At 67.8% G+C, this 230686-nt stretch carries 190 protein-coding genes (2 of these 190 cut by a window edge); 76 read left to right on the forward strand and 114 right to left on the reverse strand.

Going from position 1 to position 230686, the window contains the following annotated elements; all coding sequences use genetic code 11:
• The 3 genes from ACJMKZ_RS03685 to ACJMKZ_RS03695 all read right to left on the reverse strand — a co-directional run.
• Positions 1-41, reverse strand: partial view of an FAD-binding oxidoreductase gene (locus ACJMKZ_RS03685; RefSeq protein ID WP_405231849.1) — the start only. The gene continues 1459 nt to the left of window position 1, outside the view; 41 of the gene's 1500 nt are visible here — the first part of the coding sequence; the start codon lies at positions 39-41; its stop codon lies beyond the left edge, outside the window.
• A 1285-nt stretch (positions 42-1326) separates the two neighbouring features.
• Positions 1327-3021: a glutamine--tRNA ligase/YqeY domain fusion protein gene (locus ACJMKZ_RS03690; RefSeq protein WP_405231850.1), complete on the reverse strand. Its 1695-nt coding sequence runs from the start codon at positions 3019-3021 to the stop codon at positions 1327-1329.
• A 30-nt stretch (positions 3022-3051) separates the two neighbouring features.
• Positions 3052-4083: a metal-dependent hydrolase gene (locus ACJMKZ_RS03695; protein ID WP_405231851.1), complete on the reverse strand. Its 1032-nt coding sequence runs from the start codon at positions 4081-4083 to the stop codon at positions 3052-3054.
• 261 nt (positions 4084-4344) lie between these two features.
• Here ACJMKZ_RS03695 and ACJMKZ_RS03700 point away from each other — a divergent pair, with 261 nt between their 5' ends.
• Positions 4345-6876 carry a TonB-dependent receptor gene (locus ACJMKZ_RS03700; RefSeq protein WP_405231852.1) on the forward strand — a complete coding sequence of 844 codons (2532 nt, stop codon included), beginning with the start codon at positions 4345-4347 and terminating at the stop codon, positions 6874-6876.
• A 79-nt stretch (positions 6877-6955) separates the two neighbouring features.
• Here the strand turns inward: ACJMKZ_RS03700 and ACJMKZ_RS03705 are convergent, their stop codons facing one another.
• Positions 6956-7453, reverse strand: coding sequence for a Fur family transcriptional regulator (locus tag ACJMKZ_RS03705; RefSeq protein WP_405231853.1), 498 nt, complete (start codon positions 7451-7453; stop codon positions 6956-6958).
• Between the two features lie 162 nt (positions 7454-7615).
• Between ACJMKZ_RS03705 and thrS the strand changes: the two genes are divergently transcribed.
• The 3 genes from thrS to ACJMKZ_RS03720 all read left to right on the forward strand — a co-directional run bounded on the left by thrS (position 7616) and on the right by ACJMKZ_RS03720 (position 13166).
• Positions 7616-9544, forward strand: coding sequence for a threonine--tRNA ligase (gene thrS / locus ACJMKZ_RS03710; RefSeq protein WP_405231854.1), 1929 nt, complete (start codon positions 7616-7618; stop codon positions 9542-9544).
• Between the two features lie 180 nt (positions 9545-9724).
• Positions 9725-12421: a TonB family protein gene (locus ACJMKZ_RS03715; RefSeq protein ID WP_405231855.1), complete on the forward strand. Its 2697-nt coding sequence runs from the start codon at positions 9725-9727 to the stop codon at positions 12419-12421.
• Between the two features lie 100 nt (positions 12422-12521).
• Positions 12522-13166: a TetR/AcrR family transcriptional regulator gene (locus ACJMKZ_RS03720; RefSeq protein WP_405231856.1), complete on the forward strand. Its 645-nt coding sequence runs from the start codon at positions 12522-12524 to the stop codon at positions 13164-13166.
• Between the two features lie 15 nt (positions 13167-13181).
• On the opposite strand, the gene ACJMKZ_RS03725 is transcribed toward ACJMKZ_RS03720, so the two are convergent.
• The 6 genes from ACJMKZ_RS03725 to ACJMKZ_RS03750 are packed head-to-tail and all read right to left on the reverse strand — an operon-like array spanning position 13182 to position 18211.
• Positions 13182-14264 carry an XdhC family protein gene (locus ACJMKZ_RS03725; protein ID WP_405231857.1) on the reverse strand — a complete coding sequence of 361 codons (1083 nt, stop codon included), beginning with the start codon at positions 14262-14264 and terminating at the stop codon, positions 13182-13184.
• Complete coding sequence (locus ACJMKZ_RS03730) at positions 14261-15457, reverse strand: vWA domain-containing protein (RefSeq protein WP_405231858.1); 1197 nt, start codon at positions 15455-15457, stop codon at positions 14261-14263. The genes ACJMKZ_RS03725 and ACJMKZ_RS03730 overlap by 4 nt, the downstream gene beginning before the upstream one ends.
• Positions 15454-16377: an AAA family ATPase gene (locus ACJMKZ_RS03735; RefSeq protein WP_405231859.1), complete on the reverse strand. Its 924-nt coding sequence runs from the start codon at positions 16375-16377 to the stop codon at positions 15454-15456. The genes ACJMKZ_RS03730 and ACJMKZ_RS03735 overlap by 4 nt, the downstream gene beginning before the upstream one ends.
• A complete protein-coding gene (locus ACJMKZ_RS03740; RefSeq protein ID WP_405233128.1) occupies positions 16370-17164 on the reverse strand; it encodes an FAD binding domain-containing protein in 795 nt (264 codons plus the stop codon). Before ACJMKZ_RS03740 ends, ACJMKZ_RS03735 begins: the two co-directional genes overlap by 8 nt.
• Position 17165: 1 nt before the next feature.
• Positions 17166-17639, reverse strand: coding sequence for a (2Fe-2S)-binding protein (locus ACJMKZ_RS03745; protein ID WP_405231860.1), 474 nt, complete (start codon positions 17637-17639; stop codon positions 17166-17168).
• A gap of 5 nt (positions 17640-17644) precedes the next feature.
• Positions 17645-18211, reverse strand: a complete 567-nt coding sequence (locus ACJMKZ_RS03750; protein WP_405231861.1) for an SRPBCC family protein — start codon at positions 18209-18211, stop codon at positions 17645-17647.
• Between the two features lie 97 nt (positions 18212-18308).
• On the opposite strand from ACJMKZ_RS03750, the gene ACJMKZ_RS03755 reads away from it, so the two are divergent.
• The 4 genes from ACJMKZ_RS03755 (at position 18309) to trxA (ending at position 21185) form a co-directional block, all read left to right on the forward strand.
• Positions 18309-19025: an ABC transporter ATP-binding protein gene (locus ACJMKZ_RS03755; RefSeq protein ID WP_405231862.1), complete on the forward strand. Its 717-nt coding sequence runs from the start codon at positions 18309-18311 to the stop codon at positions 19023-19025.
• A complete protein-coding gene (locus ACJMKZ_RS03760) occupies positions 19022-20299 on the forward strand; it encodes an ABC transporter permease (protein WP_405231863.1) in 1278 nt (425 codons plus the stop codon). Before ACJMKZ_RS03755 ends, ACJMKZ_RS03760 begins: the two co-directional genes overlap by 4 nt.
• Positions 20296-20754 carry a DUF3299 domain-containing protein gene (locus ACJMKZ_RS03765; RefSeq protein WP_405231864.1) on the forward strand — a complete coding sequence of 153 codons (459 nt, stop codon included), beginning with the start codon at positions 20296-20298 and terminating at the stop codon, positions 20752-20754. Before ACJMKZ_RS03760 ends, ACJMKZ_RS03765 begins: the two co-directional genes overlap by 4 nt.
• Before the next feature lie 98 nt (positions 20755-20852).
• Positions 20853-21185 carry a thioredoxin gene (gene trxA / locus ACJMKZ_RS03770; RefSeq protein WP_405231865.1) on the forward strand — a complete coding sequence of 111 codons (333 nt, stop codon included), beginning with the start codon at positions 20853-20855 and terminating at the stop codon, positions 21183-21185.
• Here the strand turns inward: trxA and ACJMKZ_RS03775 are convergent.
• The 5 genes from ACJMKZ_RS03775 to zwf all read right to left on the reverse strand — a co-directional run bounded on the left by ACJMKZ_RS03775 (position 21152) and on the right by zwf (position 26918).
• Positions 21152-22078: a methylenetetrahydrofolate reductase gene (locus ACJMKZ_RS03775; RefSeq protein ID WP_405231866.1), complete on the reverse strand. Its 927-nt coding sequence runs from the start codon at positions 22076-22078 to the stop codon at positions 21152-21154. The genes trxA and ACJMKZ_RS03775 overlap by 34 nt on opposite strands.
• A gap of 139 nt (positions 22079-22217) precedes the next feature.
• Entirely contained in the window at positions 22218-22847 is a 630-nt protein-coding gene (gene eda / locus ACJMKZ_RS03780; RefSeq protein ID WP_405231867.1) for a bifunctional 4-hydroxy-2-oxoglutarate aldolase/2-dehydro-3-deoxy-phosphogluconate aldolase, read from the reverse strand.
• Complete coding sequence (gene edd / locus ACJMKZ_RS03785; RefSeq protein ID WP_405231868.1) at positions 22847-24664, reverse strand: phosphogluconate dehydratase; 1818 nt, start codon at positions 24662-24664, stop codon at positions 22847-22849. The genes eda and edd overlap by 1 nt, the downstream gene beginning before the upstream one ends.
• A 35-nt stretch (positions 24665-24699) precedes the next feature.
• Positions 24700-25425 (reverse strand): 6-phosphogluconolactonase, encoded by a 726-nt coding sequence (pgl, locus tag ACJMKZ_RS03790; protein WP_405231869.1) that lies wholly within the window; start codon positions 25423-25425, stop codon positions 24700-24702.
• A 20-nt stretch (positions 25426-25445) separates the two neighbouring features.
• Positions 25446-26918 (reverse strand): glucose-6-phosphate dehydrogenase, encoded by a 1473-nt coding sequence (gene zwf, locus ACJMKZ_RS03795; protein ID WP_405231870.1) that lies wholly within the window; start codon positions 26916-26918, stop codon positions 25446-25448.
• A gap of 92 nt (positions 26919-27010) precedes the next feature.
• On the opposite strand from zwf, the gene ACJMKZ_RS03800 reads away from it, so the two are divergent.
• Entirely contained in the window at positions 27011-27862 is an 852-nt protein-coding gene (locus ACJMKZ_RS03800) for a MurR/RpiR family transcriptional regulator (protein ID WP_405231871.1), read from the forward strand.
• Positions 27863-27882: 20 nt separating this feature from the next.
• Here the strand turns inward: ACJMKZ_RS03800 and ACJMKZ_RS03805 are convergent, their stop codons facing one another.
• The 3 genes from ACJMKZ_RS03805 to ACJMKZ_RS03815 are packed head-to-tail and all read right to left on the reverse strand — an operon-like array spanning position 27883 to position 32070.
• Positions 27883-29403, reverse strand: coding sequence for a CoA-acylating methylmalonate-semialdehyde dehydrogenase (locus ACJMKZ_RS03805; RefSeq protein WP_405231872.1), 1521 nt, complete (start codon positions 29401-29403; stop codon positions 27883-27885).
• Between the two features lie 11 nt (positions 29404-29414).
• A complete protein-coding gene (locus ACJMKZ_RS03810) occupies positions 29415-30758 on the reverse strand; it encodes an aspartate aminotransferase family protein (protein WP_405231873.1) in 1344 nt (447 codons plus the stop codon).
• Positions 30759-30789: 31 nt separating this feature from the next.
• Positions 30790-32070 (reverse strand): NAD(P)/FAD-dependent oxidoreductase, encoded by a 1281-nt coding sequence (locus tag ACJMKZ_RS03815; protein WP_405231874.1) that lies wholly within the window; start codon positions 32068-32070, stop codon positions 30790-30792.
• Between the two features lie 126 nt (positions 32071-32196).
• Between ACJMKZ_RS03815 and ACJMKZ_RS03820 the strand changes: the two genes are divergently transcribed.
• Both ACJMKZ_RS03820 and ACJMKZ_RS03825 read left to right on the forward strand, forming a co-directional pair.
• A complete protein-coding gene (locus tag ACJMKZ_RS03820; RefSeq protein WP_405231875.1) occupies positions 32197-32742 on the forward strand; it encodes a cupin domain-containing protein in 546 nt (181 codons plus the stop codon).
• A gap of 204 nt (positions 32743-32946) precedes the next feature.
• Positions 32947-33963 (forward strand): LacI family DNA-binding transcriptional regulator, encoded by a 1017-nt coding sequence (locus ACJMKZ_RS03825; RefSeq protein ID WP_405231876.1) that lies wholly within the window; start codon positions 32947-32949, stop codon positions 33961-33963.
• Positions 33964-33995: 32 nt separating this feature from the next.
• Here the strand turns inward: ACJMKZ_RS03825 and ACJMKZ_RS03830 are convergent, their stop codons facing one another.
• The 8 genes from ACJMKZ_RS03830 to ACJMKZ_RS03865 form a co-directional block, all read right to left on the reverse strand.
• A complete protein-coding gene (locus tag ACJMKZ_RS03830) occupies positions 33996-34586 on the reverse strand; it encodes a putative glycoside hydrolase (protein WP_405231877.1) in 591 nt (196 codons plus the stop codon).
• A gap of 85 nt (positions 34587-34671) precedes the next feature.
• Positions 34672-37248 (reverse strand): TonB-dependent receptor, encoded by a 2577-nt coding sequence (locus ACJMKZ_RS03835; protein ID WP_405231878.1) that lies wholly within the window; start codon positions 37246-37248, stop codon positions 34672-34674.
• A 108-nt stretch (positions 37249-37356) separates the two neighbouring features.
• Positions 37357-41043 carry a family 16 glycosylhydrolase gene (locus ACJMKZ_RS03840; protein WP_405231879.1) on the reverse strand — a complete coding sequence of 1229 codons (3687 nt, stop codon included), beginning with the start codon at positions 41041-41043 and terminating at the stop codon, positions 37357-37359.
• A 319-nt stretch (positions 41044-41362) separates the two neighbouring features.
• Positions 41363-42967 (reverse strand): sugar porter family MFS transporter, encoded by a 1605-nt coding sequence (locus ACJMKZ_RS03845; RefSeq protein WP_405231880.1) that lies wholly within the window; start codon positions 42965-42967, stop codon positions 41363-41365.
• Between the two features lie 31 nt (positions 42968-42998).
• On the reverse strand, positions 42999-43979 hold the full coding sequence (speB, locus tag ACJMKZ_RS03850; RefSeq protein WP_405231881.1) for an agmatinase: 981 nt from the start codon (positions 43977-43979) through the stop codon (positions 42999-43001).
• Positions 43980-44158: 179 nt separating this feature from the next.
• On the reverse strand, positions 44159-45526 hold the full coding sequence (locus ACJMKZ_RS03855) for an aspartate aminotransferase family protein (RefSeq protein WP_405231882.1): 1368 nt from the start codon (positions 45524-45526) through the stop codon (positions 44159-44161).
• A 28-nt stretch (positions 45527-45554) separates the two neighbouring features.
• Entirely contained in the window at positions 45555-46889 is a 1335-nt protein-coding gene (locus ACJMKZ_RS03860; RefSeq protein ID WP_405231883.1) for a glutamine synthetase family protein, read from the reverse strand.
• Positions 46886-47653: a gamma-glutamyl-gamma-aminobutyrate hydrolase family protein gene (locus ACJMKZ_RS03865; protein ID WP_405231884.1), complete on the reverse strand. Its 768-nt coding sequence runs from the start codon at positions 47651-47653 to the stop codon at positions 46886-46888. Before ACJMKZ_RS03865 ends, ACJMKZ_RS03860 begins: the two co-directional genes overlap by 4 nt.
• Positions 47654-47781: 128 nt before the next feature.
• On the opposite strand from ACJMKZ_RS03865, the gene maiA reads away from it, so the two are divergent.
• Both maiA and ACJMKZ_RS03875 read left to right on the forward strand, forming a co-directional pair.
• The gene (gene maiA, locus ACJMKZ_RS03870) at positions 47782-48429 is read left to right on the forward strand and encodes a maleylacetoacetate isomerase (protein WP_405231885.1); all 648 of its coding nucleotides are present in this window, start codon (positions 47782-47784) and stop codon (positions 48427-48429) included.
• Complete coding sequence (locus ACJMKZ_RS03875; protein ID WP_405231886.1) at positions 48426-48881, forward strand: PaaI family thioesterase; 456 nt, start codon at positions 48426-48428, stop codon at positions 48879-48881. Before maiA ends, ACJMKZ_RS03875 begins: the two co-directional genes overlap by 4 nt.
• Here the strand turns inward: ACJMKZ_RS03875 and ACJMKZ_RS03880 are convergent.
• On the reverse strand, positions 48878-49174 hold the full coding sequence (locus ACJMKZ_RS03880) for an SCP2 sterol-binding domain-containing protein (protein WP_405224493.1): 297 nt from the start codon (positions 49172-49174) through the stop codon (positions 48878-48880). The genes ACJMKZ_RS03875 and ACJMKZ_RS03880 overlap by 4 nt on opposite strands.
• A 142-nt stretch (positions 49175-49316) precedes the next feature.
• Here ACJMKZ_RS03880 and ACJMKZ_RS03885 point away from each other — a divergent pair, with 142 nt between their 5' ends.
• A complete protein-coding gene (locus ACJMKZ_RS03885) occupies positions 49317-50615 on the forward strand; it encodes an NADH:flavin oxidoreductase/NADH oxidase family protein (RefSeq protein WP_405231887.1) in 1299 nt (432 codons plus the stop codon).
• A gap of 274 nt (positions 50616-50889) precedes the next feature.
• Here the strand turns inward: ACJMKZ_RS03885 and ACJMKZ_RS03890 are convergent, their stop codons facing one another.
• The 5 genes from ACJMKZ_RS03890 to ggt form a co-directional block, all read right to left on the reverse strand.
• Complete coding sequence (locus tag ACJMKZ_RS03890; RefSeq protein WP_405231888.1) at positions 50890-52185, reverse strand: spinster family MFS transporter; 1296 nt, start codon at positions 52183-52185, stop codon at positions 50890-50892.
• A 102-nt stretch (positions 52186-52287) separates the two neighbouring features.
• On the reverse strand, positions 52288-53292 hold the full coding sequence (cydB, locus tag ACJMKZ_RS03895; RefSeq protein ID WP_405233129.1) for a cytochrome d ubiquinol oxidase subunit II: 1005 nt from the start codon (positions 53290-53292) through the stop codon (positions 52288-52290).
• Entirely contained in the window at positions 53292-54674 is a 1383-nt protein-coding gene (locus ACJMKZ_RS03900) for a cytochrome ubiquinol oxidase subunit I (RefSeq protein WP_405231889.1), read from the reverse strand. Before ACJMKZ_RS03900 ends, cydB begins: the two co-directional genes overlap by 1 nt.
• 139 nt (positions 54675-54813) lie before the next feature.
• Positions 54814-56643 carry a translational GTPase TypA gene (gene typA, locus ACJMKZ_RS03905; RefSeq protein WP_405231890.1) on the reverse strand — a complete coding sequence of 610 codons (1830 nt, stop codon included), beginning with the start codon at positions 56641-56643 and terminating at the stop codon, positions 54814-54816.
• A gap of 1 nt (position 56644) precedes the next feature.
• A complete protein-coding gene (gene ggt, locus ACJMKZ_RS03910) occupies positions 56645-58432 on the reverse strand; it encodes a gamma-glutamyltransferase (protein WP_405231891.1) in 1788 nt (595 codons plus the stop codon).
• A 120-nt stretch (positions 58433-58552) separates the two neighbouring features.
• On the opposite strand from ggt, the gene ACJMKZ_RS03915 reads away from it, so the two are divergent.
• Together ACJMKZ_RS03915 and ACJMKZ_RS03920 are read left to right on the forward strand one after the other, a co-directional pair.
• Positions 58553-59449, forward strand: coding sequence for an alpha/beta fold hydrolase (locus ACJMKZ_RS03915; protein ID WP_405231892.1), 897 nt, complete (start codon positions 58553-58555; stop codon positions 59447-59449).
• Positions 59450-59486: 37 nt separating this feature from the next.
• Complete coding sequence (locus ACJMKZ_RS03920) at positions 59487-61394, forward strand: N-acyl-D-amino-acid deacylase family protein (RefSeq protein ID WP_405231893.1); 1908 nt, start codon at positions 59487-59489, stop codon at positions 61392-61394.
• 79 nt (positions 61395-61473) lie between these two features.
• On the opposite strand, the gene ACJMKZ_RS03925 is transcribed toward ACJMKZ_RS03920, so the two are convergent.
• From ACJMKZ_RS03925 to ACJMKZ_RS03960, 8 genes are all read right to left on the reverse strand, one after another.
• Positions 61474-62262, reverse strand: a complete 789-nt coding sequence (locus tag ACJMKZ_RS03925) for a hypothetical protein (RefSeq protein WP_405231894.1) — start codon at positions 62260-62262, stop codon at positions 61474-61476.
• Positions 62263-62324: 62 nt separating this feature from the next.
• The gene (locus ACJMKZ_RS03930; RefSeq protein WP_405231895.1) at positions 62325-62945 is read right to left on the reverse strand and encodes a Tll0287-like domain-containing protein; all 621 of its coding nucleotides are present in this window, start codon (positions 62943-62945) and stop codon (positions 62325-62327) included.
• Complete coding sequence (locus ACJMKZ_RS03935) at positions 62942-63151, reverse strand: YgaP family membrane protein (RefSeq protein WP_405224527.1); 210 nt, start codon at positions 63149-63151, stop codon at positions 62942-62944. The genes ACJMKZ_RS03930 and ACJMKZ_RS03935 overlap by 4 nt, the downstream gene beginning before the upstream one ends.
• Positions 63152-63183: 32 nt before the next feature.
• Positions 63184-64506 (reverse strand): hypothetical protein, encoded by a 1323-nt coding sequence (locus tag ACJMKZ_RS03940; protein WP_405231896.1) that lies wholly within the window; start codon positions 64504-64506, stop codon positions 63184-63186.
• Positions 64506-65321: an outer membrane lipoprotein-sorting protein gene (locus tag ACJMKZ_RS03945; protein ID WP_405231897.1), complete on the reverse strand. Its 816-nt coding sequence runs from the start codon at positions 65319-65321 to the stop codon at positions 64506-64508. Before ACJMKZ_RS03945 ends, ACJMKZ_RS03940 begins: the two co-directional genes overlap by 1 nt.
• Positions 65322-65338: 17 nt before the next feature.
• Positions 65339-67918, reverse strand: coding sequence for an efflux RND transporter permease subunit (locus ACJMKZ_RS03950; protein WP_405231898.1), 2580 nt, complete (start codon positions 67916-67918; stop codon positions 65339-65341).
• Entirely contained in the window at positions 67915-69195 is a 1281-nt protein-coding gene (locus ACJMKZ_RS03955; protein ID WP_405231899.1) for an NAD(P)/FAD-dependent oxidoreductase, read from the reverse strand. The genes ACJMKZ_RS03950 and ACJMKZ_RS03955 overlap by 4 nt, the downstream gene beginning before the upstream one ends.
• Positions 69192-70094, reverse strand: a complete 903-nt coding sequence (locus ACJMKZ_RS03960; protein ID WP_405231900.1) for an MBL fold metallo-hydrolase — start codon at positions 70092-70094, stop codon at positions 69192-69194. Before ACJMKZ_RS03960 ends, ACJMKZ_RS03955 begins: the two co-directional genes overlap by 4 nt.
• A gap of 76 nt (positions 70095-70170) precedes the next feature.
• Between ACJMKZ_RS03960 and ACJMKZ_RS03965 the strand changes: the two genes are divergently transcribed.
• A complete protein-coding gene (locus ACJMKZ_RS03965; RefSeq protein ID WP_405231901.1) occupies positions 70171-70518 on the forward strand; it encodes an ArsR/SmtB family transcription factor in 348 nt (115 codons plus the stop codon).
• 263 nt (positions 70519-70781) lie between these two features.
• Here the strand turns inward: ACJMKZ_RS03965 and ACJMKZ_RS03970 are convergent, their stop codons facing one another.
• On the reverse strand, positions 70782-71672 hold the full coding sequence (locus ACJMKZ_RS03970; RefSeq protein ID WP_405231902.1) for an alpha/beta fold hydrolase: 891 nt from the start codon (positions 71670-71672) through the stop codon (positions 70782-70784).
• Positions 71673-71766: 94 nt separating this feature from the next.
• On the opposite strand from ACJMKZ_RS03970, the gene ACJMKZ_RS03975 reads away from it, so the two are divergent.
• The 3 genes from ACJMKZ_RS03975 (at position 71767) to speA (ending at position 75850) form a co-directional block, all read left to right on the forward strand.
• Positions 71767-72774 carry a serine/threonine protein kinase gene (locus ACJMKZ_RS03975; RefSeq protein WP_405233130.1) on the forward strand — a complete coding sequence of 336 codons (1008 nt, stop codon included), beginning with the start codon at positions 71767-71769 and terminating at the stop codon, positions 72772-72774.
• A gap of 124 nt (positions 72775-72898) precedes the next feature.
• Positions 72899-73870 carry a deoxyhypusine synthase family protein gene (locus tag ACJMKZ_RS03980; RefSeq protein ID WP_405231903.1) on the forward strand — a complete coding sequence of 324 codons (972 nt, stop codon included), beginning with the start codon at positions 72899-72901 and terminating at the stop codon, positions 73868-73870.
• Positions 73871-73879: 9 nt separating this feature from the next.
• Entirely contained in the window at positions 73880-75850 is a 1971-nt protein-coding gene (gene speA, locus ACJMKZ_RS03985) for a biosynthetic arginine decarboxylase (protein ID WP_405231904.1), read from the forward strand.
• A gap of 135 nt (positions 75851-75985) precedes the next feature.
• Here the strand turns inward: speA and ACJMKZ_RS03990 are convergent, their stop codons facing one another.
• From ACJMKZ_RS03990 to ACJMKZ_RS04005, 4 genes are all read right to left on the reverse strand, one after another.
• Positions 75986-76261, reverse strand: coding sequence for an RNA recognition motif domain-containing protein (locus ACJMKZ_RS03990; protein WP_405231905.1), 276 nt, complete (start codon positions 76259-76261; stop codon positions 75986-75988).
• A 219-nt stretch (positions 76262-76480) separates the two neighbouring features.
• The gene (locus ACJMKZ_RS03995) at positions 76481-77590 is read right to left on the reverse strand and encodes an NAD-dependent epimerase/dehydratase family protein (RefSeq protein ID WP_405231906.1); all 1110 of its coding nucleotides are present in this window, start codon (positions 77588-77590) and stop codon (positions 76481-76483) included.
• A gap of 42 nt (positions 77591-77632) precedes the next feature.
• A complete protein-coding gene (locus tag ACJMKZ_RS04000; protein ID WP_405231907.1) occupies positions 77633-77953 on the reverse strand; it encodes a DUF6489 family protein in 321 nt (106 codons plus the stop codon).
• Between the two features lie 27 nt (positions 77954-77980).
• Positions 77981-79426, reverse strand: a complete 1446-nt coding sequence (locus tag ACJMKZ_RS04005) for a flavin-containing monooxygenase (RefSeq protein ID WP_405231908.1) — start codon at positions 79424-79426, stop codon at positions 77981-77983.
• Positions 79427-79566: 140 nt separating this feature from the next.
• Here ACJMKZ_RS04005 and ACJMKZ_RS04010 point away from each other — a divergent pair, with 140 nt between their 5' ends.
• The gene (locus ACJMKZ_RS04010) at positions 79567-80799 is read left to right on the forward strand and encodes a cation:proton antiporter (RefSeq protein WP_405231909.1); all 1233 of its coding nucleotides are present in this window, start codon (positions 79567-79569) and stop codon (positions 80797-80799) included.
• Positions 80800-80815: 16 nt separating this feature from the next.
• Here the strand turns inward: ACJMKZ_RS04010 and ACJMKZ_RS04015 are convergent, their stop codons facing one another.
• A complete protein-coding gene (locus ACJMKZ_RS04015) occupies positions 80816-81730 on the reverse strand; it encodes a CHAD domain-containing protein (RefSeq protein ID WP_405231910.1) in 915 nt (304 codons plus the stop codon).
• A 207-nt stretch (positions 81731-81937) separates the two neighbouring features.
• Between ACJMKZ_RS04015 and ACJMKZ_RS04020 the strand changes: the two genes are divergently transcribed.
• The 3 genes from ACJMKZ_RS04020 to ACJMKZ_RS04030 are packed head-to-tail and all read left to right on the forward strand — an operon-like array spanning position 81938 to position 84349.
• Positions 81938-83095 (forward strand): MFS transporter, encoded by a 1158-nt coding sequence (locus tag ACJMKZ_RS04020; protein ID WP_405233131.1) that lies wholly within the window; start codon positions 81938-81940, stop codon positions 83093-83095.
• Positions 83096-83155: 60 nt separating this feature from the next.
• Positions 83156-83548 (forward strand): phosphate-starvation-inducible protein PsiE, encoded by a 393-nt coding sequence (locus ACJMKZ_RS04025; RefSeq protein ID WP_405231911.1) that lies wholly within the window; start codon positions 83156-83158, stop codon positions 83546-83548.
• Positions 83549-83593: 45 nt separating this feature from the next.
• Positions 83594-84349: an SAM-dependent methyltransferase gene (locus ACJMKZ_RS04030; protein ID WP_405231912.1), complete on the forward strand. Its 756-nt coding sequence runs from the start codon at positions 83594-83596 to the stop codon at positions 84347-84349.
• A gap of 36 nt (positions 84350-84385) precedes the next feature.
• Here ACJMKZ_RS04030 and ACJMKZ_RS04035 read toward each other — a convergent pair whose 3' ends face one another.
• From ACJMKZ_RS04035 to ACJMKZ_RS04050, 4 genes are all read right to left on the reverse strand, one after another.
• On the reverse strand, positions 84386-88057 hold the full coding sequence (locus ACJMKZ_RS04035) for a bifunctional proline dehydrogenase/L-glutamate gamma-semialdehyde dehydrogenase (protein WP_405231913.1): 3672 nt from the start codon (positions 88055-88057) through the stop codon (positions 84386-84388).
• Positions 88058-88077: 20 nt separating this feature from the next.
• Positions 88078-90183: an MtrB/PioB family decaheme-associated outer membrane protein gene (locus ACJMKZ_RS04040; RefSeq protein WP_405231914.1), complete on the reverse strand. Its 2106-nt coding sequence runs from the start codon at positions 90181-90183 to the stop codon at positions 88078-88080.
• 4 nt (positions 90184-90187) lie between these two features.
• Entirely contained in the window at positions 90188-91129 is a 942-nt protein-coding gene (locus tag ACJMKZ_RS04045; protein WP_405231915.1) for a DmsE family decaheme c-type cytochrome, read from the reverse strand.
• An 84-nt stretch (positions 91130-91213) separates the two neighbouring features.
• Positions 91214-93469 (reverse strand): OmcA/MtrC family decaheme c-type cytochrome, encoded by a 2256-nt coding sequence (locus ACJMKZ_RS04050; protein ID WP_405231916.1) that lies wholly within the window; start codon positions 93467-93469, stop codon positions 91214-91216.
• Between the two features lie 253 nt (positions 93470-93722).
• Between ACJMKZ_RS04050 and ACJMKZ_RS04055 the strand changes: the two genes are divergently transcribed.
• From ACJMKZ_RS04055 to ACJMKZ_RS04080, 6 genes are all read left to right on the forward strand, one after another.
• Positions 93723-94097 (forward strand): nuclear transport factor 2 family protein, encoded by a 375-nt coding sequence (locus ACJMKZ_RS04055; RefSeq protein WP_405231917.1) that lies wholly within the window; start codon positions 93723-93725, stop codon positions 94095-94097.
• A gap of 62 nt (positions 94098-94159) precedes the next feature.
• Positions 94160-95734, forward strand: a complete 1575-nt coding sequence (locus tag ACJMKZ_RS04060; protein ID WP_405231918.1) for a bifunctional aminoglycoside phosphotransferase/ATP-binding protein — start codon at positions 94160-94162, stop codon at positions 95732-95734.
• Positions 95735-95744: 10 nt separating this feature from the next.
• On the forward strand, positions 95745-97229 hold the full coding sequence (locus ACJMKZ_RS04065) for a DUF2867 domain-containing protein (protein WP_405231919.1): 1485 nt from the start codon (positions 95745-95747) through the stop codon (positions 97227-97229).
• Between the two features lie 71 nt (positions 97230-97300).
• Positions 97301-98053, forward strand: coding sequence for a hypothetical protein (locus ACJMKZ_RS04070; RefSeq protein WP_405231920.1), 753 nt, complete (start codon positions 97301-97303; stop codon positions 98051-98053).
• Positions 98050-100005 (forward strand): fumarate reductase flavoprotein subunit, encoded by a 1956-nt coding sequence (locus tag ACJMKZ_RS04075; protein WP_405231921.1) that lies wholly within the window; start codon positions 98050-98052, stop codon positions 100003-100005. The genes ACJMKZ_RS04070 and ACJMKZ_RS04075 overlap by 4 nt, the downstream gene beginning before the upstream one ends.
• A complete protein-coding gene (locus tag ACJMKZ_RS04080) occupies positions 100002-100775 on the forward strand; it encodes a fumarate reductase iron-sulfur subunit (protein ID WP_405231922.1) in 774 nt (257 codons plus the stop codon). Before ACJMKZ_RS04075 ends, ACJMKZ_RS04080 begins: the two co-directional genes overlap by 4 nt.
• Positions 100776-100782: 7 nt before the next feature.
• Here the strand turns inward: ACJMKZ_RS04080 and ACJMKZ_RS04085 are convergent, their stop codons facing one another.
• Genes ACJMKZ_RS04085 through menA form a run of 10 tightly spaced genes read right to left on the reverse strand, consistent with a single transcriptional unit; the run spans position 100783 to position 109364 of the window.
• Positions 100783-101199, reverse strand: coding sequence for a CBS domain-containing protein (locus tag ACJMKZ_RS04085; protein ID WP_405231923.1), 417 nt, complete (start codon positions 101197-101199; stop codon positions 100783-100785).
• A 25-nt stretch (positions 101200-101224) separates the two neighbouring features.
• A complete protein-coding gene (gene nqrM, locus ACJMKZ_RS04090) occupies positions 101225-101416 on the reverse strand; it encodes a (Na+)-NQR maturation NqrM (RefSeq protein ID WP_405231924.1) in 192 nt (63 codons plus the stop codon).
• Positions 101416-102450, reverse strand: coding sequence for an FAD:protein FMN transferase (locus ACJMKZ_RS04095; protein WP_405231925.1), 1035 nt, complete (start codon positions 102448-102450; stop codon positions 101416-101418). The genes nqrM and ACJMKZ_RS04095 overlap by 1 nt, the downstream gene beginning before the upstream one ends.
• Positions 102451-102454: 4 nt before the next feature.
• Positions 102455-103675 carry an NADH:ubiquinone reductase (Na(+)-transporting) subunit F gene (gene nqrF / locus ACJMKZ_RS04100; protein ID WP_405233132.1) on the reverse strand — a complete coding sequence of 407 codons (1221 nt, stop codon included), beginning with the start codon at positions 103673-103675 and terminating at the stop codon, positions 102455-102457.
• A gap of 20 nt (positions 103676-103695) precedes the next feature.
• A complete protein-coding gene (nqrE, locus tag ACJMKZ_RS04105) occupies positions 103696-104304 on the reverse strand; it encodes an NADH:ubiquinone reductase (Na(+)-transporting) subunit E (RefSeq protein ID WP_405231926.1) in 609 nt (202 codons plus the stop codon).
• Positions 104304-104966 (reverse strand): NADH:ubiquinone reductase (Na(+)-transporting) subunit D, encoded by a 663-nt coding sequence (locus ACJMKZ_RS04110; protein ID WP_405227968.1) that lies wholly within the window; start codon positions 104964-104966, stop codon positions 104304-104306. Before ACJMKZ_RS04110 ends, nqrE begins: the two co-directional genes overlap by 1 nt.
• Positions 104963-105823: a Na(+)-translocating NADH-quinone reductase subunit C gene (locus ACJMKZ_RS04115; protein ID WP_405231927.1), complete on the reverse strand. Its 861-nt coding sequence runs from the start codon at positions 105821-105823 to the stop codon at positions 104963-104965. The genes ACJMKZ_RS04110 and ACJMKZ_RS04115 overlap by 4 nt, the downstream gene beginning before the upstream one ends.
• Positions 105816-107027 (reverse strand): NADH:ubiquinone reductase (Na(+)-transporting) subunit B, encoded by a 1212-nt coding sequence (locus ACJMKZ_RS04120; protein WP_405231928.1) that lies wholly within the window; start codon positions 107025-107027, stop codon positions 105816-105818. Before ACJMKZ_RS04120 ends, ACJMKZ_RS04115 begins: the two co-directional genes overlap by 8 nt.
• On the reverse strand, positions 107027-108388 hold the full coding sequence (locus ACJMKZ_RS04125) for a Na(+)-translocating NADH-quinone reductase subunit A (RefSeq protein WP_405231929.1): 1362 nt from the start codon (positions 108386-108388) through the stop codon (positions 107027-107029). The genes ACJMKZ_RS04120 and ACJMKZ_RS04125 overlap by 1 nt, the downstream gene beginning before the upstream one ends.
• Before the next feature lie 4 nt (positions 108389-108392).
• Entirely contained in the window at positions 108393-109364 is a 972-nt protein-coding gene (gene menA / locus ACJMKZ_RS04130) for a 1,4-dihydroxy-2-naphthoate octaprenyltransferase (RefSeq protein ID WP_405231930.1), read from the reverse strand.
• Between the two features lie 313 nt (positions 109365-109677).
• Here menA and ACJMKZ_RS04135 point away from each other — a divergent pair, with 313 nt between their 5' ends.
• From ACJMKZ_RS04135 to ACJMKZ_RS04170, 8 genes are all read left to right on the forward strand, one after another.
• The gene (locus tag ACJMKZ_RS04135) at positions 109678-109908 is read left to right on the forward strand and encodes a HypC/HybG/HupF family hydrogenase formation chaperone (protein WP_405231931.1); all 231 of its coding nucleotides are present in this window, start codon (positions 109678-109680) and stop codon (positions 109906-109908) included.
• The gene (locus ACJMKZ_RS04140) at positions 109901-110302 is read left to right on the forward strand and encodes a hydrogenase maturation nickel metallochaperone HypA/HybF (RefSeq protein WP_405231932.1); all 402 of its coding nucleotides are present in this window, start codon (positions 109901-109903) and stop codon (positions 110300-110302) included. The genes ACJMKZ_RS04135 and ACJMKZ_RS04140 overlap by 8 nt, the downstream gene beginning before the upstream one ends.
• Complete coding sequence (gene hypB / locus ACJMKZ_RS04145; RefSeq protein WP_405231933.1) at positions 110295-111128, forward strand: hydrogenase nickel incorporation protein HypB; 834 nt, start codon at positions 110295-110297, stop codon at positions 111126-111128. The genes ACJMKZ_RS04140 and hypB overlap by 8 nt, the downstream gene beginning before the upstream one ends.
• A gap of 77 nt (positions 111129-111205) precedes the next feature.
• The gene (gene hypD / locus ACJMKZ_RS04150; protein ID WP_405231934.1) at positions 111206-112336 is read left to right on the forward strand and encodes a hydrogenase formation protein HypD; all 1131 of its coding nucleotides are present in this window, start codon (positions 111206-111208) and stop codon (positions 112334-112336) included.
• Positions 112337-112340: 4 nt separating this feature from the next.
• Complete coding sequence (gene hypF, locus ACJMKZ_RS04155) at positions 112341-114629, forward strand: carbamoyltransferase HypF (RefSeq protein ID WP_405231935.1); 2289 nt, start codon at positions 112341-112343, stop codon at positions 114627-114629.
• A gap of 67 nt (positions 114630-114696) precedes the next feature.
• Positions 114697-115701 carry a hydrogenase expression/formation protein HypE gene (gene hypE / locus ACJMKZ_RS04160; protein ID WP_405231936.1) on the forward strand — a complete coding sequence of 335 codons (1005 nt, stop codon included), beginning with the start codon at positions 114697-114699 and terminating at the stop codon, positions 115699-115701.
• A 47-nt stretch (positions 115702-115748) separates the two neighbouring features.
• The gene (locus tag ACJMKZ_RS04165; RefSeq protein ID WP_405231937.1) at positions 115749-117443 is read left to right on the forward strand and encodes a formate--tetrahydrofolate ligase; all 1695 of its coding nucleotides are present in this window, start codon (positions 115749-115751) and stop codon (positions 117441-117443) included.
• Between the two features lie 343 nt (positions 117444-117786).
• Positions 117787-118647 carry a universal stress protein gene (locus ACJMKZ_RS04170; RefSeq protein WP_405231938.1) on the forward strand — a complete coding sequence of 287 codons (861 nt, stop codon included), beginning with the start codon at positions 117787-117789 and terminating at the stop codon, positions 118645-118647.
• 24 nt (positions 118648-118671) lie between these two features.
• On the opposite strand, the gene ACJMKZ_RS04175 is transcribed toward ACJMKZ_RS04170, so the two are convergent.
• Complete coding sequence (locus ACJMKZ_RS04175; protein WP_405231939.1) at positions 118672-120174, reverse strand: DUF2867 domain-containing protein; 1503 nt, start codon at positions 120172-120174, stop codon at positions 118672-118674.
• Positions 120175-120231: 57 nt separating this feature from the next.
• Positions 120232-121008 (reverse strand): SDR family NAD(P)-dependent oxidoreductase, encoded by a 777-nt coding sequence (locus tag ACJMKZ_RS04180; protein WP_405231940.1) that lies wholly within the window; start codon positions 121006-121008, stop codon positions 120232-120234.
• Between the two features lie 234 nt (positions 121009-121242).
• On the opposite strand from ACJMKZ_RS04180, the gene ACJMKZ_RS04185 reads away from it, so the two are divergent.
• From ACJMKZ_RS04185 to ACJMKZ_RS04195, 3 genes are read left to right on the forward strand one after another with little or no spacing between them, the layout of a single operon-like run.
• Entirely contained in the window at positions 121243-122322 is a 1080-nt protein-coding gene (locus ACJMKZ_RS04185) for an SMP-30/gluconolactonase/LRE family protein (RefSeq protein WP_405231941.1), read from the forward strand.
• On the forward strand, positions 122319-122942 hold the full coding sequence (locus ACJMKZ_RS04190) for a sulfotransferase family protein (RefSeq protein WP_405231942.1): 624 nt from the start codon (positions 122319-122321) through the stop codon (positions 122940-122942). Before ACJMKZ_RS04185 ends, ACJMKZ_RS04190 begins: the two co-directional genes overlap by 4 nt.
• 32 nt (positions 122943-122974) lie before the next feature.
• Complete coding sequence (locus tag ACJMKZ_RS04195; protein WP_405231943.1) at positions 122975-123388, forward strand: GFA family protein; 414 nt, start codon at positions 122975-122977, stop codon at positions 123386-123388.
• 72 nt (positions 123389-123460) lie between these two features.
• On the opposite strand, the gene ACJMKZ_RS04200 is transcribed toward ACJMKZ_RS04195, so the two are convergent.
• The gene (locus ACJMKZ_RS04200) at positions 123461-124942 is read right to left on the reverse strand and encodes an alpha/beta hydrolase (RefSeq protein ID WP_405231944.1); all 1482 of its coding nucleotides are present in this window, start codon (positions 124940-124942) and stop codon (positions 123461-123463) included.
• A 239-nt stretch (positions 124943-125181) separates the two neighbouring features.
• Between ACJMKZ_RS04200 and ACJMKZ_RS04205 the strand changes: the two genes are divergently transcribed.
• Together ACJMKZ_RS04205 and ACJMKZ_RS04210 are read left to right on the forward strand one after the other, a co-directional pair.
• A complete protein-coding gene (locus ACJMKZ_RS04205; protein ID WP_405231945.1) occupies positions 125182-125508 on the forward strand; it encodes a DUF3144 domain-containing protein in 327 nt (108 codons plus the stop codon).
• A 92-nt stretch (positions 125509-125600) separates the two neighbouring features.
• Positions 125601-126728: an alpha/beta hydrolase gene (locus ACJMKZ_RS04210; RefSeq protein WP_405231946.1), complete on the forward strand. Its 1128-nt coding sequence runs from the start codon at positions 125601-125603 to the stop codon at positions 126726-126728.
• 28 nt (positions 126729-126756) lie between these two features.
• On the opposite strand, the gene ACJMKZ_RS04215 is transcribed toward ACJMKZ_RS04210, so the two are convergent.
• The 4 genes from ACJMKZ_RS04215 to ACJMKZ_RS04230 all read right to left on the reverse strand — a co-directional run bounded on the left by ACJMKZ_RS04215 (position 126757) and on the right by ACJMKZ_RS04230 (position 133040).
• Entirely contained in the window at positions 126757-129867 is a 3111-nt protein-coding gene (locus tag ACJMKZ_RS04215) for an efflux RND transporter permease subunit (protein WP_405231947.1), read from the reverse strand.
• Positions 129864-131234, reverse strand: a complete 1371-nt coding sequence (locus tag ACJMKZ_RS04220) for an efflux RND transporter periplasmic adaptor subunit (protein WP_405231948.1) — start codon at positions 131232-131234, stop codon at positions 129864-129866. Before ACJMKZ_RS04220 ends, ACJMKZ_RS04215 begins: the two co-directional genes overlap by 4 nt.
• Positions 131231-132502 carry a TolC family protein gene (locus ACJMKZ_RS04225; RefSeq protein ID WP_405231949.1) on the reverse strand — a complete coding sequence of 424 codons (1272 nt, stop codon included), beginning with the start codon at positions 132500-132502 and terminating at the stop codon, positions 131231-131233. The genes ACJMKZ_RS04220 and ACJMKZ_RS04225 overlap by 4 nt, the downstream gene beginning before the upstream one ends.
• 76 nt (positions 132503-132578) lie before the next feature.
• Positions 132579-133040, reverse strand: a complete 462-nt coding sequence (locus ACJMKZ_RS04230; protein WP_405231950.1) for a hypothetical protein — start codon at positions 133038-133040, stop codon at positions 132579-132581.
• 87 nt (positions 133041-133127) lie between these two features.
• On the opposite strand from ACJMKZ_RS04230, the gene ACJMKZ_RS04235 reads away from it, so the two are divergent.
• Positions 133128-133889, forward strand: a complete 762-nt coding sequence (locus ACJMKZ_RS04235) for a glycosyltransferase family 2 protein (RefSeq protein ID WP_405231951.1) — start codon at positions 133128-133130, stop codon at positions 133887-133889.
• A 13-nt stretch (positions 133890-133902) separates the two neighbouring features.
• Positions 133903-134952, forward strand: coding sequence for a glycosyltransferase family 4 protein (locus ACJMKZ_RS04240; RefSeq protein WP_405231952.1), 1050 nt, complete (start codon positions 133903-133905; stop codon positions 134950-134952).
• 116 nt (positions 134953-135068) lie between these two features.
• On the opposite strand, the gene ACJMKZ_RS04245 is transcribed toward ACJMKZ_RS04240, so the two are convergent.
• Entirely contained in the window at positions 135069-136259 is a 1191-nt protein-coding gene (locus ACJMKZ_RS04245) for a hypothetical protein (protein ID WP_405231953.1), read from the reverse strand.
• Positions 136256-137383, reverse strand: a complete 1128-nt coding sequence (locus ACJMKZ_RS04250; RefSeq protein WP_405231954.1) for a glycosyltransferase — start codon at positions 137381-137383, stop codon at positions 136256-136258. Before ACJMKZ_RS04250 ends, ACJMKZ_RS04245 begins: the two co-directional genes overlap by 4 nt.
• Positions 137384-137508: 125 nt before the next feature.
• On the opposite strand from ACJMKZ_RS04250, the gene ACJMKZ_RS04255 reads away from it, so the two are divergent.
• The 4 genes from ACJMKZ_RS04255 to ACJMKZ_RS04270 all read left to right on the forward strand — a co-directional run bounded on the left by ACJMKZ_RS04255 (position 137509) and on the right by ACJMKZ_RS04270 (position 142727).
• Positions 137509-138144: an RNA polymerase sigma factor gene (locus ACJMKZ_RS04255; RefSeq protein WP_405231955.1), complete on the forward strand. Its 636-nt coding sequence runs from the start codon at positions 137509-137511 to the stop codon at positions 138142-138144.
• Between the two features lies 1 nt (position 138145).
• The gene (locus ACJMKZ_RS04260; RefSeq protein WP_405231956.1) at positions 138146-139153 is read left to right on the forward strand and encodes a FecR domain-containing protein; all 1008 of its coding nucleotides are present in this window, start codon (positions 138146-138148) and stop codon (positions 139151-139153) included.
• A gap of 74 nt (positions 139154-139227) precedes the next feature.
• Entirely contained in the window at positions 139228-141546 is a 2319-nt protein-coding gene (locus ACJMKZ_RS04265) for a TonB-dependent receptor plug domain-containing protein (protein WP_405231957.1), read from the forward strand.
• A gap of 128 nt (positions 141547-141674) precedes the next feature.
• On the forward strand, positions 141675-142727 hold the full coding sequence (locus tag ACJMKZ_RS04270; RefSeq protein ID WP_405231958.1) for a glycosyltransferase family 4 protein: 1053 nt from the start codon (positions 141675-141677) through the stop codon (positions 142725-142727).
• On the opposite strand, the gene lpxL is transcribed toward ACJMKZ_RS04270, so the two are convergent.
• From lpxL to ACJMKZ_RS04285, 3 genes are all read right to left on the reverse strand, one after another.
• Entirely contained in the window at positions 142700-143641 is a 942-nt protein-coding gene (gene lpxL, locus ACJMKZ_RS04275; RefSeq protein WP_405231959.1) for an LpxL/LpxP family Kdo(2)-lipid IV(A) lauroyl/palmitoleoyl acyltransferase, read from the reverse strand. The genes ACJMKZ_RS04270 and lpxL overlap by 28 nt on opposite strands.
• A 112-nt stretch (positions 143642-143753) precedes the next feature.
• The gene (locus ACJMKZ_RS04280) at positions 143754-145991 is read right to left on the reverse strand and encodes a TonB-dependent receptor (RefSeq protein ID WP_405231960.1); all 2238 of its coding nucleotides are present in this window, start codon (positions 145989-145991) and stop codon (positions 143754-143756) included.
• 190 nt (positions 145992-146181) lie between these two features.
• Entirely contained in the window at positions 146182-146832 is a 651-nt protein-coding gene (locus ACJMKZ_RS04285; protein ID WP_405231961.1) for a TetR/AcrR family transcriptional regulator, read from the reverse strand.
• Positions 146833-146946: 114 nt separating this feature from the next.
• On the opposite strand from ACJMKZ_RS04285, the gene ACJMKZ_RS04290 reads away from it, so the two are divergent.
• Positions 146947-148506 (forward strand): class I adenylate-forming enzyme family protein, encoded by a 1560-nt coding sequence (locus tag ACJMKZ_RS04290; protein WP_405231962.1) that lies wholly within the window; start codon positions 146947-146949, stop codon positions 148504-148506.
• Positions 148507-148516: 10 nt separating this feature from the next.
• Complete coding sequence (locus ACJMKZ_RS04295; protein WP_405231963.1) at positions 148517-149392, forward strand: alpha/beta fold hydrolase; 876 nt, start codon at positions 148517-148519, stop codon at positions 149390-149392.
• A 7-nt stretch (positions 149393-149399) separates the two neighbouring features.
• Here ACJMKZ_RS04295 and ACJMKZ_RS04300 read toward each other — a convergent pair whose 3' ends face one another.
• The 8 genes from ACJMKZ_RS04300 to ACJMKZ_RS04335 form a co-directional block, all read right to left on the reverse strand.
• Positions 149400-152852, reverse strand: a complete 3453-nt coding sequence (locus ACJMKZ_RS04300; protein WP_405231964.1) for a pyruvate carboxylase — start codon at positions 152850-152852, stop codon at positions 149400-149402.
• 6 nt (positions 152853-152858) lie between these two features.
• Positions 152859-154250 (reverse strand): Re/Si-specific NAD(P)(+) transhydrogenase subunit beta, encoded by a 1392-nt coding sequence (pntB, locus tag ACJMKZ_RS04305; protein ID WP_405231965.1) that lies wholly within the window; start codon positions 154248-154250, stop codon positions 152859-152861.
• Positions 154251-154259: 9 nt separating this feature from the next.
• Entirely contained in the window at positions 154260-155795 is a 1536-nt protein-coding gene (locus ACJMKZ_RS04310) for a Re/Si-specific NAD(P)(+) transhydrogenase subunit alpha (protein WP_405231966.1), read from the reverse strand.
• 85 nt (positions 155796-155880) lie between these two features.
• Complete coding sequence (locus ACJMKZ_RS04315; protein ID WP_405231967.1) at positions 155881-156192, reverse strand: hypothetical protein; 312 nt, start codon at positions 156190-156192, stop codon at positions 155881-155883.
• 14 nt (positions 156193-156206) lie between these two features.
• Positions 156207-157550 carry an MFS transporter gene (locus ACJMKZ_RS04320; protein WP_405231968.1) on the reverse strand — a complete coding sequence of 448 codons (1344 nt, stop codon included), beginning with the start codon at positions 157548-157550 and terminating at the stop codon, positions 156207-156209.
• A gap of 127 nt (positions 157551-157677) precedes the next feature.
• Entirely contained in the window at positions 157678-158115 is a 438-nt protein-coding gene (locus ACJMKZ_RS04325) for a YqaA family protein (RefSeq protein ID WP_405231969.1), read from the reverse strand.
• The gene (locus ACJMKZ_RS04330; protein WP_405231970.1) at positions 158112-158813 is read right to left on the reverse strand and encodes a gamma-glutamyl-gamma-aminobutyrate hydrolase family protein; all 702 of its coding nucleotides are present in this window, start codon (positions 158811-158813) and stop codon (positions 158112-158114) included. The genes ACJMKZ_RS04325 and ACJMKZ_RS04330 overlap by 4 nt, the downstream gene beginning before the upstream one ends.
• Complete coding sequence (locus tag ACJMKZ_RS04335; RefSeq protein WP_405231971.1) at positions 158786-159814, reverse strand: amidoligase family protein; 1029 nt, start codon at positions 159812-159814, stop codon at positions 158786-158788. Before ACJMKZ_RS04335 ends, ACJMKZ_RS04330 begins: the two co-directional genes overlap by 28 nt.
• Positions 159815-159922: 108 nt before the next feature.
• On the opposite strand from ACJMKZ_RS04335, the gene ACJMKZ_RS04340 reads away from it, so the two are divergent.
• Positions 159923-160528 (forward strand): rhomboid family intramembrane serine protease, encoded by a 606-nt coding sequence (locus ACJMKZ_RS04340; protein ID WP_405231972.1) that lies wholly within the window; start codon positions 159923-159925, stop codon positions 160526-160528.
• A gap of 21 nt (positions 160529-160549) precedes the next feature.
• Here ACJMKZ_RS04340 and ACJMKZ_RS04345 read toward each other — a convergent pair whose 3' ends face one another.
• The 3 genes from ACJMKZ_RS04345 to ACJMKZ_RS04355 all read right to left on the reverse strand — a co-directional run bounded on the left by ACJMKZ_RS04345 (position 160550) and on the right by ACJMKZ_RS04355 (position 163757).
• Positions 160550-161362 carry a tyrosine-protein phosphatase gene (locus ACJMKZ_RS04345; RefSeq protein ID WP_405231973.1) on the reverse strand — a complete coding sequence of 271 codons (813 nt, stop codon included), beginning with the start codon at positions 161360-161362 and terminating at the stop codon, positions 160550-160552.
• Positions 161363-161514: 152 nt separating this feature from the next.
• Entirely contained in the window at positions 161515-161847 is a 333-nt protein-coding gene (locus ACJMKZ_RS04350; RefSeq protein WP_405228044.1) for a YegP family protein, read from the reverse strand.
• A gap of 83 nt (positions 161848-161930) precedes the next feature.
• The gene (locus ACJMKZ_RS04355; RefSeq protein ID WP_405231974.1) at positions 161931-163757 is read right to left on the reverse strand and encodes a protein kinase domain-containing protein; all 1827 of its coding nucleotides are present in this window, start codon (positions 163755-163757) and stop codon (positions 161931-161933) included.
• 218 nt (positions 163758-163975) lie between these two features.
• Here ACJMKZ_RS04355 and ACJMKZ_RS04360 point away from each other — a divergent pair, with 218 nt between their 5' ends.
• Entirely contained in the window at positions 163976-164911 is a 936-nt protein-coding gene (locus tag ACJMKZ_RS04360; RefSeq protein WP_405233133.1) for a sensor domain-containing diguanylate cyclase, read from the forward strand.
• Here the strand turns inward: ACJMKZ_RS04360 and ACJMKZ_RS04365 are convergent.
• The 12 genes from ACJMKZ_RS04365 to ACJMKZ_RS04420 all read right to left on the reverse strand — a co-directional run bounded on the left by ACJMKZ_RS04365 (position 164874) and on the right by ACJMKZ_RS04420 (position 179768).
• Positions 164874-165608, reverse strand: a complete 735-nt coding sequence (locus ACJMKZ_RS04365; protein WP_405231975.1) for an N-formylglutamate amidohydrolase — start codon at positions 165606-165608, stop codon at positions 164874-164876. The two genes, ACJMKZ_RS04360 and ACJMKZ_RS04365, sit on opposite strands and share 38 nt — an antisense overlap.
• Positions 165592-166833: a carboxylate-amine ligase gene (locus tag ACJMKZ_RS04370; protein WP_405231976.1), complete on the reverse strand. Its 1242-nt coding sequence runs from the start codon at positions 166831-166833 to the stop codon at positions 165592-165594. The genes ACJMKZ_RS04365 and ACJMKZ_RS04370 overlap by 17 nt, the downstream gene beginning before the upstream one ends.
• Positions 166826-168298: a RimK family protein gene (locus tag ACJMKZ_RS04375; protein ID WP_405231977.1), complete on the reverse strand. Its 1473-nt coding sequence runs from the start codon at positions 168296-168298 to the stop codon at positions 166826-166828. Before ACJMKZ_RS04375 ends, ACJMKZ_RS04370 begins: the two co-directional genes overlap by 8 nt.
• Positions 168295-169008: a C39 family peptidase gene (locus ACJMKZ_RS04380; RefSeq protein WP_405231978.1), complete on the reverse strand. Its 714-nt coding sequence runs from the start codon at positions 169006-169008 to the stop codon at positions 168295-168297. The genes ACJMKZ_RS04375 and ACJMKZ_RS04380 overlap by 4 nt, the downstream gene beginning before the upstream one ends.
• Positions 169009-169087: 79 nt before the next feature.
• Positions 169088-169783 (reverse strand): glutathione S-transferase N-terminal domain-containing protein, encoded by a 696-nt coding sequence (locus ACJMKZ_RS04385; protein WP_405231979.1) that lies wholly within the window; start codon positions 169781-169783, stop codon positions 169088-169090.
• On the reverse strand, positions 169780-170505 hold the full coding sequence (locus ACJMKZ_RS04390; RefSeq protein WP_405231980.1) for a glutathione S-transferase family protein: 726 nt from the start codon (positions 170503-170505) through the stop codon (positions 169780-169782). Before ACJMKZ_RS04390 ends, ACJMKZ_RS04385 begins: the two co-directional genes overlap by 4 nt.
• Entirely contained in the window at positions 170502-171317 is an 816-nt protein-coding gene (locus ACJMKZ_RS04395) for a VOC family protein (RefSeq protein ID WP_405231981.1), read from the reverse strand. Before ACJMKZ_RS04395 ends, ACJMKZ_RS04390 begins: the two co-directional genes overlap by 4 nt.
• Positions 171314-172681, reverse strand: a complete 1368-nt coding sequence (locus tag ACJMKZ_RS04400; protein WP_405231982.1) for a spinster family MFS transporter — start codon at positions 172679-172681, stop codon at positions 171314-171316. The genes ACJMKZ_RS04395 and ACJMKZ_RS04400 overlap by 4 nt, the downstream gene beginning before the upstream one ends.
• 68 nt (positions 172682-172749) lie before the next feature.
• Positions 172750-174960, reverse strand: a complete 2211-nt coding sequence (locus tag ACJMKZ_RS04405) for a TonB-dependent receptor (protein ID WP_405231983.1) — start codon at positions 174958-174960, stop codon at positions 172750-172752.
• An 88-nt stretch (positions 174961-175048) separates the two neighbouring features.
• Positions 175049-176923, reverse strand: a complete 1875-nt coding sequence (locus tag ACJMKZ_RS04410; RefSeq protein WP_405231984.1) for a hydantoinase B/oxoprolinase family protein — start codon at positions 176921-176923, stop codon at positions 175049-175051.
• Positions 176916-179009 (reverse strand): hydantoinase/oxoprolinase family protein, encoded by a 2094-nt coding sequence (locus tag ACJMKZ_RS04415; RefSeq protein ID WP_405231985.1) that lies wholly within the window; start codon positions 179007-179009, stop codon positions 176916-176918. Before ACJMKZ_RS04415 ends, ACJMKZ_RS04410 begins: the two co-directional genes overlap by 8 nt.
• A 111-nt stretch (positions 179010-179120) precedes the next feature.
• A complete protein-coding gene (locus ACJMKZ_RS04420; RefSeq protein WP_405231986.1) occupies positions 179121-179768 on the reverse strand; it encodes a GntR family transcriptional regulator in 648 nt (215 codons plus the stop codon).
• 179 nt (positions 179769-179947) lie between these two features.
• Between ACJMKZ_RS04420 and ACJMKZ_RS04425 the strand changes: the two genes are divergently transcribed.
• The gene (locus ACJMKZ_RS04425) at positions 179948-181321 is read left to right on the forward strand and encodes an MmgE/PrpD family protein (protein WP_405231987.1); all 1374 of its coding nucleotides are present in this window, start codon (positions 179948-179950) and stop codon (positions 181319-181321) included.
• A gap of 67 nt (positions 181322-181388) precedes the next feature.
• Here ACJMKZ_RS04425 and ACJMKZ_RS04430 read toward each other — a convergent pair whose 3' ends face one another.
• Positions 181389-182687 (reverse strand): amidase, encoded by a 1299-nt coding sequence (locus ACJMKZ_RS04430; RefSeq protein WP_405231988.1) that lies wholly within the window; start codon positions 182685-182687, stop codon positions 181389-181391.
• Positions 182688-182938: 251 nt separating this feature from the next.
• Between ACJMKZ_RS04430 and ACJMKZ_RS04435 the strand changes: the two genes are divergently transcribed.
• On the forward strand, positions 182939-184933 hold the full coding sequence (locus ACJMKZ_RS04435; RefSeq protein WP_405231989.1) for an alkyl/aryl-sulfatase: 1995 nt from the start codon (positions 182939-182941) through the stop codon (positions 184931-184933).
• 22 nt (positions 184934-184955) lie between these two features.
• On the opposite strand, the gene ACJMKZ_RS04440 is transcribed toward ACJMKZ_RS04435, so the two are convergent.
• Together ACJMKZ_RS04440 and ACJMKZ_RS04445 are read right to left on the reverse strand one after the other, a co-directional pair.
• Positions 184956-186062 (reverse strand): polysaccharide deacetylase family protein, encoded by a 1107-nt coding sequence (locus ACJMKZ_RS04440; protein ID WP_405231990.1) that lies wholly within the window; start codon positions 186060-186062, stop codon positions 184956-184958.
• Positions 186055-186834, reverse strand: a complete 780-nt coding sequence (locus tag ACJMKZ_RS04445; protein WP_405231991.1) for a glucosaminidase domain-containing protein — start codon at positions 186832-186834, stop codon at positions 186055-186057. The genes ACJMKZ_RS04440 and ACJMKZ_RS04445 overlap by 8 nt, the downstream gene beginning before the upstream one ends.
• Positions 186835-186924: 90 nt before the next feature.
• Between ACJMKZ_RS04445 and ACJMKZ_RS04450 the strand changes: the two genes are divergently transcribed.
• Entirely contained in the window at positions 186925-187659 is a 735-nt protein-coding gene (locus ACJMKZ_RS04450) for a flavodoxin family protein (protein ID WP_405231992.1), read from the forward strand.
• On the opposite strand, the gene ACJMKZ_RS04455 is transcribed toward ACJMKZ_RS04450, so the two are convergent.
• Together ACJMKZ_RS04455 and ACJMKZ_RS04460 are read right to left on the reverse strand one after the other, a co-directional pair.
• The gene (locus ACJMKZ_RS04455) at positions 187656-189134 is read right to left on the reverse strand and encodes a pyridoxal phosphate-dependent decarboxylase family protein (protein WP_405231993.1); all 1479 of its coding nucleotides are present in this window, start codon (positions 189132-189134) and stop codon (positions 187656-187658) included. The two genes, ACJMKZ_RS04450 and ACJMKZ_RS04455, sit on opposite strands and share 4 nt — an antisense overlap.
• Before the next feature lie 9 nt (positions 189135-189143).
• Positions 189144-189317: a hypothetical protein gene (locus tag ACJMKZ_RS04460; RefSeq protein ID WP_405231994.1), complete on the reverse strand. Its 174-nt coding sequence runs from the start codon at positions 189315-189317 to the stop codon at positions 189144-189146.
• A gap of 87 nt (positions 189318-189404) precedes the next feature.
• Here ACJMKZ_RS04460 and ACJMKZ_RS04465 point away from each other — a divergent pair, with 87 nt between their 5' ends.
• Positions 189405-190337 (forward strand): class I SAM-dependent methyltransferase, encoded by a 933-nt coding sequence (locus ACJMKZ_RS04465; protein WP_405231995.1) that lies wholly within the window; start codon positions 189405-189407, stop codon positions 190335-190337.
• 90 nt (positions 190338-190427) lie between these two features.
• On the opposite strand, the gene ACJMKZ_RS04470 is transcribed toward ACJMKZ_RS04465, so the two are convergent.
• The 3 genes from ACJMKZ_RS04470 to ACJMKZ_RS04480 form a co-directional block, all read right to left on the reverse strand.
• On the reverse strand, positions 190428-194471 hold the full coding sequence (locus tag ACJMKZ_RS04470; protein WP_405231996.1) for a hypothetical protein: 4044 nt from the start codon (positions 194469-194471) through the stop codon (positions 190428-190430).
• 348 nt (positions 194472-194819) lie between these two features.
• Positions 194820-195983 (reverse strand): baeRF3 domain-containing protein, encoded by a 1164-nt coding sequence (locus ACJMKZ_RS04475; protein WP_405231997.1) that lies wholly within the window; start codon positions 195981-195983, stop codon positions 194820-194822.
• A 13-nt stretch (positions 195984-195996) separates the two neighbouring features.
• Positions 195997-196203 (reverse strand): dodecin family protein, encoded by a 207-nt coding sequence (locus tag ACJMKZ_RS04480; protein ID WP_405231998.1) that lies wholly within the window; start codon positions 196201-196203, stop codon positions 195997-195999.
• A 309-nt stretch (positions 196204-196512) separates the two neighbouring features.
• On the opposite strand from ACJMKZ_RS04480, the gene ACJMKZ_RS04485 reads away from it, so the two are divergent.
• From ACJMKZ_RS04485 to ACJMKZ_RS04495, 3 genes are all read left to right on the forward strand, one after another.
• On the forward strand, positions 196513-198993 hold the full coding sequence (locus ACJMKZ_RS04485; protein ID WP_405231999.1) for an efflux RND transporter permease subunit: 2481 nt from the start codon (positions 196513-196515) through the stop codon (positions 198991-198993).
• Between the two features lie 166 nt (positions 198994-199159).
• On the forward strand, positions 199160-199609 hold the full coding sequence (locus ACJMKZ_RS04490) for a universal stress protein (RefSeq protein ID WP_405232000.1): 450 nt from the start codon (positions 199160-199162) through the stop codon (positions 199607-199609).
• 6 nt (positions 199610-199615) lie between these two features.
• Positions 199616-201169, forward strand: coding sequence for an acyl-CoA carboxylase subunit beta (locus ACJMKZ_RS04495; protein WP_405232001.1), 1554 nt, complete (start codon positions 199616-199618; stop codon positions 201167-201169).
• A 44-nt stretch (positions 201170-201213) separates the two neighbouring features.
• On the opposite strand, the gene ACJMKZ_RS04500 is transcribed toward ACJMKZ_RS04495, so the two are convergent.
• From ACJMKZ_RS04500 to ACJMKZ_RS04510, 3 genes are all read right to left on the reverse strand, one after another.
• Positions 201214-202416, reverse strand: coding sequence for a hypothetical protein (locus tag ACJMKZ_RS04500; protein WP_405232002.1), 1203 nt, complete (start codon positions 202414-202416; stop codon positions 201214-201216).
• 42 nt (positions 202417-202458) lie between these two features.
• Complete coding sequence (locus ACJMKZ_RS04505) at positions 202459-203529, reverse strand: saccharopine dehydrogenase family protein (protein WP_405232003.1); 1071 nt, start codon at positions 203527-203529, stop codon at positions 202459-202461.
• A 455-nt stretch (positions 203530-203984) separates the two neighbouring features.
• A complete protein-coding gene (locus ACJMKZ_RS04510) occupies positions 203985-204524 on the reverse strand; it encodes a type 1 glutamine amidotransferase domain-containing protein (protein WP_405232004.1) in 540 nt (179 codons plus the stop codon).
• A gap of 265 nt (positions 204525-204789) precedes the next feature.
• On the opposite strand from ACJMKZ_RS04510, the gene ACJMKZ_RS04515 reads away from it, so the two are divergent.
• Positions 204790-205536, forward strand: coding sequence for a ZIP family metal transporter (locus ACJMKZ_RS04515; protein ID WP_405232005.1), 747 nt, complete (start codon positions 204790-204792; stop codon positions 205534-205536).
• Positions 205537-205557: 21 nt separating this feature from the next.
• Here the strand turns inward: ACJMKZ_RS04515 and ACJMKZ_RS04520 are convergent, their stop codons facing one another.
• A complete protein-coding gene (locus ACJMKZ_RS04520) occupies positions 205558-206559 on the reverse strand; it encodes an aldo/keto reductase (RefSeq protein WP_405232006.1) in 1002 nt (333 codons plus the stop codon).
• A 258-nt stretch (positions 206560-206817) separates the two neighbouring features.
• On the opposite strand from ACJMKZ_RS04520, the gene ACJMKZ_RS04525 reads away from it, so the two are divergent.
• Entirely contained in the window at positions 206818-207714 is an 897-nt protein-coding gene (locus tag ACJMKZ_RS04525) for an aldo/keto reductase (RefSeq protein WP_405232007.1), read from the forward strand.
• A 60-nt stretch (positions 207715-207774) separates the two neighbouring features.
• Here ACJMKZ_RS04525 and ACJMKZ_RS04530 read toward each other — a convergent pair whose 3' ends face one another.
• From ACJMKZ_RS04530 to ACJMKZ_RS04545, 4 genes are all read right to left on the reverse strand, one after another.
• On the reverse strand, positions 207775-209253 hold the full coding sequence (locus ACJMKZ_RS04530) for an FAD-binding oxidoreductase (RefSeq protein WP_405232008.1): 1479 nt from the start codon (positions 209251-209253) through the stop codon (positions 207775-207777).
• A gap of 243 nt (positions 209254-209496) precedes the next feature.
• On the reverse strand, positions 209497-210150 hold the full coding sequence (locus tag ACJMKZ_RS04535) for a DJ-1/PfpI family protein (protein WP_405232009.1): 654 nt from the start codon (positions 210148-210150) through the stop codon (positions 209497-209499).
• Positions 210151-210162: 12 nt separating this feature from the next.
• A complete protein-coding gene (locus tag ACJMKZ_RS04540) occupies positions 210163-210432 on the reverse strand; it encodes a hypothetical protein (RefSeq protein ID WP_405232010.1) in 270 nt (89 codons plus the stop codon).
• Positions 210429-212471, reverse strand: coding sequence for a prolyl oligopeptidase family serine peptidase (locus tag ACJMKZ_RS04545; protein WP_405232011.1), 2043 nt, complete (start codon positions 212469-212471; stop codon positions 210429-210431). The genes ACJMKZ_RS04540 and ACJMKZ_RS04545 overlap by 4 nt, the downstream gene beginning before the upstream one ends.
• Positions 212472-212593: 122 nt before the next feature.
• Here ACJMKZ_RS04545 and ACJMKZ_RS04550 point away from each other — a divergent pair, with 122 nt between their 5' ends.
• Positions 212594-213463, forward strand: coding sequence for a pirin family protein (locus tag ACJMKZ_RS04550; RefSeq protein ID WP_405232012.1), 870 nt, complete (start codon positions 212594-212596; stop codon positions 213461-213463).
• A 56-nt stretch (positions 213464-213519) separates the two neighbouring features.
• On the opposite strand, the gene ACJMKZ_RS04555 is transcribed toward ACJMKZ_RS04550, so the two are convergent.
• Complete coding sequence (locus ACJMKZ_RS04555) at positions 213520-215220, reverse strand: M14 family metallopeptidase (RefSeq protein ID WP_405232013.1); 1701 nt, start codon at positions 215218-215220, stop codon at positions 213520-213522.
• A 162-nt stretch (positions 215221-215382) separates the two neighbouring features.
• Positions 215383-215982: a hypothetical protein gene (locus ACJMKZ_RS04560; protein ID WP_405232014.1), complete on the reverse strand. Its 600-nt coding sequence runs from the start codon at positions 215980-215982 to the stop codon at positions 215383-215385.
• 214 nt (positions 215983-216196) lie between these two features.
• Between ACJMKZ_RS04560 and ACJMKZ_RS04565 the strand changes: the two genes are divergently transcribed.
• The 12 genes from ACJMKZ_RS04565 to ACJMKZ_RS04620 all read left to right on the forward strand — a co-directional run bounded on the left by ACJMKZ_RS04565 (position 216197) and on the right by ACJMKZ_RS04620 (position 229040).
• Positions 216197-216400, forward strand: a complete 204-nt coding sequence (locus ACJMKZ_RS04565; RefSeq protein ID WP_405232015.1) for a hypothetical protein — start codon at positions 216197-216199, stop codon at positions 216398-216400.
• A gap of 83 nt (positions 216401-216483) precedes the next feature.
• Complete coding sequence (locus ACJMKZ_RS04570) at positions 216484-217947, forward strand: SDR family NAD(P)-dependent oxidoreductase (protein WP_405232016.1); 1464 nt, start codon at positions 216484-216486, stop codon at positions 217945-217947.
• A 74-nt stretch (positions 217948-218021) separates the two neighbouring features.
• Positions 218022-218468 (forward strand): hypothetical protein, encoded by a 447-nt coding sequence (locus ACJMKZ_RS04575; protein ID WP_405232017.1) that lies wholly within the window; start codon positions 218022-218024, stop codon positions 218466-218468.
• Positions 218465-219763, forward strand: coding sequence for an APC family permease (locus ACJMKZ_RS04580; RefSeq protein ID WP_405232018.1), 1299 nt, complete (start codon positions 218465-218467; stop codon positions 219761-219763). Before ACJMKZ_RS04575 ends, ACJMKZ_RS04580 begins: the two co-directional genes overlap by 4 nt.
• A 49-nt stretch (positions 219764-219812) precedes the next feature.
• The gene (locus ACJMKZ_RS04585; RefSeq protein WP_405232019.1) at positions 219813-220574 is read left to right on the forward strand and encodes a protein-L-isoaspartate(D-aspartate) O-methyltransferase; all 762 of its coding nucleotides are present in this window, start codon (positions 219813-219815) and stop codon (positions 220572-220574) included.
• Positions 220575-220721: 147 nt separating this feature from the next.
• Positions 220722-221858, forward strand: a complete 1137-nt coding sequence (locus tag ACJMKZ_RS04590) for a PQQ-dependent sugar dehydrogenase (RefSeq protein WP_405233134.1) — start codon at positions 220722-220724, stop codon at positions 221856-221858.
• A gap of 145 nt (positions 221859-222003) precedes the next feature.
• The gene (locus tag ACJMKZ_RS04595; protein WP_405232020.1) at positions 222004-223548 is read left to right on the forward strand and encodes a phytoene desaturase family protein; all 1545 of its coding nucleotides are present in this window, start codon (positions 222004-222006) and stop codon (positions 223546-223548) included.
• 13 nt (positions 223549-223561) lie between these two features.
• Positions 223562-225181 (forward strand): phytoene desaturase family protein, encoded by a 1620-nt coding sequence (locus tag ACJMKZ_RS04600; protein WP_405232021.1) that lies wholly within the window; start codon positions 223562-223564, stop codon positions 225179-225181.
• A gap of 2 nt (positions 225182-225183) precedes the next feature.
• The gene (locus ACJMKZ_RS04605; RefSeq protein ID WP_405232022.1) at positions 225184-226395 is read left to right on the forward strand and encodes an aminomethyltransferase family protein; all 1212 of its coding nucleotides are present in this window, start codon (positions 225184-225186) and stop codon (positions 226393-226395) included.
• 41 nt (positions 226396-226436) lie between these two features.
• Positions 226437-227234: a helix-turn-helix domain-containing protein gene (locus tag ACJMKZ_RS04610; RefSeq protein ID WP_405232023.1), complete on the forward strand. Its 798-nt coding sequence runs from the start codon at positions 226437-226439 to the stop codon at positions 227232-227234.
• Positions 227235-227298: 64 nt separating this feature from the next.
• On the forward strand, positions 227299-228576 hold the full coding sequence (locus ACJMKZ_RS04615; RefSeq protein ID WP_405232024.1) for an NAD(P)/FAD-dependent oxidoreductase: 1278 nt from the start codon (positions 227299-227301) through the stop codon (positions 228574-228576).
• Complete coding sequence (locus ACJMKZ_RS04620) at positions 228573-229040, forward strand: hypothetical protein (RefSeq protein WP_405232025.1); 468 nt, start codon at positions 228573-228575, stop codon at positions 229038-229040. Before ACJMKZ_RS04615 ends, ACJMKZ_RS04620 begins: the two co-directional genes overlap by 4 nt.
• A 45-nt stretch (positions 229041-229085) precedes the next feature.
• On the opposite strand, the gene ACJMKZ_RS04625 is transcribed toward ACJMKZ_RS04620, so the two are convergent.
• The gene (locus tag ACJMKZ_RS04625) at positions 229086-229850 is read right to left on the reverse strand and encodes a DUF2306 domain-containing protein (protein WP_405232026.1); all 765 of its coding nucleotides are present in this window, start codon (positions 229848-229850) and stop codon (positions 229086-229088) included.
• 130 nt (positions 229851-229980) lie between these two features.
• Between ACJMKZ_RS04625 and ACJMKZ_RS04630 the strand changes: the two genes are divergently transcribed.
• A protein-coding gene (locus ACJMKZ_RS04630; RefSeq protein WP_405232027.1) for a sensor histidine kinase crosses the window boundary here: on the forward strand, positions 229981-230686 show its 5' portion. It continues 422 nt past the right edge of the window; the window shows 706 of its 1128 coding nt (coding positions 1-706); its start codon is at positions 229981-229983; its stop codon lies off the right edge, out of view.

Below are 230686 nucleotides of genomic sequence, written 5' to 3' on the forward strand. Positions count from 1 at the left end.
GCAACGGAAAGCGACGAACGGATAAAGCGTCTACGATTCATCTCTGACTCCCCCCGAGAGGTCGCACTGATTCTTGGAATAGTTCTCTTCTCAGGACCTCATTCGATTGCCCGCATAGTTACAGAAAATCGATGGAACCGCCAGATTATCGGCCGGGCGCAGGTCTACGGGACGCGAGACCGTGTCGTCGCGATCTACCGTCAGACCGGCTGAGCCGCCGACTGCACCCTATGGCTTCGGTAGTTGTGCCGCCTGAACCTCAGCCAGGACCGCCGTAGCGGGTCGACTCCGGAAACCTCGCCGCCGACGACCGGCATGGACGCTTTCCGGCCAAAAGGGGAAGTGGTCGACGCGAGGAAAAATACCGCAGCTGCCTTGCCTATCGGCTTTGGCCAGATAAGCTGTCTTGGAAACACATATAACTCGAACGGCTACATTTGGGGATTGGTTCAAGCGACAAACGGCGTGATTGATTTCTCGATTGATGTGACGAAAAGCGTAGTCTTGTGAGAGACAACAATAAATCCACGGCTCTCATGGTGCTGGTCTCGTTCGTGGGCCTGACCGGCTGTGTGCGCACATCAGCGTACGAACACTTCGACTTCTCTCCCAGCATGACCGTCACTGAAGTGGGCAAGCCAGAAGGAATCTACACCATTGGCGTCGACGAGTATCCGATTCGCTATCAACTACAGAGGGAAGCGTACACGTTGCATGCAGTAATTGATCCTTACTCAAACAGGCCGGCGGTCGTGTTTTGGGCCGTCGACTCTACCGGGTCGGTCTTGCCAGTCGAGGCTCGGCCAATTAGGTGTAGAGGCGGCTTCCGATACTTGGGTAAGGGCGCCCAGCTAAGGAAAGAATTCCCGGTCGAAAAAGAATTCGTTTGGATACCCACTAGCGTTGGCCCGTGTCGGGTTGAGAATGCGAATGAGTCCGGCCTATTTACGCTGGAATTGAGTATTGGTGATTCACGCTGGACAACTTACGACGAGTCGGTGATCTTCCGCGTCGTGCGAAACGGATTGCAGTGGGAGTTGGATTGGATCTAGATTCAAAGAATCCGTTGCGCCGGGCAATTCAGTCCCGGTTCTTTATGGGAGCCAGCAACAAGAAAAATATCCAGGCAAACCAGGATACGAAAACGACCGCCAGCACCCATGCCAACTTCTCTCCTCCGGATGTCCTGCTCGAACTGACGATTACCAGTATCGGCAATAGCCAGACGAAGAAGATTCCACCCAGGACGGCCAGGAGAGTGAGTTCAGGCGCTTGCATTTATCTCGACGTGTATCCGGCAGAAACAGACTCGACCCGCGCAGCGCGTCACACTCCGCCCGCCTGCTGCATGGCCTGCTTCTCGACCTTGGCCCAGGAATCCCGCAGGGTGACGATCCGATTGAACACCGGCGACTCCGCCTTCGAATCCGGATCGGCGGTGAAAAAACCCAGCCGCTCGAACTGCACCGCATCTCCCGGAGCGAGCGCAGCGACACTCGGCTCCACCTGCGCTGCGGCGGTCTTCAGCGAATCCGGATTGATGGCCTCGTGCCAGTCCCCCTTCGCACCCGGCGCAGGCTCGGTGAACAGCCGGTCGTAGAGCCGCACCTCGGCCGGCACGGCATGCTGCGCCGACAGCCAGTGGATCGTGCCTTTCACCTTGCGCTGGGCGCCGGCCGCGCCGCTCCGGGTCTCGGGGTCGTATCTGCAGAGCAGCTCGACGACGTTACCGTCTTCGTCCTTCACCACCTCGTCGCAACGGATGATGTAGGCGTAGCGCAGCCGCACCTCGCCGCCCGGGCGCAGCCGAAAGAATTTCTTCGGCGGGTCTTCCATGAAATCGTCGCGCTCGATCCAGAGCGTGCGCGAGAACGGCAACTCCCGCTCGCCCATGGACGGGTCGTTGGGATGGTTCTGCGCCGTCATCTGCTCCACCCGGTCTTCCGGGTAGTTGGTGAGGGTCACCTTCAGGGGGTCGATCACGCCCATGACCCGCGGTGCGGAGGGGTCCAGCACCTCGCGCACGGTCGCCTCGAGAAAGCCCATCTCGATCAGCTTGTTCTTCTTCGTGATGCCCACTCGGCGGGCGAACTCCCGCAGAGCCGCCGGCGGATAGCCCCGGCGGCGCATCCCGGCGAGGGTCGGCATGCGCGGATCGTCCCAGCCTGCCACGGTGCCGCGCTGCACGAGCTCGGCCAGCCGGCGCTTGCTCGTGACCGTGTAGGCCAGGTTGGTGCGCGAGAACTCGTACTGACGCGGGCGGTGCGGCAGGTCTAGCTGATCGAGCAGCCAGTCGTACAGCGGCCGGTGATCCTCGAACTCGAGCGTGCACAGCGAATGGGTGATGCCCTCGAAAGCATCCGAGAGGCCGTGCGCGAAATCGTACATCGGGTAGATGCACCACTTGTCGCCGGTGCGCTGATGGGGGATGTGGCGGATGCGGTAGAGCGTCGGGTCGCGCATGTGCATGTTCGGCGCCGCCATGTCTATCTTCGCGCGCAGCACCTTCTCACCGTCGGCGAACTCGCCGGCACGCATGCGCTCGAACAGATCCAGGTTCTCCTCCACACTGCGGCCGCGCCAGGGGCTCTCCCGGCCCGGCTCCTTCAGCGTGCCGCGGTACTCGCGAATCTCGTCCGCGCCGAGGTCATCCACGTAGGCCTTGCCCTGGCGGATCAGGTCGACGGCGCAGTCGTAGAGCTGGTCGAAGTAGTCCGACGCATGGGTGAGGCGCTCGCCCCAGTCGAAGCCGAGCCAGCGGATGTCCGCCTCGATGGCGCGCACGAACTCGATACTCTCCTTACCCGGGTTGGTGTCGTCGAAACGCAGGAAAGTGACGCCGCCGTTCTCCTGCGCCACGCCGAAGTTCAGGCAGATGGAGGTGGCGTGGCCGATGTGCAGGAAGCCGTTCGGCTCCGGCGGGAAGCGGGTGACGACCTTGCCGCCGTGCTTACCCGCGGCGATGTCGTCGGCGATGATCTGGCGGATGAAATCCTTGCCGGCGATGGTTGTGTCGGACATGACGGTCGGGGGCCTGGTGATGAGCGCGAATCAGGAGCCCGGTATTGTACGGGAATCCTCCGCGGAGGCGACCGGCCCGGCGACGCGGCGGAGCAGCCGCGCCACCTGTCCCGGCCCGGGGCGCAGCGGCGTCAGCTGTTGGGGTTCGACGGCCCGCGCACCGCCCCCTTCCAGCCGGCCGACGGCGAAGCTGAACACGTAGACCGGTTCCACGCCCATACGCAGGTCCGTCATCACGATCCGGTCGTCCTGGCGCGAGACCCGGTAAAAGCCGTGCGTAAACCAGGCGAGCCGCCGCACGGCCCACGCATCCCGAATGCCGTCCAGCAACTCGGGGCGCGACTCGTGACGCTCGAAAGACAGAGTGCCGGGCGGATCCAGCAGCGAGTAGAAGCCCTCCCGATAACCACCCTCCTCCATGGCGACGATGCGCCACAGCACGATATTGAACGGTGCCGGCGTCGTGAGCACGCCCCCGTGCGCGATCCCCGCGTCCGCCAGCGCGTCACGGGCCACCCGCTCCACATGCAGCTTGGCCGCGACCGAAAGGCCCAGATAGGCCACGGCAAGTGTCAGGCCGCCGACCACGGCCGCCCGGGCACGGTGCTCCTCGCGGACGATCAGCGCGACCCCGAGGCCGACCGCCAGAGGGACGGTGAACGCCGGATCGATGATGAACACCGTAGAGCCGCTCACCGGATGGTCGCTGAAAGGCAGGAACAGCTGGGTGCCGTAGACGGTGAAGGCGTCGAGCAGCGGATGCGTGAACAGCGCGAGCCAGACAAGGGCCAGCCAGCGGCGCGGCCGCTGCCTGGCACGAAAGTCCAGCCGCGAAATCAGCCACCAGATTGCGGGCGCCGCGACGCTCAGCACGAACAGGGAATGACTGTAGCCCCGATGCCAGGTGAAATCGGACACCGGATCGCCCAGTGGCACGAGCACGTCGAGGTCCGGCAGCGTGCCGCAGGCGGCGCCCCACACGGCCCCGCGCCGGCGCTCGCCGTGGCCGGCCACCGCGGCGCCGATGGAAGCGCCGAGTACGGCCTGCGTCAGGGTATCCACGTCATGCCTCGCCGGCGTGATGCAGCTGCCGCGTGTTGCGCAGCCGCGACATCGGGGCGACTGGCCTGTCCAGCCGTCCGCACAGCGCAGATTGTATACAAAGAATCACAAGTCATTGGCTTTTCCACGCTTTTTCTGGACGCACCGCCCCGCTTTTGTATACGATACCTTGGGGGCCAGCAAGAGCCGACTACAACGATGTATGCCATACCCGACATCGTTGCGGAACACGAAGACCGATCCAGATCAGGAGAGAGACCTATGCGTGCGAAGACCCTGCTTTGCGGCGTCGCGAGTGTACTCGTTTTGACCGCCGGTTATACCGTACCCGCCGTGGCGCAGGAGGCCCAGGGCATCGAGGAAATCATCGTGACCGCGCGGCAACGCGAGGAAACGCTGCAGGACGTGCCGGCCACCGTCACGGTGCTGACCGAGGATCGCCTCGAGCGTGCCGGCGTGGAGCGCGCCGAGGATTTCATCAAGCTCACTCCCGGCGTGAGTCTGGTCGACGCGGCCGAGGTCGGCGACACGCAGATCAACATCCGCGGCCTGAACGGCGCACGTGATGCCGAGAACAGTGTCGCCTTCATCATCGACGGCATCCTGATGACAAACCCGGCGGCATTCAACCGGGAGTTCTCGAACCTGCAGCAGATCGAGGTGCTGAAGGGGCCCCAGGGCGCGCTGTACGGCCGTAATGCTGCGGCGGGCGCCATCATCGTCAGCACGAAGATGCCCGGCGAGGAGCTGGGCGGCAACGTCAAGGTAAGCGCCGCCGGAGACAGTACCTACTACGCCACGGGCTACGTGAGCGGACCACTCACCGACACCGTGTCGTTCAGCCTCGGCGGCGACTGGCGCGACACCGACGGCTACTACACGAACACCTTCCTCGACGCCGACGTGGTCGACGACTTCGAGAACTACAATATCAACGGCCGGCTGGTCTTCGAGCCGACCGATCTGCTCACCGTGGACGTCAAGGCCCGCTATGGCCAGGTGGACGCCGCCTCCATCAGCTTCAACGCGGCCTTCCATCTGCCCACGTTCGCCGATGTATTCGCCCCGGCCCTGGACCCGCTGTTCGGCGAGGGCTTCGCATCTCACTTCTATGAGGACGTCGACGACCACGAGTTCGTGTTCCAGCCGAACATCGACCCGACCAACGACCAGGAAGCCACCGAGTTCTCAATCAAGGCGGACTACGAGCTCGGCTGGGCCAGCCTCACGAGCTGGCTGCTGTACAGCAACATCGAGAATTCCCTCTCCTCGGACGGCACCAGCGCGGCCTTCGGCTTCTTCAACGCGGACGACGCCACGCCGAACTCCTGTCTGCCCAACTCCATCGCCCTGACGCTCGCCGGCGTCACGCTGCCGCCGCCGCAGATCCTGCTGCCCGTCGACGGCAGCTTCGGCGCGGATCCCATCCTGGGTCCCTACACGCCGACCACCTGCGACGGCACCCAGTACCAGGAGCGCAATCAGGAGGACATCAGCTTCGAGCTGCGCCTGGCCTCGCCGGGCGACCAGGCCCTGCGCTGGATCGCCGGCCTGTACTACCTCACCCTGGAGCGCGAAGTGGGTGTGAACCTGGCCATCGACCGGGGCTTCGGCGTCATCCCGACGCTGTACACGGACAACCCGAACAACCCCACCGAGCAGCTGCTGTGGGACGAGTTCGACACCGACGTCTGGGCGGTGTTCGGCCAGCTCGCCTATGACCTCAGCGAGCGCACGGAGCTCGCCCTCGCGCTGCGCTACGACCGCGAGGAGCGCGAGGCCCGCAGCCTGGTGCCCACCGAGCCGCGCACCGAGTTCGTGGACTTCACCAACGACGGCGTCTACAGCGGCGGCGCGCCGCTGAACCCGGCGCTCGACCCGAACCTGAATCCGGGCGGCGTGCAGCCCCAGAGCCGCACCTTCACCCAGCTGCAGCCCAAGCTCTCCCTCAGCCACGACGTGAACGACGCTGTGACGCTGTTCGCCTCCTGGGGCATCGGCTTCAAGAGCGGCGGCTTCAACAACCAGGGCTCGGCCGCCACCATCGACGTGTTCATCAACCAGCCGCTCGGCAAGGACCTGGACATCCGGGACGAATTCGACAAGGAGACCTCCAGTGCCGTTGAGCTCGGCTTCAAGTCGCAGCTCGCCGAAGGCAGGCTCTCCCTGGAAGGTGCGGTCTACCGGATGGACGTCGACGACATGCAGTTCTTCGAGTTCCAGGTGGGCCCCTTCGGTCTCCTGCGGGTGGTCTCCAATATCGACGAGGTGAAACTGACGGGCGCGGAGATCGGCGCGACCTACCTGCTCAGCGACTACATCACCGTGGGCGGCGGTTGGGCCTACACCGCCAGCCGCATCGAGGCCAACTCGGTGCGCCCGAACACGGTCGGCAACAAGTCGCCTTCCACGCCCCAGTACACCGGGAATGTATCGGTCGAGCTGAACTATCCGCTGGGCAATGGCTGGGATCTCTACGGCGGGCTGTACGGCTCCTTCGTGGGCGAGACCTGGTTCCACACGGCCCAGGACGAGGAGCGCCTGACGCTGTTCGATCTCAGCTTCCCGGGACTCGGCACCGCCGACTACACGGTCACCGAGCGCGACCCCTACCAGACCTGGGATCTGCGGGTCGGCTTCGGCCGGGACAACTGGCGCGTGACCGCCTTCGGCACCAACATCCTGGACGAGGACATCGTCGAGGAAGTCATCCTGGCGGCCGAGTTCGGCGGCTCCTTCGTCCACCCCGGCGCGGAGCGCCGCTGGGGCCTCGAGTTCGCCTACGAGTTCTGATCGCAACGGCGGGCGCCGTTCCGTCAACCCCGAAAAGCCGGCCTCGCGCCGGCTTTTCTTTTCCTGCCGCGAACGGGTATCAGGACCGGCAGCGGCTGCAGACGCCCTGGATCTCCAGCATCTGGGTCTCTGCGCGGAAGCCGGCCTCCGCGACCTTGGCGTTGACCACCCGCTGCAGCTCGGCATCGTCCAGCTCCGCCACCGACCGGCAGCGGCGGCAGATCAGGAACTGCCCGGCGTGGGGATGCTCCGGGTCGCGGCAGCCGACGAACGCGTTCAGGGAATCCAGACGATGCACCAGGCCGGCGTCCATCAGGAAGTCCAGGGCGCGGTAGACCGTGGGCGGCGCCGGGCGGCGGCCCTCGTCACTCATAGCTTCCAGGATGTCGTAGGCGCCCACCGGCTGGTGGCTGGTCCAGACGAGTTCCAGCACTCGCCGGCGCCTGGCGGTCAGCCGCAGCCCCCGCTCCCGGCACAGACGCTCGGCATTGGCCAGGGCGTCCGCGACGCAATGGCGGTGGTCGTGGTTCTCCGGCGGGAATACCGGGCTGTCCTGGTCGGCGTCTGCGCTGCTCATGAGCCTCTCCGGGCCGGGCTCTCCGGGCTGGCGCCGCATGATAACGCAGCGCCGCCGGCGCTGCCCGCCAGGCTACGAATGCGCCGCGCCGTCGCGTAGAATAACGGGCTTTTCGCGGCCTTCCGCATTCCATTGCTGACCAGTAGCAGCCCAGAGAGCAACATGCCATCCATCACCCTGCCCGACGGTTCGAGACGGGAATTCGACAAGCCGGTCACCGGCCTCGACGTGGCCGAGAGCATCGGCCGCAAACTGGCGAAGGACGCCGTGGCCATCCGGGTCGACGGCGAACTGCGCGACCTCATGCGGGAGATACCGGGAGATGCCGCCGTCGAGATCGTCACCCGCGACAGCGAGGACGGACTGGAACTGCTGCGCCACGACGCCGCCCACATCATGGCCGAGGCGGTGAAGGAGCTCTATCCCGAGACCCAGGTGACGATCGGACCGGCCATCGAGAACGGCTTCTATTACGACTTCGCCCGCGAGACCCCATTCACGCCCGAGGACCTGGAGAAGATCGAGTCACGCATGCGCGACATCGTCGCGCGGGACGAGAACATCGTCCGCGAGGTCTGGGACCGGAACGATGCGGTGCGCTATTTCCGCGATGACGGCGAGGAGTACAAGGCCCGTCTCATCGAGGACCTGCCGGAGGAGGAGGTCATCACCGTCTATCGCCAGGGGGACTTTCTCGATCTGTGCCGCGGCCCACACCTGCCTTCCACCAGCCGGCTGGGCAACGCGTTCAAGCTGACGCGGGTGTCCGGCGCCTACTGGCGCGGCGACTCCCGCAACGAGATGCTGCAGCGGATCTACGGCACGGCCTGGGCCAGCGACAAGCAGCTGCGCACCTACCTGCACCAGCTGGAGGAGGCGGAGAAGCGCGACCACCGCCGCCTCGGCCGTCAGATGGCCCTGTTCCACTTCCAGGAAGAGGCGCCGGGCGCCGTGTTCTGGCATCCGCGCGGCTGGACCCTGTACCAGCGTCTGGTCGACTACATGCGCGAGCGGCAGGATGCCGCCGGCTACCGCGAGATCGCCACACCCATCGTCATGGATCGTTCGCTGTGGGAGTCGTCCGGCCACTGGGAGACCTTCGGCGAGAACATGTTCACCACGGAACCCGAAGAGGGCCGTGTCTATGCGCTGAAGCCCATGAACTGCCCGGGCCACGTCCAGGTCTTCAATCAGGGCATCACCAGCTATCGCGAGCTGCCGCTCAGGCTGTCGGAATTCGGCACCGTGCATCGCTACGAGCCCTCCGGCGCCCTGCACGGCATGCTCCGCGTGCGCGCCTTCACCCAGGACGACGCGCATATCTTCTGCACCCGCGACCAGATCACCGCCGAATCCATCGCGGTGTGCGACCTGATCCTTGGCATCTACCGTGACTTCGGTTTCGAGGACGTGCGCATCAAGTTCGCCGACCGGCCGGAGGTGCGCGTGGGAGCCGACGAGGTGTGGGACCAGGCCGAGGCTGCGCTGAAGACGGCCATCGAGACGACCGGGCTGGAGTACACCTACAACCCCGGCGAGGGCGCCTTCTACGGCCCCAAGCTCGAGTTCGTCCTGCGCGACGCCATCGGCCGGGACTGGCAGTGCGGCACGCTGCAGGTGGACCTGAACCTGCCCGAGCGTCTCGGCGCGAGCTTCGTCGGCGAGGACGGCAACCGGCACACGCCGGTCATGCTCCACCGCGCCATGTTCGGATCGCTGGAACGCTTCATCGGCATCCTGATCGAGCATTACGCCGGCGCGCTGCCGCTGTGGCTCGCACCGGTGCAGGCCGTGGTGACGACCATCACCTCCGACGGCGACGAGTACGCGTGCGAGGTGGCCGATGCGCTCCGGGCGGCGGGACTCGCGGCAGAAACCGACCTGCGCAACGAGAAGATCAGCTACAAGGTGCGCGAGCACAGCGTGGCCAAGATCCCGGTGATCATCGCCGTCGGCAAGCGCGAGGTGGAGGAGCGCACCGTGGCGGTCCGCCGGCTGGGCAGCAAGCGTCAGCAGGTGCTGGCCCTGGACGAAGCGGTAGCGGCACTGGTCACCGAGAACCGGGAGCGACGGGCGCCGCCGACCGACTGACTTCCCGCCGCCCCGGCGGGTCCGCCGGACCCGCAATGCGCACCAGTACCGCCGGGAGTGTGTCCCAGGTCACACTTTGACATATTCGGGCTGGCCAGCCGGCCGCCGGTGGTACGGGCGCGCATATACTCGGTGTTCGATAACCGCCCGGGAATCAGACCGCTAGAGGCATCGGACGCCGTGCAGAGGTTCAAGACTCAGGTACTGCTGCTGCATTCCGAGCAGAGCACGCTGGACCGCTTCAGCGCCTCGCTCGGCGACGCCTATTCCGTGCACGTGGCGACCAGCGGTACCGAGGCGCTGAATACCCTCGGGCTGACTCCCATCCACGTCATGGTCTCGGCCCAGCGCCTGCCCGGCATGAGCGGCATCGAGGCGCTGCGCGAGGCGCGGAAGCGCTCGCCGGAGACCCTCGGCATCCTCATCGCGCCGAAAGACATGAGCGGCGCGGAGGCCGAAGCACTGGTCGGCAGCGAGGAGTTGTTCCAGGTCATCCGTGGTCTCGGCACGCCGGAGGAGATGCGCCGCGTCATCGACGATGCCGTCGACCAGCTGCGCCTGAACACGCTGCAGGAATCCGCCAACGACCGTTCGGCGGGACCTCGCCCGCGCGTGTCGCCCACGGCGCCGCGCCGCGAGGCCGGGCCGCTCCGCCCGTCTGCCGCGGGCGCCGAAGCGAGCGGGACGTATCCCGCGGCCGCAGGCACCGCCGCCGCGACGGAACTGGTGGTGCTCAGCAAGGACGAGGTGTTCCTGGATACCATCCGCCAGGCGCTCTCGCCACGCCAGTCGGTCCACGCCGTTGACGATCTGCGGGCGGCCGCGAAACTCGTCAGCGACGCCACGAGCGCGGTTCTGGTCACCGACGCCGCCGTCGCTCCCCGTGACGTCGAGGCCATCACCGCGCGACTTCGCAATCACCAGCCCGGCCTGGTGACCATCGTCGCCGGCCGCCGGGACGACGGCGATCAGCTCATGGACCTCATCAACGCCGGCATGGTCTATCGCTTCCTGCTGAAGCCGATATCGCCGGGACGGGCGCGGCTCGCCATCGAGGCGGCCATCCGGCGGGCGCAGGAGAAGGCAAAGCCGGCGGTGTCGGCCGCACCCGCACCGGCCGCAGTCGCGCCGCCGACACCGGCCGCGCGGGTCGAGCCGACCATCGCGGACTTCGAGGGCGCCGAGGAAGTGGTGCTGAGCGAGGAGGAACCGGCCCCGCGCAGCCCGGCCCGTGCGGAGACGGCCCGGCCGGCTGCCGTGAAGCCGAAGGGCCGGCGCAAGGAATCGAAAGCCAAGAAGAAGGACGGGCGGCCGCAGGAGAAGGCACCGCCGGAGAAGGCCGGCGGCGGCGGACGTCTCTCGCGTGCGGCGCGGCTCGCCGGTGCGGGTGCGCTGATCGCGCTCGTTGCGGCCGGCGGCAGCTGGTGGGTGACCGGCGGCCCGGATGGCGGCGCCGCGCGATCGCCGGCCGGGACATCGGCTGGCGCGTCGCCGCCGGAGGCCGCCGCAGACCCGGCCGGAGAGGTGCGCTCCGAACCGCCCACGCCGCCCGTCAACCGCGATCTGCAGCGCGCCCGCGAGGCCGTAGCCGAGGGCCGTCTGCTCGCGCCCGGCGAGAACGGCGCGCTCGCACTCTACGCCGCCGCGCTGGCGCAGGCACCGGACGACCAGGCCCTCGCCGCGGAAGTCGAGCAGGTGGTCGCCGAGGCGATCGCTACCGTCGTGGCGGCGCTGGATGCCGGACGCCCCGGCGAAGCCCGCGCGGCGCGGAGCGTGATCCGGGCCAGCTTCCCGGCTGCGACGGGGCTCGAGGATCTAGACACCCGCATCACCGCGGCGGAGCGGGACCGACTGCTGGCGCGGGCCGACGAGCTGGCCGCCGCCGGCGACACCGAAGGGGCCATGGGTGTGCTGGACGAAGCCGCCGCTCTGGTGCCTGGGCGCAGCCCGGCGGTAGAGGCCAGGCGCGAGTCGATCCTGGCGGCTTCGGACGGCCGCGGCCGCACGCTGCTGCTGGAACTGGGCAATCAGCGCCTGCTGCAGGGGCAGCTCGTCCAGCCCGCCGCCGACAACGCCCGCTACTACTACCGCGCCGTCCTCGCCCAGGACAGCGAGAGCATCGCCGGGCGCCAGGGCATGGCTTTCCTGCGCACCGCCCTCATCACGCGCATACGCGAGTCGGTGGAGGCCGGCGACCGCGCCGCGGCGGAGCATTGGCTGGAGGAGGCCCGCCTGAGCGGCGTCGAGGAAGCGCGCCTGGCACCGTTCCGGGAAGCCGCAGGGCGCCTGCCCGCTCCACCGGCCGCGCGGACCCCGGCGCCGGCCGCGGAGGAATCGGCCGAGCCTGCCGAAATAACGGCCGCGCCGGAACAAGCCGGCACGGCGCCGGGAGAGCACACCGCAGAGCAGAATGGCCCTGCAGAGGAACTCGGCGACCCGCCCGATGAGGTGACCGATGCGGTAGTCGATACGCCGGCCGAGAATCAGAGCGACCCCGCGACAGACCGCCGCTCCGACGACAGTGACACGAATCCGGCCGACGCGCCCGCCGCGGAACCTGCCGATGATCCGGCCGCCGAGCGCACGGCCGCAGGCAGCCCGGACCCGGCGCGCCCCGAGCGCATTACCTACGTGCCACCGGAGTATCCGCGGGCGGCCGAGATGCGCGGTCTGGAGGGCTGGGTGGACGTCGAATTCTCGCTCACGCCCGCGGGCCGGCCCGCCGACATCCTCGTGACCGACGCCCGTCCGGCCGGCACCTTCGACCAGGCCGCCGTCGAGGCTGTCGGCCAGTGGCGCTACGAGCCGCTCGCCGCCGCCGACCGGCCCGCAGGAGAGCGGGTCCGCGTCCGCATCAATTTCGGCATCGACCGCTGAGACACCCGCCTCGCGACTCCCTCGCGCGGTATCGACGGCGAGGGAACCAATTGGCATTCTCCCCATCGAAAACCACACACTTTTCGCATGGGATTTCCGAATGACGACACAAAGTGCTGCGAGCAGCGGCCGGCGCATGCAGCGCCGCAGCCTGGACACCCGACGGCGGCTCGTGGACGCGGCGATCGCCGCATTCGCCGAGGCCGGCTACGCCGGCGCCGCGACCCGGGATATCGCCGAGCGCGCCGGAGTCCATCATCCGCTGATCACGTACCATTTCCGTAATAAGGCGCGCCTGTGGCAGGCTGCCGCCGACCATCTGCTGGGCGAGCTCAACGAGCGCCTGGAGCGTGCCGTATCGGGCGCGGAGGCGGGCGACGACCGCCAGCGGCTGACCGGCGCGATCCGCACCCTGACCCTCTACTCCGCCGAGCACCCGGAGTGGCATCACTTCGTCCGCGATGCATCCGCGGAGGGCGGTGACCGGGCCCGCTGGCTCACGGAAAACCACATGGGCCGGCTGTTCGGGATGCTGATCCCGTTGCTCGAGTCGCTCCAGTCGCGGGGCCTGATCACCGGCGGTGAACCGGCGCAGATCTGCGTGGCGCTGCTGGGCGCGACCGGCTGCGCCGTCTCGTTCGGCGCGCAGTACGAGCAGCTGACCGGACGCAACGTCCTCGACGGCGACGCCGGCGGTTACGCCGATTACGTGATCAGCCTGTTCCTGGGTACGGGTACCGACTGAGCCGGAAACCGCCGCTCAGGGTGAGCCGAGCGGGCGGCCCGGCGCGTTGGCGCCGGCCAGCACGGCGTGGATCTCCGCGACGATGGACAGGGCGATACTCTCGGCGCCGCGTGCCCCGATATCGAGACCGGCCGGGCCGCACAGCCGCGAGGCGAGGCGCTCTCCCGCCTCGCCCAGATCGGCCAGCAGCTGTTCGCGCCGGCGCCGTGGCCCCAGCAGTCCCACGTAGGGCACGGCGCTCTCCGCCAGCGCCCGCAGATAGGTGCGGTCGGTGGCGAGGTGGTGGCTCATGACCATGACCGCGGCGTAACGGCGCAGATCCGCTCCGTCCAGTTCCTCCGGCGGACCCGTCACACACTGTTCGGCGCGGCCGAAGTCGCCGATATCGAAATAGGCCGGCCTGTGATCGCGCACGGTGACGCGCCAGCCCAGTCGGGCGGCGAGATCCACGACCGGGACCGCATCCAGGCCCGCACCCAGCACCAGCACGCGGGGCGGCGGCACGATGGCCACGAACAGCACGGTCACGTCGCCGTCCGGCAGAGAGACGCTGCCCGTCGCCGAGCTGCCGCTCTCCAGGTGCGGCATGGCCGCTTCCTCCACCGCGCCGGATACCGATCCGTTCATCGTGGTATGCCGGACGCCGCGACGGTCCAGCAACGCGAATTGTCCCGGCTCGGCCGCGGTGGCGCCGCTCTCGATCACCGTCGCGAGCACCGCGGCCTCGTCACCCTGCAGGCACTCGGCCACGGCTGCGAACGGCTGATAGTCCGGCCGCGGCAGCGGTTGCAGGAAGATGCGCATGGTGCCGTCGCAGCCGACGCCCAGGCCGAACAGCTCGTCGTCCGCGCCGCCGAGATCGTAGGTGATCGTGTCCGGTTCCCCCGAGGCGCTCACCCGGGCGGCGCGCTCGGCGAGGTCGCCCTCCAGGCAGCCGCCGCTCAGCAGGCCCTGGAAGTCGCCGTCGTCGGTGATGAGCATCTGCGTGCCGGCCTTGCTGTAGGTCGAACCGGCCGTCTCGTACACGCTGGCGAGCACGAGGCGCCGGCCTGCCTCGCGCCACTCGGAGAATCGGCGCAACATCTCTTTGGTATTCATCGCGGTCTTGTCTGCCTCCTTGCCTGCAGAGAGTCGCCGAGCCGGGCGGCCAGGACTTCCAGGCTGTCGACGTTATGGGCCGGAACCAGGTCGTCGGCATGGGGCAGCATGAGCCGCATGCCGCGCGCCCGCGGCCGGAATCCATCATAACGCAGCAGCGGATTCAGCCAGACGAGCCGGCGGCAGGACTTGCCGAGACGCTCCATTTCCCGGCCGAGCCGCGCGTCCGGGTCGCGCTCGAGCCCGTCGGTGAGCAACAGCACGACTGCGCCCTGCCCCAGCACCCGCCGGCCCCAGTCACGGTTGAATTCGTGCAGCGAGTCCGCGATGCGCGTGCCGCCGTCCCAGTCGCGGATGTCGTCGGCGACGAGGGCCAGGGCCCGGTCCGGGTCCCGGTCGCGCAGCCGGCGCGTGACCGCACTGAGCCGGGTGCCGAACAGGAACGTGTGCACCCGCTCCCCCCTCGCGGTCAGGGCGTGGGCGAAGTGGAGGAACATGCGCGTATATCGGCTCATGGACCCGGAAATATCGGCCAGCAGCACCAGGGGCGGCGGGCGCCGGCGCGGTCGGCGCCACTCGAGTTCCATGAACTCGCCGCCCTGCCGCACGCCGCGGCGCAGCGTCGCGCGCAGGTCGGGCCGCGGGCCGCGGTCGTGAGTGGTATAGCGCCGGGTGCGCAGCGTCGCGAGCGGGAGCACCGCCTCGCGGAGCAGGGCCCGGGCCGTGCTCCGCTCCTCCGCGCTCATCTGCTCGAAGTCCTTGCGCCGCAGCACCTCCAGGGCGGAAGCGCCGCCGCGCCGGTCCCGCTGCGCTCGGCGGGTCTCGCGGGGCCGTTCCCGCCCGTGTCCCGCAGCGGCCAGCGCCTGGGCGAGGCGACCGAGTCCGTCCTCCGCTGCGCCGCTCGCTTCAGGTTCCGCGGCCGCATCGGCCAGTCGACGCAGTGCCTGGGGTCGCTCGAAGAACAGGCCGAAGGCCTGGCGGAACAGGCGCATGTCCCGGGGACTGCGGACCAGGGACGCGGCCAGCGCCCGACGCAGATCGTCGCGGTCGCGGAGACCGGTCGCAGCCGCCGCCTCGAGGGCGCCCCGGGTGTCGCCCGGTCCCAGGCCGAGACCGGCATGGCGCAGCGTGCGCACGAACAGGATGAGGTGTTCGCGGAACGCCTCTCCGGCCGCCGCCGCGTCGGCGCTCACCCGGACGCCTGCTGCGCTTCGCTGCCCAGCAGCCTCCCGAGCTCCTCGCCGCGGACCCGGGCGATGTCGTCCTGGTACTTCAGCAACGCACCCAGCGTCGAGTCGACGACGCCGGCATCCAGCCGGTCGGCGCCCAGCTGCGTCAGCGCCGCCGCCCAGTCCAGCGTCTCGGCCACCCCGGGCCGCTTGTACAGGTCGGCCTGGCGCAGCCCCTGCACGAAATCGATGATCTGCGCGCCGAGCTCCGCGGTCACCGCCGGACACTTGCGCGCCAGAATCTCCCGCTCGGCCTCGGCGGACGGGTAGTCCACCCAGTGATACAGGCAGCGGCGGCGCAGGGCATCATGGATCTCCCGGGTGCGGTTCGAGGTGATGACGACGACGGGCGGCTCGGGTGCCGCCACCCGTCCGAACTCGGGGATGGTGATCTGATTGTCGGAGAGGATCTCGAGCAGGAAGGCCTCGAAGGGTTCGTCGGCCCGGTCGAGCTCGTCGATCAGCAGCACCGGCGCACCGCCGGGCGCCGGCTCCAGCGCCTCGAGCAGGGGCCGCTTGACCAGGTATTCGGAGGAGTAGATGTCGTCGGCGACCACCCCGCCCTCGCCGCGGGCCTCGGCCAGCCGGATGGCGAGCATCTGCCGCGGGTAGTCCCACTCGTACGCCGCCGAGGCCAGATCCAGGCCGTCGTAGCACTGCAGCCGCAACAGCCGGCGACCGAGCCTGTCCGCGAGCACCTTCGCGACCTCCGTCTTGCCGGTGCCGGCCTCGCCCTCCAGCAGCAGCGGCCGCGGCAGGCTCAGCGCGAGATACACGGCGGTGGCGAGATCGCGGCCGGCCACGTAGCTGCCCTCCGCAAGCAGCGCGACGGTTTCGTCGACCGATGCCGGAATCCGCCCCGGCTGACCGGAGCCCTCAGCCACGGGCCGCGGCGACCGCTCTCCGCGCCATTACGCCGATCAGGTAAGCGCGATACTCGGCGCTGGCGTGCAGGTCCTCGTTCAGATCGTCGCCGGGCACCTCGATGCCGGCCAGGGCCTCCGGCGAGAAATCCCGGCTGAGCGCCGCCTCCATCTCGGCGACGCGGAACACGCAGGGCCCGGCGCCGGTGACGGCCACCCGCAGGCCCTCGGCGGTATCCGCCACGAATACGCCGACGACGGCGTAGCGCGAGGCCGGGTTGGCGAATTTCGCATAGCCGGCGCGGGCCGGCTTCGGGAAGCTCACCGAAACGATGATCTCCTCCGGTTCCAGCGCCGTCTCGAACATGCCACGGAAGTATTGCTCGGCGGGGATGCGGCGCCGGTTCGTGCGGATGGTCGCGCCCAGGGCCAGCACCGCCGCCGGGTAGTCCGCCGCCGGATCGCTGTTGGCCAGCGAGCCGCCGATGGTGCCCCGGTTGCGCACCTGGGCGTCGCCGATGCCGGCCGCCAGCGCCGCGAGCGCGGGGATGTGGCCGGCCACCTCGGCCGACGCCGCCACCTCGCCATGGGTGGTCATGGCGCCGATCACCACCGGGTCGCTGCCGCTGACCCCGCGCAGTTCCTCCACGCCGCCGAGATCCACCAGCACGTCGGGCTGCGCGAGTCGCAGCTTCATCGTGGGCAGCAGCGTCATGCCGCCGGCCAGCACTTTCGCCTCGCTGTTCGCGCCGAGGCGCTCCGCCGCCTCATCGACGCTGCCCGCACGGTGATACTCGAAGTCGTACATCTCAGCCCTGCCCACGCATCTCGTCGGCGGCGGCACGCACGGCGCGCACGATGCCGTGATAACCGGTGCAGCGGCAGAGGTTGCCCTCGAGCCATTCGCGGATCTCCGCGTCGTCCGGGTCCGGATTGGTCTGCAGGAGATCCAGCGCGCTCATGATCATGCCGGGCGTGCAGTAACCGCATTGCAGCCCGTGGTGCTCACGGAAGGCGGCCTGCAGCGGATGCAGTTCGCCGTCCGCGCCGACGCCCTCGATGGTGGTGACCCGGCGCCCGGCGGCCTGCACCGCCAGCAGAGAGCAGCTCTTCACGGAACGGCCGTCCAGGTGCACCACGCAGGCGCCGCACTGGCTGGTGTCGCAGCCGACGTGGGTGCCCGTCTTGCCAAGGCCGCCGCGCAGGGCGTCGACCAGCAGCGTGCGAGCCTCCACTTCGAGGCTCACCGGCTCTCCGTTCAGTTCGAATTCGACTTTATGCATGGATCCTACCGGCCGAACAGCAGCCACAGCAGCACCAGGACCGCGGCAGCACCCGCCACCGCCCAGGCGGTCCTGCGCCCGAAGCCCGGGCCGCCCGAGGGCTCGGCCTCCTCCACCTCGATCTTCGTCGCGCCCGGGTCGAGCTCGCGGGAGAAGTTGGCGAAGAAATCGTCGGCCGTCTTCTTCGTGGCGCCCAGCACCAGGCGCGAGCCCACCTGCGCGAGCTTGCCGCCCACCTTGAACCGGGCGTCGTAGCGCAGCACGGTGATCTCGCCGTCCTCCACCAGTTCGACGTCGGCCGCGCCCTTGCCGAAACCGGCCGAGCCGCCCTTGCTGACACCCACGAGGCGGTAACTCGCCGGCGGGTTCAGATCCTCGAGCGTCAGCGTCGTGTTGAAGCGCGACTTCACCGGTCCGATCGCGGCCATCACCTTCGCCTGCATCTCCTCGTCGGAGACCCTTTCCAGGGACTCGCAGCCCGGGATGCAGCGCCTGAGGACCTCAGGGTCGTTCAGCGCCAGCCACACCCGCTCACGAGTATTGGCGATCCTGTATTCTCCCTTTATATCCACGCCTTGCTCACGTTGCTGCCGCAGAGCTTAGTATACTATCGGCGCAGACGACACCTCGCGCCGGCGCCCTGCGCCCGGCGAGTACCCGTTCCCCTTCATGATGCACGATGCGACGCAAAACGGTCCGCCGCCGGTGCTTGCGGCCACCGGCCTCCGCTTCGGCTGGCAGCCGTCGGCGCCGCTGCTGGACATCCCCGCGATGGCGATCGCGCCCGGCGAGAAGGTGCTCATCCGCGGCGCCAGCGGCTCCGGCAAGTCCACCCTGCTGAATCTCTTCGCCGGCATTCTCACGCCGACGACGGGCACGGTATCTCTGCTGGGTACCGACCTCTCCGCACTGCGCGGCGCCGAGCGGGACCGCTTCCGCGCCGAACACCTGGGCATCATTTTTCAGCTGTTCAACCTGCTGCCCTATCTCCCGGTGCTCGACAACGTGTTGCTGCCCTGCCGCTTCTCCGCCCGGCGCCTCGCTCGCGCCCGGGCGAGCGACGGCAGCGAGGAGGCCGCGGCGCAGCGCCTGCTCGCCGAGCTCGGACTGCCGGAAGCGGCTACCGCCTCCGCCGCGCGGCTCAGCATCGGGCAGCAGCAGCGGGTGGCGGCGGCGCGGGCGCTCATCGGTAACCCCGAGATCGTGATCGCCGACGAGCCCACCTCCGCGCTGGACGAGGACAGCCGCGCGGCCTTCCTCGCGCTGCTGCAGGAGGAATGCGAGCGCGTGGATGCCACTCTGATCATGGTCAGCCACGAGCGCTCGCTGGAGCCGCTGTTCGACCGGGTCATCCCCATGCGCGAGTTGACCGGAGGCACGCCGTGAGCGCCCGCTTTCCCATCGCGCGGCTCGCGCTCCGCAGCATCGCGTCACGGCGCACCAGCGCCGCTCTGACCTGCTGCGCCGTGGCGCTGAGCGTACTGCTCGTCCTGGGCGTCCAGGAGATGCGGGAGAGCGCGCGACAGAGTTTCGCCAGCACCATCTCGGGCACGGACCTGCTGGTGGGGCCGCGCACCAGCGGCGTCAACCTGCTGCTGTACGCCGTGTTCCGCATCGGTCAGCCCACCAACAACGTCTCGTGGCAGAGCTACGAGCGCTTCGCCGCGGCGCCGGGCGTGGACTGGAGCATCCCGCTCAGCCTGGGTGATTCCTACCGGGGCCATGCCGTGGTCGGCACCACGGACGCCTACTTCCGGCATTTCCGCTACGGCCGCGACAGCCGCCTGCAGATGACGGCCGGCCGCGCATTCGGCGCAGGGCCCGAGGCGGTGCTCGGCGCGACGGCGGCACGGGAACTCGGCCACGAGGTCGGCGGCGAGATCGTCATCGCCCACGGGCTGGGCGCCACCAGCTTCCTGAAGCACGACCGCCACCCGGTCACGGTCACCGGGATACTGGCGCCGACCGGGACCGTCGCCGACCGGGCGGTCTACGTGAGCCTCGCGACCCTGGGCAGCATCCACGAGGCCGCGACGCCGTCCTTCGCGCCCGCGCCGGCGGACGACGACGGGCACGGCCACGTCGCACACGCGGAGCCCGGCGAGCCGGCCGACATTACGGCATTCCTGCTCGGCCTCGAATCCCGGGTCCTGGTGCTGCGGCTGCAGCGGACCATCAACGAGTACGAGGGCGAGCCGCTCACCGCGGTCATCCCGGCGGTCGCCCTCTTCGAGCTGTGGTCGGTGATCGGCGTGGCGGAGAATGCCCTGCTCGCAGTCGGTGCGCTGGCGGTGCTCACGGGCCTCGTCGGCATGCTGGTGGCCATCCTCGGCACGCTGAACGAACGCCGGCGGGAGATGGCCATCCTGCGCTCGGTGGGCGCCCGCCCGCGCCAGATTTTCCTGCTCCTGGTCTCCGAGGCCGGCCTGCTGGCCGTCGCCGGCGCGCTGCTGGGCGTCGTCCTTAAGACGGCCGTGCTGGGCGCGCTCGCCTCGCCCATCCAGGCCCGCACCGGTATCCTGCTGGAGAGCGTCCGGCCCGGCGGCGCGGAGGCCGTGGTCGTCGCCGTCGTGACGGCGGCGGGACTCCTCCTCGGCGCCCTGCCCGCCTGGCGCGCCTACCGCAACTCGCTGGCCGACGGGATGACCATTCGCCTATGACCGCGCCTATGACCGCCGTACGACTCGCCGCCGCCCTGGCACTGCTGCTCGCCGCACCGGCCGCGCCGGCCCGGGACGCTCCCAAACTCACCTGGGAGGAGATGGTGCCGGCGAAGACGTCGAACGACGCGCTGGCCGTGACCTCCAGCGCGCCGGTGCCGGGCCTGGACGGGCGCACCGTGCAGCTGCCGGGCTTCATCGTGCCGCTGGAGTCCGACGAGGGCGGCCTCATCAGCGAATTCCTGCTGGTGCCTTACTTCGGCGCCTGCATCCACGTGCCGCCGCCGCCGCCCAACCAGCTGGTCTATGTCACCCTGGAGGAGCCGTTCAACCTGGTTTCACTGCAGCAGCCGTACTGGATCGAGGGTACCCTGCAGGTGGAGGAATACTCGAGCGAGGTGGCCGACAGCCACTACACCATGCGGGCGCATCGCATCAGCAAGTACAATTACTGAAACCTTGAATCCGCCGGCGCCCGCCCCATCTCGATGCACAGGAGGCGCAACCGGCGACCGGGACCGTCACACAGGACAGCCAACGACAGGAGTTCTCCATGGCCAGCGACAAACTGATCGAAGTCGGCGACAGCGATTTCCAGCAGAAGGTGCTGGATTCCGACAAGCCCGTGCTCGTGGATTTCTGGGCGGAGTGGTGCGGCCCCTGCCGCATGCTCGGGCCCATCATCGAGCAGCTCGCCGACGAGTATGAAGACAAGGTGACCGTGGCCAAGCTGGACGTGGACTCCGCCCAGCAGGTGGCGATGCGCTACGGCATCCGCTCCATCCCCACGGTGATGCTGTTCAAGGACGGCCAGGTGCAGGAGACGCTGATCGGCGTGCGCCCCAAGGGCGACTACGCCCGCGTGCTCGACTCCGCCGCCGCCTGAGCCACGCCCGAGCGCCGCACGGCCTCGACGATGCCCGCCTGGTGGCCCGGCGCCATCAGGTGGGCGCCGTCGATGCCGGGCGTAGCGGCCGCGGCCGCCAGGAGTTCGGCGCAGATATCGATCCCCGTCTCCTCCGGATCGGCGGCCTGCTCCATCCGCTGCAGGAGTTCCGCCGGCATGACGGTGCCCCACAGCGTATCGGCCATCCAGCGGGCGACGCGCGCGGAGCGCAGCGGCCCCAGACCCACGAGATAAGGCACTTCCGCGGGCAGGCCGGCATCGCGCAGCCTGCCGACATGACGGCGCATGCGTTCGGCGTCGAAGCAGTACTGTGACTGGATGAAACCGGCGCCCGCCCGGACCTTCGCCAGCAGCGGCTCCGCCGACCAGTCGGGGGAATCCGGGTCCAGGCAGACATCGGCCGCGCCCAGCAGGAACGCCGGGCGGGGCGACACCGGTTTGCCGGACAGCGTCACGCCGTCGTCGCGCAGCGCGGCGAGCGCACGCAGCAGCCCCCCGGAATCCAGGTCGAATACCGGCGTCGCGTCCGGGTGGTCGCCGGCTTCCACGGAATCGCCGGTCAGCACCAGCACGTTGTCGATGCCGAGGGCGGCGGCGCCGATCAGGTCGCTCTGCAGCGCGATCCGGTTGCGGTCCCGGCAGGTGGCCTGGACGATGGGTTCGTAGCCGGCGCGTTTCAGTATCGCTGCCGCGGCGACACTCGACATCCGCACGTTGGCACCGGCGCCATCCGTGACGTTGATGGCATCCACGGCCTGCGCGAGCACGTCCGCGTCGCGCAGCAGGCGGTCCGTGTCCGGCCCGCGGGGCGGCGTAATCTCCGCGGTGACGACGAAATCGCCGCTCGCGATTCGTGCGCGCAGTGCTGGCATGTCGCTACTCGTAACCATAGGGTTCTCGGGGTTCCGTGCGGCCGGGAGGATGCGGCCGCCGGGAAGAGTACCCTCGCGGAGCGCCGATATCCACGGCGGCTCCGGCAGGAAAGGCCCTCGCAGTCCGGACGATCTCTCGTCAGAGAGCGGCAGCCGCCGATGCGAGGCGGCCGATCGCGTCGAAATCGCCGGCCGCCAGCAGCGCCGGCGGCGCAATCCAGGACCCGCCCACGCAGGCGACGTTCGGCAGCGCGAGGTAATCCCGTGCCAGGGCCTCCGTGATGCCGCCGGTCGGGAAGAAGCGGGCCTCCGGGATCGGCGCGCCCCACGCCTTCAGCATGGCGGTGCCGCCCGCGCCTTCGGCGGGGAAGAACTTCTGCAGGACGTAGCCTCTCTCCAGCAGCCGCATGACTTCGCTGGCCGTCGCGGCGCCCGGCACGAGAGGCACTTCGGCGTCGTCCGCGGCGTCGAGCAAGCCGGGGCTGGCGCCCGGGCTCACCGCGAAGCGCGCGCCCGCCTCGACGCACTGGCGCAGATGCACGGCACTGCGCACGCTGCCGGCGCCGACCACGGCCTCGGGCACCTCAGCGGCGATGCGCTGTATTGCCTCGGCCGCGGCATCGGTGCGCAGGGTGATCTCCAGCACCGGCAGCCCCGCGGCGCAGAGCGTGCGCGCCAGCTCGACCGCCTGGCCGGCATCCTCCAGCACGATCACCGGGACCACCCGGGTGCGGCCGAGGAGCCTCCCGATATCCGTCGGAGCCGCCATCAGCCCAGGTCCGTGAAGATGGTGGCGCCGTTCTCCGCGCCGCTCACGCCACGACGGAAAACGCCGAACAGCTCGCGGCCGAGGCCGACGTGATGAGAGGACAGATCGGTTGCTACCGCCGGCCGGTCGGTCAGCTCGCCTTCGGGCACCTCGACGGACAGCACACCGGCGTCGGCGTCGATGAGCACGGTATCGCCGTCCCGCACCAGGCCGATGGGACCGCCGCCGAGCGCCTCCGGGGTCAGCTGGATGGCGGCCAGCACCTTGCCGGAGGCCCCGGACATCCGGCCGTCGGTGAGGAGTGCGACCCGGTATCCCCGGTTCTGCAGCACGCCCAGATAAGGCGTCAGCTTGTGCAGCTCCGGCATGCCGTTGGCGCTGGCACCCTGCCAGGGGACGACGGCGACGAAATCTCCGTCCAGCAGGCCGGCCTTGAAGGCCTCGATGAAAGCCTCCTGGGAATAGAACACCCGTGCCGGCGCCTCGATGCGGTAGTGCTCCGGGTCCACGGCGGATACCTTGACGATGGCGCGGCCCAGGTTGCCCTGCACCAGACGCAGGCCGCCCTCCTTGTCGAAGGCGTCGCTGCACGGCCGCACGATCCCGGTGTCGTGGGACTGCCGCGTGGCCTCGCGCCAGTCGAGGGCGCCTTCCTCCAGGAAGGGTTCACGGCAGAACCCGGACAGGCCCTGCCCCATGATGGTGGTGACGTCCTCGTGCAGCAGTCCGGCCTCCAGCAGCTCGCCCATGACGAAGCCGAGTCCGCCGGCGGCGTGGAAGTGATTCACGTCGGCGATGCCGTTCGGATAGACCCTCGCCAGCAGCGGTACGGCCCGGGAGAGTTCGGCGAAATCGTCCCAGTCGATCCGGATACCGGCCGCCGCGGCGATCGCCACGAGATGCAGGGTGTGGTTGGTCGAGCCGCCGGTGGCCAGCAGGCCCACGATGCCGTTCACAAGGCTCTTCTCGTCCAATACGTGACCGAGTGGCGTGTGGCCGCCGGCCGGTCGGGTCAGGGCGATCACCCGGCGGACGGCCTCGCGGGTGAGCGCGTCCCGCAGCGGCGTGCCCGGGTTGACGAAGGACCCGCCAGGCAGCTGCATGCCCATGAACTCCATCAGCATCTGGTTGCTGTTGGCCGTGCCGTAGAAAGTGCAGGTGCCGGGTCCGTGATAGGCGGCGGACTCGGCGGCCAGCAACTCCTCGCGCCCGACCTCGCCGGCCGCATACTGCTCGCGTACGCGGGCCTTCTCCTTGTTCGACAGCCCGGAAACCATCGGCCCCGCCGGCACGAACAGGACCGGCAGGTGGCCGAAGGACAGTGCGCCGATCACGAGTCCGGGGATGATCTTGTCGCAGACCCCGAGGCAAAGTGCGCCGTCGAACAGATCGTGGGAGAGCGCCACCGCCGTAGACAGGGCGATGACGTCGCGGCTGAACAGCGACAGATCCATGCCGTCCTGGCCCTGGGTGACGCCGTCGCACATCGCCGGCACGCCGCCGGCGAACTGGGCGACGGCACCGGCCTCCGTGGCCGCCTCCTTGATCAGCCGGGGGAAGGTCTCCAGCGGCTGGTGGGCGCTCAGCATGTCGTTGTAGGCGGAGACTATGGCGATGTTCGGCGTCTCGTCGCTGGTCAGCCGGCTCTTGTCCTCGGCACTGCACGCGGCGATGCCGTGGGCGAGGTTGCTGCACGACACCGCGCTGCGCGTCGGGCCCCGGTCGGCGGCCGCGCCGATCTTCGCCAGGTAGCGGGCGCGCGAGTCCGCACTGCGTTTCCGGATGCGTTCGGTGACGGTCTCTATGGTCGGATGCATGTGTACTGTCCCTGCGTGGATATCCGTGTGGTGAGTCAGGGCGCCCAGATGACCCGCACGGGGGTCGAGGCGGACGCCAGCAGCGCGGCGACCGGGAGTCCGGTATCTCCGTCCCGCGCTCGCTCGTAGACGGCCCATTTCTTCTCGCCGAAGATCAGCAGGACGATCTCTTCGCTCTCGGCCAGGGGCGCGAGCGTGAGGGTGACGCGCGGCAGTTCGCTGGCCGCCGTGACGACCGGCAGGCAGAGCGAGTCGCCGACGGGGTCCAGGCCCGCCGCGAGCGCCGCGCTGTCCGGGAACAGGGACGCGAAGTGGCCGTCCTCGCCCATGCCGAGCAGCGAACAGGCGAACGGCCGCGGCAGGCGGCCGGCATCGGCATCCGCCGTCAGGGACTCGCAGCCCTGCTCCGGCGACAGGCCCTCCCGGTAGAGAGGCATGAAGTGCGCCTCGCGCGCCTCTCCCCGCAGAAGCCGGTCGCGGACCAGACGCTCGTTACTCGCCTCCTCGTCGGCGGACACCCAGCGCTCGTCGCTCAGCGTGACCCGGACCCGTGACCAGTCGAGGCGCGCGGCCGACAACGCATCGTAGCAGCGTCCCGGCGTGGTACCGCCGCTGCAGACCAGCACGGCTTCGCCGCCGGCCGCCAGCCGCCGCCGCAGCGCGCTGGCGATGCGTTCCGCCGCGATGGCGGAGGCCATCTCGCGCTGGGAGTAGATCTCTTCGATGGGACGCCGGGCGGTCATGACTTTCTCTGCCTTCATCTGTGCCTTCATCTGTGCATTCATGTGTTCGGGTACCAGCAGCGGCCGTCGCGGTCGAGGAGATTGGCCGAGCCGATCGGCCCCCAGGTGCCGGCCACGTACGTCTCCACCGGCTGCCTGACTTCTTCCCAGCCGGCGATGATCCCGTCGATCCAGCGCCAGGCGGCCTCCACCTCGTCGCGGCGCATGAACAGCGCGGGGTTGCCGCGCAGCACCTCCATCAGCAGCCGCTCGTAGGCGTCCGGATAACGGATGCCGAAGGTCTCCTCGAAGCTCAGATCCAGGGAGACGGAGCGCAGGTCGAAGCCGCCCGGGCCGGGCTCCTTCGCCATGACAGAGAGCTTCACGCCCTCGTCGGGCTGCAGCCGGATGGTCAGCCGGTTCGGCAGGATGTCGAACCGGTTCTCCGGGAAGATGGAATGCGGCACGTGGGAGAACTGCATGGTGATCTCCGAGTGCTTGGCCTTCAGGCGTTTGCCGGTGCGGATGTAGAACGGCACGGTGGACCAGCGCCAGTTCTCTATCTCGACCTTCAACGCGGTGAAGGTCTCGGTGAGGCTCTCCGCCGAATCCAGGCCGTCCCGGTAGCCGGGCACGGCGACGCCGTCGATGGCCCCGGCGGAATACTGCCCCCGCACGGTGTAGCGCTTCACGTCGGCGCCCGTGATCGGCTTCAGGGCCCGCAGCACCTTCAGCTTCTCGTCGCGCACCGCATCGTGGTGCAGGCTGGCAGGCGCCTCCATGGCCACCAGACACAGGAGTTGCATGATGTGGTTCTGCACCATATCCCGCAGCGCGCCGATCTGGTCGTAGAACTCGATGCGGCCCTCCACGCCCAGCTGCTCGGCCACGGTGATCTGGACGTGGTCCACTTCGCCGCGGCGCCACAGTGGCTCGAACAGCGAATTGGCGAAACGCAGGGCGAGCAGGTTCTGGACCGTCTCCTTGCCGAGGTAATGGTCGATGCGGAAGATCCGGTCCTCGGGGAAGCACTCGCCGACGCTGTCGTTGATGCCGCGGGCAGACTCGTAGTCGTGGCCCACGGGCTTCTCCAGCACGATGCGGCTCGCATCGGTGATCAGGCCGTTCGCGCGAATGCCCTGGGCGATGCCGCCGAACAGCGACGGCGTGGTCGCCAGGTAGAACACGCGCGTCCTGTCGTCGCGCCCCTGGAGCAGATCGCACAGCGAACCCCAGCTCTCGTATTCCAGGGCGTCGGCCACCGTGTACGTCAGCCGCGAGCAGAAAGACCGCCACTGCGCGTCGTCGAACTCGCCCTCGTCGAGATTCTCGCGCAGCGCCTCCTCCACCCGACCGAGGTAATCCTCGTCGCTCATGGGACTCCGGCCAAGGGCGATCACCCGGCTGTCGGCGGGGATCTGCCCGTCCCGGTCGCGGTGATAGAGGGCCGGCAGCAGCTTGCGCAGGGACAGATCGCCCGCACCGCCGAATATGATCAGGTCGAAGGGTTCGACCGGTATGAACCTGGCCATTCTGCTCCCGCACGATGTAGTTATGCTACGTAGGGCCTGTCCAGGCCCGCCAATACGTAGATATTGTCTCAGAATTATTGTAATTTTACTACATGCTGGCGCGAATCGAACATCTGCTGCCCACACTGAGCCCCGCCGAGGCACGCGTGGGCCGCTGGCTGCTCGACCATCCGCGCCAGGGCCTCGAGGCGACCCTGTCCGAGGTCGCCGCCGGCGCCGGCACCAGCGAACCGACCGTGGTGCGGTTCTGCCGGCGCCTCGGGTTGGGCGGTTTCCGCGAGCTCAGAATCCGGCTTGCCGAGGCCCTCGGCCGGCCAGCCGACTACGTACACCGTGGCGTACTGCCGGACGACTCGGCTGCCGACGCGGTCGGCAAGGTGATCGACAGCGCCGTGGGAACACTCATGGGGCTGCGCGACAGCGTCGGCCTGATGCCGATCGCGGAAATCGTGGCGGCGATGGCGGAGGCGCGCCAGATCGTCTTCGCCGGGCTCGGCGCGTCGGGCTACGTGGCGCGGGATGCGCGCCAGAAGTTCTTCCGCCTCGGCATACCCTGCGCCGTGGCCACGGACGGCCCCACGATCCTGCAGAGCGCCGCCATCGCGGACCCGCAGGACGTCTTCGTCTTCGTCTCGCACACCGGCGCGCAGGGCGAGCTGATCCGCGCGGCGGTCCTGTGCCGGAAGCGGGGTGCCACGGTCATCGCGGTCACGCGCGGGGCATCGGACCTGGGCCGGGAAGCGGGCTACATCCTGGAGAGCCATTCGACCGAGGACACGAGTCTCTATACCCCCATGGAATCGAGGCTCGCGCAGCTGGCGATACTGGACGCCGTCCAGGTCAGCCTCGCCCTCGGTCTCGGCGAAGCGGGCGCCGAGAACCTGCGCGCCGCGAAGATGGCGCTTGCGGACGAAGGGACGGCTGCCGGACGCGGCCGGGTCTAGGCCGTACGCGGCGCTCCGCTCTACTCCATCGTCGGCATCGAGAACTGCGCGCCGGCGCGAATGCCCCCGGGCCAGCGCGAGGTCACCGTTTTCAGCCGGGTGTAGAAACGCACGCCCTCCTCCCCGTGCACGGCCATGTCGCCGAACAGGGAGCGCTTCCAGCCGCCGAAGCTGTGGAAGGCGAGCGGCACCGGGATGGGCACGTTCACGCCCACCATGCCCACCTGGATGCGGGCCGCGTATTCCCGGGCGGCATCGCCGTCGCGGGTGAAGATGGCCGTGCCATTGCCGTACTCGTGGCCGTTCACGATAGCCAGCGCCTCGTCGAAGTCCTCCGCGCGGATCATGACCAGCACCGGCCCGAAGATCTCCTCCTGGTGGATGCGCATGCCCGGACGCACGTGATCGAACAGGCAGGGCCCGAGGAAGTAACCCGATTCCCCGGCCAGCGGATGGCGGCGGCCGTCGACCAGCAGGGTGGCCCCCTCCTCGACGCCAAGGTCCACGTAGGAGCGCACGCGGTCCCGGTGCTCCGCCGTGATCAGCGGTCCCATGTCGGCGTCCGCCTCGGTGCCGGGCGCCACCCGGAGTTCTTCGATCTTCGGCAGCAGCTTCTCGAGCAGCGGTTCGGCCGCATCGCCGACGGTGATCGCCACCGAGATCGCCATGCAGCGCTCGCCGGCCGAGCCGTAGGCGGAGCCGATCAGCGCGTCTGCGGTCTGCTCCATGTCCGCATCCGGCATCACCACCAGATGGTTCTTGGCGCCGCCGAGCGCCTGTACCCGCTTGCCCGCCTCGGCGGCAGTGCGGTAGACGTGCTCGGCCACCGGGGTGGAGCCGACGAAGCTCACCGCGGCGACGTCCGGATGGGTCAGCAGCGCATCCACCGCCTCGCGGTCGCCGTTGACCACGCTGAAGACGCCCGGCGGCAGGCCCGCTTCATCCAGCAGCTCGGCGAGCCGCAGGGAGCACGAGGGATTGCGCTCGGAGGGCTTGAGCACGAAGGCGTTGCCGCACGCAATGGCCAATGGGAACATCCACATCGGCACCATGGCCGGGAAGTTGAAGGGCGTGATGCCGGCGCAGACGCCGAGCGGCTGGCGCATGGAGTAGCTGTCGACGCCGGTACCCACCTGGGAGCTGTAGTCGCCCTTCAGCAGCTGGGGGATGCCGCAGGCGAACTCAACCACCTCCAGGCCGCGCTGCACTTCGCCGGCGGCGTCGGACAGCACCTTGCCGTGTTCGGCGGTGATCAGCCCGGCCAGTTCGTCGCGATGGGCCTCGATCAGCTCCTTGAAGCGGAACATCACCCGCGCCCGCCTGAGCACCGGCGTCGCCGCCCAGGCCGGCAGGGCGTCCTTCGCCGCGGCCACGGCCGCGTCCACGTCGGCGGCGCTCGCGTAAGACACGCGTTTCGTCGTCTCGCCCGTCGCGGGGTCGTGGACCACGCCGCTGCGCTCGCCCGTGCCGCCGTTGCGCTCGCCGCCGATCCAGTGGCCGAGCTGTGGCAGCCGCTCGATATCCCTTGCTTCTGTCGCCATGTCGCTACTCCTCAGTCGGCGTGCCGCAGCGCGTCGCGCAGCGTGTCCACGATGGTGGCGATGTGGTCCTCGTTCACCGTCAGGGGCGGCGTGAGCGCCACGATGTCGCCGGTAGTGCGCACGATGACGCCGGCATCGAAGCAGCGCCGGAAGACGTCCATCGCCCGCGCCGTCGGCTTGCCCTCGATGGGCTCGAGTTCCACGGCGCCGAGCAGGCCGTAATTGCGGATGTCGATGACGTGGGGCTCGCCGCGCAGATCGTGCAGCGCGTCCTCCAGCACCGGCTCCATGGCGTGGGCATGCTCGAACAGACCCTCGTCCCGGTATACGTCCAGCGCCGCGCAACCGGCCGCCGCGGCCAGCGGATGGCCGGAATACGTGTAGCCGTGGGGGAACTCGATGGCCCCCTCCGGCGCGCCCATGAACGCCTGGTAGATGGCCTTGCTGGCGAGCACGGCGCCCATCGGCACGTGCCCGCTGGTGAGGCCCTTCGCCAGCGTCATGAGGTCCGGCGTCACGCCCATGCGCTCCGCCGCGAAGGCCGCGCCGACACGGCCGAAACCGCAGATCACCTCGTCGAAGATCAGCAGGATGCCGTGGCGGTCGCAGATCTCGCGCAGGCGCTTCAGATAGCCCTGCGGCGGCAGGAGCACGCCTGCCGAGCCGGCGATGGGCTCGACGATGACCGCGGCGACGGTCGACGGGTCGTGCAGCGCGACGATGTTCTCCAGCTCGTCCGCGAGATGGGCGCCCCACTCGGGCAGCCCGCGCGAATACGCGTTGTGCTCGATGTGATGGGTATGCGGCAGGTGGTCGGTGCCCGGCAGCAGGGCGCCGAACAGCTTGCGATTCGGCGAGATGCCGCCCACGGAGATGCCGCCGAAGCCGACGCCGTGATAGCCCTTCTCCCGGCCGATGAACCGCGTCCGCGCGCCCTCGCCCCGCAGCCGATGGTAGGCGAGCGCCATCTTCAGCGCGGTGTCCACCGCCTCGGAGCCGGAGTTGACGAAGAAGGCGTAGTCGAGCCCGTCGGGCGCCAGGTCGGTGAGCTTCTCGGCCAGCTCGAACACCTTCGGATGACCGACCTGGAAAGCGAGCGCGTAGTCCAGCGTGTCGATCTGGTCCTTCACCGCCTGCACAATGCGCGGATGGCAGTGGCCCGCGTTGCAGCACCACAGCCCGGCGACGCCGTCCAGCAGCCGCTTGCCGTCGTGGGTCCAGCAATAGACGCCCTCGGCGCGGGAGATCAGCCGCGGGTGGCGCTTGAAGTACTGGTTGGCCGTGAACGGCATCCAGAAAGGTTCCAGGTTCGGCAGCCCGGCTTCGGCCGCCTGCATCGGATTGGCTTCGCTCATGACGTGTCTCCCCTTTTCCCGGCCCGGCCGCTCAGAGGATCTCCCGCAGCCGGTAGTACAGCATGCCCAGCGCCAGCGCAGGATTGGCGAACCAGCGCCCGCCCGGCAGGCGCCAGTGACGGACGCGGGCGAAGACGTCGAAGCGCTCCGCCTGACCGGCGATGGCCTCGGCCAGCACGCGGCCCGCCAGGTGGGTGGGCGCGACGCCGTGCCCGGAATAGCCCTGGGCATAGTAGATGTTCGTCCCCAGCCGGTTCAGCTGGGGGATGCGGTTGATGCTGATGCCGATGTCGCCGCCCCACTCGTAGTCGATGGCCGTGCCGGCGAGCTGGGGGAACACCGTCAGCATGTTCGGCTCAAGGCTCGCGCGGATGCTCTTAGGCCGGCGGCCGGAGTAATTGCACATGCCACCGAACAGGAGCCGGCGGTCCGCCGACAGACGGAAGTAGTCCAGGGCCACCCGCTGGTCGCACACGGCCGTGTCCTGCGGCAGGATCTCGCGGGCCCGTTCCACGGACAGCGGCTCGGTGGCGATGATGTAGCTGCCGGCCGGTATCACGGTGCCCGAGAGCTTCGGGATGAGGCCGTCCAGATACGCGTTGCAGGCGACCACCACGAAGTCCGCGGAGACGCGGCCGCGCTCCGTGTGCACGATCGGCCGGTCGCCCGGCTCGATGCGCAGGACGGGCGAGCGCTCGAACACGCGCACACCGGCCTCGGCGGCGGCGCGAGCCTCCCCGAGACAGAGATTCAGCGGATGGAGGTGGCCGTTGCCCCGGTTGAGCACGGCGCCGATATAGCGCTTCGAGCCGATGACCTCCGGGAGGCGTTCCTCCGGGATGACCTCGACCTCGTGCGGATAACCCGAGGCGTGTTTCTCGGCGGCGTCGTCGCAGAGGTCGCGCAGCTCGCTCCGCTTCATCGCGACGTCGACATAGCCGAACTTCAGATCGCAGTCGATGCCGTAGCGCTCCACGCGTTCGACCACGATGTCACGGCACTCGAGCCCCATCTGCGCGGCAATGCGGGCCGCCCCGTCTCCGAAACGCTTGCGGATCTTGGCCGGCTCGGCGAAACCGTCTATCAGGTGCCCGCCATTGCGTCCGCTCGCGCCCCAGCCGATGCGGCTCGCCTCCAGCAGCGCCACCCGGTAGCCGCGCTCGGCGAGTTCCAGCGCGGCGGACAGACCGGTGAAGCCGCCGCCGACCACGGCCACGTCGGCGCTCTCGGCACCCTCGAGGGCGGGATAATCGATGCCTCCCTTCGCCGTAGCGGCGTAGTAGGAGGGCGGGTGTTCGGCCGGCTGATACATGCTGATCAGGTTACGCCGGGCACCGAGGTTTAACAATATTTAAACGCCGAATATTTTATGGCTTGTATTTCAGTAACCTGTATGATTACTGTTTGACTTGTTCAACACTTTAACGGACCTGGACCGATGCAGGATACGGGCAGGCGCCTGCGGCGCGTACGCGAGGCGAAAGGGCTCTCCCAGCGGGCGCTGGCGCGGGCGGCGGGTGTGAGCAACGCGACCGTCTCGCTGATCGAGAACGGGCGGACCGACCCCTCGCTCGGCATGCTGAAGCGCATCCTCGATGCGCTGGAGACCTCGGTAGCGGATTTCTTCGCCCTCGACATGCCTCGAGAGGAGCAGGTGTTCTTCCGCGCCGGGGAACTGTCAGAGATCGGCCGCGGCGCCATCTCCTACCGCCAGGTCGGCGGCGATCTCAGCCGCCACCGCCTGCAGATCCTGTACGAGCGCTACCGTCCCGGCGCCGACACCGGCGGCTCGCCGCTGGCCCACGACGCCGAGGAAGGCGGCATCATCATCGCCGGCCGCCTGGAGGTCACGGTGGACGGCCGCACCGAGATTCTCGAGCCGGGCGACGCCTACCTCTTCGACAGCCGCCTGCCCCACCGCTTCCGCAACCCGGGCCCGGACGACTGCGTGGTCGTCTCCGCCTGCACCCCCCCCAGCTTCTGAGGTGCCGGACCGAACTTTTGCAACTTATTGAACTTATCTACAGACAGGCGACATCAAGGGCCCACCCGACCGGCGCTGCAGCATCCCGCCCGCTCCGTCCCCGGAGATAAATGACAGCGCTATCAAGCTCGCTGCTACGCGCTATAATCGGTCGGGCTAGGCACCCGCCGAGAAACGGGTCGGCCCGCGGAGGGGGAGAACGATATGGGAAGAGCCACGATCGAAGACGTCGCGAGTCTGGCCGGCGTTTCAATCAAGACGGTGTCGCGCGTGGTCAATCGCGAGCCCAACGTGCGGCCCGATACGCGCCAGCGAGTGGAGAAGGCGATACGCGAACTCCATTACACGCCGAACACATCCGCCCGCAGCCTGGCCGGCAACCGCAGCTTCCTGATCGGCCTCCTCTACGTGAACCCGGCTGCCAGCTACATCATCAACATCCTCACCGGCGCGGTGGATGCCTGCCGGGCAGGAGGCTTCGAGCTACTGCTGCACCCCTGCAGCTATACCGACACCGACCTGCCCCGGCAGATCAGCGAACTCGCCAGGAATACGCGGCTGGACGGTCTGATCCTGACTCCGCCCTTGTCCGACATGGACGAGCTCATAGAGGAACTAGACGCGTCGGGCATACCGCTCGTTCGTATCGCGCCGGGCGGGCACGACGACGCCGTTCGTTCGGTCTGCACCAACGATGAGGAGGTGTGCGCCGAACTCACGCGCTACATGATCTCGCTGGGTCATCGGGACATCGGCTTCCTCGTGGGACATCCCGATCAGCTCGCCGTACAGCAACGCTATGCCGGCTTTCGCCGCGCCCTCCGCGAGGCCGGCCTGAAAGTGCAGGCCTCGCTGGTCTGTCACGGCGACAATTCTTTCGAATCCGGCGTCGACTGCGCCCGCCGTCTGCTGAAAAGGAAACGCCGCCCCACGGCCATCATCGCCAGCACCGACGACATGGCCGCCGGCCTGATCAGTGTAGCCCACGAGGCCGGCATCCGTATCCCCGACGATCTGTCCGTGACGGGCTTCGACGACGTACCGCTGGCCCACAAGATCTGGCCGCCGCTCACGACCATACGTCAGCCCATGCAGGCGATGGGTGAACGGGCGACGAAACTGCTGCTGGCGCGGCTGCGCGAGGACGGCGGCAGCCAGGAGGCGGTGGACATCCCGGCAGAGATCGTCATACGCGCATCCACAGGCCCCGCGCCGCATTGAGCGAAGCCGACGCGCCGCCCGGAGCCGCTGCGCTACCTACATTGCACCGTCGCTTCGCTACCGAGTCCCTCGAGGATCGCGATCTGACGGAGCGAGATCGAGAAGGCGCCCGCCGTCGCCAGGACGAACGGTGCGTCCACCCGCTCTGGCCTCAGCCCGTCGCCGACAAAGCAGGACAGCGCGAAGGACACGGTACCCCAGGTATCCACGGGCACGGCCTGGAACAGCCGGGTCACGTCCGCCTCCGCCTGGCAGGGATAACCGCAGCCCATACGGAGCTCCACGTCGTCGCCGGGCGTCCGATTAACCTTCAGCAGCAGCACCAGGGCGGCGTCGGCGGCGGCGAGTTCGCTGACATCCATCGGCCCGCCCGCCTGCAGGTAGATCTGCGCCGGGCTCTCGCCGCCAACATTGTTCCACGTGGCCCGCAGGCCGCCGCTCTCTTCGGCCTCGATGCGCAGAGCGCCGGAGCTGGACGATACGGCCTCGGGAATCCCCGCCACGGCTTGCGCCCAGTTGCCCTCGTCACCGAGCATCAGCGTGAAGGGCGCGACAGCCCGCCCCTCCTCGAGCACCATTAGTTCGCCCGCCGCCGCCACGGCGGGGCCAAGCGCGGCAAGCATCAGCGCAGCCAGTGCCCCGCCGCATGCGCGTGTTCGGGGTCTACGGAGTCCCCCGGCCATATCGTCGCGCCCGGACATGACCGGACTACGGACGGATGTTGTACGCCGCCCGCACCCCCCACGTCCGCGGCTCGTTCCAGGTGAACAGCGGGACGTCGGGCTGGTTCGAGTCGACGAAGTAGGTGGGGAAGCGCTCGTCCGTGACGTTGTAGACGAATGCCTCCACGAACCAGACGTCATCCGGCGAGGAGTACTTGACGCTCATGTCCAGCGTCGCGAACGCGTCGCGCTTGTCGGACAGCGACTCGATCGCGTCGAAATTACCCTCGGTAAAATGCGTATCGTCCTTGTAGTGCACCTTCGCGTAAGGGGTCACGATCGCGCCGCTCGGGAGTATGAAGTCGTGTGCATAGGTCAGCGTGGCCGTCAACGGCGTTGAGTAAGGCAGTTCGTTGCCCGCGATGTTGTCCGCGCCGGTGCCGTCGTCCTGCGGGATGCACCGCAGGCTGTCGTTGCCGGTGGCGTCCGCCGCCTCGTCCCGCTGTTCGCAGAAGTAGGCCTCGCCGGCGTAGCCCGGCCACGCATCGAAGGTCGCGTCCAGAATGCCGATGCCGCCGGTGAACCGGCCGTTGTCCCACGGGATCACGTCCCACTCGATCTCGAGACCCTTGATGGAGGCCTCACCGGCGTTGGACGTCACCAGGGTGCCGATCGGCTGCGGCGGCTGCAGGATGGTTCCCGGCGGATCCTCGACGAAACCGACTTCGCGGAACTGCGTGACCTGCTTGTCCGTGAAATCGGTGACGAAGGCCGTCACGACCAGGTTCATGCGCCCATCCAGCAGGGAGGTCTTGTAGCCCACCTCGTAGTTCAGCACCTCTTCCGGCTCGAAGGAGAAGAACTCGATGCGCCCGCAGCGGCACACGTCGACACCGTCGCCGAAGGAACCCGCCTTGGAACCCGTCGCCGCGTAGACGTACAGCAGCGAATCCTCGCTCAGATCGTAATCGATGCCGATGCGCCAGTTCGAGTTGTAGAAGCTCTCGCGGTTGTCGTTGATGTCGAATACGGCGTAGTTGTCGAAGCGGTTCTGAGAGCCCATGCCCTGACGCAGGTCCTGGCTGGTGAATTCGGGCAGGAACAGCTCGTCCTGGATGCCCTCCGGCCAGCCGTCGTTCGGGATGAGACCAGCGCTCCAGCTGCAATTGTCGCCGCCGAAGCAGCCGATGTTGCGCCCGCCGTTGTCGGTACGCGTGTCCTCGGTGTAGCGGTAACCCAGTGTCAGGTGCCAGCGGTCGGTGATGTGCCAGGTCGCCTGGCCGAAGATGGCCTGGGAGACGAGCTTGCGTTCCGGCTGCACGAAAGAGATGCCGCCGAGCGCACCGAGCGAGCAGCAGAATGGCTGTTCCACGTCGAAGATGATGTCGTTGTTCTCGCGGAAATCGAAGAAGCCCAGGATCCAGTTGACGCGGCCGGTCCTGCCCTGGAACTGGAGCTCGTTCGACCACGACTCGTAGTGCGAGGAATCGGTGGCCAGGTAGAGGCTGGGCCAGGGCTGGTTACGGTTGAGCCAGCCGGTGCTCTCGCCGGGCAACGCGCGCCAGCCCATGTCGCCGTCCCACTGCTGGCGGCGCTGCTGCAGCGCCCAGCCGAAGTTGTACACGAGGTCGATGCTGTCCGTGAGCGCGTAGTCGATGTGGGCGCGGACGGCGTCGTTGCTCATGTCCAGGAAGCCGGGGACGTTGGGGTCGACATAGTCGATCCCGCCGCCGTTGTACTGGCAGATTTCCGGATTACGCTCGCAGTTCGGCCCGATCGGCCAGCCGGCGCTGTCGTCCTGTGCCGTCTCCCAGGTCAGCCGCGCGGTCAGGCGATCGGTCGGCTCCCACTGGGTACTCACCCGGAAAGCCCAGCGGTCCTTGTTGCCGTAGTAGTCTTCCTCCTCCACGGGCCGGTTCCAGCGCTGATCCATGTCCGGGATGCCGTCCGGTCCGGAGAAGCCCTGACCCTCCAGGTCCTTGGTGCCCGCGTCCTGATGCGCGAAGCCGTCGCGCTGCTCGGCGAAGAAGTTCGCACGCACCGCAATCGTATCGGTGACCGGCACGTTCAGCGTGCCGAGTATGTTGCGCTGCCCGCGGTTGCCGAGTTCGCTGCCGAAGGTGGCATAGACGCCGTCCGTCGACGGCTTGGCCGTGATCAGGTTGACGCTGCCCGCCGCCGAGTTACGGCCGAACAGCGTACCCTGGGGACCGCGCATGACCTCCAGACGCTCGAGGTCGAACATCAGGGCTGTCGCCCCCTGCGGACGCGGCGAATACACGCCGTCCACGTGGAAAGCGACGCTGGGATCCGCGATCTCGGTGAAGTTGTTGCTGTTGATGCCGCGGATCGTGAGCTGTACACCGCTGTCGGAGGGCGAGAAAGCCACGTCGAAGTTCGGCACCAGCGAGGAGGCGTCCCGGATGTCCGTCACGCCGTCCCGGGTCAGCTGCTCCTGCGAGAACGCCGAGACGGCGAGCGAGGTATCCATGAGGCTCGTCTCGACCCGGGTCGCGGTGACGACGATTTCCTCGATCACCTTCTCTTCCTTGTCGGTCTGAGCCACGCCGGTGAACGGCGCCAGAAGCATGGAAGTAAGTGCCAGTGTCGGAATTGCCTTCATAATCGCCAGCCTCTTGTTGTCCGTCTTGCCGCCGGGCAGCCAGTGCCTCCGCGGACTTTGTATTTCGTTCATCATCATGCTCACCCGTTACTGTCCGCGTAACGCGATTCAGGGCGCCGGCGGCGAGACCATCGCCACGTCGTCCCAGAGATAGGTCGCCCCGGTTCCGGTCTGTCCGAAGTCAAAGAAGATGATCGCCTGTATGTAGGTCTGCGACACATCGAGTCCGCCGGCCGCGAGGTCGAAGGTCAGCGTCTCCCAGGTGTTCGCCACGGTCGTATTGACGGTCACCTCGGCGGCGACATTCGGATCCGCCGTCTCCACCTTGAACAGCACCGGTATGCCGGCCGCCGGCGAGTACACGCTCACACTCATCGCCGTCTGATCGGCCTGGAACGGTATCGGGCTCGCGAAACCGGCGACGACGGTACCCGCAAAGGTCTCGGCGCCACTGGCCTTCTCCGTGCTGGCCACCGTGTTGTTCGCATCGGTGGGATCCGCGACCAGCGAAGTGAAGGCATTGCCGAAGTCGAACAGCGTGTAGGCGACGTTCGGATCATCGAACGTCACCGGCAGTTTCGCCGCCAGCGGACCCAGGGTCACGTCGTCCCACAGATACGTCGAGCCGTCACCGGCCGTGCCGAAGTCGAAGAAGATGATCGCCTGGACATAGGTCTGCGACAGATCGAGACCGCCCGTCGAGAGATCGAAACTCAGCGTCTCCCACGCGTCGGCCACCGTCGTCGTGGCCGTCACCTCCGCGAAGACGTTGGGATCCTCCGTCTCCACCTTGAACAGCACCGGGATACCGGCGGCAGGCGAGTAGACACGCAGATTGATCGTCGTGTCGCCTTCCGCGAACGGTATGGGACTCGCGAACCCGTTACCGTCGGGTATGACGGTGCCCGCCCACACCTCGGAGCCGTCGTTCTTCGTCGTGCTGGCCACGGTGTTGAACGGATTGACCGGGTCCACGGCCAGGGCCGAACCTGCGCCGCCGAAGTCGCCGAACACGTACTCCGCATCCGGGTCGTCGAACGTCACCGGCAGGACTTTCTCCGGCACCGAGGCATCCGCGCCGAAGGCGACGTCGTCCCAGTAATAGGTGGCACCGTCACCGACCTGCCCGAAATCGAAGAAGATGATCGCGCGCAAGTAGGTCGCGGAGAGATCGATGCCGACGGTCGAGAAGTCGAACGTCAGCGTCTCCCACTCGTTGCCGACCGTGGTGTTGGCCAGAACTTCGGCGAAGACACCGGCATCCTCGTTCTCCACCTTCAGCAGCACCGGAATACCGGGGTTCTCCGAGTAGACACGCACGCTCATCGTCGTCTCGCCTTCCTGGAACGGGATGGGATTGGCGAATCCTTCGCCCGTGCCGATGACCGTACCGGCGAAGGTCTCCGCACCCTCTCCCTTGGTCGTGGCGGCCACCGTGTTCTCGGCGTCCGTTGGATCCGGGCTGAGCGTGGTGGAGGCGCCGCCGAAGTTCTCCAGTGCGTAGTCGACACCCTCCTCGTCGAACGTGACCGGCAGATCAATCTGGGCCAGCTGCACCTCGGCCTCGGCGATCCAGCGGACGTCGTCCAGCAGGAAGGTGATGCCGCCGGTCTGCGGTGAGCTCGGGAACAGCACGATGCCAACATTCACGTTCTCGAGATCCAGTCCGCTGGAAACCAGCTGCGAGACCGGATAGGTGACCGTCTCCCACTCGCCCTCACCCACCTTGCCCAGCGACTTATCGCCGCTGGTGCAGGGGAAGAAGCAGTCGATCTTGAAGGTCATTCCCGGCGCATTGCCGTAATCCAGCACTTTGATGTCGAACTGGACCGCGCCTGCCGCGTACTCGGTCAGGTCGACGGCACCCGAGCTGCCGATGAACCACACACCGAAATTGGAGGTATCGTTGAAGGTCACCTCGATCACCTGGCCCCGCTCGGGATCCTCTGCAGCGATTTCCCGCCAGTTCGACTTGTTGGCCGGGTTGGTGCCGTCGGTGTAGTCCGTGAAGCCGGAACCGTCGTCCGAGCCGACGATGCCGCGGTCCCACGGATCGAAGTTCACCGCATCGTCGTAGACGACGAGATCGGGGAAGCCCTTGTTCTTCAGCTCCGCGCCGCAGCCGCCGACCACCTTGCACGCGTTCGTCGCCCGCACGTTGTCGATGAGCACCTCGGCGTCGCCGTTCCGCACTTCCAGCACGAACGGGAAAACCACGTTGCCCAGATCGGCGCCGGTACCGCCGAGATCGACGAACGCCGGATTCGCCAGGAAGTCGTCGAACTTTACCGAATACGTCTTGCGCTCGCCGACGGGAGCCAGAACGGCCTCCGGCAGGATGACATCGCCGGCGTTCGGGAAGCCGCTGTCGAGCCGGACGACCAACTCGGTGCCGGGCGTGATCGAGACGATCTCCATCTCGAAAGCGATCTCGCCCACCGGCTCCGTGCCCGGTCCACCGCCGCGGCGGAAACCGGAGAAATCGAATCCGGTCTCCAGCAGCAGATTATCCGTGAACTCCTCACCCGTCAGCGCCACATTGGCCACGTCGCCGGACACGCCGATGCGCCAGACCGTGTTCTCCGTGTCTTCCGGGTCTTCGAACAGCGGATCGTTGATGACGGTGGCGCCATCACCCTGGAACGGGATGATGGCGGACAGGTTGTTGGTGTAGACCTCGCCCAGCGCCTCGATACTGATGGATGCCGGACCGTCTTCGTAGAGCGTCAGTTCTTCCACGAACGGCTGCGCGGTATCGCGGTCTGCCAGTTCGTTGCCGTCGTTGTCCTCCAGCGGTATGACTTCCGGACTGCCGGTACCGCAGCCGCGGCCGGTATCGGGATTCGCGTTGACGCACTCGTACACGCGCACGGAGTCGATCTCGAGCACCTGCGGGAACGCGGCGGGATCCGGGTCACCCACGGGATTACCGCCGATGGCGAAATTGATGATCAGGTGGAAGAGCTGATCGAAGGGCGCATCGAGCGGGCCCTGCTTGAAGGCGCCGAAAGGATCGTAGAAACCCTCGACCTCGTCCGCCGGGAAATAGGCATACCAGTTGTCCGAGTTCTGGGTCTGGAAATGTTCGCCGTCCACGAAGAAACGCACGCGGTCGCGCTCCCACTCGACCGCGTAACTACGGAAGCCCATCGCGGGGGAGACGTCGTTGTCGAAGACCGAAGAAGTGCCCGAGAACGGCGGAGTGGGCAGGCCGTAGTGCAGCGTACTCTGGGTGGCCGTGTTGCCGTCCACGCCGAGATTGAATGCCTCCATGATGTCGATCTCGCCCGACAGCGGCCACGGACCGTAGACGTCCGGGTCGCTGTGCAGCAGCCAGACCGCCGGCCACGTTCCCTGCCCCTCGGGCAGCCGCGCACGTACCTCGACGCGGCCGTATTTGAAATCGAATTTCCCTTTGGTGTTGATGCGGCCGGAGGTATAGGTGCCGTCGGCCTCCTGACGACCCTCGATGGTCAGGATGCCGTCGCCGACGCTGATGTTGTCCGCGCTGTAGACCTGGGCCTCGTTATTGCCCCAGCCGCAAAGATCCGGGCAGCCGTCTCCCTCGTCGATATTCCATTTGCTCAGGTCGAGCTCGGTGCCGTCGAACTCGTCCTCGAAGACGACCTGGAACTCGACCACCGGCGGCGTGAAATCCCCGTCGGGAACGGAACCGTCGGTACCCCCGCATGCAGCGAGACCAAACGCTCCGATCAGCGCCAGGCCGGCGAGAACGGTGCGGCGGATCCGCCGGGTGCTGGAATTCGTCGCATAGGAGTCATTGCAGGAAAACATCAGTCCTACCTCGGTGCTTAGCAGTTGCATACATTCGGAGAGCCCGCACGCGAACGCGTGCAGACCGCAAGAGACGGGAAATGATCACGGGAGCGGCTGCGCCCGAGGTCGCCGTGAACAGCGAATTTGTCTGGAATGCCAGTAAGTATCACGGATTCCCCCCCGTAGCGGCGGGTCTGGCACCCGCCTGCGACGACTTCCCCCGAAGCCGTCGCCCAAATTTATATCGCGAGCTGACAGCGTTGTCAAAGCCAGTGGGCTAAGTCGTCATATTTGTGGGGAAATACCAACAGAGCGCCCGGCAGATGCCGGGCGGCGTTCAGGGTCGCGGCTGGGCGACGGGGTTCGCGGGCGGCGCGTCGACGAGCTGCGCTTCCAGTTCCTCCAGCGAGCGCCCTTTCGTTTCCGGCATCAGGCGCAGGATGATCAGGAAACCCGCGATGGCGAACAGGCCGTAGATCAGGAACGTACCGGCACTTCCGACGTTCGCGATTTCCCACGGGAACAGGAGCTGCACGAGAAAGCTCACGGAGGAATTGACGAGTCCGACGAAAGAAATCGCGAGGCCGCGTATACGGTTCGGAAACAGCTCCGAGAACAGCACCCACATGACCGGACCCAGCGAGATGGCGAAGCTCGCCACGAATCCGAGGATGCCCGCGAGAATCAGGCCGCTGTCCGCGCGGATCGCGGCCGCGACGAGTACCGACTCGTACTCGGCGACGGTTTCCGGCCCTAGCGCGGCGGCCAGGGCCGCCTTGAACGCCACGTCGCTCTCGAACGTGGTCCCTGCCAGTGCCGCAAGCGCGCCGCCATCGATGGCGGTCGGCAGCGCCGCCAGCGCGTGGTCGGTGAGCGTATACGTGGCCGAGCCGAAGGCCCACGCCAGCACGACCATGCAGACGGCGACGCCCGCGGTGCCCGCGAGCAGCAATGGCCGGCGGCCCAGACGATCGATCAGCAGCAGCGCGGCAACGGTGAACGCCAGATTCACCAGGCCGACCAGCACGGCCTGCATGAAGGCGGCGTCCGTGCCGATGCCCGACTGCTCGAAGATCATCGGCGCATAGAAGAACACGGCGTTGATCCCGGTGATCTGCTGCAGCACCGCGACGACCAGCGCGATGAGCAGGACGCGGCGCATCGATATGGCGAACAACTCGCTCAATGGGATCGCCGCTGCGGGGCGGCCCGGCGCCGCCGTCGCGGCAAGCGCGGTCAGCACCCGGTCGGCACCGGCGGCACCGTGCACCCGCTGCATGATCGCCCGGGCTTCACCCATCCGTCCCTGCATACCCAGCCAGCGCGGACTCTCCGGCACCAGCAACAAGGCCGCGAAATACACCAGTGCGGGCAGCGCCTCGACGCCCAGCATCCAGCGCCAGTTCCACACGCCGAGCCCGAGGGTTCCGGCCCACGCTACATCCGACTGCCCCAGCTGCAGGATCAGGTAATTGCTGAAGAAGGCGGCCGAGATGCCGACGACGATGTTGAGCTGGTTGAGCGCGACCAGGCGCCCACGGATATCCGCCGGCGCGATTTCCGCGATGTACATGGGTGCCACGATCAGCGCCGCGCCGACGCCGAGCCCGCCGAGCATCCGGGCGATCACGAGCAGCAGGAAATTCGGTGCGAGCGCGGAAGCCACCGCAGAGATGCCGAACAGCAACGCCGCGATCCTCAGCACCCGGCGGCGCCCGTAACGGTCCGCCAGCGGGCCGCAGACCATCATCGACGCAGTGGCGCTCAGGGTCAGGGACGCCACCCCCCAGCCCAGCTGCAGATCGGTCAGCGCGAATTCGGTCTCGATGAATCCCACGACTCCGGATATGACGGAGGCGTCGAAACCCATGAGGAAGCCGCCGAGTGCGACCGCCAGGGAGACCAACCAGCTGTAGTGCCTGCCGGCCGCTTTACGATTCATCCGATCGGCCCGGGCGCGGATCGGGCCCGGCTCAGAGCCTGCCCCTCTCCCGCGCCGCCGCCTCGCCCCGTGGGCTGGTGGCGTAGAGGCTGATCAGTTCGCCGGCGATGCGCGCGCCGGCGAGCGCGGTGATCTCGCCGGAGTCGTAAGGCGGCGCCACCTCCATCAGGTCCATGCCGACGATGTTCAGGCCGCGCAGCCGGCGGATGATGGAAAGCGCCTGATGGGTGGTCAGGCCACCGCAGACCGGCGTGCCGGTGCCTGGGGCATAGGCCGGGTCCAGGCAGTCGATGTCGAAGGTGAGATAGACCGGGTCGTCGCCGATGATGCGGCGGATCTCGGCCACAGTCTCGTCCGCCGTGTGGTCGTGTACCCAGGGGGCGTCGAGGATGTTGAAGCCCAGGGTGTCGTCGTTGGTGGTGCGGATGCCCACCTGGACCGACTTTGCGGGGTCGATCAGGCCTTCCTTCGTGGCGTGGAAGAACATGGTGCCGTGGTCGACCCGGGGCGACTCGTCGTCCCAGGTATCCGTGTGGGCGTCGAAGTGCAGGAGCGACAGTCGCCCGAACTTCTCCACGTGGGCCTGCAGCAGCGGCCAGGTGGCGAAGTGATCGCCGCCGAGCGAGAGCAGCGCGGGGCCCTGGTCGATGATCTGCATGGCATGGGCGCGGATTTCGGCCGGCACCTGCTCCGGCACGCCGGGGTCGAACATGCAGTCGCCGTAGTCGATGACGGCCAGTCGATCGAAGGCATCGAATTCCCACGGGTAGAGGCGCTCCCAGGCCATGAAGCTCGAGGCGGCGCGGATGCCGCGGGGACCGAAACGGGCGCCCGGGCGGTTGGATGTGGCCGTGTCGAACGGGATGCCGGTGACCGCCACATCGACGCCGGTGAGGTCGCGCGTATAGCGCCGCCGCAGGAAGGACAGCGCGCCGCCGTAGGTCGGCTCGATGTGGCGGCCGTAGTTGTCCTCGGCGGTGAAAGCGAAATCGGTCTCGTGCTTCTGGCTCATGAAAGTCATCGCGAATAAGTTACAAAAGTTGAATTTGTGGTGCCGGACACCGGAAGTGAAGTAAAGCCAGGCATCGGGGCCATCGTCACCGCACCTCGACACTGCGACCCTTTCCGGTGCCGCCTCAGGCAGCCGTCCAACGGAATAGTTCAGAAAGTTGGAAAAGTTCGGTCCGGCACCTAAAGGGCGTTCATCGTAGCATCCAGGGTGGTGCGGGCCTTTTCCACCAGCTCGTCCGCCTCCGAGTGGGAGAGAATCAGCGGCGGGGCGGTCACCATCGTATCGCCCACGGCGCGGATCACCAGCCCGTTCTCCACCGCCAGGTCGCGGCATAGAGTGCCCGCCTTGCCTTTTTCCTCGAAGCGCTCGTCCTTGCGTCCCGGCGGCACAAGCTCGATGGCGCCCATCAGGCCGCGCATACGGGCCTCGCCCACCATGTCGTGATCGGCGAGCTCCAGCCAGCGCTTCTGCAGATACGGGCCGATGTCGTCCCTCACCCGCTCGAGCAGGTTCTCCTCCTCCAGGATCCGGATGTTCTCCAGCGCCACGGCGCAGGCGGCCGGATGCCCCGAGTACGTATAGCCGTGGTGGAACTCGCCGCCGCCCTCCACCAGCACGTCGGCCACCCGGCTGCCCACCATCACGCCGCCCAGCGGCAGGTAGCCGGAGGTGACGCCCTTGGCGAAGGTCATCAGATCCGCATCGATGCCGTAGTCCTCGGAGCCGAACCAGCGCCCGAGCCGCCCGAAGCCGGTGATGACCTCGTCGGCGATCAGCAGGATGCCGTGCCGCTCGCAGATGGCCTGGATCTCGGGCCAGTAGCTCTCCGGCGGGATGATCACCCCGCCCGCGCCCTGGATGGGCTCGCCGATGAAGGCGGCCACCTTGTCGGCGCCCACCTCGGCGATCTTCTCCTCCAGCGCCCTGGCGCAGGTCCGGCCGAATTCCTCCGGGTCCTCGCCCTGCCCCTCCCCGAACCAGTAGGGCTGGCGGATGTGGACGATGCCCGGGATGGGCAGGCCGCCCTGGGCGTGCATCGGTTTCATGCCGCCGAGGCTCGCGCCCGCCATCGTGCTGCCGTGGTAGGCGTTCACGCGGCTGACGATCACCTGGCGCTCGGGCTCGCCGCGGATGTCCCAGTAACGGCGCACCATGCGCACGATGGTGTCATTGGCCTCCGAACCCGACCCGGCGAAGAACACCCGCGGGAAGCGCTCGCCGGCCAGCTCCGACAGCCGCTCCGCCAGCGCGATCGCTGGCGGATGGGCGCACTGGAAGAAGCTGTTGTAGTAGGGCAGCTCGCGCATCTGCTCGGCGGCCGCGTCCACCAGCGACTGCCGCCCGTAGCCCACGTTCACGCACCACAGCCCCGACATGCCGTCCAGGATGCGGTTGCCGTCGGCATCCCAGACGTAGACGCCGTCGGCCCTGGTGATGATCCTTGCCCGCTGCTTGCCGAGCGCCTTGTGATCCGTGAACGGATGCAGGTAATGCTCGGCGTCCGCCGCCTGCCAGTCCTCCCGGCTGCGCTGCTCGATGGCTGCCATGCGCTCTCCTTTCCGGGCCTGCGCCCGCTCAGACGTTCAGGAGCAGGAGTTCCCGCTCCCAGGGGGTGATGATGTGCTCGAATTCCGCGTATTCGGCCTTCTTCAGGCCGCAGTACAGATCCACGAAGCGGTCGCCCAGCGTACCCCGCATCGCGGCGCTGGTCTGCAGGCTCTCGATGGCGAACCAGATATTCCACGGCAGCGTCCGCTCGCCGTCGTAGGCGCTGCCGGTCACGGGCTCGGAGGCCTGCAGGCCCTCCACCATGCCGAGATAGCCGCAGGCCAGCGTCACCGCCGTCGCCAGGTACGGATTCACGTCCGAGCCGGCGAGCCGATTCTCGATGCGGCGGTTCTCCGGGCCGGACTGGGGCACGCGCAGGCCGACGGTGCGGTTGTCGATGGCCCAGGCCAGATTCACCGGCGCCGCCGAGTAGGTCTGGAAGCGCCGGTAGGAATTCACGTAGGGCGCCAGCACCAGCATGGATTCCGGCATGTATTTCTGCAGGCCGCCCAGGAACGCATAGAAGAGATCGCTGGCCCCGCCCTCCGCCGTGGAGAAGACGTTGCTGCCGTCCTCCGTGCTGACCACGCTCTGGTGGATGTGCAGCGCGCTGCCGGGCTCCTCCGCCATGGGCTTCGACAGGAAGGTGGCGTGCATCTCGTGGCGGATGGCCGCCTCGCGCACCGTACGCTTGAACAGGAACACCTGGTCGGCCAGGTCCACCGGGTCGCCGTGCAGGAAATTGATCTCGAACTGGGCCGGGCCCATCTCCTGGGACAGCGTATCGATGCGGATGCCCTGTTCTTCGCAGAACTTGTAGACATCCATGATGAACGGCTCGAAGTCGTTCATGGTGTCGATGCTGTACGGCTGGCGCGAGAGATCCGTGCGGCCCAGCCGGCCCTCGGGCGGCTCCACGTCCTCGTCCGGGTCGGTGTGCGACTTGATCAGGTAGAACTCGACTTCCGGCGCCACCACCGGTCGCCAGCCCCGCCGCTCGTAGAGTTCCAGCACCTGGCGCAGGATCTGGCGGGGGGAGGTGGCCACCGGCTGGTCGTCCAGACGGAGACAGTCCAGGAATACCGAGGCGGCAGGATCCACGGCCCAGGGCACCGGACGCAGGGTGTCGTAGTCCGGCTTCAGGATCATGTCCCGGTCTTCCCGGTTGGACGGGTCGTCGATGTACTCGCCGGAGATGGTCTGGGAGAAGACCGCTTCCGGCATTTTCATATTCTGCTCGGTGAATTTGTCGGCCGGAATCACCTTCCCCCGCGCGGCGCCGGCCATATCGGGCACGAAGGCCTCGACATCTTCGATGCGGTTCTCAGTCAGCCACTTTTTTGCGTTTTCCTTTTCACTCACACATCACCTCTGCGGTGCGAGGCCCGCTGCAGACAGGCCTCGCCGAACGCGCGAAAAATCGCGAGATAGAAGGGATTATCCACCACCTGCCACTCGGGATGCCATTGCACGCCCAGGGCGAATGACTGAGCACCGTCCACCGTGAACGCCTCGATCAGCCCGTCGTCGGCCCGCGCCTCCACCGTTACTCCCGGTGCGAGCCGGTCGACGCCCTGGCCGTGGAGCGAATTCACCCTCTGCTCGTCCCCGCCGCCCGCCAGACCGGCCAGATAGCCGCCCGGGACGAGGTGGACGGGGTGCGCCGGCGCGTACTGCTCTGCCAGCGGCGCCTCGTGGTCCTCCCGGTGGTCATGATAACCGGGCACACGCTCCACGTGCTGGTGCAGGGTGCCCCCCAGCGCCACGTTCATCTCCTGGAAGCCGCGGCAGACCGCCAGCACCGGCATGCCCATCTCCAGCGCCTGCAGGATCAGCGGCAGCGTCATCTCGTCCCGCTCGGGGTCGTGCAGCGTGCCCTCCTCGCTCGGCGGGCCGCCGTAATGGTGGGGCTCCACGTTGGACGGGCTGCCCGTGAACAGCAGGCCGTCCATCGTCTCCAGCATGTGGGTCCGGTCGATGTGACGGCCGAGAGCCGGGATCATCAGCGGCAGGCCGCCCGCGCCGTCCACGACGGCGCGCAGATATTTCTCTCCCACAATGTGGAAGGGATGGGGACCCACGATGCGACGATCCGCGGGCACTCCGACGGTGGGTATCAGGCTCATAGGTTCCTCTCGCTGCCGTGCGGCACTATTCTAATCGCTCCCGTGCGCGCCGGCGTGGCCGGCGGCGGCCGGGCCGCGTTGTGGTAGATTACGCGCCGGTCCGAAATGGTCCCGGCCACGAATCTCTCATGAAACTTTACGGCTATTATCGCAGCAGCACGAGCTATCGAACCCGTATCGTACTGAATCTGAAGGGGATCGATTACGAATACGTCCCGGTCGCGCTGGACCGGGGCGAGCAGCACGACGAGGCCTTCCGGGAACTGAATCCGATGGGCGCCGTGCCTGCCCTGGCCGCCGAAGACGGCCTGTTCGTGCAATCGCCGGCGATCATCGAGTACCTGGAGGAGCGCCATCCGGAGCCCGCCCTGCTGCCGGCGGACCCGGTGGGCCGCGCCCGCGTGCGCGAGATCGCGGCACTGATCGCCTGCGACATTCACCCGGTCAACAACCTGCGCATCATGCGCTATATCGGCGAGCACTACGGTCAGGACCGGGCCGGCATCAGCGAATGGTACGCCCACTGGATCCATACCGGCTTCGGGCCGCTGGAGCGGCTGCTGGCCGCCCGCTCGACGGCGGGACGCTACTGCAACGGCGACGCGGTGACCCTGGCCGACGCCTATCTCGTGCCCCAGGTCTACAACGCACGCCGCTTCGGCGTGCCGCTGGACGACTACCCGACGATCGGGAGCGTGGACGCACACTGCGCCGCACTGCCCGCCTTCGCGGCCGCCCACCCGGATCGCCAGCCCGACGCACCGGAGGCCACATGAGCGATACGGCGACAGACGGGGACATCGGGGAGCGCATCCGCCAACTGAATAGCGGCGCGCCGCCCTGTGTGCAGAGCCTCGGCGGCCGGGTCGAGGACTACGACCCCGAGCGCCGGCTCATCGTCATGAGCTTCTCCATGCCGCTCGATTTCTGCCATTCCGGGAACATCGTGCAGGGCGGCTTCGTGACCGGCATGCTGGATGCCGCGATGGCCCACGCCGTGTTCATGGAACTCGGCATGCGCATCGCGCTGCCCTCGCTGGACATCAACGTGAGCTTCCTGCGCCCGACCCTGGCCGGGTCCCAGCGGGCCCACGGCCACATCCTGCGGCTCGGCCGCTCGGTGGCCTTCCTGGAGGGGGAGTTGTTCGACGAAGAGGGCCGGCTCACCGCCCGCGCCACCTCGACGGCGCGTGTGATACGACGGGACGACCCTGGCGGAGCGGCCTAGCTGAAGAGGCCGCTCACCTGCATGGCCTTGGTCATGTCGCCGTCCACCTTGAGCTTGCCGCTCATGAACGCGCTCATCGGCGGCAGGTCGCCGTCCACCATGGCCGCCAGGTCCTCGGGCGTGACGCCGAAGGTCGTCTCGGCCGGCTTGTCGTCGTTGCTGACTTCCATCGGCGTGGTCGTGCCGTCCACGTGGATGACCCCCTCGTCGCCGAGGTCGAATTTGATGGGGAACCCCAGCGGGGTCTTGTCCGCAAACTCGTTGCGCAGTTTCTCGGTCAGTTGTTCAAGCACGGCGAGTGCCTCTTCTTCTGTCAGTGGAAAACGGACACTATGCGGACTCCGTCCGCTTCAGGCAAGAGGGCCGCGGGACGCGCTACACTCCGCAGCCGGCCCGTCATTATGATCGCCGGGATAACCGCAGAGGAGTCATGAGATGAGCGACAGGCTGGGCGAGCCGCTGACACTCCCGTGCGGAGTGACGCTGCCGAACCGAATCCTCAAGTCCGCCATGACCGAGGGACTCGCCGACGAGCACGACCGGGCCACCGAGCGTCACGTGCGGCTCTACCGCCGCTGGGCCGAGGGGGGCGCGGGCACGCTGATCACCGGAAACGTGATGATCGACCGGCGTTTCCTCGAACGGCCGGGCAATGTGGTCATCGACGACCCGGACGACCGGGAAGCGCTGGCGGCGCTGCGCGCCTGGGCGGAAGCCGGCACCTCGGCGGGCAATCAGCTGTGGATGCAGCTGAGCCACCCGGGCCGGCAGTGCGGCCGGATCGTCTCCTCGCGGCCCATGGCGCCCTCCGAGGTACAGCTCAATCTCATGGGCAACTTCGGCCGGCCCGTCGCCATGACGGAACACGATATCGAGATGGCGCTGGGCGGCTTCACCCGGGCGGCGGCCGTCGCCCGGGACACCGGTTTCACCGGCGTGCAGATCCACGGTGCCCACGGCTACCTGATCAGCGAATTCCTCTCGCCGAAGCTCAACCGCAGGGATGACCAGTGGGGCGGCTCCCTGGAGAACCGCGCCCGATTCCTGCTCGAGGCCGTCCGCGGCGCGCGCTCCGTGGTGGGCCCGGCCTTCCCCGTCTCCGTGAAGCTCAACTCCGCCGACTTCCAGAAGGGCGGCTTCAGCTTCGAGGACAGCCTGCAGGTCGCCGCATGGCTCGACGAAGCGGGCGTCGACCTCATCGAGATCTCCGGCGGCAATTACGAGCAGCCGACGATGTTCGGCATCGAAGGCCGTCCCGAGGACGCGGCCGACACCCGGCGCGAAAGCACCAAGCGGCGCGAGGCCTTCTTCCTGGAGTATGCGGCCCGCATGCGCGAGCGCATCCAGGCTCCGCTCGCCGTCACCGGCGGCTTCCGCACGCGCCAGGCCATGCTGGAGGCACTGGCGAACGACGAGGTGGACGTCATCGGACTCGCGCGTCCCCTCTGCACCGAACCTGACCTGCCCCGCCGGCTGATCGACGGCAGCGCGGAGGGAGCGGTTCGCTGGGAGGAGAAGATCGGCATCGGCAAGGGCCGCTTCGGCCCGGACAGCAGCATTTTCCTGTTCAAGGCGCTGAATGCCTTCTCCGCCATCGCGTGGTACTACCGCCAGATCGTGGCCATGGCCGCCGGCAGGCCCCTGCGCCTGGACCTGCATCCGCTGCGCGCCCTGTTCGAGCACCAGCGCGCGGAGATCGGCATCGCCCGCGCCCGCCGCAAGACAACGGTGTAGGAGGGCCTTCAGGCCCGATTCCCTTCTTTCCTGGCCGTCATCGGCTGAGGTGCAGTGCGCGGGTCGTCCGGGCCGACTGGAGCCATGACGGCGGGAAGGAGGCCCGGCCGAAGCGAGGGAGGACAGGACGTCCGAGTGAGCGTCCGCCGCAGTGCGCCCCGGCCGATGATGGGTCAGCGCCGATAGTCGGATGCGTTCGGACGAGCAGGAGAAATCGGGCCTGAAGGCCCTTCTACTGCGGATCGGGCCTGAAGGCCCTCCTACTGCGTGCTCGTCAGACCGGGTCGCCGGCGCGCTTCAGGTCGCCCGGCAGGGAGCGGCCCGCCAGGTAGTAGTGCACAGCCACCCACAAGTTCAGCAGCGCGAAGATCGCCAGCGCCCAGCGCAGCGAGTCATCGCCGTACAGCGGCACGAGCAGGTCGCTGACGGCCCCGAGGGCCCAGGGGCCGGCACCGAGGCCGATGATGTTGATGATGAACAGCAGGATTGCCGCGGCGACGCCGCGCATGCGCAGACCGACCAGGCTCTGGGTCTGGGCGAAGGTGGTCGCCTGGTAGAAGTTGCCGAGGACGACGGGCACGCAGAAGACCAGGAGCGCCCAGCCCGGCGTGTCGAAGAAGTACACCGCCACCGCGAACGGCAGGGCCACGATCGCGGCGAGACCCGCCGTCCACAGGCTCCAGCTCGGGTTGGTCGAGCCCAGTCGGTCCGCGAGGTAACCGCCCAGGAAGATACCGATGCCGCCCGGGATGCCGAGGATCAGGCCGAGCCAGGTGCCTATCTCGCCCGTGGTCATGCCGTGGGTGCGGACCAGGAAGGCCGGGAACCAGGTCGCCACGCCGTAGCCGCTGAAGGCCGCAAGCGCCGCGCCGAACGCGAGATGGATGAACGAGCGCCGCCGGGACAGGAAGAAGAACGTGCGGACGATGCTGGGGCGGCTCTCGTCGGCGATGCGGTTCTCCGACATGCCCCGCTCCGGCTCCACCAGCGTGAAACGCACCACCAGCGCGAGGATCAGGCCGGGGACGCCGACGACGAAAAACGCCATGCGCCAGCCGAAGAATTCGTTGACCCAGCCGCCGGCCAGCAGGCCGAACATGATGCCGAAGGGGATACCCAGCGAATAGATGCCGAGCGCCGTCGCCCGCTGTTGTGGCGGGTAGTAGTCGGAGATGAGCGAATGGGCCGGCGGGCTGCAGCCGGCCTCGCCGATGCCCACGCCGACGCGCGCCAGCGCCAGATGCCAGTAATTCTGGGCGAGGCCGGACAGCGCGGTCAGCGCGCTCCAGATGGTCAGCGCCCAGGCGATCAGATTACGCCGGTTTCCGCGGTCGGCCCACAGCGCGATCGGTATGCCCATGGTGGCGTAGAAGGCAGCGAAGGCGAATCCCGCCAGAAACCCCATGGCCTGGTCCGAGACGCCCAGCTCCGTCTTGATGGGCTCGATCAGGATCGAGAGGATCTGCCGATCGATGAAGTTGAAGGTATAGACGAATACCAGTACGAACAGGGCGTAGTGCCTCGCCCCCGGGCTCATGGACTGGCGCTCGGCCGTCGCGGATTGCTCCACTGATTCTCTCCCCCTGATGACAGGCCCGCCGGGGCGGGCCGCGCCATTCTAGCGTATCGGGGGAAGAATCGGGGCGAGGCCGGGCAGCGGCCGGCGGCCGCCTCAGTAGCTGTGGGTCTCCGTGACCTTGCCGCGGAATACGTAATAGGAATATCCCGTGTAGACGAAGACGGCCGGCAGTGCGATCAGCGACCCGATCAGCAGGAATTTCTGGCTGCCCGGCGCGGCGGCCGCCTCCCAGAAAGAGATCTGGTGGGGCACGATGTTCGGCCACAGGCTGATCGCGAGTCCCGCATAGCCGAGGGTGAACAGCCCGATGGCCAGAATAAACGGCGACAGATGGCCGTCACCGGTGGCCTTGCGGAACAGGGCGTAACCGGCCAGGGCCGTCAGCAGCGGCACGGGCGAGAGATAGAGCAGGTTCGGCATCGTGAACCAGCGCTCCGCGATATCGTTCTCCAGGAACGGTACCCACAGGCTGATGACCCCCAGGAACACCAGCACCGAGGCGAGCAGCGGCACCGTCACACGTCGCGCCCAGTTTTCCAGTTCACCGGGCGCCTTCATGATGAGCCAGGTGCTGCCGAGCAACGCATAGCCGGTCACCATGGCGAGGCCCACGATCAGGCCGAACGGCGTCAGCCAGTCGAACGTGCCGCCGGTGTAGCGGGTGCCTTCGAGCTGGAAGCCGCTGACGAATGCGCCGAGGATCATGCCCTGGGAGAGCGTCGCCACCACGGAGCCCCAGTTGAACGCCTTGTCCCACAGATGCTGGTACTTGCTCGACTTGAAGCGGAACTCGAATGCGACGCCGCGGAAGACCAGCGCCAGCAGCATGATCATGAAGGGCAGATAGAGCGCCGGCAGGACGATGGAGTAGGCCAGCGGGAACACGGCGAACAGCCCGCCGCCGCCCAGCACCAGCCAGGTCTCGTTGCCGTCCCAGATGGGCGCCACCGAGGTCATCATGGTGTCGCGCGCCTCGTCGTCCGGGGCGAACGGGAACAGGATGCCCGTGCCGAGGACGAAGCCGTCCAGCAGCACGTACATGAAGATGGCCACGGCGATCAGGACGATCCAGATCAGTGGCAGCCAGCCGCCTTCCATCATGACCCCTCCTCCGCAGGCCTGCCGGCGGCCGACAGGGGCCGGCGGGCCGTGCCTTGTTCTTCCTGTTCGCTCTCGATCTCGGCCGGTCCGCTGCGGATCAGACGCATCAGATAATAGATGCCGGCGCCGAAGACGACGCCGTAGACCACGAAGAAGAGCGCGAGCGAGGTTGCGACGCTCGATCCCGGCACCGGCGATACCGCATCCGCGGTGCGCTGCAACTCCCACACCACCCAGGGCTGGCGGCCGATCTCCGTCGTGAACCAGCCGGCCAGGATGGCGACGAAGCCCGCCGGCCACATGAACGTGTACAGCCTCAGCAGCCAGCGCGTCTCGTACAGCCTGCCCCGGATCAACTGCACCACCCCGGCACCCGCCGCGAACAACATCAGGACGCCGATGCCCACCATGACGCGGAAGGCCCAGAACACCGGCGCCACGGGCGGGCGTTCGTCACGCGGAAATTCCTTCAGCCCGGTCACCGGCGCATCGATATCGTGCTCCAGGATCAGACTGGCCAGACCCGGGATGCCCACCTGGTAGTGATTGGTCTCCGCCTCCTCGTCCGGGATGGCGAACAGGATCAGCGGCGCCCGCGGCTCGGACTCCCAGTGCGCCTCCATGGCGGCCACCTTCTGGGGCTGGTATTCCTTGGTGTTCAGGCCGTGCAGATCCCCCATCAGGATCTGCGCGGGCACGACGATGGCGCCGAACAGAACGGACATCAGCAACATCAGTTGCGCACGCCGCACGAAGCGGCCGCCCAGCAGGTAGCGGGCGGAGACCGCGCCGATCACGAAGCAGGTGGTCAGATAGGCTGCCAGCACCATGTGGATGAAGCGATACGGGAAGGACGGATTGAAGACGATCTCGAACCAGTCTTCTGCGTAGAAGATTCCGTCTTCCAGCCGGAATCCGGCCGGCGTGTGCATCCAGCTGTTGGCCGAGAGGATCCAGAAGGCGGAGATCAGCGTGCCGATGGCCACCATGCAGGTGGAGAAGAAGTGCAGGCCCTTGCCGACCCGGTTGGCGCCGAACAGCATGATGCCGAGGAACGTGGCCTCGAGGAAGAACGCGGTCAGCACCTCGTAGCCGATCACGGGCCCGAGCACGTTGCCGGTGGCCTCGGAGAAACGGCTCCAGTTCGAGCCGAACTGGAAACTCATCACGATGCCCGAGACCACCCCCATGCCGAAGGACACGGCGAATATCTTCAGCCAGAACTTGTAGAGGCTCATGTAACGGGGCTTGCCCGTCTTCAGCCACAGCGCTTCCAGCATGACCAGCCAGCTGGCCAGGCCGATGGTGAAAGCCGGGAACAGGATATGGAAAGAGATGGTGAAGGCGAACTGGATCCGCGCGAGCATCAATGCATCCATGGGCTCCTCGCTCCTTCCGGCACGAAAACTGGCGCCGCGCACAGGACGGCGTCTCCACCGAGTCTAGGTGCTGGGGCCAGCGCCGTCATCCGGGGATACCACTACCCGGCCCGCCGAGCGCCGGCAGCGGCGGTTCGGCTCAGTCGGCGGTCTTCTGGCGGGAGTCCCGCTTGCGGTCGCTCTCGGTCAGCAACTTCTTCCTGAGGCGGATGCTCGCCGGCGTCACCTCCACGAGTTCGTCGTCGTCGATGAACTCCAGTGCCTGCTCGAGCGAGAAGCGGATGGGGGTGGTCAGCAGGATATTCTCGTCGGAGCCGGCCGCGCGGATGTTGGTGAGCTGCTTCGCCTTGGTGGGATTCACCACCAGGTCGTTGCCGCGGCTGTGGATGCCGATGATCATGCCCTCGTATACCTCGGCGCCGTGGCCGATGAACAGCCTGCCGCGTTCCTGCAGGTTGAACAGCGCATACGCGAGCGCCTTGCCCTGCACGTTCGAGATCAGCACGCCGTTGATGCGCTGGCCGATGCCGCCCGCCACCGCCGGGCCGTACTCGTCGAAGACATGGTGGATGAGGCCGGTGCCGGCCGTGGCGGTCAGGTATTCGGTGCGGAAACCGATCAGACCCCGGGACGGGATACGGTAGTCGAGGCGCATGCGGCCCTTGCCGTCCGGCTGCATGCCCAGCAGTTCGCCCTTGCGCTCCGCCAGCCGGCTCATCACCGCTCCCTGGTAGTCCTCGGCGAAGTCGACGGTGAGCAGTTCCCAGGGCTCCAGCCACTTGCCGTCCTTCTCGATGCGGATGACCTCCGGCCGGGAAACGGCCAGCTCGTAGCCTTCGCGGCGCATGTTCTCGATCAGCACGGAGAGGTGCAGTTCGCCGCGGCCGGAGACGCGGAACTTGTCCGGATCCTCCGTGCGCTCCACCCGCAGGGCCACGTTGTGCTTGAGCTCCTGGTCCAGCCGCTCGCCGATCTGACGGCTGGTGAGGAACTTGCCCTCCTTCCCGGCGAACGGCGATTTGTTCACCTGGAAGGTCATGCTGATGGTCGGCTCGTCGACCGACAACGCGGGTAGTCCTTCGGGATGCTCCCGGTCGCACAGTGTGTCGGAGATATGCAGGGTCTCGATGCCCGAGAACGCGACGATGTCTCCGGCCGAGGCGGACTCGATCTTCTGCCGCTCGAGGCCGTGGAAGCCATAGAGCTCCAGCACCCGGCCGGGCCGGTGCGAGCCGTGGGCGCCCACGATGGTGACCGAACTCGCGGCGCGCACCGTGCCGCGGGTGATGCGACCGATGCCGATCACGCCGACATAGGGGTCGTAGTCCAGGCTCGAGACCTGCAGCTGCAGCGGACCGTCGGGGTCGACGTCCGGTGCGGGCACGCGCTCGACGATGGTCTGCAGCAGCGGCGTCATGTCGCCTTCCGTGACGTCGGGCTCCAGGCCGGCATAGCCGCCCAGCGCGGAGGCGTAGACCACCGGGAAGTCCAGCTGCGCGTCGGTGGCGCCGAGACGGTCGAACAGGTCGAAGGTCTGGTCCAGCACCCAGCCCGGGCGCGCGCCGTCCCGGTCGACCTTGTTGATCACGACGATGGGTGTGAAGCCCCGCGCGAAGGCCTTCTGGGTGACGAAGCGGGTCTGGGGCATGGGCCCGTCCACGGCGTCGACCAGCAGGAGCACACTGTCCACCATGCTGAGCACCCGCTCCACCTCGCCGCCGAAATCGGCGTGTCCCGGCGTGTCGACGATATTGACCCGCCACTCGCCCCAGCGGATGGCGGTGTTCTTCGACAGGATGGTGATGCCCCGTTCCCGCTCGAGGTCGTTCGAGTCCATGATGCGCTCGCCGAGATCGGCGCGCGCGTCCAGCGTGCCGGACTGTTGCAGGAGCCGGTCCACCAGGGTGGTCTTGCCATGATCGACGTGGGCGATGATGGCGATGTTGCGCAGACGATTGACTGTGCTCATTTCAGTGCACGCAGGCCTGGCCGGCCGCGAGGCAGCGGACCAGGGCCGGGCCCATGCTGGCCGCGTCGGGCCGGCGCGGATCCGAGACGCCGTAGAAATAACCGTCCCGGTACATCACCGACTGCAGGCTGCCCATGGACCAGCGGGCATCGGCCAGCTCGTGACCACGGGCGCGCAGCAGAGCCAGCGTGTCCGGGCTGAAGCCGGGTTCGATGCCCAGTACGTCCGGCATCCACTGGTGATGCACTCGCGGCGCGTGGGTGGCATCGGCAACCCCCATGCCGTGGTCGATCACGTTTACCAGCTGCTGCAGCACGGTGGTGATGATGCGGCTGCCGCCGGGCGTGCCGGTGGCGAGCAGCGGCTCACCGTCCCTGAACACCAGCGTCGGCGTCATGGACGACAGCGGCCGCTTGCCCGGCTCGATGGCGTTCGCCTCGCCGCCGAGCAGGCCGAAGGCGTTGGGCACGCCGGGTTTCGCCGAGAAGTCGTCCATCTCGTTGTTCATCAGGATGCCTGTGCCGGGAATGGTGATGCCGGAGCCGTAGGAGAAGTTCAGGGTGTAGGTGTTGGCCACCGCGTTGCCGTCGGCGTCCATCACCGAGTAGTGGGTGGTGTCCCGGCTCTCCGCGGGGGGCGCCGTGCCCGGGCGGATCTCCGTGGAGGGTGTCGCCTCGTCCATGTCGATGGCGGCGGCCAGTTCCTTCGCATAGGCCTCGCCGGTGAGCCAGTCGACCGGAACGTCGTAGTAGTCAGGGTCGCCGAGGTGCTTCGCGCGGTCGGCATACGCCCGGCGCATGACCTCGGCCAGCAGGTGCAGGCCGTCGGCGCTGCCGTAACCGAGGTCGGCGACCGGGAACCGCTCGAGCACGTTCAGCATTTGCACGATGTGCACGCCGCCGGAACTCGGCGGCGGCATCAGGGCGACCCGGTGGCCCCGGTATTCGCCGACCACCGGTTCGCGCTCCACCACCTCGTAGCGGGCGAGGTCCTCGAGGGTGATCAGCCCGCCGTTCGCCCGCATCTCGTCGGCGATCTTCTCCGCGATGGCGCCCTCGTAGAACGCGGCCGGGCCCTCGCGGGCGATCAGCGCGAGCGTGGCGGCCAGGTCCGGCTGGCGGAAGCGCTCGCCGCGCTGCCAGGCGCTGCCGTCCGGTTTGAAGTAAGTGGCGGCCGTCGCGGGATGTTGCAGCAGCCGCTCGCCCCAGCGCTGCAGGCTCCAGGCCATGTCGTGGCTGACCAGGAAGCCATCCCGCGCCAGTTCGATGGCGGGCGCGATCACCTCCGGCCAGGACATCGTGCCGTAGCGGGTCAGGGCGTGGTGCATCCCCGCCACCGTGCCCGGCACGCCGGAGGCGCGATGGCTGAAGCGGGACGCCTCCTTGTCCACGTTGCCCTCGGTATCGAGGTACATGTCACGGCCTGCCGCGGCCGGCGCCATTTCCCGGTAGTCGATGGCGACGGTGCGGTCCTCCTCGGCGAGATGGACCAGCATGAAACCGCCGCCGCCGAGATTGCCGGCGCGGGGCAGCGTCACCGCCAGGGTGAAGCCCACCGCCACGGCCGCATCCACGGCATTGCCGCCCTCGGCGAGTATGCGCGCGCCCACCTCGGTGGCGATGGCGTTCTGGCTGGCCACCATGCCCTCGGCATCGATCACGGGGTGATGGATGGCGTCGTAGCGGATGATGGGCTCGCCGACGGGCTCTCGCGCCTCGAGGGCGGGGGCCAGCGCGAGCAAGGCGGCGGTGAGCGTCAGAAGGGGGCGTGCGAGCAGGCGTGGCAACATGTGCGGGAGTTCTCCTGGCGCCGCGGGGGCGCCCGTCCGGGTCGGTGCAGCCGGTCAGTATAACGCGGCCGGATGATGTAGCATCTCCGCCCGATAACAAAGATGCGTCGGGGAGAGAGCATGGATCTGGACCAATGGCGGCATCGCGGCCGCCGGGTGAAGGCGGGCGGCCACGAGCTGTTCCTGATGGATACGGACCCGGCCGGAGAGCGCCCGGGCACGATCTTCTTCGTCCACGGTTTTCCGACGGCGGGCTGGGACTTCCACCGTCTCTTCCCCGGCCTCGAGCCCGGCTACCGGCTCGTCGTTCCGGACATGCTCGGCTTCGGTTTCTCCGACAAGCCGAAACGCCACGACTACACCATCCACGAACAGGCGGACCTGCTGGAAGAGTTGATCGACGGGCTCGGGCTGGACCGCTTCCACGTGATGGCTCACGACTACGGTGATTCCGTGGCCCAGGAGATGCTGGCGCGGGAGAACGCGAGGCCGCGCGAGCAACGCCGGTGGCTGTCGCTGTGCCTGCTGAACGGCGGCCTGTTCCCGGAGACTCACCACGCGCGCTTCTCGCAGAAGCTGCTGCACGGCCCGCTGGGCCCGGTGATCGGCCGGCTGATGAGCCGGGGCACGCTGGAGCGCAACCTGCGCGCCGTGTTCGGGCCGCAGACGCCGCCGTCGGCGGAGGATCTCGACGCCTTCTGGACGCTGATCACCGAGAACCGCGGTGACTACATCGCCCATCGGCTCATCCGCTATATGCGCGACCGCCGCCGCCACCGGGAGCGCTGGGTGCAGGCACTTCGTACGGCTGCGATCCCGATCCAGCTCATCAACGGCTCCATGGACCCGGTGTCCGGCGCCCATATGGTCGCCCGCTACCGGGAACTCGTGAGCCAGCGGGACATCGTCGAGCTGCCGCGGATCGGCCACTACCCCCAGGTGGAGGCGCCCGAGGAGGTGTTGGCCCACTACCGGGCGTTTCTTGATGCGCACTTCCCCGCCGGGGAGAATGCCTGATCCGTAACCATTGCCCGCACAGGGGGAGGAATCGCCGGTGACCGACAAGTTCTGGGATCTGCTGATCCGGGGAGCCAGGGTATTCGACGGCTCGGGAGAGCCGCCGAGAGTGGAGGACGTCGCCGTGCGCGACGGCCGGATCGCGGCCCGGGGTGTCGGCCTGCCGGAGTCCGGCGCGGCCGAGGTGATCGACGCCGACGGCAAGTGGCTGATGCCCGGCCTGATGGACATCCACACCCACTTCGACCTGGAGGTGGAGATCGCCCCCGGCCTGCCCGAGGCGGTGCGCCACGGCACCACCACCGTGGTGGTGGCGAACTGCAGCCTGGGGCTCGCCTTCGGCAATCAGCGTCGCGACGGCGCGGATCCGGTGGTGGATTGCTTCGCCCGGGTGGAGAATGTGCCGAAGCACGTACTCTCCAAGGTCGCGGATCAGGCGGACTGGCACGACAGCGGTGCCTACCTGGAGCACCTGGACTCGCTGCCGCTCGGCGCGAACATCGTCACGATGATCCCGCACTCCATGCTGCGCATCGAGGTCATGGGGCTGGAGGACAGCATCAGCCGCGAGCCCACCGAGGCCGAGCTCGACGATATGGCGGCGCTGCTGGACAAGGGCATGCGCCAGGGCTACGCGGGCTTCTCCACGGATGCCCTGCCCTTCCACTATCTCGCCAACGATCCGCACCGCGACCGCAAGATCCCCACCCAGTACGGCAGCTACAGCGAGCTGAAGCGGCTGACCGGGGTGGTGCGCCGTCACGGCCGGGTATGGCAGGCCACGCCGCCGAAGGACAACGTCGGCCAGACGCTCAGGAACCTGCTGCTCACCAGCGGCCGGCTGCACGGCAAGCCGCTGAAGACGACCGTGGTGGCCGCTCTGGACGTGGCCACGAACCGGGGTATCGCGAAGCTGGGCATGATGCTCGCGCGGCTGCTGAACTCACGCGCCGTCGACGGGCGCTTCGCGCTGCAGGCGCTGGCCGGCCGCTTCAAGGTGTGGTCAGAGGGCCCGATCAACCCAATCTTCGAGGAGATCCCCGTCCTGCGGCAGCTGAACATGACGGATCTCGAAGACCGGGCGGCCCGCCGGGCGCTGCTGGAAGACCCGCTGTTCGTCCGCGACTTCCGCGAGATGTGGCACAAGGGAAAGACCGGTTTCGGCCTGGACGCGATCAAGCGGCGGCTGAAGCGAGAGGACCTCGCCTTCGGCCGCTCCCTGGAGGACATGGTGGTGGACAGCTGCCCGGTGCCGGACTGGTCCGGCGAGGCGATGGCGGACATCCACGAGCGGCTCAGAAGCTGGCAGGCGGGCGATCGTTCAGGCGATCGTTCAGGCGATCGGTCAGGCGATCGGTCAGCGGCCCGATCGGAGGCCGAGAGCGAGGCCTTCGCCGCGTTCCCGGACCCGATACGGGACGACGCCGATTTCTTCCTGCACCTGCTGAAGGTCTACGACACGGACCTGTACTGGTACATGATCACCGCCAACCGGGATGCGGAGGTGACCCGCAAGCTGATCATGCACCCGAAGCTGCTGCCCGGCTTCAACGACTCGGGCGCGCACCTCACCAACATGGCGTTCTACGACTGCAACCTGCGGGCGCTGCAGCTGGCCTCGGCGGACGGCGACGAGGGCGTAGCCTACATGGTGCGGCGGCTGACCCGGGACCCGGCGGCGTTCTTCGGCATCCCGGCGGGACGCATCGACCCGGGCTCGGCGGCGGACATCACCATCGTGGATCCGGAGGCGCTGGCCGGCTACGACGCGGAAGCCAATATTCGCAGCGTCTACCGGGAGGACTTCGAGCATAGTCAGCTCGTGAACCGCTCCGACGGCGTGGTGCCCTGGGTGATCATCGGCGGGCGGGTGGTCTGGCAGGAAGACGCCTACACGCCGGTGTTCGGGCGGGAGAAGTGCGGCCGCGTCCTGCGTGCCGCCTGAGTGAGCGAGGACGGTCGGCGCGATTCGCGCACGCTGACCGTCCCCGCGACGATGCTGACGAAGATTCTCTCGTCGATCCTCAGTCGCCGATCGCGAGCGGGATGCGCGCGCGGCCGAAGTTGGCCTTCGAGGGCTGGGCGCCGATGACTTCCAGGACGTAGGCACCGGGCTCGGGGGGCGTGACCGCGCCGTCGAAGCGGCTGCGCTCGCCCGCATAGTCGAGGATGCCCGTGGCGACGAGCTTGCCGTCGCGAAGCAGCCGCGCCGTGAGTTCGACGCTATCGGCGTCCCAGAGGCCGCCGGGGGTGAGCGGACAGCCGCACATCATGCCGACGTTGGCGAGCACCCGTACCGGGTCGCCGGCGGTGCCGGCGGCTGCCTCCAGGATCTCGATGTTCAGGCCGTGCAGCGTCAGCACGACGCCGTCGCCGGTCATCTCGGCCCCGGGCGTGACCAGCATCTCGGTCAAGGCCCGCATGCTCGCGTCCGGATTGCCGAGCGGCCCGGTCGCGCTGATGCGCACGACTGTCGGCTCGTCGATATTGAATTCCGCCACGAAGACCGCCGCGCCTTCGGTGTCGAACAGCACGGTGTCCCGTTCCTGGGGGTCCAGCCGCATGATCTTCTGCGTATCGCCGGTGGCGCCGAGGTGGGCGCCCTGGGCGAGCACCTCGCCGGTAGCGGCATCCGTCACCGTCACCCAGACGCCGCCGACGCCGCTGCCGATGAGCTTGGCGTCCTGGGACAGGACGTGCACGGGGATGCGGGTGGTCTCCGCGCCGGCCGCGGGCATTGCCACAGCCATCGTCAGTACTGTCGCTGTGGCCAGCCACGTCATCGTGGCAGTCACCAGTTTCCGTGCAGGCATCTGATCCTCCTGTTGTCGTTGCAGCCCGGTGTGCCGGGTCGGTCGGGATGACCCCGTCGGCGTCACCGCACGACGAAGGCACCGCGAAGGTCACCGGCACTGTAACCGGTCGCGCGGTCTTGCGGGTAGCGCTTCGCAATCGCGTCGGCCACGGCCTCCGGGACGTCGCTGCCGTGGCACATGAGGCACGGCGGCTCGACGAGGATGGGCTTCATCCAAAGGAAGGCGCCGCCGTCGCTGGCGAAGGGCTCGAGCGCGGCTGCCGGCGTGCCGGCGTCGACCTTGTTGCGCCACAGCTCCAGCACCGCGCGTTCGCGGGCGTCCGGCGCGTTGTCCGGATTGCGCGTCTTCAGGCTCGTGCGCGACACCGTCAGGCCGGCATCCGCCGAAACCTCGCGCGCGATCTCCGGCGCCTCCTCCGAACATACGCGGATGGCCGCGACGGGGCCCTCGCTACCCATGCTCTCCATCAGGCGGGACTTCAGGCGCTTGCCGAGTTCGGCGGCTGCCGCCTGGGCTTTCTCCACCTTCTGCGGCGATACCTCCGGCGCGCCAAGCTCCGGCGGCGGTTCGGCGCCGCAGGCGGAGACCAGCGCGGCAAGCGCCAGCGCGCCGGTCAGACGGCCGGCGCGCCGGGCAAACAAGTTGGAGAAGTTGCAAAAGTTCGGTCCGGCACCTGTCATGTCGTTGCCAGTTCCTTTTCGGTGCGCATGCCGAGTTTGTGCATGACCATCGCGGCCGGGCAGAAGCCGGTGAAGGCGCTCTGCAGCAGGTTGGCGCCCACGAAAACCGTGAGCCACACGAACCAGGGGTGCACGAAGTAGGTCAGGAAGACCGAGAGCAGGACCATGAAGCCTGCGAATGCGAAGATGCCTCTTTCGACTGACATGATGATTCCTCCTGTCGTCACCAAATTATCGCTCAATAGTTGTAGCGGATACGCACGTAGAGATTGCTGTTGTCTTCGAGCTGGCCGAAGAACGTGTAATCGTCGCGGCCGCCGAACCCGTTGCCGCCGGCGGTGAACTGCCATTCGTCGCTCTGGCGGAATGTCACCGACGGCCGCACGTAGAAGTCCTCGTCCGAGGGCGAGAGGAACGTGAACAGCGACAGCGTCCAGCGATCCTGGTCGATGCGGTAGGTGAGCCGGTTCGTGAGCACCTGCCGGTACTCCTCGGGCTCGAACTGCGGTGCCGGCGAGTTCGCGATCAGCGCGTCGTGGTCCCGGGTGTATTCCACGTAGTACTGAAAGCCGGCGGTGAAATTGGCCACCAGCTCGCGCTCGAACCCGGCCAGGAAGCGCACCTGGCTGTTCGGGATAGCGGGATCGTCACCATTGGCATCGTCGGTGGACTCGTACCAGGCGAACTCGGCGTTGACCAGCCCCGACCACAGCGGCAGCCGCACGCTGGCGCCGGCTGACGTCAGCGGCGCGAACGTGAGTCGTCCGTCGGCGTCCACCGCCGTCGGCTGCTTGAAGTAGCCGTGGTAACCGTAGGCGGCGTATTCGACGCCGCGTATCGTCTTGTACAGCCGCAGCGCCAGCTCGTAACGGCTCGGCTCCACCGCGCCGACCGGCGGGTCCGGCGCCACCACCTGCCCGGCCCGGGGCGAAAAGAACGAGAAGCGCCGACCGGTGAGGTACTCGTCGGGCTGGTAGCGGGGCGTCCAGGCGACGTCCAGGTTGGCGAGATCGTTGTAGAAGCCCACCCGTACCGTATCCGACGGCGCCTTCAGGTATTCGTCGTCCCGGCCGGCGAAGAAGGAGACGAAGTCCTTCGGGAACAGGTCGTTCAGGAACAGGAGGTCGCCGGTACCCCAGGTGAGCACCTGCCGGCCCGCCGTGACGTCGACGTCCTCCGTGGGCGAGAAGGCAACGGTCAGGTCGCGTACCTCAACCTCGAAGTCGCTCGTGACCGCGTCGTACCAGATATCGCCGACGGCGTTGGCCTCGAGCGCGTCGCCGATCCACTCGGCCTCGCCACGCAGGCGGGCATCGCCCAGCGTCATGCGCCGGCCCACCGGACCGTCGCTGTCGGCCCGCATGCCTGCCGCCAGTTCCGCGAATCCGGTGACGACGATGCCGCCGCCTTCGTCTTCCCAGCTGTCACCCCAGTCCTCGGCCCACTCGTCGCCGCCCTCGCCCGCCCCCTGGTCCACCCACGGGTCTTCCTCCCGGGCGGCGGCGGGGCCGGCGGCGAGCATCAGCGCCGCCAGCAGGGTGATGGCGAGGACTCGCGGCATCAGCTGCCTCCCTCCGTGCGCTCCAGCCACTCACGGGGCGGGCGGCGCAGCGAGCGCTCGGTGAAGATATCGGCGGGCAGGCCGATGTCGTAGTCGATGAACCGGAACTGCATGAGCGTGTAGCCGCCCAGCGACTTGTCCTCGACCCGGCTCTTGGTCACCGTCGGGAAACCCTCGATGGTCTCCACGGCGCCCGCCTCGATCGTGCGGTACGTCTCGCCGGCGGCATTCCGGTACTCGATGCGCATCGGCAGCCAGGTCTCCTTGTCGATCCAGGTGGTGTAGTCCGTGAACTCCACCACGTCCGGGTCCTTCGGGATGTGGCGCAGCACGTAGTAGTCCTCCGTCTCCTCGACGAACTCGTGCTCGTCCTCCTCGGGACTGCGGCCGGAGACGTCCTCGTAGAAGTAGTGCGCGCCCACGAAACTCGTGCGCTTGTCGCCGGCGGAGATGCGCTTCACGAGATCCAGGCCCGGCAGGTACAGCCAGCGGTCGTCGTCGCTGCCGACGTGCTTCTTCACCAGGAAGGTCGTGCCGCGCACGTCGGAGGGCCGGCTGAACACCACCAGGAACTCCTGGTCGCCGCCGTCCTCGATGTCCCGGCGCAGGATGGTGAACTGACGCCGCTGCTCGCGGCCCTGCTCGTCATAGATGACCATGCGCACTTCGGAGCGGCCGTCGTCGCCGGCGTAATAGGCGGCGAGGTTGGCTTTCTCGACGATGGTGTCGACGTCGGGCGTGGACTGGCCGGCCGCCGTGAGCGGCAGCGCCAGCACGGCCGCGAGCCCGATCAGTCTGGTCCTGGGGTGAATCATCTCTCTACCTCCTTGCCTCAGCCCGATCCCTCGGCCTCGGCGTTACGGGTTTCTGCCGGGAAGAACAGGCGACGCGCGACGCCCAGCACGCCCGGCAGCAGTATCAGCGTGGCGACGCCCGAGATGGCCATGATCGAGGCCATGAAGGCGCCCACGGTGATGTAGGGCACCAGCGGCGCGAGGAACAGCGGGGTGAAGCCGAGCGCGATGACGATCGCGTTACGGGAGATCGCCCTCGCCGGCTCCTCGAACACCGCCTGCGCCGCCCGGGCGAAGGAGCCTAGCTCCCCGTAGAGCGAACGCATGCGCTGGATGAAGTGGATGGCGAAGTCGATGGACAGGCCCAGCGTCAGCGACGAGAGCACCGCGATGGGCATGTCGTAGTCCTTGCCCACCCAGCCGATGAGCCCGTACACGCCCAGGATGGTCGCGGACAGCGGCAGCATCGCCAGTATGCCGAAGCGGATCGAGCGGAACAGGAACGTCATCATCAGGAAGACGACGACGAAGGCGGACAGCAGCGCATAGAGCATGCCCTCCACCATCTCCTGCTGCCAGACCCGGTTGATGTAGGTCTTGCCCGCCCAGCGCGCGCTCACGGCCTCCGGCAGCGGATTGTCGTCCAGGTAGTCACGGGTGGCCTCGATCACCCGCTCCATGTCCTGGTTGTCGCCGCTGGTGAGCTGCAGCCAGAGCGTCGTCTGCTGATAGTCCGGGGTCACCATGTGCCAGAGGTCCTGGGGCCGGTGCGAGGACTGGAACTGCAGGAGCGTCTGGGCGACGCCGCGCTGGGAGTCGGGGATGCGGTAGTCTTCGGGCTCGCCGCTCCGGAGTTCGCGGTTCACGGTCTTCACGACGTCCGGCAGCGCGTTCACCTTACCCACCTTGCCGGTATCCACCAGCGCCTGCTGGAGGTCGTCGATCATGGCCAGCGCGTCCGGGCGCTGGAAGTAGTTGGAGCGGGACGAGGCCTGCTCGGCCGTGGAGAGGATCTCCTCCAGCGTCTCGAGGTCGTCGTCGGCGCTTACCTCGAACAACGCATCGTCTGCGGCTCCGATCACCCGGTCGAGCCACGCGCCGCTCTCGTCCTCTTCGGCATCGACGGCCTCGCGCACGGCATCCAGCGCCGGACCGGAACCGAGTCTTCCCGCCAGCTCCTCGAGTTGGCGGCGGGTCTCGGCCCGGTTGTCCTCGTTGTCGTAGTCAAGCACCAGATAGGCATCGTAGGTGCCCGCGAAGTGATCGTTCAGCACCCGGTCGGCGATGCGGATCTCGTGGCTCGACTTGAACCAGCGCACCGGGTTGTCGTTGATCTGGATACGCATCACGCCGGCGACGCTCAGTGCCACCACAATAGCCGTGACCGCGAGGATCAGCTTGCCGCTGGCGAACGACGCAGAGCCCGTCCTGCGCAGCACCCGGGCGAGCAGCGTGTTGCTCTCCTGCTCTTCGGTGCCGAGCCGCGCCAGTACCTTCAGGCTGTCCGGCTTCATCCTCACCACGTAGGCCGGGATGAACACGATGGTGACCAGGAAGGCCAGCAGGATGCCGAAGCCGACGAACGCACCGAATACCCGCACCGGCGGGATGGGCGTCAGCAGCAGCGAGAAAAAGCCCACGGACGAGGTCAGCGAAGTGAACAGCATCGGCCGGAACAGGTGGCCGACCACCTCGCGGATGGCCTTCTCGGCGGATTCGCGCCCGCCGTAGCGGTCGGCGAACTCGGACATGATGTGCACCGAGTCCACCACCGCGATCGGCATCAGGAAGATCGGGATCATCGAACTCATGATGTGCACGGTGAAGCCGAGGCCGATCAGCAGTCCCATGGTGGCGATCACCGTCACCACGGCCACGATCATGGGCGCGATGATGAGCCGCACGCTGCGGAAGAAATACCACATCAGCAGGAAGATCATCAGACCGGCCAGCGGCGCCGAGATGGCCATCTGCACGAACATCTCGTGACCGAACGTGTCCTCCGCCACCGGCAGGCCGGTGATGTGGATCTCCTGGTCCGGCGCGTGCTCGGCGGCCAGCTGGCGGATCCGCTGCGACAGCGCGTAACTCAGATCCTTGCTCTCGATGGGCACGTAGATGGCCGCGGCCTTGCCGTCGCCGGAGACCAGCGTATCGCGCAGCATCGGCAGGTCTTCCACGTGAGCACGCAGCGCCTCGGCCTCCTCCGGCGTCTCCGGCGGCTGCTTCATCATCCACTCGAAACGCAGCTGCCCCTGCTCGCCCTGGGTGATGTTGTCGGCGACGGCCAGCGACATCAGGTCCGGCTCGATGACGCCGTCGAGCTGCAGGATCTCGTCGGTGAGCTTGTGCAGCGCCGTCATGCTCTGCACGTTGTAGACGCCCTCGGGGTGGCTCGTGTTGACGAGGCCGACCACCAGCGCGTCGTGCAGCCGGAAGGTTTCCTCCACCTGATTGTGGAAGACCCGGTCCGTCTGGTCGTCCGGCAGCATGTTCTCCGGATCCGTGTCGATCTGGATACGCGGGATCTGGGATCCCAGCAGCACCGTCAGGAGCACGGTGAGAACATAGACGAGACGGGGCTTGCCCGTGGCCAGCTGCATCAGGGGTTGTCTCATGAGGGCTGCCTCAGCTTGTCGACGCCGAGCAGACGCATCACGAGCCGCTCATACACGGGCTCGGTCTGGCCGCGGCGTACCTTGCGCAGGAAATATTTTTCGAAACCCACCTTGGCGAGATGCACCCATTTGCCCTCGCCGGACCAGTTGGTGTTGCGCGGCGGGATCTGGGGCAGCGCCACGAAGGCCACGCCCCGATCGCCGAAGTCCGCCAGGCAGACCGCGTTCCAGCTGGCCCGATGGCTCGGCTCCCGGCCGGCCATCGCATCGGCGATATTGCGGGTGGCGGCCGTCGCCATCGACTCGATCATGTAACCGGTCTTCGGCGTGCCCAGCGGCACGGTAGTGGGTCCCACCGGCGGGATGGCGACGCAGACGCCGATGGAGTAGACGTTGGGATACGTCGGGTTGCGCTGATACTCGTCGATGACCACGAAACCGCGCGGGTTGACCAGTCCCTCCACGTCGCGCACGGCATCGATACCCCGGAACGCGGGCAGGATCATCGCGTGGCTGAACTCGAGGTCGTGCTCCTGGCCGACCTTGTCGGCGGAGACCATCTCCGACACCCGGACGCGGCCGTCCGTTACCTCGTCGATGCGCGCGTTTGTCACCCATCGGATATGGCGTTCGCGCAGCTCGGATTCAAGCATGCTCTTGGTGTCGCCGACGCCGTCCAGACCGAGGTGGCCGATGTACGGCTCCGGCGTGACGAAGGTCATCGGCACCCGGTCGCGGATCTTGCGGCGCCTGAGCTCCGTCTCGAGGATGAACGCGTACTCGTAGGCCGGGCCGAAGCAGGAAGCGCCCTGGGCGGCACCCACCACGACGGGGCCGGGGTCTGCCACCAGCTTGTCGAAGTCGTCCATGGCCTGGCGGGCGTGATCGGTCTTGCACACCGACTGGGTGTAGCCGCCGTGTGGTCCGAGACCCGGTATCTCGTCGAACGCCAGCGCCGGCCCGGTCGCGATCACCAGGTAGTCGTAGTCGACGCTCTCGCCGTCGGCCAGCTCGATCCGGTTCTCGTCCGGGCGCACCTTCGCCGCCGCCTTGCCGATGAAATTGACGCCGTGCCGGCCCAGTGCCTCGGCCAGGTCCACGCGGATGTCCGACGGTTTCCGCCAGCCCACGGCCACCCAGGGGTTCGATGGCGTGAATTCGAAGTACGGCAGGTCGCTGACGACCGTGACGCGCGCGCTGCCGGACAGCGACTGTTCGAGCTCGTAGGCCTGGGTGATGCCGCCGAGTCCGGCACCGAGCACGACGATGTGATTCATTTTCCACCCCCTGGGAACGCGTCGACGGGAATCTTCAGATAGGAGACGCCGTTGCCTTCCGCAGGCGGCAGGCGGCCGGCCCGGATGTTGATCTGGATGGCCGGGATGATCAGGCGCGGCAGCCCCAGCCCGGCGTCGCGTTCCTCGCGCATACGGACGAATTCCTCCCGGGAGATGCCGTCGCGCAGATGGCGGTTGTGTTCCCGCTGCTCGGCCACGGTGGTCACCGAGCGGCGCTCGGCCGTCTCGGCCGGATAGTCGTGGCACAGATACAGGCGGGTCTCGGGCGGCAGTTCGAACAACCGCCGGACGGAGTCGTACAGACGGCCGGCATCCCCGCCAGGGAAGTCGCAGCGGGCGCTGCCGTAGTCGGGCCGGAACAGCGTGTCGCCGACGAAGACGGCGTCCTCGCCGACCCGGTAGGCGATGCTGTCGTCGGTGTGGCCCGGCACGGTCATCACGCGCACCGGCAGCTCGCCGATGGAGAAACCGTCGCCGTCCGCGAACAGGCGGTCGAACTGGGAACCGTCGGCGGGGAAATCGGGTCCCATGTTGAAGGTGCGGCGGAAGTTCTCCTGCACGTAGCGGATGCCGGCGCCGATCCCGATGGGGGCGCCGGTCCGCTCCTGCAGATACTCGGCCGCCGTCACGTGGTCCGCGTGGGCGTGTGTCTCCAGGATCCAGGCGACCCGGAGGCGCTCCTGCTCCACCCGGGCCAGCAGGGCGTCCACCGATTCCGTTGAGGTTCGCCCGGAACTCGAGCAGTAATCCAGCACCGGGTCGATGACCGCGGCCTGGCGCGTAGCCGGATCCGACACCACATAGGAGAACGTGCCGGTGTCTTCGTGGTAAAAAGTATCGACCTTCGGGGTGCTCACGGGACAAGCTCCGCACTTCATCTCGGATATTATATTTGTATATTATAATTTTGCAATATACAATCGTGGTTATTACGGAATCGGAGGGGGACAGGCGATGCCGTCGAAATCCGTAGAGGTGCCCGTTCGGGCCGCGGCCGAGCGCGATTTCTCGGAAATCCACGAGCACGCGGGAGAAGCCGCGCAGCTCATGAAGGCGCTGTCGAACGAGAACCGGCTGATGATCCTCTGCAGCCTCGCGGGAAGCGAGATGACCGTCGGTCAGCTGAACGACCGCATCCCGATGAGCCAGTCCGGGCTGTCGCAGCAGCTCGGCATCCTGCGCCGCGAGGGCCTCGTGAACACGCGCCGGGATGCCCAGAGTATCTACTACTCGCTGGTCCCCGGCCCGGCCACGGAGATGATCAACCTCCTGCACGACATCTACTGCGGCACGGACGCCTGACTCATGTAGGAGGGCCTTCAGGCCCGACCCGGCCCTGCCAGACCCCCGTTCTTTTGTGGCCGCCCTGCGGGGGGGGGGGGGGGGCGTCCGGGCCGACTGGAGCCAGGACGGCGGGAAGGAGGCCCGGCCGAAGCGAAGGAGGACAGGACGTCCGACTGAGCGTCCCCGCGACCCGTGTCCGCCCGATGGCGTGCCAACGTCCGTAGAAGGTGATATCGGCCAGGAAGCGCCAAATCGGGCCTGAAGGCCCTCCTACGGTTTGGTCAGCGGTTTCGGTGGGTGTGGGTGGTGATCAGGTCGGTGAGCTGGTCGTAGAGGCCTTCCGGGAGGTTGTGGCCCATGCCGGGGATCAGCTCCAGGCGCGCGTCGGGGATGTGCTCCGCCGTGTCCATGCCCCCTTCCACCGGCACCAGCGGGTCGTCCGTGCCGTGGATCACGAGGCTCGGCCGGCGGATGGCCCGCAGCCGGTCGCGGCGGTTGCCGTCGGCGATGATCGCGCCCACGTGGCGCATGATGCCTTCGGGATAGTACGCCCGGTCGTAGGCCTCCTCCGCGTGGGCCCGGATGGTGTCCCGGTCCACCGGATAGCGGGGGCTGCCGATCAGCTCGATGGTGCGGACCGCGTGGGCCACCACCTCCTCGCGGCTGGCATCCGCCGGCCGGGCCTGGAAGATGTGCTGTCGCACCTCCCGGCGGGGCCGCGGCAGCGAGCGGTGGCCGCTGGTGGACATGATGGAGGTCAGCGACTGTACGTGCTCGGCGTGCTTCGCCGCGAGGATCTGGCCGATCATTCCGCCCATGGATACGCCCACGACGTGCGCGCGCTCGATACTCAGCGCATCGAGCAGGCCGACGGCGTCCAGCGCCATGTCGGAGAGTGTGTAGGCCACTTTCTGGCGCATCCCCAGCAGTCCGCGGAACACCACCGTGGGTATGGCCGGGGTGCGCAGGTGGCCGAAGCGGGTCGAGAGCCCGGTGTCGCGGTTGTCGTAGCGGATCACCCGGTAACCTGCGTCGGCGAGCAGCCGGCAGAACGGTTCGCGCCAGGCGAGCAGTTGCATGCCGAGCCCCATGATGAGCAAGATGACCGGGGCATCGGGCGACCCGAACTCGTCGTACTCGATCTCGACTCCGTTGGCATCGGCTCTGGGCATGGGCGGCTCTCTCCGTCTTCGGGCGGCGATGAAGAGTACCCAAAGGCCGGTGGAGCTGCCAGCCCGCGGCGTGGTGCTACACTGCAGCATGGCCATGCCGGCAGACGACGCAGACGACACGCTGGCTTTCCGCCAGCTCGGACCCGCAGACATCCTCGACTCCATCGAGGCGCTGGGTTTCCTCACCGACGGCCGTCTGCTGGCGCTGAACAGCTACGAGAATCGGGTCTATCAGGTGGGCGTCGAGGACGGTCCGCCGCTGGTCGCCAAGTATTACCGCCCGGGCCGCTGGAGCGACGAGGCGATTCTCGAGGAACACGGCTTCGCCGGGGAACTGGCGGACGCCGAGATCCCGGTGGTGGCGCCGATGTCGATCGACGGGCGGACCCTGCACCACGTCGGCGGTTTCCGACTGGCGGTGTACCAGCGCCACGGCGGTCACGCTGCCGAACTCGATGACGCGCGGCTCCTGCGCCAGATCGGCCGCTTCACGGCCCGGCTGCATAACTGCGGTGCGCAGGAGCCCTTCCGACACCGACCGACGCTCGATATCGAGAGCTTCGGCGACGCATCGCGTGAGTTCCTGCTCGACGAAGGCTTCATCCCGGACGAGCTCGCCACCTCCTACGATACGCTGAGCGCCGATCTGCTCGCCCGCGCCGAGCACTGCTTCGAGGCAGCTGGCGAGGTGCGCCACCTGCGGCTGCACGGCGACCTGCATCCCAGTAATCTACTGGTGCGCGACGAGCAGGTGCATATCGTCGACCTGGACGACGCGCGCATGGGTCCCGCCGTGCAGGATCTCTGGATGTTCCTCTCCGGAGACCGGGAGGAGCAGACGCCCCAGCTGGCCGAACTGCTGGCCGGCTACACGGAGTTCCGGCCGTTCGAGGCGCGGGAGCTGCGCCTGATCGAGGCGCTCAGGACGCTGCGCATCATGCACTACGCCGCCTGGCTCGCCCGCCGCTGGGAGGACCCCGCCTTCCGCATCGCCTTCCCCTGGTTCAACACCCAGCGCTACTGGGGCGAGCACATCCTGGCGCTCCGCGAGCAGGCCGCCCTCATGGACGAGGAGCCGCTGCCGTGGACGGAGCCCTGGTAGCCCGGCGCCCGGCTTCCTGCGACGAAATCTTCCGCTTGTTAGCATGGGGCTTTGGCCCTATTCTTCGCGCCCCGGCGGACCCCCAGGGTGAGCCGGGCGCCCATGCCATCCGGAGGTCCCCGCAATGACTGCCATCACGGACTTCGTCCACCACCATTACCGTCACTTCAACAGCGCCGCGCTCGTGGACGCCGCCGACGGCTATCGCCGCCATCTCGATACCGGCGGCAAGATGTTCATGACGCTCGCCGGCGCGATGAGCACCGGCGAGCTCGGCCTGTCGCTGGCCGAAATGATCAGGAAGGACAAGGTGCATTCCATCTGCTGCACCGGCGCCAACCTGGAGGAGGACCTCTTCAACCTGGTGGCCCACGACCACTACGTGCGCATCCCCGGCTACCGGGACCTGACCCCGGAGGACGAGGAGCAGCTGCTCGCACGCCACCTGAACCGGGTGACCGATACCTGCATCCCCGAGGACGAGGCCATCCGGCGCATCGAGCACGCGGTGCTGAAGGAATGGCAGACGGCCGACAAGGCCGGCGAGTCGTACTTCCCCCACGAGTTCCTGTACCGCCTCATTCTGTCAGGCGAGCTGGAAGAGCACTACCAGATCGACCCGGCGGACAGCTGGCTGGTCGAGGCGGCCAAGCGGGACCTGCCCCTGTTCGTGCCCGGCTGGGAGGATTCGACGCTGGGCAACATCTTCGCCTCTCACTGCATCAACGGCGACATCGGCAACGTGCACACGGTGCGCAACGGCATCGAGTACATGATCGCGCTGGCTGGCTGGTACCAGAAGACCTGCGCGGACGCCTCCATCGGCTTCTTCCAGATCGGCGGCGGCATCGCCGGCGATTTCCCCATCTGTGTCGTGCCCATGATCGAGCAGGATCTCGGCAAGGAAGACATCCCCCGCTGGGGCTACTTCTGCCAGATCAGCGACTCCACGACGAGCTACGGCTCCTACTCCGGCGCTGTGCCGAACGAGAAGATTACCTGGGGCAAGCTCTCGGCCGACACGCCGAAGTACATCATCGAGTCGGACGCGACCATCGTCGCGCCGCTCGTCTTCGCCTGCGTCCTGGGTATCTGAGGGCCGCCGATGAGCGAGCAGACCGACGTGCGGGCGCTCCCGGAGAGCGCCGACGCCTGGACCATCGACGACACCGCCGAGTTCTACCGGGTGGAGGTCTGGGGCGACGGGTTCTTCCTGATCGACGACTCGGGCCACGCCGCCGTACGGCCCGACGAGGAGAGCGATATCGCCATCCGCATCGCCGACGTGGTGGCGGACCTCGCCGAGCGCGGCATCCAGCCGCCGGTGCTGCTGCGCTTTCAGGACGTGCTGCGCTCGCGCGTGCGTCGTATCAACGAAGCGTTCCGGCGGGCCATCGAGCGTCACGAATACGAGGGCGAATATCGCAGCGTCTACCCCATCAAGGTCAACCAGCTGCACGAGGTGGTCGAGGAGGTTCTGGACGCCGGCGAGACTTTCGGCCTGGGTCTCGAATGCGGCTCCAAGCCGGAGCTGGTGGCCACGCTGCCCCACCTGACCCGTGACGAGACGCTCCTGATCTGCAACGGCGTGAAGGACGAGAGCATGCTGTCGCTGATCCACGCGGGTCAGCGCCTCGGCAAGAACGTCATCCCGGTCATCGAGAAGTTCGGCGAGTTCGAACAGTGGATGGCACTTACCGCGGCCAGCGGGACCGTGCCCGCGTTCGGCGTCCGCGTGCGGCTGACCACCGCCGGTGCGGGCCGCTGGGCGGAATCCGGCGGCGACCGTTCGAAGTTCGGCGTCTCCATCCCGGAGCTCGTTACGCTGCTCGAACGGCTGCGCGACAGCGGCGGCGAGGAGGCGTTCGTGCTGCTGCACTTCCACGTGGGCAGCCAGGTCTCCGACGTGCAGGTGCTGCGCAGCGCCGTCAAGGAGATCACCCAGGTCTACGCCAAGCTCATCCGCCGCGGCATCGGAATCCGCTACATCGACGTGGGCGGCGGGCTCGGCGTGCGCTACGACGAGGGCGAGGAGAGCGGCATTACCTACAGCCTGCAGGAATACGCCAACGCCGTGGTCTCGGCAGTGCACGACGTATGCGAGGAACAGTCACTGCCCCACCCTACGCTGATATCGGAGAGCGGCCGTGCCATCACGGCACACCACTCGGTGCTGGTCGTCGAATCCCTGGGCAGCTACGGCAAGGACATGATCGCCGACGACTTCAGGCCCGGCGACGAGGACCACGCGCTGGTGCAGAAACTCTACCGGGTGCTGGACCGGCTGCGCCGGCGCACGGCGCAGCGCAAGGCCGGGCCGGCGCTGCTGACCGAGGCCTACCACGAGTGCCGGGACGTGCGCCGGGATGCCGAGGCCAGCTTCCGCCTCGGCTACATGCCGCTGGAGCAGCAGGCACTGATCGAGCGGCTGTTCTGGAGCGCCTGCGCCCTCATCGCCGAGGGGCTGCGCGCCGCCGATTTGGAGCCGCCGCCGGCGGAACTCGGCATGATCGAGGAGGCGCTGGTGGACCAGCACCTGTGCGACTTCTCGGTGTTCCAGTCCATCCTGGACCACTGGGCCATCGGCCAGACCTTCCCGCTGATGCCGCTGGCGCGCCTCGACGAGCGGCCGGAGCGCCGCGCCGTGCTGGTGGACCTCACCTGCGATTCCGACGGCAAGATCCACCACTACGTGACCGCCAACGCGGACAAGACCTACGTGGCGCTGCACGATCCCCGCCCGGGCGAGCGCTACTACATCGGCCTGTTCCTGATGGGCGCGTATCAGGACATCATGGGCGATGCCCACAACCTGTTCGGCCGAGTCGCCGAGGCCCACGTCTACGCGGACGACGAGGAGCCGGGCAACTACTGGGTGGAGAAGATCATCCCGGGCACCCGGGTGCAGGAGATCCTGGGCCAGGTGCAGTACTTCGCCAACGACCTGGAACGGCGCATGAGCGCGCTCGTGCGCGAGAAGATCAACGCCGGCGTGCTGCGCCCGAAGCAGGGCATGGACATCCTCGACGAGTACATCCGCACGTTCTCGCGCTCCACCTACGTGGAACACGAATAATCATGTAGGAGGGGCTTTAGCCCCGATTCATTGCACAATCGGGCCTGAAGGGCCTCCTGCATGGATGTCGACAAAAAAGGCCGCCCGGGGGCGGCCTTTTCGCGTCACGGGGATCGCGCGGAGCGCGAGCCTCGATCAGTAGCGGTCGCGACGCTGGGGTCGGTCCTCGCGCGGGCGCGCCTCGTTCACTCGCATGTTCCGGCCCTGCAGGTCCTGCTCGTTGAGCGCCTCGATGGCTGCCGAGGCAGCACTCGAATCCGGCATCTCGACGAAACCGAACCCTTTGGAACGGCCCGAGAACTTGTCCATGATCACGTTTGCACTGGAGACTTCGCCGTACTCGGAGAAGACTTCGCGGAGGTCGTCGGAGGTCACGCTGTAGGCCAGGTTACCGACATAGATATTCGTCATCTTTCAATCACTCTGCGGTCCGTAGAACAACGCCGTCAGGGCAGCCAGACCGCCGAGCTTCTGACGGAAACCGGGCCGGAGTTCGGCCCGCCAACACTACGCAGGGCGGACCGTGAAAAAGCACGGGATCCCGTCATACGTCGTCGCAGTGTACTCCCGGTGCTGTCGCCACACCAGACTTATTTATCGCCCTCCGGCCCACAATTGCGGCCCGCCCGATCAGCCGTCGGCCGTGAGTCGGCGGATGGCCTCCGCCTCCCGCGCCTCCGGTATCCAGCGACGGGGACTGGCCCGGCGCTCCGCCGGCAGGCCCTGCCACCATCCGTGGCTGGCCAGCGCGGTCTCGGCGAGAGGACGGAAGCTCAGGCCGGCCGCCATCGCGCCATCGTTGGCGAAGTGGAATGATCGGCCCTCGCTGCCCAGCATCGGCGGGAAGATCTCCAGTTCGGCGAGCAGTGCGGGCTCGGGCCAGTGCAGGCGCACGGGCGCCGCCGTCGTCGCCGCGATGCCCCAGAGCATGCCGCGGCGGTCCACCGGTGCCGCGGGACCCGCCGCGTTGAACACGCCGGGGGTGTCGTTCTCCGCCAGCCGCACGATCCACGGGCACAGGTCCCGCGCATCCACCCACTGGATCTCCGCATCCGGCATCGCCGGCGCCAGGATGTCGCCGCCGCGGTGGAGGCGCTCCACCCAGTAGGTGAAGCGATCCGTGGTGTCGCCCGGCCCCACGATATAGGTGGGCCGGACGATGGTCGCCCTGTCGCCGAGCGCCTGCTGCACGATGCGGTCGCATTCGGCCTTCAGCGGACCGTAGGTTTCCGCGGTCACCCGCTCGACCGCCGGATCCTCGAGCTCGGCCAGCGGCCCGTCCACGTCGAATTCCGAAGCCGCCTCGAAATCGTAGACGGCCACGGTGGAGACATACAGGTAACGCCCGACGCGGTCCCGCAGCAGCTCCACGCTGTCACGGACGTGCCGCGGCACATAGCCCGAGTTGTCGATGACCACGTCCCAGGTGCGATCGCCGGCCAGCGCGGCCAGCCCTTCGTCGATGCGCGAGTCCCGGTTGCCGATCAGCTCCTCCACCCGGTCGCCGTAGGCGCCCGGATTGCTGCCGCGGTTGAACATGGTCACCCGATGGCCCCGGGCGAGCGCGTATTCGATCTCGTGCGGGCCGATGAATCCGGTGCCGCCGAGCACGAGGATGTCCAGCGGTCTGGCCGCCGGGCCCGGCTGCGCCATCGCCGCGGCCAGGCCGGACGGTCCGATCGTCAGTCCGAGCCCGACGCCGCCGGCCGCGGCGCCGAGGAATTCCCTTCTCGTCGTCATGCGCTCCCCCTTTTGTGAGACGCGATAGCCGCCGGTCGGCGGCTATTTCTTCTTCTTGGTGGTCCGCCGCGCCGGAGACGTTTCTTCTTCCTCCTCCGTCTCCATCGTCGCTTCGGGCGCCTGGCGCCCGCGCAGCGCCGTGCCAACGGCCTTGCCGAGGAAGCGCTGCACCTGCGCCGAGGTCTCCAGACCCTGGCTGACCCAGGCGTTGAAGAGCTTCGATGCATCGAAATTCTTGATGTCGTTCTCCACCCGCTTCTGCAGCGCGTCCACTGCTTTCTTCTGCAGCCCGCTCACGTCCGGCAGGCCGAGGCTGTCGCGGAACTCCTTCGGCGTCAGGTCGAATTCGAGTTTGATCTTCATGCTGTCTTCCTCCGCGTTGCCGCCCGCTCAGTCCGCCAGGCGATAATTGCGTTCGTCGAAGTGGCGGGTCCGCCACCAGTACTCCGGCGTGTTGCCGGCCCAGTTGTTCGTGATGCGGCCGTGGTCCATGTACCAGCTGCGCCCCACCAGCGCCCAGGCCTTGTGTTCCAGGCGCCGCTGCAGCTTCTCGTTGTACTGTCGCTGGACCTCCTCCAGCACCTCCACCCGCTCGGCGCCCCGCGCGCGCATCAGCTCCAGGCATTCGATGATGTAGCGCACCTGGCACTCGATCATGATGACGATGGAGGAGTGACCGAGGTTGGTATTCGGGCCGTAGGTCATGAACAGGTTGGGGAATCCGGCCACCGTGATGCCGAGGTACGCCTGGGCGCCCCCGCTCCAGGCATCTCGCAATGCCCGGCCGTTCGTGCCGGTGATCTCCATCGGCGCCAGGAATGGATTCGTGCGGAAGCCGGTGGCGAGAATCAGCACGTCCGCCGGAATCTCCCGCCCGTCCCGGGTTCGAACGCCGTTCGGCGTGACCCGCTCGATCCGCTCCGTCACCAGTTCAACGTCGTCCCGGTCCAGTGTCTCGTAGTAATCGTCCGAGAACAGGATGCGCTTGGCGCCGAACGGGTAGTCCGGCACGAGCTTCTCGCGCAGCTCCGGGTCACGGATGGCCTCCTCGAGATACTTCTTCGTCTGACGCCTGCCCCACCACTTGTACAGCCGGTTCAGGCCCATCATCGGATACAGCACCAGCTCGCTCATCAGCCAGATGCGCAGGCGATAGAGACGCTGCAGGAACGGCATGCGCTGGCCCAGCCATTTCTCGAACTCGGTGTACTCCCGGTCGTTCTTCGGCAGCATCCAGTTCGCCGTGCGCTGGAAGACGGTGAGCGAGCGCACCTTCGGCGCGATCGCGGGCACGAACTGCACCGCGCTGGCCGCATTGCCGATGACCGCCACGTCGCGTCCGGTCAGGTCGACGTCGTGGTCCCAGCGGGCGGAGTGGAACGAGGGGCCGGTGAATTCGTCGAGGCCCGGTATCTCCGGCATGAACGGCCGGCTGAGCTGACCGACGCCGGTGACGAAGACGTCGAAGACCTCCTCCGAGCCGTCGCCGAGCGTCAGATGCCAGTGGGCGTGGTCGTCGTCCCAGCGCGCCTTCGCCACCTCGGTGTCGAAGCGGATATGCGGATAAAGCCCGTACTTCGCCGCGCAATGCTCCAGGTAGCGCAGGATCTCGGGCTGGTGGGACCACTTGTGGCTCCAGCGCGGGTTCGGTTCGAAGGAATAGGAATACAGGGCCGAGGGGATGTCGCACTCGGCACCCGGATAGGTGTTGTCGCGCCAGGTGCCGCCGATGGCGTCGGCCTTCTCGAACAGGGTGAAGTCCTCGAAGCCGGCCTCCCGCAGCTTGATGCCCATGCACAGACCGGAGAATCCCGTACCGACTACGGCGATGCGCATGGCACCCCTTCGCTTGCAGGCTGTTCGGTCTCCATAGACCGCCAGTCTACCGAATTCGGCGCCCCGCGATAATGCGTCGCCGCAGGGCAGCTCCAACCTGCGCATGCCATAATGACTGCGTTCAAGCCGCACGAGAGCCTATGGAACTCTTCTACATTCTGCTCGTACTGCTTCTCGTCACCCGCGTCTTCGGCGAGTGCGCCACCCGCTTCGGTCAGCCGGTCCTCGTCGGCGAACTGCTGGGCGGCGTCATCCTCGGCATCGTGGCCACCTCGTTCAGCGACACCTTTCCCGTGCTCGCCGACGTGAATCATAACGAGGTCTTCAAGGCCATCACGGAGCTGGGCATCTTCTTCCTCATGCTGGTGGCCGGCATGGAGATGCGGCCGAAGGACCTCACCGAGGCCTCGAGCTCCGCAGCGGCGGTCGCGATAGGCGGCATGGTCCTGCCGCTTGCGCTCGGCATGGGAATCGCCTGGGTCTGGCTGCCGGAATCCGATTGGCGCTTCGCCCAGACGCTGTTCGTCGGCGTCGCGCTATCGGTGACGGCAGTACCCATCACCATCGCAGCGCTCATGGATCTCGGCAAGCAGGGCACGGCCGTCGGCAAGATCATCGTTTCCGCGGCGGTCTTCGACGACATCATCAGCCTGTTCCTCCTCGCCGTACTCACGGCCCTCCTGCAGACCGGCGGCGGCGTCACCGCGTCGACGTTGCTGTCCCTGGGCGGCAAGGTGCTGCTTTTCTTCGTGCTGGTGACCTTGGCCGGACGCTATCTCATGCCCTTGACGGGACGCCTGACCGAACGCCTGCAGATCGGCCATATCGAATTCAGCCTGCTCATGGCCTGGGGCTTCGGGCTGGCACTTCTCGCCGAGCAGCTCGGCATGCATTTCATCCTCGGTGCCTACGCGGCAGGGCTGTTCTTCAAGCGGGAAACCATCGACCCGGAGATACACGAGGAACTCTTCGAGCGTACCCGCACCTTCACGGCCGGGTTTCTCGCACCGATATTCTTCGCCTCCATCGGCATGGCTATCGACCTGGCGGCCATCACGGCCGTGCCCGGATTCCTGCTGGCACTGATCGCCGTCGCGTTCGTCGGCAAACTGGCGGGCGCAGGGCTCGCTGCCAGGATGACCGGCCTCTCCAACCGGGAGTCTCTCGCCGCCGGAGTCGGCATGAACGCGAGAGGTGCCGTCGAGCTGATCGTGGCGGGGATCGCGCTCGAGGCCGGGTTGTTCTCCCATCCGGAGCCGGTGCCGGAAATCGTAGGCAGCCTGTTCTCGGCCATCGTGATCATGGCCATCGTGACCACGGTACTCTCGCCGATCTGGCTGCGCTTCCTGCTGGGCAATCGCGACAACGGGTGAGGCGGCGTCCGGCGACTCAGCGCGGGCACTCCTCATTGCGAATCTCGATCAGCGCCCGCATGCGCGCGGCATAGCGTTCCTGCTCCTCGACGAAGAGACGGCGCCCGAGGCTCCACGCTTGCGCCCGCAGCTCGGCGCTGCGGCGCCGGCTGAGGGCGATCAGCGCAGCGCGCTCGTCGGCGGCCCCGCCGGCCTCTTCTTCCAGCGTCGCGCGCAACACGGCGAGATCGTGGTCGTCGCCGAGGAGATCGCTCAGGCGTTTCGTCTCCTTGTAGCGCGCCTTGGTCACCTTCGGCCAGATCGGCGTCAGCAGCCGCAGATGGTAGCGGTGGTACTTCACCCGCTTGCGCCACTCGTGGAAGTCGCGTGACGTGCCGTCGTCTGCCGCCGACGCCATCGCCCTGCGAGCCCGCTTGTAGGTCTTCGCAAGACCCGCCTCGAGCGCGTCCGCCCCGCCCGAATCGAGCCGCCAGCCTTCGATGCGTGCCAGCGCCTCCGGCAGCTCGGCGCGAATCAAGTCGATCTTCTCCCTCGCATCGCGCTCCTCCGTCATGGTCTCGCGCCGCTTGCCGAGCCATGCATCGATGCCGGCGTAGGCGTCCTCGTCCAGATCGTCCGCGTAATGCTCCATCAGGGCGGCGACGGATTCCTGCATCGAGGTGGCATCGCGCAGAGCGGAGAGTTCGCCGGCCAGATCCCGGAACCAGGCGTTTTCGGCGGCGTAGTCGGGGAAGTCCGGCCGCACCAGCCGGATGAGACCGCGGATCTTCTTGCAGCGTTTGCGGAACTCGTGCACCGCCTCGTGCAGGTCGTCGTCCGCGCCCTCCAGATCCTCTATCGCCTTCGCGACCTGTTCGCTGGCCACACGTTTCAGGAATTCCCCGGTGGTTTCGTTTCCGAGCAGCCGGTAGGCCATAGGCGGGTTCTCCATCGCTCACGTTCACCCGACTGTGGCATACCGCCGCAGCAGCGATAAATACGGGGAAGCCGGCCCGCCCGCGGCACGATCCGTCTGTCCCCGCTATCATTGGGCGGCCACCGACGCGGATCCCCGACCCTGACTTCACCGGAACCCGGAAACCAGAGCGTAACTTCACCCGATGCCGTCTCCCCCGAGCGCAGCGGCTTCCGCTGGGTGATGCTGGCCGGCGTGTCGCTGCTGTACGGCTGCTTCGGCCTGCTGATGGCGGCCACAGCGGCGCTGGTCACGCCCATCCGCGTCGACCTCGGTCTGTCCGGCGCGGCGATGGGCACTATCCTCGGTGCCTGGCAGTTCGTGTATCTCTTCACGGCCATCCCGGCGGGTTCGCTGCTCGACCGCTTCGGACTCAGGCCCTGCCTGCTGGCCGCCGCCCTGATCCTGGCCGCCTCGGCAGCGCTGCGGGCGCTCGCCGATGACTACTGGACCCTGCTGATTGCGATGATGGTCTACGGCGTCGGCGGCCCGCTGATCTCCATCGGGGCCCCGAAACTCGTGCGCCGCTGGTTCGACGACGCTTCCCGCGGCTTCGCGATGGGCATCTATACCTCCAGCACCGCCATCGGCAGCATCCTCGGCCTCATCCTCAGCAACGCCGTGCTGATGCCCCTGGTGGACTATCGCTGGCGCACCGTCTTCCTGATCTATGCCGCGGTCCTGCTGGCGGCTGCGCTCATCTGGTTCGCCATCATGACGCGGCCCACCAGCCGTCTCGGCCAGCGCCGCAGCCCGGGTGAGGCGATGATCGACGTGAGCCTGGTGGCCGAACTCGTTCGTTATCCCTCGGTGCGCAACGTGCTGCTGCTGGCAGCCGGCGTCTTCCTGTTCGCCCACTCCATGGGGGCCTGGCTGCCGGAGACCGTCCATTCGCTGGGCTACAGCCTGGCCGCCGCCGGCGCCTGGTCGGCCGTGCCGGTGGCCGTCGGCATCGTCGCCACGCTCGTCATCCCCCGCCTGGCGATAGGCCCGCGCCGGGCCACGCTGTTCGCGCTGCTCTGCGTTGTCGGCGCCATATCCCTGCTCGGCCTCTACAGCGAGTCCCGGGCGCTGATGACCACCAGCCTGGTGCTGCAGGGCATCTCCCGCAGCTGCATCTTCCCCATCGCCATGCTGCTGCTCATGGAGAGCCGGCGCATCAACAGCGACAACATGGGCGCGGCCGGCGGCCTGTTCTTCACGGCCGCCCAGGTCGGCGGCGTGCTGGGCCCGGTGCTCTTCGGCGTGCTGGTGGACGCCACCGGCGACTATCGCTATCCGCTGTGGTCCCTCGCGGCCGTGTGCATCGCGATGGCGGTGTGGGTGCGGCGGCTGCGGTGATGCGGCGGTGCCATCTGATATATTCCGGACCTCACCTCAGACGGAGCGCCAGGAGGCCACGTGAGCGTTTCGAAGATAATTGAAGCGATTGAGCAGGCGATCCTCATCCTGATCGTGATCATGACCGTCGGTGCGGTAATGATCGAACTGGCAACCGTATGGAACAATCGCACCATAGCGATTGCAGACATCCTACTTCTGTTTCTCTATACCGAGGTCATCTCGATGGTCGGCGTCTTTTACCGGAGCCGACAGATACCGGTGCTATACCCGCTGTTCATCGCTATCACGGCCCTGTCCCGGCTCATTGTCCTGCAGAGCAAGGATATGGCGCCCGAAACCATCCTGTTCGAGGCCGGGGCGATCTTCATCCTGGGTCTCGCAGCTCTTGCACTGCAATCGACAGTCGTGAAGGCGCAATCGATCGGCGACGAACCTCGCGCTCCCGACTGATTGCGGATTCAGAGCCGATAGATAGCCGATAGAAAGCCGATAACGTTGGACGCCCTCCAGCTCCTGATCGATCTGCACAGGGACAGCCGGCGCCAGGGCCCGGGCGGCGACGCCGAAACCCGTCTTGCCGTCGTCCTTTCCGGCCTGAAGGGAACCGCGGACCTGAGGATCGCGGACATCGGATGCGGTACCGGCGCCGCCACGCTCGTGCTGGCCGAAGAACTCGACGCAGACATCACGGCCGTCGATTTGCTGCCGGAGTTCCTGGCCGGACTCGAGGATGCGGCTGAGCGCGCCGGAGTCGCCGATCGCATCACGACACTTTCCGCCTCCATGGAGTCGCTGCCCTTCGATGAAGCCGCGTACGACGCCATCTGGGCCGAGGGCGCCATCTACAACATGGGCTTCACCGCCGGAGTCCAGGCGTGGCGCGCATATCTGAAGCCGAACGGCATCCTCGCGGTATCGGAACTGACCTGGCTGACCGGCCGCCGCCCCGAAGAGCTGGAGAGGCACTGGGAGCACGAATACCCCGAGGTGGACACGGCCTCGGGAAAGATGGCCGTCCTCGAGCGCCTCGGCTTCTCGCCGATCGGGTATTTCCCGCTAGCCGAGCACTGCTGGCTCGACAACTACTATAGGCCGATGCAGACGCGCTTCCCGGCCTTTCTGGATCGGCACGATAATTCGGAGGCGGCAAGGGCGGTGGTGGCCGCCGAGGAAACCGAGATCTCGCTGTACGAACGCCACAAGGCCTTCGTCAGCTATGGTTACTACGTCGCGCGGAAGGTGGATGGGTGATTTGCCAGCGCCACCGGCGGGCTGTCGCTCGGCGCCTCAGAGCGGTTCCGCCCGTCCCTCTGCGCCGTGTTCGCCCAGGTTGCCGTAGCGGTGGTAGTTGTCGCTGATGCTCTGCTCGCGCAGGTACCAGATCAGCTCGATGCGGCCTTCGGCCAGCACCGGCGTGCGCACGATGTAGACGCCGGTCCTGGCGGACGCCCGCAACAGCGCCTCCGGCACCCGATCCGGGCGCGCGTAGCGTAGCCGGCCCACGGTGCCGGCGCGCATCATCCGCACCAGGTCCTCGTCGGACTCGCGCACGAACTCGATGCCGCCTGCCCAGGACTCCGTCAGCGTCTCCAGCCGCTCCACCACGGTGCTGTCCGTACCCGGCGGCACGCTTACGACGGCTCTCGCCCCGACCACGTGCGCCGCGACCGCACGGGCGTAGATCTCGAATACGCTGTCGTCGGGATGCACGCGGATGCGCACCACCGGCACCGGCAGGTAACGGCGGATATTGTCCTGCCCGAGCAGCCGGAAGTGGTCGTGCTCGCGGCCGAATTCCTCGCGGTAATTGCGTTGGTAGCTCGAACAGGCGCGGATGAGCCGGTCGACCTCGTGGTCGGGGAACGACGAGCTGCCGCGTACGTCCGCAAGCGCCTGCTGGAACTGCGCCACCGGACCCTCCGTCACGGCCGTCTCTTCGAGGTCCCTGTCCTTGAAATCCATCAGCTGGGCCACGTAGTTCGGTCCGCCCGCCTTTATGCCGGGGCCGAAGGCCGACTTGCCGAAGCCGCCGAAGGGCTGGCGCAGCACCACCGCGCCGGTGGTCACCCGGTTCACGTACAGATTGCCTGCGGCTATGGCGTCCTTCCACTCGGCCTGCTCGCGATCGTCCAGGCTCTCGATGCCGGAGGTCAGCCCGTAACCGGTCTGGTTCACGAACTCGATGGCCTGGTCGAGGTCACGGGCCATCATCACCGCCAGCACCGGCCCGAAGAACTCGGTCATGTGGGTGTAGCTGCCCGGCGTCACGCCGTATTTCACTCCCGGTGACCAGAGCTGCGGGTTGTCGGGATCCAGGCCGGGTTCCACCGCCCATTCCTCGCCGGGTTCCAGCGTGGTCAGTGCACGGTGCAGGTCCTCGCCCGGCGGTGTCACCAGGGGACCCACCCTCGTGCGCCGGTCCCACGCGGGCCCCACCGGCAGACTCTCCACCGCATCGCTCAGCATGCGCCGGAATTCCTCGTCGGCGTAGACCTCCTCCTCCAGCACCAGCAGGCTCGTCGCCGAGCACTTCTGGCCGCTGTGGCTGAACGCCGAGTGCAGGATGTTCGCGACCGCCTGGTCCCGGTCGGCCATGGCGGTAACAATCGTCGCGTCCTTGCCGCCGGTCTCGGCCATGAGGTTCATGTCGGGGCGCGCGTCCAGCATGGTGAGCGCCGTGTCCGTGCCGCCGGTCAGGATGACGGCATCCACCCGCGCATCGGCGACGAGCTGCGCGCCCACGTCCGAGCCCCGGCAGGGCATGAACTGCAGCGCCTCTTTCGGAACGCCGGCGGCCCAGAAGGCCTGCGCCAGTTCCCAGGCCACCAGCACGGTGGCCGAGGCCGGCTTCAGGATGACGCAGTTGCCGGCGGCGAGCGCGGAAGCCACGCCGCCGCAGGGGATGGCGATGGGGAAATTCCAGGGGGGCACCACGGCCACCACGCCCTTCGGCTGCGCTTCCACCCCCGGCAGGCGATGGAAGTACAGCGCGCTGCGCCGGTAGAACTCCACGAAGTCGATGGCCTCGCTGACCTCCGGGTCCGACTCGGGGATGGTCTTGCCGCCGTCCGCCATGGCGGCACCGATCAGGCGTGAGCGGGCCAGCCGCAGATTCTCGGCCACCTCGCCGAGTATCGCGCAGCGCTCCTCCGGCGAGCGTGACCGCCAGCCGGCCGGATCCGCCTCGGCGCAGGCGAGCGCGTCCTCGAGGTCGGTCGCCGTGGCGTCCGGGTAGCACGCCGCCACCTCGCCGGGGCGGGACGGGTCGCGGCATTCCTTGCGGGCGCGATCGCCGCGCCGCTCCTCGCCGGCGATCACCAGCGGCAGTTCCATGGACGCATCGCCGCGCACCGCCGACCACTCCTCGATCAGCGTCTTCGCCCACTCTACGTTCTGGGGCAGCGAGAAGTCGGTGTCGGGCTCGTTGGTGAACGTGGCGAGCTCCGGCGCCGCGGTCACCGGCCCCCGCTCCTCGATGCGGCGGTCCTGGGTGCGGCGCGGCCCGTCGGACAGGGTGTCGATCAGCAGGAACGAGGCCAGGAACTGCTGCTCCAGCTCCTGCCATTCCTCGCTGCCCACTTCGATGCGGAAGGAATGGGCCAGGAAGTTGTCCGGGCCGGTGTTCTCGTCGAGCCGGCGCACCAGGTAGCCGATGGCGTGGATGAAGTCCTCGCCCTTCGTGGCCGGCGCGTACAGGAGCAGATTCTCGGTGAGCTCGTTCAGGGCCCGGCGCTGGTGATTGGCCATGCCCTCCAGCATCTCGAACTGCACCCGGCTGAGCGCGCCCTCGCGGGCGGCGAGGATCAGCGCGTAGGCCACGTCGAACAGGTTGTGGGAGGCGACGCCGAGATGCACGGCCACCAGGCTCTCCGGGACCATGCCCTCGTGCAGCATGCGCTTGAAGTTGGCATCCACCTCGGCCTTGGTCTTGTACGGCGCCTGGGGCCAGCCGCGGATGGAGGCCTCCACCCGCTCCATCTCGAGGTTCGCGCCCTTCACCAGCCGGATGGTCACCGGCGCGCCGCCGGCCGCCACCCGTCGCCGCGCCCAGCTGTTGATACGCTTCTGCACGAGGTATGAATCCGGGATGTAGGCCTGCAGCGCGATGCCGGCACCCGTCTGCTCGAGGCCCGGGCGCTCCAGTGCGCGCATGAACGCCTCCGAGGTGACGCTCATGTCCCGGTACTCTTCCATGTCCAGGTAGACGAACTTGGGCACCTCGGTGCCGTCGCTGCGGGTGAAGCGCCGCGCCGCGGCCTCCCGATAGAGTGTCTCCAGCCGATCGCTCAGCACCTCCACGGTGTTCTCGAAGGCGAGCGAGGAGACCTGGGAATAGATGGTGGAGGCCTTCACCGAGATGCATTCGATCTCGGGCCTGGCCAGCGCCGCCAGATAGCCGGCGACCCGTGCCTTCGCCGCCTCCTCGCCGAGCAGCGCCTCGCCGAGGAAATTCACGTTCATGCGCAGGCCGGTCTTCTGCCGGGCCTGGAGATGCTTCGGCAGCACGTCCTCCTCGGCGGGCAGGATCACATTGGCCGTCTCCTGGCGCATCTTGTCCTGCACCAGCGGCACGGCGACGCCGGGCAGCCAGCCGCCGAAGGACTGGAAGCCACGCAGCATCGCGCGGTCGAAGGGCGTGAAGAACCGGGGCACGCCCTGCACGTCAAGTATATGGGTCAATTGATCGACCGCGCGGCGCGCGCGGTGCGAGCGCATGGACTGGTCGGTCATCTGCATCAGCGTCGCCTTGTCGTGAGGCGAGGCCATCATGCGGGCGAGTTCGTGCTGCTGCTTGCGCTCGGCCGGGGTCTGCAGCTCCGTCGCGCGGCGCTGGAGCAGACGTGCGAGCGCCACCGCCTGCTGGGCAAGCGCTGGCGCTTCCGCGTTCTCGTCGAACGGCAGATCCGCCAGCAGGGTCGAGAGGTCGCTCGTCAGTGGCTGCGCGGATTTGCCGGCCATGTCACACCCTCGTCGCGCTCCTAGTCGCCGCCGATCTCCAGCTCGCCGATGTGGTAGCGGAAGCCGAGGCCGAACAGGAGGACGTTGTAGTCATACGGGTCGGCGCCGAAGGTCAGCACCGTCGGCAGAGTCGTCGGCTCCAGGCCGGCGATGGCCCAGTCCTCGGTGGAGAAGTTCTCGTAGCGCACCTCCGCGCTCCACTCCATCCGCTCGGACGAGCGCCAGGCCAGCTCCAGGCGCACGGAATCCAGCGTGGACTCGAGGTCCGGGAAGAAGCTGTTGTCGACACTGATGATCGTGGTGCCGAGGGCGCGGCTGTAGTCGAACGTCAGTTCGATGTTCTCGGTCAGCTCCGCGGCCCTGAGGCCGAAACCGAAGGTGGTGAACTCGTCCTGGTGCAGCGCCTGCCAGTCGGGGATACCGAAGGCCTCGCTGCCTACCTGATCGGACTCGATCTCCTGATAGCCCGCATGCAGATACAGCGACGCTTTCTCCGTGGCCGACCAGCTCATGTCGCCCGCGATGCGCATGTCGGTGCTCTCGCGCAGCCCGAGCAGCGACTTCGTGTAGCTGTCCTCGGCATAGAACGCCGTGCCCGCGAACGAGATCGGCTTCTCCGGCACCGTCGCGATGGCGGTCACCTCGCCGAACTCGCGATAACGATACGCCAGGTGATACTTCCGGAGCAGCGGATTCTGTCCGAAGCCGGCCGCAAGACCGGTATCGTAGCCGTCGGCCTCGCGCTCGGCGACGCCGCCCTTGGCGCTCAGTTCGAACCAGCCGCTGGGCCGCCAGGCGAGCTTGCCCCAGCCGGTATCCTCGTCCTGGGACTCCACCTCCTGGAAGGTGCGGTCGATGGTGTAGCGCTCCACGCCCGCGGCCACCGTCAGGCTGTCCAGCAGGTCGTAGTCGCCGCTCAGGGAGAAGCGGGACCGCTCGAAACTGTAGGGCGTGTTCGTCTCGGCGTCGTTCGTCGGAAACAGATCCGTGATCACCCGGGTCCAGGTGAACTGCGGCGTCTGGTTGTCACGCTCGTCGTAGTGCCAGGCGAAGCGAACGCTCGCCTTCGGCAGCGGGCGGGAGGTGACCGTGAGGCCCAGCTTGGTCGTGTCCACCTCCGCATCGAGCGAGCGCGTCGGCAGCGCCGGCGACTGCAGATTGCCATTGATGGTGTAGGGCAACAGGTAGTCGTCCTGCTCGCCCCGTCCCAGCGCGGCGACAAAGCTCGCCGTGGTCGCGTAGTCCACCCAGGCGTAACTGGCGGACAGGCTCACCTGCTGGAACTTGCTGTCGGCGGGCTCGCCGTTCCTGCCCTGATCCACACCGGTGAAGGGATTATCCCAGGTGAGGCCGACGCCCTGATTCTGGAAGAACGAGCCGTAGTAGGCCAGCGTCACCTGGCCGGCGCCCAGGCTGTAGCGTGCGCCCAGGTCCACCTCGTCGGTGGAGTAGTCGAACGGGCGCGGCAGGTACACCGCATTGGTGAACAGCGAACCCGTCGAGATGGCGGTGCCATCCTGCTCCTGCCGCCGGTAGTCGGCGAACAGCCGCAGGCGCGGCGACGGCAGGTACTCGCCGCCCACCGTCAGGATTTGGCGGTCGCTCTCGATGTTCTGTCCGCGCAACGCGCCGGGCAGTGCCGTCATGCCGTCGGTACTGAACGCGTCCACCCAGCCGGAGGGCAGCGTGAGCAGACTGTCGCCGCTCTGGACGTAGGGCGTCACCGTCGTGTCGAATACCCGCTCCGGGATCTCCCGGTAGCCGAGGTCGAAACCGAAGGTGCCCTGGCGGCCGCCTTCCAGGCCGAACACCCGCGAGTCGAGGCCCAGATCCTCCGCCATCCACTTGAGCTGATAGCCGTCGCCGGCGTAGCGGCCCCGGCCGTCGAGGTTCGGATAGACGCCGGACTCGTCGTAGCCGGTGTAGTTACCGTGGCGGAACGCATCGTCGCTCACGTTCGTGGCGCCCACCTCCGTGTCGGCGGTATAGCCTTGCTCGAACGGGCAGCGTTCGCATTTCCACGAACTGGTGTCCGGTGCGGCAAGCGCCGGTCCGCCGGGGACCGAGAGCGCCAGCAGGGTCGCGAGGGCCGGCGCGAGGGTTTGTATTCTGGAGAGCTTGCTCATCACGTCACCGCATCAACTTGGATCCCGAAGGATGATTGGAACCGTGCACCTGGGTGTGGCAGTTCAGACAGTTCTGGCCCAGCAGCAGGCGTGAAGGTGTGCCGCCCGGCAGACCGTCCGGCGTGCTCGTGACGCTCGGGTGGCCGGCCTGGGAGTGACAGCTCTGGCAGAGCATCGGCCCGCGCAGGCTGACCATGCCCGGGTGGCTCGAGCCGTGGGGCTCGTGGCAGTTGGTGCAGTCCTCGGACACCGGGGCATGCTCCCAGATGAACGGGCCGCGGGTCTCCGCATGGCACTGCCAGCAGGTGTCGTTCACCGTCTGGCGCGCCATCTGCAGCTCCGCGGTGGTGCCGTGCGGGCTGTGGCAGGACGTGCAGTCCATCTTGCCTTCGTCCAGCGGATGGGCGTAGGGCTTCTTCGCCGCGATCTCCTGGGTGCGGTGGCAGTCGTAGCACACCTGCGCCTGGGAGGAAGTGGCGAGCACCGGGTCGTCCGGCTTGTGCGAGCTGTGACAGTCCGCGCAGGCGACCTCGTTGGCGTCGTGGGGCGTGCCGTGCCAGGTGACGGGCACCGTGGACTCGTGGCAGCCGAGGCACATGGCGTTCTGCTTCTCCACCGGCGCGGCCTTCTCGTCGGAGCCGAAGTAGACCACCGGCGGGCGCGGGTCGCCCCGACGCACGCGCCCGGTGTGCTCGCCGCCCGGCCCGTGACAGGCCTCGCACTGAAGCTGGTTGTGCCCGAACGGGCTGCGCTCGTCGGTGGGCACGCCGTGGGGCGTGCGGAACACCCCCAGGGTCTCCTGGTCGCGGTGACACCTGAGACAGGTATCGGCGCCGTCGCGGCTGTATTCGGGTTCGGCGCCGGCTTCGTCCTGCGCGGACGATAACGACGGAAACGCCAGTACCGTGCCCAGGACGGCCAGGCGGATGAGGATGGATGCTTTCATTGCGTTACGTCTCTGCGGCTGCGGGTTGCGAGGGCAGCGGGCATCGGGAACCGGGGGCGCCCGTCACCGGACGCCCCCGCTCCGTCAGTTGAACTGGAACTCGCCGACGCCGTGGACCTCGCCCACGTCAGCCGAGCGGCCGGGGCCGTGGCAGACGTTGCAGGTCTCGACGCCGGAGGAGATCAGCGTGGAATCCGCCGCCTTCGTCGCGTTGAAGTCGCCGCCGTTCTGCACCATGTGCTCGCGAGCCAGATCGCTCGTGTGGCAGCTGGAGCAGACCGAGCTGTTCGGCGAGACGACCACGTCGTCGATCGGCGTCGCCGGGTCGTTGGCGTCGACCGTCGTGCCCAGGATCTCGCCCGGATCCACCGGATAGTAGGCATCCGGCTCGTGGCAACCCTCGCAGTTGTTCAGCCTGCCCGGGTAGACCACGTCGAAGTACGGATGATCGCTGTTACCAAAACCGCACACACCAATGTTGCCGGCATGGATACCATGGATCATGTTCTTCAGATCGATCGACTGATCATCCGTGCCGAGCACCGTCACGCAGTCCGAATCGGCGACACGACGATTGATATCGGTGGCGTTCGGATTGTGGCAGGTTGCGCAGACTTCCGGCACGTCCGTGCGGTTGTTGCCGTGCAGCGAGAGCTGCTTGTGGCACTCGTCGCACTTCTCGATAGCCACTGCGTTGCGCCGCGGCACGGCGTCGACCCCGTCGATACCGAAGTAGTCGATGGCGTTGGTCACCGGCACGCGATCCGTGTAGTTGCCGTCGCCGTCGAAGTCGCCCGCAGGATGGCCCTCGATGGCCACCGCCAGTGTCTGCGAGCCGCCGAGACCCGCAGGGATCGGTGTGGAGGCAGCGACCGTGTAGATGCCGTCGCCGTCCGCGTCGGTGCCCGTGCCGCACCCGACGTCCGCACCGAGAGCGTTCAGGCTTATCGGCGAGGCGTTCTGGTTACCGTTGTCGCTGTTGGTGAAGTCGTCCGTAGTCCAGGCGATCAACACCTCGAGACGGCTGGCCCGGTTGCCGCAGTTGGTGAAGGCGGGATCCGTGTCCAGATCGTAGGGCGTGCCACTCGGGTCGGTGATCGAGTAATCGACCTCCACCAGCCCGCCGGTCACGACGTTACGCACGGCCTCGATGTTGTAGACGAAATCGTCGCTCGCCTCGAGCGCCGGAATCTTGTGGATCTCGGCCGTGCGCACCAGCTCGCCTTCCGGATTCGTCGTATTCGAATTCGGCCCATGGCAATCCAGGCACTGCGAATCGTCCACGAAGTTGATACCCGGCGGATGCTCGCCTTCCTCGATGGCCCAGTCGTCGTCGGCATCGCCGGCGCCGTCCACGTCGTAGTGACAGGTGCCGCAGGCGGCGCGGTTGGCGACCAGTCGCCAGTTGCTGGCCTCCGGCGTATCCGCATCGCTCTCCTCATGACACGTCTGGCAGTTACGCACGTCCTGAGTGAACTCGATGTCGGAGTAGTCATGAACCGTATCGCGGAAACCGATCACCACGTAGCCGTCCCGGCCGACATGGATGTTGTGGATCATCCTCTTCATGTCCACGGAATTGCCGGTGTTGCCGTCGATGGACGACGGGTTGTGGCAGGTCACGCAGTAGGTAACGTCCGTTCGGGGACCGCCGTGAAATTCGAGGATGTCATGACAGGCGTTACACGTATCGTTGTCCACCACGTCGTAGGTGAACGTCGGCGCGCCGCCCGCCGGCACGAAGTTGAAGATGCCGTTCGACGAGATCGGCGCCTGTCCGCGGATCTCGATGCCGAGACGGTGGGTCTTGGTGGCATCGAAGGCCGGGCCCGCCGGATAGGCGGTCAGCGCCTGCGCGAACGTATAGGTATAGGTGCCGTCGCTGTTGTCGGTGAACGTGCCGGCGGTCGCCGTCTCGGTCGTCGCCTGGACGTTCGGCACACCGCCGTCGTCGCGGGTCACGTAGCTCTGCCACTCGGCGGAGCGGCCGCTGCCGGCCGGCGGCGGTGACAGCTGCGCCAGCACGAAGCGGATATCGCCCGCCGGCAGTCCCGTGAGGCCGCGGGTCAGATCATCGGTGAGGCGCAGCTCCACGGTGGGCGCGCCGCCACCCGCGGGGACGGTGACCTCGGTGACCTCGATGTTGATCCGCTCGGCGCTGTCGACAGGCACTGTATTGGAAGACGGCGGAGCTGACGGCCCCGGTGGTCCCGAGGTACCCGGTTCACCCTGCGGGCCCTGCGGACCGGGTGCGCCGTCGTCGCCCTCGCATCCCCACATCAGGAATGCCGAGAACAGGATGACTGCAAGGCGGCTTGCAGTGCTGTTGATGCCTTTCATCGCTACCGTCCCCTATGCTGCATTGAGTGGCACACGAATGCGTGCCAACTACTGGTTTGGCGCGTCCTTTCTAACAGATGGATACCGGCGCTTTCATACCGGGATATACCTATAGGTGTTGCAGCCATGACACGGTGCGCAGGCTGCGGAATCGCACACCCCGGAATATTCCTGTGGCAGAATCGCCACATTTGGTCACATTCGGCCGGTCGCCGGTCCGGCCACGGCGCGACTTACGAGGAAACCGCCCACAATGAGATACGCAGACGACCTCGCCGACTGGCTGGAGCAACTGTTCCGCACGATTGACGACACCGACGCGGACGCCTTCGTGCAGTTCATGACGTCGGACTGCACCTACCGCTTCGGCTCGACCGCGCCGCTCAGGGGCCACGCGGCCATCCGAGAAGCGACCGTCGGGTTCTTCGCCACGATCGCCGGGCTCAGCCACCGCCTGCACCGCAGCTGGCAGGACGAGGACAGCGTCGTCTGCGAGGGCTCGGTCACCTATCGACGGCTCGACGGCAGCGAGATCACCCTGCCCTTCTGCAACGTCTTCGTGCTGAGCGACGGCCTGATCCAGCGCTACAGCATCTACGCCGACCTCAATCCGCTGTACGCTGACTGAAGCCCCGGCGGATGCACCGCCGGGAACCCTGCCGGCAGATTCGAACGACGGACGATATCGACATGGATGGCGCCCAGGTCAGAGAACTCCTGCGCCCCGGAGCTTTCCCGCACCCGGTCGGCGACCTGCGGCTGATCGAGACCCACATCTCCTGGGTCGTCCTGACCGGGGATTACGCCTACAAGATAAAGAAACCGGTGGAGATGGGCTTCCTCGACTTCTCCAGCCCGGAATCCCGCCGCCATTTCTGCCGCGAGGAGCTGCGCCTGAACCGCCGCCTTGCGCCGGAGCTCTACCTGGATGTGGCGGAGATCACCCGGGACGATGGCGGGGCGGCGATAGACGGCGACGGCGAGGTAATCGATTACGCCGTGCGCATGCGCCAGTTCGACCAGTGGCGCCTGGCCAGCCGCACGGCCGCCGAGGGCCGGCTCACACCGGCCCGCTGCCGCGACATAGGGCGCACCATCGCCGGGTTCCACAACGGCCTGGAGCCCGTCCGCCCGGACGCGCCGGACGGTCCCGGCACGCCGGACGCCATCTTCGCGGCCGCCCGGCAGAACTTCCGCCAGATCGACGACGCCCTGCCGCCGGAGACGGCCCGGCAGGTGCTGCGGCAGCTCGAGGAAGCGGCCCTGGCGGACTTCGGCCGCGTCGAGCCGCTCATGCAGCGACGGCTGGCCGACGGTTTCGTGCGCGAATGCCACGGCGACCTGCACCTCGACAACATCGTGCTGATGGACGACCGGGTGCTCGCCTTCGACTGCATCGAGTTCAACCCGGACTTCCGCCTCATCGACATCCAGTGCGAGATCGGCTTCGTGGTCATGGACCTCGACAGCCGGGAGCTGCCCGGTCTGGCCAACCGGGTGCTGAACACCTGGCTCGAGTACACCGGCGACTATACCGGCCTCGCCCTGCACGCGTTCTATGACGTCTACCTGGCCATGGTGCGGGCCAAGATCAGTCTCATCTCGGCGCTGGCCGGCGGCGAACGGGAGCCCGACCTGGCGGCCTACCGGCGTTACCTCGCCCTGGCGGCCGCGGGCCGGCGCCGCGTGCCCGGCTTCCTGTGCCTGATGATGGGCGTCTCCGGCAGCGGCAAATCGACGGTCGCCGAGACGCTGGCGGCAAGGTTCTCGGCCATCCGGCTGCGCTCCGACGTGGAACGCAAGCGGCTGTTCGGCCTGGCCCCGGACGCCGACAGCGCCGCGGAAGGGCTGGAGGAGGAACTCTACTGCGCCCGGACCAGCGACCGGGTATTTGCGCGGCTGGCCGAACTCGCCGACGATCTGCTGTCCGCCGGCCTGCCGGTCGTGGTCGACGCCACCTTCATCGAGCAGCAGCGCCGGGAGCCTTTCCGGCAGCTCGCCGCGCGGCACGGCTTGCCGCTGCTGATCGTCCACTGCACGGCGGACGAGGCCGAGCTGGAGCGCCGCCTGACTGCCCGCAGCCGCGAGAGCCGGGAAGCTTCCGAGGCCGGGGTGGCCGTCATGCGCGGCCAGCTCGGCGTGCTGGAGCCGCCGACGGCGGAGGAGATCGACCACGTGCTGGTCGTCGACACGCAGTCGCCGGATCACGAACAGCGTCTGGCCAGCGCGGTCGAACGGCGCATCACCAGACGTACGGAAGGCTAGACTACACACCATGCAACGCGAATCGGATCAGCAGCGCCCGGCCGGCCGGCGCAAGGCCGTGGTCATCGGGGCCAGCGGCTATATCGGCACGAACCTCGTACCACGCCTGCTCGAGGAGGGCTGGAGCGTGCGAGCCACTTCCCGCAACACCGACGTGCTGGCCGCGCGCGGCTGGCGGGACGTGGAACTGGTGGCGGCGGACGTACTCAACCCGGAATCGCTGCGCCGTGCCGTCGAAGGCGCGGAAGTGGTGTTCTATCTGGTGCACCTGATGGCGGCCGGTGGCGATTTCGCCGAGCTGGAGAGGCGTGGCGCCCACAACATGGTCGCCGCGGCGGACGAGGCCGGCGTCGAGCGCATAGTCTACCTGGGCGGACTCGCGCCGGAGGAGCCGAAATCCCGGCACCTGCAGGCGCGGCTGGATACGGGCGAAATCCTGCGCACCGCCGCCTGCCGGGTGGTGGAGATCCGCGCGCCCATGATCGTGGGCCCGGGCTCGGCCGCCTGGGAGGTGATGCGCGACCTGGTCAATCATCTGCCGGTGATGGTGACGCCGCGCTGGGTGGCCTCCCGCTCGACCCCTATCGCGCTCGAGAACCTGCTGACCTATCTCATCGGCGTGGCGGAGGCGGAAGTGGACCACCACCCGATCTTCGAAGTCGGGGGTCCCGAGATCTGCACCTACGAGGAGATGATGCGCACGTACGCGGACATCCGCGGCAAGCGCATACGCATCGTCACGCTGCCGGTGCTGACCACCCGGCTCTCCAGCTACTGGCTGCGCCTCATCACCGCGGTCCCCACGAAGATTGCCGCGGCGCTGATCGAAGGTCTGTCCCATGACTACATCGCCGAGGACGCCGCCATCCGCAAGCTGATCCCCCAGCGCCTGCTGACGTTCCGCGAAGCGGCGGAGGCCGCGCTGGAGGCCGAACAGACCCACACGGTGGAGGGCCGCTGGGTGGAGGGCTCGCTCGCCTGCCGGGAGTGGAATCCGGATTACGCCTATTACGCCAAGCGCGCCACCGGCGTGGCCGACTCCACGGCCCCGGTGGAAGCCATGTGGCAGCAGGTGCTCCTGATCGGGCGGCGCGGCGACTTCTTCTACGCCAACTGGCTCTGGTGGCTGCGGCGTCTGCTGGACTGGATGGTGGGCGGCACCTCGATGCGCCGCCGACGGCGGCATCCCACCCAGCTCAGGGTGGGTGACGTATTCGACGGCTGGCGCGTGATCGGACTGATCCCGCGGGAGCGCCTGACCCTGCTGATGGAGATGCGCGCCCCCGGCGGCGGCGTGCTGGAATTCGAGATCGGGGCCACGGAGAGCGGCAGCCGGGTGCGGATGACCGCCTACTGGCACCCGGCCGGCGTCTGGGGTCTGATGTACTGGTACGCCCTGTTGCCCGCCCACCTGTTCCTGTTCCGCGGCACCACACGGGCGCTGGCGCGGCGCGCGGAGGCCGCGGAGCAGCGGGCCCGCCTGCGTACCGGCTGAGGGGTGCCGGAACCTACGTATTGACCCTCGCGGTTCGTACCGGGATAAACGGCCCGAGGGAGGCACTCCATTTGAGATCGACCACACTGACAGGCGGGGTCCGAGATCCCGGGCGCGAAGCCCGGTCCCAGCTGCGCTACGAGATCGCCAGCGGCGCGACCGGTCTCGCCCTGGCGCTGTTCATGTTCGGCCACATGACCTTCGAGGCCTCCATCCTGTTCGGCACCGTGGCCTATGACGAGATCGCCACGCTGCTGGAGGAATTCTGGATCGCACAACCGACCGTCATCGGTGTCATCGTGCTGTTCCTCGTCCACGCCGTCATGGCCAGCCGCAAGATCCCGGCCCAGCTCGCCGAGCGCAAGCGCATGATGACGCTTGCGAAAGGGCTGCGCGAGTCCGGCGCCGTGGGCGGCGAGGCATTCCGCCCGCACGTCGAATCCATGCTGTGGATCTGGCAGGTGCGCACCGGCATGATCATCCTGGTGCTCGGCAGCTTCCACCTGGTGCTGGTGGTGATGGACGTCTTCACGCCGCTCTACGGCGAGATCCGCGGCATCGAGGCCGATGTGTCCATGGAGCGGGTCCGCGCCGGTCTGTGGGTGCTATACGCTGCGCTGGTGCTGGCGGTCACCTTCCATCTCGCCGTCGGACTGTACCGGCTCTTCGTCAAGTGGGGCGCCGACCGCTGGCTGAGCCGGCGCACGCTCTACCGGCTCGAACAGCTGATCTTCTGGGGCGTGCTGGTCGTCGGCGTCGTCACCATCGCCGTGCTCGCGGGCGTCATCGACCCGCCGTTCGCATTCCTGCTGGAAGGCTCATGAGCGCCGGGCGCATCGTCACCACCGATGTACTGGTGATCGGCGGCGGTCTGGCCGGCGAGCGGGCCGCCATCGAGGCCGCCGCGGCCGGCCAGGAGGTCACGGTGCTCTCCCTCGTGCCGCCGCGCCGCAGCCACAGCTGCGCGGCCCAGGGCGGCATGCAGGCGGCGCTCGGCAACTGCGTCAAGGCCGAGGGCGACAACCCGGACTGGCACTTTCTGGACACCGTGCGGGGCTCCGACTGGGGCGCCGACCAGGAGGTGGCGCGCATCTTCGCCGAGGAGGCGCCCGTGGCCGTGCGCGAACTCGCCCACTTCGGCGTGCCATGGACCCGCGTGCGGCCGGGCCGCAACACCTATTTCATCAAGGGCGAGCGGGTGGAGATCGACGAGCCCGCCGAGAAGGCCGGGCTGATCATGCACAGGGATTTCGGCGGCACCGCCAAGTGGCGCGCCTGCTATGCCGCCGCCGGCACCGGCCACGCCGTGCTCTACGCGGTGGACAGCGAGGTGGTGCGTCTCGGCATCACCGTGCGCGACCGCATGGAGGCCGTCTCCCTGCTCCACAACGGCGACCGCTGCTGGGGCGCCGTGGCCCGGTGCCTGCGCACCGGCCGCCACCTCTCCTTCCTGGCCAAGGCCACGGTCATCGCCACCGGCGGCTTCGGCCGGGTCTACGGCCAGCACACCACCAACGCCACCATCAACGAGGGCACCGGCGCGGCGATCGCGCTGGCCACGGGCCGGGTGCCCCTGGGCAACATGGAGGCGATCCAGTTCCATCCCACCGGCCTCGCGCCGAGCGGCATCCTGATCACCGAGGGCTGCCGCGGCGACGGCGGCTACCTGCTGGACAAGGACGGCGAGCGCTTCATGGTGGAGGCGGAGCCGGAGAAGCAGGAGCTGGCCAGCCGGGACGTCGTCTCCCGCCACATGATGCAGCGCATGCGCGACGGCAAGGGTGTGGACACGCCCTACGGGCAGCACCTGTGGCTGGATCTGCGCCACCTCGGGGAGAAGCACCTGCGCACGAAGCTGCGCGAGGTGTGGGACATCTGCCGGGACTTCGTCGGCGTGAACCCGGCCGAGGAGCTGATTCCCGTGAAGCCGACCCAGCATTACTCCATGGGCGGCATCCGCACCAACAAGGACGGCGAGGCCTACGGCATGCGGGGGCTGTTCGCCGCCGGCGAGGCCGCCTGCTGGGATATGCACGGTTTCAACCGCCTGGGCGGCAACAGCCTCGCCGAGACCATCGTCGCCGGGCGCATCGTCGGTCGCCGGGTCGCCGAGTTCGCGGCGGCGGAATCCCTGGATGCGACCACGCGGCTCGCCCTCGACGGCGTGGCGGCGGCGGAGGCGACGGCCCGCGACTGGCTGGAGCGCAGCGGCGACGGGCCCGGCGTGTTCGAACTCCGCGACGCCATGGGCGAGACGATGATGCACAAGGTCGGCATATTCCGTAATGGCGGCGAGCTCGAAGAGGCCGTGGTCACGTTCCGCCGGCTGCTGGACGACTGCCGCCGCGCGGTCCTGCGCACGAAGACGCCGGGCATGAACCCGGAACTCACCTTCGCGCTGAAGCTGGAGGGCATGCTGCGCCTGTCCCTGATCGCAGCCGAAGGCGCGCTGGCCCGCACCGAGAGCCGCGGCGCCCACTACCGCACCGACTATCCCCACCGCAACGACGCCGACTGGCTGAACCGCACGCTGGCGCGCTGGCCCGAAGGCGCGAGCGAACCCTCGCTGTCCTACGAGCCGGTGGGACTCATCGACCTGCCGCCGGGCCACCGCGGTTACGGCAGCGACGACCGCGTGGCGATGAGCGAGTCCGTCGAGGCCTACAACGACACCGTGGCGGCCAGCCAGAGCGCAGAGGGCCGTCTCCCCACCCGCGAGGAGCCGGGCAGCCGCATGAACTGGGGCCACTGGAAGCAGACCGGAGTGAGCGCATGAGCGAGCAGGCCGAACAAGCCGTCTCCGGACGAAATGTCACGGGGGGCCGGCGGCTCACTTTCGAGATCTTTCGCTACAACCCGGAAGACCCGGCCTCCGAGCCGCACATCGACACCTTCCAGCTCGAGGAGGCGCCGTACATGTCGCTGTTCCTCGCGCTGAACGAGATCCGCGAGAAACAGGATCCGAGCCTGCAGTTCGACTTCGTCTGCCGCTCGGCCGTGTGCGGCTCCTGCGCCATGATGGTCAACGGCCGCCCGGCGCTGGGCTGCCGCACCCTCACCCGGGACCTGCCGGACACCATCCGCCTCTATCCCCTGCCCGTTTTCAAGCTGGTCGGCGATCTCTCGGTGGATACCGGCACGTGGTTTCGCCAGATGGCCGAGCGGGTGGAGAGCTGGGTGCACGAGCGCCTGCCCTTCGACGAGAACGCCGTCGAGGAACGCATGGACGACGACATCGCCCACGCCATCTACGAGGCCGACCGCTGCATCGAGTGCGGCTGCTGCATCGCCGCCTGCGGCGTCGCCAACGTCAACAGCGACTTCGCGGGACCTGCCGGCCTGAACCGGGTGGCCCGCTTCATGCTGGATCCCCGGGATACCCGCGAGGATGCGGACTGGTTCGAGGTCATCGCCAACGAAGACGGTGTGTTCGGCTGCCTGGGCCTGATGGCCTGCCAGGACATCTGCCCGAAGGAGCTTTCGCTGCTCGAAGTCTACAGCTTCTTGCGGAGGAAGATGCTGGGGGCGGGGCTGGCGAAAAGCTAGCGTAGGGTCACGCCCGGCGCGGCCCGTCGGCGATGGACATCAGCGCCCGCAGTACGTCCCTGCGGCTGATCTGGCCCACCAGCCGGGTGTCGTCCATCACCGGGAAGCGGCGCAGGCGGGATTCCTGGAAGCGCCGTGCCAGGTCGATGATGCTCATGTCCGCCGGCACCGTGATGACGTTCTTCGTCATGAATTCGCTGACGCGGCCGCCCCACTCGCCGTGGTAGCTGGAGTCCAGCGCCACCTTCATGCAGTCGAACTCCGATAGCATGCCCACCAGGTTACCGTGGTGATCGACTACCGGTGCGCCGGCGATGCGCGCCTCCACCAGCCTGGCCAGGGCGTCCATCACGTCCATATCCGGCTTCAGGGTGACCAGATTGGCGGCCATCCAGTCCTTTACCAGTACCGATCTCAAAGGCATGTTCATCTCCCCCTCTCGCCGCCCGTCAGGCGCCGGCTTCGTTCTTCTTGCGCCGGCACTCGCCCCGGTTGGAGCAGAGCTCGCAGCCGCCGCCGCTGTTCAGCCCGCCGCAGCTGCCGCTGATCGGCTTGCGGCCGGCCATCACGCCGACCGCCATCGCGAGCATCGCGACGAGGATCACCAGGAAGCTCACGACTGTCACCAGTATCGTCGACATCACATTACCTCTCTCTCGGCGAAGGCCGACGTCCACCGGGCCATCACGCCATCGCCGCTGTGCACAACGAAATACGCCGCGATCCCGCTCCGTTCGGCCATCTCGCCGCCGGCCTCCGGCCCCAGCACCAGCAGGGCCGTGGCCAGCGCGTCCGCCAGGGCCGCACTCTCGTCCAGCACCGTCACCGATACCAGATCATGTGATACAGGCCAGCCGGTGCGCGGGTCAATAGTATGGGAATAGCGCTCTCCTTCATATTCGAAGAAGTTGCGGTAGTCCCCCGAAGTTGCAATAGCCGTGTCGGTGACATTGAGCACCCGGTGCACTTCCCGGCCCGCCGCCAGCGGGTCTTCCACGGCCACGGTCCAGCGCTCGCCGCGGCGGTTGTGGCCGGCCACGCGCAGCTCGCCGCCCACCTCGATCAGGTAATTGTCGATCGCCGCCTGCTCCAGCACCGCAGCCACCCGGTCCACGGCATGCCCCTTGGCGATGCCGGAGAGGTCGACGGCTACATCGGCGCTGGTCTTGCGCAGCGCCGGCGGCTCCTCCCGGCTCTCCAGCGCCCCGTCGCCCACCCGCGCCAGCGCCGCCGCGATCTCGGCTTCCTCGGGCGGGGTCACCCGCACCGGGTCGGGACCGAAGCCCCAGAGATCCACCACCGGGCCGACGGTGATATCGAAGGCGCCACTGCTCATGCGGCTCACCGCCCGGGCCATCGCGACCAGGGCCGCCGTGTCTTCCGACACCGGGAACCACTCTCCGGGCGGCGCGGCGTTGAACAGCGACACCTCGGAGTCGTCCCGCCAGGTGGACATGCGCCGGTTGACGTCCTCGAGCGCGAGCTGGATGCGCCGGGTGATCTCGTCGATGGCCAGCTCGTCCGGCGGATCGACGATGCGCACGCTGTACGTCGTGCCCATGGTCGCCCCGGTGATGCGCGCCTCGGGCGTGCCCTCGTCCCCGCCGCAGCCGGCCAGCGCCAGCGCCGCCAGCAGGAGCGGTAGCAATGCGAAGCGCTGTAGCCTCGCGGCCACCGGCTCAGCCGCCGAAATCGTCGAGCATGATGTTCTCGCGCTCGACCCCGAGGTCCTCCAGCATCTTGATCACGGCGGCATTCATCATGGGCGGACCGCACAGGTAGTACTCGCAGTCCTCGGGAGCCGGATGGTCTTTCAGGTACTGCTCGTACAGCACCTCGTGGATGAAGCCGGTGGGCCCCTCCCACTCGTCCTCGGGCAGCGGATCGGACAGCGCCACGTACCAGTCGAAGTTGTCGTTCTCCGCGGCCAGGCGGTCGAAGTCCTCCACGTAGAACATCTCCCGCTTGCTGCGGGCGCCGTACCAGAAGGTCATCTTGCGGTCGGTATGGATGCGTTCCAGCTGATCGAAGATGTGGGCGCGCATGGGCGCCATGCCGGCACCGCCGCCGACGAAGACCATCTCCGCCTTCGTGTCCCTGGCGAAGAAATCGCCGAACGGCCCGGAGATGGTGACCGGGTCGCCGGGTTTCAGCGAGAAGATCCACGAGGAGACGATGCCGGGCGGGATATCCTTGTCGGCGCCCGGCGGCGGCGTCGCGATGCGCACGTTCAGCATCACGATGCCCTTCTCCAGCGGGAAGTTCGCCATGGAGTAGGCGCGCTCCACCTTCTCCTTGGTGTGCGACTCGTAGCGCCAGAGGTCGTAGCGGTCCCAGTCGTCGCGGAAGCGCTCCTCCACGTCGAAGTCGCTGAATTTCACGTCATGGGGCGGGCACTCGATCTGGACGTAGCCGCCGGCGCGGAAGTCGAGTTCCTCGCCCTCGGGCAGGGCCAGCTTCAGCTCCTTGATGAAGGTGGCCACGTTGTGGTTCGAGACCACCTTGCAGTCGAGTTTGCGCACGCCGAACACCTCGTCCGGCACGCGCACCTCCATGTCCTGCTTCACGGTGACCTGGCAGGACAGGCGGCAGTCCTCGTCCATCTCACGACGGGACAGGATCGAGGCCTCCGTAGGCAGCGCGGCACCGCCACCGGAGAGTACCTGGATCTTGCACTGGCCGCAGGTGCCCTTGCCGCCGCAGGCCGAGGCGATGAACAGTCCGGAATCGGCCAGCCCGCCGAGGAGCTTCACGCCCACCGGCATATCCAGGTGGCGCTCGCCATTGACGAGGACGTCCACCTCGCCCGTGGCAACGAGCTTGCGCCGTGCGAGCAGGATGACCGTCACCAGTACCAGGATGATGGCCGTGAACAGAGCCACCCCGAGTGAAATCTGCAGTGTCGCGCTGGAAGCCGTCATCAGAGCTGTATCCCGGAGAAGCCCATGAAACCGAGCGACATCAGCCCGGTGATGATGAAGGTGATGCCGAGGCCCTGCAGCCCGTCGGGCACGTCGCTGTACTTCAGCTTCTCCCGGATGCCGGCCAGGGCAACGATGGCGAGCGCCCAGCCCACGCCGCTGCCGAATCCGTACACGGCAGACTCGGAAAAGGTGTAGTCGCGCTCCACCATGAACAACGTGCCGCCGAGGATGGCGCAGTTCACCGTGATCAGCGGCAGGAAAATACCGAGGGCGTTGTAGAGGGCGGGCACGTAGCGATCGAGCGTCATCTCCAGGATCTGCACCAGCGCGGCGATCACACCGATATAGCTCACCAGGCCCAGGAAGGAGAGGTCGACGTCCGGCAGCCCGGCCCAGGCCAGTGCCCCCTCGGCCAGGAAGACGTTGTAGATCAGGTTGTTCACCGGCACCGTGATGCTCTGCACCGCGACCACGGCCAGGCCGAGGCCGAGCGCCGTCTCGATCTTCTTCGAGACCGCCAGGAAGGTGCACATGCCGAGGAAGAAGGCGAGCGCCAGGTTCTCGACGAAGATCGCTTTGACGAGGAGGTTCAGATGGGCTTCCATCACATCACCTCCGTCCGATGCACTTCATGGATCTGGAACTCCGGCTCCTCCTTCTGCTCCGGTTTCCAGCTGCGGATGGCCCAGATCAGCATGCCGATGATGAAGAATGCGCTCGGCGGCAGCAGCATCATGCCATTGCGCTCGTACCAGCCACCTTCGCTGATCAGCGGCAGTATCTGGACGCCGAGCAGCGTGCCGGCGCCGAACAGCTCGCGTACCACGGCCACCGCTATCAGGATGATGCTGTAGCCGAGCCCGTTGCCGAGGCCGTCCAGGAAGCTCATGCCGACGCCATTCTTCATGGCGAACGCCTCGGCGCGGCCCAGCACGATGCAGTTGGTGATGATCAGCCCGACGAATACCGACAGCTGGCGGCTGGCGTCGAAGGCGAAGGCCCTCAGCGCCTCGTCCACCATGATCACCAGCGAGGCGATGATGGTCATCTGCACGATGATGCGGATGTTGGACGGGATGCGGTTACGAATCAGGCTCACGCCCGCATTGGCGAAAGCGGCGACGCTGGTCAGCGCGAGACACATCAGCAGCGTCGGCGCCAGCGAGGTGGTGACGGCGAGCGCCGAACAGATGCCGAGCACCTGCAGCGTGATCGGGTTGTTGTCGACCAACGGATCCAGGATGACTTTCTTCGCTTCTCCGTTCATGACTGCTCCACGCTGCGTCTCCAGACCTTCTCCAGGTAGGGCCGGTAGGCATCATCGCTCATCCAGTAATGCAGCAGGTTGGTTACGCCACGGGAAGTCAGCGTCGACCCCGAGATGCCGTCCACCTGGAATATGGCGGCACCGCCCCTCGCAGTGGCGCCCGTCCAGCCGGCGGCGGCGCCCACCGTGCCCTTGGCCACACGGATGCGGATGTCCCCCTCCTCGTCATAGATGCGTTTGCCGGGCCAGTTGGCGAGCCATTGCTCGTTGTCCACTTCGCCGCCGAGCCCCGGCGTCTCGGCGTGCTTGTAAAACTTCAGGGCCTGTACCGTGCTGCCGTCGGGACCGAGGGCGATGAAGCCGTACATGGTGGACCACAGCCCCATGCCGTAGACCGGCAGGATCACCGTCTCCATTCCGCCCGCCTCGTCGCGCAGGACGTAGACCTCGGCATATTTGGCCCGGCGGCCGATACCGGCGATGTCTTTCGCGGCCGGGATATCGACGGACATCGCAGGGTCGTTGGCCGCCTCGATCATGTCGTATCCAGCCGGATCGATCTCGTCGTGGTATTCGCCGGTGGCCAGATCCACGATGTGGGTCTCGACCATCCCGAAGCGCTCCTCGATGTCGATACCCGGCTCCAGCAGGCCCGCCACCAGCAGTACGTTCTTCTTCATGTTCAGCGCTTCGTTGCGCTCCTGCATCGGTTTCAGTATCACCGCCGTGGCGGAGACCAGCACCGAGCAGACCAGAGACAGGCTCACCGCGACGATGAGCACGTTCTTGATGCTCTCCCGGTTGAACCCCTTGCGGGCGCCGCGGCCGGCGTCCTGGGCCTTGCGCTCCTCAGACACTGCGTTTCAACCTCCGCTTGATGTTGGCCTGCACGACGAAATAGTCGATGACAGGCGCAAAAATGTTGCCGAACAGGATGGCCAGCATGATCCCTTCCGGGTAGGCCGGGTTGACCACCCGGATCAGCACCGTCAGCACGCCGATAAGGATGGCGTAGATCCATCTCCCCGTATCCGTCTGCGCTGCGCTCACCGGGTCGGTGGCCATGAACACGGCGCCGAACAGGAAGCCGCCGGTGACCAGGTGCCAGTGCCAGGGCATGGCGAGCATCGGATTCGAGCTCGCATCCATCTGGTTGAACAGCAGCACCGGCACGATGAGGCCGATGATGCAGCCGACGATGATCCGCCAGGAGGCGATGCCGGTGTAGATCAGTATGGCGGCACCGATCAGGCAGGCCAGTGCCGAGGTCTCGCCGATGGAGCCCTGGATGGAGCCGACGAAGGCCTGGGTCCAGGTGACGCCCGCCTCGGCGATGCCGGCCATGCCGTCGATGGCGGCGAGGCCGAGCGGCGTCGCCCCGGTAAAGCCCTCCGCTGCCGTCCACACCGCGTCGCCGGACATCTGCACCGGATACGCGAAGTACAGGAAGGCACGGCCGGTGAGCGCCGGGTTCAGGAAATTCTTGCCGGTGCCGCCGAAGACCTCCTTGCCGATCACCACGCCGAAGCTGATGCCGAGCGCGGCCTGCCACAGCGGCGTGGTGGGCGCGAGGATCAGCGCATACAGCAGCGAGGTGACGAGGAAACCCTCGTTGATCTCGTGGTTGCGGATGCCGGCGAATATCACTTCCCAGAGACCGCCCGCGGCCAGCGTGACGACGTAGAGCGGCAGGAAGAAGGCCATGCCGTACATGAAGTTGTCGTAGAAGCTCGCCGGATCGTAGCCGACGCCGAGCAGCGCGAGCACGGCGCCGCGCCAGCCGTCCAGCCCGGCTACGCCCATGTCCGCCATGGCCGTGTTGGCCTGCAGTCCCAGGTTCCACATGCCCACCAGCGCGCAGGGGGTCACGGCGAACACCACCATGATCATCACCCGCTTCAGGTCCAGCGCGTCGCGCACGTGGGGCGCGCTGCGGGTGACGTCCGAAGGGGTATAGAGCAGCGTGTCCACCATCTCGTAGAGGGCGTAGTACTTCTCGTAGCGCCCGCCCTTGGCGAACAGGGGGTGCAGCCGGTCCAGGAATCGCCGCAATGGTTTCATCAGCCGTTCTTCTCGATGTCGGTCAGGTTCGCGCGCAGCGCGGGGCCGTAGTCATACTTGCCGGAGCAGACGAACGAGAGCAGTGCCACGTCGTCTTCGTCCAGCTCCAGACAGCCGAGCTTGCGCGCGGTCTCGGTGTCGCCCACCACCAGCGCCTTCAGCAGCGGCGCCGGCAGGATGTCCAGCGGCATCACCTTCTCGAAGTTGCCGATGGGCACCATGGCCCGCGGGCTGCCGTTCTGGGAGGTGGTCAGGCGGAACCCGGCCTTCTGCAGCACGGGACCGGCATAGGCGCGGATGGCCGAGAACTTCTTCGTGCCCGGCAGCGCCCAGCCCAGGAACTCCCGCTCGCGGCCCTCCGGCAGCGCGGTCAGCTGGTTGTGATAGCGGCCCATCCACGCGGCCCAGTCGCTGGCGCGACGGCCGCTCAGCACGGAGCCCGATATCACCCGCGTATCGGTGTCGTCGTCCAGCTCGCCGGCGATCAGATCCTCGGTGCTGGCGCCCACGCGGGTGCGCAGCAACCGCGGCCGCCGCACCATGGGGCCGGCGATGGAGACAATCCGCTCGGTCGGCAGGCGACCGGTCGCGAACAGCCGGGCCATGGCGATCACGTCCTGGGAGCCGATGGTCCAGACCGTCTTGTTCTCGCTGACCGGGTCCAGGAAGTGGATGTGGGTGCCCGGCAGCCCGGCAGGATGGGGCCCGGAGAACTCCGCATGCACGAAGGGCTTCTCGTCCGGCACCGCGATGCGGGAATCGGGTCCCGTGCAGACGTAGATCGGACCGTCGGTCAGCTTCGAAATCAGGCGCAGGCCCGCGGCGAACTCCTCCGCCGCGTCCGCGACGATCACCTCGGCGTCCGGCGCCAGCGGATGGGTGTCCGTGGCCTTGACGAAGATGGCGTGCGGCCGCGAACCCGGCGCCGGCACCTTGCTGTAGGGCCGCGTGCGGAAGGCGGGCCAGAGACCCGCGGTCAGCAGTTTCTCCTCCACGGCCTCGCCGTCGAGCCCGTCACGGTCGCCGGCCGCGACGCTGCCGAAGTCCACCGCCTCGTCGCCGTCCAGATCGATCACCACCGACTGCAGCACCCGGCGCATGCCCCGGTTCACGTCCCGCACGACGCCGGCACCGGGTGCCGTATACGTCACGCCGGGCGTCTGCTTGTCGCTGAACAGCGGATCGCCGAGCCGCACCCGGTCGCCCGGCTTCACCGCCATGCGCGGCTTCAGGCCGATGTAGTCGAGGCCGAGCAGCGCGACGCTGCCGACGGGCCGTGCGGACTCGATCACCTGTTCCGGCTTGCCGGCCAGGGGGATGTCGAGGCCCTTGCGGATCTGGAATGAGAGACGTTCTGTCACGGGATCATGACCACCAGATTGTGAACAGGACACAGGCGGTCGCCCACAGGCAACCGATCGTATGACTCGCCAGCGTGAACTCGATGGCGCCCAGAACACCGGCCGGGTCGGAGCCCGAACGGCGCACCGCGCCGGCCACCCGCAGCGACAGGGCCAGCAGCACGAAAGGCACCGCGGGCGCCAGCAGCGGCAGGTAGCCCGCCACCGTCAGCCACAGCGTCGAGGCCGCCGCGATCAGGTGCAGACCCACGTAGATGCCCGCCGTCGCCGTGCGGCCGAAGCGCACCGGCAGGGTCGCCTTGCCCACGGCGGCGTCCGCATCGAGATCCGGCACCTCGTTGATGAGCACGATCGCCGCCACCCAGGCGCTCACCGGCAGGGCGAAGACGATCAGCGGGAGGTCGACCGCCCCCGTCTGCAGCCACGCGGCACCGCTCACCGGCAGCACGCCGAAAGCGATGCCGATCGCGAGTTCGCCCAGGCCCAGCGAAGACAGCCGCACCGGCCCGAGGGAATAGACGATGCCGAGTGCAATGCCCGCGAGACCGAACCACAGGACGCCGATGCCGCGCAGCCAGATCAGCGCGAGGCCGATCAGCGCCGCGATCGCCAGCAGCTGGATGCCCCAGCGGGCCATCTCGCCCGTGGACATGATCTGATTCTGGATAAAGCGCGAGCCGCCCGTATAGGGGTAGATTCGGCTGGTATTGCGCCGATCGCTGCCGCCGGTCTCGTCGCCGACGTCGTTCAGCACGTTACCGGCGCCGTGCACCAGCATGGTCGCGACGAGCGCGAGCAGTGCCACGACGACATCGATGCCGCCGGCCTGCACGGCGCCCCACGCCGTGCCCGCGACCACCGGCAGGACGGACGCCGGGAAGAACTTCGGGCGGGTCGCGTGGAACAGGCGCTTGAGGCGGCTGTCGCCGAAATCGCCGGCTCGCGGCTCGATGACGGCCGTCTTGTCCGCGCTCATCTCCATGCCCCCGAAAACCACATCCTGTCTCTGTCCATCACCCGGTCCTCCGCAAAAAACGGACCGCCGGGCCTCCCGGCCGGCGGCGCGCGGCACAGTGTAATGGATTTTGCATACTCACCGGTCCGGCATCACCCCCGCCGGCGGCCTGAAACCACGGATTCACCCCTCGGCTGCCTAACTTACCGGCCGCTGCGCGTATGAGAATAGGCGTTATTACTTACGGTTAGGGGCGTCCCGGATCGTTATCCTCGGCACTCGGCGCAGTCTTGCGTCATCGGTGATCCAATGCCGCGTCAAGGGGGTTTCACGCATGTGTCTCGCAGTCCCGATGCAGATCAAGTCCATGGACGAGTTCACCGCTCGCTGCGAGGCGAAGGGCGTCGAGCGGGAGGTCAGCCTGTTCATGCTCCGGGACGAGAGCGTCGAGCCGGGCGACTACGTCCTGGTACACGTGGGCTACGCCATCCAGAAAGTCACGGAAGAAGAGGCCGCTTCCAGCTGGGAGCTCTTCGACCAGGTCCTCGCGGCAGCCGATGCATGAGCTGTCCGTCTGCCAGGCTCTCATCGGGCAGGTCGAGACCATCGCCCGGCGTGAATCCGCGGCCCGTGTAACCGCCATACACCTCGCCATCGGCCCGCTCTCGGGCGTCGAACCCGAACTGTTGCGCCGCGCCTGGCCACTGGCCGCCGGCGCCACCATCGCCGAGGAGGCGGAACTCCTCATTGAAGCAGCCGATATCCGCGTAGAATGCTCGGTCTGCGGCGCCGAGTCCGCGGCGAAGGCCAACCGGCTGCTGTGCGGCGAATGCGGCGACTGGCGCACCCGGCTGGTGAGCGGCGACGAGATGCTGCTGACCCGCCTCGAACTCGAACGCACCGGCGGCGTCCAGCAGGAAGACACCGGCGCCACCACGGAGGACTCCAGACATGTGTGATACCTGCGGCTGCAACATCACGGCCGGCAACCGGCACCTCATCCGCCCCGGCGGCAAGCTCGAGCGCACGGCGAGCGGCGCCGAGTCCGTGGACGTGCTGCGCAGCCTCCTGAGCGAGAACGACCACCAGGCGGGCCACAACCGCGAACATTTCGACGGCCACGGGGTGCTGGCGGTCAACCTGATGTCGTCCCCGGGCGCCGGCAAGACCGCGCTGCTGGAGGCGACCATCCAGGCGCTGGCCGGGGAACTCCGGGTGGGCGTCATCGAGGGCGACCTCGAGACCGAGAACGACGCCGAGCGCATCCGCCGCCACGGCGTCCCCGCCATCCAGATCGCCACCGGCACCGCCTGCCACCTGGACGCGCACATGGTGCATGACGCCGTACACGAGCTGTCGCTGGACGAGCTCGACATCGTCTTCATCGAGAACGTGGGCAACCTGGTGTGCCCGGCCAGCTTCGACCTCGGCCAGCACCGCAACATCACGCTGCTGTCGGTGCCCGAGGGCGACGACAAGCCGGCAAAGTACCCGGTGATGTTCCGCGCGGCGGACCGGATCCTGCTCACCAAGAGTGACCTGCTGCCGGTGCTGGACGACTTCGACCCGGAGCGGGCCCGCGCCTGCGTCCGTGATCTCGCCACGCCCGCGGTCATGCAGGCGGTGTCCGTGAAAAACGGCGAGGGCATGACCGAGTGGCTGGAGTGGCTCCGCGCCGAGCACGCCGCACAGGGCGAGCGGGTGGCACGGGGCGAGTCGGCGCGCCCGGCGGTGCAGCCCGACGGCGCCCATCTGCACGCGGACGCCGGCGCCACGGCGCGCTAGGCGCCGCCCGGCAGACCCGTTACCCGTCAACCGCCGACAGTTCGACCGCAACAGCGACGAGCAGGGGGGATACCGACATGGCACACGACGCGCGCTACTGGCTGGACCGGCTGAAGGCCCTGCCGCTGCCCGACCGCGTCCGCATCATGAACGTGTGCGGCGGTCACGAGCGTTCCATCACGACGGCGGGCCTTCGCACCGCCATCCCGTCCCAGATCGAACTCATCCCGGGGCCCGGCTGCCCCGTGTGCATCTGTCCCGAGGAAGACGTCTACGAGGCCATGCAACTCGCGCTGAACGAGGACGTGATACTGGTGGCCTTCGGCGACATGCTGCGGGTGCCGGTGAACGTGCCGAAGCGCGAACCGCGCTCTCTGGAGCAGGCCAAGGCCGCAGGCGCCGACATCCGGCCCATCGCGAGCCCCACGGAGGTGGCCGCCGTGGCCCGGGAGAATCCGGATCGCCAGGTGGTGTTCTTCGCCGCCGGCTTCGAGACCACCACCGCGCCGGTGGCCGCGATGCTGGCCGAGGGCGCGCCTGACAACCTGAGCGTGCTGCTGTCCGGCCGCCTCACCTGGCCCGCCGTGGCCATGCTGCTCGAGTCCGGCGAGCCCGGCTTCGACGCCTTGATCGCGCCCGGCCACGTCTCCACGGTGATGGGCCCGGAGGAGTGGGCCTTCGTCCCGGAGAAGCACGGTATCCCGGCGGCCGTCGCCGGTTTCCGCGCCGACACCCTGCTGGCCGCCATGTACTCGGTGCTGCGCCAGCTCATCGAGGGCAAGCGCTTCCTCGACAACTGCTACCCCGAAGTCGTGCGCCCGGGCGGGAATGCCGTGGCCCGCGAGTGCCTGGACCGGGTCATGCACGTGCAGGACGCCACCTGGCGCGGCATCGGCGTGATACCGAAGTCGGGCTATGGCCTGCGCCCGGAGTACGAACACTGCGACGCGCGCCTGCAGTTCCCCTCCTACGCGGACGACTCCCGCAAGCGGGTGGGCCAGATGCCGCCGGGCTGCGACTGCGCGAAGGTGGTGCTCGGCAAGATCTATCCCAACGAGTGCCGCCTGTTCGGCGCCGCCTGCACACCGCGCAAACCCATCGGCCCGTGCATGGTCTCCGACGAGGGTGCCTGCCGCATCTGGTGGTCCGCCGGCATGCGCGAGAATGTCTGGGAAGGCCGCAAGAAAGCCGGCAGCGCCACCGGCTGAGCGGGTGGCGCCTGCCGCCGCCCGCGAGACGCGCCGGATCTGCCTCACGGGCCACGTCCAGGGCGTGGGCTTCCGCCCGTTCGTCTTCCGCCTCGCGCACGAACACGGCATCGCGGGCTGGGTGCGCAACCAGCTGGGCGAAGTGGAGCTGCGGGCGCAGGGCGCGCCCGACGCGGTCGCCCGTTTCCGCGACGCCCTGATCACCGATGCGCCGCCACTGTCCCGGCCGGAGCTGACCGCCGACGAGGCCGTGGACGAGGGCGACTTCGACGGCTTCCGCATCCTGGAGAGCGCGGCCTCCGAAGCCCCGCGCATCTTCGTGCCGCCGGACTACTTCATGTGCGAGGACTGCCGGCGCGAGATGGCCGACCCGGTCGACCGGCGCCACCGCTATCCGTTCATCAACTGCACCCAGTGCGGGCCCCGCTACACGCTGATCGAGGCCCTGCCCTACGACCGGCCCAACACCAGCATGGCCGCCTTCGCGCTGTGCGCGGACTGCGAACGCGAATACCTGGACCCGACGGACCGCCGCTTCCACGCCGAGCCCGTCGCCTGCCCGGTCTGCGGCCCCTCGGTGACGCTGCGCGCCGGCGGCGAGACCCTGGCGACGCGCGAGGACGCCATCGCCGCGGCGGTGGATCGCCTGCGCGCCGGCGAGATCCTGGCGGTGAAGGGCATCGGCGGTTATCACCTGATGTGCGCGGCGGGCGACGCGGGCGCGGTCGCCCGCCTGCGCGAGCGCAAGCCCCGGCCCCACAAACCGCTGGCCGTGATGTTCCCGCTGACAGGCCCGGACGGCCTCGATGCGGTGCGCCGCTCGGTGGACCTGCGTCCGGAGGAAACCGACGAACTCCTGAGCCCTGTGCGACCCATCGTGCTCGCCGCCCGCCGTGCCGACTGCCCGCTGGCGGACAATCTGGCGCCCGGCCTGGCCGAACTCGGCATCTTCCTGCCCTACAGCCCGCTGCACCAGTTGCTCACCGGCGATTTCGGCGCGCCTCTCGTTGCCACCTCCGGCAACGTCAGCGGCGAGCCCGTGCTGACGGATCCCGACGAGGCGGAACGACGCCTGCAGCGCATCGCCGATGCCTTCCTGCAGCACGACCGCCCCATCGTCCGGCCGGCTGACGACCCGGTATTCCGGCGCGTGGGCGGCCGGGTGCGGCCCATCCGCATCGGCCGCGGCTGCGCGCCGCGGGAACTCACCCTGCCCTGGCGCCAGCCCGAGCCGGTGCTGGCCGTCGGCGGCCACATGAAGAACACCCTGGCGCTGGCCTGGGACGACCGGGTGGTGGTCTCGCCCCACATCGGCGACATGGGGACGCCGCGCAGCATGCAGGTCTTCGAGCAGGTGGCCGGCGACCTGCAGTCGCTGTACGGCGTGGAAGCCCGCCGGGTGCTGGCCGACGCCCATCCCGGCTACGACACCCACCGCTGGGCACGGCGCTCGGGCCTGCCCGTGGAGACCGTCTGGCACCACCATGCCCACGCCTCGGCCGTGGCGGCGGAGCACGGCGGCCGCGGGTCCTGGCTGGTATTCGCCTGGGACGGCGTGGGTTACGGGGAGGACGGCAGCCTGTGGGGCGGCGAGGCGCTCGTCGGCCGGCCCGGCGCCTGGCGCCGAGTCGCCAGCATGCGCACCATCGCACTACCTGGCGGCGACAAGGCGGGACGCGAGCCCTGGCGCAGCGCCGCCGCCATGCACTGGGCCTGTGGCCTGGACTACACCGACGGGCCGGAGCACATGGATGTCGCGCGCATCGCCTGGGAACAGGGGCTGAACTGTCCCGTCTCGAGCGCTGTGGGCCGGCTCTTCGACGGCGCCGCCGCCATGGTCTGCGGCATCGGCACCGCGAGCTTCGAGGCCCAGGGGCCGATGATGCTGGAGTCCATTGCCGCCGGTGCCGCCGGCCCACCCGCCGCCACCGGCCCGGGCAACGCCGTCGAGCTGCCGGTGGCCGCCGACGAGGCCGGCGTGCTGCGCACCGACTGGGCGCCGCTCCTGCCGATGCTCTGCGATGCCCGGCGCCCGGCCGCCGAGCGCGCCGCCGACTTCCACGCCTCGATGGCCGAGGCACTGGCCGTCCAGGCAGGTATGATCACGGAACGGGAAAACTTCGAACGCATCGGCCTCACCGGCGGCGTATTCCAGAACCGGGTCCTCGCCGATGCGGTGCTGGAGCGCCTCGCGGCCGCGGGCCACACGGCGGTCCTGGGTACGGCGCTGCCGGCGAATGATGCCGCCATCTGCTACGGGCAGGCCGCGGAGTTCGCGGCCCGGTCGGGATAGGACGCCGGCGACAATCACGGGCACTGGCCCTGGTCCATAAAGCGGGCATCGACCCGATGGGAGAACAATGGAAGACGATCGCATCAGTCTCGCTCACGGCAACGGCGGACGCTTCATGCGCGAACTCATCGACGAGATCTTCGCGCGCCACCTGGCCAACGACGACCTGGACGTGCGCGCGGACGCCGTACCGCTGAAGCTCGACGAGGGCGAGGTGCTGTTCACCACCGACGGTTTCACCGTGCAGCCGCTGGAGTTCCCCGGCGGGGACATCGGCGCGCTCGCCGTGCACGGCACCTGCAACGACCTGGCGGTGGCCGGCGCCCGCCCCTGCTACCTGAGCCTGAATGCCTTCATCGAGGAGGGGCTGGAGATCGCGGTGCTCGACCGGATCATTGCCAGCCTGGCGCGGGCCGCGGCCGAGGCAGGCGTGCGTGTGGCCGCCGGCGACACCAAGGTGCTGCGCCGCGGCGAGGGCGGCGGGCTGTATCTGGCCACCACCGGCGTCGGCGTGCGCCTGCCCGGCGTAAAGCCCTCCTTCGACAACATCCGCGCCGGCGACGCACTCATCGTCAGCGGGCCCATCGGTGATCACGGCACGGCGGTGATGCTCGCGCGGGAGGACTTCGGGCTGCGCGGTGATCTCCAGTCGGACGCCGCCAGCATCGCGCCCCTGGCGGCGCGCCTGCTGGACTTCGACGGCCTGCGCTTCATGCGCGACCCCACCCGCGGCGGGCTGGCGACGGTCACCCACGAGATCGCGGCCATCACCGGCCTCGGCGTGCGGCTGCGAGCACCGGACGTGCCGGTGCGCGAACCCGTGCAGGCGGTCTGCGAGATGCTGGGCTACGACCCCTACTACCTGGCCTGCGAGGGCCGGGTGGTCGCCGTGGTCGATCCGGACCAGGCGGACGAAGCGGTGGCGGCGCTGAGAGAGCTGCCCGGCGGCGAAATGGCCGCGCGCATCGGCCACGTCACCGACGCCGCGAAGCGCGTGGTGCTGGAGACCGAGCTGGGCGGCGAGCGTTATCTGGAAGAACTGGAGGACGATCCCCTGCCGCGCATCTGCTAGGGCCCGTCGACCGGGACCGGCAGCAGGATCGTATCGGAGTAGCCGTCATGGGCAGCGAACAGCACACATCACCGAAGTCGGACATCGAGATCGCCCGGCAGGCCGAACTTCGTCCGATCGTCGAGGTGGCCGGCGAGCTCGGCATCGGCGAGGAAAACCTCCTGCCCTACGGCCACGACAAGGCCAAGGTCTCGCTGGACTATATCCGCACGCTCGCAGACCGCCCCGACGGCAAGCTGATCCTGGTGGCCGGCATCACGCCCACCAGGGCCGGCGAAGGCAAGACGACGGCCACGGTGGGTCTGGGCGACGCCCTACGACGCATCGGCCGGCAAGCCGCGATCTGCCTGCGCGAACCCTCGCTGGGCCCCTGCTTCGGCATGAAGGGCGGCGCGGCCGGCGGCGGCTACGCCCAGGTGGTGCCCATGGAGGACATCAACCTGCACTTCACCGGGGACATGCACGCCATCGGCGCGGCCCACAACCTGCTGGCGGCCCTGGTGGACAACCACCTCTACTGGGACAACGAGTGCGGGATCGACAGCCGCCGGGTCGTCTGGCGACGGGTCGTGGACATGAACGACCGGGCGCTCCGGGAGATCACCGCCGGCCTCGGCGGCGTCACCAACGGTTATCCGCGCACCGACGGTTTCGACATCACCGTGGCCTCGGAAGTGATGGCCATCCTCTGCCTCGCCGAGGGTCTCACCGACCTGCGCGAGCGTATCGGGCGCATTATCGTGGGCTACGACCGCGCCATGAATCCGGTCCATGCGGCCGACCTGGAGGCCGACGGCGCGATGACCGTGCTGCTGAAGGACGCCATCCAGCCGAATCTCGTGCAGACCCTGGAGCATACGCCCACCTTTATCCACGGCGGGCCGTTCGCGAACATCGCGCACGGCTGCAACTCGGTGCTGGCCACGCGCACGGCGCTGAAACTCTCCGACTACGTGGTGACCGAGGCCGGCTTCGGCGCGGATCTCGGCGCCGAGAAGTTCTTCGACATCAAGTGCCGCAGCGCCGGCCTGAAGCCGGACTGCGCCGTGATCGTCGCCACCATCCGGGCGCTGAAGATGCATGGGGGCGTGACCGAGGACAAGCTCGACCACGAGAACCTGGTGGCGGTGGCGAAAGGCTTCGACAACCTGGCCCGGCACGTGGAGAACACCCGCGGTTTCGGCGTGCCGGTGGTCGTCGCCCTGAACCGTTTCTCCACCGACACGAAGGCGGAGTTCGACATGGTGCGCCAGGCCTGCGCCGAACTCGACATCCTGTGCGTGGCCTGCGACCACTGGGCGGAAGGCGGCGCGGGCGCCGTCGAACTCGCCGAGGCGGTGGTGGACCTGGTCGAGCGGGACGGCGCCGAATTCCGCTATCTCTACCCCGAGGACATGCCGCTGTGGGACAAGATCCGCACGGTGGCCCAGAACATCTACCGCGCGCAGGGCATCATCGCCGACCAGAAGGTGCGCGACCAGATCGCCCGCTACCAGGAGACGGGCTACGGCCACTTTCCGGTGTGCATCGCCAAGACGCCCCTGAGCTTCACGACGGACCCCAACGTCAAGGGCATCCCCAAGAACCACGTCGTGCCCGTCCGCGAGGTGCGGGTGGCCAACGGCGCCGGCTTCCTGGTGGCCATCTGCGGCAACATCATGACCATGCCGGGCCTGCCCCGCCGCCCGGCCGCTCGCAACGTACGCATCGACGCCGACGGCAACGTCGACGGTCTCGCCTGAAGCACGTAGGAGGGCCTTCAGGCCCGATCCGCTGTGGGAGGGCCTTCAGGCCCGATTCCCTTCTTTCCTCTCGGCGACGGGCCCGGCAGCGGGTGGGCGAGGGTAGAGGGGTCGTCCGGGCCGACTGGAGCCATGACGGCGGGAAGGAGGTCTGGCCGAAGCGAAGGAGGACGGGACGTCCGACTAAGCCTCCCCGCGACCCTCGCCCATCCGATGGCGGGCCTACGCCACTAGAAGGCACGTTCGGGCCTGAAGGCCCTCCTACAGCGGTTCGCAGACCGATCCTTCAGCCCTGAGACCGCGATTTTGCTATCCTTCGCGGCGTCAATTCGGGAGAGTAAACATGGCTGACCGGCAGAATATCTTCGTCATCCTGGACCCCACCACCATGAACCAGCCGTCGCTGGTCATGGCCGAGACCATCGCCGCCGACGAGCAGGCTTCGGGCGCAGGCGATGTCGCGCTGCACCTCTACTGCTGTATAGCGGAGGACCAGGTGCGCCGGCCGCCGAACATGGACGATGCGACGGCCATCGCCGAGGAGCTGTCCCGCATCGAGAGCTGGGTGGAACGTCTGGCGGAGCATGGCCGCTCGAAAGGCCTGCAGGTCGGCACGGAAGTGGAGATCAAGCCGGACTGGCGCCAGGCCATCGTCGATGCGATCGCACGCGGCTCGAGCACCCTGGCGGTCAAGAACATGACCAATCAGTCGCGCCTCCGGCGCTGGCTCAGGGAAACCTCGGACTGGCGGCTGCTGCGTGATGCAAAGTGCCCGGTGCTGCTCGTGAAGTCCTATGCGCGCCGGCACATCAACAAGGTCCTGGTCGCCATCAAGCATCGACCGGAGACGGACACCTACCGCGCCGCGAACGATCGTCTGCTGGACGCCGGCCGCAGGATCGCCGCCAACGTCAATGCGGAACTCAATGTCGTGACGGTCTACCCGGACACGAGCGATTACCCGGATCGCCAGCGCTTTGCCGACCGCTGCGGCCTGCCGCGCAACCAGGTCCGCGCGGAGATGGGGAAGCCGGAGGAAGCGATCGCCACCGCGGCGCGGGAACTGGAGGCGGATCTGGTCGTCATCGCACGCGTATCGCAGCCGGACGCCGACACGAAGCTCGGACACACCGCGGAGAAGGTCATCGACGGCCTCTACTGCAATATCCTCGTGCTGCCGATGACGGAGGAAGCGAAGGCCTGACCGGCAACCCGGCGGCCGGGGGACTCAGACTTCCAGCCGCTCCGCCCGGCGCACGATCTCTCGCACGGCGCCGCCGACGAGGGGCCCGTAGAACGGCAGGTGCGCATACCAGTACATCAGCCCCCAGATGCCGGCGGGGTGCCAGTAGCAGCAGAGCTCGACGACCAGTTTGCCGGACGATTCGTCTGCCCGCTCCCGGATGGTGAATTCCTGCAGGCCCGAGCCCGGCGCCCGCATCAGCATCGACCAGGTGATCCGCTCGTTCGGCTCGATCCCGAGCACGTGCCAGCCGTCGACGACGTCGCCCATGCGCACCGCGTCGGGGTCACGCCGTCCCGTGCGGAAACTGGGTCCGCCGATCAGCCAGTCGAACGCGCGCCGCAGCCACCACAGGAAGCGGTAAGAGAAGAAGTCGCCATCGGCGCCGAAGCCCTGCAGCACGCGGAAGATCGACGCCCGGCTCGCCGTGGTCTCCGCCTCGCCGCAATAGCGCTTGGCGTAGAACGAGTATTCCGGCTTCCAGTCGCGGCAGGCGATCGACCCCTCCACCCAGCGTGCCGGCACGTCGTGGTTCTTCTCCGCCTCCAGCGTGGCGGCCACGGACTCGCGGAACGTGAGCAGCCGCTGCGGGACGAGTCTGCGGATCTCCTCGTCTTCGCCGACGTAATCGTGGGCCAGGCCCTCGACCAGGGACATCGCCGTGGTCGGAGGCACCGAGGTCACGAAGTACAGCCAGTAGCTCGATAGCTTCGGCGTCAGCACCGGCACGGGGACGACGAGCGGGTTCTTGCCGACAAACCCCGCGTAGATGTCCATGATCTCCTGATAGGTCAGGACGTCGGGCCCTGCCAGCTCGAACGTCTGATCGCCCTCCAGCGGCAGATCCGCTGCCGCGATCGTATAGGTGAGCACGTTCTCCAGCGCGATGGGCGTCGAGCGCTTGCGCACCCACTTCGGCGTGATCATCAGAGGCAGGTAGTTCACGAGGTCGCGTATGACCTCGAAGGCGGCCGACCCCGGACCGACGATCATGGCCGCCTGCAGTTCGATGACCTGGATGGCGCCGTCACGGAGCGCATCGCCCACCACGGCGCGGCCTTCCATGTGCCGTGACCGCTCCTCCTTCGGCATGATGCCGCCGAGGTAGACGATGCGGCACACGCCGGCGGCCTCGCAGGCCCTGCGGGCGTTCTCGGCGGCGCGCCGTTCGACGGGCACGAAGTCGCCGCCGCTCCACATCATGTGCACGAGGTAGTAGACGACGTCGGCGCCCTCGAGTACGGACGCGAGGGTCTCCGGCGCTAGCACGTCGGCGGACAGGCAGTCGACGCCCTCCCATTCACGGGCCTCGAGCACGGCCGCATTCCTGGCGACGGCGCGCACGTGCCAGCCCTGCCGCGCGAGGGCCGGGGTGAGGTTGGAGCCCATGTAGCCGCTCGCGCCGAGCACCACCGCGATCCGCCCCGCTCCGTCGGGGAGCTGGTAAGAGGCGACGTTATCGCCGACGGCAGTCGCGTCCGCACTCATGAGGTCATTCTACGGCAGCGTCGCCGTCGTCGGCGTAAGCGAATAACGCAGCGTCGATCAGTAAATGGCGTATCCGCCGTCGACCCTTACGGTCTCTCCGGTGACGAAATCGGCAGCGCGCGACGCCAGAAATACGGCCGCTCCGACCACCTCATCGGGCTGACCCCAGCGGCCGGCAGGCGTACGTGCGATGATCTGATCATTCATCGCCTGCAACTCCTCGGTGCGCACCGGAGCGGTCATGTCGGTTTCGATAAACCCTGGCGCAATCGCATTGACCTGTATCCCGAAAGGCGCGAGCTCTATCGCCATGGATTTCGTCAGCTGGACGATCGCGCCCTTGGCGGCGCTGTAGGAAGGCACCAGGCCCGAACCGAAATAGGAATACATGCTGGCGATGTTGAGAATCTTGCCGCCGCCGTGATCCTTCATCGACTTTGCGGCGAGCTTCGATAACAGGAACACTGCATTCAGCTGGGTCTCGATGACATTGTCCCAGTCCTCTGGCGATTCTCCGAGTATCCCTCCGCTGATCGACGCTATGCCGGCGTTGTTGACCAGAATGGAGATCGGCCCGAGTTCGCTCTCGACGTGCTGGACGGCCGGCTCGAGTTCGTCCCGCTCCGTCACATCGAGAGAAACGGCCACGGCGGGATTGCCCTTCGCCTGCAATTCCTCGAGGACCCGGGCGTTCTTGTCCTCATTGCGCCCGGCGATCGCGACTGACGCTCCGGCCTGCGCCAACCCCAATGCGAGGCTCCGGCCGATGCCACCGTTGCCGCCGGTGACGAGCGCTACGCGACCGCCGAGGTCGAACAGGGATGAAGGACTCATGGTATATACCTTTACGACGCGGCCCAGAGTGGCGTCGAGTATAGTCTACTGGCAGGAATACGCCGGCTCGTGCCCTGCGGCCAAGCTCGGGACCACGCGCGGATTCCTCTTCGCTCGATTACACTGGCGCTGCGAGCCGGATGACACCGCGAAAAATATCGCGGGCGCGACGGCAAGAAGGAGAACAAGAAAATGCCCGTTGAAAGCAGTGGATTCTTTGCCGGCAGGGTGCGCTTGCTTGCCATTATCATCGCCCTCTCTGCGCTCGCGTTCTCGATCGAGCCGCGAGCGGATGACGGCTGTGCAGGCTCCGGCGATTACGCGTACCTTTGCGGCCCCGTGAACGCGGAAGACCTGGTCCTCGTCCCCGGCACGAAATGGATCATCGCGAGCGGATTCGGCGGCGGTGCATCTCTGTACCTCATCGATTCGGAGCGCAAGACCTGGGCGGAGTTCTATCCGACCGACGAACCGCATGCCCGACAGAACATGGCCACCTATGGTGCGTGCCCGGGGTCGCCCGATCCCGATGCTTTCGTGGCCCACGGACTGAACATCCGTCCCGGAGCCGACGAACGCTCCACTTTATACGTCGTCGGCCACGGCGAGCGCGAAGCCATCGAGGTCTTCGAGGTGGATGCGAGCGGCGACGAGCCGATGCTGACGTGGACCGGCTGCGTCATGACCCCGGATGGCATGGAGGCCAACAGCGTGGCCTCGTTTGCCGATGGCTCGCTGGTGGCCACGATCCCTCTCTATCCGGGTATCCGCATTAACGACATATTCGGCGAGAGACCTTCCGGCGCCGTCTACGAATGGTCGCCCGGCGATGCCGGCTTCACGAAGATCCAGGGCACGGAGATGCCCTACGCCAACGGCATCGAAGTATCCGACGACGGTCGGGAATTCTATGTCGCGTCATCCGGGCTGCGGAAGGTACTGGCATTCTCGAACAGCAATCCCGCGCGCCTGCTGCGCGCGAGCGACGAGTTCTCTTTCATCCCGGACAATCTGCACAGAGACGACCGGGGCAACCTGATCACCGCCGGGCTGGAGATATCCGATCCCATCTGCGGCGATGTTCCGATGTCGCAGGAATTCGATTTCGAGAAGTTCGCGAGCTGCCCGAGACCCTTTACGGTGCTCTCCATCGATCCCGAGTCCCTGCAGGGCAGCGTTGTCGCGCGCTCACCGGCTCATGAGCACTTCAGCAATATCACGATGGCACTCGAGGCAGGCGCCGAACTGTGGGTGGGCACGTTCGCGGGTGACCGTATCGCTTACAGGAACCTCCAGCGGGGAGAAAAACAATGACACTGAGCGTAATCGGAACGGGCGTCGGCCGGACGGGCACCTACTCGCTGAAGCTCGCACTGAACCGGCTCGGCGTGGGGCCGTGCCACCACATGGAGGAAGTCCTCCACAACATGCCCGCCCAGGTACCGCTCTGGTCCGCGGCCGCCGGCGGGAAGCCGGACTGGTCGCGGATCTACGAGGGTTACGGCAGCGCGGTGGACTGGCCCACCGCCGGCTTCTTCCGCGAACTGGCAAGGGAATACCCCTCCGCCCGGTTCGTGTTGACGCTGCGTGATCCGGAGAGATGGGCCGACAGCTTCGGCGCCACGATCTATACGCTGCTTGCCGGCAGAGACCAGGCTCCCGAGGAGATGCGGGCCTGGCTGGACATGGCCAGCAGCGTGATCGCCAGGACGGGTTTTCCGCCCGGTCTCGATCGCGACGGGCTGGTCAAGGCCTTCACGGCGCATAATGATGCGGTCAGAGAGGCCGTTCCGGCCGACCGGCTGCTCGTGTTCGAGGTAAAGCAAGGCTGGCAACCGCTCTGCGCCTTTCTGGGCGTGCCGGTCCCGGATGAAGAATTCCCGCGCACCAACCACCGGGAGGAATTCTGGGATCGCGTCAACGGCAAAATCTGACCCGGGAGACCGGCACAAGCGAGGAGATCGGCATGGCCACTGAATACACCGGAGGATGCCTCTGCGGAAGCATCCGCTTTTCCTGCAGCGCGGACCCGGAGTACACGTTCTTCTGCCATTGCACTGACTGCCAGCGCACTGGCGGTAGTCCGTTCTCAGTGGAGTTGATGGTCTCGTCCGAATCGTTCTACGTGCAGGGGAAATCGCAGACCTACACGGTCGTCGGCGACTCGGGCAAGGAAGTGCACCGGCATTTCTGTCCCGAGTGCGGATCGGGCCTCTGGCTGGAATGCGACTCCGATCCGGGCTACGTATTTCTCAAAGCAGGCGCCCTGGACGACGCCGGGTGGGTAAAACCCGACATGCACATTTTCACGGAGGCGAAGCAACCCTGGGTCGAGCTGGGAGACTCGCTGCCGCGATACGACAGAATGCCGCCCGCGTAACCGGGTGGGGGGCGGTGCTTGCGGCCGCCGGACCGCTCAGGTCCGGCGACCGCACGGAAAAGGCCGCACGAACTAGCGTGTTCCGTTCCCGCCCCGTGATCCCAGCTCCGGATTCGTGAAACGCTGAACGGCGGGATCGTCATCCCGGAATTGCACCGTGATCCGATGCACGTCCGAGGGCCAGTTCGGCAGGTTGATCGTCGTGCGGTCAGGTCCGCCACGGTTCTGATCCGTCACCGAGACCGTCCCACTGGCATCCGGTGAAGCGGAGATGGAGACGTCGGCCGCGGTCAGGAAAGTGAGGGTGTTGAACGGGAACAGCTCACCGCGATCAAGGTCGGTTGCGCCGTCCGGCGGACCGGGGAACGGTGGAAACGGCGGCGGCAACGGCGGACCGGCATCGTAAGCGAAGAAGGCGAGGTTCACTCCCGCCCTCGGGCTCGTTCTGTCCGTCAGCACATTCAGGCCATCGATTTCCAGAGCATCACTCGACGAACCCTGGTCTCCCCAGAACTCCTTCTGGCGGCTGATCACGAGGTTCGTATAACGCGGATCGCGCGGCAGAAACGCCTCCAGGCCATCGCCCGGCCGACTGGTATTCAGGCGGAGGAAAAAGTCGCTGCGGCTGAAGGGCTCGAAATAAAAGTGATGGACAGTGTCCGGCTCGCCATTGGCAGCCGGGCGGTGCACGGCCAATTCGTAATGTTTCAGACCATTCACTTTCACGGGCCCGAAAGCGCCGCTCTCATCGATGGGGAAACGGGCGTGGGCTCTCTTGCCGATACGCTGGCCGGTCTCTCCGTCCACCCGCCACAGCTCTACCGTCGCGCCGTCATAACCGATGTTTTCAGGAAAAATAACGGCTCTGCCGGCTATCCGCACGGAACCCGGAGGCTCAGGGATGACGGCTGTTGTGGCAGGCACCCGTCCTGTCAGGAACTCGTACATGACGGCAAAGGCATCGGCCGATGTCGCCACCTCCGTATGAGACTTCGTGCCGAAATAGTAATTTGCCGCCGGATCGGGACCGATCTGCGCGTTAGTGTTCCCGCGCCGGTTGTATCCGCTGTCCGCCGTATTCCACTCGCCCCAGATGCCGATCGTCGGCACACCTCCGGGGAAATCCGCCGGGGAGCGGCCGTCGATATTGACGTACCTGGCCACCTTGTCCGGGCCGTCCAGGTCCTGATCCTCCAGATACCCGGTCCAGACTGTCGTGCCGCGAGAATGGCCGATGGCATAAACCTGCTCGGCGCCAGTCCGCTCGAGAACACCGTCGATGAACTGGTCCAGATCAGTGATGGGGTTTATGCCGACACTCGTGTCGTACTCGAATGCGAACAACAGTTCCTGTGGATAATCGTTACTCGTGAATCGCATTGCCTGCGTCTCGAACTGCTGTGCCGAGCCCGATTGCCCGTGAACGAAAATAATGGGCAACCTCTCGTGTACTTGCGCCTGGCTCGGTAGCCCGATACCACATACCGCGAATACGCCGATTGCGCAGAGCAACCTGCGCGCATTCTTCCTGAACGAAAAGCGCAATATCGCCATTGGTCTCCCCCTCGTATCCCGGTGATCTTGTTCTTCACACAGCACCGGGTTTACGCGTGCCGTGTGTCGGGATACCGTACCCGACCGGTCATGTCCGGGCAAACCACCTCGTTGGACCAGCCGCCATGAATGCGATGTGGAGGGGTGGCGACCCAGGCCCTCCTGGAGAGAAGTCCGCCCTGCTCCTCAACCGATCCTCTCCGGAACGCACTTGGACAGGGCCCCGTTGAGTGGTAACAATGATCGTCTACTGGCCGAAATCCACCGTGTGCAGCATGCCCAAGAATACCGACCAGCAGTTCTACGAACGCGCCGATGCAGTGATTACGCTCGCGAATGAGCAGATGACCACGACCGACCGTGGCAAAGTCAGTGCGTCGCTGATGTTCGCGACGGCCCGCTTCAACTCATTCGTGAGCGCCTGTCAGGCCTCATCCTCCGAAGATCTTGCAGCGGGAAGAGAAGAGATCATTCGGTATTTCGTAGAGCAATATCAGACGATGCTGACAGAGAACCTCGATGACTATATTGCGAACTTCGAGGAGTACACGTCACCACGCGACTGACGACCAGTTTGCCTGGTTCCTGGTGGCCCCTGACCTGAAGTCACTGGCTCGATTCCGGTAAACTGGCCGTAGTCATCGCCGTCGGAGGCCCCATGGATACCCTCCTGCAAGTCATCCTGTACATCATCCTCGTCGTCGCGCTGCTCTGGCTCGGCGCCCGCGTCTTCCTCCGCGGCCCCGATCTCGGCCGCTACGATCAGCCCGCCGGCAAGCTGGCGAGCACCAGCGACAGACCGGGCGAGGACAACAAGCAGATCAGCCTGCTGCTGAAGGACCTGGAGGGCAAAATCCAGGCGGCACCACGCAAGGCGCGGCTGCAGACCATCCGGGAACTGGTGGACAAGGGCTTCACGGACGTGATTCCAGAGGACCAGCTCGGCGTCGAGCGGCGCAACGTGGATGCCGGCGGCGTGCCGGCAGAATGGGTGCTGGCGGCCGATGCGGACCCGAACCGCCGCCTCCTCTACATCCACGGCGGCGCCTTCTACGTGGGCAGCCCGTCGAGTCACCGCACACTGACCGCCGCGCTGTCGCGCACCGCCGGCGTGGCCGTGCTGGCCATCGATTACCGCCTGATGCCGGAGCATCCCCGCATGGCGAGCATCGAGGACTGCCAGACGGCCTGGCGCTGGATGCTCGAGCACGGGCCGAACGAGCCGAACGAGCCGAACGACGATAGCGCGCCTGCCGATGCCTATGTGGCCGGCGATTCCGCCGGCGGCAATCTCACGCTGACACTGATCGCCTGGATCCGCGACCATGGTCTGCGGCAGGCGGACGCTGCGGTCGCGCTTTCGCCTATCACTGACAGCACCTACTCCAGCCCCAGCATGCGCTCGAATATCGTCACCGACGAGATGCTGGGCCCCATGCTCGGTCCGCTGATGCGGGTGCCCCGCTGGGCGCTGGCCTACGCCACGCTCTACCTGGCTCGCATGAAGCCGCAGAATCCGCTGATCTCGCCCATCTTCGGCGATCTTGCGAACCTGCCGCCGACATTGATCCAGGCTTCGACCAGCGAAATGCTCACCGACGACTGCCGCCGCTACGTCAACAAGGCGCGGGAGGCGGGTTCCCCGGCCGAGCTGCAGCTCTGGCCGGAGATGGTGCACGTCTGGCAGTTATTCGAGCCGGTCTCCGCCGAGGCGCGCGAGGCCATCGGCCGCATCGCCGAATTCCTGAGCCGCCACTCCGGCCGGCGCGAGAGCGCCGCCGCCTGACCGTCGCCCGGTCTCCGTCGGACGAGGATCAGGCGGCCGTCGCGCCGCGCCGCTTCCAGATCAGGTAGATCGCGGGTATCACCAGCAGCGCCAGTGCGAGCGTGCTGACCATGCCGCCCACCATCGGTGCGGCGATGCGCTGCATCACCTCGGCGCCGGTGCCGCCGCCCCAGAGGATGGGCAGCAGGCCCAGCGCGATGGAGGCCATGGTCATGACGATCGGCCGCAGCCGCCTGAGCGCGCCCTCCTGTACTGCCGCGCGCAACTCCTCCCGGCTGACGCCGCCGCCCTGTTCCCGGTGCTGCGCCAGTGCCAGATCCAGGTACACCAGCATCAGCACGCCGATCTCGACGGCGACGCCGGCCAGCGCGATGAACCCCACGGCGACCGCCACGGAGAGGTCGAAGTCCATCCAGTACAGTAGCCAGATGCCGCCGGTGAGCGACATGGGTACCGTGCCGAGGACGATCAGCACCTCCGTGACGCCGCGGAACGCCAGATACAGCAGCAACGCGATGATGGCCAGCGTGAGCGGCACCACCAGCGCCAGGCGTTCCTTCGCCCGCTCCATGTACTCGTACTGTCCCGACCAGTTCAGCGAATAGCCTGCCGGCAGGTCCAGCCGCTCGCGCAGCAGCTGACGGGCGGCCTCCACATAGGAGCCCACGTCGCGCCCGGCGATGTCCACGTATACCCAGCCGGTCAGCCGCCCGTTCTCGCTCTTCAGCATGGGCGGACCATCCTCCACGGCCACACGGGCCACGTCGCCGAGACGGATGCGGGCGCCGCCCGGCGTCACGATGGGCAGCTCGCGGATGGCCTCCACGTTCTCGCGTACCGCCCGCGGATAGCGCAGGTTCACCGGGAAGCGCTGCAGGCCCTCGACGGTCTCGGTCACGTTCATGCCGCCCACGGCGCTCATGACCACCGTCTGCACGTCGGCGATGTTCAGCCCGTAGCGGGCCGCCTCGCCACGCTCGATGTCCACCACCACGTAGCGACCGCCGGCCACCTTCTCGGCGAACACGGACGCGGTGCCCTCCACCTCCGGCAGCAACTCTTCGATACGCACGCCCAGCCCCTGGATCACTTCCAGGTCGGGCCCGTTGATCTTGATGCCCACCGGCGTCTTGATGCCGGTGGCCAGCATGTCGATACGAGTCTTGATGGGCATCACCCAGGCATTCGTCACGCCGGGCAACTGCACGCGCTCACGGATCTCGGCGCGGATGTCCTCGATGTCGTAACCCTCGCGCCACTCGCTCTCCGGCTTGAAGCGGATCAGGGTCTCGATCATGGTGAGCGGCGCCGGGTCGGTGGCCGTCTCGGCACGGCCTATCTTGCCGAACACCTGGGCCACCTCGGGCACGCTCTTGATGAGCCGGTCGGTCTGCTGCAGCAGCTGGCCGGCCTCGCCGATGGAGAGCCCCGGCCTGGTGGTCGGCATGTACATCCAGTCGCCCTCGTCCAGCGGCGGCATGAACTCGGTGCCGAGCCGGCTGGCCGGGTACACCGCCGAGAGCATCAGCAGCAGACCCGCCCCCACGAACAGCCACGGCGCCCGGCTGACCCAGCCGATCACCGGCCGGTACGCGGCGGTGAGCGCACGATTCACCGGATTGGCCTCCTCGGGCCGGATCCGTCCACGCACGAGATAGCCGATCAGTACCGGCACCGCGGTGATGGCCAGCGCCGCCGAGGCGGCCATGGCCCAGGTCTTGGTCCAGGCCAGCGGCGCGAACAGCCGGCCCTCCTGCGCCTCCAGCGTGAACACCGGCAGGAACGACAGCGTGATGATCAGCAGCGAGAAGAAGATGGGCTGCCCCACCTCGGTGGTGGCCCGGGCCACGATCTCCCAGCGGCTGCGGCCCGACTTGTCCTCGGCCAGGTGCTTGTGGGTGTTCTCGATCATGACGATGGCCGCGTCCACCATCGCGCCGATCGCGATCGCAATGCCGCCCAGGGACATGATGTTGGCGTTCAGGCCCTGCGCGCGCAGGATGAGCAATGCGGCCAGAATGCCGAGCGGCAGCGTCGCCACGGCCACCAGGGCCGAGCGGGCATGCAGCAGGAAGACGGCGCAGATGAGCGCCACCAGCAGGAACTCCTCGATCAACTTCGCGCGGAGCGTGTCGATGGCCCGACCGATCAGCTCCGAGCGGTCGTAGGTGGGCACAATCTCGACGCCCTCGGGCAGGCTCGGCCGCAGTTCATCGATCCGCGCCTTCACCGCCTCGATGGTGCGCTGGGCGTTCTCGCCGAAGCGCATCACGATGATGCCGCCGGTGACCTCGCCCTCGCCGTCCAGCTCGGCGATGCCGCGCCGCAGCTGCGGGCCCAGCCGGATCTCGGCTACTTCCTCCAGCAGCACGGGCGTGCCTTCCGGCGAGATCTTGACCGGGATCTGGCGCAGCTGCTCCAGACCTTTGATGTAGCCTGTTGCGCGCACCATGAACTCGGTCTCGCCCATTTCGATGACCGAGCCGCCCACCTCCGAGTTCCCCCGGCGAATGGCGTCACGGATGGCGGGCAGGGTGAGGTCGAAGGAGCGCAGCCGGTCCGGGTCCACGACCACCTGGTACTGCTTCACCATGCCGCCGACGGTGGCCACTTCCGCCACGCCAGGCACGGTCTGCAGCTCGTACTTCAGGAACCAGTCCTGGATGGCGCGGAGCTGGGAGAGATCGTGTTGCCCCGTGCGGTCCACGAGTGCGTACTCGTAGATCCAGCCGACGCCGGTGGCGTCCGGCCCGATGGCAGGCCGCGCCTCCGCCGGCAGCCGCGGCGCCACCTGGCTCAGATACTCGAGCACCCGGGAGCGCGCCCAATACAGGTCGGTATCGTCGTCGAAGATGATGTAGACGTACGAGTCGCCGAAGAAGGAATAGCCGCGCACGGTCTCGGCGCCGGGCACCGACAGCATCGCCGTGGTGAGCGGATAGGTCACCTGGTCCTCGACGACCTGGGGTGCCTGGCCGGGGTAGGACGTCTTCACGATCACCTGCACGTCCGACAGATCCGGGATCGCATCCACGGGCAGGGTACGCAGGTTCAGCGTGCCCGCGATCGCCAGCGCGATCAGGCCGGCCAGGACCAGGCCCCGGTTGCGGATCGACCAGCCGATGATTGCGCCGATCACTGCCCCGACTCCTTGCCATTGCCGTCGCCGTCCATGTCATGGCCACTGTGGTCCATGCCTTCCATGTCGTGACCGGAGTGATCCATGCTCTCCATGTCGTGACTGGAATGATCCATGCCCTCCATGTCGTGGCCGGCGTGCGGATCCGGCTCCTCCAGCCGTGCGAGCGCCTGCTCGCCGCCGGCCTCGGCATCCAGGAGGAACTGCCCCGAGGTCACGACACGATCGCCCGCGGCCAGACCCTCGAGCACCTCGACGTGGCCGCCGCTGGCGAGTCCGGTCACCACCTTCTGCACACGGAAGCGGCCGTCGCCGGCGTCCAGCACGACGCGCTCCCCGGCACCGGAGCGGATCACCGCCTCGCGGGGGATGTGGAGCACGTTCGGCCGGGGCTCGCCCTGGATGCGCACCTTCGCCAGCATGTTCGGACGGAGCCGGCCGTCGGCGTTGTCGAAGACCAGTCGCAGCCTGAGCGTGCGAGTCTTCGGGTCGAGGGCCGGATAGATGTAGGCGATCCGGCCCTCCCAGGTCTCTCCCGGGTAGGCCTCGAAGCGGGCGAAGGCCGGCAGGCCCTCGGCCATCCAGCCGATGTCCTGCTCGAAGACCTCCACCTCCGCCCAGATGGTCGAGAGATTGGCGATGGTCAGAACGTGGGTGGCGGGCGTAACGTAGTTACCGTCCCGGCCCTCCATGGCAATCACGACGCCGTCCTGCGCCGCCCGCCTCGGCAGGTTCTGCTGCACGTTGCCGCCGCGCTCGATACCGGCGATCTGCTCCGCGGAGAGGCCGAGCGCGCGCAGACGATCCCGCGCTGCGCGGGTCAGCGAGGCGTTGCCCGAGGCCTGCGCCGTCAGCAGTTCCTGCTGCGCGGAGATCAGCTTGGGCGAGAAAAGCGAATACAGCACCTGCCCGGCCTCCACTCGATCGCCGACGCTCGCGATGCCGAAGGACTCGAGCCAGCCCTCCGCCCGCGGGTGGTACATGGTCACCGTGGATTCGTCCCAGACGGTGTAGCCGACGGTGTCCAGCCGGCGGGCGAACTGCCCTCGCTCCGCCTTTGCGGTGCGCACGCCCAGCGTCTGGCGCACGGCGGAGGAGACGGCGATGCCGGCGTCGTCGCCGCCGCCACCGTCCGCGTAGACGGGCACGAGATCCATGCCCATCGGCGACTTGCCGGGCTCGTCCCGGCGATAGTTGGGGTCCATGGGTGCGACCCAGTAGAGGATCTCCCTCTCGCCGCTGTCGCCGGCGTCGGCCGCGGCGCCGGACAGCTGGTCGCCGTCGGTGCTGCCCAGCCAGAAGCCGAGCGCGCCGGAGATGGCCGTGACGACGATCACGATGGCCCAGAACATGGATTGTGGTTTCATGGGGAAGTCCTCCCGACGTCGGCGTCGATACCCGTCAGCGCCTCGATGCCGGCGACGGTCATCAGCCGGTCGGCGCGCGCGCGGGCGAGCGTGAGTTTTGCGTCGAGCAGAGCCGTCTCCGCGTCGATCACGTTGGCGAATTCCCCGCGGCCGGACTCGAAGTCCGCGCGGGCTGCGTCCAGCCCCTGCTGTGACAGGGGCACGATCCGGTCGCGGTAGAGCGCCACGGTCTGCTCCGCCTCGTCGAGGCGGGCGAGCAGCGAGCGCAGTTCGGCGCGGAGCCGGAACGCCAGATCCTCCCGTTCGGCCTGCAGGCGGTCCTGTTCGAGTTCCGCAGAAGAGACCGCGGAGCGCCGCTTGTCGCCACCGAACGGCAGGTTGATCTCGGCGCCGATCTGCCAGCGCTTCTGCGCCGGGTCCAGGGTGCCGACGTAGCCCGTGTACACGCGGAAGTCGGGCCAGTAATCCTTGTGCGCCAGCTGCAGACGAGCCCGGGCACCGGCGAGAGAGGCATCGATCCGCGACAGCGCCGGATGGCTCGCGACGAGCGCATCAGCCAGTTCGGTCTCAGGGGCCACCACGGGCGCCGGCGGCATGGGCGCCGGACTCGGCAGCGGCGCATCGGCCGCCCGGCCCCGCAGGGCGTTGATCTCGGCGATGAGCGCAGTACGCCGCTGCTCGAGCGCGAGGCGCTGATGCTCGAGCCGCAGCGCCCGCGTCTGCACGCGCAACAGGTCTTGCTGCAGCCCCATGCCGGCGGCGTACTGCGCCTCGGCAACGGGCTCCAGCTCTTCGACCAGGCGCATCTCCTCGGCATTGCGGGTCAGCGCCTCGTGCACGTACCACCATTCCGCCCAGAGCCGCTCGGCCCGGGCCGCCAGCTCCCTGGCGAGCACGCGCTCGGATTCGCCGGAAGCCTCGGCCACCGCCAGGGCAACGTCGCCGCGCAGCCCGCGCTTGCCGGGCCAGGGGAGGCTCTGGCTGAACTGGATCAGGCCGCGGCCGTCCACCCGGTGGCCGAAGGTGTTTGGCGCGGTGCCCAGCATGAGGCGCGGATCATCGAGATCGTCGGCGGCCTCGGCCTGGCTCAGCAGCGCAGCCGTGGCGGCGCGCCGCCCGGCCAGCGCCCGGTTCGCGGCGAGCACCTCCTCGGTGAGCATCTCCGCCGTGAGGGCGACCGGCGCCTCGTCGGCGGCCCAGCCGCGCGGCAGGAATATAGCCGTCAGGCTCAGCGCGAGCAGCATGCCCACGCAGCGTCGGATAAACATGTGAAGTCTCCGTCATTCGTCTTCGTTCAATCGCCGCGCGGACGCGTGCGACAGCGGTCCGCCGCTCGGCGGACGGTCAGGAGACGACGATCGGAGGTCTGAGGAGGTACTCGGGGGCGCGTTCCGGGGGCGGCGCGGCGGAGAGCGGCAGCGCGTGGCGGGCCGGCGCCGGCAGGGCCTGCGCGATCGCCGACTCCAGCGCGCTCAGCGGCATGCTGACCGCGGTGCAGAGGCAATCGATGCAGTGGGTGGCCGGGCCATCCTCGTCACAGCAATTCATGGACCGATCCATGGACCGATCCATGGACTGATCCATGACGTGGCCGGCAGTTTGACGTTCGGCGCCATGGCAGGGCATGGCCGCGTCGCCGTCGTTCACGGCCGCACCCACGCTCTTCGCGGCGGGCTGCGGAAGGATGTCCATCGCGCAGGCGTGGGCCAGCTCCCCGGCCGAGGCGGCCAGGATGCTCACGATCACGGCGATGGCGGTCAGCCTGCGCATGCGGGGATTAGACCCCATGGCGCGGCGCCAGTCCAATGCGCAGTTCCCGAAATCGGGCATCGGCCGACCCGCGCCGCCTGTCGTTCCGGGTTAACATTCGCCGGAAACGCAAGGATTCACCGCATGCCGCTCGCAGACATCGCCGCCGTCATCATCACGCGGGACGCCGAGGCTACGCTGGCCGAGACGCTGGCAAGCCTCGTCCGCCTGCCCGAGGTGGTCGTCTACGACAACGGCTCGACGGACGGCACGGAAGACATCGCCCGCGCACACGCCAACGTACGCTGGTTCAGCGGCGAGTTCATGGGCTTCGGGCCGACCAAGAACCACGCCGCGGGGCTGGCCGAGCGGGACTGGATACTGTCCATCGATGCCGACGAGGCGGCCAGCGAGGAGCTCATCGCGGAACTCGACTCGCTGGATATCTCGGACCCCGCGCGGCTCTACGAGGTGGACCGCCACAATTACTTCATGGGCCGGCGGGTCCGCCGTGCCGGCTGGGGCAACGACTGGCTGCCGCGCTTCTATCACCGCGACCGCCACGCCTACAACCAGGCCAGCGTCCACGAGCGCATCGAGCCGCAGGTCGGCACGACGGTCGTTCGCCTGCGCTCGCCGCTGTATCACCGGGCCGTAGAGCGCCTCGGTACCTTCCTGCAGAAGGCGGACCGCTACTCCGAGATCCGAGCCGGACGCACTAATGCCGCCAAGCCACCGGCGCTGATCTTCCTGCGCGCGGTCTGGGCCTTTCTGCGCACCTACTTCCTGCGCCTGGGTTTCCTGGAAGGCTGGCGCGGACTGGTGATCGCCTGGGGCGACGCGGACGGCGTCTTCTACAAGCACATGAAGGCGACGGCGCGAGAACGCGCAGCGGCCGGGCGCTGAACGGGACGCACCCATGCTCGAAGACGGAACGGAGACGGTCCGCATCACCCACATCAACCTCGCCCGCGGTTTCCGCGGCGGCGAGAATCAGACGCTGTTGCTGATACGGGAGCTGGCGGCACGCGGCTGGCGCCAGCAGTTCATCGGCCGCGCCGGCGAACCGCTGGCCTTGCGACTGCGGGACACGCCGGGCCTGACCGTGACGCCCGTGGGCGGCGTGCTGGGCGCTGCGGTACGGGTCCAGGCACAGCTGGTGCACGCCCACGAGGCCCGCGCGGCCCAGGCGGCCTGGATCGCCTCGAAGCTGCGCGGCTGCCGCTATGTGCTGACGCGCCGGGTGATGAGGCCCCCGTCGCAGACCTGGCTCACGGAACGCATCTATCGGGATGCGGAGACCGTAGTCGCTCTGTCCCGGGCCATCGCCGGGGTTTTGCGACAGCGATTCCCGACCATCGAGAGCGTGGTCATCCCCAGTGCGCTCCTGCCTGTGCGACCGGATCCCGGCGCAGTCGCGGAGATTCGTTCCCGCTATCCGGAACCGTTCCTGGTCGGCAACGTGGCCGCCCTCGATATCGCCAAGGGACAACTGGAACTGATCGAGGCGGCCCGCCGACTGTCGGGGCGACGAGAGGGATTCGGTTTCCTGTTCGTCGGTACCGGCGACGATGCCACCCGGATACAGGATGCAGCACGAGGCATGGACAATGTCCACTTCGCCGGCTTCGTCGACAATGTCGAGGACTACATCGCCGCCCTAGATGTCTTCGCGTTCCCCAGCCACCACGAGGGGCTGGGTTCCGTGCTCCTGCAGGCGATGCACACGGGCGTGCCGATCGTCGCTACCGAAACAGGCGGTATACCGGAGCTCGTCGTGAACGAGGAGACCGGGCTGCTCGTCCCGGTTTGTGACGCCGACGCCCTCGCAGCGGCCATCGAACGGCTGCGCGACGATCCCGGCGCCGGCCGGAAGATAGCCGAACGGGCGGCCGTGCGGCTAAGCGAATTCACGCCCGGGGCGACGGCCGATCGATACGAGCGTCTCTATCGTCACTCGCGCACCTGAGGAACCGGCCGGCGCCAGCCATCTGCACACTGACGCTGGCCCGTCTCGCATCCGCATCCGCCAGGCTGATGACGGCGATATCCATATCGCCGCTGCTCATACCCGCGCCCGCACTGTTACTCGGCACCCTCGGCGCAGAAGGCATCGGGCGCGACCTTGCAGAGCTCCTCCAGGACGGCTGCAACTGTGTCGGCGTCACCCAGCTCACACTCCGGCTCGTTCAGCACGTCGAGGGAATCACCGACGCAGACCAGTTCCTCGCGCTCGCCGGTGACCTCACCGTCCTCGAGTGCCACCGCGAGCACGAACCCCGTGCCGGCATGGTAGAACTTGAACTCGGTGGCTTCCGGCTCGATCGGCGCAAACTCGAACGTCCGCAGGCACCCGTCGTCGCAGGGGAACGACTCGTTCTCGCCGCCCTCTTCCGCGGTCGGGCCGTCATTCAGGGCGAGGTATTGCACGATGTCCTCGGCCTCGCCGAGGGCGTATTCCTGGCGATGCGCCTCGCCGGCCATCGGGAACTGCCGGATCAGCACACCGGACTTGGCGAAATCGATGCCGGCCTCGAAGGAACCATCGAGATCCCGGAGGGTACCGTCCTCGAAATTGCGGGCGATCTCTCCGCAGTAGTAGACGTCGCCGGCTGTTGATTGTGCGAACCAGTCGTCGGTGATCTCGACAGCCTCGACCTCGATCTCACCCTCGTCGTCGGAGATCTCCACCGCGGCATCGACGACGACGCGACACGGCACTCCCTGGATCTCCCGGGACTCTCCGGTCACGTGCACGATCACCGTCTCCTCGCCTTCCTCACCCGCGCGGAGCACATAGGTGTGGCCTGCAGCCACATTGACGTAGGGATTCGGAGAGTAGTCGAGCGGAACGTCATCGGGATCGATGAATTCGATCGCGGGGTCGAGCAGCGGGTCCGGATCGTAGCGATCCTCGCCGAGGAGCTCACAGGCGTCCTTGCGCGCTGCGCGAACCTCGCGGCAGGCCCGGGCATCCTCGCGCCAGGTGGCCCGCGCCTCATGCCGGCATTGCCTTCGGGAATCGCCGTCGGAGAAGTTCAGGCAATTCGCGATCGTCGCACTGTAGTCATCGAGGACGTCGAAATGGCAGGCACGATACATCGTGTCCGCCGTGCGGTCGCACGCGGTCGGCCCGGCAGACGGCTCGTCCCAGCCGGCAGCGGCGAGACCCGGCAGAACCAGGATCACCGCACACGTCAGCGCGTGGCGCAGAATCGTCTTGCCCGGATCGCTCGTCCCGCGGGCCTGGGCATCTCTGGTCAGTTTCTTGTTCATGGCTGTCTCCATTGGAACTTGAGCGCACGAGTTCGCTGTAGGCGGGATTCCCGGGCCGGGTTCCGTAGGGTCTTCGTGCGCGTGTCGGAATCCCCATGACTATTCGACGAACCTCCCCGCACGATCCTTCGCGACCCGCCGGCGTCATCCGCCGCCGATTCGTCGCCGAGCAATCTGCGGTAGGCCGTCAGAAGCATTGGAGCGACGGCAGAGGCACTGTAGTGCTGCAGAGCGCGCGCCCGACAGCGATCTGCCATCGAGCGCAGCAGGCCGGGCTGTGCCTGCAGATACTGCAATGTGTGGCAGAGATCGAAGGGATTGAACGGCGGTATGTAGAGCCCGCTGTCGCCATCGACGACCGCGGATACCGAGACGCTGTCGTGTACTACAACGATCGTGCCAGCCGCCAGCGCATCGGCAAGCAATTGCCCGGAAGCCGTCGAGCACATCGTATGAACGGACACGGCACAGCGCGCCCAGTCCTCCGCATGCGGCCTGTCCCGCTCGACGAAGCGTACCGGCCACTCGTCTCCGGGGTTCACCAACTTCAACGCGCGCCACATGCGGCGGCAATCCCCGCCACTGCCGAACAGCAGGCAGGTGATACCACGGCCACGAGGTACCCAACCCAACGCGCGAGCCAGTAATCTGCGATCGCGACAGCCGAGACCATCCACCACGATGCCGACGTAGAGTTCCGCGAGGTGTTGCACGGGCGCAGCGGTTTGCGGGACCAGGGCGACCACCGGAAGCCGGATCTCGACGACTGGTTCCCCGGTCGACGGCACTACCGCTTTGTCCGGGTCGAGTACCCGGTGAACCACTGCATCCGGCCGGTGCAACCGCCACGCCAGACGTTCCCGCAGACTGCTATCGAACGGATCCGGCTCGTAGACTACACGGCATTCCCGGCCGCGAGCGGCCCGGACGGCGGCACGCAGCGCCTGTCTTCCGAAAGCATGGATAAGCGCCGGCCGCTCGGCTCCGATTTTCCGAACAGTTCCAGTCTTGGTCCAGACGGAATCCGGTTCGAGTCGTCGCAATTGCTCGAACAGCGCCTCCTGGGAGGGCCCGGATTCCGGCCCGAGCCAGAGAATGCGCCGGGCCGGTTCTAGCTTTGACACGTCGATCTCCGTATCGCTCCCTGATTGGACGAACAGCGCGGAGGTGATCCTTCGCCTGCCGCAGTACGCGAAGGACCGGTGAGCCGGATTCGTCAAAGTAGTAATGTGGAGCGATGGGCAGCGGCATGGGTGAGAAGATCCACCTCGACAGGGCTACAGCCCGGCGGATAGTGAAGGGTGACGAACGGGCATTCCGCGACCTATTCGATCGCTTCTTCCCGCGGCTCTACCGTTTTGCGCTGGCACGGCTCGATGGTGACCACGATGCGGCGGCCGAAATCGTCCAGCAGACCTTCTGCAGGGGGATCGACCGCCTCGATACCTATCGGGGAGAAGCGGCGCTGTACACGTGGTTCTGCCAGATCTGTCGAAATCTGATCATCGACCACCAGCGCAGGACACGGCGGGAATCCGCAAAGATGGTCCAGCTCGAGGACAGCCCGCACGTCCGGGCCGTCCTCGAAGCACTGACCGCGCCGGTGCAGGATCTGCCGGAAGTCGGCGTCTGGCAAAGGGACGTACGCCGACTCGTGCAGGCGACCGTCGACGCACTGCCGGGACACTATGGCGAGGTCCTCGAATGGAAATACGTAGACGGCGAGTCGGTGAAGGAGATCGCCGAGCGGCTCGGTGTCGGCCTGAAGGCAGCCGAGTCCCTGCTGACACGCGCGCGGAACGCTTTCCGCTCCGCGATCCTGGAGATGGCCGAGACTTCCGACGGGCTGCTGCCCCCGGCGGGCACTCCGGAACGGGGTAAATGACATGACCGAAGAGAGAAACAAACAAGAACCGTCGCAGCGCGACGCCCTGGCAGAGCTGCTCCGGGCGGCAGGCCGGCGTCCCGAGCCGCCCCGGGACGCCTACGACGACGCTCTGGAGGCGGCGACCGCCGCCTGGAGGAGTAAGTTACAGCGTCGAAGGAGGCGCATGCGTATTGCAGCCGTCGGCATGGCGGCGGCCACGGTGGCCTTCGTCTCGCTGGCTTTCCTGCTCCGACCGGGAGTTCCGACCGTGGCAGTGCCCGAGCGAGTCGTCGGTGATGTCGTCTGGCAAGCGCCTGACGGCGAAGAGTGGCAGGCGATAACCGGGACGGATACGCTGCCGATCGGTAGCCGAATCCGTACTGCAGAGACGGGATATGCCGGCCTTCGCCTCAAGAACGGATCGTCCCTGCGCATCGCTCCCGATACGGTGATGGAATTCTCCGGAGACAATGCCATCCGCCTGACGACCGGCACGCTATATGTCGACAGCGGTCCCGACAGGAACGACTCGACCCCCTCGATGGAGATTGTCACACCGGCGGGCCGCGCCATGGAGATCGGGACCCAGTACGAGGTTCGGTACACGCCTGATGACGGTTACCGGCTGCGCGTCCGTGAGGGCCGGGTGCGTCTCTACCGGAGCGGCAGGATCTTCGAGGCCCCCGCCGGCGAGGAAATCGCCATCGACACGGACGGCGACTTTCGGGAACGTCGAATCGAGCCGAGCGATGAGCGGTGGAACTGGATATTCACGGTCGCTCCCGTCCCCGTCGTGGAGGCGAGGCCGGTAACCACGCTGCTCGAATGGGTCGCGCGTGAGACCGGCCGCCCGCTCCACTACGCCGCCCCGGAGTTGCGTGTGCAGGCCGAGAACACGACGCTGCACGGCCGCGTCGGCACGCTCACACCGCTGGAGGCCCTGCGCGTGCTCCTCGCGACCACAGATCTCGATTATGTCCTCCTAGATGACGGTACAATCGAAGTCCGGGACCGCGACACGACCTGATCCAGCAATCCGCCGGAGATCCTGTGGGACGCCGCCACCTCGACCACAGACGAGGACATTTTGCCGGCCGGTCCGTGGTCGGGCTGGCCCTCGCTCTGCTGCTCTCCTCATTCGCCCTCGCTGCGGAAGACCTGTCCCGACTCACGCTGCGCGAAGCCATCTCGGTGCTGGAGGATGAGGGCCTGACGGTCTTCTACAGCAGTGATCTGGTGAAACCGTGGATGCTCGTTCGCGAGAGCCCGGCCGCCGACGAGCCCATGGAGGTCCTGGACGAGATCCTCGCGCCCTACGGCCTGACGACGGAAGCGGGGCCCGAAGGATCAAGGCTGGTCGTGCGGGCCGAGGCAATGCCCGCGGGAGTCGACCGAGCCGCAGTCGCGCCGGAGCCGGCGCGGGATGAACCGGCACCTGCAATAGAAGCACCGGTGCTGGAAGAGATCGTGGTGAATGCGAGTCTGTATCGACTGCGGCGCGATCAGGTCACGGCCCGACGAACGCTGGGCACTGCGGATCTGGCACAAATCCCGGAACTCGGCGATGACCCGCTGCGCGTGGTCGCGAGGCTGCCGGGCGCCGCCGCCGGGGACTTCACGGCGCGCACCAACGTCCGGGGCGGTGACAGCGACGAGATGCTCGTGCGATTCGACGATTTCCGGCTCTACGACCCGTTCCACCTGAAGGACTTCCAGGGCATCTTCAGCAGCATAGACCCGAGCGTCGTCCGCGATATCGATGTCTATACCGGAGGCTTTCCGGTGATATTCGGTGACCGTATGAGCGGTGTAGTTGATATCGAGCCGATCCTGCCGGAAGACGGCCTGTATCGAGAGATCAGCCTGTCGCTATTCAACGCCGGCGTGGTGCTGGCCGGTGATTCGGCGGCGGGCGACAACGACTGGCTGGTCGCCGGCCGGCGCGGAAACCTCGATCTGCTGCTGAACATCGTCGATTCCTCACTCGGCGAACCGAATTACAACGACTTCTACGGTCGCTACCGCCGTTCGGTCAGCGATTCCCTGACCCTTACCCTGAATGGTCTCCTGTTCGACGACGACATACAGCTATTCGACGGTGATCGCGAGGAACGCGCAGAGGCCGACTACCGCGACGAGTACGTCTGGCTGCGAGCGGACTATGAACCTCATGGCGCGCTCGCCGGCACGGTACTCGTGGGTCGCAGTCGCCTGTCGAGTTTCCGGCGCGGCAGTACCGAGCAGGAGGGCATATCCAGCGGCAGCCTGCATGACCGCCGCGATCTCACCATAGACAGCGTGCAGGCCGATTTCTCCCATGCCATCAACCGCCGAATGGCACACGAGTTCGGCGGTGAATTCCGCCGTGCAACCGGCCGGCACGAGCTGCGCGAAGATGTGGCTTTCGACCTGCTATTCGATACGCCGGGAGTCTGGCAGGAACCGGAGCGCTTCCGGGATTTCCGTCTGCGGCGAGAAGGCGAGCATTACGGGCTGTACAGCAATCTGCGTATAGAGCTGGGCGATCGCTGGACACTGCAGACCGGCGTCCGCTGGGACAAGGATACGCTGAGCCCGGATCAGGCGAGCCACGTCAGCCCCCGGCTCGCATTGATGTATCGGCCCACGGACCGGGCCACCCTCCGCGCCAGCTGGGGTCGCTTCTTCCAGTCGCAGTCGATACACGAGCTGCAGGTTGCCGACGGCATCACCCGCTTCTCTCCCGCGCAGCGTTCCGACCATCTGGTGCTGAGCCTCGACTATCGCCTCAGGCCTGACATCGACCTTCGACTGGAAACATATCGCAAGAGCTATGGTTCGCTGCGGCCCAGATTCGAGAACCTCGTCAACACTTTCGTCCTGTTGCCCGAACTCAAGCCGGACCGTATTCGTATCGAGCCGGATGGCGCACTGGCGCGCGGTACCGAGGTCTCGCTGCGTTCGCGCGGCGACGACAAACTGGACTGGTGGGTGAGTTACGTCTGGGCTCAGGTCGAAGACGAATTCGATGAGGACGATATATCCCGCAGCTGGGATCAGACGCATTCGTTGAATGCCGGCATCGCCTGGCGCGGGGAGCGCTGGGACTTCAGTGCCGCGGCTCGGTCACACACGGGCTGGCCGACCACGCCAATCGGACTTGCGCAGGCAGAGCCCGTGGCCATTGCCGAGACCGGGCCACGGAACAGCACGAGATTCTCAGCCTATCATTCACTTGACGTCCGTGTTGCCCGCCGCTTCCCGTTCAGCGATACGAACAACCTGACCGTGTTCCTGGAGGTAAGGAATCTGCTGGCCCGCGAGAATCCCTGCTGCCTGGAGTACGAATTCGAGGATGAGGACGGCGAGGCGATCCTGGACACCAAGACCATCGACTACCTGCCGATTTTCCCCTCGATCGGCTTCATCTGGCGCTTCTGATCGGGCGAGCAGGCGCCTGCCAGTCACGAAGGATCGAGGCGAGAAATTCGTCTCAGGACATACGACGACCGTGAGGAGCCCGTATGTCCGGTCCCGATTCCGGGTCACCGCCCCGCCAGTTGACGCACGTGAATCTCGCACGCGGTTGGCGCGGCGGCGAACGGCAGACGGAGTTGCTGGTCACGGAACTCGCGCGGCGTGGCTGGCAGCAGCAGTTCGTGGGCCGGCGGGGCAGCACGCTGGCAGAGCGTCTCACGGGCATGCGCGGCCTGACGGTCACGACGGCTGGCGGCGCACTCACGGCGGTTCCTCGCGTCAGGGGCTCCCTCGTCCACGCCCATGAAGCCCGCGCCGCCCAGGTTGCCTGGGTTGCGAGCCGATTCGGCAGCACACGCTACGTCGTAACACGACGAGTCATGAACCGTCCTTCAGGAAGCAGGATCACGGCGCGCGTGTACCGCGACGCAGGGGGAATCTGCGCCGTATCCGGCTCCGTGGCGGACGTGCTGCGGGAGCGCTTCCCGCGCCTCGCGCCGGTCGTCATACCTGACGGCTGGGCCGCCCCCCAGCCCGACCTCGCTGCGGCAGCCGAGATTCGCCAAAGATGCGGCGCCAGCGTGCTGATCGGCTGTGTTTCAGCCCTCGAGGCGAGTAAAGGGGTCGCCGTGCTGATCGAGGCAGCACGCCGCCTGCTGCCGCAGCAGGAGAGTACCGCGGTACTCGTGATCGGGGACGGCAGGGACGCGGATGCCTTGCGCTCCGATGCGGCGGGCATGGAGAGGCTCACCTTCACCGGCTTTGTGCCAAACGTCGAGGACTATCTGGCGGCGATGGACATCTGCGTGCTTCCGAGCCTTCGGGAGGGACTGGGCTCGGTAATACTTGAGGCGATGGCGCAGGGTGTGCCGGTCATCGCGTCCGATACCGGCGGTATCCCGGAACTCGTGGTGGACGACGTCACGGGCCTTCTCGTGCCTCCCGGCGATCCGCACGCCCTTGCGGCCCGGCTGGCGGAGCTGGCCGGTGATCCCGTCCGGCGCAGCCGGCTTGCCGACGAAGCGCGGCGGCGAATAAGTGGGCTTCATGTCGGGGCCATGGCGGAGCACTACGAGAGGGTCTACGCACGGATGGCGGCCCCAGCGCGGCGAACGGTTCAGATCTCGTCGGACAGATCGGCGTAGGCGTCCGGCAACGGTGGCGGACGCTCCTTGAATTTGCGGTGTACCCACCAGTATTCGGCGGGCGCCTCGCGTATCCACTCGCCCACCATCTTGTTGTAGCGTGCGGCATCGGCCGCCGGGTCGCCGGAGGGGAAATCCTCCAGCGGCGGATAGATGGTGATGCGGTAGCCGGCGTCGCCCGGCAGCCGGCGCGGGAACAGCGGCAGCACCACTGCCTTGCCGAGCTTCGCCAGCGCACTCGTGGCGGTATTGGTCATCGCCGGCTCACCCATGAACGGGATCAGCTCCGACTGCTTGCGGCGGTAACTCTGGTCCGGCGCATACCAGACCGGCACCGCTTCGCGCAGGCTGCGCACCATGGTCTTGATGTCGCTCTTCTCGATGGTGCGCCGGGCCGAACGCTCGCGGCCGCGCCGCCAGATCTCGTTCACCAGCGGACTGCGGTGTTTGCGGTACACGGCATCGAAGGGCGGCAGGTTCATGTGCAGCACGGGGCCGCTGAACTCCAGCGTCGTGAAGTGGGCCGTGAGGAGTATGGCGCCGCGGCCCTGCTCGACCGCGCGATGCACGTGCTCGGCCCCCTCGATGGTGGCCAGCCGCGCGATGAAGGCGTCGCTGCGCCACCAGGCACTCGCCGTCTCCAGGAGCGACATGCCGAGGGAGCGGAAATGGGCGCGGGTCAGCGCCTCCACCTCGTCCGCCGACTTCTCCGGAAAGCACAGGCTGATGTTGCGCCGGGCCACGGCCACGCGTTTCGGCAGGAGCCTGGCGGTGAGCCCGCCCAGGGCGCGGCCGAGCCGCATCTGCGCCCGGTACGGCAGCAGGCAGGCCAGTCTCAGCACGCCGATACCGAGCCAGGTCGGCCAGTAGCGGGGATGCAGGAAGGCGGTAAGGCGGGCGCGGTCTTCGGACATGGCAGCGCCAGTTTAGCCGCCCGCAGAGGATTAATGTAGGAGGGCCTTCAGGCCCGAACCGTTCAGGCCCGAACCGTTTTCGGAATCGGGCCTGAAGGCCCTCCTACGTTTTTTAGTAGCGGAAACCCAGTGACAGCGACCAGGTCCTGGGATCGCCATAGTAGGCCGTCTGGATATTGCCGACGCTGGAGAACTCCTGCGCGTCGGTCTTGTAGACCTCGTCGCCGATGTTCTTGATGCCGGCTGTCACGTTCCAGCGCTCGTCCATGGAGGTCCACGCGGCGAGCGCGTTGAACAGCCAGTAATCGTCCTGCGTCAGCACGTCGCGGTTGTCCACGGACAGCCAGGCCTTGCCGCGGTAGTTGGCGTCCGCGCCCAGCGTCAGGCTGCCGTTCGCACCCAGGTCCAGGGTGTAAGTGGCTGCCAGACGCGCGGTCCAGTCAGGGGCGAACGGAGGTTCGTCGTCGGAGCGATCGTTGTCAGGCTGGCTGTCGTCGATGAACTCCTTGTAGTCGGCATCCAGATAACCGATCTGGGCAGCCAGATTCAGCTCATCCGTCACCAGCCAGTTGGCTTCGACTTCCACGCCCCAGATATCGAGTTCGCCGGCGTTCAGCACCGGAAACGTGAACGACGGCACCGGCGCGTCGGGATCCACAACCTCGGCGACGCGCGCCTGGAAGTCCTCGTACTGGCTGTAGAAGATCGCCGTGTTCAGCTGTAGCCGACCGTCAGCCATCGTGCGTTTGTTACCCACTTCGTAAGTCCAGACGTATTCCGGATCGAACGCACCGGTGTCACCCGGTGAATTGGCCCGGCCGTTGAAACCGCCGCTCTTGAAGCCACGCGAGATGCTGCCGTAGTACATGAGCTGATCGTTCACCTCATAGTCGAGGGCGAGCGTCGGCGTGATGGCATCCCAGCTGTCATCGTCCACGTAGACGAAAGGCGGCAGCGTCAGCGCCGGCAGGTTGGAGAATGTGCTCGTGGTGCGGAAGTACTCCTTGTCCTCGGTGGTATAGCGGATGCCGAACGTGGCCGACAGCTGGTCATTGAAGGCATACGTTCCCTGGGCGAACAGCGCGTAGCTGTCCAGCGTCAGGTCGTCACCGATGGTGCGCAGGAAGTCGAGCGGAAGCCCGGCGAAGGCGAGGAAGTCATCGGCGAAGGCAGCCTGATCAGAGCCTACGTTCTCGTGCAGGTAATAGAGCCCGGCGACGCCGGTGAAATCTCCCCCCGCGTCATACAGCAGCTGGAACTCCTGACTGATCTGCTCTTGGTCGAGCCCAACGAAGACGTCGCCGACCTCGAACACCGTCGCGTCGATGTCGATGTAGAAGTCCGTCTCCAGCCGCCGCCAGGCCGAGATCGACTTGGCCGTATAGGCGTCGTTCAGATCCCAGGTCAGCGTGAGGGAAGTGCCCCAGTGGGTGAGATCCTGGGCCGGATCGTTCGGCAGAATCGAGGAAGCCTCGAAGTCGTACTCGGTGGTGGGCGCAGGCTGCAGGACCACCGTGCCGAGCGCGAGGTCCACCTGTTCCAGGTCGGACTCGAGTCGGCCCATGGTCAGCGCATTCTTCTGGCGCGTGGCGTCGACCGCCAGTATCGCCTCGAAATTCTCGGTCGGATCCCAGGCCAGCGCGAGGCGGCCGGAAGTGTTGTCCCGGTCGTTGTACTCACGCCCGCTGATCGGATCGTCCACCAGACCGTCGCGCTGGTCCATGAGGCCGGAGAAACTGACGGCCAGCGTGTCGGTGAGGCCGCCGGTGAGATAGAAGCGGCCTGCCGTGCGGCTGTAGTCGCCGACGGTCAGTTCGCCGCGTGCCTCGAACTCCTGGCTGGGCTTGCGGGTGACCAGACGGATGGCGCCGGCAATCGTGTTCTTGCCGTACAGCGTGCCCTGGGGCCCGCGCAGCACCTCGATGCGCTCGATGTCATACAGCGAGAACAGCGCACCCTGGATGCGCGAGATGTAGACGTCGTCCAGATAGATGCCCACCGCCGGGTCGAACGTCTGCAGCGCGTCCGGCTGTCCGATGCCACGGATGAAGACATTGGCACTGGAGGCCGATCCGCGGCCCTGCACCAGGTTAAGGTTGGGTACGGCACCCTGGATACCATCGAGCTGATCCGCCTGCAGTCGCTCGAGCTCACTGGCATTGAAGGCGGAGATCGCGATCGGCACCGACTGCAGCGTCTCCTCGCGGCGACGTGCGGTCACGACGATCTCCTCGACGGCACGTGCGCCGTCGTCGGTCTGGGCCACGGCGACCGGACCGAAACCGGTCACGGGCAACGCGACGGCCAGAACTGCACCCAGTTTTCGGGCATAGCGGTAACGTAAAGACATGGAAGATCCCCCGTTGGTTGTATAAGCGGCACCTTAGTGCCTGCCCGCGCTCGGGCCGTTGCAGCCGTAATTCAACGAACGCTGAATGAATCCTATTTCAACGGTGGTTGAATTACAAGACCGCAGACCCGGCGCGTGGTAGGAGGGCCTTCAGGCCCGATTGCGGCGGGGATCGGGGATAAATCCCCTCCTACCCTTCTGCCAGAGCGCGGAAGCCGGCGGCCACGAAGCGCGGCATGCGCTCGCTGATGGCCTCCATGTCCGTGGAGCGGCACAGTCCGCCGGACAGGTTGTCGATGCGGCCGGTCTCGGCGAAGGTGAGGGTCAGTGCGCCGGAGAGGAAGTGATAGGACCAGTAAATCTCGGCGTCGGACCACTCCGGCTTCGCCCGCATCAGCGCCTCGAGGAAGCGCTTGACCAGCGGATCGAAGAAGCGGGTCATGAGTTCGCCGCCCCACTCCGGCGAGTTGTTGATCTGGGCGATCAGCGCGAAGTAGTGCTTCCACTTCTCGTGGTCTTCCACCAGCAGCTGCAGCAGCGGGTTGGTGAAGGCGGCAATGATCTCCTCCACGCTCGGCTGGTCGTCGGTGTGGCGTGCCTCGACCTCCTCCAGCGCCTGCAGACGGATGGCATTCACGACCTCCGCATGCCGCAGCAGCACGGCGTCGAAGAGGTCGCGCTTGGACTTGAAGTGGTAGTAGGCAAGTGCGACGTCGGCCCCGGCCTTGCGCATGATCTGGCGCACGGTAACACCGTCGAAACCGTGCTGGGCGAACAACTCCTCGGCTGCGTTCAGTATGCGTTCCCGGGTCGCTTCGGTCTTGCGCTGCTTCTTCGCCATCCAGATCACCGTGCGGTCAGTGCTTCTGCATTCTAGGGGGCGCCCCCTTGCAATTCAACAAATGTTGAAATAGGCTTCAACGAGCGTTGAAATTCATGCGAGGGGGGATCGCATATGGCCTGGTTCCGCGCCGGGGAAGCCTATCTGCCCGACATCATCGATCTGAACGCCCGCTGGCTCGCGAGCAAGCCGGCGGTGATCTGCAATGGGGAAACGCTCACCTGGTCTGCCTATCGGAAGCGCCTCGGGCGCGTCGCCGCGGGCCTGGCGGCGCTCGGCCTCGAACCCGGGGACCGGGTGATCGTCCTGATGCGCAACGGCCTGGAGATGGCCGAAGCCCAGTTCGGCGCGATCTACGGCGGCTTCGTCGCCGTGCCTTTGAACGTCTCGGTGAGCGACGACGGGATACTCACCCTCATCCGCGACAGCGGCGCCAGGGCGGTCATCGCCTCCCACGAGCACGTGCAGCGGCTGGCGGAAATGAGCGACGAGCTGCCCGAAGAACTTGCCGGCCGCATGATTGGCCACGGCGCATCTGCCGGGGGGTTCACCCACTACGCCGAGTGGCGGGATCATCACCCGCCGCGTGAGAGCGGGTTTCCCGTGAGCGCGGACCACGAGTGCAACATCATCTACAGCTCCGGTACCACCGGCCTGCCGAAAGGCATCGTGCATTCCCACCAGTGCCGGGCGGCCTGGGCGTACGACATGGCGCTGGCGCTGCGCTATCACGGCGGCGCGCGCACGCTGTGCTCGCTGGGCCTCTACTCCAACATCACCTGGGTGGCGATGCTCGCCACCTTCTGGTGCGGCGGCACCATCGTGGTCATGCCGACCTTCGACGTAGAGCGATTCCTCTCCACGGTCGCGGGAGAAGGCATCACTCACTCCGCCATGGTGCCGGTTCAGTTCCAGCGCATCCTCGAGCATGCCGCCTTCGGGCAATATGACCTTTCGAGTCTGCACAGCCTGATGTGCTGCGGCTCGCCGCTGCACGAATCGCTGAAGCAGCGGATCTACGACGAGATCTGCTCCGACTTCATCGAACTCTACGGCCTCACGGAAGGACTGGTCACGACGCTGCAGCCGGAGGATGCGGCCCTGCGCATGAATTCCGTGGGCCGGCCCTGCCCGGGGCAGGACCTCGTGATCCTGGGCAACGAAGACGAGGTGATGCCGGCCGGAGAGCCGGGCGAGATCGTCGGCTACGGCCGGCTGCTGATGACCGGCTACCTGAACCGGGACGACGCCAACGAGGAGTCCACCTGGACCGATGCAGAAGGCCGGCGCTGGCTGCGCACGGGCGACATCGGCCGCCTGGACGAGGAAGGCTTCCTGTACCTGGTCGACCGCAAGAAGGACATGATCCTGTCCGGCGCCCAGAATATCTATCCCGCCGACATCGAGGCCGTGGCCGCGCGCCACCCCGATGTGGCGGACGTGGCGGTGATCGGCGTGCCCAGCGAAAAATGGGGCGAGACGCCGCTCGCGGTGGTGGTGCCGGCAGCCGATGCCAACATCGACGCGGAGGCCCTCGCAGGCTGGATCAACGAACGGGTAGGCAGGCAGCAGCGGGTGGCCGGCGTGGCTTTCGTGGACGAGCTGCCCCGCAATCCCAACGGCAAGGTTCTGAAGCGTGAGCTGCGCGAGGACTACGCGAATTCGACCTTCTGAGGCCCGACCCATGACCGACCACAGTCATTACAGCGACGAGTACTTCGAGAGCGAGGACGGCCTGCGCCTCCATTACCGGGACTACCGCCCGCAGGGCGGTGACGATGGCCGGCCGCCGGTCTTCTGCCTGCCGGGCCTCACCCGCAATAGCCGGGACTTCGAGACCATTGCCGATCACCTGTCACACGACCTGTCACCCGGACGCCGGGTGATCTCGCCGGACTTCCGCGGCCGCGGCCTGTCCGACTACGACCGCGAATGGCGGAACTATCATCCGCTCACCTACGTGCGCGACGTGGAGAAGCTGGTCGCGGAACTCGGCCTCGAGCGGATCGTGTGCCTGGGCACCTCCCTGGGCGGGCTGGTCTCCATGGCACTGAATCACCGGCAGCCGAAGCTGGTGGACCGGGTCATCCTGAACGACGTCGGTCCCGAGATCGCGCCGGAAGGCCTGGCCCGCATCATGGGCTACGCGGGCAGGACGCCGGATATCCGCTCCTGGGAGGATGCCGTCGCGCTGTCGAAGGCGAACTACGGCGTCGCCTATCCCGACCTCAGCGACGAGGAATGGCTCGCCTACGCGCGCACCGGCTACCGGGAGGACGAGCACGGTGTGCCGCGGCTCGACTGCGACCCTAAGATCGGCGATGCGCTGCGCGAGGTCGGCGGCGAACTGGAGGATCCCTGGGTGCTGTTCGCAGGCCTCGCGGAAACCCCGACGCTGCTGATCCACGGCGTGCTCTCCGACATCCTCACCGACGAGATCGTCGCGAAGATGCGCGCCGCGAAACCGGACCTTGAGGTCGTGCCCGTACCGAACCGCGGCCACGCGCCGATGCTGAACGAACCGGCGTCCATCGCCGGCATCGACGCCTTCCTCGCCTGAGCCGGCCTTACTCGAACTCGATCAGCAGATCTTTCGCCTCGACCTGGGCACCGGGGCCGGCGACCACCCGCTTCACGGTGCCCTCTCGCTCGGCCGAGACCGCGGTCTCCATCTTCATGGCTTCCATGGTCAGCAGCGGATCGCCCCGCTCCACCTTCTGGCCTGGTTCGACTGCGACGGAGACGATCAGGCCCGGCATCGGCGCGGCGACGTGTTTCGGGTTGGACAGGTCGGCACGCTCGTGCATGACCTTGTCGTGGGCCAGCGCGTTGTCGGCGATGCGCACCGAGGCCGGCCAGCCGTTCACCTCGAAGAACAGGTGGCGCACGCCCTCGGGGTCCGCTTCGGAAGCCGTGAGATAACGGATCACCGCCTGGCGCCCGTCCTCGACGATGGTGACCGTGATGTCCTCGCCGGGCTCCATGCCGTAGAAGAACACGTGAGTCGGCAGGACGCTCACGTCGCCGTACTCCTGCCAGTGGGCCTCGAACTCGCCGAAGACCTTCGGATACATGTTGTGGCTGGCCAGATCCAGCTCCGAGGCCGGCCGGCCGATGGTCTCGGACAGCTTCTCGCGTTCCGCCTCGAGATCCACCGGCTCCAGATGCTTGCCCGGCCGGTCGGTGAGCGGTTTCTTCCCGCGCAGCACCTTCTTCTGCAGGTCGCGCGGGAAACCGCCGGGTGGCTGGCCGAGCTCGCCGGCGAAGAGAGCCACCACCGAGTCGGGGAAGGAGATGTCACGCTCCGGGTCGCAGACCTGCTCGATGGTGATGTCCTGGGTGACCATCATCAGCGCCATGTCGCCCACCACTTTCGAGGACGGCGTCACCTTGACGATGTCGCCGAAGGCCTGGTTCACGTCGGCATAGGCCCGCGCGACCTCGTGCCACCGCCGGCCGATGCCGAGCGAGTTCGCCTGTTCCTTGAGATTGGTGAACTGGCCGCCGGGCATCTCGTGCAGATAGACCTCGGAGGCGCCCGCGCGGATGTCGGGCTCGAACGCGGCGTACTGGCCGCGCACCTGCTCCCAGTAATTGGACAGGGTGCGGATGTGGGTCTCGTCCAGGCCGGTGTCGTGATCGGTGAATTTCAGCGCCGCCACCGCCGAGCCCATGCAGGGCTGGGAGGTGAGGCCGCTCATGGCGTCCATCGCGGTGTCGAAGGCATCCACTCCGGCGGCCACCGCCGCGAGGATGCTGGAGACGGCGGCACCGCTGGTGTCGTGGGTATGGAAGTGGATGGGCAGGCCGATCTCCTGCTTCAGCGCCGTTATCAGCTTCGTCGCGGCCGCGGGCTTCAGCAGCCCGGCCATGTCCTTGATGGCCAGGATGTGGGCGCCCGCGGCCTCGAGCTCCTTCGCCAGCTCCACGTAATAGGCCAGGTCGTAATTGGGGCGGCCAGGGTCCAGGATGTCACCGGTGTAGCAGATGGCCGCCTCGGCGATCTTGCCGGTCTCGCGCACGCTGTCGATGGCGACGCGCATGTTTTCCACCCAGTTCAGGCAGTCGAAGATGCGGAAGACGTCGACGCCCGCCTCCGCCGCCCGGTGGGTGAAGTGGCGCACCACGTTGTCCGGGTAGTTGGTGTAGCCGACGCCGTTCGATGCCCGGAGCAGCATCTGCTGCATGAGATTCGGCATGGCCTCGGAGAGATCGGCCAGCCGCTGCCACGGGTCTTCCTTCAGGAAGCGCATGGCGACGTCGAAGGTGGCGCCGCCCCAGGACTCCACGGAGAAAAGGCCGGGCATGAGCCGCGCGTAGTGGGGCGCGATCCGCAGCATGTCGATCGAGCGCATGCGGGTGGCGAGCAGCGACTGGTGGGCGTCGCGGAACGTGGTGTCGGTCACCACCGGCACCGGCTGTTCCTTCAGCCAGCGGGCGACCGCCTCGGGGCCGTCGCGCTCCAGAATCTGGCGAACGCCGTCGGCGACCGGGAGGTCCGGCACCGGCGGCGGCTCGGGCGCCCGGCGGCTCGCCGGCCGCGCGCGGCCCTCCACCTGGGCGTTGCCGTTGACGATCACCTCGCCGATGTAGTGGACGAGCTTGGTCGCGTGGGTCTGCGGCAGCGGCAGGTCGAGCAGCTCCGGCGTCTCGTCGATGAAGCGGGTGTTGTAATCGGCCTCGAGGAATCGCGGGTGGGTCACCAGGCCCTGCAGGAACTCGAGGTTGGTCTCCACGCCGCGCACGCGGAATTCGCCGAGCGCACGGCGCATGCGATGGACGGCCTCCAGGTCGTTCTGACCCGATGCGGTGACCTTCACCAGCAGACTGTCGTAATGACGCGTGATGACCGCGCCCGAATACGCGGTGCCCGCGTCCAGGCGGATGCCCGGGCCCGCCGGGCTGCGGTAGGCGACGATGCGGCCGAAATCCGGGATGAAGTTGTTGCGCGGATCCTCGGTGGTCACCCGGCACTGCAGCGCCGAGCCGCGCATGCGGATGTCGGCCTGCGCCGGGATGCCGCAGGTGTCGGGGTCGCCGATGCGCCCGCCGGCGGCGATCTGGATCTGACTCTTGACGATGTCGAGTCCGGTCACCTGCTCCGTGACGGTGTGCTCCACCTGCACCCGCGGGTTGACCTCGATGAAGTAGAAGGCGCCGGTGTCGACGTCCTGCAGGAACTCGACGGTGCCCGCATTGGTGTAGTCGACCGAGCGGGCTAGCCGCAGTGCGGCGTTGCAGATGTCCTCCCGGGCCGCGTCATCCAGGTAGGGCGCCGGCGCGCGTTCCACCACCTTCTGGTGACGGCGCTGCACGCTGCAGTCCCGCTCGAACAGGTGCACCACGTTGCCGTGCTCGTCGCCCAGCACCTGCACCTCGACATGGCGAGCGCGGCGCACCAGTTTCTCCAGGTACACCTCGTCGTTGCCGAAGGCGGCCTTCGCCTCACGGCGCGCCATTTCGATCTGGCCGTGCAGCTCGCGCTCGTCCTCGATGACCCGCATGCCGCGGCCGCCGCCGCCCCAGCTCGCCTTCAGCATCACCGGGTAGCCGATCTCCGCCGCCAGGCGCGAGACCTCGTCCCGGTCGTCCGGCAGCGGTTCGGTGGCCGGCATCACCGGCACGTCGGCGGCCTCGGCGATCTGGCGGGCCTGCACCTTGTTGCCGAGCCGGCGCATCACCTCCGGCCTCGGGCCGATGAAGGTGATGCCGGCCTCAGCGCAGGCCTCGGCGAAGTCCGGGTTCTCGGACAGGAAGCCGTAACCCGGATGCACGGCATCGCAGCCGGACTGGCGCGCCACCCGCAGCATCTCGTCGATGTTCAGGTAGGCGCCCGTGGGCGTGAGGCCGTGGCCTATCCGGTAGGCCTCGTGGCCGCTGAAGCGGTGCAGGGTGAGATGATCCTCGTCGGAATAGACGTTGACCGCCTCGAGTCCCAGCTCGTAGGCGGCGCGCACGATCCGGATCGCGATCTCGCTCCGGTTCGCGACGAGGATTTTCGTGATCGTTTTACCGGCCACGGAGCGTCAGAGGGCTTTCAGTACGGCATCCAGGCTCTCCCTGGCGTCGCCGAACAGCATGCGCGTATTCTCCTTGAAGAACAGCGGGTTCTGCACGCCGGCATAGCCGGTGGCCATGCTGCGCTTCAGCACGATCGTGGTCTTGCCCTTCCACACCTCCAGCACCGGCATGCCGGCGATGGGGCTGTCCGGCACTTCCTGGGCGGACGGGTTCACGATGTCGTTGGCGCCGATCACGATGGAGACGTCCACATCCGGGAAGTCGTCGTTGATCTCGTCCATCTCGAACACGATGTCGTAGGGCACCTTGGACTCGGCCAGCAGCACGTTCATGTGGCCCGGCATGCGGCCGGCCACCGGGTGGATGCCGAAGCGCACGTTCACGCCCTTGTCGCGCAGCATGCGCGTGAGTTCATACACGACGTGCTGGGCCTGGGCCACGGCCATGCCGTAGCCGGGCACGATCATCACTTCCTTGGCGTCGTCCAGCAGCGCAGCGGTGTCCTCCGGGGTGATGGGGTTGACCTCTCCCTCCTCGCCGTCGCCCGCCGCGGCCATGCCGCCGCCGGTGCCGAAGCCGCCGGCGATCACGTTCAGGAACTTGCGGTTCATGGCCCGGCACATGATGTAGGAGAGGATGGCGCCGCTGGAGCCCACCAGCGCGCCGGTCACGATCAGGAGATCGTTACTGAGCATGAAGCCGGTGGCCGCCGCCGCCCAGCCGGAGTAGCTGTTCAGCATCGAGACCACCACGGGCATGTCCGCGCCGCCGATCGCCATCACCATGTGCACGCCGAAGGCGAGCGCGATGAGGGTCATGAAGATGAGCGGCCACAGCCCGCCGCCGGCCGCCGACTGCTCGACGAACTCGGCACCGAGCCAGATGGCGCCGATCAGCAGGCCGAGATTCAGCCAGTGCCGGGCGGGCAGCAGCAGCGGATTGCCGCCCATGCGTCCGGACAGCTTGCCGAAGGCGATCACCGAGCCCGAGAAAGTAACGGCACCGATGAGGATGCCGAGATAGGTCTCCACGTCGTGGATGGTCTTGTCGACGCCGGTGAAGTGCACCGAGGGGTCGCCGAAGTTGACGAAGCCGACGCACACGGCGGCGAGGCCCACGAGGCTGTGCAGGATGGCGACCAGCTCCGGCATCTGGGTCATCTGCACACGCCGCGCTACCAGCAGGCCGATGGTGCCGCCGATGGCGAGCGCCACGATCAGCAGGACGTAGTTGTCGGTGACGATGCCGAAGATGGTGGCAAGCAGGGCGATGGCCATGCCCGTGATGCCGTAGAGGTTCCCCCGCCGCGCGGTCTCCTGGTTGGAGAGCCCGCCCAGGGCGAGGATGAAGAGGATGGTCGCGCCGATGTAAGCGACGGTGACGATTCCCTGTGGCATGTCTGTCTCCTACTTGCGGAACATCTGCAGCATGCGCTGCGTGACGGCGAAACCACCGGCGATATTGATGGCGGTGATCAGCACCGTGAAACCGGCCATCCAGGCGATCCAGCCGACCGGCGAGGAGATCTGCAGCAGCGCACCGATGATGATGATGCTGGAGATGGCATTCGTGACGCTCATCAGCGGCGTGTGCAGCGAAGGCCTCACGTTCCAGATGACCATGTAGCCGACGAAGCAGGCCAGCACGAACACGGTGAAGTGCTGCATGAAGGACGGCGGCGCGACCGCGCCGAGTCCGAGCATCGCCAGCGCGCCCACGCCGAACAGGACCACCGGGCCCCACACGCTCGGCTTCTTCTCCTCGGCCGGCGGTGGCGGCGGCTCGGCTTCAGCCTTCGGCGGCGGCGCCGCGCTGATCTTGGGCGCCGGCGGCGGCCACGTGATCTCACCCTCCTTCACCACGGTGGCGCCGCGCACCACCTCGTCGTCGAAGTCGACGACGATTTTGCCGTCCTTCTCCGGCGTCATGTCGGTCAGCAGGTGGCGGAGGTTTGTGCCGTACAGCTGGCTGGACTGGGCCGCGAGCCGGCTCGGCAGATCCGTGTAACCGATGATGGTCACGCCGTGCTGCTCGACCACCTCGTTCGGCTCGGTCAGCTCGCAGTTGCCGCCCTGCTCCGAGGCCAGGTCGACGACGACGCTGCCCGGCTTCATCGACTCCACCATCTCGGCGGTGATGAGCTTCGGCGCCGGCTTGCCCGGGATGAGCGCCGTCGTGATGATGATGTCCACGTCCTTCGCCTGCTCGGCGAACAGCGCCATCTCGGCCTTGATGAACTCCTCGCTCATGACCTTGGCGTAGCCGCCCTCGCCCGAGCCCTCTTCCTCGAAGTCGAGCATCAGGAACTCGGCGTCCATGCTCTCCACCTGCTCCTTCACTTCGGGGCGGGTGTCGAAGGAGCGCACGATGGCGCCCATGCCGCGCGCAGCGCCAATCGCCGCCAGACCTGCCACGCCGGCGCCGATCACCAGCACCCTGGCGGGCGGGATCTTGCCGGCCGCGGTGATCTGGCCGGTGAAGAAACGCCCGAAATGCTGGGCGGCCTCGATGACGGCGCGGTAACCGGCGATGTTCGCCATGGAGGAGAGCGCGTCCATCTTCTGGGCGCGGGAGATGCGCGGGATGGAATCCATCGCGAGCACCGTCACCTTCTTCTCGGAGAGCCGGTTCAGGAGATCCTCGTTCTGGGCCGGCCACAGGAAGCTCACCAGTGTCTGGCCTTCCTGCAGGAGTTCCACCTCCTCGCTCTCGGGCGGGCGCACCTTCAGGACGATCTCGCTGGTCTTCCAGAGTTCGTGGGCGTTCTCGACGATGCTCGCGCCGGCCTCGCTGTAGGCATCGTCGGAGAAATCCGCGGCGCTGCCGGCGCCGCTCTCCACCTGCACCGAGAATCCGAGCTTGATCAGCTGACCGACCACTTCGGGAGTGGTGGCCACGCGTTTCTCGCCGGGCCATGTCTCCCGGGGCACACCGATCTTCATAGGGTTCTCCACGTTGAGTTCTTAGTTCTCGGGCCCTTCGGCGGGCCGGGCCAATCCCCAATGATACGGAAGAATCGTTCCCGCGTCAGACGGTGATGAGGTGCCAGACCCAGGCGATGGCCAGGATATTCAGTACGGCGGGCGCGATTCCCAGCACCCGCGGGAGCCGTCCCAGCGCGCGCAGGCGGGGCAGTGTCTGCAGCAGCAGCCACACGGCGATCAGCGCGGCGAGGCTCAGCAGCGCCAGCACCGCCAGCGTGGCCGTAGCGCCCGAAGCCAGCCCTCCATCCGCCGGCACCAGGCGTGGCGCGACCGCCGCCGACAGCATCACCAGCGCCCACAGCGCCGCCAGGATGTAGATGCCCTGGGAAGAAGGTCTCGGGGCCACGTCGTCCATGACCCCAGTCTAACTCAGCCTGCTGCAGCGGCCCTCGCGACCGCCCTGGCCGCGAGAGCTTCGCGCTCGGCGATCTTGCGCCGCTCGACGCCGTCGGGATCCAGGCCGATCAGCAGCAGCAGCGCCAGCAGCGGCATGATCCCGCCCAGCAGGTAGAGCTCGTCCAGGCGCAGGTCGTAGCCGGCCAGATCCAGCCAGGTCAGCAGCTTGGCGCCCAGCGCGTACCCGAGGTTGCCCATGGCCATGTACAGCGTGAACTGGGTGGCCGCGGCCGCCGTCCAGGAGACCTTCATGTAGAGCGAGAACATGGCGACGGTCGAAAATGCCATGGCGCCCTTGAAGGCCGGCAGCAGCACCACGTGCCCGCCGTCGGCATCGAAGGAACCGGCGAACAGCAGACCGAAGCCGCCCATGGACGCGGCGAGCACGGTGAGCCCCACCGCCGCCATGCGCCGGCGCCCGTAACGGTCGCAGAGATAGCCGCCGGCCAGCGCGCCCACCAGTTCGCCGAGCACGCCCCAGGTCCCCTGGGCCCGGGAGAACCGCTCCGCGCTCCAGCCCAGTCCCTGCACGAAGAACTCCGTGGTCAGGGGGTAGAACAGGCCTTCGGTCGAGACGTGGATGACGCCGAATATCAGCAACGTGGCCGTGGTGCGGTTGGAGAAGGCGCGCTTCAGCTCTTTCAGCGTGATCAACGGCCCGAAATCCCGCGCCGCGGCGACACCCTGGGCCCGCCCGGCGCTCCACGGCAGCCGCTTCTCGCCCGCCCGCTCCGGCCAGGCGATGACCACCGCCAGCACCGCGATCACCATCACCGCCTGGATGATGACGGCCGTCGGGATGCCCCAGCGGGCGGCCACGAAGCCCATGCCGGCGCCGCCCACCGCGATGCCGACGAGTTTCGAGCCCCACATGAAGCCGTTGACCCGGCCCCGCTCGCTGTCGTCCAGCAGGTCTACCGCCAGCGCGTCCGCCGCCACGTCCTGCATCGACGCGAAGCAGTTGTGGATGAAGAACACCCAGGCGATCCAGGTCAGCGTGCCCGTACTCTCCAGCGCTCCCGTGTACACGGCACCCAGCAGCGTCACGGCCATGGCGCTCTGGGCGAACATGAGCCAGGGACGGCGCAGCCCCATCGCCGGGAACCGCAGCGAGTCGATCATCGGAGCCCAGACGAACTTGAAGCTCCAGGGCAGGATCGCCATGGCCGTCACGGTGGCCGTCTGGGCCTTGTCGTGGCCCGCCTCGCTCAGGATGGCCAGCAACGCGACGGTGGCGAAACCCCAGGGGAACCCCTGGGTGAAATACAGCAGGCAGAGCAACGCCCGACGAGCGTAGCGGTTATCCGCCAGACTCAAGGGCGGTCGCGCATCCACATCTTTCCCCCGCGATCGTACCGGGCTCGCACCCCCGGCGGCGCTCCCCCGAGTCAGCCGACCGCGGCAAGATGCAGAATACCGACCGGGCTGTCAATTTTTGCCCGCGTCAGGCGACCGCTCGACTCGCGCCCTCCACCATCCAGAGCACGACGGCGTAGCGGGCGCCCTTGCCGATGCCGACCAGCAGCAGGAACAGCCCGAAGCGCACCCGCATCAGCCCGGCGACGAAGGTGAGCGCATCGCCGCCGATCGGCGCCCAGGCCATCAGCAGGGACCAGACGCCGTAGCGCTGGAACCAGGCCTGGGCGCGGCCCAGATTCTTCTCCCGGAACGGAAACCAGCGCCGGTCCTCGAAGCGCAGGAAGAAACGCGCCAGCGCCCAGTTCACCGCCCCGCCCAGCGTGTTGCCGGCCGTCGCCCAGGCCCACAGCGCCAGCGGGTCGTAGCCTTCCACCAGCAGGCCGGCGAACAGGACCTCCGAGTAGAACGGCAGCAGCGTGGCCGCCAGGAGTGCGGTGAAGAAGAGGCCGACGTAGGTGATCAAGCGTGCGGCCCCCCGGACCGATACTCCCGGGCCGCCGCCACCAGCCGGCGGAACAGCCGCCGCTGACGGGACAGGTACAGCAGGAACTCCGGGTGCCACTGCACGCCCATGAGGAAATGGCGACGGGGTTCCTCCACGGCCTGAACGATCTCGTCGAGATCCCGGCCGGACACCTCCAGGCCCTCGCCCAGCCGGTCGATGCTCTGGTTGTGCAGGCTGTTGATCTTCAGTTCCTGTCCGCCGAGAAGACCGGCCAGCCGGGTGTCCTCGCGCACGCACAGCGTCTTCAGCGGCAGCAGCGTGCGCCGGTGCGAGGTGCGGTGGCGGCGGCTGCGCAGGTCCTGGAACAGGGTGCCGCCCAGCCGCACGTTCAGGAGCTGCGCGCCCCGGCAAATGCCGAGCAGCGGCGTGCCGTCGGCGAGCGCGCAGTCGATGATCTCGGATTCGAAGGCGTCACGCTCCGGGTCGTAGCGGCCCTCGACCTCGGCCTCGGCCTTGTAGAGCACCGGTTCCACGTCGTGCCCGCCGGTGACGATCACGCCGTCCAGGTCGCCCGTGGACACCCGGTCGCCGGGCCGCAGGTGGCGCGGCCGGCCGCCGGCCAGCAGCACGCCGAGATGCACGCAGACTCGCGGTCCCCACGCCCCACGGCGCGGGCCGGTGATGCCGATCAGCGGTCTGCCGTCTGGCCCAGCCAAGACTCGACCTCCCGTGCCCAGTTCTCCAGCAGGTGCCCGAGCGGCTCGTCCAGCCAGCGGGCATAGGCCCTGCAGATGCGAGTGAGCCTCGCCCGGTCCGCCGCCAGCGCCTCCACCTTCAGCCAGTCGGCCCAGGCGAGATGGATGCCCCAGTAGGGCCGATCGATCTCGCAATTCGGCAGGCGGTAGTGGAAGGTGGGGCGCGGCTTCACCCGCGGGTCGTCCACCACCGCGCGCACCCGCTGCTCGTCCAGATGGAGAAACAGCGGCAGCAGATCCAGCGCCCGGTTGCGCGTGGGGTTGTCCGCCAGGTAGTCGTCGATCAGGCGCGCCTGGCCGGGCTGGTAATCGGGGTCGACCACCTTGCGCACGTAGCGGGCGGGGAACGGCGCCATGAAGCGGGTCAGCCGCCGCGTGAAATCGGGTGCCGAGCGCTTCTCCAGCCAGTCGTACAGGCAGAAGAAAGCCTTGAGATAGGCGACGACGGTGCCCGGGTCCAGCGACGGCAGTTCCGGGTTGAGCTGCAGGCCGAAGGCGTAGGAGATGCCGGCCCCGGTCCCCCGGGCGCCGGCATGGCGCAGCCGCGCGATCAGCGACTGCACCTCCGCGAGGCGCTCCATCGGCAGCGGCGGGCTGACCACCTCCACCGGCACCACCGCCTCGGCGCCGGCACGGACGAGACTCTCGGCGGCCTCGTCGATGAAGGCGGCCAGGTCCGACTCCGGGTCTTCTTCGCGGCCCTTCTGCTTGAGGTATTCGTAGTCGAGCTCCACCCCCCAGTCGCCGGCGGGATCGCCGTGCACCAGGTGTTCGTAGCGGCTCTTCTCCTCCACCTGCCCGCCGAAATGGGTGGCCACCAGCCGGCTGACCTCGGCCACGCCGGGACCGATCATCTCCAGCTCGACGCCCACCCGCCGGGGCTCGCCGTCCGGGTTTTCGGTGACCGGCGGCAGCGGCACATGCCAGTCGCGGAACAGGTCTGTGTAGTCGCCTTCGTCCATCCGGTCGACACTAGCAGAAGCCCTGCGCAGATGCCCATTTGCCGACGAGGAGGACGCACTGCGGTGCCAGCCGGGGTGCTAGCATACGGGCCAGCCCGGAGCCGATCGATGTCATTAGCCGCCAATCCCGCCTCACTCGCGCTGCTCGTGCTGACCCTCGCGGTCAGCCTGGCGGGCCTGTACGCTAATCCGCGCATCATCGAGGCGAACCTGTTCCGGCCCGCCCGGCTGCGCCGCGGGCGCGACTGGCACACCGCCGTCACCAGCGGCTTCATCCATGGCGACGTGCCCCACCTCGCCTTCAACATGATCACGTTCTTCTTCTTCGGCCTGCCGCTCGAGCGCCACATCGGCACGGTGCCGTTCGTGATCCTCTACGCGATCGGGCTGCTGGCGAGCCATGCCGGCACCTTCGTGAAGCACCGCGACAACCCCGGCTACGCCTCGCTGGGCGCCTCGGGCGCCATCTCTGCGGTGCTGTTCGCCTTCATCGTCTACTTTCCGACCTATTCGATCTTCATCCTGCCGCTGCCGGTGCCGATACCGGCGCCGCTGTTCGCGGTGGCCTACGTCGTCTACAGCTGGTATTCGGCGCGCCGCGCCGCGGGCAGGATCAACCACGACGCGCACCTCTGGGGCGCGCTATCGGGCCTGATATTCGTGGCCGTCACCGACCCGGGCGCCTGGCAACGGCTTTTCGCCATGCTGGGCTGACGCAGCCGCGCTACTCCCGCCCTACTCCAGGAAGCGCTCGCGCAGCAGTCCCAGATCCGCGTCGTCCAGCTCGAGCGCTGCGCGCAGATAGGCCTCCGTGTCACCGTAGCGCCGGTCAATCTCCTCGAAGGCCGCGGTGAGGTAGTCCTCGTGGACGGAGCAGAACGGCGCCACCGTCTCGTCGTCCCACGGCCCCGCCAGCGAGTCCTCGATGGTCTGACGGATGCGAGCGAGGATCTCCTCGGGCGGATAATAGGTGGAGGACAGCAGGTAGTCCTCGAGAATGTCCTCCCGGGGCACCTCCAGGGCGCCGAGCAGCAGGGCGGCGGCGATGCCGGTGCGATCCTTGCCGACCATGCAGTGGATGACCACCGCGTGTTCGTCGGCGGTGGCCAGCAGTTTCAGCAGACGGCCGAAGCGCTCCGCGAATCCGGTGACGTAGCTGCGGTACGCGTCCACCATCATGTCGTGAGTGGACTCGCGGGTGGCGGTGCCCGCCTCCAGCCGCCGGCGGTAGCTCTTCGTGCTGCCGACGTCGATATCGAAATGGTGGCTGCGGATGCTGGGCGGGATCCGGTTGGCATAGGCCTCGGACTCGCTGGTCCGGCGCAGGTCGAATACCTCGCCGATGTTCAGCGCGGCGAAGCGTTCGCGGTCGGCCGGCGTCAGCCAGCCGAGGTGGCTGCTGCGAAACGCGCGGCCCCAGGCGACCTGGCGCCCCTCTGCCGTGCAATAGCCGCCGAGGTCGCGAAAATTCGGCGCGCGCTCGAACGGGATCAGGCGGGGCGGCTCCTTGGCGGATGCGGCGGTCTGGGTCATCAGCGATTCGGACAAGGGGATTCACCACTATTCTGCCACGCCCGCCTGCCTCTGCACGCGGAGCGCGGGCCTGTCGAAAAAAGAAAAGGCGGATCCGGTGGCCGGATCCGCCTCTGTCCGATCGGTCTGTCCGATGCAGTGGCGGCAGTGCTGCCGCCGCCGCTCCCTCAGGTCAGATCGACGACCTTCGCCCCTTTGGCGGCGCGAGCGACAGCCTGGATACCGTTGTCGCGGCTCGACTCCGACTCGTAGTTCTGGCTGGTGCCGATGACCTGGTGGTTCTTCGCCTTCATATTGAAGCGGAACTTGCCCGTGGGAGTCGTGTTCTTGACGAAGCAATTGGCGTCGCCACAGTTCTTCTGCACGGACTCGGCGCCGTTCATGGCGCTCGACTTCGACTTGTAACCCTCGCTCGCGAGCAGATTCTCACCATTGCCCGCCACCAGACGGAAACGATACTCGCCCTTCTTGTCCTTGTAGATTTCGAATTTCCCAGCCATTGCCTGTTCCTTCTCCGATGATAGTTGTCCGTGCGCACGAATATACCATCAATTCGGCGGCTGTCGGATGGATGGCCGCGGGATCAGCCGGCTTTCTGCCGGACGGCTGTCTCTGTGGCGCCGAACTCGCCGCCCTCGCAATAGCGGCGCGACCACGCGATGGCGGAACGGCAGAACGCGCTGCCGGCGACATCGATCTCGAAGACGGGGGCGTACTGGCGGAGCTTGTCCGCGCCGGCCGCGACGAGCCGGCCGGCGAATTCCGCATCGACCCCGACGCTGGCCGAGAAGCGCTCCACCAGCCGGGCCAGAGCGACGTCCTGGGTCTCGTGGTCGTCCATGCCGGCCACGTCGCAGAGTTCCTCGGCGAATATCGCGATGTCCCGCAGCCGGTCGGCCTCCGATGCCGGCTCCTCCGGCTCGTCGTTGGGCAGCCCGCGGATCACGTCGATGATGGCATCCGGGAGCTTCCACACGCGGGCCACGGCGGCGCCGAGATCCTCGTAGCTCACGCCGAGCACGCCGCGGGACGCGGCCATCTTGGATAACTCGCGGGTCACCATGAGACGGCGGATCTCGCCATGCTCCTCGGGAAAATAGTAGATGACCAGGTTCTCGCCGAGGTTGCGGAACAGGCCGTAGATGAACGCCTCCTCCGCACCGGGGAGCCCCCTGCGCCGCGCCAGGTGGCGGGCCATGAGCCCGCACATGAACGAGCGGGTGGTGGCGTCCTTCAGCTCCGGGCTGCCCTGCATGCGGCCGAAGAAGGTGAGGCTGTTGGCAATCATGCGCACCTTCTCGAAGCCGAGCAGCATTACCGCGTGGGAGATGCTGGTGACCTCGTTGGCGATGTGGCCGTAGAAGGCGGAGTTGACCAGTTTCAGGAGCTTGCTGGTCAGCGCGTAGTCGCGCAGGATCACGTTCGCGAGCTTCTCCGCCGGCGCGTCGCTGCCGCTGGCCGTGAGCCGGTTGATATCCACCAGGGTGCGCGAGATGGTCGGGAAGTCCTGCTTGCGCTGCATGCGCCGCAGCAGGAATTCCACCGTGCTGTGAGACTGGGACTGCGCCTGTTCGCCGAGGCCCGACTCCTGCAGGAACAGCCGGAACGCCTCGCGCATGGCACCGGCGTCCCGGTAGCGGGCGGCCGGGTCTTTCTCCAGCGCCCCTTTCAGAAAGGCGGCGAAGAGTTCCCCGGCGGGCCAGCCCTGCAACGGCGCCATGTCCACGGACCTCTCGCAGAGCTGGTGGATGATGGCGGGCGCGGAATCGCCGTGCATCGCCGGGCGGCCGGCGACGAGTTCGTAGAAGGTGCTGCCCAGGGCGAAAACGTCGGTCGCGGGTCCCAGCTCGCCGCCGCGGAAATGCTCCGGCGCCATGTAGCGCAGGGTGCCGGTGGCCGTGTCCTTGCTGCGCCTGACCCGGCCAACCACCTGGGACAAGCCGAAGTCCATGATGCGGGGGCGCTCGTCCTTGTCCAGCAGCACGTTGCGGGGATTGAGGTCGAGATGGATCACATCCTCCTCGTGGGCCGCCGCAACGCCGTCCAGGATGGGGCCGATCAACGCGCACACGCGTTCCAGCGGCAGGGCGCCGTGCTGGCTCAGGATGTGGCGCAGCGTCTTGCCCTGCACGTACTCGAAGACGAGGTACGGCAGTCCCTTGTACTCGCCGGCGTCGTAGATGAAGACGATGTTGGGATGGCGCAGCCGGCTCGCGATGCGCCCCTCCAGCGGGGTGCGGCCATCCTCGTCCACGGCTGCGAGCTCCGGGTTGCTGGCATTCAGCAGCTTGACCGCGACCAGCCGCTCCAGCGACGGGTCGTGCGCCAGGTACACCGAGCCCTGGGCGCCGCGACCGAGGCGCTGCTTCACCTCGAATCGTCCAATGCGTTGTTGTTGCTGTTCTTCCATGCTGCCCCGGCTGCTGATCCCCGACGGTATGACCCGGCCTTCATCGCCTCCCAGAGAATCTTAGCGGCCGCTCAGTTCCCGACCTGAGAAGTGAGTCGCGAAACCGTGATCCAGTTCCGCGGCGGCGGGCCGCCGCGCTTATGTGCCGCGGATCACACTGCCGTCGCGCCCGATTATGTAGGGTGGCCGCAACGACCAAGACGGAGAACCCGCGAGTGATGCCGACATCCACCGATGCCAGCGGCGAGACGACGCGCCTGCAGCTGTTCCATTCCCTGCGGATGCTCGACGCGCCCGAGGACGAGCGCTTCGAGCGGGCGACCCGGCTGGCAAAACGCCTGTTCGGTACGCCGGTAGCGCGGGTGCGCCTCGACGGCGAGCGTACGAACATCGACGGCGCGCCGGCGGCGCCGGACCCTGCGGCCACGCTGGCGGCCGACGACGTCTTCGTCGTCCACGACACGGCGGCGGATCCCCGCTATGCGGATCACCCGCTGCTCGCCGACGGCACCGGCTTCCGCTTCTACGCCGGCTATCCGCTGTCAGCGCCGGGCGGCTCCCGGGTGGGCACCTTCTTCACCGTGGACACGGTGCCGCGTCTGTTCTCCGTGGAGGACATGGAGATGCTGTGCGAACTCGGCGAGATGGTGGAGGCGGAGCTCGAGAACATGACCCTGGCGGTCACGGACGAGCTCACACGGCTGGCCAACCGGCGCGGCTTCCTGCGCACGGCGGAGCGCCTGATGCGCCTGTGCGCCAACCACGACAAGCCGGCAGCGCTGCTGGTCATCGACCTGGACGGTCTGAAGGAGATCAACGACGCCCGCGGCCACGAGCAGGGCGACCGCGCCATCCGCACGTTCGCCCGGCTGCTGTTGAAATCGTTCCGCCACTCCGACGTGGTGGCACGGCTGGGCGGCGACGAGTTCTGCGTATTCGCGGCGGACATCGGCGCCGCAGACCTCGCCGCCCCGCTGGAGCGGCTGGCCCGGCGGGTGACGGACTGCAACGCGGAAGCCGGGCAGGACTATCGGCTGGCCTACAGCGTCGGGCGCGTCCTGTTCGACCCGGACCGCCACGGCGATCTCGACAGCATGCTGCGCGAGGCCGATGCCCTCATGTACGCGCAGAAGCGGAGCAAGCGCTCGCCATGACGGCCTCCAGGCTGTCGCCCAGCAGCCGCTTCAGCCGTCCCCAGCGGGGATCGCCCCCGCTCGCGATGTCCTGACAGACCTCCAGTTCGATGCCGACGTAGCGCCCGGCGGGGAAACGCCGGCGCAGCCAGGTCACCAGGCCGTCAGCAATGCCCCGGTAGGGGTAGTTTCGCCGCACGCGCAGGCCGGGCTCGGTCTGCAACAGCGACTGCCAGCGTCGACAGAACGCCCTCTCGCGCTCGCGGCCCGGATCGTAGAGCAGGCCCACGTCCGCATTCCTCTCCTGCCCGTCCAGCACGCGGGCGAAGCTGTGCACGGAGACGTGCAACACCGTCTGCCCCGCCTCGATGCCGCGTGCGATGTCGGCCTCGACCGCCTCGCGGTAGGGTCGGTAGTAGCACTCGAGCAGGCGTGCCCTCTCGGCGGCCGGCAGGGCGCGGCTGAATTCGGAGTAGAGCCCCGGGTGACCGGGCGAGCGGTTGCAGTCGATCAGCAGCCGGGTCACCCGTGCGCGGTGCGGCCGCACGCCGGTGCGGCGTGCGAGATAGGTGGTCAGCTCCGCGCTGCCCAGATCCACAGCGCGGTGGCTCGACAGCAGCTCGTCGGCCCCGCGGAAGAGCTCCGCATGGCGGGCCGGCACCGCGGCGGTGCCGTGCTCGCTGGTCAGGACGAGGCGGGTCTCAGGGCACGAAGCCATGGCCGGCGTCGAGGCAGTCGGCGAGCTGGCGATAGACCTCCCGCAGGTCGTTGCGGCCCGGCTCGGGCGGCAGCGCCCGGCGAATGCGGCTTGCCAGCGTGCCGTGGCGGAGATACAGCTCGAGCGGCTCCTCGGATGCGGGCAGCAGCCAGCCCCGCGCGCTCAGGTCCTCGGCCAGCCGCCCCCACAGGTGGCTCACGGTCTCCGAGCTGCCGTCGTAGCCGAAGCAGCGCAGGAAACGGGAGTCCGTGATCTCGAGGGACTCGGCCCGCTCTTCGGTGAGCGCCAGCAATCGCACCAGGTCGTCCTGGGGCCAGGCCGCGATCGTCGCCAGCGGCGCCCAGGTCTCCTCCACCAGCGCGCGGATCACGCCCGCCGCGAGATCCGCAATCGCGAGGTCGGCCGCCGGGCACTCCTGACTGTCGATGACGCGGATCTCGATGGCCATACGGTCGAAACGGGCGATGGCGCCGCGGGCGTTCACCCACTCGTGGCGCAGCACGCCGTCCGGATCGAGCGGCGCGAGGTCGCCGTAGGTCCGCTCCAGTATGCGCTCGTGGTAATCGTCCATGCCCGCAATCGGCTCCGGCACCACCTGGCCGGTCACCGAGGGCACCCGGGCGCAGTTGCTGCGATAGACGCGCATCCGGTTGTCCCGGCGCTCGGTGACGAAACCGTCGATGACAGGCGAACTGGCCGCGATGCCGGGCAGGAGCGGCAGCACCAGCCGCACCCCTGCATGCAGCGCCGCGAATTCCCGGTCGCCGCGAAACGGCAGGTTGATCTGCATGCTCTGCAGGTTGCCCCAGCCGTGGCCGCGGCAGTCGAAGATGCGGTCGAACGCCTGGTAGATGTCGCGCTGACCGTGGGGCCACAGACGGATGTCGGTGGCGGGCTCCAGCCAGGGGTGCATGGCCCCCGGCAGCAGACGCAGCCCGCGGCCGGCCAGTATCTCGCCGGCGCGGGCGACGTTCGCCTGGAAGTGGCCGGCCACGCCGTCCAAGGAGGGCACCGGGCCGTTGGTCTTGAACTCCACCACGTGCATGGCGAGTTCGTTGTTCCAGGCGATGGCACCGTTGTCGTACTCGTCCGTGAGCTCGCCCGCGGCCTCGGTGAGCAGCCAGTCGCAGGCCGGCGCCGGGTCCAGGCTGGCCGCATCCACGATCATGTATTCGATCTCGATGCCGTAGCCCTCGAACAGGCCCAGCGTGTCCCGGTCAGCCATTGGCGCGGCCCCGCTTGCGGGCTTCCACCCGCGCCAGGAAGACGGCCATGATGCGGTCGTAGAGCTGATCGCCGAGCACGGCGTCCTCGACCCCGCCGTCGAGGCTCGGGTTGTCGTTCACCTCGATCACGTAGCAGCGCTTCCCGGTCTGCTTCACGTCCACGCCGTACAGGCCGTTGCCGATGGCGTTGGCCGCCCTGAGCGCGCTGTCGGTGACCTCGGCGGGCACGTCGTCGACGGGCATCGTATCCCAGCGCCCCGAACTCACCCGCCCGGTGTCCGAACGCTGGTAGATCTGCCAGTGCCGCTCCACCATGTAGTAGCGGCACGCGAACAGGGGCTGGCGATCCAGCACGCCGATCCGCCAGTCGAAGTCCGTCGGCAGGAAGGCCTGGGCCACGACCAGGTCGGACTTCTCGAACATGGCCTTCAGCGCGGCGTCCAGCTCCGCCGGATCGTCAGCCCGGGTGACGCCGGCCGAGAAACTGGAGTCCGGCTGCTTCAGCACGCAGGGGAAGCCGAGGCCCTCGGCGATGACCGCCGCATTCTTGCGGCTGACGATCAGCGTCTTCGGCGTCGGCACGCCGAGCCGGCGCATCATCTCGGCGAGGTAGACCTTGTTCGTGCAGCGGATGATCGAGATGGGGTCGTCGATGACCACCAGCCCCTCCAGCTCCGCGCGCCGGGCGAAACGGTAGGTGTGATGGTTCACGCTGGTGGTCTCGCGGATGAACAGCGCGTCGAATTCCGCCAGGCGGCCGAAATCGTCCCTCCCGATCAGCTCCACGTTGAATCCGGCTCGGCGGGCGGCGCGTGTGATGCGGCGCAGCCCCTGCGCATCGGACGGCGGCGACGCCTCGTCGGCGTTCACGAGCACGGCCAGGTCATAGCCGCCCGGAGTCTCGCGCCGGCGGCTCGGCCTGCGCCGGGCGAAGTGGGCCTCTATGGACACCAGCAGGAAGTCCCGGTGGGACTCCGGGATCTCGCCAACCGGTACCGCGCGCACGTTCTCCAGCAACCACTTGCCATCGCGGCGGCGGAACGAGGCCCGGATCAGCGGCGCCGGGAACAGGTTGAACAGCGCCCTGGCCAGCCGCTCGTGGCGCCGCGCGATGTTGCGGCCGAAGTACACGCTGAGCGTGAACTCCTCCGACTCCAGCGTGTGCAGGCTGCGCTGGATGATCGCATCCAGATCGTCGCTCGCGAGACGCGGCAGCGTGCGCGTCTTCAGGTCCTGGATGGTCGCCACATCCGGCAGCGGACGTTGACCGCGGGCCGTCGCCAGCAGCGAGACGTAGTAACCGTACTGCTGGTAGCGGTAGGAGGCGCAGAGGTTGAAGACGCGCAGGCCGCGGCCGCGGCTGAACTCCTCGGCCGTGAGATAGGTGAGTGCATCCACCACCCGGGCCCCGGCGATCTCCCCGGGCCAGTGCTCGCGGTCGTCGACGACGATCAGGTTGGTCACGGCCGCTCGCTCCGCGGACGGATGACCAGCAGGTTGGCGTCGTAGGTGGCGATGCCGAGAAACACGGCGCCGATCAGCCGGCGGATGTCCACCGGGTAATAGCCGTCCGCCGAGTAGGGGTTGGCCCGGTAGGGATCCGCCACCTTCACCTGGCGCGTGCGCCTGTCGTAACCCGAGAGCACCACGAAATGGCCGCAGGGCTCGCCGCGGATGTCGTCCGCAGCCATCGTGTCCGGGATCTCCCGGGCGCTGCGGTACAGGTAGGTGGCGCTGAGCCCGGTCATGATCGGCACCCCCTTCTTCAGGTAACGGCGGATCAGGCTGGTGGTGAGATCCTCGTAGCGCACTTTTCCGCCGAGTTCGAGGAAGCGCAGGTAGCCCGCCGTCGCGGCCTGCAGCCGGCCGTCGCGCTTGACTTCGCGCTGGCGCCGCAGCCGTTCGGAAAGCGCATCCGCACCGGCCGGGAACCAGGACGGATCGAACACGTGCAGGTTGTAGGTGAAGATGGTCACGTCATAGCCGCGGGCGAGCGCGTGATTGGCCAGGAACACGTCGAGGGTGCCACCGGCCGGCAGCATGCGTACCTCGGCCAGCAGACGATCGAGTCCGATGGGGTCGTCCCAGTACGCATAGACGGCGTGCAGGCAGGTAGGCCCGCAGGTCATGTCGTCCGGCTGGGGAACGATCTCGAGTTGGAGGTTGGTTGCCAATGCGGCGAGTCGACCGGCCGCGGCGCGGCGCCGAGAGACGCTAGCATACGCCGAATACGGCGGCCGTAAAGAGCCCGGCTCAGCCTCTGCCCTGGTCCCGCTGGGTGCGGCCGAAGAACGCCTCCCGGGTTTCGTCGCTCGGGTTGCCGATGACCTCTCGGTCGGCGAGCAGCGCCATGCCCCGGCGCAGCGCCGCGCGCTCGCCGGCGCGCTCGAACCAGTGCCGCACATTCGGGAACTCGTCGATATCGATCTCGTGCAGCCAGCGCACGTCGATCCAGGGGTACACCGCCATGTCCGCGATGGAATAGTCGCCGGCCAGCCACTCGCGCCCCTCCAGCCGCCGGTCGAGCACGCCGTAAAGACGCAGCGCCTCGTTGCGGTAGCGCTCGATGGCATAGGGAATGCGCTCGGGGGCGTAACCGAGGAAGTGCCCGCACTGGCCGAGCATCGGCCCCAGGCTCGCCACCTGGAAATTCAGCCACTCGAGCACCCGGTAGCGGGCAGCCGTCTCACGGGGCAGGAAGCGGCCGCTGCGCTCGGCCAGGTACTGCAGGATGGCCCCGGACTCGAACAGCGGGAACCCGCCCCCCGGTCCGTCCCGATCGACTATGGCGGGGATCTTGTTGTTGGGGCTGACGGCCAGGAACTCCGGCTCGAACTGCTCGCCCTTGAGGATGTCCACCGGCCGCAGTTCGTAGTCCAGCCCGCACTCCTCCAGCATGATCGCTACTTTCTTGCCGTTCGGCGTCGGCCAGTAATAGAACTCGATCATGCGCTCGCCTCCCGGGCGGCCAGCACCGCCTCCACCGCCTCCCGGTGCTGCTCCGGCGAGGCGTCGCCGTCGTAGGGCCGGCGGTAATGGCTGCGCACCGACGGCCGCTCGCAGGCCGCGGCGAACCAGTCGGCAAGGCCCGGCCAGCGGCTGCGCCAGTCGCCGCAGGCATTACCGGGGATGTCGTCCCGGCCGCTCGCCCAGCCGTCGATGTAGCTCACACCCTGCAGGAGTCCGGCATGGCCGATGTCGAATCCGCGCCAATCACCGGCCTCCCGCTCCAGGACGTCGAACGAGCGGGTCACCTTCGGCCAGAGCCAGTCGAACAGGCCGGCCCGGCGCTCCGCCGGTTCGCGCCAGCATTCCATGCTCATCTGCACGGCGCACTCGAACAGGGCGTCGCCCAGCGACAGCCGGCGCAGGGCATCGAAGCGGGCGAGACCGCCGGCCGGATAGAGGGGCTCGCCGCGGGACAGGCTGTCGAGGTACTCCACCACCACCTGACTCTGGTACAGCACGGTGCCGTCGTCCAGCGCGAGGAACGGCACCTTGCCCAGCGGGTTCAGGGGCGTCGTGTCGTAGCGTCCGGCCACCCATTCCCCGTCCAGATTGCGGAACGGGAAGGACGGCACGGTCACGATCTCGCCGGCCAGCCCGGCCTCGTGCGCCACCACGAGCACCTTGTGGGCGAAGTCGTGGAACGGCGAATAGAAAAGCCTCATAAACGCTCCGGCTCGAACACCACGCCGACGCCACCGGCCCGGTCCGGCGCGACCGCCAGCCCCTCCGGCACCTGCCGGAACGGCACGGCATTCGCTGTCAGCACGGCCGCCGCCGCCTGCGGGTCTCGCACGGCGACACCGAGGCCGGCGAACGGCGGGCAGCCGTCGACGGCGTCGCCGAACAGATCGATCATGGCGGCGACCGGCCGGGCTTCGAGCGCTATGCCCTCATCGGCAGCGAGCGCGGCGCAACCGTCCGGGAGACTTCTGCCTCTGTACAGGAGCCGGGTGATGCCGGTCGCCGTGTTCGGGTGGTTCGCCACGGCCGGCTGAAAGACGAGCCCCGGCGTCTCGTGGCGCACGCAGGCCATCAGTACCTCGGGGCAGGCGTCGGCGGCGACGGGGAACCAGCGGAACCGCGCGGTGCCGCCGGCACCGTAGTGGATGCCGCGGGCCGCCTCGCTCACGGGCCCCGGCGCCAGGCCCCGTGCCTCCAGCGTCGCCCGCCGGGCCTCGATGTCGTCGGCGGCGAGAATGACGAGGCGCAGGCCGCCGCCGCTGTCCAGGAACCGGGCGAGGTGATGGTCCGGGGACGGCCGCTCGACGGCCGTGAGCTCGATGTAGTCCGCCGCGAACATGACGTGGGCGCTGAACTGCCCCAGTCCGCGAGGCTCGCCGTCGTCGCCGATGCCGATCAGCTCCTCGGGCCCCGCCACCCGGAAGCCCAGCGCCTCCCAGTCCCGCTTAAGGGGTGCGATGGCATCGCCGAGGATGCCGACGTGATCCACGGGCAGCCGGCAGGCCGTCGTCATCGCGCGGCCTCCCCGGCCGGGGGCGAGAGTTCGGCGATGATGCGCCGGAACGGCTTCTGCGCGAGCGTGAGCAGGACGATCGAGAGTATGCCGCCCACCAGCGCGATGGTGGCGATGGACCAGTGCAGCATCATGTCGTCGCGGAAGACGAAATCGGTCACGAGCGCCGTCGCCGTGCCTCCGAAGCCGATGCCGGTGAGGTTGACGACGAAAAGATATACGGCCGACATCTGCGCCCGCATGGCGGGCGGCGTCATCAGCTGCAGCCCGGCGGCAGCCGGGCCGAACGGGAAGCTGGAGAAGAACAGCACCGGGGCAAACAGAAACAGGGACAGGCGCGGGTCGGGCACCAGCGTGGCGGTGATCGCCACCGGCGTCAGGCAGATGGCGCCGGTCAGCGCCGCTTTTACCGGGGCGTCGGTATGGCCCCGGGCCGAGAGCCAGTCCGAGAACAGCCCGCCGCAGATGATGCCCAGCCCGCCGAAGACCACGGTGAGCAGGCCGAGCTGCGGCCCGATGGCGCCACGGTCCACGCCGTGGATACGGATGAAGTACTCGGCCGCCCAGGCCATGATGCCGTTGAACATCAGCGTGATCATGGCGAAGCCGACGAAGTGCAGCGCATACACCCGGCGGTTGCGCACCGCGTAGGCGATCACCTCCGATACGGGCATGGAGCCGATCAGGTCGCCCCGGCCCCGGCGCTCCGGCTCCTTCAGCGTCAGCATGAACAGCGCCACCAGCATTCCCGGCGCGCCCACGATGATGAAGGTGGCCTGCCAGGCGGCCAGGTGACCGACCACCGGCAGGGTGATGCCGCCCATCGCGTCGATGGTGGCGATGAGCACGCCGCCGATGATGAACGACAGGCCGATGCCCACGAATACGCCGCTGGAGTAGATGCCGATGGCCCGGCCCAGCTTCTCCTTCGGGAACAGATCCGCCAGCATGGAATAGGCGGCGGGAGAGAGCGCCGCCTCGCCCACGCCGACGGCTACCCGCGCGGCGAACAGCTGCCAGAACGAGCGGGCCAGGCCGCAGCAGACGGTGGCCAGGCTCCAGAACGCCACACCCAGCGCGATGATGTTGCGCCGGTTCCGGCGGTCGGCGAGGCGGCCGATGGGCACGCCGAGCAGCGTATAGAAGACGGCGAAGGCGAGGCCGTGCAGGAGGCTGAACGCCGAGTCGCTGATGCCGAGGTCCGCCCGGATGGGACCGACCATCAGGGAGAGAATCTGACGGTCGATATAGGAGAAGGTGTAGGCCACCGTCAGGATGCCCACGGCATACCAGGCCATGGGCGGTGCGGCGGGCACCCCGCCCTGGGGGACCCGGGTCTCGGTATCGGCCTCGGTACTGGCCATGGGCATTCCCCGTTGCCGGTGCGGCGCCGCCGGCGCTCAGGCCGGCGGCGCCGCATCCGTGATGCGGATCAGAACCTCAGCGTGGCTTCCACGCCCCAGGAGCGGCCCGGAGCCGGGTAACCCAGCCCCGCGCCGATGTTGAAGCGATCCGCCGGATTGCCCTCGCTGAGGGACGTGAAGCGCACCGTATTCTGGAAGTATTCCTCGTCGGTCAGGTTCTTGCCGTAGGCGGCCAGCTCCCAATCGCCGTCCGCCGAGACCCAGGCGACGCGGCCGTCCACCAGCGTCGTGGCATCCTGGCCGATGAGCGGATCGTTGAACTGGGTGTGGAACAGCTCGCTCTGGTAGCTCACCTGGCCGAAGATGCGCACCTCCGCCCCGCTGCGAAGACCGACGGTGTAGGTGCTGTTCACATTGCCCTTCCACTCCGGCGCGTTCTGCAGGTTGTTGCCGGAGACGTCCACCACCCGGGTCTCCCCGGGCCCGGCGCCCATGCAGGGCCCGGCCAGCTCGGCCGGGGTGGCATCGGCGGGGCAGCGGCCGAAGGCCGAGAGGAACTCCTCGAACTCCGTGTTGAGGTAGCCGATGCTCGCGTTCACCACCAGCGCGGGAATGGGATTGGCGGAGAGCTCGAACTCGGCGCCCCAGACCGTCGCGTCGGCGGCGTTCGTCGTCACGGTGAGGCCGTCCTGGAAGGTCGAGACCTGCAGGTCCGTGTAGTCGTAGTAGAAGAACGAGCCGTTCAGTCGCAGGCGGCCGTCGGCGCTGTCGGACTTGAAGCCCGTCTCGAAGGCCCAGATCTCCTCCGGCTCGAAGGCAGGCGTCGCGTCGAAGGCATTCCAGCCGCCCGACTTGAAGCCCTTGGTGACCGAGCCGTAGATCATCAGCGCGTCCCGCGGGCGATACTCGAGCACGAAGCGCGGGGAGACGTCCTCCCAGCTCTCCGTGGAGTCGCGGGTGGTGAACACGGTGACCGGGTTCGGGCTCGCGAGCCCCGAGTTGTCGCCGAAGATGGCGCCCACGCTGGTGAAGTCCTTCTTCTCCTCGTCGGAGTAGCGCAGGCCGAAGGTACCCGTCCACTGCTCCGAGAAATCGTAGCTCACCTCGCCGAACAGCGCCTTCGCGCGGGTCTCGTCGGTGTTGGGGATGATGAAGCTCACCACGCCGAAGGAGGGATGGGTCGCCCGGCCGAGGCCCAGCGCGCCCTCCTTGTCCTCGTCGAGGTAATAACCGCCGACGAGCCACTGCAGCCGGCCCTCGCCCGTCGAGGAGAGCCGGACCTCCTGGGAGAGCTGGTCCGACTCGTACTGGAAGTAGGAGCGGGTCACCTCGATCTCGGTGCCGTCGGTGTTGAAGAAGAAGTCGCTCTCGTAGTCACGCCAGCCGGTCACCGAGGTCAGCATCATGGTCTCGCCGACGGGTATGTTCAGCGTGGCGGTCAGCCCGGCCGTGTCCCAGTCATGGAACGTCGGCAGGTTATTGCGGGTCTCGTCGAAGGCCTGGGGCAGCGCGCCGTTCACGACGGCGAACGACAGATCGTCCAGCGGCTTCGACGAACGATTGCCGCTGGTGAAGTCGCTGTAGTCGGCGATCAGCGTGAAGTCCGCGCCGTCGTCGCCCTCGTACTGCAGGATCGCCCGGGTGGCGACCAGGTCCTGATCGTCGATCTCCTCGGCGCCGCCCGGCTCCAGGTCGTCGGTGAAGCCGTCGTCCTGCAGATAGCGGGCGGCGATGCGGCCCTGCCAGTTCTCGCCGAGCGGGCCGCTCAGCGCGCCCTGAAGCTCGCGCCGGTCCCACTCGCCGTAGCCGGCGGTCACGTAGCCCTCGGTCTCGGGCGTCGGCATGCGGGAGATGATGTTGATGGCGCCGCCGGTCGCGTTACGGCCGTAGAGCGTGCCCTGGGGCCCCTTCAGGATCTCGATGCGCTCCACGTCGAGGAACTGGGTGAGTCCCATCTGGGGACGGCCGAGGTAGACGCCGTCCTGGTGCAGCGCGACGCTCGGGTCGATGGTGACGCCGAACGCATCGGTACCGATGCCGCGGATGTAGATCTGCGCCTCGCCGCCGGCCCGGCTGAACGACATGCCCGGCGTCTGCACGTACAGATCCATCACGTCGTCGATATTGAGTTCCTCCAGCCGGTCGCCGCTCACTGCCGCGATGGAGATGGGCACCTCCTGCAGGCTCGCCTCCCGTTTCTCCGCCGTGACGACGATCTCCTCCAGCGCCGGCTCCTGCGCCTGCGCCGCGCCCGCCGCAGCGAGCAGCACGGCCGCCATGATTGTTGTGGTTCCTGATCGCATTTTCTCTCTCCTGGGTCGTCTTCCCGTTCCGGCCGTCCGCCGCGGACGCACCGGTATCCTGCCGTTAGTCCGCCCGGTCGCCGGCGCGGAGTCTCTCCGTCTCTTCCCTGTCCACGTCACGGCCGTCGTCCGTCAGAACGACGCCGTAGTCACGGCGGGCCTCCGCCGCCGTGATCAGTCCGTCCAGCACGTCATCGAGCACCGCCTGCGGATCGCGCAGGCGGGGATCGCCGTAGCCCGCGCTGCACACCAGGCGGATCTCCAGCCGGTCGCCCGCGCGCAGCTGGCGGTTCGAGACCTTCGCGGGCAGCGACTCCGCGCCCGGCGTGTCCGGATTCAGTATCACCTCGCCGGGCCGGCCGTCGGCGCCGCCGAACAGCCCGCGCGGCGGGTCGATGCTGCGGTTGTCGCCGGTGGAGCTGATGCCCGTGTCGGCCAGGAAACGCCAGCGCTTCACCGCGCCGAGGCCGCCGCGCCAGCGTCCGGCCGCAGGTGGCGCGTCGCGCAACTCGTAGCGCTCGCACAGGAGAGGCGCGCCGAGCTCCATCTCCTCCACCGGGTTATTGCGGGTGTTGGCCATGAGCGCATCGATGGCGTCCAGGCCGTCGCTGCCGTGGCGGCCACCGTAGGAACCCTCGTTCACCTCGATGATCACCCAATAGTCGTCCGCACGGTCGTCTGCACCCTTGCCGCCGCGTCCGCTGTACGCGAAGCACGACACGTTGGCGGAATTCCCCGCCGTGACGGCCTCCGGCATGACCTCGGCCAGGCATTGCATCACCTGGTCGGGAATCCGGTTGATCTGGGTGAAGCGGGCCTCGCAGCCGTGCGGGTGTTCGGGGTTGAAGATCGTGCCCTCCGGCGCGATGACGTGCACCGGCCGGAACACGCCGTCGTTCTGGGGTATCTGGCCGCCCGGCTTCGCCTCGTCCAGCAGCAGTGCGCGCACCGCGAAATTGGCGGTGGGCAACACACTACCCTCGAACGGGCAGTTGAATCCGGTCTCCACCTGCTCGTTCGAGCCGGTGAGATCCACGTAGATGTCGCTGCCGTCCACCAGCACGCGGGTGGCCACCCGCAGCGGTTCGCCGAAGTGCTTGCCGTCGTCCTCCAGCCAGCCGAGCGGGGCCTCGTACAGCCCGTCCGGCAGCGCCTCGATGCGCCGGCGCATCAGCGCCTCCGCATAGTCCATCCACTCTTCGGCGGCGCTCATCACCGTGTCGATGCCGTAGCGGCCGGCCAGCTCGCCGAAACGCCGGACGCCGAGACGGCAGCACGCGATCATGGCCTCCAGGTCGCCGGTGTTCGCCTCCGGCGTTCGCACGTTGTCCATGATCAGCGACCACACTGCGTCGTTGCGCCTGCCCGCCTCGTAGATCTTTACGGCGTCAATTACCTGGCCCTCCGCCCAGAAGTCCGGAACGTCCACGGAGAAACCGGGCGTCGCCGCGCCGATGTCGACCATGTGCCCGGTGCAGCCGGCGAAGCCGATGTGTTGTTCGCCCGCGAATATGGGAACCAGCACGCCGTAGTCCGGCGCGTGGGACGCACCGTGGTAGGGATGGTTGTGCAGAATCACGTCGCCGGGGGCATAGCTGCCGCGGTGCTTGCGGTCGATACCGCGCACGTAGGCAGGCAGCGAGCCGCAGTGCATGGGCGTCGAGTCGCTCTCGCAAATCTGGCGGCCGTGGAAATCCAGGATGCCGGCGCCGATGTCCCGCGACTCGCGCATGATGGAGGAATACGCCATGCGATAGAGGAGTTCGGCCATCTCAGTCGCCACCGCATGCAGTGCGCCGCCCACCACCTGCAGCGAGACCGGATCCACGGCCACCCGCTCCCAGCGCCGCTCCACGTCCGCGCCGATGCCGGTCGAGCGGGCCGAGGCGCGGTCGATGGCGGCGGCGACGTCCTCCAGCTTGCGCACGCCCTCAGCCATCCGCCGGCTCCGTGAAAGCGACGATGAGATTGCCGTAGCGGTCCACCTCGGCGAGGGTGCCGGGCGGCAGTATCGTGGTGGTATCGGCCTGCTCGATGACCGCCGGGCCGGCGATCCGGTTGCGGGCCTTCAGCCCGGAGCGGGCGTAGAACGCGGTTTCGTGACCGATGGCTTCGTTGCCCTGCACGAAACGCACCGGGCGCGTATCGAGCAGCGCTGCCTCGTCCGGTTGCGCGCCGCCCGCCTCCACCTCCGGCGTGACCGGCGGCGGTACGTGGCCGATGCCGGCGAGGCCCACGTTGACGATCATCACCGGCTTGTCGTCGAAGCGGCGCAGGTAGGCCTGCTCGTGGGCCCGATGGAAACCCTCGATTACCGCGGCCACCCAGTCGCCGTCGACCGGCACGGGCGGTACCTCCACCGGCAGCTCGTAGCCCTGTCCCACGTAGCGGCATTCGGCCAGCCAGCGCAGCGTCGTATCCTCCTCCGCAAAACCGGCGCGCCGGAGTTGGCCGGCCGCCTGTTCGGCGAGCGAGCGGTAGGCGGACTCGATGCGTGCGGCGTCCGGCTCCTGCAGCGACGCCCACAGCGTCGCCCGGTACTCGTATTTGGTGTCGGTGGCCAGCAGTCCGGCCGCCGCGCCCACGCCCGGGCGTGTCGGCACGACCACCCTGGGGATGGCCAGCTGGGCCGCGGCCTCGCAGGCGAACGCCGCGCCGGCGCCGCCGTAGGGCACCAGCGCGAAGTCCCGCGGGTCGTAGCCCTTGGTCACGCTGTTGATGCGTATGGCTTCCACCATGTTGCTGACCGCGATGCGGTAGATGCCCGCGGCCGCCTCGTACAGGCCGAGACCGAGCGGCTCGGCGACGCCGCTGCGCACCGCCTCCGCGGCGGCCGCCACGTCGACGGAAAGACCCGAGGCCGCGAGCGCCTCTTCCCGGAACCACCCGAGCACCACCATGGCGTCGGTCACCGTGGGCTCGGTGCCGCCGCGCCCGTAGCACGCGGGTCCGGGCACGGCACCGGCGCTGCGCGGGCCGACGCGGAACATGCCGCCTTCGTCCCGCCAGGCGATCGAGCCGCCGCCGGCGCCGATGGTGTCGATGTCGACCATCGGGATCATGGCGTCGTAGCCGCCCACGCGGGTGTCGAGCAGGTGCTTCATGCGCAGGTCGCCCGCGGGCGCCACGCCGATATCCGCCGACGTGCCGCCCACGTCCAGCGTGATCACGCTCGGATTGTCGGTCTGACGGCCCACCCGGATGCCGGCGATGAGGGCGCCGACCGGACCCGACAGCAGCAGCGACACCGGGCGCTCGCGGGCCTCCGCCGCGGGCACGAGGCCGCCGGCGGAGGTCATCAGATTCAGCTCGCTGGCTACGTTCATGGCAGCGAGTTCGGCCGCGAAACGGTCCAGGTAGCGAGCGGTGCGGGGTCCCACGTAGGCGTTCAGCGCCGTGGTCGAGAACCGCTCGTACTCGCGGTACAGCGGCGTAACCGCATGGCTGAGCGAGACGTAGAGACCGGGCGCCTCCTCCTCGATGATGTCGCGGATGCGCCGTTCGTGGGCCGGGTTCAGAAACGACATCAGGCAGCACACCGCGATGGCATCCACCCTGTCGTCCGCCAGCCGCCGCGCGGCCTCCCGCACCTCGTCCTCGGCGAGCGCCGTGGCCACCTCGCCGGCCGGCGCGGTGATGCGCTCGCTGACCGGCAGGCGATGGCGGCGGCGGACCAGCGGCGAGCTCTGCCGCGGCACCTCCTGGCCGTGGGAGAAGTTGTACGGCCGGTCCTTGCGGCCGATGTGCAGCACGTCCCGGAAGCCGCGGGTGGTGATCATCCCGACCCGGGCGCCGTTCTTCTCCAGCAGGATGTTGGTGGCCACGGTGGTGCCGTGGACCAGGAAATCGAGATCCTCGGGACGGCGTCCGGCGCGGCGCAGGAGTTCCGCCAGGCCCTCGAGGCCCGCGCGGGCGGGATCGTCGGGCGTGGATGGCAGCTTGTGCACCACGACATCGGCCGACTCGTCATCCCAGAAGACGAGGTCGGTGAAGGTTCCGCCGATGTCGAGCCCCGCCCGCTGCATGCTGCTCTCCGAATCCCGATACAGCGCAATTGGTATACCAAATTAGCGCTTCAGGCAAGAAAACCGTGTCGAGAGGCCGATAATGGCGGTTGTTGTATACCAGTCGGGCAGTCAGTCACCCGCCAGATTGGACAGCATGACAGTGCGTCCGGACAGGATGTGGTAGCGCATGGCGGACTCCGCCCACTCCCCGTCCCGTTCCCGGATGGCATCGACCAGCGCGCGATGCTGGTCGAAACTCTGGCGCAGGTGCTCCGGTGTGTAGCGGTTGAAGGCCTGCACCAGCACCGGTACGCCCACCACCTGCTGCAGCGCGGCCGACAGGCGCCGGCTGTCGGCCATGGCGACGATGCGGCCATGCAGTTCGCCGTCCAGCTTCATGTAGTCGGCCCGGGCGGTGTCGTCCCCGCGCTCGAGCACGGCGGCCATGGCTGCGATGACGTGGTCCAGCGCCGCGACGCCCTCCGCGGTGGCCTTCTGCGCGGCCATCTTCGCCGCGAAGCTCTCGATCACGGCGCCCAGCGCGAAGATCTCCTCGGCCTCCTCCGCGTCGATGTGGCTGACGACGCCGCCCCGCCGCGGCTCGATCTGCACGAGGCCCTCGGACTCGAGCCGCCGCAGTGCCTCGCGCACGGGCGTGCGGCTCACCTCCAGGTCCGCGCAGAGCTGACGCTCCTTCAGCCGCGCGCCGGGCGCATAGTCGCCGCTGAAGATGCGGTCTCGAAGCATGCGGTAGGCCTTCTCGGACGCGACGCTCAAACCGGTTCCCTCCTTTGCGCCGGGCCTCCCGGCCGGCTCGACAAAGCCGGGTTCCGCGCACTGATTTGACGGTCCGGGCTGCGACGTCCGTCTTGCATGCCCGGCAAATCTGGTATACCAAACCGGCCCTCAGCCGGCAATCGGGGCTGATACCCGGCGCAGCAAGCGGAGAACGAATCATGGGGACCGTCGTCGACTCGATCATCGATTTCCTGCATGGCGAGGCGCTGCAGGACCCCCCGCCCGCCGCGCTGGCGACCGCGGCGAACGGCTTCACCGACTGCGTGGCCGTCATGCTCGCCGGTGCGCGCGAGCCCGTGACCGTGAACCTGGTGCGCCACGTGCGGGCCACCGGCGGCCGGCCGCAGAGCCGGCTGCTGTTGGGAGCGGAACGCGCCACCGTCGCACAGGCCGCGCTGGTCGGCACGGGCGCGGCCCACGCGCTGGATTTCGACGACTATGCCTACTCCAATCACGTCTCGGCGCTCATGGTGCCGGCGATACTCGCCGAGGCGGAGCGTGCAGGCGCCGACGGTGCGGCCATGCTGCGCGCCTACCTCGCTGGCTTCGAGGCCTGGGGCGCCGTGATGAAACGCGAGCCGGATCATCTGCACTCCAAGGGCTGGCACCCGACCGGCGTGTTCGGCCCCATCGGCGTCGCCGCCGCACTCAGCCATCTGCGCGGCCTCGACGCCGGGCAGACACGCAACGCGCTCGGTCTCGCCGCGGCGGCCGGCGGCGGGGTGATGGACAACTTCGGCACGCAGGCCAAACCGTTCCAGGGCGCCCGTGCCGCGGAGGCCGGCGTGGTGGCCGTCGAACTGGCGCTGGCCGGCCTGGACGCCGGGCCGCATGCCATCGACGGCGACGGGGGCCTGCTCGCGGCGCTCTCCCCGGCGGGCAACGTGGACCTGGAGACGCCGCCGGACTGGCTGGGGCGAAAGTGGCTGGCGGCGAAGGACGGCATCAACATCAAGCTGCACCCGACGGTGGGTGCCTCCCAGCGCGCCATCGACGCCGCCATCCAGCTGCATCGCGACAGCGGCCCGGCGCCGGAAGCCATCGCGCGCGTGATCGCGCGGGTGAGCGAGAAACACGCGGCGGTGATGCGCTTCCACCGGCCGGCCACGGCGCTGGAGGCCAAGTTCAGCCTGGAGTTCGGCGTCGCCGCCGGGCTGATCGCCGGCAAGGTGGGCCTGGCCGAAGTCAGCGACGACTTCGTGCGCCGGCGCGATGTCCGCGCGCTGATGGAGCGGGTCACGATCGAGGTGGGGCCGGACGACGACCCGGACTACCCGGTGGGCGCGAAATCCGATTCCGTGGCGATCGAGCTGACCGACGGCAACCGCATCGAGAGCGAACCGGTGCACCGTTTCCGCGGCCACGGCCACAACCCGGTCACCCGCGAGGAGCTGAAGGCGAAGTTCGACGACTGCGTCGCGCCGGCCGCCGGCCGGCCGATGGCGGATCGTCTGTTCGAGATGCTGCAGGACCTCGCCTCGCTCACCGGCGTCGACGCCCTGCCGGTCATCGAATTGCCAATGGTCGAATAGCCGATCTTAGAATTACCGATCTTCGTATTACCGATCGTCGAGTCGAAGCGGGACCGGATTCCGCCGCTCAACCCCGAGGCCGTCGGGCCAGGATCTCCTCCACCCGGGCGGCCGTCGCCAGCAATCGGGCGTCGCGGAAACGCCCGGCCACCAGCTGGATGCCCACCGGCAGGCCGCGCGCGCCGCTGAATCCGGGCAGCGTGACCGCCGGCGCGTGCAGACCCGTCCACAGCCGGTTGAACACGGCGTCGCCGGTGGAGGCGAGGCCGGCGGGCGCCTCGCCGGGTACCGCCGGCACCAGCCAGGCGTCGTCATCGGCCATGGCCTCATCGAAACGCGGCCGCAGGCTGCCGAGGTAGTCCGCCGCCCAGGCGAGCGCGGCGCCGTCGATGCCGCGGCTGTTCTCCACCTCGGCCACGAACTCGGCGTGCAGCTCGCGGGGCCAGCACAGGTACTCCGACAGGAACGCCGTGCGGCCTTCCCCGTGCATGATGATGTCCTGGGCCTCGTTCAGGCGCTCGACGCCGGCAGGGCCGTCGACATCGCGCACCTCGATGCCCGCGCCGCGCAGCGCAGTCACCGTTTCTTCCAGCGCGCGCCGGGTATCCGGTCCGGCGGCATCCCAGTAGGGTGTGCGCCAGAAGCCGATGCGCCCCACGGGCTCCGCGCCGTCCCCGTCGTTCCCGTCGCCGTTCCGGTGGATGCGGAACGCGCGGGCGAGCAGCGCCAGGTCCGCCACGCTGCGCGCCATCCAGCCGATCGTATCCAGGCTCGGAGCGTACGGCTTCATGCCCTCCACCGGCACCGTGCCGAAGGTGGGCTTCATGCCGGCGACGCCGCAGAAGGCGGCGGGCCGGATGGTCGAGCCCCCGGTCTGTGTGCCGAGGGCGATCGGCGCCATGCCGGCGGCCACCGCCGCGCCGGAGCCGGAGGAAGAGCCGCCCGGCGTATGGCCGTGATCGTGAGGATTCACAGTCTCCGCGGTGCGACCGAGGGAGGCGAATTCCACGGTCTGGGCCTTGCCCAGGATCACCGCGCCTTCCGCCCGCAGTATTGCGACGCAGGCCGCATCCCGGGACGGCCGATGGCCGGCATAGAGCGGCGAGCCATATTCCGTCGGCATGTCCGCCGTGTGGATGACATCCTTGACGGCCACCGGCACGCCGCGCAACAGCCCGCCCGCGGAGACCTCGTCGATCTCCCGGGCACGCTCCCGCGCCGCCTCCGCCCCGACGTGGGCGAATGCATGGATCCGCCCCTCACTGCCGTCGATCACCGCCAGACAGGCCTCTACGGCTTCGGTCGCCGTGAGTTCGCCCTTCGCGATGGCGCGAACGATGTCGGTGGCGGTCGGCAGATCGATCATGGTCGTCGGCAGTCGGCTGAACCGGCGCGGAGTATACGCCGGCTGCGCCCCGCGCAGAAAAACCGGTGCCGGGCGGCACCCATTGCCGGCAGCGTCAAGGCCGGACACGACGCGCAACTCAAGCTCTGGCAACATAGGCACTCGCTGCTGCGGCCGCGGGACGGCCGAGCCGCCCATACTGCGAATACCATAATGCGAGTACAGCAAGGGCAGGGACCCGGCGTCCGTCTGCCATCACCACGGGGGAATCGATGAAGAACTCACTGTCCGGGCGCCTCGCTATGCCCGTCGTCATGGTCCTGCTCGCCGCGGGCTGCAGCGCCGACCAGGAGATTCCTTACAGCGAAGATGCCGACGCGGCCGGCGCGACCGCGCCGACGACGGCCACCGTCAAGTCGAACCGGCGCGTCCTCGACGTGCGTCCGTTCGACAACGAGCGGGACTTCGAGCGGGCCCGCCGCGGCCTGATCGCCAGCGTGCCCGAGCTGCGCATCGGTCCGGCGGAACGCCCGGTCTGGGACATGACCGCCTACGAGTTCCTGGAGGAGGCGGAATTCGACTCCATCAACCCGAGCCTGCGGCGTCAGGCGCGGCTGAACAACATCCACGGACTGTTCGAGGTCACCGACGGCGTCTATCAGCTGCGCGGTTTCGACCTCTCGAATATGACGCTCATCGAGGGCGAGACGGGCTGGATCGTGGTGGACCCGCTGACTGCCACCGAGACCGCCGCGGCCGCCATGGCCTTCGCCAATGCCGAACTCGGCGAGCGGCCGGTCCGCGCCATCATCTTCACTCACAGCCACGCGGACCACTTCGGCGGCGTACTCGGCATCACGAGCGCCGAGGAGGCACGCGAACAGGGTATCCGTGTCATCGCGCCGGAAGGTTTCCTGGAGGAGGCCACCAGCGAGAACGTGATCGCCGGCGTCGCCATGGGCCGGCGCGCCGGCTACATGTACGGCCGGCGCCTGCCCCGCAGCCCGCGCGGGCACGTGGGCTCGGGGCTCGGTAAGAGCCCGGCCTTCGGCACCATCGCCATCCTGGAGCCCACCGAGATCGTCGACACGACGCCCCAGGAGATGACCATCGACGGCGTGCCATTCGTGTTCCAGAACGCGCCCCACTCGGAGGCGCCGGCGGAGCTGACCTTCTACCTGCCCGAGCAGAAGGCCTGGTGCGGCGCCGAGATCGTCTCGCGCAACATGCACAACATCTACACGCTGCGCGGCGCGAAGGTGCGTGACGCGCTGCTGTGGAGCGGCTACATCGACGAGGCGCTGCAGCTGTTCGGCGAGGCCGAGGTGTATTTCGGCAGCCACCACTGGCCGGTGTGGGGCAACGGCGAGGTCGTGGAATTCCTCGAGCAGCAGCGCGACCTGTACAAGTACATCCACGATCAGACGCTGCGCATGGCCAACCAGGGCATGACGCCGAAGGAGATCGCCGAGGAAATCGCCCTGCCCGCCTCGCTGCAGCAGTCGTTCGCCAACATGGGTTACTACGGCACGCTGAAACACAACGCCAAGGCGGTCTACCAGGGTTATTTCGGCTGGTACGACGGCAACCCGGCCAATCTGGACCCGCTGCCGCCCGTGGCCGCCGGCGAACGTTACGTGGACTACATGGGCGGCGCCGACGAGTTGCTGCGCAAGGCGAGCGCTTCCTTCGACGAGGGCGACTACCGCTGGGTGGCGGAGGTGCTGAATCACCTGGTCATGGCCGAGCCCGAGAACGCCGACGCCCGCGCTCTGCTGGCCCGCACCTACGACCAGCTGGGCTATCAGGCGGAGTCCGGCCCCTGGCGGGACGTGTATCTGTCCGCCGCCTACGAACTCCGGCATGGGCCGCCCGAGCAGGGCATCTCGCTGGCCAACGCCATCGACCTGCTGCGTCACACGCCCACGGAACGTTTCCTCGACGCCATGGCCGTGCGCCTGAACGGACCGAAGGCGGCGGACGAGGAACTCACCGTCAACCTGGTGTTCACCGACCTGGAAGAGACCTATGTGCTGGTGATCGAGAACGGCGTGCTGCACCACTACCGGCGGGACGCGGACCCGCAGGCGAACGCCACGCTGAGCCTGACCCGGGACGCCTATCTGGGCCTGGCGGCCGGTGCCATCGGCCTCACCGACCTGCTGACGTCCGACGACATCACGCTGGAAGGCAGCAAGCTCGACCTGGTGCGGTTCTTCAGCCTGCTGGAGCGGCCCGAGGGGACGTTCGACATCGTGACGCCCTAGTACGGGTAGCCAGTCCGGGTAGCTAGTCCGGGTACCAGCTGCCGTCGGCTCGCGGCTTGATCCAGAGGTAGCTGTACCAGTAGTAGACGTCGGACGCGTCCCGGGCCGGCACCGTGCAGTTGAACTTGCTGCGCCCGGGTGCGAGCGGCGCGCGGGCGCGGATCGTCGCCTCGTCGTCCTGCCAGCTGATGCGCGCAGGCTCCTGCCCGGTGACGAAACAGTTCAGGCGCTCGCGGTCGTAGGGGCCCTCGGGAATCCGGACCCGCAGTTCGGGCGGGCCGGCATCCGCCGCCAGCACGCGGCTGTCCGGCGCCAGCACCTTTACGGGCAGCGGGCGGCTGTCGAGCTTGTCGCCCAGCGAATCCAGGTCCGCATAGGCGGCGGCCACGGGAAAGCGAGGCAGGTGCCGCCGGTCCGATGCGGGCCCGACCGGTCCGGACTGCTGACCGAAGGCCACGAGGCCGAGATCCGCCACGACATTTTCCAGGTCGCGGTCGAATTCCCCGTACGGATAGGCGAAATAGGCGAGCGGCGCCTGCAGTTCGTCGGCGAGCCGCGAACCGGCGTGGCGGATGTCGGCGGCAACGCGTTCACGCCACTCGCCCGCGGACTCACCCGGCCGGCGGCGGATCATGTGCCGGTGTGCGCGGCTGTGGTTGCCTACCGTGCCGCCGCGCCGCTCGATCTCACGCAGTTGATCCCAGCTCAGATAGCCGCCGTAGTCGTCGTCGATGTAATCCGTGCTGGCGAACACCGTGAAGGGCCAGCCCCGCCGCTCCAGCCGCGGCAGCGCCTCCGTGTACACCGACTCGTAGGCGTCGTCGAAGGTGATGGCCACGGCATCCGGCGGCAGTGCAACGCCGTCTTCGATCGCGCTGACGATCGCCTCCAGCGGGACCACGGTGTAGTCGGCGAGATAATCCAGATGATCCTCGAAGGTCGCCGGCGTCACGCTGGTGGACGGTGGCGTGTCCCCGCTCACGTGGTGATAGAGCAGGATCACCGCATGCGCCTGCGACGCCGGATCGGCGGGCGTGGCCGTGGAATCCTCCGCATTGCAGGCGACCGAGACGAGCGCGAGCAGGACGACCGCGCAGCACCGTTGCGTACGCTGCCCGCGGCTACGCACCGGTCTGCTCCAGGTCGTTGTAGCGGATCAGCCCCTTGATCTCGTCCACGTAGGCTTGTCCCCGCTCCGAATAGCGTTGCAGCTGCTCGGCCAGCACCAGGCCGGAGAGCGGCCTGCCCTGCGCCCGCAGGCCGGCGCGCACGCGGCGCAGTTCCCTGTAGCTCCGGTTCGTGTTGATATTGCGAAGATAGCTCGCTACGGACTCGCGGGGACTGTCGAAGGCCCGCACCTCGTGGCTGCGTTCGGCCGCCCGCGCCCGCGGCACCAGGCCGCAACCCGCGTCGTAGCACCACTCGCCGAAGAAGTTGTTGCCCTTGCGGGCGAAACGGGAAGTGCCCCAGCCGGATTCCTTGGCCGCCTGCGCCAGCGCGAGAGAGACCGGCACCACATCCACCCGGCGCAGCAGCGCCATGATCAGGGTGTCGTCTTCGTACTCTTGCGGGTCCAGCCCGTAGTCCTCCGCCAGGCCGTGCAGCCAGCGGCGATCCAGCCAGCCGAGTCCATCTTCGGCGGCCAGCTCCTCGAGGCGGCGTCTCTCCTCGAGCACCCGCGTGTTCTCGGCCTCGATGATCGGACGGAGGAACTCGAAGAAGCGCACCTTGCGCTCGGCGCCGGCCTCGTACTGGCGGAAATCCGGCACCCGGTCGCCGCTCAGCAGAAGGAACAGACCTGTGAACAACAGGACGGCGACGGCTGCGACGGCCGCCGCCACGAGCATCTCGCGTCCGGCGAGGGCGCGGCGCAGATTCTGTAGTCGATCACTGGAAAACATGGCAGGGATACTAACATCCGCTCCTTTCCGCCTCTGCAGGACGGCCGGTGAGGCGTTAAGGTGTCACCGGGGACGACACGGGAGCGACCGATGGAACAGCATGACAAACCGCCGGCCGGCTACGACGACCTGCGTGCCCTCTTCGTCAACTGCACGCTTAAGCGCTCGCCGGAGCCCTCGCACACCGATAGGCTGATGGAAGCCTCACGGAACATCTTGCGCGGGCAGGGCGTCGCCGTGGAGTCCGTGCGGGCCGTCGACCACCACATCGCGCCCGGCGTGCAGCCGGACATGACCGAGCACGGCCACGAGCGCGACGACTGGCCGGCGCTGTACGAGAAAGTCCATGCCGCCGATATCCTGGTGATCGGCACGCCCATCTGGCTGGGCGAGAAATCCTCCGTGTGCTCACGGGTGATCGAGCGGCTCTATTCCCAGTCCGGCGAGACCAACGAGAAGGGCCAGTACGTCTACTACGGCCGCGTCGGCGGCTGCATCGTCACCGGCAACGAGGACGGCGTGAAGCACGTGGGCATGGGCGTGATGTACGCGCTGCAGCACCTGGGCTACGTCATCCCGCCCCAGTGCGACGCCGGCTGGATCGGCGAGGCGGGACCCGGCCCGAGCTACGGCGATCCGTCAGGGGACGGACCGGTCGGCTTCGACAACGAATTCACCCAGCGCAACGTCACCTTCATGAGCTGGAACCTCATGCACCTGGCGCGGATGCTGAAGGACGCCGGCGGCATCCCGGCGTACGGCAACCAGCGAAGCGCGTGGGAGGCCGGCGAACGCTTCGGCTTCGAGAATCCCGAGTACCGCTAGTCTGGCGCGGACGCATCGGCGCGCCCGTCCAGCGCCCCGGCCGTCTCGCGGATGACCTCGACGGCCAGATCCACCTCGCGCCGGTGGGTGCGCACGTTCAGGATGGCCAGCCGCAGCACGTTGTGCCCGCCGAGGCGCGTCGTGGACAGGTAGATGCGGCCGTCCGCCTGGATGCGTTCCGCCAGTCGTCGGTTGAACGCGTCGGCGTCGCCCTCCTCGGGCACGTAGCGGAATACGACGATGGACAGGTCCGGCTCCGGTCCCACCTCGAAGCCGGGCAGCCCCGTCATGCGTGCATGGAAGTAGCGGGCGAGCAGCAGCTTCTCCTCGAGCGCAGCGCGGAAGGCGTCCACGCCGGCGAGCTTCAGCGGCAGCCACAGACGCAGCGCGCGGAAGTGGCGGCTCAGCTCCGGCGAGGCTGCCGCCGGCGAGAGTTCCATGGCCTCGCCGAAGCCGCCCGTGTCCTGCATGTAGTTCGCAGTATAGGTATAGGCCTGCCGCAGCTTCTCGCCGTCGCGCACCAGCACCAGCCCGGTGCCGAACGGCAGGAACAGGCCCTTGTGGGGGTCGAGCACGAGGGAGTCGGCCCGCTCCATGCCGGCCAGACGGCGCCGCCCGTCCTCCGTCAGCGCGAACGCGGCGCCGTAGGCGCCGTCCACGTGCAGCCACAGCCGTTCCCGTTCGGTGACGTCCGCGATGGCCGGCAGCGGATCCACCGCACCGGTATCCGTGGTACCGGCGGAGGCGACGACCAGCCAGGGGCGCAGGCCGTCGGCGCGGTCCTGCGCGAGCTGCGCCTCCAGCGCGGCGACGTCCATTCGGTAGCGTGCATCCAGCGGGATGCGCCGCTGCACGCACTCGCCGACGCCGGCGATGGCCAGCGCCTTGTCGACGCAGTGGTGAGTCTGGGCCGTGAGGTAGACCGCCGTGCGTTCGACGTCCCGCGCCCGGACGGCGCAGGCCTGCCGCGCCGTCACGATCGCCGACAGGATGGCGATGCTGCCGCCGGACGTGAGGTCTCCGGCGGCGGATTCCGGATAGCCGATGAAATCGGCCACCCAGCGCAGCAGGCGGCGCTCCATTCTGACGGCGCCCGGGCTGGCGTAGGTCACCCCGGCGTACGGATTCGTCACCGCCGCAAGGTAGTCGCCGAGCGCCGCGGCGTACAGCCCGCTGCCCGGGATGAAGCCGAAGAAGCGGCCCACGGTCTCGTTCACGCCGGGCCGCTCGACCCCTCGGGCATAGGCGGCGAGTACGGGGTCGAGCGGCGCCGGCTCATCGCCGAACGGCTCGTCGAGCAGCGCGAGGTCGGCGGGGTCCGGCGTCGTGTAGGCGGGCATGGTACCCAGCCGCGTCAGATAGTCTTCCGCACGCTCGTTGACGGCGGTCAGGAGTTCGCCGCGTTCTTCGGCGGACGGGTGCAGCGCGGCGGCACGTGCCTCCAGCGCAGCGAGCTTGTCTGCGTCGATCGGCATACGTGAATGCTAACGTGCCCCGGTATCCGGAGTCGGAGATTCCGCCGGCGGCGTATCCTCTTGCGCAGATTCCTGCTGGCTGCGCTCCTGCACCGCCTCCTCCAGTGCTCGCTGCAGCCCGATGAGAGCGAGCAGCGCCAGCAGCGAAAGAACGACCACCATCAACAGCAATCTGGAATTCATGCTTCGAGTTTACCGTTTGCGCGAACTGGCGACTGCCCTAGAATCGACGGACATACCGTAAACCCGCGAGACGGAACGAGGAATACCATGAAGAATTACCTTCTGTTGCCCGCCGCCCTGCTGCTTGCCGCCTGCGGCCAGCCCGAAGAGGCCTCGGCGCCCGCCACCGCGCCGGCCGGCGAGCCAAAAGCGACAGCGGAGACGGCGTCACCCGAGCCCGCAACGAAGCCCGCGCCCGAACGCCTGGCGGAGATCCTGGGGGCCCAGCCAGAGGAGGTGCAGGCCCGCTACGAGTACCGCCATCCGCAGGAAACGCTCGAGTTCTTCGGCATCGAACCCGGGATGACAGTGGTAGAGGCGCTGCCCGGCGGCGGCTGGTACACGAAGATCCTGCTGCCCTATCTGGGCGCGGACGGCCGGCTCATCGGCGCCGACTACGCACTGGAGATGTTCCCGCTGTTCGGCTTCTTCAGCGACGAGCAGATCAAGAAGAAGGAAACCTGGGTGGAGGACTGGACCGCCCAGGCGGAAGGCTGGGCCGGCGATGACGGCGCCGCGGTCTCGGCCTTCGTGCTCGGCTCGCTGCCCGGGGAGATGAAGGGAACGGCGGATGCGATGCTGTTCATCCGCGCCCTGCACAACCTCGCCCGCTTCGAGGACGAAGGCGGTTACCTGACGGCCGCGCTCGCCGATGCGTACGCGGTGCTGAAGCCGGGCGGCGTCGTGGGCGTCGTCCAGCACGAAGCAAGGCCGGACATGCCCGACGAGTGGGCGGACGGCAGCGCCGGTTACCTCAAGCAGGCGTTCGTCATCAACGCCTTCGAGGAAGCCGGCTTCGAACTGGCCGCCGAGAGCGACATCAATGCGAACCCGGCCGACCAGCCGACCGCCGAAGACGTGGTGTGGCGGCTGCCGCCGACGCTGGCCACGAGCCGGGAAGACCCGGAACTGCGCGAACAGCTGCAGGCCGTCGGCGAATCGAACCGCATGACGCTGCTGTTCCGCAAGCCGGCGGAGTAATCCACGTAGGAGGGGCTTCAGCCCCGATTCCTCAGGACAATCGGGCCTGAAGGCCCTCCTACATGTTCGGGGTCGGGCCTGAAGGCCCTCCTACGTTGTTACGCGGCCGCGCCAGATGCCGCCTCGGCTGAAGGCATGCCAGGCCCAGGGCAGCCAGCGCATGAGGGCGAACGCCAGCCACAGCGCCCACAGCAGTATGGCGACCTTGTAGATCCACAGCGGCAGCGAGACGATGCCCGCCGCGGGCAGCGCGCCGTCGCTGCGGTCCTGGAACCAGTTCATCTGGTAGCCGAACGAGCCGTTGCCCATGATGTGCATGTCCGGCGTCCCCAGCAGCCCGACCGGGATGCTGAGCACGAGCGCCGCGATTGCCGCCACCGACAGGACGCCCACAGCCGCCTGCTTGGCCCGGAATTCGTTGTCGGCAACGTCGTCGGCCCAGCGCTCCCTCCAGCCCATGGCCAGCAGCCAGCCTGCGACCAGCGCGTAGGTCGGCCAGGCGAACGTACTGAAACCGAGACCGAGCAGGAACCAGTGGCGGGTCTTCAGTGGCGTGAGGCGCATCCGGCCGAGCGCTGCCGCGACGAGGACCAGCGCCGCCAGCGCCGGCCAGTAGAGCACGGCGGGCCCGACGATCGGACCGCTGGTGCCCAGCAGCCAGCGGTTGCGCGGCATCTCGGCGCTGACGGAGATATTCGAGACCGGCGCCGCGAGATCCACCGCGGGAATCTCCGCGCGACGGTCCATCGCGATGTCCTGCCGCCACGACATCTGCACGGCGTGGCTGCCGGGGAGCGTCGGGATACGTACCACGTCGTCGGGCGCGGGGACCGGCAACTCGCTGCCGTCCTGCTGCAGGCGGGTCACTTCCGCCCCGGCCGGCAGCGTGATGACATGGGGGCCGCCCAGCGACGAGCGATAGTCGAACTCCATCGTCGTCTCCGCAGAACGGGCACCGTAACGGGTGTGCATCGACACACGGTCCACGGCCAGCAGCGCGCCGTCGACGGCATCCGGCCGGCTGATCTCCACCGTCAGCGCCTCGCCGGGCAGCGGCAGGAACACGGGTTGCCAGACCTGATCGCCGGTCTCGTACACGGGCACGCCGTCCAGGGTGGCGTGCCACGGACTGCCCACCCGGAACTGCCAGCGTTCGCTCCAGGGCGCATCCCCGGGCGCACGCAGGGTCAGTGACTCCGAGCGGTCCAGCGAGGAACGCCAGACGATACCGTCCTGACCGCTGCCGAGCGCCACCTGTACGCGCCCGCCCTCCACGGCGATCCCGTCCGTGACCACGGACTCGCCCGGCAGCAGCGGAATCTCGGCGTTGATGGCCCCTTCCGCCGGTGCCACTCGGGTGACGCGGGTCGTGACCGACCAGTCGAGACCCAGCGTGACGGTGCGCGCGACGCGCAGGTAATCGGGGAACCGCCCGCCTTCGAGGGCGGGCTCCGCGGCCTCCTCTGCCGGCCGGTCGCGGCGCAGCTCGAGGGCATCCGCCACCAGCCGCTCGCCGCGCAGCCCGGCAACCACCCAACCGCTCGCCTGCACGCTGAGACGTTTCGGCACCAGGGGGAACGCGATCTGCACCCGCTCGGCATCCGGCAGCCGGCCGCCGAGCGCTACACGATGCACACCCGCTTCCACGGCCAGCCACAGCGTGCCGTCCGGATGCCGCAACACCTGCCCGGGCGACTGCCCGTCGACGGTCACGGTACCGGGCAGCCAGCCCTGTTCCGAGCCCGGCACCGGCACGGCTACGGCCTCCAGCGCATTGACGACCAGCAGGATCTCGAGCCGGTCTCCGGTCGCCACCACGCCGGCCGAGTCGATCACGGCACAGTCGGGCACGCACTCCGGCGCTGCCAGCAGCCGCTGACGCAGCTCCTCCAGCAATACCGGTGACGGCGTCTCCGCGCGCAGGTCGCCCGGCATCGATGCGGCCAGCATCACGCTCAGCATCGCCAGCGGCAAGGCCGCGCCCGCGGATCCGCCGACCGGCTGGCGCAGCTTTCGCAGGGCCTCGATCGTGTCGCGCCCGACCCACCACAGCACGGCCAGTCCAAGTCCCAGCATGAGCACGCGCCACAGCGCGACGGCCCAGCGGGGCAGAATCACCAGGCGCATCGTCTGTCCAGGCTCCACCGGCCCGCTCCAGCGCAGCGGGTAGGTGTTCCAGCGCCAGTCCGGGATGCCCGGACCGGTCTGGACCCGTGCACCCGGCGCGTAGCGCTGCTCGATGGCCGGTCGCGTCGGCGCGGCGACCGGCGGCGGGCCGGCAGCGACCTGGCCGCTTGCCTTGAGCGCGTCGGCGGCGACCCGCGATTCCGCCGTTTCTTTCATTTCCATGACCGTCCGGGCCGGCGCGGCCGCAGGCAGCCGCGCCGGTGCATAGGCCGCCGACGCCTCGAGCTGGGGATACAGGGTGTAGCGGATCTGGTTCACGGCGAACGGCACGAACAGGAGCGCCAGCGCCGCCATGCTGCCGTGACGGTACCAGCGGGCGAGCTGACGCAGCCGTCCCTCCGGCGCCGCCCGCGCCAGCGCGACCGCGGTGAGCAGATTCAGGAGCAGCCAGGAGAAGACGGGCAGGTCCTGATGGATCAGCACCAGCGTGACCAGGGCCACGGCGCCGGCCCAACGGCCATAGAGCTTGCCCGCGGCGGCGGCCGCCAGCAGCACGACGAACAGGTCGAGGAGCCGCCAGCGGCTCAGCCAGGCGCCGGGCGCGCTGTCGGCGCCGACGGCGGCACCCAGCCGGTAGCCCGGCGGCAGGTGTACCGTCGCACTCAGGCTGGTCAGCCGCTGCGACCACCCGGTGACCGGGACACCGGCCGCACCGGGCAGTCGGCTGAGCGCCTGCAGTGAGACGTCGCGCTCGCGCCATTCCACCCCGCGCGCGTCGCCGTCAGGATCGTGGGTGACCAGCAGGGCGTCACCGCGTCCATCGCGCGCACCGAGGAGCTGCCACGGGGGCGCCAGATCCAGACGCCAGTCCCGCTGCATCGTGCCGTGCACCTGGTCCAGCGCGGTGAATCCCTCGCCGTCGAAGTCGAGCCACAGCTGGCGTTCCACACTGAGCGCGGTGTCGCCGGGCAGCCCACCCCGGCGGCGCTGTTCCAGCGTGAACGCATCGCCGCCGGCGACAGCGAACGCCGGCAGCGCGCCCCAGGCGGCAGGCACACCGGCCTGTCCCGGATCGACAGTGGTCATGCCCACCGGCACCGCGATGCGCAGGCGTTCGTCGGCCCGGTAACTCCATATCTCCGTGCCGGGCCAGGCACTGCCGGCGGACGGCCGTGGAATCTCTTCCACCAGGGTGTCCGAGCGGCCGACCAGCTCCACCGTCCAGCGGCCCGGGCCGACCTGCAGCGTGAGCGTGCCGTCCGCATCCACGCGGGCGGGCATCGGCGCGGTCAGCGACTGGGGCACGAAACCGGCCGGCAGCACCGGCCCCAGGGTCACTTCCCGGACCCGGCCGGCTGCCTCCAGCTGCAGGCGCGTGGTCAGCCGGCTCGGCACCGCGTCTTCTACGAGCCGATACACCTGGATGCCGAGCGCATCCTCCCGCGGCGACGCACCCTGATCCCGTGCCAGGAACAGGGTGTCGTCGTCACGCCGCGGCTGCAGCACCGGCTCGCCGTCGACGGTCAGGGCCAGCAGGCCGGTCTCCGTGGGTATCGCGAGCGTTCGCGGCCGGCCCTGCCAGTCGAAGCGCCCGCCGATCCAGTAGCGGCCGGGGGCCAGCCGGAGCACCGGGCGGGCATCGTGTTCGAAAACGGTGGCGGGACGTCCGTCGACTTCGACGAGGGCGGGCCAGTGCTCGGCGTCTCCCGGCAGCGGCACCCACTGCTCGGCGGCAACGACCTCCCACAATTGCTCGAACCGGGCACCGCGGCCATCCACCTCGAGCCGGAGCGTGCCGGGCCAGGCACAGCGGAAGTCCGACTCGGCCTGCGCTCGTGTGCCGAGCAGGAAAGGACACTCCCGGTACTCGCTGCCCCGGGTCACCCAGGGCACCCAGTCCCGCAGGTCCTGAGGTACCCAGGCCGGAGCGGCGGTCGCCGCGGCCGCGGGGAGGAAAGCGGCCGAGGCCGCCACAAACAGCAAACAAACCCGCAGCCGCATCCTCATGCCCTTCCTCCCATGATCTGGCGTAGTGCCAACGGCGCAGCCGCCGCTCCGGGGTCACGAAGCGGCCTTCCGCGCGTGACCATATTCTACGCCGAACCGTAGGAGGGCCTTCAGGCCCGATTCCCTTCTTTTCTGGCCGCCCTGCGGGGGTATACGGGTTGCGGGGTCGTCCGGGCCGACTGGAGCCATGACGGCGGGAAGGAGGCCCGGCCGAAGCGAAGGAGGACAGTACGTCCGACTGAGCGTCCCCGCGACCCGTACCCGCCCGATGGCGTGCCGACGCCAAGAGAAAGCCAGACCGGCCTGACTGGAAGCCGGATCGGGCCTGAAGGCCCTCCTACGCGGGGGTCAGTAGCGGAGGGAGGCGCAGACCAGGCGCTCGCCGGGGAGTTCTTCCGCCGGCAGCACCCGCACCTGACCGCCGTGCAGCCAAGTCTCCACTGCAGCGCGGTCGAGGAGGTCCTCTCTAGGCAGTTCGTCCCGGTGGCGTACCTCGTGGGCACCTTCGTCGACATAGCCCCAGTCTTCCCGGTCGCCGGCGACGACGATCTCGCTGACGCGTCCTTCCAGCGCGGCGAGCAGGGCTTGATCGGTGCTGTCGGTCGCGCTGCCGCTGCCCGCCGCATCGGCCAGAGCCGCGGCGGCGTCCCGATCGTCCTGCTTGTGGCGGCGTTCCACCAGATCCCTGGCGCGCTCGTGCAGCTGCGCCGCAGAGAGATGTTCCACGTTGCCGTGCAGCTCGTCTTCCAGTATGACCGGGAGATCCGTCACCTGCCGGTACAGGGCGAGCAGCGACTCCACGCCGGCCAGGACCAGCGATGCTTCGCGGTCCGGCAGGAGATCCTGCACCGCCTGATCGACCTCGCGCAGGAAGCGCTTCAGCTCCGGCGTCACGTCGTCCTTGCCGCCACCATGGGTGTGATAGATAGCCTCCGAGCTGCCACGATGCCCGGCGTGGTGCTGCAGGTTGGGCTCGGTCAGATCGTGTCCCGCCGACTCCTCCAGCGAGCGGGGAGCCCGGCCGGCGAGATCCAGCGGCCGCAGACCATCATGGTCGCCCGCGAACAGTCGCACGTCGTTTTGGCTGATGGCCAGCACCGCGAACGAGTCGGGCAGGCTCTTCGCCTCCAACACCGGTTTCAGATGGAAACGCCAGCCGACTACGGTCAGCTCCCGCGGTCGTTGCGCCAGCGCGATACGGGTCAGGCCGCTGCCCGTGGTGTATGCCGCCAGGCCGCCGTCCAGTGGCTCCGCGGGCCAGAACGTGCCGGCGTCGCGTGCCTCGACCAGCGGCCGGAGCACGGCGGCGCGGCGCCGATCGTCCAGGCCAAGAGCCTGCAACTGGCCGTCTGCCTCGGCGATGCGGTTCTTCAGGCGTATCTCGTTCTCCTGCCGCTCGGAGGGCAGAGCCGTCGACGGGACGATGACGCTGACATGAGGCGTCTCGCCGCGGTCCGCGGCGATCTCGCGTAAAGCGCCGTCGTCCGGCGCTGTGATGTAGTTGTCAGTCACTGGACGCGTGCGGCTATTTATCGTCCACGAGGAAGCTGACCTTCATCGCCACCCGGTACCCGGAGACCTTGTCGTTCTCCACGACGACCTTCTGCTCCTTGATCCAGGCCGACTGGATGTTGTGGACGGTCTTGCTCGCCCGGGCGATGCCGTCATTGATGGCGTCTTCGAAGCTTTTCTTCGAATCGGACATGATCTCGGTCACTTTCACTACTGACATGCTTTACTCTCCTTTCGGTCGTCGAATTTCGTCCTCCTCCAGATAAGGAGCAATTTCCATGCCGTTACCCCGGGACGGCGGCAGCCGCCTGTCGGCCGCTGTTCGGAGGCGCCGGTACCGCACTGACGCGTCGCTACGTGCAGAATCTGCATCTTCGGCATGCAGAATCTGACTCCGGCCGATGCCGCTGTGGCTGGCTCCGGAAACCCTCTATACTTATGTCGATGCGATGGGAAGGAACCCGACGAGACGCCATCCAGCGGAGGGGGGCGGGAACGATGAGGCGAGCAGCCCTGACGGCGGGCGCGGATGCGTAAGGCGGCACTGTCTCTGTACGATTCCCTGGTCCTGGGCCGACCCGTAATCACACTGCTGATTACGGCCCTCGCCGTCGGCCTGCTTGCCAGTCGTGCGCCGGACTTCGCGCTCGACACCTCCAGCGATTCGCTGCTTCTGGAGAGCGATACCGGCATCCGCTACTACCGGGCCATCCGCGCCCGTTACGGCTCCGACGACTTCCTCATCCTCACGTATACGCCGTCCGGAGATCTCTTCTCCGACGCAGTACTCGACGATCTCGGCAAGCTGCGAAACGAACTGGAGGGCGCCCCGGGCGTGGCCTCAGTGGTCTCCATCCTCGACGTGCCGCTGCTGCAGAGCCCGCCGCTCGGACCCAGAGAACTCGCGGACGGCGCGCCAACCCTGCTGTCCGCGAAGGTCGACCGCGAACTCGCGCGCGAGGAGCTGACCACCAGCCCGCTCTACCGCAACCGCCTGATGAGCCCGGACGGCGGCACCACTGCGCTGCAGGTCAATCTGGAGCAGGACGAGGCCTACACGAAACTGCTGAACCGGCGCGCCGATCTGCGCGAGATCCGCCTCGAGCGCGACCTCACGGCAGACGAGTCCGCGGCACTGGCCGAGGTGGAGCAGGACATCCGCGAGCGTCGCGAGTCCCAGCAGACCCAACTGCATCGCACCATCGCGGCGGTGCGGGGCATCGTCGAGAACTACCGGGACGGCACCGAGCTGCATCTGGGCGGGCTGCCGATGATCGCCGCCGATCTGGTGGACTTCATCCGCCGCGACCTGATCGTGTTCGGCATGGGCCTCGCCGTGGCACTGGTCGCCCTGCTCGCCGTCATCTTCCGCCGGCCGCGCTGGGTGGTGCTGCCGCTCGCGACCTGCGCCGCTGCCGTGGTCGGCATGATCGGCTTCCTCGGCCTCGTGCAGTGGCCGGTCACCGTGGTGTCGTCCAACTTCGTCTCGCTGATGCTCATTCTGACGCTGTCGCTGAACGTGCACCTGGTCGTGCGCCACCGGGAGCTGCACCGCGAGCAGCCGGATGCAGGCCAGCGGGAGCTGGTACGCGAGACGGTGCGGAACAAGTTCTATCCGGCGCTCTATACGGCGCTCACGACCATGGTGGCTTTCGGCTCGCTGGTGGTGAGCGACATCCGCCCGGTCATCGATTTCGGCTGGATGATGGTGATCGGCATGGCCATGGCCTTCGTGCTCACCTTCCTGATTCTGCCGGCCTCGCTGGTGCTGCTCACGCCCGGCGAGCCGCCCGAGAGCGGCAACTTCACCAATCGCATCACGGGACTCTTCTCGCGCCTGATCGGCTCCGCGCCCCGGACAACGCTGGCCGTTTACGCACTGATCGCCGTCGCGAGCACGGCCGGCGTGCTGCAGCTCAGCGTCGACAACCGCTTCATCGATTACTTCAAGCAAAGCACCGCCATCTACCAGGGCATGAAGGTGATCGACGAGCGACTCGGCGGCACCACGCCCCTGGACGTCATCCTGGACGCGGACCCGGAATTCGTGTCCGCCCAGGAGGACGCACAGCGAGAAGCGGACGAGCTGGCCCTGCCCGGCGAGCCCGGCCTGGCATCGCGCAGCTACTGGTACAACGCCGCGCGCAGCGACCTCCTGCGCCGGGCTCACGATCATCTCGCGTCCCGGCCGGACATCGGCAAGGTGCTCTCGCTCTCGACGACGCTGGAGGTCATCCGCCAGGTCATGGGCGAGGAGGAGCTCGACAACTTCCAGCTCTCGATCGTCTACAAACGCCTGCCGGAGGAGGTGAAGGACGTGCTGTTCGAGCCCTACCTCGCCGTCGAGGGCCACCAGACGCGCATCGCCGCGCGGGTTTACGAGACCAGCGATACCCTGGAGCGGGACGAACTGCTGGAGTCGATCCGCCGCCATCTCGCCGAGGACCTGGGCCTGGGCGAGGAGCGCGTACATCTCACCGGACTGATGGTGCTCTATAACAACGTCCTGCAGAGCCTTCTGGGCTCCCAGGTCACGACGGCCGGGGTGGTCCTGGTGGTCGTCGTGCTGATGTTCTGGCTGTCGTTCCGCTCGCTGGCCGTCGCCGTGGTGGCACTCGTGCCGAACCTGGTCGCCGCCAGCGCCGTCCTGGCCCTCATGAGTGCGTTGGGGGTGCCACTGGACATCATGACCATCACCATCGCTGCCATCGCCATCGGCATCGGTGTGGACGACACCATCCACTACGTGTACCGCTTCCAGGAGGAGTTCGCGAAGGACGGCGACTACGACGCCACCATCGAGCGTTGCCACCGCAGTATCGGCCACGCGATGTACTACACCTCCATCACCATCATGCTGGGCTTCTCCATCCTCGCCCTGTCGAATTTCGTGCCCACCATCTACTTCGGGCTGCTCACCGGACTGGCGATGGCCGTCGCGCTCGTGGCCAACCTATCGCTGCTGCCGCTCCTGTTCTCGCGCCTCCGCGTCCTCGGCAGTCCGGACTGAGCCGCATCCGCGGGGGCAAGCCGCTCCGCCGGCCACGCGGGAGAAAGACTTCCCTGCAAGACCGTATGGCAGGCCCGCCGCGCGTTGCCACGATGGAAAACCCGCCGCTTCCTGTCTAGCATGAGGGTGAACAGGGAGCGCCAACCGCCCCGGAGGAGTGCAGACCATGGCCAGCAAGACAACGATCGTATTTCCGACCGATTTCTCCGAGACGTCGGCCGGCGCCCTGCACTGGGCGCGCAAGATGACGGAGCAGCTCAGCGGTGAGCTGCACTGCATCACCGTGGTGGAGCCGCCCATCGTCTATACCTCCATGGAGGTCCCGACAGCGGTGCCCACCGTGGAAGAACTGGTGGCCCAGGCCCAGGCGCAGCTGGACGAGTTCACAAGAGACGAACTCACCGGCTTCACGAATCCGCCGGTGGCGAAAGTGCTGGAGGGCCGTCCGGTGGACGAGATCACCGGCTACGCGAAGGAAGCCGGCGCCGCGATGATCGTGATGTCCACTCACGGGCGCAGCGGTCTGAGGCACCTGCTGATCGGCAGCACTGCCGAGGGCGTGGTCCGCCACGCCGAATGCCCGGTGCTCACCGTGCGCGGCGCCGATCAGGACTGAACGGCCGTGACCGACGAACGGACCGAGGCGCTCCGCGAGCGTCTCGCGAAGACACTCGACCCCAATCGGCCCGGCATGGTCGAGAAGCGCCACGCGAAGGGTTACCGGACCGCGCGCGAGAATCTCGACGACCTGGTCGACGCCGGTTCCTTCACCGAATACGGCCAGCTGGCCGTCGCCGCCCAGCGCAGCCGCCGGGACATCGCGGACCTGGAGGAGAACACGCCCGCGGATGCCGTCATCACCGGCACCGGGACCATCAACGCGGAGCTGTTCGGCCGGGAGAACGCGAGGGCGGCGGTGGTGGTCTACGACTACAGCGTGCTGGCGGGCACCCAGGGCTACTTCCATCACCGCAAGCTCGACCGGATCTTCGAGCTGGCCGAGCAGTGGCACCTGCCGGTGGTGATGTACACAGAGGGCGGCGGCGGGCGGCCCGGCGACACCGACGTCACGACCCAGATCGCCGGACTGAATCTGTCGTCGTTCCGCACCTGGGGACGACTGTCAGGGACGGTACCGCGTATCGCCATCAACAACGGCTATTGTTTCGCGGGCAACGCGGCGCTGTTCGGCTCCGCCGACGTCACCATCGCCACGAAGAGTTCGTGGATAGGCATGGCCGGGCCCGCCATGATCGAGGGCGGCGGCCTGGGCAAGCACGCGCCCACCGAGATCGGACCCGTGGAGGTACAGGACGGGAACGGCGTCGTCGATATCGTCGCAGAGGACGAGGCCCACGCCACCGACATCGCGCGCCGTCTGCTGGCACTTTATCAGGGCCGGACCGGTGACTGGACATGCGCCGACCAGACGGCGATGCGCGATCTCATCCCCGCCGACCGGCGCTGGGTGTACCCCGTGCGCGACGTCATCGAGACCCTCGCCGACACGGGCAGCTTCATCGAGCTGCGCCGGCGCTACGGCGCCCCGGTCATCACCGGCTTCCTGCGCATCGAGGGACGGCCGGTGGGCCTGATCGCAAACGACTGCCGCCAGCTCGGCGGCGCCATCACCGCGCCAGCCGCGGAGAAGGCAGCCCGTTTCCTTCAGCTCTGCGACGGCTGGGGCCTGCCGGCGCTCTCCCTCATCGACACGCCCGGTTTCATGGTAGGACCGGACAGCGAGCAGGAGGCGGCGGTGCGCCGCATGTCACGGCTGTTCGTGGTGGGCGCGAACGTCACGGTGCCGATCCTCGCCGTTGTTCTGCGCAAGGGCTACGGGCTGGGCGCCATGGCGATGGCCGGAGGCAGTCTCGCGGCCCCGGTGTGGACCGCGTCCTGGCCCACCGGAGAGTTCGGCGGCATGGGCCTCGAAGGCGCCGTGCGGCTGGGTTACCGGAAAGAACTCGAGGCGGTGGAGGACCGCGCCGAACGCGAGGCGCTGTTCGAGAAGCTGGTGAGAAAGATGTACGAGGCAGGCAAGGCCACGGAGGCCGCCGCACACCTGGAGATCGACGCCGTCATCGACCCGGCCGACACCCGCCGGGAACTGGCCGGTATGCTGGCGCGCCTGCCGAAACGCGGCGGTGGCGGCGGCCGCTACGTCGACACCTGGTAGGTGCCGTGGTAGGTGCCGGACCGAACTTTTGCAACTTTTGGAACTTATTGGCCAGGCGGAGCCGCCTTGCCGCGGCAAGGATCGTAGCCGGGAATACGCTTCAGGCGATCGACCTCTTCCATCATGGAGCGCAGCGCCGCGGCCTCGCCGCGGGTGCGCCATTCATCGAGGTAGGCCCGCGCGAAGCGGTCGTCATTACGGCGAACAGTCTCCGCTTCCGCACGCCGATCGTCGCGCATCAGCGCCATCAGCTCTGACACCCTCTCGGACACCTCCGCCGATTCGGCCCCATCACCGCCTGCTTCCGCGGTCATCCGCCGTAACTCGAGGCCGAGCAGCTGCCCAAGCATGGTGTGAGCGCGTCGAGCCGTACTCCGTCCGAGTTCGGCACAAGTGCCGCGCCAGACCGAATCGGCCTCCACCCGCTCACTGCACGCACGGGAGAGCCGGGTAAACGGTATCGGGGTCGCCGCCTCCAGGGCGATGGCAAAGGGAACTCGTTCCGAATAACCCAGATCGCTGGCTGCGGCCAGTCCTTGCTCGTATACCAGGACGGCGTCGATGAAATACTCCCGATGCGTGCTGGCCGCTGCCGCGCGCTCCATCGCTTCCAGCGCCGCTTGCGGCTCATCATGGCCAAGCCGCCAGGCCGCCGCCGTTACCCACATGGCGCCATTGTGCGGATCGGCCGCGATGGCACGCGAAACGATCCGGTGATCAGCGCACCGCCCCGCCGCCGGCTGCGCGAGACAGGTGGTCAGCAACCGATGCAGCGTCAGCGGTCGCTCGTCGCCGGCCTCCACTGCAGACCAGAGAAGCTCCAGCCGCTCCGGGTCGTCCTCGTCGAGGAACAGTGCGGCCGCGAGACGCAGATCCGGATCCTCCGCGGCATCGAGACGCTCTAACCATCGAGCCCGCAGGGCCTCGCCCTCCGCCCGGGCGGCCTCCATATCGGCCTCCGTCCAGGACTGCGGAGCAGGTTGCGCGCAGTCGAAGCGGATCTCGCTGCTGCGGGAATCCGGCGGACGAGAACCGGCTCCCGATGGCAACCGTCGTTGCTTCACGCCGCCGATGGATAGCCCGCCCGATAATCGGCTTGGCGGGGACGTAGCAGGTGTTTCGCGGCCGCTGACCATCGGGTCCGCCCGACTGCTCGCGCCCTCGTCCCGGCCGGCATACAGTACGCCGAGAACCACCAGCAGTAGCCCCGTTGCCGTCGCCCAGCCCAGCGTCCGCCGCGCGCTCATGTCGCGAGCATATCGCGATATCGTGGTCGTTGGCCCGGACTTCTATACCTTCTCGCCGAACATTCCGCCGGTCCGCCTCTGCAGGTACGGCATCACCGGAATGTCTTCCTGTTTGAGGAATCCCTGCTGCGGCAGTTTGCCGTCGCGGACCATTTCGATGACGGCGGTCACCGATGCCGACGTCGTCCAGGCAATGGCGGTGAAGCGTTCGTCGCGAACCTTCTGCGGATAGTAGGAGCGCACGAACTCGCGGCGGGACAGCTCGTCGTCCTTCCAGCCCTCGGCCGAGATGTGGACGTGCACCACGTCCTCGTCCACGGGCGGTTTGGCGTTGGTGAGGATCTCGCCGGCCAGGTCGCGGCGCTCGCGCATCAGTAATTCGTGGAAGAAGAAGTTCATCAGATCCACGTGGCCCGGATAGCGCATGGTCTTGTAGTCGAGATTCTCGACGTGGTCCTTGAAGGTCTCGCACATCGTGCCCAGCCCGCCCGAAGTGGTGAAGGCCTCGAGCTTGCGGCCGTTGACGAACACGGTCTCAACCCACTCCATGGGCGAGACCCACTTGTGAACACCTTCCTCAATGACTTCGCAATCGTTCAGGTACTCGTTGACCACGCCCTCGGGCGACCAGTTGAAGTTATAACCGAGCAGGCCGGTCGGGTTCTGGGGCAGCGCGCCGACGCGCATCTTGATGGAGCGAACGCGGTCGAACTGGCGGGCGAGATGGGAGGCAACGATGCCGACGAAGCCGGGCGCGAGACCGCACTGGGGCGCCATGATCCCCTTCGACGTCTCGCTGAGTTCACGGATGGCTGCGGTGGTGGGCACGTCTTCGGTGAGATCGAAATAGTGGATGCCGAGGCCGTGGGCGGCGCGGGCCACTTCCGTGTTCAGCGCGTACGGGAGGCAGGAGAGTACGGCCTCGTAGGGCTTGAGTATCTTGGCGAGGCCGGCGGTATCGCCCATATCCGCCTGGATGAGCGGGAACGAGGTGCCGAGGTCGAGCTTCCTGCTGTCGATGCCGGTCACGTCGAAACCGGACTCCTCCAGCAGCAACGCCGCCAGCTTGCCCACCTTGCCGATACCCAGTACCGCGACTTTCTTGAACGACATCTCGCCTCCTCGACTTTTTGGGGTGTTTGGGGTGCCGGACCGAACTTTTGTGACTTTTCCAACTTAGTGTCCCGCGCGCATGCCGGCACCCGCAAGATGGCGCATAAGTTTAGTCAGTTCAAAAAGTTCGGTCCGGCACCCGGCTTATTAGTTACAACCGGAACCTTTTCGATGCGACTGTAGCAGGTCACCAGCCCCTTTCCGACCCCCACAGAGCCTTGGGATGGTATGGAACGTGCATGCTGTCGGGCAGGCAATCACTGAAAAGGAGCACCTATGAGAATCGTCATCATCCTGATGAGATCGACGCTTGAAGCGACTGCCCTCACAGGCCGATTCTGACTTTCGGCGCCGATCTTGACTGCGGCGCCCGCGGGTGCCGGGTTTCAGCTTCGCGCGCGTGCCAAAAAGTTCAATAAGTCACGAAAGTTCGGTCCGGCACCTTAATCCCTCGCTCACAGCTGCTCCAGCAGCGCGTGACAGAACGCATCCAGGTCATCCGGCTTGCGGCTGGTGATCAGTCCGCCGTCGGTGACCACCTCCTGATCCACCCAGCGTCCGCCGGCATTGCGGATGTCCGTCTGCAGGCTCGGCCAGGAGGTGAGCGTGCGTCCGTCGACCACGGCGGCCTCCACCAGCACCCACGGGCCGTGGCAGATAGCCGCGATGGGCTTGCCGAGACGGAAGAATTCGCGCGTGAACTGGACCGCGTCCTTGTCCAGTCGCAACGAGTCCGGATTCGCGACGCCGCCGGGGAGAACCAGCGCATCGTAGTCCTGCGCGCGGGCGTCGGCTACCGGCCGATCCACATCGAACACATCGCCCTTGTCGAGATGGCGGAATCCCTGGATCGTACCGCTCTTGGGTGCCAGGAGTTCCGCGTCTGCCCCGGCTTCCCGCACCGCCGACCACGGACGTGTCAGTTCCACCTGTTCCACGCCATCGGTTGCGAGGAAGGCAATTTTCTTACCCTTCAGCGAACGTCCTTCACTCATGCTGGAAACCTCCTTTTGATTGCCATCGCACTCCTCCGCTGCTCTCTGCAAGTCTGCAAGAGCCGTACCACAAATTCGCGCCTCGCCACCACGGAGACGACCGACTCACCGGCACTGCCGCTGCAAGGATTGCCGCGGCGTCTGCAACCTTTTCATTACCGCCCCGCCCGCAGCGAGCCGATATGCATTCGACCGCTTCTGACCGACACCGGCCCGGTCCGCCGCCCGCACTGCGCCACCCGCGAACTTCCGCTACGCTGCGTGCATGATCGACGTAAACGTCTGGAGCGTTGCAGTTGCGGCAGCCATTACGGCCGCAGCCACCGGGCTGGGCGCCCTGCCGTTCCTGTTCGTGAGCGGCGTCAGCCGGTGGTGGCTCGGCGTGTCCAGCGCCGCGGCCGCCGGCCTCATGCTGGCCGCCAGCCACGGACTGATCGCCGAGGGCTTCGGCGCTTCGCCCGGCCGCACAATTGCCGGCATCCTGCTCGGACTGCTGCTGGTAGTTGTAGCCGACCGCCTGCTGGCCGGTAGAGGCGACAACGTCGACGTCGCCGAACTGAACGGCGCCGACGCGCGCAAGGCACTGCTCATCCTAGGCATCATGACGGCCCATTCCTTCGCGGAGGGAGTGGGCGTCGGCGTCTCGTTCGGCGGCAGCGAGGCACTTGGCGTATTCATCGCATCGGCGATCGCCGTGCACAACATCCCCGAGGGACTCGCCATCAGCCTCGTGCTCATTCCGCGCGGAACACCGGTGTGGAAAGCCGGCGCCTGGAGCATCTTCACAAGCCTGCCCCAGCCGCTCATGGCAGTGCCCGCCTTTCTGTTCGTGCTCGCTTTCGAGCCCTGGCTGCCGGTCGGTCTCGGCCTCGCCGCCGGCGCCATGATCTGGATGGTCTTCTCGGAACTCATACCGGATGCCCTGGATCGCATCTCCGGTTCTACGGCGGGCGTTGCGGTAGTGCTGTCCTTCGCTGCCCTGCTTGCCTTCCAGTATTACGTGCTGGGCTGATCCCGGTGCGCAGTCCTGATCCTACCGGCCGGGTTCCAGCCCGGTCGGCGGCGCCATGAACTCGGGGCCCACGGCATGGTCGATGTGCTCGTTCAGGATGCCGTCGACCGACGAAAGCAGCGCCAGATCCATGGACCAGCCGAACACCTCGTCGATGGGTTCCATCTGCGCGGGTTTGCGGCCGCCCCAGATCGCGATCGGCACGCCCTGCTCCAGCACCCAGCGCAGGCTGAACGCGAGGAGTGACCGGCCGGTCTTCCGCCGGGCGAGTTTCTCCAGATCCGTCGCCGCCGCCAGGTAGCGCTCGAAACGGGGTTCCGCGAACTTGGGGTCGGCCTGTCGCAGGTCGTCGCCCTCGAACTCCCGGTCGCGGGACATCTTGCCGGTCAGCAGGCCGCGGCAGAGCGCGCCGTAGGTCATGAACGGCAGGCCGTGGTGCTCGCAGTACGGCTTGACGTTCGCCTCGATGCCGCGCTCGAGGATGTTGTAGGGCGGCTGGCAGATGTGCACGGGACACTCGTCCCGGAACGCGGCGATCTGATCCGGCGTGAAGTTACTGACGCCGACCGCCCGGATGAGCCCTTCCTCGAGCAACTCGCGCATCGCCCCCGCCGTCTCGGCCACGGGTCGGGTGCAGTCAGGCCAGTGTACGAAGTAGATGTCGATGACGTCCCGGTCCAGGCGCTTCAGGGACGCGTCGATCTCGTAGCGAACCCGGTCGCGGCTGCCGTTGCGGAAGATCCGCTCGTCCTCCGTCCAGTCCAGTCCCACCTTCGTGGAGACGTGAACGGGTCCGTCGCCGTCGTACTCCCGCAGTGCTTCGCCGACGATCTGCTCGGAAGTACCGAAGCCGTAGACCGGCGCCGTGTCGACGAGATTGACGCCGCGCTCCAGCGCGGCGTGTACGGTCTCGATGGAGCGGCGCTTCTCGGTGCCGCCCCACATGAAGCCGCCGATGGCCCAGGTGCCGAGCGCGATGCGCGAGACCTCCAGGTCGGTGTCGGGGATGCGGTAGTACTCCATGATGGGTATGCGCCTTTCGATGTCCGGGAGGCAATTCCGCCCGGAGAGTCGTTTCGGCCATGTTGCCTGAGTGAGCCTACGGTAAGCCTTGACGCGCTGCGCCACATTGCGGGATTTCAATGGATGAGGCAAACGGCATCGGTCCGATGGGCTCCGCCACCAGCGCGTGCGAGGCAAGACTGCGGGATTTCCGACTTGCGATCGACCGGGAAGTCTGAAAAGTTGCGAAACTTGCAAAAGTTCGGTCCGGCACCTCATATGGCTACCCGACGGCAGTTTTTGAAATACGGCGGCGCTGCGGCATTCGCTGCCACGGCCCCACTGCCGACGCTGGTGGCCGAGCACAAGCAGCTGCCGGTCCGACCGATCCCGCGCACGGGCGAGTCGCTGCCCGTCATCGGCATGGGCAACTCGAACGCCTTTCGCAGCGGCGACCGGGAGGCCTCCTGGGACGTCATAAAGATCTTCCAGCGTTACGGGTCCCGCTACATCGACTGCTCCGGCGACAGCCGTTTCGTCGTAGCCGACGTCGTCGGCGAACGTGAGATCGGCGACCGGGTCTTCCTCGGCACCTATTTCGACGTCGACGACGAGGCCGCGGCCCGCGACGAGGCGGCACGCCTGCTCGCGACGACCGGCAAACCGGCCCTGGACCTCATGCACGCCTATCCGGAGACGGCGGTACCGAACTGGCGTACGTTCCGGCGCTGGCAGGACGAGGGTCTGGCCCGGCATATCGGCGTGGCCCGACACCGCAGTGAGTACTACCCGGTCATGATGGAGCTCATGGCCACCGGTACCGTGGACGTCCTGCAGGTGAACTACTCGCTCATGGAACCGGAGGCCGCGGAACGCGTCCTGCCGATGGCGCAGGAGCGGGGCGTCGCCGTGGTCATCAATCGCCCGTTCATCAACGGCGAGTGGTTCAGGCTGGTACGCGACCGCAATCTGCCGGCGTGGGCGGCCGAGTTCGACTGCGCCACCTGGGCGCAGTTCTCGCTCAAGTTCATCCTCTCCCACCCGGCCGTGACCTGCGTGCTGACGGAGACCGCCAACCCGCGCCATGCAGTGGACAACATCGGGGCGGGTTTCGGCGCGCTGCCGGACGAGAAGACCAGACAACGCATGCGCGACCTCGTCCGCGACCTGGCCTAGCCACGGACGCATATCGGGACAGTCGGCCCGAATCGGAATCGGGTCGACTGTCCCGGCGTTTCAGGCCGGTCGTACGTTGCTGTTCAGCCGGAACAGGTTCATCGCGTCGTAGCGACCCTTGATGCGGGACAGCCTCTCGTAGGCCGGCCCGTAATTGCCTGCCGCACCCTGGCCGTCGAACTCGATATTGTCGTAATAGCCGCCGGTGTACGGCTCGATCTCGGCGAACCATTCCCTCGCCAGCGCGATGGCCTCGGCGTCGTCGGCAGGATCCGTCCAGGCGCCTGCCACGATCAGCATGGTCTCGGCCTTGCGGTGCGGGAATGCCGTGTCCAGCTCCCCGACCCGGCTCACGGCCCCTCCGGCGGTGTGAGTGAAGAAGGCGAGCCGCGGGTCCGGACGGTAGCTGTCGATCAGCGCCGCGATGAGATCACGCGTAACCTCCTTCGCCATGCCACTCTTGGCATAGGAGCGGATGCCGTGGGCAAATGCCGCGTCCTCCTGAGTCTGCATGACCATGTAGTCCTGCACCTTGACGCCGTCCTCGGCCGGTTTGCCGGTGCGGCGGAGTGGCTCGAGCTCTTTCTCTCCCGCGGCAGGATCACCGTTGTAGACGACCTCCATCACGAGCACGCCCTGCCCGTCCGACATGGTGAGCAGCGCCGGCCCGACGTAGAGTTCGTCGGACAGTCCGCCGGCCCAGTCCGCATAGAAATCCAGCACCGTGCCCGCCTGTTCGACGGGCCAGACGATGTTGCCGGAAAGCACGTTGCGGTCGAAAGGATGCAGGCGATAGTCGAACTCCGTGACGACGCCGAAGTTGCCGCCGCCACCCCGGATCGCCCAGAAGAGGTCCGGTTCCTGATCCGCGCTGACCCGACGCACCGCACCGTCCGCCGTGACGATCTCGGCCGAGACCAGGTTGTCGATGGTGAGACCGTACTTACGGTTCAGCCGGCCGAAACCGCCGCCCAGCGTGAAACCGCCGACGCCCGTGTGGGAAACGACTCCCGCAGTCGTGACGAGACCGTGCTTAAGCGTCGAGGTATCCAGCGTGTTCAGCAGCGCGCCGCCCTGAGCATGCGCGCGGCGGGCATCGGCATCCACCCGTACGCCGTTCATGGCGGAGAGGTCGAGCATGAGCCCGCGCTGGCAAACCGACTTGCCGGGCCAGCTGTGGCCGCCGCCGCGCACGGCCAGCAGCAGACGGTGTTCGCGGGCGAAATTGACCGCATCGCTCACATCGGCGCTGTCGGCGCACCGGGCGATGAGCGCCGGGTGCTTGTCGTGCATCCCGTTCCAGATCTTCCGTGCCTGGTCGTAGGCCGGGTCACCGGCGAGCAGCACCGGGCCACGCATTGCGGCGCCGAAGTCGCGCACGGCGGACCTCCCGATCTCGATCTCTGCGCCGTCCAGCGAGACGGCACGGACACCGGATCGGGCCTCCTGCGCAAGCGTCGGCGCCCCGGCAGACAGAAAGGGAAATGCCGTGGTCGCGCCCGCGGCCATCGTCAGATGGCAGAAATGGCGTCTGTCCATGATTTTGCTCCCCCGAGAAAATCGTCCATGGACCGAGAAACTTATACCCGTCTACGGGAATATTTCCACTGTCAACAGCGCTTTACGGCAGCCGGGGGATGGGCAGCCCGAGCATTTTCGCGGCTTTTGGCGCGCCGCAAGCCGGTTCATCGTTCCGTCGGATGTCGAGAAATCGTCCAGACTCTGTCTAAATTGCGCAACCGGCGGTGCGGCTGCGGCCGGCGATTACGGGCGCCAGCCGGATCACTCCGGTCCCGTGCCGGCGGTCCCGGCAAGCTCGATGCGCCGCTCGGCCGATTCCTGCCAGGGATACTCCATGTAACGCGCGGTCGCCGACGCGGTGTCTTTACCATGGATCGCCGCGACGAGCGCCAGTGCCATGTCGATCCCGGCCGCGATCCCGGCGGCGGTCCAGACATCGCCGTCGCGCACGTAATGCTGCTGCCGGTCCACGGACACCGCCGGCAGCATCTCCGCCATCCAGTCCAGCGACCGCCAGTGCGTGGTCGCGCGGCGGCCGTCCAGCAGTCCCGCGGCGCCTAGCAAGAGGGCGCCGGTGCAGACCGAGCAGAGCCGCTCGACTTCGCGGCTGCGCTCGCGCAGCCAATCCAGCAGCGGCGGATTCTCCAGCTGCCGGCGCACGCCCCAGCCGCCCGGCACCAGCAGCAGATCGAGGGCCGGGCAATCGTCGAAGGACCAGCGCGGCGTCACCGTCATGCCGCCCGCGGTAGTGACCGGGCCGCCCGTCTCGGCAACCAGGCCCACGTCGAAAGGAGACGATTTCTCGCGCCGCGCACCCTCGTCGAGGCGAACCACGGAGAAAACTTCGAAGGGACCGCAGAAGTCCAGTACCTCCACGTCATCGAAAACGATGATGCCGACCCGTTGCCGCTGCATTGCCCGGCCTCCCTAGTCCGCCTCGGGCGACAGTTCCTGCTCGATGCTCACCAGGATGCCGTCCTCGAAAACGTAGTGTGTGTCCCAGAGATCACAGAAATAGATCTCCCGGTTACGCTCCGCGAACACGAGCTTGCCGCGCGCCCGGTCGGACTCGAAACAGGCCTGCTCGAAATCCTCCACGGCCATGCCGAGCTTCGGCTCCGCGCTCGCGCAGCCGGCGAGCACCGACGCCGCGAGCATCACCGCAGCGCCAGCCCCGGGTCCCGATATCGTCTTCATTCCGGTGGATACCTCTGCAGCCAGGCGAGGATGTGATCCACCTTCGCGATGAGCTGGCTCGGCCGGCGCGCAATGTTGTGGGCGGCGCCCGGCATCTCGACCAGTGCCGTGTCGATGCCGCGGATCTTCAGCGCGCTGTAGAGTTGTTTCGCCTCGGAGGGCGGCGTGCGCAGGTCCGCGGTGCCCACCATCACCAGCGTCGGCGTCTCGATCTCGCCCAGCAGCGACACCGGCGATTCCTTCATGTATTCCTCGATGCTCTCCCAGGGCTGACCCGGATAACGGTAGTCCGCGTACTTAAAATAGTTGTCGGCGGTCAGCGTCTTGCTGACCCAGTTCATCACCGGCTTGATGACCGCGGCAGCCCGGAAGCGGTCGGTATTGCCGACGATCCAGGCGGTCATGGTGCCGCCCGCGCTGCCGCCGGTGACGTAGAGCCTGTCCTCGGAAGCGATGCCCGCTTCGACCAGGGCGTCCACGCCGTCCATGATGTCCTGGTAATCGCCGCCGGGGAAATCGTGATACAGCAGGTTGCCGAACTCCTCGCCGTAGCCGGTGCTGCCTCGGGGATTGGTGTAGAACACCACGTAGCCCGCCGCCGCGTAGAGCTGCAGCTCCGGGGAAAACACCGGGCCGTAGTGCGAGATGGGGCCGCCGTGGATCTCGACCAGCAGCGGATAGTCCCGTCCGGGGTCGTAGCCGGGCGGCTTCACCAGCCAACCCTGGATCTCCCGCTTGTCCAGCGTGGAGGGATAGCGGAACTCCTCCACGCCGCCCAGCAACCGGCCGCCGAGGGCATCGGCGTTCAGGTCGGTGACGGCAGCGGGCGCACCGCCCAGCCAGGAAACCACCGCGACGTCGGCCGGGCGGTGAGCGGTAGCGCGGGTGTAGGCGATCCGGCCGTCTTCGGAGACCGAGAACGAGCCCCGCACGTAGGGGCGGCCGATGACCGTGCCGCCGACGTTCTCCGCCATCACCCGGAACTTGCCGCCGAGGGTGGTGAACCCGATCCGGGTCACGCCCTGGTCGGCGTACTGGAAATACAGACCGTCGCCCTCCCGGTTCCATGCCAGTCCCGAGATGCTGCGATCGAGGTCCGGCAACAGCTCGCGCTTGCGGCCACCGTCGATCTCCATCACGTACAGCCTGTCGACCTGATAGGTCCGTACCTCGTCGTCGTAGCCCCGCCAGGCGATCAGGCTGCCGTCGGGCGAGATCACGGGATCGGTATCCGGGCCGTCGCGGTCCGTAAGCCGGGTGATCTCGCCGCTCGCCACGTCCACCCGGTAGACGTCGGACTCCACGAAATCGAGCTCCCAGTCCGGATTGCGGTTCGCCGAGAACACCAGCGACTCGCCGTCGGGCGTCCAGCGCGGCGTGCCCTGGTGATGGAAGGCGCCGGAGGTCACCTGCCGGGGCGTGCCGCCGTCGGCGGGCAGCACGAAGTAATGGTAGAAACCCGGCTCCAGGTAGCCGCTGCCGTCGCTCTCGTAGGTCACCCGGGTCGTCACCCTCGGCGTCTCTGCCCATTCGGCGCCTTCGGGCTTCGGCGGCGACCGCACCAGCGACGGTGGCTCGGCCGGCACCCGCATGGAGAAGGCGAGCCGAGCGCCGTCCGGCGACCAGCTCAGCCCGGACGGGCTCGTCTCCAGCTGCGTCAGGCTGGCGCGGGTGCCGGATTCCAGCCAGTAGACGAAGATCTCGGCGCCGTCGTCACCGGCCTCGGCGACGTAGGCGATCCGCGTACCGTCCGGCGACCAGACCGCGCCCGATTCGTCGCGCTCGTTACCGGTCAGGGGCTCGTGCCGCTCGCCATCGGACGACGCGAGCCAGAGCCGGGCGACGGGTTCGTCGGTCATGATGTCCATGCCATTGCGGACGTAGACGATCTGTTCGCCATCGGGGGAGATCTGCGGATCCGAAGCCCACTCCAGCTCGAATACGTCCATGCGCTCGAGCGGGCGCTCCGGTGCGGCTACGGCGACCCCTGCGAGCAGCAGGGTGGCGGCAGCGAGGATGGCGCTTGCTGGTCTCCTCATCGGCTCTCGTCTCCTCCGGTTCTCCGCGGCCGGTTGCCAGAAAAGGGCCACATGATACCCGCTGTGTCGCGGGACGGGAGCGCAGGGCGCTACACTGGAGCGGCATCAAGAGAGGACGGATCATGGCGGAACGCACGTTGAGCCGGGTCATCCCCGGCGTGGAGACCTCGGACGGCGCCGGCGTCAGGCTGCGCCGCAGCCTCGGCGCCGGCGAGAGCGGCCGGCTGGACCCCTTCCTGATGCTGGACGAGTTCGGCACCGACAACCCGGAGGACTACATCGCCGGATTCCCGCCCCATCCGCACCGCGGTTTCGAGACCGTCACCTACATGCTGAACGGCCACATGCGGCACGAGGACCATATGGGCAACGTGGGCGAGCTGACCGAGGGCGGCGTGCAGTGGATGACCGCCGGCCGCGGCGTGATTCATTCCGAGATGCCGCAGCAGCGGGAGGGCCGCATGCGGGGCTTCCAGCTCTGGATCAACCTGCCCGCCGCCGAGAAGATGAAGCCGGCGGCCTACCGCGACATCCCCGCGGCGGAGATCCCGGCGGCGGACATTCCCGGCGGGCGGGTGAAAGTCATCGCCGGCGAGGTACCGGTGGGCGGGACGACGACCACCGGCCCGATCCACGGCCTCAGCACGGAACCGCTGTTCGTCGACGTGGAGCTGGCGGCGGACCACCTGTTCGAGTGCCCCGTGCCGGCCGGCCACAGCGCCTTCGTCTATGCCTACGAGGGGAGCGTCACCGTCGGTCGCGGCGCCGGCAGCCGGGAACTGCCGCCGCGCTCGGCGGGCATACTGGACGAAGGAGACAGCGTGACCCTGGAGTCCGTCGGCGACACCGCCCGGTTCATCCTGCTGGCCGGCAAGCCCATCGGCGAGCCCGTGGCCCAGTACGGTCCCTTCGTCATGAACACGCGCGAGGAGATCGAGCAGGCCATCGCCGACTACCGCAGCGGCGCGCTCGTCGAGTACGCGGAGCGCTGATTCTTCCTCGTCGCGGGCCGCGAGGCAGAGGCAATTGGACTGACGGCCGGCCCGGCTCAGTCCAGGGTGACTTCCTGCCGAATCTCGCCCATGCGGCAGGACCGGGCGCGTAACGTCACCGTGCCGGCTCCCTTGACCACCAGCGAGCGCCGGGCCCGTCCCGTACTGCCACGGCCGTAGGGATAGTACAGCGCGCCCGTGCCCTCGCCCGCGCCGCGCCCCCATCCGTCCAGGTGGCCGAGCGTGCGGCGCGATCCGCCCTCGACCAGCTCGCAGCCGTCGCACTCGACGTCGAGATACAACTCTTCGTTCCAGCTGAGCTTCTTCGCCGAGCCCAACACGTAGCTCGGCAGGTAGCCGACGTTCTCCACGGTCACGTCCAGCCGGGTGAGACCGCTGCCGAGGGCGGTCGTCTCCACCGCCGCGAAGCGCGGACGGGGCGCCATGGCGGCGACGCGCAGGAAGGCGGCCGCGTGCTGATTGCAGATGCCGGGCAGCAGCTCGTACGGCGGGTTCCACATCCCCACCCGCGGATCGATGCCGCCGAGCTCCACGCGACCGAGCTGCGGGTGCTCGAAGCCGCGCCACTCGAGCACGGCGCGCCCGGCGTTCTGTTCGCGATCCCAGCGCGCGATCGCCACCATGTCGTCGCGGTCGAGATCGCTGTAGGCCTTCACGAACGGCTTCTTCCGCTCCAGGCCCACCTGCGCGAACAGGTCCCACAGCTCCACCACGTAGCCGATACAGCCCCGCTGGTGGTAGGCGTAGTCGGTGAGGTCGCCGTGCAGCGGCTTGTCCGGCTCGTACAGGAACTCCTCGTAACCGCTGACCATGGGATAGCCGGTGTGGGTCTCCAGCCATTCGCCCACCTGGCGGAAGATGGCGAGGTCCTCCTGGTCCATCTTCGCGTCCGGCTGGTGGCCCAGCGGACGGATGCCGACGCCGCCGAACGTATGCAGATTCAGCCAGGCGAAGATGTTCGGATGCGCCGTGGTGAACTCGATCACGGCCCGCGACTCCGCCTCGCTGCCCGGATATTCGCCTGCGCCCGCCTGTTCGTGGTCGGGCGCCCAGGACCAGGGGAAATTCCGGTTCAGGTCGATGGGGCTGTCGGAGAGGAAGGACGGCGACGGGATGGTGGCGCCGTCGAAGTTCTCGATGACGCCCTCGGGATAGAGCTTGTAGAAGGGGCCCTCGTCATCGACGGTGCGCAGCACCATCAGGTCCGGGACTTCCGTCGATGCGACGAACTCGCCGGTCGGGTCTTCCACGCGCATGGCGAGAGCGGCGCCGTCCCCGTCGAGGTCCGTCGGCCGCCAGTACGAGCGGCTGTCGTTCGGGCGCCGGTCCCGGGTGTTGGAACGCACATAGCGGCACTCCTTCAGCATGCGTTCCGCGCCGTCCGGCGAGATGCGCGGCATCACGTAGAACAGCACGTCGCGGAGCGCCTCACCCACCGCCGCAGAGAGGTTGTGCGGCACCGTGCCCTCGGCGTGGAAACGCAGCATGTCTTCGGCGATACCCAGCGCCACGCTGGAACCGCAGAGTTCGGCGGCGTGCATGTTGCCGTCCACCCAGACGGCGGGACGGATATCGTCGGGGCGCGGGCCGATGGTGAGCAGCCACAGTTCGCGGCCCTCTTCCGTGCGGCCCAGCGATTCCAGCCGGACGAGGTCCGGCCAGGTCCCGGCCCAGTGCTCGAGTGTCGCGGTGAGTTCCTGGTAGGAGAGGTAGCGGTTGCGGAAGTCGGCTGTCATGGCCGCGATGCTACGGTCAGCCCGGACGGACCACAACAAAAAAAATCGGGCGCCGCGCGCGGCCTCTCCGATCGCGGTGCCCACCCCATCGGACCGCCGTCGGGGCCTGGATCCCGACGGCGCGCCACCCCACGGGCCGCTGCAGACAGAGGCGGTCGGACGTTACTCGGCGGCAGCTACGCTGCGTTCCCAGGAGAACAGCGTCCGCGTCGACTGGTTCGCGTCGAGGCCGAGCCGGCTCAGGCGGCCGTCGCACTCGGCTGCGCAGTCGTCGCTGATGGTGTAGCGGTCCACGTGCACGCGCGTGCCGAGCAGCCCGCGGTCGAAGGTGGCCTCCAGCGTGATCGTGCCGACGTAGCTCGCGCGGTAGCCCTCTGGCACCGTGAACGTGAAACCGGTAGGCGGCCGGATCTTCTGGCCCTGATAGCGGAAGCCGATGCTCGTCACCCGATGGGTGCCCGGTTCCAATGCCCAGGCGAACTCACCGTCCCGGCCGATCCTGCCGACGATGGGCTGCGGACTGCCCGCCTCGGCGAGGTTCAGGGTGGCCGAACTGGCGAAAATGCCGTCACCGAAGGCCACCTGGTGACCGTTGCGCATCAGCTCGAAGCGCCCGAACACCACGGTGGCAGCGGGTTCGCCGGTCTCACCCGCGAGTTCGGCGGCCGAATCGATATTGCCGGCCGTCGTCGCACAGCCGGACAGGCCCGCGAGCAGGCAACCGCCTGCGGCTGCGAAGATAAGGCGTCGCATCTTGCCCATGAGAACCCCCTTTTGCATACCAGTCTGCATACCAATGTATATACATAGTATATCTTGTAACACGATTGTGTATATACCTGAGCTATCTCGTCGGAAATAGTGGTTTTCCGCCGCTCTACGCCATAGCCCGGCGAATCACTTGCCAAGCGAACGTATATACATTGAAATACTCTCCCGCGAAGGCGCTCCGGCGACGGACGCGAGGAGTGCGACGATGACCGCAGCGAGCGACGTGGCCAAGAAAGAAAAAGACAAGAAGAAGAAAAAGGACGCGCAGCTCGTACTCCGCCTGGACAGCGAACTGCGCGACCGTTTCCTGGACGCCTGTCAGGAACTCGATACCTCGGCCGCCCGGGAAGTGCGGCGTTTCATAAAGCGCTTCCTGAAGCGCTACGACGCCGGCGAACTGGACGACTGACGGCGCCCGCGCGCGGCGAACGGCGAAACCGGACGGCCCTGCCGTGCGAATATCGTGGTTTGGGACCGACGAGTCTGCAAGCCATGAGCAATACCACGAACAACGCCATCACACTCGACGAGACCATCGAAGCGGCGCGCCCGCTGCACGAGGCGTTCGCCTACGTGTCGGACTTCGCCCGCATCGAGGAATGGGACCCGGCGGTCGCCAGCGCCACGCGGCTCACCGACGGCGGGCCCGGTGTCGGCGCCGAGTACCGCATCGACATGAAGGCGGGATTCTCGCTGCACTACCGGGTGGTCGAGTTCGAACCGGACCGCCGCCTGCTGATGACGGTGAAATCGCGCCTGTTCACGGCCCGCGAGGATATCCTCTTCGAGGCAGCCGGCGACGGGACCCGGGTGCGCTATATCGCCAGCTTCGACTTCCCCGCACCGCTCGCCGCCCTGAACCGGCTGTTCCCGGCCGCCATGGACCGGGTCGGCAAGAGCGCGGTGGGCGGGCTGAAGAAGGCTCTGGAGGACGACTACGAGCCGCCCCGGGCTTCCGTGCTGACCGCCGCAGCCGACCGCCTCGTGCTGCCGGGTCTGTGGCGCTTCACCCGTCTCGGCTACTGCGCCGCGCGCCGCCACTGGAAACCCGTCTCCGCCTACCTGGGCGACCGCCATATGCTGATCACCGGCGCCACCTCGGGCATCGGGCTCGCCGCCGCCCGCGAGCTGGCGACGCTCGGCGCGGGCCTGACCCTGGTGGCGCGCGATGCGGACAAGGCCCCGACGCTGGTCGCCGACTTGCGCGAGCAGACCGGCAACAGCGACATCGGCTACGAGATCGCCGACCTCTCCGTCATGGCGGACGTGCATGCCCTGTGCGACCGGCTGCTCGCCGCAGGCCGGCCCGTGGACGCGCTGATCAACAATGCGGGCGCGCTTTTCAACCCGCGGCAGGAGACGACGGAGGGGCTGGAGAAGAGCTTCGCGCTGCTCCTGCTCGGCCCGTATGTCCTCACCGAGCGCCTGCAGCCGCTGTTCGTGAAGGCCGGATCGGCCCGGGTGGTGAACGTACTGTCCGGCGGCATGTACACCCAGAAGATCCGGGTGGACGACCTGCAGAGCGAACGCGGCCTCTATTCCGGATCGGTGGCCTACGCCCGCGCCAAGCGCGGCCTCATGATCCTGACGGAGGAGTGGGCCGCACGCTGGGCGGACGACGGCATCGCGGTGAATGCCATGCATCCCGGCTGGGCGGACACTCCCGGCGTGGAGGAATCCCTGCCCGGGTTCTACCGCCTCACGCGATACGTCCTGCGCAGCCCCGAAGAGGGGGCGGACACCGCCGTCTGGCTGGCTGCCGCCAGCGAGGCGGGCGAAGTCTCGGGCCGGTTCTGGCTGGATCGCGAACAGCATCCGAGCCACCTGTCTTCCCGCACCGTCGAGAGCGCGGCGGAGCGCGCACGACTGCTGGAGCAGCTCGGCGAGCTGATGGAGAGCACCCGGCCCGGCCTGAGTGACGCCCCGGGCAGCGCGGGCCGCCGGGCCGCAGTATGATGGGCGGGACGCATGCCGTCCGGAAGACCGGAGCCCCGTTGTAAGCAGTGAAATCAGTGAAGCCAGCGAGGCCAGTGACAAGACGCTGCTTCGCCAGCGTCGTTGCCATGGTCGGCGCCGCCTCGCTCTGCGCCGCATGCGCCGGTGCCCCCTCGCCCGGCGGCGGGCGGTTGCGGGCCGAGATCAGCGTGGTCATCCAGGATCCGCAGGGCAGCCCGGTCTCCTACGTCATCCGTTGCGAGGCCGGCGAGGCCAGCCTGCGCGGCGCCGCGCAGATCGACGTGGAAGACGCCTGCAGGGCCCTCGCCCGTCCCGCGGTGCAGAACCGGCTCGTCCGCGGTCCGTCGCCCGAGCAGGTCTGCACCCAGGTCTACGGCGGCCCGCAGACGGCGATGCTGAGCGGCACCCTCGACGGCCAGTCGGTGAGCACGGTGGTAACCCGTGACGACGGCTGCGGCATCGGCGACTGGGACAACCTGCTGAAGGACATACTGCTGCCGGTCTCCCGCGGCCCGCGGTGAGGAAGAACCCGGCCCTCGGTCTCTGGACGCTGGTCGCACTGGTGATCGGCAACATGATCGGCGCCGGCGTCTTCACCACCTCCGGTTTCGCACTGGCAGACCTCGGCTCGCCGTGGCTCGTGCTGGCGGCCTGGCTGATCGGCGGCCTGCTCGCGCTGTGCGGCGCGCTCAGCTACGGCGCCCTGGCACGGCTGGTGCCGGGTTCCGCCGGCGAGTACCTGTATCTCTCCCGCATCGTGCACCCGGCCGTCGGTTTCATCGCGGGCTGGGTCTCGCTGCTGGCCGGTTTCACGGCCGCCATCGCTTATTCGGCGCTCACCTTCGCCGCGTATGCACTCGGCCCGGACGCCGGTGCCGCGAAGGCCGTCGCCACCGCGGTGATCACCGTCGCCGTGCTGCTGCACGCGCTGCGCGTACGCCGGGGGGCGTGGGTGCAGAATGCAGCCGTCGCGCTGAAGCTCGCGCTGCTGGCCGCCTTCTGCGGCCTCGCCGTGCTCGGCGGCGGCCCCTGGAGCGGCCTCGCCGCGCCGGATCCGCCGCCATTCTCGCTGGCCGCCTTCGCCCTCTCCCTGATGTGGATATCGTTCAGCTACTCGGGCTTCAACGCCGCGGTCTACGTCGCCGGCGAAGTGCCGTCGGCGGAATCCGTCGTGCCCCGGGCCCTGCTGCTCGGCACGCTGCTCACGCTGTTCCTCTACCTCGCGCTGAACGCCGTCTTCGTCCTCGCGCCGCCGTTCGAGACGGCCGCCGGCCGGGAGGACGTGGCGGCCATCGCGGCGCGCGCACTGGGCGGCGAACCGCTGGCGGCCGCCATCCGTCTCCTGATCGCACTGGCGCTGTTCACCTCGGTCTCGGCGATGGTGATGGCGGGCCCGCGGGTCTACGCGAAGATGGCCGAGGACGGCCTGTTCCCTCGAGTGTTCCGTTCCGGGGACGGCGCCCCCACGGCGGCCGTCGCGCTGCAGGGCACGCTGGCCATCGGCGTCGTCTGGCTGACCGGGCTGCGGGAACTGCTGTCGTATCTCGGCTTCACGCTCGGCCTCAGCGCCGCCGGCACGGCTGCCGCGCTGTTTCTCGCCGTGCGGCGCCAACCCGGGCGCCGACGCGAACTGCCCGGCTATCCCTGGGCGTATCCCTGGGCATATCCCCTGGCGCCGGCCGTGTTCGTGGTCTTCACGCTCGTCTTCGCGGGGCTCGCCGCCACCGTCAACCCCCGCGAGATGCTGGCGGCGGTCGCCACCATCGTTTCCGGCGCCCTGCTCTACCGCCTGACCCGCGGCCGCCGGCCCGTTTGACCGGCGGCACGCTGCGGGATTACCGTCAGTGCAGAAGGACACGGGAACCATGAACAGGGCGGAATACACGCGCCGATTGCTGCGATCACTACCGCTGGCTGCCGTACTCGGCCTGGGCGTGCCTCTTGCCGCCTGCGAGGAATCCTCCTGGGAGGCCCAGCGTCTGGCGCTCGCCCGGGCGGTGGAGAAGCAGGTGCGTGAGACCGCCGATTACACGGGCAAAGAGCGTCTCGACCCGGCGGTCCTGGAAGCCATACGCGACGTGCCCCGCCACGAATTCGTCCCGCCGGCCTACCGTGAATACGCCTACGAGGACCGGCCGCTGCCGATCGGCGAGGGCCAGACGATCTCCCAGCCCTATATCGTCGCGCTGATGACGGATCTCGCGTCGGTGGGACCGGCTTCCACCGTACTCGAGGTGGGAACGGGCTCGGGCTATCAGGCCGCCGTCCTCGCCGGGATCGCCGAGCACGTCTACACGATAGAGATCGTCGCGCCGCTCGGCGAGCGGGCGGCGGAGACACTGGAGCGGCTCGGCTACGACAATGTCAGCGTCAGGATCGGCGATGGCTACCGCGGCTGGCCGGAGGCCGCGCCGTTCGATGCCATCGTGGTGACCGCCGCCCCCGAGACAGTGCCGCCGCCGCTGATCGAACAGCTGAAGGTGGGCGGCCGCCTCGTCATCCCGGTGGGCCCCGAGGGCGGCGCCCAGTTCCTGGAGGTGTTCGAGAAACGCCCCGACGGCTCGATAACGTCCCGGCATGTGCTGCCGGTGCGATTCGTTCCGTTCACCAGGGATGTCGAACAATAGCGATGTGACAGCCGCGGCGATCATTGGGTACATTGATCGGCAGAGATTCACGAAAAGCGTACCCAGGGGAGTTGCATGACCCATAGCCGATCTGTTCACCGGCGGCCTGTCCATTGGCGACCTTTCCACAGGCATTTTGTCCACCGGCTGTGGTTGCAGCTCACGGCCGCGGCCGCGGCGTTCCTGCTCGCTGCCTGCGTCCAGGCGGACAGCGACAAGCCCTTCGCCGTCGAAACGGTCACCTCGTTCGACGAACCCTGGGCGATGGCCTTCCTGCCGGACGGCCGCCTGCTGGTCACCGAGAAGAAAGGCAATCTCCTCGTGGTGACCCGGGACGGCGCGAAGTCCAGACCCGTGCGCGGCGTACCGGACGTGGACTACGGCGGCCAGGGAGGACTCGGCGACGTCGCGCTACACCCGGATTTCGCCGGGAATGGCGTCATCTACCTGAGCTATGTCGAGGCGGGCGTCGCCGATACCCGTGGCGCCGCCGTGGCGCGAGCGACGCTGGAGCTGACCGAAAGAGGCGGCACACTCTCCGACGTCGAGGTCGTCTGGCGCCAGTATCCGAAGGTGGTCGGCTTCGGCCACTATGGGCACCGTCTCGCCTTCGACGACGACGGCTATCTGTGGATCACCTCCGGCGACCGCCAGAAGTTCACGCCGGCCCAGGACATGCAGAGCAACATGGGCAAGGTGCTGCGCCTCAACGACGATGGCACCGAGCCCGCCGACAATCCCTGGGTGAACTACATCGAGCAGAACCCGCTGGTGGACGACATCGGCGTCTACGGCGATTTCTGGACGCTGGGTCACCGCAATCCGCTGGGCATCGACATCGACCTCGACGGCCGCATCTGGGTCATCGAGATGGGCCCGGCCCACGGCGACGAGCTGAACCACATCGTCCGCGCCGAGAACTACGGCTATCCCGAAGTCTCCGAGGGCGACCACTACGACGGCCGCGAGATACCGGATCACGACACCCGGCCCGAGTTCAAGACACCGGCCGTCGCCTGGGTGCCGGCCATCTCGCCCGGCGACCTGATGATCTACAAGGGCGAACTGTTCGGCGACTGGCGCGGTGATGCCTTCGCCGCCGGGCTGTCGTCCCGGGCCATCGTGCGCATCGAACTGGACGGCGACAGCGCCCGCGAGGCCGAACGCTGGGACATGGGCGCGCGCATCCGCGCCCTGGCGCAAGGGCCGGACGGCGCCATCTGGGTGCTGGAAGACGAGCGCGGCGACAGCCAGGGAAGGCTGCTGAGGCTGACGCCGCAGTAATGTCGTCGCGCCCGGGCGGCGCGGAACGGCCTCGGGGCCGAGGCCGGTGCCGGTTCCGCTTCCGCGCGTATAGGCCCGGAAGCCGCGCCGCGGCCTGGCAACTAGCGTATTCCGACGATCGGCTGATCGACCCGGGATCAACGACTTGAGCCAGTACGACTCCATCGTCATCGGCGCCGGCCACAACGGACTCGTCTGCGCCGCCTACCTGGCACGCGGCGGACAGCGTGTGCTCGTGCTCGAGGCGGGGCCCGCGCCCGGCGGCCTTGCGGCCGGCTACGAGTTCCATCCGGGCTTCCACGCCTCGCCGGCCCACTCGCTGAGCCATTTCTCCGAGCGGGTCATCCGCGAACTGGGACTGCGCGGGCACGGCTTCGATCCCGGGTCCTCCCCGCTGCGGACGGTGGCGCTCGCCGAGGATGGATCGCACGTCACGATCGGCGGCGGCAGGGTCGCCGGCGCCGGCGAGGCCGACGAGGAGGCCTACACGGAGTATCTGCGCCGGCTGCGGCGTTATGCGAAGGCGCTCTCTCCGTTCTGGCACAAGACCATGCCCCGGATCGGCGCGGCCGGTCTGGCCAACGCCATGACCTTCGCCCACATCGGCCTGAACATCCGCCGCATGGGCAGGCAGGACATGCAGGAATTCCTGCGTGTCGCCTCCCTGCCGACGCGGGACCTGATGGACGAGTTGTTCGCCAGCGACCTGCTGAAAGCCGCCCTGAGCTGGGACGGCCTCATTGGCGGCAAGATGGCACCCCGATCACCGAACGGCGCGGTGCTTGCCATGCTCTATCGGATGGCCGGCGAATCGAAGGGCGAGCATGCGCTGCCGGCGAGCGGGATACCGGGGCTGGTCGCCGCCCTGGAGGCGGCGGCGAAGCAGGCGGCTGCGCAGATCCGCTACGGGGCCCGGGTCGAGCGGATACTGATCGACGGCGACGAGGAAGGCCTGCGTGCGACCGGCGTCAGGCTGGCGGACGGGACCGAGGTCGGGGCCAGGCGTATTGTCTCGGCCGCCGATCCGCAGCGGACATTCCTGGAACTCGTGGGGGTCGACAACCTGGAGATCGACTTCACGAACCGGATCCGGCGACTGCGCTGCGACGGCTACGTCGCCAAGCTGCACCTGGCGCTGGACGCGCTGCCGGAGTTCCGCGGGCTGGACCGGCCGGACGGACGGATGATCATAGCGCCCACCATGGACGCCATCGAATTCGCTTTCGACGATGCGAAATACGGCGACTGCCCCGCTCATCCCGTGATGGAGATCGTGATACCGACACTGCACGATCCCTCCGCCGCACCCGACGGCCGGCACGTGCTCTCCGCCCACGTCATGTACGTGCCCCGGCGCCTGCGCGGGGGATGGAGCGACCAGGCACGCGAACGCATGCGGGAACGCTCGATCGACACGATCGCGCGTTACGCGCCGGACATCCGCGAGCATATCCTGCACGCGGAATTCCTGACGCCGGCGGACATCGAGGCCCGGTTCAACGTTACCGGCGGCCACTGGCACCATACCGAGTTCGCGATGGACCAGCTGCTGATGATGCGCCCGACCTACGGCGCCGCCCAGTACGCGACCCCGGTGCCGGGGCTCTTTCTCTGCGGCGCGGGCTCCCATCCGGGCGGCGACCTGACCGGCGCGCCGGGCCGCAATGCCGCCCGGGAGATACTGGGATGACGGAGGCCCGGGGATGAAGCGCTACGACGCAGTCGTCATCGGCGCCGGCCACAACGGGCTGGCGAACGCAGCCTACCTGGCCAAGGCGGGCCTCGACGTCGTGGTGCTGGAGAAGAACGACTACATCGGCGGCGCCGCTGTCTCGCGGGAGTTGCACGAGGGCTGGACCTACTCCAACTGCTCCTACGTCTGCAGCATGATGCGCCAGGCGATCCACCGCGATCTCGACCTCGGACGCCACGGCCTGCTGCTCGTGCCCTACCTCGGTACCGTCAATTTCGGCGACGACGACGAACGGCTGTTCTCCTATCACGACGAGGAAGCCGCGCACCTGGAGCTGAAACGCCACTCACCCCACGACGCGGACGCCATGCACCGCTTCCAGACGGACCTGATGCGCTACTCGCAGCTCATCCGCAAGACGCTCATGCGCACGCCGCCGGACCCGGCCTCGTTCCGGCCGCGGGACATCATGGAGATCCTCTACCTCGCGAAGCAGTTCTGGTCGCTCGGCGAGAAGGAACTCTACGAGTACGTGCGTTTCTTCACCATGAGTGCCGCCGATTTCCTCGAGGACTATTTCGAAAACGAACTGATCAAGGGCGCGATGGCGAGCCCGGGGATCATCGGCACGGCGCTCGGCGTCTATTCGCCCGGCTCCGCCTACATCCTGCTGCATCACGTGATGGGCGACGTGGACGGCAATATCGGCGCCTGGGGTCTCGCCCGCGGCGGCATGGGCGCCATCTCCCACGCCATCGCCTCGGCGCTGCGCGAGCACGGCGGCGAAATCCGTACCGAGGCCGGCGTGCAGCAGATCCTGGTGGAAGACGGCAAGGCGGTGGGCGTCGCGCTCGAGAACGGCGACGAGGTCCGCGCCGGTATCGTGGTCTCCAACCTGGACGCGAAGCGCACCTTCACGCAGATCATGGACCGCTCGGATCTGCCGGACGGCATCTACGAGAAGGCGAAGCACTTCAAGATCCGCGGCTCCTCTGGCAAGGTCAATATCGCATTGTCAGACATGCCGAAATTCACCGGTGTCCCGGACAACCCGTATCTGAACCGCGGCGGGCAGGCCTTCACCGGCACGCTCGAGACGATGGAACGCGCCTACGACTGCTGGAAACGCGGCCGCTGGTCCGACGACCCGTTCATCGAGTCCGTCATACCCTCCGCCTGGGACCCGACGGTGGCGCCGCCCGGGCAGCACTGGATGTCGAACTTCATCCAGTACTGCCCGCCGACACTGGCGGACGGTCCCTGGACGCCGGAGAAACGCGACGCGTTCGGACAGACGGTCATCGACAAGATCGAGCGCTACAGTCCCGGGTTCCGTGACCTGATCGTGCACATGGAGGTACGCACGCCCCACGAGATCGAGAACGAGATCGGCCTGACCGAGGGTAATATCTTCCAGGGCGAGCTCACCATCGATCAGCTGTTCTTCAACCGCCCCTTCCCCGGCTACGGGCAGTACCGCATGCCGGTGAAGAACCTCTACATGAGCGGCTCCTCCACTCATCCAGGCGGCGGCGTATCGGCGGCCTGCGGTGCGAACTCCGCCCGCGAGATCCTGCGCGATCTCCGGCGCCCGAACACCGTGCCGCAAGACGACTTCAGCGACGAGTGACCATGAGTACCGAGAGCACCCGGATCAACGATCGATACGCCGGCGAGCGCCTGAAGCGCTCCCCCTTCTACCCGAGGCAGGAGGAGCTGAACATCCGTGAGGCCTGGTCGGCATGGAACGGCTACAAGTTCGCCGAGTACTACTACGACACCGAGTACGAATATTTCTGCGTGCGCAATCTGTGCGGCACCTACGACATCTGCCCGATGCAGAAATACGAGATCCGCGGCGCCGACGCGGCGGCCATGCTGAACCGGATGGTCACCCGGGACATCGGCAGGATCCGCCTCGACCGGGTCGCCTACTCCGTCTGGTGCACGGACGAGGGCCGCATGATCGACGACGGCACCATCTTCCGGCTGGCCGAGGACCGCTTCATGCTGACCTGCGGCAGCCCCTGCACGGCCTGGCTGGCCCGAAGCGCATTCGGCTACGACGATGTCACGGTCACGGACATCACCGACGACCTCGCAGCGCTGTCGCTGCAGGGCCCCACCTCCTGCGCCGTGCTGAAGAAGATGGGGCTCCAGGGTATTGAGCAGGCGAAGCCCTTCGACATCCGGCACTTCCCCTACCGCGGCGAGTCCCTGATGGTCTCGCGCACTGGCTTCACGGGCGATCTCGGCTACGAACTCTGGATACCCCGACACCTCGGACTGCAGATGTGGGACGACCTGTATGCCGCCGGCGCCGACTACGGCATACAGCCCTACGGCGAGGCCGCGACCAATATGGCCCGCCTCGAGGCAGGCTTCATCATGCCGGCGATGGAATTCAACGAGGCCTTGCGCACGGTGCACTTCGAACACGACCAGACTCCCTTCGAGCTCAACCTCGGCTGGCTGGTCGACTTCCGCAAGCCCCATTTCAACGGCCGCAGCGCATTGCTGGAGGAGCGGCGTCGGGGGCCGAAGTACACGCTGGCGAAACTCGACGTCGAAGGGAATCGGCAGGCGGGCGGCTCGTACATCTACGCTAACCGGCGTTGCACGCGGGAGGTCGGCTATGTCACATCCGCCATGTGGTCGCCGGCGGTCAAGGCGAATATCGCGCTGGCTATGATCCGGACCGAGTACCTGGACGGGCCGCTGTGGGCGGAGATCTACTACGAGAAGGAACTGCGCCAGTACAGCCGCGTCGCCCGCTGTCTTCGTCGCGACAAGCCCTTCTGGACGCCGGCCCGCGCCCGCGCCACGCCGCCCCCGGACTACTGAGCCACACAGCTGTGGTAGCTTCTGTACTCCGGTGGGAGGGGATGAAGATGCGTGCAACCGAGTTCGTGAGCAGTTATTTCGACGCCTGGAACCACCGCGACCCGGTCGCCGTGGCCGACCACCTGGCCCGCGATGGCCTGTACTGGGACGTACCGGAGAACCGGCGCAGCTCCCACGATGAGCTGGTCGTGGCGCTGCGGGAGTTCTTCTCCGCCTATCGGCACCGCTACGAGTTGATCGGCGAGATCGTCGAGGGGCCGGCGACCATCGCCTTCCAGTACCGCATGTGCCCACTCGACTGCAGCGGTCGCCGCGGCGGCCCGGCGCAGCCCATACAGGGCGCGGAGTTCATCACCCTGCATGGCGATGCCGCCGCGACGATCCATGACTATTACGAGCTTCCGGCCACGGGCCGCACGCCCGGCAAGGCGCAGCCGGTGTCCGCTCTGCCCGGCAGAGGGAAGTACGCGAAGTCCGGTTTGACCGCCGCACAGCTCTCCGCGCACCGGCAGCGTCTCGAGACGGTCATGGTCTCCCGGCAGGCCTGGCTCCGCTCCGATCTGACGTTACCGAAACTCGCGAGGCTGGTGGGCTGCTCCGTGAATCATCTGTCCCAGGTCATCAATGCCGGCTTCGGGATGACTTTCTTCGACTACGTGAACCGGTACCGGGTCGAGCATGCGAAGCGGATGCTCGCGGATACGAGCGGCGACGAGGGCGCAATACTGAATATCGCTTTCGCGGCCGGCTTCAACTCGAACTCCGCCTTCTATGCGGCATTCCGGAAGTTCGTCGGTCAGACGCCGGCCCGCTACCGCCGCACGCGGACGGATCACTGACCCGCCCGCACGACCGTATGAATACCCGCGCGGACCGCGGCGACATCAGCCAACGGAGGACGCCATGAGCGGGCTGCAGGACCACACCGGCTCCTATTACGCGGCAACCGTCAACGACGTCACCGACTTCGCGCCGCTGCGCGGCGCGCAGCGCGCGGATGTGTGCGTCGTAGGCGCGGGGTTCACCGGTATCTCCACGGCACTGCACCTGGCGGAACGCGGCTACGACGTCCACGTGGTCGAGGCCAACCGGGTCGGCTGGGGTGCGTCGGGACGAAACGGCGGCCAGATGATCGGCGGCATCTCCGGCGAGGACGTCATCGCCCGGCACTGGGGCCGGGACACGGAGGATCTGTTCGGCGAGCTGCGCTGGGCCGGGCACGAGATCATCCGCGACCGGGTCGAGCGCTACGGCATCCGCTGCGATCTGAAGTCGGGCTATGTCGACGTCGCCATCCGGGAACGGCACCTGCGCGCGCTCGAAGCCGACTACGAGCGGCTGGAGAAAGCGCGCTTCCCGCACGAATTCCGGCTGCTCTCGCGCGAGGAGACCGCGAAGACCATCGGCACGGAGGCCTATATCGGCGCGCTGCTGAACATGGCCAACGGCCATCTGCATCCGCTGAATCTGTGCATCGGCGAGGCCCGCGCCGCCGTGTCCCGGGGCGCGACGATTTACGAGAAATCACCCGTGGTGCGGATCGACAAGGGCGAGAGGCCGAGTGTGGTCACCGCCGAGGGCTCGGTGACGGCCGATGCAGTCGTCATCGCCGGCAATGCCTATCACGATGCGGAGCCTAAACTCAGGGGCGCTCTCTTCCCCGTCAGGAGCTACATCATCGCCACCGAACCGCTGCCGGAGTCGGTGGTCGCGAGGATCAACCCGCACGACCTCGCCGTGTGCGACCCCAACTACCTGGTCGAGTACTACCGCCTGAGCGCGGACAAGCGTTTGCTGTTCGGCGGGCGCAGTGGCTATTCCGGCGAAGATCCGGAGCGCATCAAGCGCAGCCACCGGGCGAAGATGGCGAGGATCTACCCGGAGCTTGCCGACGTCGCCATCGACTACGCCTGGGGCGGGACAATCGGCGTGCCGCTGAATCGCGTGCCCCAGCTGGGTCGTGTCTCGCCAAACGTCTACTACTGCCAGGGTTATTCCGGTCACGGCGTGAACGTGACGCACCTGGCGGGCCAGATCATGGCGGATGCCATCGCCGGCGTCATGGAGCGGTTCGATCTGTTCGCCGCGGTGAAGCCGCGGATCCTGCCCGGCGCCTATCTCCTGCGCAGGCCGCTGGTCGCGCTGGGAGTGCTCTACCATCGGGTGAAAGACCGCCTGTGAGGGAGGCGATCGCGAGAGCCGACCTCCACAAGATCCAGCAGACCGTCAAGTGGATCGTCTACGCGCTGCTCATCGCGAACTTCGGCGTCTACATCTACGAGGACGTGGACCGAGCCCTGCATACCCTGACCGGGGCGTCGTCGCTGCTGGACTGGACCGGCGAATTCGCAACTACCATGGATACCATCGAGGCGATCACCTGGCTGGTCATCATCTTCGCCATCGAGATCGTCGTCCGCCAACAGGGGCGCGGTGTTATCGGCGGCATGGTCATGACCAGTGCAAAGACCCTGAAGCTGCTCGGCTACGGGATCCTGCTCGTGCTCGCGGGCTGGTGGGCGTATCTCGGCCACTGGGTCTACACGTGGGATACGTTCGTCTGGATAGCCGGATTCGCCGCCATCGAGATGAATGTCCACGAGTGGCGCGACGAATTGCTCGATGAGCAAGGCCAAGCCGTTTAGCGGCTCGCCACGCGTTGCCGCCGGCAGAGTGCCCCTCCTCGATCCCTACCTCTGCGGTTCCGGCGCCCTCTGCCCGGCTCCCCGCTGACCGAGCCACCGCCGGCTGATGCGGCTGCCGGCGATGACGCCGATCACCGTCGGCAGTATCCACGGGATCACCTGCCACTGCCCCGGCAGCACTTCGCCGAGGAAACTCCTGCCGCCGAAGGCGAAGAAAGCGGTATAGGCACCGATACCGCTGCCGATGAGCCCGTTCAGGTGGACGACCACCAGCTCGCGAGGGCTCATGTCCCGCCTCTGCGTCTCCCGAAACATGCCGATGGCAGCGAGCAGGCCGATGCCTCCGAATATGATCAGCAACAGATGCCCGAACCACAGACCCATGCCGATGGAGATCACGGCCAGCACGCCGAGTGTCGCGACCAGTATCCGATGCAGCGGACGCGCCAGTTCTCCCGGGTGCCGACGCTCGCGCAGGGCGGCCGTGCCGTGACGCACGCTCGCGGTCACCAGCACCGAGAGCATCAGAAGGAACAGGCTGCCGGCCCGGTTGCCGGCAGCGACGCGGCCCGCATTCGCACCGACAGGCAGTCCTTGCGGGAAGCGGATGCCCAGCGGATCCGCGATCATCATCAATGACGCGACGAACGCCGTGACCGCGACGGCGTACATGCAGACGACGTAGACCCGCCCGGCGCCGACGTGGAGCGGACTCCCCTTCCTGGCGAAGGCCGGTACCCAGAACAGGAGCAGCGCGATCGCGCCGATGGCGACGTGGGTGTTGACGAGCAGGCTGTGCAGTGTGGTCATGGGGCTCTTCTCATTGCTTGCCTGCAACGGTAGCCACGGCAGCGTTGCGCGCTAAGTGCCGTTGGTCAGGAATACACACCGTGACTTTCGGCCTATGGCAGATGTGGCCCGGCCGGGCCACAATCGGCCGATGAGCAGCCACTCAGGGGATAACCTGCCGGGAGCGGCAGCCGCCTGGATCACGTGGGCGGCCGTCACCGGCTTTGCACTGTTCGTGATCGCGGGCCGCGCCGGCGAGCCGTCCGTCGTATTCTGGTCGGCGGCCGTGCTGGCTCTCGTCAATCTCGGCGGCATCGCGATCGGCTCTTCCGACGACGCAGCGCCGAGGCCGGTCCGGCTGACCGCGCTGTGGCTGCAACCCGTCAGCGCGATTGCCATCGGCATCCTGACGTCGGTCAGCTTCGTGCCCATCTACACCATTATCTGGATCGTGATGGCCGCGGGCTGGTATTCACCGCGCACACTCTGGTGGCTCCTGGCCGGGCTGACACTGGTATGGTTCGCGGTCTACGTGCCGGCGATCGGCTATGTGAATGCGGCCATCACCGCGACACTGTTCGGTACCTTCCATCTCTTCGCCCTCCTGAGTGCGCGCAGCGCGGTGGAGGCGGATACCGCCCGCCGGGAAGCGGAATCGCTGAACCGGGAACTGCTGGCCACCCAGCAGCTGCTCGCCGAGGCGTCGCGCCAGGGCGAGCGCACGCGCATCGCCCGCGAGCTGCACGACCTGCTCGGCCATCACCTCACCGCCCTGTCGATCAACCTGCAGATCGCCGAACGGACGTCGGCGGGACAGAACCGGGAGAAGATCGGCGAATGCCGGGCGCTGGCGCGGC

The sequence above is a fragment of the Lentisalinibacter salinarum genome (genome assembly GCF_040706555.1).
GTDB lineage: Bacteria > Pseudomonadota > Gammaproteobacteria > Steroidobacterales > Woeseiaceae > Lentisalinibacter > Lentisalinibacter salinarum.

Coding starts and splice junctions, on each gene's coding strand:
- ACJMKZ_RS03690 (WP_405231850.1), bottom strand. CDS start 3,021: ATGTCCGACACAACCATCGCCGGCAAGGATTTCATCCGCCAGATCATC.
- ACJMKZ_RS03700 (WP_405231852.1), top strand. CDS start 4,345: ATGCGTGCGAAGACCCTGCTTTGCGGCGTCGCGAGTGTACTCGTTTTG.
- ACJMKZ_RS03705 (WP_405231853.1), bottom strand. CDS start 7,453: ATGAGCAGCGCAGACGCCGACCAGGACAGCCCGGTATTCCCGCCGGAG.
- thrS (WP_405231854.1), top strand. CDS start 7,616: ATGCCATCCATCACCCTGCCCGACGGTTCGAGACGGGAATTCGACAAG.
- ACJMKZ_RS03720 (WP_405231856.1), top strand. CDS start 12,522: ATGACGACACAAAGTGCTGCGAGCAGCGGCCGGCGCATGCAGCGCCGC.
- ACJMKZ_RS03725 (WP_405231857.1), bottom strand. CDS start 14,264: ATGAATACCAAAGAGATGTTGCGCCGATTCTCCGAGTGGCGCGAGGCA.
- ACJMKZ_RS03740 (WP_405233128.1), bottom strand. CDS start 17,164: ATGTACGACTTCGAGTATCACCGTGCGGGCAGCGTCGATGAGGCGGCG.
- ACJMKZ_RS03745 (WP_405231860.1), bottom strand. CDS start 17,639: ATGCATAAAGTCGAATTCGAACTGAACGGAGAGCCGGTGAGCCTCGAA.
- ACJMKZ_RS03755 (WP_405231862.1), top strand. CDS start 18,309: ATGATGCACGATGCGACGCAAAACGGTCCGCCGCCGGTGCTTGCGGCC.
- ACJMKZ_RS03765 (WP_405231864.1), top strand. CDS start 20,296: ATGACCGCGCCTATGACCGCCGTACGACTCGCCGCCGCCCTGGCACTG.
- trxA (WP_405231865.1), top strand. CDS start 20,853: ATGGCCAGCGACAAACTGATCGAAGTCGGCGACAGCGATTTCCAGCAG.
- ACJMKZ_RS03775 (WP_405231866.1), bottom strand. CDS start 22,078: ATGCCAGCACTGCGCGCACGAATCGCGAGCGGCGATTTCGTCGTCACC.
- eda (WP_405231867.1), bottom strand. CDS start 22,847: ATGGCGGCTCCGACGGATATCGGGAGGCTCCTCGGCCGCACCCGGGTG.
- edd (WP_405231868.1), bottom strand. CDS start 24,664: ATGCATCCGACCATAGAGACCGTCACCGAACGCATCCGGAAACGCAGT.
- pgl (WP_405231869.1), bottom strand. CDS start 25,425: ATGAAGGCAGAGAAAGTCATGACCGCCCGGCGTCCCATCGAAGAGATC.
- zwf (WP_405231870.1), bottom strand. CDS start 26,918: ATGGCCAGGTTCATACCGGTCGAACCCTTCGACCTGATCATATTCGGC.
- ACJMKZ_RS03800 (WP_405231871.1), top strand. CDS start 27,011: ATGCTGGCGCGAATCGAACATCTGCTGCCCACACTGAGCCCCGCCGAG.
- ACJMKZ_RS03805 (WP_405231872.1), bottom strand. CDS start 29,403: ATGGCGACAGAAGCAAGGGATATCGAGCGGCTGCCACAGCTCGGCCAC.
- ACJMKZ_RS03810 (WP_405231873.1), bottom strand. CDS start 30,758: ATGAGCGAAGCCAATCCGATGCAGGCGGCCGAAGCCGGGCTGCCGAAC.
- ACJMKZ_RS03815 (WP_405231874.1), bottom strand. CDS start 32,070: ATGTATCAGCCGGCCGAACACCCGCCCTCCTACTACGCCGCTACGGCG.
- ACJMKZ_RS03820 (WP_405231875.1), top strand. CDS start 32,197: ATGCAGGATACGGGCAGGCGCCTGCGGCGCGTACGCGAGGCGAAAGGG.
- ACJMKZ_RS03825 (WP_405231876.1), top strand. CDS start 32,947: ATGGGAAGAGCCACGATCGAAGACGTCGCGAGTCTGGCCGGCGTTTCA.
- ACJMKZ_RS03830 (WP_405231877.1), bottom strand. CDS start 34,586: ATGCTTGCCGCGCTTGGCCCCGCCGTGGCGGCGGCGGGCGAACTAATG.
- ACJMKZ_RS03835 (WP_405231878.1), bottom strand. CDS start 37,248: ATGAAGGCAATTCCGACACTGGCACTTACTTCCATGCTTCTGGCGCCG.
- ACJMKZ_RS03840 (WP_405231879.1), bottom strand. CDS start 41,043: ATGTTTTCCTGCAATGACTCCTATGCGACGAATTCCAGCACCCGGCGG.
- ACJMKZ_RS03845 (WP_405231880.1), bottom strand. CDS start 42,967: ATGAATCGTAAAGCGGCCGGCAGGCACTACAGCTGGTTGGTCTCCCTG.
- speB (WP_405231881.1), bottom strand. CDS start 43,979: ATGAGCCAGAAGCACGAGACCGATTTCGCTTTCACCGCCGAGGACAAC.
- ACJMKZ_RS03855 (WP_405231882.1), bottom strand. CDS start 45,526: ATGGCAGCCATCGAGCAGCGCAGCCGGGAGGACTGGCAGGCGGCGGAC.
- ACJMKZ_RS03865 (WP_405231884.1), bottom strand. CDS start 47,653: ATGAGCCTGATACCCACCGTCGGAGTGCCCGCGGATCGTCGCATCGTG.
- maiA (WP_405231885.1), top strand. CDS start 47,782: ATGAAACTTTACGGCTATTATCGCAGCAGCACGAGCTATCGAACCCGT.
- ACJMKZ_RS03875 (WP_405231886.1), top strand. CDS start 48,426: ATGAGCGATACGGCGACAGACGGGGACATCGGGGAGCGCATCCGCCAA.
- ACJMKZ_RS03885 (WP_405231887.1), top strand. CDS start 49,317: ATGAGCGACAGGCTGGGCGAGCCGCTGACACTCCCGTGCGGAGTGACG.
- cydB (WP_405233129.1), bottom strand. CDS start 53,292: ATGGAAGGCGGCTGGCTGCCACTGATCTGGATCGTCCTGATCGCCGTG.
- ACJMKZ_RS03900 (WP_405231889.1), bottom strand. CDS start 54,674: ATGGATGCATTGATGCTCGCGCGGATCCAGTTCGCCTTCACCATCTCT.
- typA (WP_405231890.1), bottom strand. CDS start 56,643: ATGAGCACAGTCAATCGTCTGCGCAACATCGCCATCATCGCCCACGTC.
- ggt (WP_405231891.1), bottom strand. CDS start 58,432: ATGTTGCCACGCCTGCTCGCACGCCCCCTTCTGACGCTCACCGCCGCC.
- ACJMKZ_RS03915 (WP_405231892.1), top strand. CDS start 58,553: ATGGATCTGGACCAATGGCGGCATCGCGGCCGCCGGGTGAAGGCGGGC.
- ACJMKZ_RS03925 (WP_405231894.1), bottom strand. CDS start 62,262: ATGCCTGCACGGAAACTGGTGACTGCCACGATGACGTGGCTGGCCACA.
- ACJMKZ_RS03930 (WP_405231895.1), bottom strand. CDS start 62,945: ATGACAGGTGCCGGACCGAACTTTTGCAACTTCTCCAACTTGTTTGCC.
- ACJMKZ_RS03935 (WP_405224527.1), bottom strand. CDS start 63,151: ATGTCAGTCGAAAGAGGCATCTTCGCATTCGCAGGCTTCATGGTCCTG.
- ACJMKZ_RS03940 (WP_405231896.1), bottom strand. CDS start 64,506: ATGCCGCGAGTCCTCGCCATCACCCTGCTGGCGGCGCTGATGCTCGCC.
- ACJMKZ_RS03945 (WP_405231897.1), bottom strand. CDS start 65,321: ATGATTCACCCCAGGACCAGACTGATCGGGCTCGCGGCCGTGCTGGCG.
- ACJMKZ_RS03950 (WP_405231898.1), bottom strand. CDS start 67,918: ATGAGACAACCCCTGATGCAGCTGGCCACGGGCAAGCCCCGTCTCGTC.
- ACJMKZ_RS03955 (WP_405231899.1), bottom strand. CDS start 69,195: ATGAATCACATCGTCGTGCTCGGTGCCGGACTCGGCGGCATCACCCAG.
- ACJMKZ_RS03960 (WP_405231900.1), bottom strand. CDS start 70,094: ATGAAGTGCGGAGCTTGTCCCGTGAGCACCCCGAAGGTCGATACTTTT.
- ACJMKZ_RS03965 (WP_405231901.1), top strand. CDS start 70,171: ATGCCGTCGAAATCCGTAGAGGTGCCCGTTCGGGCCGCGGCCGAGCGC.
- ACJMKZ_RS03970 (WP_405231902.1), bottom strand. CDS start 71,672: ATGCCCAGAGCCGATGCCAACGGAGTCGAGATCGAGTACGACGAGTTC.
- ACJMKZ_RS03975 (WP_405233130.1), top strand. CDS start 71,767: ATGCCGGCAGACGACGCAGACGACACGCTGGCTTTCCGCCAGCTCGGA.
- ACJMKZ_RS03980 (WP_405231903.1), top strand. CDS start 72,899: ATGACTGCCATCACGGACTTCGTCCACCACCATTACCGTCACTTCAAC.
- speA (WP_405231904.1), top strand. CDS start 73,880: ATGAGCGAGCAGACCGACGTGCGGGCGCTCCCGGAGAGCGCCGACGCC.
- ACJMKZ_RS03990 (WP_405231905.1), bottom strand. CDS start 76,261: ATGACGAATATCTATGTCGGTAACCTGGCCTACAGCGTGACCTCCGAC.
- ACJMKZ_RS03995 (WP_405231906.1), bottom strand. CDS start 77,590: ATGACGACGAGAAGGGAATTCCTCGGCGCCGCGGCCGGCGGCGTCGGG.
- ACJMKZ_RS04000 (WP_405231907.1), bottom strand. CDS start 77,953: ATGAAGATCAAACTCGAATTCGACCTGACGCCGAAGGAGTTCCGCGAC.
- ACJMKZ_RS04005 (WP_405231908.1), bottom strand. CDS start 79,426: ATGCGCATCGCCGTAGTCGGTACGGGATTCTCCGGTCTGTGCATGGGC.
- ACJMKZ_RS04010 (WP_405231909.1), top strand. CDS start 79,567: ATGGAACTCTTCTACATTCTGCTCGTACTGCTTCTCGTCACCCGCGTC.
- ACJMKZ_RS04015 (WP_405231910.1), bottom strand. CDS start 81,730: ATGGAGAACCCGCCTATGGCCTACCGGCTGCTCGGAAACGAAACCACC.
- ACJMKZ_RS04020 (WP_405233131.1), top strand. CDS start 81,938: ATGCTGGCCGGCGTGTCGCTGCTGTACGGCTGCTTCGGCCTGCTGATG.
- ACJMKZ_RS04035 (WP_405231913.1), bottom strand. CDS start 88,057: ATGGCCGGCAAATCCGCGCAGCCACTGACGAGCGACCTCTCGACCCTG.
- ACJMKZ_RS04040 (WP_405231914.1), bottom strand. CDS start 90,183: ATGAGCAAGCTCTCCAGAATACAAACCCTCGCGCCGGCCCTCGCGACC.
- ACJMKZ_RS04045 (WP_405231915.1), bottom strand. CDS start 91,129: ATGAAAGCATCCATCCTCATCCGCCTGGCCGTCCTGGGCACGGTACTG.
- ACJMKZ_RS04050 (WP_405231916.1), bottom strand. CDS start 93,469: ATGAAAGGCATCAACAGCACTGCAAGCCGCCTTGCAGTCATCCTGTTC.
- ACJMKZ_RS04055 (WP_405231917.1), top strand. CDS start 93,723: ATGAGATACGCAGACGACCTCGCCGACTGGCTGGAGCAACTGTTCCGC.
- ACJMKZ_RS04060 (WP_405231918.1), top strand. CDS start 94,160: ATGGATGGCGCCCAGGTCAGAGAACTCCTGCGCCCCGGAGCTTTCCCG.
- ACJMKZ_RS04065 (WP_405231919.1), top strand. CDS start 95,745: ATGCAACGCGAATCGGATCAGCAGCGCCCGGCCGGCCGGCGCAAGGCC.
- ACJMKZ_RS04075 (WP_405231921.1), top strand. CDS start 98,050: ATGAGCGCCGGGCGCATCGTCACCACCGATGTACTGGTGATCGGCGGC.
- ACJMKZ_RS04080 (WP_405231922.1), top strand. CDS start 100,002: ATGAGCGAGCAGGCCGAACAAGCCGTCTCCGGACGAAATGTCACGGGG.
- ACJMKZ_RS04085 (WP_405231923.1), bottom strand. CDS start 101,199: ATGCCTTTGAGATCGGTACTGGTAAAGGACTGGATGGCCGCCAATCTG.
- nqrM (WP_405231924.1), bottom strand. CDS start 101,416: ATGTCGACGATACTGGTGACAGTCGTGAGCTTCCTGGTGATCCTCGTC.
- nqrE (WP_405231926.1), bottom strand. CDS start 104,304: ATGGAAGCCCATCTGAACCTCCTCGTCAAAGCGATCTTCGTCGAGAAC.
- ACJMKZ_RS04110 (WP_405227968.1), bottom strand. CDS start 104,966: ATGAACGGAGAAGCGAAGAAAGTCATCCTGGATCCGTTGGTCGACAAC.
- ACJMKZ_RS04120 (WP_405231928.1), bottom strand. CDS start 107,027: ATGAAACCATTGCGGCGATTCCTGGACCGGCTGCACCCCCTGTTCGCC.
- menA (WP_405231930.1), bottom strand. CDS start 109,364: ATGAGCGCGGACAAGACGGCCGTCATCGAGCCGCGAGCCGGCGATTTC.
- ACJMKZ_RS04135 (WP_405231931.1), top strand. CDS start 109,678: ATGTGTCTCGCAGTCCCGATGCAGATCAAGTCCATGGACGAGTTCACC.
- ACJMKZ_RS04140 (WP_405231932.1), top strand. CDS start 109,901: ATGCATGAGCTGTCCGTCTGCCAGGCTCTCATCGGGCAGGTCGAGACC.
- hypB (WP_405231933.1), top strand. CDS start 110,295: ATGTGTGATACCTGCGGCTGCAACATCACGGCCGGCAACCGGCACCTC.
- hypD (WP_405231934.1), top strand. CDS start 111,206: ATGGCACACGACGCGCGCTACTGGCTGGACCGGCTGAAGGCCCTGCCG.
- hypE (WP_405231936.1), top strand. CDS start 114,697: ATGGAAGACGATCGCATCAGTCTCGCTCACGGCAACGGCGGACGCTTC.
- ACJMKZ_RS04165 (WP_405231937.1), top strand. CDS start 115,749: ATGGGCAGCGAACAGCACACATCACCGAAGTCGGACATCGAGATCGCC.
- ACJMKZ_RS04170 (WP_405231938.1), top strand. CDS start 117,787: ATGGCTGACCGGCAGAATATCTTCGTCATCCTGGACCCCACCACCATG.
- ACJMKZ_RS04175 (WP_405231939.1), bottom strand. CDS start 120,174: ATGAGTGCGGACGCGACTGCCGTCGGCGATAACGTCGCCTCTTACCAG.
- ACJMKZ_RS04180 (WP_405231940.1), bottom strand. CDS start 121,008: ATGAGTCCTTCATCCCTGTTCGACCTCGGCGGTCGCGTAGCGCTCGTC.
- ACJMKZ_RS04190 (WP_405231942.1), top strand. CDS start 122,319: ATGACACTGAGCGTAATCGGAACGGGCGTCGGCCGGACGGGCACCTAC.
- ACJMKZ_RS04195 (WP_405231943.1), top strand. CDS start 122,975: ATGGCCACTGAATACACCGGAGGATGCCTCTGCGGAAGCATCCGCTTT.
- ACJMKZ_RS04200 (WP_405231944.1), bottom strand. CDS start 124,942: ATGGCGATATTGCGCTTTTCGTTCAGGAAGAATGCGCGCAGGTTGCTC.
- ACJMKZ_RS04205 (WP_405231945.1), top strand. CDS start 125,182: ATGATCGTCTACTGGCCGAAATCCACCGTGTGCAGCATGCCCAAGAAT.
- ACJMKZ_RS04210 (WP_405231946.1), top strand. CDS start 125,601: ATGGATACCCTCCTGCAAGTCATCCTGTACATCATCCTCGTCGTCGCG.
- ACJMKZ_RS04220 (WP_405231948.1), bottom strand. CDS start 131,234: ATGAAACCACAATCCATGTTCTGGGCCATCGTGATCGTCGTCACGGCC.
- ACJMKZ_RS04225 (WP_405231949.1), bottom strand. CDS start 132,502: ATGTTTATCCGACGCTGCGTGGGCATGCTGCTCGCGCTGAGCCTGACG.
- ACJMKZ_RS04235 (WP_405231951.1), top strand. CDS start 133,128: ATGCCGCTCGCAGACATCGCCGCCGTCATCATCACGCGGGACGCCGAG.
- ACJMKZ_RS04240 (WP_405231952.1), top strand. CDS start 133,903: ATGCTCGAAGACGGAACGGAGACGGTCCGCATCACCCACATCAACCTC.
- ACJMKZ_RS04245 (WP_405231953.1), bottom strand. CDS start 136,259: ATGAACAAGAAACTGACCAGAGATGCCCAGGCCCGCGGGACGAGCGAT.
- ACJMKZ_RS04255 (WP_405231955.1), top strand. CDS start 137,509: ATGGGTGAGAAGATCCACCTCGACAGGGCTACAGCCCGGCGGATAGTG.
- ACJMKZ_RS04260 (WP_405231956.1), top strand. CDS start 138,146: ATGACCGAAGAGAGAAACAAACAAGAACCGTCGCAGCGCGACGCCCTG.
- lpxL (WP_405231959.1), bottom strand. CDS start 143,641: ATGTCCGAAGACCGCGCCCGCCTTACCGCCTTCCTGCATCCCCGCTAC.
- ACJMKZ_RS04280 (WP_405231960.1), bottom strand. CDS start 145,991: ATGTCTTTACGTTACCGCTATGCCCGAAAACTGGGTGCAGTTCTGGCC.
- ACJMKZ_RS04285 (WP_405231961.1), bottom strand. CDS start 146,832: ATGGCGAAGAAGCAGCGCAAGACCGAAGCGACCCGGGAACGCATACTG.
- ACJMKZ_RS04290 (WP_405231962.1), top strand. CDS start 146,947: ATGGCCTGGTTCCGCGCCGGGGAAGCCTATCTGCCCGACATCATCGAT.
- ACJMKZ_RS04295 (WP_405231963.1), top strand. CDS start 148,517: ATGACCGACCACAGTCATTACAGCGACGAGTACTTCGAGAGCGAGGAC.
- pntB (WP_405231965.1), bottom strand. CDS start 154,250: ATGCCACAGGGAATCGTCACCGTCGCTTACATCGGCGCGACCATCCTC.
- ACJMKZ_RS04310 (WP_405231966.1), bottom strand. CDS start 155,795: ATGAAGATCGGTGTGCCCCGGGAGACATGGCCCGGCGAGAAACGCGTG.
- ACJMKZ_RS04315 (WP_405231967.1), bottom strand. CDS start 156,192: ATGGACGACGTGGCCCCGAGACCTTCTTCCCAGGGCATCTACATCCTG.
- ACJMKZ_RS04335 (WP_405231971.1), bottom strand. CDS start 159,814: ATGGACGAAGGCGACTACACAGACCTGTTCCGCGACTGGCATGTGCCG.
- ACJMKZ_RS04340 (WP_405231972.1), top strand. CDS start 159,923: ATGTCATTAGCCGCCAATCCCGCCTCACTCGCGCTGCTCGTGCTGACC.
- ACJMKZ_RS04350 (WP_405228044.1), bottom strand. CDS start 161,847: ATGGCTGGGAAATTCGAAATCTACAAGGACAAGAAGGGCGAGTATCGT.
- ACJMKZ_RS04355 (WP_405231974.1), bottom strand. CDS start 163,757: ATGGAAGAACAGCAACAACAACGCATTGGACGATTCGAGGTGAAGCAG.
- ACJMKZ_RS04360 (WP_405233133.1), top strand. CDS start 163,976: ATGCCGACATCCACCGATGCCAGCGGCGAGACGACGCGCCTGCAGCTG.
- ACJMKZ_RS04365 (WP_405231975.1), bottom strand. CDS start 165,608: ATGGCTTCGTGCCCTGAGACCCGCCTCGTCCTGACCAGCGAGCACGGC.
- ACJMKZ_RS04370 (WP_405231976.1), bottom strand. CDS start 166,833: ATGGCTGACCGGGACACGCTGGGCCTGTTCGAGGGCTACGGCATCGAG.
- ACJMKZ_RS04385 (WP_405231979.1), bottom strand. CDS start 169,783: ATGATCGAGTTCTATTACTGGCCGACGCCGAACGGCAAGAAAGTAGCG.
- ACJMKZ_RS04390 (WP_405231980.1), bottom strand. CDS start 170,505: ATGAGGCTTTTCTATTCGCCGTTCCACGACTTCGCCCACAAGGTGCTC.
- ACJMKZ_RS04395 (WP_405231981.1), bottom strand. CDS start 171,317: ATGACGACGGCCTGCCGGCTGCCCGTGGATCACGTCGGCATCCTCGGC.
- ACJMKZ_RS04400 (WP_405231982.1), bottom strand. CDS start 172,681: ATGGCCAGTACCGAGGCCGATACCGAGACCCGGGTCCCCCAGGGCGGG.
- ACJMKZ_RS04405 (WP_405231983.1), bottom strand. CDS start 174,960: ATGGCGGCCGTGCTGCTCGCTGCGGCGGGCGCGGCGCAGGCGCAGGAG.
- ACJMKZ_RS04410 (WP_405231984.1), bottom strand. CDS start 176,923: ATGGCTGAGGGCGTGCGCAAGCTGGAGGACGTCGCCGCCGCCATCGAC.
- ACJMKZ_RS04415 (WP_405231985.1), bottom strand. CDS start 179,009: ATGCAGCGGGCGGGGCTCGACATCGGCGGAACCTTCACCGACCTCGTC.
- ACJMKZ_RS04425 (WP_405231987.1), top strand. CDS start 179,948: ATGGGGACCGTCGTCGACTCGATCATCGATTTCCTGCATGGCGAGGCG.
- ACJMKZ_RS04430 (WP_405231988.1), bottom strand. CDS start 182,687: ATGATCGATCTGCCGACCGCCACCGACATCGTTCGCGCCATCGCGAAG.
- ACJMKZ_RS04435 (WP_405231989.1), top strand. CDS start 182,939: ATGAAGAACTCACTGTCCGGGCGCCTCGCTATGCCCGTCGTCATGGTC.
- ACJMKZ_RS04445 (WP_405231991.1), bottom strand. CDS start 186,834: ATGTTTTCCAGTGATCGACTACAGAATCTGCGCCGCGCCCTCGCCGGA.
- ACJMKZ_RS04450 (WP_405231992.1), top strand. CDS start 186,925: ATGGAACAGCATGACAAACCGCCGGCCGGCTACGACGACCTGCGTGCC.
- ACJMKZ_RS04455 (WP_405231993.1), bottom strand. CDS start 189,134: ATGCCGATCGACGCAGACAAGCTCGCTGCGCTGGAGGCACGTGCCGCC.
- ACJMKZ_RS04460 (WP_405231994.1), bottom strand. CDS start 189,317: ATGAATTCCAGATTGCTGTTGATGGTGGTCGTTCTTTCGCTGCTGGCG.
- ACJMKZ_RS04465 (WP_405231995.1), top strand. CDS start 189,405: ATGAAGAATTACCTTCTGTTGCCCGCCGCCCTGCTGCTTGCCGCCTGC.
- ACJMKZ_RS04470 (WP_405231996.1), bottom strand. CDS start 194,471: ATGAGGATGCGGCTGCGGGTTTGTTTGCTGTTTGTGGCGGCCTCGGCC.
- ACJMKZ_RS04480 (WP_405231998.1), bottom strand. CDS start 196,203: ATGTCAGTAGTGAAAGTGACCGAGATCATGTCCGATTCGAAGAAAAGC.
- ACJMKZ_RS04485 (WP_405231999.1), top strand. CDS start 196,513: ATGCGTAAGGCGGCACTGTCTCTGTACGATTCCCTGGTCCTGGGCCGA.
- ACJMKZ_RS04490 (WP_405232000.1), top strand. CDS start 199,160: ATGGCCAGCAAGACAACGATCGTATTTCCGACCGATTTCTCCGAGACG.
- ACJMKZ_RS04500 (WP_405232002.1), bottom strand. CDS start 202,416: ATGAGCGCGCGGCGGACGCTGGGCTGGGCGACGGCAACGGGGCTACTG.
- ACJMKZ_RS04505 (WP_405232003.1), bottom strand. CDS start 203,529: ATGTCGTTCAAGAAAGTCGCGGTACTGGGTATCGGCAAGGTGGGCAAG.
- ACJMKZ_RS04510 (WP_405232004.1), bottom strand. CDS start 204,524: ATGAGTGAAGGACGTTCGCTGAAGGGTAAGAAAATTGCCTTCCTCGCA.
- ACJMKZ_RS04515 (WP_405232005.1), top strand. CDS start 204,790: ATGATCGACGTAAACGTCTGGAGCGTTGCAGTTGCGGCAGCCATTACG.
- ACJMKZ_RS04520 (WP_405232006.1), bottom strand. CDS start 206,559: ATGGAGTACTACCGCATCCCCGACACCGACCTGGAGGTCTCGCGCATC.
- ACJMKZ_RS04525 (WP_405232007.1), top strand. CDS start 206,818: ATGGCTACCCGACGGCAGTTTTTGAAATACGGCGGCGCTGCGGCATTC.
- ACJMKZ_RS04530 (WP_405232008.1), bottom strand. CDS start 209,253: ATGGACAGACGCCATTTCTGCCATCTGACGATGGCCGCGGGCGCGACC.
- ACJMKZ_RS04535 (WP_405232009.1), bottom strand. CDS start 210,150: ATGCAGCGGCAACGGGTCGGCATCATCGTTTTCGATGACGTGGAGGTA.
- ACJMKZ_RS04540 (WP_405232010.1), bottom strand. CDS start 210,432: ATGAAGACGATATCGGGACCCGGGGCTGGCGCTGCGGTGATGCTCGCG.
- ACJMKZ_RS04545 (WP_405232011.1), bottom strand. CDS start 212,471: ATGAGGAGACCAGCAAGCGCCATCCTCGCTGCCGCCACCCTGCTGCTC.
- ACJMKZ_RS04550 (WP_405232012.1), top strand. CDS start 212,594: ATGGCGGAACGCACGTTGAGCCGGGTCATCCCCGGCGTGGAGACCTCG.
- ACJMKZ_RS04555 (WP_405232013.1), bottom strand. CDS start 215,220: ATGACAGCCGACTTCCGCAACCGCTACCTCTCCTACCAGGAACTCACC.
- ACJMKZ_RS04560 (WP_405232014.1), bottom strand. CDS start 215,982: ATGGGCAAGATGCGACGCCTTATCTTCGCAGCCGCAGGCGGTTGCCTG.
- ACJMKZ_RS04565 (WP_405232015.1), top strand. CDS start 216,197: ATGACCGCAGCGAGCGACGTGGCCAAGAAAGAAAAAGACAAGAAGAAG.
- ACJMKZ_RS04570 (WP_405232016.1), top strand. CDS start 216,484: ATGAGCAATACCACGAACAACGCCATCACACTCGACGAGACCATCGAA.
- ACJMKZ_RS04585 (WP_405232019.1), top strand. CDS start 219,813: ATGAACAGGGCGGAATACACGCGCCGATTGCTGCGATCACTACCGCTG.
- ACJMKZ_RS04600 (WP_405232021.1), top strand. CDS start 223,562: ATGAAGCGCTACGACGCAGTCGTCATCGGCGCCGGCCACAACGGGCTG.
- ACJMKZ_RS04605 (WP_405232022.1), top strand. CDS start 225,184: ATGAGTACCGAGAGCACCCGGATCAACGATCGATACGCCGGCGAGCGC.
- ACJMKZ_RS04610 (WP_405232023.1), top strand. CDS start 226,437: ATGAAGATGCGTGCAACCGAGTTCGTGAGCAGTTATTTCGACGCCTGG.
- ACJMKZ_RS04615 (WP_405232024.1), top strand. CDS start 227,299: ATGAGCGGGCTGCAGGACCACACCGGCTCCTATTACGCGGCAACCGTC.
- ACJMKZ_RS04625 (WP_405232026.1), bottom strand. CDS start 229,850: ATGACCACACTGCACAGCCTGCTCGTCAACACCCACGTCGCCATCGGC.